The following is a 230,686-nucleotide window of genomic DNA, read 5'->3' as shown; positions in this document are numbered from 1 at the left end:
TATCAGCATAACTTTCACCATCCCAAGAAGGAGCCCCTTTCAAATTCAGAAGGCTTGCTAATGTCGGTCCGAGATCAAGGTGATAATGTAGCCCATCCTCCACTATTCCCTTCTTGCCGCCTGGCCAGCGAATAATCATCGGAATACGGCAAGTCGCCTCGTCTGCCGTGCCGTGCTCGGAGTAAATCCCTAGCTCGCCCAGGCTCTCTCCGTGATCCGCTGAGATCAAGATAGCAGTATCTTCCATCACGCCAAGTTCTCTGAGCTTAGAAAATACTTTCCCGAGATGCTCGTCCAGATACTTAACTCCAGCATCATAGTTGTCAAAGATAACTCGCAGGTCATCACGATTCTCTATCTCCTGCTGATGCCTAAAATGCTGATGATAATGCGATTTCGCGAGTGCATTCATATCTTCAATACTATGCTGTCCCTTTTTACTCCGGTGAAGCTCAAACACGTCTTCCGTGATCCAATCGGGTAAAAGCTCCTTCTCGAACGGATTACCGTAGCTCTCGGGTGTACGATAAGGCGTATGAGGATCCCAGAAATTCAGGTGCAGAAACCAATTTTCGGACTCCCCATTATCCTCAAGCCATTTAAGTGCCACAGGAAGCACCTGCTCTGCCGTCTCATGCCCCCTTCCACCAACATTGAACACTTCTTGAAAACCGGCATTAAAGGTCCAGGCCGAGTGCCGTTCGGCGAAGGTGCTAATCGACGCGGTTTTCATGGCCGCTTGCCTTAATATAGCGGGAAGACTCTCCATTCCCAGCCGGTCATTAAATTCGCGTTGCGCCCCTTCTCTACGCATATCAGCAGCGGTCCCGCCATGTCCTACAATCCCATTATGAATGCCAAATCGTCCCGACATTAAAGCAGAACGGGACGGTAGACACGGCGCATCTGAACAATAGTAGTTGGTAAAGGTGACACCTTCTTTAGCGATTGAATCGATATTCGGGGAGGTATTCCGATGATAGCCATAACATCCCAGATGGTCCGGGCGAAGCGAATCCAAATCCAAATACAAGATTCTCATGAGTTATACCCTGCCTTTCCTTTTAATCGAAATGGTTACGCATCGATTCGGGCAGTTCAGAATGATCTGCTCATGCTTATAGAGTAAATGAATATGGAAAGCTCCGCTATGGAGTAGCGATGTTTGTTTTTGTATATTCGATACTTTTTCGGTACTCTGCCGGACCCCTGCCGTATTCGCCACGAAATACCTTACTGAAATGTGAAGCATCATAATAACCACAGCTCTGGGAGATATGCTCGATGGTATAATCCGTATACTCCAACATTTGTTTAGCTTGCTGCAGCCGTAATTTTCGTAACATTTGCATAGGTGTCAATTTATATATTTTCTGAAACGCCCGGCTAAAATAAACAGGATTCATATGATATAGCTTGGAAAGCTCCTCTCTACTAATCTCCTGATCAAGTCTCTCCTCCATATATTTCAACGCCTCGTTAAAGCGGTCCGTGACATAGGGATCTCGTGATGAGCGGCGCCCGCCAAGCTTGGTGCTCTCCATAATTTCATAAAGGAGAAGAAATGCCAATGAACCGACCTGAACATTTCTGAAATCATCCTCCTCCTGCAACCACAGGCTTCGCAGCTCGTCAAACCTTCGCTCATATTCGCTTTGATCCCGAATCCGAATCACCTTGCCTAGCGGGAATAACTTGAAGAAGTCATCTCCGTCTCGCACCTTTGCGTTAATATTAAACAGATAATGTACGCCTTCCATTTTGGAGATCACATTAAAAGGCTCGTTAGGACGGTGGATCATCACGTCTCCGGCAGAAGCAACATATTCTCCCTCGGAGGATGTCGTCAATACCTCACCTTTTTGGATATAAGAGACGGTATAACAAGACTGGACGTAATCGAATAAGACCCGCTTCTGATATTGAATTTTTATGACGTCCAGCACGGTGATATCAAACTGACTATGAATGATAGAGGACAAAGAAGTTCCTCCTTCTAATGTAGTAGTCTTTATGTATTCTCAACCGGTATAATCAGCCGCACATCGAAAGCCAATATTTCCTGCAGAGCTGTCTGGTGTATTTTTGCTCCTGGCCGCCACCCGATAACGGTTACAATAAGATTTATGGCACAAATACGATCCTCCGCGCATCGACCTTGCTACACCACTTACCGGGCCTCTCGGATTCACGGATTCGGAAGATATATGATAGTCCTTAGTAAACCAATCCTCGCACCATTCCCACACGTTTCCTGACATATTATAAAGACCATAGCCGTTAGGCAGATAGGACCTTACAGGTGCGGTACCTGCAAAACCATCGCTGGCATGATTTTTATCGGGAAACTTTCCCTGCCAAATATTGCAGCGATGCTCTCCGCCTGGTTTTAATTCGTCTCCCCAAGGATACCGTTTCTGAACCAGACCTCCTCGTGCGGCATACTCCCACTCCGCTTCCGTAGGCAGACGTTTGCCGGCCCAGCTGCAATATGCATCAGCATCATGCCAAGATATGTGGATCACCGGATGATCAAGGCGTTCGTCTATTTGAGAATTCTGACCTTCCGGATGACACCAATTTGCTCCCTCTACCACCCACCACCAGGGAGTTTGAGTAGCTACTTGGGTCACCTTTTTCCCTGTCTCCATGGAAACAAAAGAATGAAACACATAAGACCAACCGAAACGCTCCGCATCTGTAACGTAGTTTGTTTCCTTGATAAAAGCAGCAAACTGCTTATTCGTAACTGCCGTTGCATCAATCAAAAAGGGAGATAAGGTAACATTCCTAGCAGGCCCTTCTCCGTCTGCGGGAAACCCTTCTTTGTCATCCGTCCCCATAAGAAAAGTGCCTCCAGGAATAAGGATCATGCCCGAGAAAACTTTATCCCCTTCTGATCTTTGGAGAGTTGTGTTCTCCTTACAAACATCGATGGAACCTTGTTTCTCGACTTGATTTCGACTAGCTGAACAGCAAGCCCGTATATTCTCTGACATGTACTTACCTCCAATCTGGGATTGTCCCGGCTCTGTCTAAAAATAGGCTACACCAAGAATGCCAGAGGCAACGATAATGGTGAGCGGATGCAGCTTATATTTTATTAAACCATAAAGTGCAGCGAATACAATGATCAATGTGCCAATGGTCTGCCAACTAATGAAAGCGTGTTCCATGCTATTTAATCCAAACCGAATCGCAGCATAGGCAATCAAGCCTGTAATCACTGGTCGCAACCCATAAAATAACGTTTTAATCCATTGACTGTCCCTCACCCGATAAAAAAAGATGGAAATAACAATGATGATAATTAATGAAGGCAGAACCATACCTAATGTCGACACAATCGCTCCTTCAATTCCAGCTACACGATATCCAATCAAGGTTGCACTGTTCGTTGCAACAGGGCCCGGTGACATCCCTGCGATGGAAACTACCTCTTGAAATTCCCTTTCAGATAACCAACCACCAGCCATAGCTTCATGCTGAATCATCGGAATGATTGCGTACCCTCCTCCAAAGGAGAGTAGTCCAATTTTTATAAAGATAAGAAATAAATTCCAAATCACATTGCTTCCCCCTAGATGTAATACTCTGGATAATTCGATTCTTCATCAGAAGCTTTCAAGGAATCCTTCTCTGTCCGAACTTGGAGCCCTAAGAGCTGTTTGATTGGCATATATACAAAACCGATAATCAATCCAACTGCGATCACGTATATGGGATTGATTCCAGAAACTAATAAAACAATCGGTATAACCAACGCCGTAACAGCCGTAGTCTTGTCAAATATAGCGTTCTTAGCCATTCGATATGCTGCTACTAGGATCAAGGCAATAACAGCACCATGAATCCCCGTCATGGCGGCAATAACTTTTGGTTGGTCGGCCAGTTGTGAGTAAACGGCGCTAAGCAAACAAACAATGATAAAGGTTGGAATCGTAATCCCAGCGATTGCAGCAATCGCACCCTTCACTCCAGCAAGACGATAACCAATGAATGCCGCCGCATTTACACCTACCCCACCTGGTGCTGCGCCAGCTAAAGATAGAATTTCATCCATCTCCTCTTCAGCCAGCCATTTCCGTTTAGTGGAAATTTCCCGTTCGATCATAGGGATCATCGCATAACCTCCCCCGAAAGTTACGGGACCGATTCGAACAAATACCCAAAACAACTGGAACAATAGACTTATCCTTAGGTCTGTATTCGTCGTCGCATTTGTTTTCATAGTTGTTCTCATGGATTCCACCCTTATATTTTCTGTAGTAATTTCATTATATCACTTTTTCCCAAAATGGAATTAAGTTTTTGAACGGTAAAATACAATCTATGGTTTATGCGTTATACTATATTAATGATAATAAATACAAACTTTATAAAAAACGATCTTTCTAGTTCATCCTATATATAGCTTGGAGGTATATCGTGGAAAAGCGCTCGACACACATTCCATCCCCAAAGAAACTCCTATACGACCGAATCGCCGAACAAGGCACAGTTTCCAAGTTAGATCTTCTACAAACATTTTCACTTACCAAAAGCACAATGACCCGAATATTAGATGAAATGACGGAAGAAAGCTTGCTGATAGAATGCGGATTCGGGGAATCAAGCGGAGGCAGAAGACCTATTTTATACCAGATCAATCCTTCCTACGGCTACATCATCGGTTTAGAGATTTCCAGGCTGTATTCTTCCCTTGGTTTATTTGATATGCAAATGAACCCAAAATCAATTGTTCACTGGCGAATGGATCAGGCATTCACACCTGAAAGATTTATGGATCACATAAGTAATCAAATACGCGCCTTCCTTAGAGACCATCAGCTGAAGGACAGTCAAATTATTGGGATAGGAATAGGAGCCGTGGGACCGCTTGACCGGGAAAATGGTTTAATCTTAAAGCCGCTACATTTCCCTGCTTCAGGCTGGAACAATCTCCCGATTTGCACTCTGGTGGAGGAACGGACAGGCTTCAAAGCTTGGTTGGACAACGGAGCAAATTCCGCACTGCTTGGGGAACGCTGGTCCATCCGTCACGCTAACATTCAACATATGCTCTATGTACATGCTGGAGCAGGGATCCGCTATGCGATGATGTCGCATGGAAGTATTGTTCATGGGACGATGGATATGGAAGATGCCATTGGTCAAATGATCATCCAGACAGATGGACCCCGATTAAATAATGATGGGAACTACGGTGCTCTGGAAGCATTCGTATCTGTGCAGGCGCTAGAACAAAGTGCACGCTCAGAGGCAAAAAATGACAACGACCTGATCCTCCAAAGATATAAAGTCTCGCCTGAGAAGCTAACTTATGATGTACTCGTGCAAGCCTTTAGAGATGGTAATCCACACGCACGTGAATTATTTACTCAAGCCGCCATTCACTTCGGGATTGGCCTCGCCAACGTTATCAACCTGTTACATCCTGAGACTATCATTTTAGGTGGTGCGCTCATCCACTCTCACGAGTTGTTCTTCCAAACGGCGGTTGAAGTGGCACAGCGTAACACTTACCGTTATCCTGAATACCAACCTCACTTCTCCCTAGGTACATTAAAAGAAGAAGCTGTGGTGACTGGTGCGGCTATTATGGTGAGAAATCAAATGGTTCTTTAACATAATAAAAAGGTTGTCCCACAGCCATTTGCATGATTGTTGGGACAGCCTTTTTTTTAATTTGAGCTATAGTGGTTGACAGCAACTCTTAAATTTTTTCCCGCTTCCGCAGAGACATGGATCATTTCTACCTGGAAGTGGTTTGGCACTTTTCCTGAACTCCAGCATCTGCTCCGATTTAAGTCGGTTTGCTAGCAGTATCATCCGTTCATAGGCATATGAGTAGAACATTTTATAACTACGGCAGAAATAATCAACCTCAGTACGATCATGAACATCAAGCCAATTCCGGTTGCGCGGGCACCCCCCATTGCAAAAGCTAAGATACTCACACTTATAGCATGATTCATTCATATTGGGTTTCATTAACAAAAAGTCATCATATATGGGGCTGGTAAGCAATGCTTCAAGGTCGGTATGGCCGATATTTCCTAACTTGTGCTCTTCATCAATAAAGAAATCACAAGGATAGGCATCCCCGTTCGTTTCAAGCACCACCATCTTCGGGCAGCATGAGTTGTGGACGCATAACTCCGCCTCATGATGCATGAATACTAGAAGCATATTCTCAAAAATACGAATGGGAAGCTCCGGATACCCCTCGTTGTACCACAGATCAAATGTACGGCATAGAAACGCTCCGTATTGTTCAGGTGTAATTCGAAAGCGGCCAGGCATATCACTCTTCTGTGAGACAAAATCCATGCAAGGGATAAACTGAATATAAGGAAATTGTTGTTCCTGGTAGAATGCCATCAATTCGTCTGGTTTCATCACATTATCTTCATGAATCACCGTCAGAATACTATAGTCCACACCCTCGTTCTGTAGATGGCGAATCCCACGCATAACTAGATCATAACTACCTTTCCCCGAACCCGTTATACGATGTGCATCATGAATGGTCTCAGGACCGTCCACACTAATCCCAACCAAAAAGTTGTACCGTTTAAAAAATTTCGCCCATTTCTCATGAATTAGCGTTCCGTTGGTCTGCAGCGCATTACTGATCATCGTATGAGGTGGAGCGTACTTAGCTTGGAGTGAAATCACGCGTTCAAAATATGGAAGTCCGGCTAATAGCGGCTCCCCTCCCTGCCAAGAGAACGTCGCTATACCAGATGATCTTTTCATGTACTGAGCGATAAACCGCTCCAGAAGATCCGTATCCATCACTCGGATCGGATGATGAGGATGTCCCCCTGCTGTGCTGTAATAGCAATAATCACAGGTTAAATTACAATCCTCTGAGACGGTTTTCCACATGACATGAAGAGTCTCAGGCCTCGAGGTCTGTATGCAAGTTGTCATACGATTCTGCCCCTCCTATATAAATACAACCTTTATGAAACCTATTTCCTATTTCTTCAATTAAATCATAGGTATGTGCATCAACGATGAGTAAAACATCATAGTTTGTCGAATATCTAGAGATAAAAAAATACACTCCCTATTGTCTTTCGAGACAATGGGGAGTGTATTTTCTTTGAAGATAAATAGAGCATTACCAGACACTGTTTCTTTAATTACGGACGTATTCCTTATTCGCTGTTTCCAACATTGATTTCCAATCCGCAAATTTAGTCTCTCTAACTACATGACGATCAAAAAGTTCATCAGGTATGTCAGCAACATCTTCTTCTGTCTTTACTTGAAAGTTTCCTTTGGTTACAAACTCATCGAAACTTTTGTAATTGGAATACTTACTCATAAACGCTTCATTAAACAATTTCTCGAAAGAGATGTGATTGGGATCTTCTTGATACGTTTTCTGTCCTTGTAACTCATTCATCAATTCTTCCATGGTCATTGGTTTTTGTCTTCTCAAATTACCACTCCTAATTTTCTGTTATAGTTGTAGAATATCATGTTAATCCATAAATCACACGAATCCTAAGCTTACCATAATTTTCGCTATTTCACCTTTCAAATTTCACTTAATATGCAAATGATCCGCCTCTATACTTAAAATACAACAAAAAACCTCCCTTATTCATAAGGAAGGCTCTTTTTATTAGGACAATTTCACCAAACTGTAGTTTTTCTTACCCTTACGGATAATGATAAACCGGCCCCCGATAGCTTCGCTAGCTGTAACATCCAGAGCTACGTCGCTAACTTTCTCACCATTCATGGAGATTGCTCCTTTGGTGATATCCTCACGTGCTTGACGCTTGGACGGCTCGATACCGAGATCAACCAACCACTCTACGATATTTTTAGATTCCAGTGTAGTTTCGTAGGTCGGCATTTCCTTGAAGCCTTGCTCGATCTCATCAGCAGTTAGGGATTTGATATCTCCACTGAACAGAGCAGCAGTAATACGTTTAGCCTGCTCCAGCAATTCTTCACCATGCACGAATCTGGTCATTTCTTCAGCAAGTGTTTTTTGTGCTTCGCGTTTATGCGGTTCAGTCTGTACTTTTTCCGCAAGTGCATCAATTTGCTCTTTAGATAGGAATGTAAAGTACTTCAAGTATTTCACAACATCACGGTCATCAGTGTTCGCCCAGAACTGGTAGAACTCAAACGCAGTCGTTTTGTTTGGATCGAGCCAGATTGCCCCTCCAGCTGATTTACCGAATTTTGTTCCATCAGCTTTCAACATAAGCGGGATCGTTAGACCGAATGCTTTTGCTTCAGGTCCTTCTTTTCTACGGATCAGATCCAGACCGCTTGTAATGTTGCCCCATTGATCGGAGCCACCAATTTGGAGCTGCACATCTTCATGCTGGTACAGATGCAGGTAATCTAGGGATTGCAGGATTTGGTAGGAGAATTCAGTAAAGGAAATTCCGCTGTCCAATCTGCTCGCTACAACATCTTTGGCAAGCATCGAATTGATGCTGAAGTTCTTACCATAGTCACGCAAAAATTCGATCACATTGATTTTATGCGTCCAATCGTAGTTATTCACCATACGAATTTGATTGTCGCCATCAGTAACGAACAGTTTTTTCATTTGTGCGGTAAGCGCATCTACGTTAGCTTGGATTTGCTCCAGCGTCTGCAATGAACGCTCGGATTGTCGTCCACTTGGATCACCTATCGTACCTGTAGCACCGCCAATTAGCATAACCGGACGATGTCCTGCAAGCTGGAATCTTTTGAGTACCATGAACGGAATCAAGTGACCAATATGCATACTGTCACCCGTCGGGTCTACACCGCAGTACACCGAAACGGATTTCTGGTTGGTCAATTCTCTAAGCCCTTCGGCATCGGTTTGTTGATTGATGGCATCGCGCCATTCTAGTTCATCGATAATATTCATTGCCTAACACCCCTTAAATTAGTAGATATCCTATAACGAATCATCAGTCCGCCAAGCGAATATAAGGATAGTTGATGAAGAGAAACTTATAAATCCTTATATTTAAAAACAAAAAAATCGTCCCCTTGTCTATTGTAGACATAGGGACGATTGAATAACCGTGTTACCACCCAGATTGCACCAATGAAACGCTAATGCTAAAACACAGCATTGATGCCACTCGTGACGAGATATCGTTCGCCATTCCGCTCGGTGTTAGCCGAGATACTCCAAAGTGTAATTCGTACTCTTAGTGTGTACCGGGTTTCATCAACCCCCGGCTTTCTGAAACAGGGACTAAGCTACTACTGGGCTTCTTCAACGTATATCGTATATAAGATTACAGCCAGTATAGTGAAATAATTCTTCAATGTCAACATCTTAAGCTGAGAATGCCGAGACACACTCCTGCTGTGACGCACTACTAGAGGGCTAAGGTATTACTTCATTTTCAACGTAGATCAGTAATACTCCTTGTTGCCCGTGTTACAATCCGCTTCGTTTCCTTGGAATCCGAAGAAATTAACCACTTCTCACTAAGCTGTTGCACCCAGTCTGGATTGCTTTTACTCGCATCGTTCAACCAATTACTTACAGAATCCTGAACGTATTTTGCCGGATCTGACTTAAGTGGTTCTAATAATGGAAGTGCTATTGCTGGGTTTTCTTTTAGCGCAGTAATATGCTTCGCCCATACCCCATGTGGCCGCGTCAATTCGATTGCATATCTCCTTATGTTCGTATCTTGATCATGAACCCAGCACTCTAAGAACTTAATGGATTCATCCAATTCTGCAATGACCGATTCCCTTAAAGCCATCCATGAAATCTCACGTACCCCAAAATGATCATCCGCTGCAAAGGGACGGATATCCATTAGCTTTTGCGATAGACTTAAAGATTGATTTAGACCGATCATATAGGCAGCCCAACAGCGGACACTATCGGAACGATGCTGTGCTAATGCTGAGAATACTCGGACTTGTTCCACATCTGATTTGCACTCCAATACCTGTTGCCACTCCCGCGCGATAGCCGGTATGAGCTTCATGATTTTCTTTTCCGATGAATCGCGAAGCCTTTGTAAAATGGGTTCGGATTCCTGTCCAAAACCTAGCTCGTCCAGTACATTTTCTATCAAGACCATATGGTCCACAGCAAGCCATTCCGTTAGATTTACAGTCTGTAATTGTCCTTTATGCAATAGTCCAACAACATCAGCAGGAATATCGCTAACTTTTCGAGCTCCCTTCCTATGCTCCATATAAATCTTCCCTTCACCTATGATTTTAAAGGCTTGGATATCCTTCTTCTTATATCTAGGATACGGGTATTTCTAACCATAAAGATGTAATCTCATTTACAGCTCATAATCTTTATAAATTTCTTTCCAAAATCTTATCATGATGGATACGTATAGTTTTGAACCCAGTCTGAAGCACCTCAGCTTTTACCAATTCTTGCAATGCCACAGTAACCGCTTCTCTGCTCGCACCAATCAAATTGGCGATTTCTTGATGTGATAGTGGAACATTGATTTTATAATAATTATCCTCACTTTTAACGCCTAGTTGATCCGATAGCTTTAAAAGAACACACAATATTTTATCATGCAGATTTCCGATGGCTAGGTTTTGAGTTAACTGACTCATACTTTTTATACGATCGCTCAATACTTGCATTAACGACATCAAAAATCTAGGTCGAGTAGCTACGAAATCTTCAAATCTTACAGGATCAATTGTACAGATATGACACTCTTCCATGGCTTCAATGTAATGATCTTTGGTTCCAAACGAAATCACGTTCATTTCACCAAAAACATTACCCTCACTCAGAATATCCGAAGTAAACTGCTTCCCATCCGCATTCAATCGGTATAAACGCACCTTTCCTTTTTTCACAAAAAATAATCCTTCAGAGAAGGTTGTCGGTGTCTGGATATATGTATTTTTCGGGACTACTGTTATTCGAGTTAACTCTTCCATTTCCATTAGATCTTCCAGCGCTAACGATTGAAGCAAATTGAATTGAGATAAATAATGAATAGTCTCCATTGCTCCTCCCTTATATAACGTTATTCGTTATTTTAGTATACCGCACAAAAAAAGCCACGTCCTAAGGACGCAGCTTATTCGTTAAAGATTACTTGCTTCCCAGCGTGCTACTTCTTCACGAACACGAGGAGCTACTTCTGTTCCCAGCAGTCTAATCGCCTTCATAACATCCTCATGAGGCATTGTACCGTGGGGCATATGTAAAAAGAATCGTGTAATTCCAACATGCTTGCGAAGATGAATGATTTTGTTCGCAACGGTTTCTGGATCACCTACGTACAGAGCGCCATCAAAGCTGCATGCTGCATCATAATCGGAACGATGGTATGGGGGTGTCCCTTTTTCCTTCGCCCGCACATTGGTCCGAGCATGCGTTGAAGGGAAAAATTTCTCCAGTGCTAACTCATTAGTCTCAGCAATAAACCCGTGTGAGTGTGAGGCAATAGGCAGGCTTGAAAGATCATATCCGGCTTCAGCCGCTGCTTTTTTGTAAAGCTGCACATGCTTCGCATAATCAAGCGGTTGAACATTTCCAATAATAGCTAATACAAAGGGTAAACCTAATGCTCCAGTGCGAATCGCAGATTCTGGACTACCTGCACTCCCAATCCAAATCGGTAACGGATCTTGAACCGGACGCGGGTAAATCCCCAGATTGTTTATGGCTGCTCGATGTTTGCCACTCCAGGTTACTTTTTCTGACTTTTGGATGGCTAATAACAATTCCAGCTTCTCATTAAAGAGTTCTTCATAATCTTTCAGATCATAGCCGAATAAAGGAAAAGACTCTGTAAACGAACCGCGGCCGATCATAATTTCTGCACGTCCATTCGAAATGCCATCTAGCGTTGCAAAATCTTGAAATACACGTACGGGATCTGCTGAAGACAGGATCATCACGGCACTGGTCAACCGAATCTTCGAAGTCAACGATGCAGCTGCCGCTAACACAACCGCAGGTGATGAAGCCGCATAATCATTACGATGATGCTCGCCCACTCCGTATACATCTAGTCCCACCTCTTCAGCAAGTACAATTTCCTCCACTACTTCACGTAGTCGTTCTGCATGACTTATTGTCTCACCCGTTTGGACATCGGGCGTTGTCTCGACAAAGGTACTTATTCCAAGTTCCACTCTCGTTTCCTCCTAAAGTTCTGCACGATGCATTATTCTCTGGATGTAAATGTTTGAATATTCATAATTACATTTAATCAAGAAACCCATTATAATTGGATTCACCGATAATTCCAACTATTTCAGATCCCCTCGATTATTGATCGGTCTGAGGAGCCCTTATTTTAATGGTTTTGGCCATTTTGTGAGATTATCGGACTCAGATGCTGCTTTTTGCCCAAACCCACTACCAAAATGTGTGTTTTTATGGAAATAAGAACTATACGGTCCGAAACTAGTGCGATGTAAGAGCCAAGACAATATTAAAAGACCACTAATCACCTGAAAAACGGAAGTTTAGTGGTCAATTTCTAGCTAGTTCATGTTCCCTATACTAGAGCTTATGGGCTTATCTAGCGGTTTCGGGGGTTTTCTCTGATTGATTCCAACCCCCACTCGACCGAACACAAAGGCTCCGCCTGGAATACGATTCGCTATGTTCATGATGATCGCCGATCCAACCACACATCCGACAAATTGGAGAAGCACACTGAATAGTCCAAGGTTTTGCAACCCGAACGAAGAAGGAAGTTTGACGAATAAAGCCAACAACAACGGGTGAAGCAAATATATGCCGAAGGAGTATCTACTGCTCCACTCCAGCACACGCGGCACTTTTTTCAATGCAGAAGCCACTGTGAAGAGTAGTAGAATCATGCTCATGGCGAAAAGTAACATATCAATTCTCTTGGAACTATGTGCCGTAATCCAGCCTTGCCCATTCACGAATAGCACAAACGCGCCTGTTACAACTGGAAGCACGTAGACAGCTAAACGGAACTGTTTTAATTTTTCCCGGAACCAAGCCTCATTTCGCCCCAAGTAATAAGCCACAGTAAAGTAGAAAATCCACCCCGGAGAGAAAACCCAATACAATTTATCCCAAATATATTGAGCAGCTACCGTATCTACGGGTTTGGTGAAATTGAAAAAACCTAAGTAAGCCACATTAATAACGAATGACGCAATCAGTATAGAGCGTGGAGTGAATTTTTTGGCATGCTTTTGAAATAAGAGGAACAAGGCATAAAACTGAAAGATAATTAGGATAAAGTAGCCATGAAAATCGCCAAGTAACCAATGACGCCAGAGAAAGTACCAAAAAGCTTGAAGAAGCGGAATCCCCTCACTGCCCGCCATATCCAATCCTTTTAACCCTGCGTACAAAGCTCCGAAAAAAAAGTAAGGAAGCAAAATATACTTGATCCGTTTCTCCCAAAATTTCGCGGGAATTCCGTCCGGGTATGCAAAAGACAATACGAATTGCGAGATAAATACGAATACCGGTGTGCCAAATGTAAGCAGTAGACCCACTGACTCTACCCAAGGCGTGTTCCCATCGTCATAGACTCGATATAAAGCATGTAACAGCGCTATACTTAAGCAGGCTATACTACGTAGAACAAACATTTCCGAATTTAATTTTCGTTCCATGGGGATGACCCCTTTCGATATTTGCGATTAATGGTCCACAGCACTGCCTACAGTCAATCGGGCTGCAATCGTCTTCTTGAGTCCCTGGTTAAGATTATGGTGAGGTGACCAGGACATCAACTCGTTTGCTTTACTATTGTTTAAATAGCTGTGAAGAATATCTCCCGGTCGAGCCTGTTCATAGGTTGTCTGGGATTCCCGACCTGTAATACAGCCTATCATCTCTACAATCGTATTAATGGAGGTCGCCACCCCGCAGCTAATATTTATGATCTGATTATCCGCATTCTCATCTGTACAAGCCGCATTTACAAACGCCTGTGCAACATCCTCAACATAGACAAAATCCCTGGTCTGTTCTCCATCCCCATAAATCACAAGCTCCTTGCCTTGCTTTATGCGATCCAGAAAAATCGAAACGACACCAGCTTCACCATGCGAGCTTTGTCGAGGTCCATATACATTCGCAAGACGAAGAATGGTGTACTTCAGCCCATGCATGCTGGCAAACATCCGAATATAAGACTCAGGAACACTTTTTGATACCCCATAACAAGATTCAGGATTTAAGGGATGTTTCTCGTCAATGCTCAAATATTCAGGATTACCGTATACAGCGGCCGATGAGGCATACACGATCTTTTCAACCTGATGGGCCTCACACATCCGCAGGACGTTAAGTGTGCCAACAATATTCACATTCGCATCAAACAATGGATTGCGCTGAGATTCTCTTACGTCAATCTGTGCAGCCAGATGAATGACCACATCCGGTTTCTCACGGATAAAGACTTCACCCAGAGTCTCGTCCCGAATGTCGTACGGATATAAAAGAGCGGAAGGATTTCTATAGAATGAGCCGGAAGCACCCGATAAATTATCTACAATTACAGTTTCGATCCCCTCTGTTATAAGCCGGTCAACAACATGTGACCCAATAAAACCAAGCCCCCCAGTTACTAATACCTTCAAATAAAAAACTCCTTTCGCCCTGTAAAGTGCTCTTTGTACCATGCATCTGTAGAAAAGTTCACATAAAATACTTAAGAAGAAACGATGTTGTCATCCTTTATGGACGACAACCGTTACTCGTAGAAATATAAGGATGATTTATAACGCGAAACTTAGCCTTATATTTCAAATCAAAAAATAAAGGAGTGAAGTATATGGCAACTGCACCTATTCCAGATAATTCTGTAACAACGTCCGTTATTGCGGACGGAGCAGTCACTTCTATTAAATTAGATCCTGAAACTAACGGTTACGTGAATGTTCGATCTTATGGAGCTACAGGGAATGGTACCAAAGATGACACCGTCGCGATTCAAAATGCAATTAATGCTGGAAATGCCAAACGCAAGGTCGTTATTTTTCCGCCTGGTGTATATAAAGTCTCTTCCGGCCACATGCGTAACCCTTCAGTCCTAGATTGGTGGTGTCTTCGTATTCCAACCGGAACTAACCTAAGCTTTGAAGCCGGCTCAAAATTGGTGCTTGCCCCTAACCCACCATCGGATACTCGAGTTCTTGTTATGTTAAATGCCGCAAACATCACGATATCCGGCAGCCTCGAAATAGACGGAAGTGCTTCGACTGTTAAAACAGCCGTCAACGATCAACTTCATGGCTTGTTCATTTCTTCTTCGCAAAATATAACGATCGAATCGGTGTACTCTCATGATTGCTATGGTGATAATATTTTCATTGGAGGGACAGAAGATATCCCATCCGTTAATGTGCATATCGGATATGCGTACTGTGAAACGGCTGGTCGAAAGAACTTTGTAGTCCATTTTGTAGACCAGCTTCATGTCAACAGAGCGGTATTAAATAACAGTCGCGGTGGTGCACCTGGGTTTAATGGCGCCAATTCACTCGATGTAGAACCCGACATCTTCAAGGGAACGCGTAGCTTTTATCAACGATTCGACTCTTTGACAACAACTGGTTTCGGCAATGATATGACAACTGGGCTTTCAGATGAGATAACGAGACTCTGGACTCTCGACATCGGTTCACTAGATATGCGTGTAAGTGGATCAGTAAGTCCAGCATTGCTGTCCTATGGATTGACGCTAAAAATCAACCATTTGTCTATTCGCTCGACGGATCATAAAGCTAATTACGGTCTACAAACGATCTATTCACAATTTATTGATATCGGAAGCGCAAAGTTCGATGGAATCGGCGGCCCCGCGATCTACGCTGCGTTTAATGCTGCTGGAGGAAAACCAAGATTGCATATCGGCTCGTTAGGGATGTACGGCTCGGGTTCCACCTTAGCAAGCGGAGTCCGAATCGACGGAGGAGATCTTTATGTGGGGACGATAGATGCACAGGACTTAACGGGCAGTACCTTACAATTATTCACAACAGAGTCTGACGCGATGGTTACTGTTGACAATATGATTGTCCGTAACAGCGGGACCAATCAAGTCGTGCTAGCGTCATCTTATGGTGCAGCTAAACCCTTCCTGCACCTGAACAATGTAGCAGTGTTTGATACCCGTTCTGTAAAGGTAAAACGCATTCTAGAATTCGAAACATTGGTTGCCATGCAGGGTACTTCTCTTGGTACCTTGTATAATCCGTATGCTTTAACTGAATGGTTCTCTACCTATGGCAACTTCAAACGGGCAGTCCGACTCGTTGGTGGAACATTACTTCCTGCAGTATTTATCGTGGAAGGATCGCCTGAGGGAACGATTACCGCTCCGATTGGCAGTCTGGCTATGCGAACAGATGGTGTAGCGAAAGCCACTTTTTATGTGAAGGAAAGCGGCACTGGTGCTAACGGATGGATTGCTAAGTAATTTTTCAGCGGTTCTGAATACAAGACTCTATCGCATCCATTACGCGTACCAGATCATCATCCGATAAAGAGCTACCAGAAGGTAGACATACACCTTTTGTGAACAATTGATCAGATACACTATGTCCCTCCATGTATGGATAATAGAAGGCGTTCTCGAACAGAGGTTGCAAATGTAGTGGTTTCCATACAGGTCTAGCTTCTATATTGTTGAATTCCAGGCACTTTAAGAGTTGATTAGCGGAGAAGCCTGCGATTTCTTCATCAATCGTTAGCGCACTTAACCAGCGTGTACTGCGACAATTTGGCGCTTCCGGCATGAAATGAAGACCCGGAATGGATCCCAATCGATCTGAGTACACTTGAGAAATATATCTACGTCGTTCGACCTTTTCCTCAAGTAGCTCCAGTTGCCCTCGTCCTATGGCTGCCAACAGGTTACTTAGCCGGTAGTTATAACCCATTTCGGAATGCTGATAGTGTGGAGCAGTGTCACGTGCTTGGGTAGACCAGAAACGGGCTTGATCTAATGCATCGGTATCATCCGATACAAGCATACCTCCACCTGAGGTTGTAATAATTTTATTCCCGTTGAAAGAATAGATTCCGAAGCGGCCCCAAGTACCACTGGCCTTTCCGTGATAAAAGGCACCGAGGGATTCCGCAGCATCTTCTATTAAAACAATACCGTAATGATTCGCGATTTCTACAATTGGCTCCATGTCTGCGCTCTGCCCGTACAAATTGACAATAACAGCTGCTTTAGGCAGTATCCCTCTATCATTCAAATCCTGGCAGGCCCGCTGAAAGGCTAGTGGACACATATTCCATGTTTCTGGTTCTGAGTCTACGAATACAGGTGTAGCCCCCAAATATAAAATAGGATTGGCACTAGCTACGAACGTAAGCGTCGAACAAATCACGTAATCTCCTTGAGAAACGCCAGCTAGACGTAGTGCAAGATGAATTGCTGCTGTTCCAGAGCTTAATGCAAGTGCACCCTTTGAACCTGTATAGTCGGCCATCTCCCGCTCGAAAGCATCGACTTGTGGTCCGATGGGAGCGATCCAGCCAGAATGAATTGCATCCTCCAAATAAGCCTGTTCACGTCCACTTACATGCGGTGGGGATAACAAGATTCGTGGTAGAATGCGTGGTTGACGAATACTCATGCCTTGCTCCTTTCTCCATTTGGATGCTTTAATCCAAATGGAATACATATCTTATTGACTTACTTCAGAGCGTGGTCCATGATATTTTGATTCAAAAGAGATGGATGCCGGTAGAGCGGAAAGTAATTCCCCGCAACTCCAGTGTCACAGAGTGCTATCATTCGTTCATACACCTCGGGGAAAAATATTCGCTTACCTAAGTAATAGTCTAGTGGTTCTAGTTGAGTAGCGAATCTTAGCTTGAACTGAAACAGCTCGTCATTCCCCTTATATCCCCCACCGAGATGGAATTTTTCATATCCATTCTCCATCCCCCATACGGCTGCTGCGTGGATGAGAAATTTGGTAGGTGACCACTGCAGATAAGCTCGGTCCCAACCGCATAAGTGATAATGCATCCATGGTCGATCAAGAAGTATAATACTTGCCCCTACACTCCTCTCCCCATCCATCGCCTCAAACAGCACTACCCGTCCGTCTGGCAAAAGGCTTGTATCTTCTATAAATTTTCGAGGGAAATAATAAAAGGGATCTGCTTGTAAATCATTTAACGTCCCGTAATATAACTCGATGAAAGGCTCGATCCGATCCTTAAGATCCGACTTTCGAATGGTGAATGGAGCTGACTTTAATTTACGGATATTTCTTTTATGATTGCTGCCATAGTTCTGAATTAGCACTGACTCTGAGCCAACTGTCAAATCCATGTAAGCTGTATTCCGATTGAGCTCCGTAGTAAGCCCTTTCTGGTATTCAGTGGCATTGCCTATAAAAGGATGGAATCTTACAAACTCGGTCATGATCTTTTTCTCTCTGCAGTAATCTGTGAACGTTTCACTGAATTTTCGGTACAACTCTGTTCGTTCCGCTCCTATTGGCACATTAGATATCGGCCCCCCGTATCCATAAGGTGTGCTGATGTCATACCATTCTCCTTCAAGTCCCAGCTGGATGACTGCTGGAAGATGGCTAATGGAGCGAAGTAAGTAAGGATAAATGATGAGCTTCTCACCCTGCTTAAAAACAAACAGTTCTGCCTGTTGATGATCATCATCCTCAAACAGCCGAAAAAAATCTGCAGAAAAATAGATATCCTTACAATCCATCTGATTCAAATAAGCATCCCATTCTTCAGAATGCGCGCTATTAAGCACAATGAAATCACTCATACGTCACCACCTAAAAGTTATGTTAACGACGCTTCCTTGAGGTACTTCGACAAAACTGACTTCGGAAGCATTCGCTGCTAATCCAATATCTTGATCATACGTATACTTTCAGTGCTTAAGCTTAGCGCTTGGTCTCTCTCTCGTAAGAATGCATCGGATGAAAGCAATAACAGCTTTCTCTCCCGGTCAAGGTCGAGTAACACATCGGTTAGTGGATACCCACCGTCCCACTCTCCACTTTGCAGTTGGATGCGAAAATACTGCTCGCCGAGCCGACCCACAACTGAAGTCTTCTGCTTCGTTCTAATCCTAAATGAAGAAAATCCGTATTTTAGATGATGTGCCTCTGCCATTGGGTAATCATCAATAATGTAATTCACTTCTTCATCATCTATATCCGCTCCAGCAGCAATAACATCTGCGCTAGCCGTTAATGAACGATCCAGATCCCTCACATACCAATAAGTACGTCCTTCTTCTACAAAGCCAAGGCGAAGGTACCAAGCATGAGCCTGTTCATTCCATGAGAACACATCCAGTACCAACTTCTTAATATCGTCCCTCTTGGCTAATTTCTCTCCATACGCCATGAGCATTCCGCCAATACCGTCCTTGCGAAACGCCGCATCCACGTTTAAATTATTCAGAACCAATATTTGTTCCATTCTTCGCCATTCTGCGAATCCAATGAGCACTTCTCCAAGATAGGCTCCAATCAACAACGTGGCCGAATGACCTCCACACTTACAAGCCGCTTGTAGATATGCTGGATAACCCGTACAAGCAAATATCGTTTGATTGTACACATGCTCCGGTAAATTGCTCTTCAAGAGCCGGCATGCATGATGTATATCGTCTTCATGCAGCGGTCTAAACTGCACACTCATGCCTGGCCCTCCTTTTTATTCAGCCTATACTCATCCAGAGGCAGGCTATGCCGACCTGGATTGGCTACAACATCATCTTGGCGAATCACCTTCAAGACGGTCTTGCATAATATCAGCGCATCAAGTCTGAAACTTAAACTCTCGACATAGGTGACATCATACGAAAGCCGGTCTTTCCACGACGAAGTATTGCGTCCTGAAACCTGTGCTAATCCCGTAATTCCTGGTCTTACTGAGAAACGCAACCTCTCCTGTTCGGAATAGTATGGGCTATAACGCATGAGTAAGGGTCTTGGACCAATCAGACTCATTTCTCCCTTCACAACATTCACCAATTGTGGTAGTTCATCCAGACTTAGCTTCCGGATGATTCCGCCAAATTTGATATATCGTCGCTCATCTGGTAACGGCTGACCCTGCGTGTCATACAGTTCAGCCATGGTCCGAAATTTGTAGATAAAGAAGGGTTTCTCTCCCCGCCCTGGTCGTTGCTGCTTGAACAAGATTGGGCTTCCAAGCTTCATTCGAATCAACAACGCCACCACAGCCATGACTGGACTAAATATACACAACATAACGATCGCTCCCACAAGATCGAAGCCTCGTTTCATATGGCGATACATGTTAGTACTCCTCCCGCCTTTCTCTTAATCCGTAAAAAGACGTTCCTTCAGTGAGTTCACCTGTTTTAAATCAGCACTCCAGTAGTACACCTTAGTTCTGACTAGCGGATCAGAACCAAAACTGTTGTTGCCTGGAATCTGCTCGTACTTAAAGTCCTCGGAAGTTATTCCCTTGAATAACCAAGCTAAGCTGAGCAAATCACTGTCACTGAAGCTTGTATCGATAATGTCTTTCTTTTCATGGAGCAATAATCCCGCCAGATCCGGAAGATGCTCAGGGCTCAACAGCTTATTGGCCACAGCTCTAACGATATTGAATTGCTCCTCTTGACGACTAAAGTCACCGTTCGGAGTAGAGTAACGCGCCCTAGCAAGGTAGAGAGCATGCACACCATCCAAATGCTGTTCGCCTTTTTTGATGGTAATCTCTGGGGTTATTATGACATCCTGATCGATTACCATGTCGATCCCACCGATTGAATCGATGAAATCACGAACTCCAGAGAAATTCGTCTTGATGTAATGATGAATGGGAATATTCATAAAGTCGCTCACCGCTTGAATGAGCGTCAACGTTCCTTGCTCATTCCCACCTTTGGACTCACCAACAATATGAGCATGATTAATTTTGGTGTATCCAACATTTTGTACATACACCCTTGTATCGCGCGGTACAGAGACGATGTTCACCTTCCGCTGTTCCGGCATTACATGCACAACCATGATCGTGTCTGCACGCGAGATTTCCCCACCCCACGTATCTGTTCCAATTAATACAACATTAAAGGATGAAGTTTTTTTATCGGTTGCTTCTGGCGATGCTGCTGGTTCAGTCGATGGTAGTACCACGCCATCCGAATTTGCTGGACTTTTCGTAGTCCCATCCGACTGCGTCTTCCCCACAGGTACTGCAGAAATTTTAGAGTTAGGTATCGTTAATGGATTAAGGGCAGCCTTTTGAAATCGCTGCTCAGCATTTAATACCCCTCTAATCCAAATGCCACCAATTACAATCACAATCAGAAAACCAATCAGGGCGAATCTTCCAATTCGCCGCATGACTATTTGCTTTCTTGTGAATTTCTTGTCACTCTTGCCACGCAAACGCAATTTCTTGTTCCATCTACTCATAAACGACTTCATCACTTAGATCCCCGCATGAACTTCGGATTTGATCCGTTCAAGCTCATGAATAGCCACCTGTGGTTCTTCCTGAAAGCCCGAATAGCTTGGAATAAGCTGCTTTAATAATTTCTTAATCTGATAACTGCTTGGCACAAATTCGTACCGTTTGCACAAATTCTCCAGCACACCAAGGACCAAATTCAATTCGGATCTGGAAACACTTTGAGGCCGACTGATCATGATGCGATAGTTATTGGTGACCATCAATCCTTCCTCTTCTGTCAGGAGTTCCTCAAATAATTTCTCTCCAGGACGAATGCCCGTGACCACGATAGGGATATCTTTATCGGGTTCTAAGCCCGACAGACGTATTAAATCTCTTGCTAGATCGTATATCCGAACCGGCTTACCCATATCAAGCACGAACACCTCGCCACCTTGTGCCAGTACGCTCGCCTGGATAACCAATTGCACTGCTTCCGGGATCGTCATGAAATACCGCACCATATCCATATGGGTAACCGTAACCGGGCCACCACTCTCGATCTGTCTTTTGAATAACGGAATAACACTCCCCCGACTACCGAGAACATTACCGAAACGGACAGCAGCAAAAACCGTCTTGCTAGATGAATTCTGATCATTAATAATCATTTCTGCCGCTCGCTTCGTAGCTCCCATGACACTTGTTGGATTAACCGCTTTGTCCGAAGAGATCAGAATGAACCGCTTAGCACCATATTTGGCACTCGCTTCCGCAACATTCCTTGTTCCGATAACGTTGTTCTTTACCGCCTCCACCGGATTCATCTCCATAAGGGGCACATGTTTATGCGCAGCGGCGTGATACACAATCGTAGGTCGGAAATTCTGAAAAACACTATCGATCCGCGACACATCCTGAATATCAGCTATGATCGGTTGAATCTTCTGATCGGGATATAATTGGCGTAGCTCTTGTTCAATCAGGTAAATGCTGTTCTCACCATGACCAAGCAGCAACATTTCCTTCGGACGATACGCAGCTAGCTGACGGCACAGTTCTGAGCCAATGGAGCCTCCTGCACCCGTGATGAGAATACACTCACTCCCTAAATTCTCACGAATCTCTTCAGTATTAATCTCAACAGGAGTTCTACCCAGCAAATCATTTACGGACACTTCACGAATTCGATTGACTGCCATTTTCCCGTCCAAAATTTCTGTCATACTAGGCATTAGCTTAATCTGTGCTTTTGTTGATTTGCAGATCTCAATAATCTCCATTAAGTCGTTATGTGGCGCTGTCGGGAGGGCAATAATAATGAACGCAATGTCCAGCTGTTTCACGGCCTCGGGAATGAAATTTCGGTTACCCACAATCGGCAGCCCCATTACTTCCAGCTTTTGTTTGGATGCATCATCATCAATGAAAGCGACCGGATGCATAAATTTGAACCTTGAATGCTTGATATCTTTCGTAACGAGGATTCCTGCTTTACCAGCCCCAACGATTAGAAGATTACCTTCGAAGGCATCCTTCACACCCGTTGTCTCAAATCCATCATTTAGAAGACGTTTAACCATTCGTAATCCAACTATGCCCAGAAACACATAACCCGCTGCAAAATAGATAGAAATCGGTAGTCGATAGGAAGGAATTACTGCATGGGTGGATAGGTTGACAGCAATCACTCCAACGAGGGTTAATACACTCACTTTTAGAAGCTGCAGTAACTCTCTCATTCCGGTGTATCGCCAGATATTGTTATACACTTTGAATCCAAATGAGAAGGCCGCATACACCGCAATGTGAATCAATATTGCCCACGGAAGCATCCACACGTACATCTCAGGGATTTGAAAATCAAACCGAAGTAAAAACACAAGCCACACTGAAGCCGCAATAATCCCTGCATCCAACATGACCAAACGGACGATCCGCATTTTCATCACTTCTTTCTCCCTAATTAACTAAAAATTCATTTACTCGCCTTTTAAGTGAGAGTGAATATTCAATCCCCCGATAGGCTGGCATGCATTTCAGACGGAACCCGCTTTCTTTCCTCCTTGTTTAGCGCTTCTATATAGATCGAGTCCATTTCACGGAGCACCGCAGGCAACCCGTAACGAATGATCCTCTCCTTGTTTGCTTCTCCCATTGCCGTAGTTAATTCTGGATCATCACGTAATTGAGTAAAAGCCTTAGCGGTAGCGGTAATATCACCAACAGGAACCAACATGCCTGTTGACTCATGTTCGATCAAATCATGAATCCCCCGAATATGCGTACCTATAACGGGTTTTCCTACTGCCATCGCCTCCATAATCGCCCGAGGTAGCCCCTCGCGATAAGACACAAGTGCAGCAACATCACATGCTCTGAGTAGATCCGGAATATCTCTACGGTACCCAAGCATATGCACCCGATCGCTGACACCCAGCCGATTAGCAAGTTCCAATAGAGTCTGCTCGAACGGTCCTGTACCCGCAAAAGCCAGATGGATGTTGCCTGCTTGAGACCCCAACTGACCCAGCGCTTCGATCAACTGCTTCTGGTTCTTGTTGGCGTTCAATTCAGCAACGCATAGGATGACGAAGGGAGGTTCATCATGCTCACGCTTCGGCAGATCAAACAGTTGGCGTCGCCTATCTGCCTTCTCCGACGCAGTTTCAGGCTGATCCTGTTCACTGCCGTAAACCTGGAGATCAAGTCCTACACCACTCACATAAGTCACCTTTTTCCGTATAGAAAATTTCTGGGCGCGTTCATAATCTTCTCTATTTATGGTGATTAGCACATCTGTCCAGCGGGCCATTAACCTCTCGAGCGGATAATATAGCATCCAGTTCAGAAAAGGAGCTCCCTTGAAAAAATGAAAACCATGCGCTGTATACAATGTGCAAGGTACACCTGCTTTATGGGCCGCAATCCGTCCGAGAATCGAAGCGACTGGCGTATGTACATGGATGAACTGGAACCCCTCCTCCTTGAAGCTTTCCGTTAATATCCCTAGCGCTGCCCAGTTCTGCATCTGTAAAGGGCTACGCTGAATGGGCACATCATGACACACGATCCCCTTCTCTTCTAACCGTAATCTCGCTTCCCCGGGCTGCGCGTAAGCATGCACTTCACAACCTTTTTGCTGCAATAACGCCATGTAAGGTAGATGAAAACTCTCAAAATGCCCAAAAATGGAGGCTACAAAAGCAACTCTTACCGGCCCACAGTCTTCAGCAGGTATGCTCCCTAACCTCTTGTTATTGCGCTTGTTGCGCTTGTTCTGTTTGTTGTCGTAGGTTACGACCCGTTGACTTTTCAGTGCCCTTGGTTCGATATCGCTTCACTCCTTTCCATCCCGTATTCGTTAATCGGATGCAAGCTGCATTCATAGCCATCATGAACCACCAATACCGCTGAAATAAGGCTTCAATACCCATCGAAAGTCCAATCATCGCTGCGTGAGACAGCAATAATGCCATAATGATCGGTCTGTTCACCCTATCTGCCGCGCGATAAGAACGTATCCCAACGATGAAGAACCAGATCATGAATCCGCCGTACACAATCAAGCCCAACAAGCCAAATTCTGTCATAAACCAGATCGGAGTATTATGGATAATAATCCGCAGTTCATAGTTATAGCTACCGAGTCCAATCCCTAATAATGGACTTTGAGCGATCCACTCCACAGCCTTCCCAATGATGTCTAGACGCGACTGAATCTGCGAGGGTCTGCTGGCCATATTCCCAAGCACATCCAGATAAGCTGTACCTTTATACAACAGCAATGCTCCAAACGCGACGCTAAACCCCATGCCGATCTTGAGAAGTCGAGAAGGATTAGTCAGCAGTAATGTAAGCAGAACAAGGAACAAACCTATCCATGACGAACGCGAAAAAGTCATTATTATGCCCCCGGCTAAGGTGATCGTCGCTAGCGTACTCACCCATCCCCTTAGCAGCTTCACCCCGTCTCCACTCGTCATGATATGAATGGCAAAAGCCGTAACTAGTAATCCGCCGTATGCATTCGGATCAATTAGCATCCCGGAGAGGCGACCGTCTTGCACCATAAACGGAACCTTCACTCCACTAAAAAAATCGAACAAAGCGACGCCATTGAAGATCAGCACACTGATCAAAAAAGCTCGTAGCATTTTATATAACCGATCCCAGCTGTCTACAGCCTGAACAAGCATGATGTAAGTCAGCAGTAGGAGTACAAACCCAAAATCTTTTTGCAATAGAGCGTATTGCGTAATGAATCCATTGCGCCATATGGATACAAATGAAGCGAGGACGAAAATAAACAACATCCCCCAATGCCATGAACTGAACTGCCTCGGGTCCAATTTGAGGTGTAAACCTGCTGCAAACAAACCAAGCATTAAGAAAAGGTCAGAGGGTGCGATTCGAAATGCGCCACCGAAATCAATTTGAGCCGGAAGGCAGATGATGTAACCCATAACCGCAAACAGAAATAAATTACGCATGGTGTAGGGTTTCCCTACAACGAGTACAGATGTCATACAAGCCCCTACTTTCCTATGAGAAATTGCCTCTATGCGGCCAATTCCCGTTGTACCTGTTTCCTTGCCTGACGGATTACCAAGAAAAGTACAATCACACTACCTATCATCTGAACGAATAAGGCCAAGCTAGCCCCCACCGCAGCACCTATCACCCCGAAAATAGGCACGAATATTAGACAAGAAAGCCCATTAGTGATCACGGAACACAGAAACAAGGGAATCTGCGCTTTGTACTTCCCGGTAGCCGTTATGGCATACCACAGGTAAGACGTTACAAATACCAATAGGGTAGAAACGAGTAACCAATGAAATAAACCTATCTCAGTAGCCACATCTGGACTGAATAGAAGAGTTAGTAGCTGATGACCAAAGATCCACCCGATCAAACAAGCGATCGCACTAATTCCTATACCCATTGCAATCATTCGACTGAGTAAAGAGATGAACTCCTTATGTCGTCCGCTAGCGTGCCAACGGGCAAGACGTGGTGTTATCGCTTCACCGAGTGCAGTCACAACAACATTGCAGGCAACGATCATGTATGAGAGCGTAGCGTATATGCCTAAGTCATGTTCTCCTTTAAAATATGAAATCGCGTATAGTGGGATATTTGTATTTAGTGACATCAACGCCAGCACCACGCCAAGGGGTGAGCTTATGAGCAGCAAGCCCCATAATCGTCTTTTGTTAAAAAGTGGCCTGAGCGACGTATGCACTCTCGCTTTGCGAGCATCATATCCAATGGTTATTGCTAACCATCCGATAATCATGACTAATAACGCTAGAATGAGACTCTGAGTAGGGATAAATACGAGGGCGAAGACAAGTATGGAGAACAATCCTTTAGCAGCTCTCGAGAAAGAGATTTGATCTAGCCTTTCCTGCTTCTGAACGATACCCAATAAAATATCGCTGACCGACTCAACAATTCTATACAATCCTATGAAAAATATGACTAAAGCTGTATTCCAATCAGCACCACTAAGGATGCAACAACCTGCTGTAACCGTGAATGCAACTGCGGTTGTCACGAGTCGAAGGCCAAAAAAATCTCCAAAAAGATATTTTCCAGATGTATCAACGATCAAGACCGAACGCAGATGCAGATGCGACAGCATGAAGATGGGAGCAGTCACCGCAAGCCCTAACGAATATTGCCCAACGATTTCGGATGAGCCAAATTTATTAAGCAAAATTACAATCACGAATTGAGCGCCTGCGTATGTGATATTTCCGAATAAATAACGAAGAGAAGCAAGTGTCATAATGCGTTAGACCAACCCTGAAGTTGAGGCCCAATCGGCAAAATCTTCACCGCGAATCTTGTAACGTTTGCTACTTTTTCGATAATTCAAAACCGCCCCCAAAATATGTGCTCCTTGCTGCTCAAGAATCTGTTTTGCAGAGTTGGTATGCTTCAAGAGCACTTTCCCGGATTTTACGACTAACAGTACCCCCTCGGTCATCTTTGCCAAGATAAGGGCATCCGAAAAAGGCATTAACACCGAAGAAGAGTCGATGACAATCGTATCAAATCTCTCACTAAGCTCTGCAAATAACCTTTTCATTCCTGTTGATCCTAGTAAGTCAGCTGGATTGGGGGAGATCGGACCCGATGTCATTACAGAAAGTCCTTCTGATCCCTCAATAGGGAAAATACAATCATCCACACGGGTTTGATCCACTAGGATACTACTTAATCCGATCCAATTGGGTAGATCAAATGCCTTATGCACCGTTGGTGTACGCAAATCCCCATCGATCAGCAGCACAGTTCTTCCCGTTTCTGCCATCGCTATGGCCAAGTTCATCGCCACTGTTGATTTACCTTCATTCGGAAGTGAGCTTGTAACTAATAAAGATCGAATTTCTCCACCAACTCGGGTATAACGAATATTAGATCGTATCGTTCGGAATTGGTCACCATTAGATGATTTCGGTTGTTCCAGGCAATACAATCTTGGCGTTTTCTTCTTCATGTCTACTGGCTCCTTCTACTGAATTGGATTTCGTCTTCTCCCGCCGTTTCCGCGGCTTCAATTTTCCCACCGTTCCCAGAAGAGGAAGCTGCAAATCCAACTGAATATTCTTGGCGCTTTTCACAGGTTTCTCCGCCAATTCCCGTAGAATGGAAAATGCGATCCCAGCAATCAATGCAAGTCCGAAAGCAACGACCATATTGAATACTGGCTTGGGTGAGATCGCCTCGAAAGGAACCTTGGCTCGGTCAAGAAGCACAACATTCTCTACCCCCATAATCGCTTGGATGTTCTCATTAAAGGCCTCACCAAAGCCATTCGCGATATTCGTTGCCCGCTGAGCATTAGAATCCGATACAATTACCGTCGTCACGAGTGACTCGCTACTTGTTCTTGTTTTCACTTTTTCTAATAGTTTTTCAGGGGTCATGTTTAATTGCAGTCTTCTAACGACCTCTTCAGCGATTCTACTGCTTCGGATAATTTCTCCGTAAGTGGTTACTAGTTTTTGCCCAGCCATAATGTCATTGATTGCTTTCTGTTGCCTATCCCCTTGAATAAGAATAGAAGCCGTCGCCTCGTATTTCGGTTTCAAGACATAGTAGCTAACGAAGCTAGCAATTCCGACCGCAACAATACATAATACAATGATGAACAGCAGCCTACGTTTCACTAGTTTCAAAATGCTGCCTAGTTCGAATTCCATCGTTCATTTCTCCTAACCGTTAATGTATTTTCCTCTTCTTCAACAAGTGTTTTATTGTATAGTTATATTCTCGTTAGCCCAATATATGTCCAAAAAAAGTTGGGAATTTATAAGCCTTCTTTTAAAAAAAACCACCCGACTCCCTATTAAATCCCAACAAAAATAGGCCGTTTACTAGTAGGATTCTACTGGTAGACAGCCTTATATATTCACTTTTTACTACAACCTAATAATACGTCGTGCTAGTTGGCGCGCTTATGTAGCATTTTTTTGATAACCTTTCTATAATCCAATTATATGGTTTATCTTCGTATTGAATCTTAATGAAATCTTAACGGATAAATGAGATTTATTATGCATTCAAATCCGCCATTGCTGGAATATGAATTTCTTTGACACAGGAAGCGCTAGAGAGGTTAACGATACATTTCACAATGGAGACAATGTCCTGAACAGGAATTCTTGTGCCGCTATATTCTGCAATCGCTTTTTCTGCGCCATCCTCATAAGGAATTTCTGCTGCCAGCTCACCCGGATTTACACAAGTTACTGCAATGCCATCCTTACGAACATGCTCACGTAATGCATGTGTAATACCACGCAGACCGAACTTGGAAGCTACAAATGATACCTGGGCGTTATTGGTATGATCCAGTCCTGCTGTGGAGCCAATTAGAATAATTTTTCCTGCTTCCGATTTACGAAGATTAGGTAATACAGCCTGTATGCAGGTAATTGTTGAAGTTATATTCACATTAATAATGTTGGCAATGTCACTCGTCTCATCCTTGTCAAAAGTATAGTGATCCTCAAAACCTTCTTTCTCCCAAATACCCACGTTATAAACTAAAACATCAATCTTCTCCGTTTGAATTCCCTTTGATAAGACTTGTGCGGCATCTGGCAGCGATAGATCTACAGCAATCCATACCCGCTGTATGCCATCATTAAGATCCAGACTGCCCGGTCTGCTTCTGGAGACAATCCACACTCGATCACCATACTCAGGTAAACCTTTCACAAATGCATCTCCCAAACCTTTACTTGCCCCCAAAATTAGATAGTTTCTCATACTGTCGCCCTTTCTATATGCATCATTCTATTTTTATATCATAGTACCATCGAAGGACATGAAGAAGTAGGGTTAAAATTCGAAGTTAGGCAATTAACTTTTGAAAAAAGCCGCTATCATGGAGTAATCCATAGATAACGGCTCTTTATTTTACATCATCGAAGCAAAATATTGACCAATTAATGTCGCGTACGGAGCATACGTCCTACAAAATAAAGCATTTGTTTACGTGTGAAAAAACGTGACAGTTGAGCTGAAATATAGTTTGTAAATCCTGGGACAGCAAATACTTTTCTAGCTTGAAGCGACCGAAGAGCGACTTGAACCACATTTTCTGGAGTATCTCGTTTCCCTACTGAAGCTTCATCGGCTCCCACAACATTAAAAAATTCTGTTTCCGTAGACCCCGGACATAACGCAAGAAATTGTACTCCCCGTTTCCGATTTTCCTCCCATAGTGCTTGTGTAAATGATAATACAAAAGCTTTTGTCGCTCCATATACAGCCATATTAGGGAGAGGTTGAAATGCTGCTGTTGATGCAACGTTTATAATCACTCCGCTTTTTCTTCTTAACATCTCTGGCAAAAATAAATGGGTCAGATCTACTACCGCCAAAACATTTAGCATCACCTCTTCATGTTGTCTTGGACCAGACAGTTGTTCAAAAAGCCCATACGTAGCAAAACCTGCATTATTAATAAGAATATCAACGTTCAGACCACGTTCCATACATTGTTGATAGAGCCTGCTAGGAGAACCTTCTTGCGATAAATCAGCAACGATAACCTCCGCTTGAATATGAAATTCTCTTTGTAATTTTTCCGCTAAAGCAATCAATTTATCTTCGGAACGGGCGACTAATATCAAATGACTTCCTTTGGCTGCAAGATCATGAGCAAACGCTTCACCTATCCCTGAAGAAGCCCCTGTAATCAACGTCCATTTATTTTGAATTGTAATCATTGCTATCATCTCTCCCTTTAATGACCATCTAGAAACAGTGTTTCAATATGAATCATTGTATCCAAGTGAGGTTGCGTTGTCAAATAAAATTCTACATTTAATTATTGGCTATTTCTCTTCTACATCAGTAAAATAAGGTTTAGAAATAACGGCTATTTGAAAAATAGCTAAAGTAAAGTTCTAAGGAAGTGAAACTACATGCAAAAATCGTCCAAAATATCTTCTATAGATGCTCAATCCGTTACAACCTACCCAAAAGCAAAACTACAGCATGCAGAAATATTAAGACTGAATATTATCGAAGCCGCTGCGGCCATTATGCATGAATCCGGACCTGAAGGTGTAACCATTCGCAAGGTTGCTGAAAAAATGGAATGTCCCACAAAAATCATTTATAACTTGTTTGGAAACAAGGAAGGTTTAGCGAAGGAGCTTTTTCTGCAAGGGTGTAAATTGTTGGCCGCTGCCTTTCAAGCGGTTCCAAAACAAGACAATCTAAATTTATATCTTCGCGATCTTGGACAAGCTTATTGGGATTTCTCACGGAATCATACCAGCTATTATATGGTTATGTTCGGAGGGGCTTTTAGCGAATTCAAACCGGAGGAGGAAAGTTTACATGCTATCTTTACGGCACTACAACAAGTGATAGCCCTTATTACAGAAGCCATCGAACAAGGGTTTATTAACGAGAAAGACCCCCTCCTTGTTGTAAACCTGGTGTGGGCGTCATTGCATGGCGTCATTCATCTGCATTTGGGGGGACATATTCAAAATGAAGAAACTGCTAAAACATTGTATGATAGATCGTTATCCAATTTAATTCATACATTCTTTAGAAGCGATAATTAAAAAAAGAGGATTTTTGCGGCTAATACAAAAAAAACGGCATTTCTGCCGTTTTTTCATTTCATATTTATGTCCGACGCATATAAGCACGTACCGTAATAGGTGCAAATATTGCGACGATGACAGCTGCTCCGATCAAAGAGATAGTGAAATCCCAACCTACGGTTCCAAAGTTAGTAAGTTGTCGTACGGCAGAAACGAGATGTGAGATTGGATTGACTTTAACAAACCATTGTAACCAGTTAGGCAGCGTATCGACAGGCACGAAGGCATTAGATAGAAACGTAAGTGGGAACAACACAATCATTGATATCCCCTGCACACTAGAAGCAGTCCGTGCAATCACACCGAAGAAAGCGAAAATCCAGCTAATCGACCAAGCACAAACAATAACAAGAAGCGCAGCGAATGCGACATGTTCCAGACCACCATCAGGACGGTAACCCATTATGTAGCCCATGGTAAATGTAAGAACAGTAGCAATCGTGTATCTAATCGTGTCCGCCAACAAAGCCCCCGCTAACGGAGCTATACGAGCAATTGGCAGGGACTTGAATCGGTCGAACACGCCTTTATCCATGTCCTCACGTAATTGGACGCCAGTAACGATGGAGGTAGTGATTACAGTCTGCACAAGAATACCGGGGATAATAACAGGCAAATAACTTACCACGTCACCAGATATAGCCCCTCCAAAGATATAGGTAAACATCAGCGTGAAAATAATTGGCTGAAGTGTAACGTCGAACAATTGCTCAGGGGTACGTCGAATTTTCAGTATCCCACGATAAGCCATCGTTAACGAGTTGCGCACAGATTGCCGAAAACTCGTATGGTTTTTCAATGGGCGGTTAACACCCGAATTTATTGTAGTGGTTCTCATACTCTTGCTGCCTCCTTAACATTTGACTCTTGGGACGCTGTTGACGTTTCATCTGTAGCACCATGACCTGTAATCGTTAGGAATACTTCATCAAGCGTCGGTTTCTGTACACTCATCTCAGCCAAGTGAATCCCTTCCTCACGAAGCGCAATAAGTAGGTCTGTAACTAAATCAGCGTCCGCCATCGGTGCCGTTATTTTCCCAGTTTCGTACGATACCACGGACTGAATTTTAAGCACATGTTCCACACGCTGACGGGCTTGTTCAATATCTTTTAGATGCTGAACCTTCAGGTGTAGCGATGTGGTACCCACAGACGCTTTCAAATCATCCGCCGTTCCCTCTGCAACGACTTGCCCACGATCGATAACTGCGATCCGATCAGCCAGTTGATCTGCTTCTTCAAGGTACTGTGTAGTCAGAAGAACTGTTGATCCCGTATTCACCAATCGACGAATGGTATCCCACATCTGTGAACGAGTGCGAGGATCAAGCCCTGTAGTGGGTTCATCCAGGAAAATTAAAGGTGGTTGTGCAATAAGGCTAGCTGCCAAATCCAGACGGCGACGCATACCGCCAGAGAAATTTCGAAGAGGCCGTTTAGCCGCCTCAGTCAGACCAAACTCTTCCAGTAATTCTGTTGCTTTTTTCCGCGACTCTGCGCGCCCAAGCCCTAATAGCCGAGAGAAGATAATAAGATTCTCTGTAGCACTTAATGACTCATCGACTGAGGCATATTGTCCTGTCACACCAATTAATTGCCTAACAATCTGCGACTCCTTCACCACATCATGCCCGAAGATTCGCCCAGTACCTGCATCGGGACGAAGTAAGGTTGCCAGCATCCGAATGACGGTAGTCTTTCCTGCCCCATTCGGACCAAGTACGCCATAGATCGTACCTGCTTTCACGTTCAAATTCACGCCATCCACCGCGCGATTGTCACCAAAGGTTTTGACCAGTCCACGCGCCTCGACGGCCCACTCATGATCGTCTGGTGAAATGATCTTGTTCTGTACATGCACCATTGTAATTCCTCCAACGTTTCAGATTATATTGTGATGATAAACGCCATTTATAAACTGAATTTAAACGAAGGTTTATACTGAGTTAAACTTATCCATTTAATTATTTTCTATGAAAACAAACAAAAAACCACGTTCAATGAACATGGCTAATCCAACTCATTATAATTGCTGACTGACTAAATAATAATACAGACCTTTTGCCTGAAAAAGTTCTTCATGGGTTCCGCTTTCCACAATTACGCCTTGATCTAGCACAATGCTACGATCCGCATGCTTAACTGTACTTAATCGATGCTCGATGATTAACGTGGTTCTATTTTTAATAATAAGATCCATATTATTCTGAATTTTCCGTTCTGACTCCGTATCTAATGCGCTCGTTGCTTCATCAAACACCAATATCGGAGGATTACCAAAGCAGCGCTCGTGCAATCGCGATTCGTTGAGCTTGCCCACCAGATAATCTAATTCCACTTTCACCGATCATCGTATCATAACGAAGTGGAAGTTCTTTAATTCGTCTAAGGTTCGTCCAAAGAATACTGACGTGCAAAAGTATAAAAATCCCCGCCTTCTTCTATACGATACATTAATTCCCGAATCGGCCCATATTCCGTCATGATAATCTGTGAAATTACGGCGGTGTCGAAGGATATTCGCTGCTCGTAGTAATACTTTTCTACTTGATCTCTGCATACGATATCCATCAGCTTGGATTCAATTAGCTTCTCACGAATGCATTCACCTAAATCATCAAGTGTCATTCGGTTGCGCTGAAGCCATTCCGTAGCTGCCGCTACATGTAAAAGACCCTGAGGTGATTGTAATCAGTGCTTAAATTCATGAGATAAAACTAACCATTAAAGATTGTTCTTCCATTTTTGATAGCACTTGGTGACGTAGTTTTCAATTGATCTCTATTCCCACCTAATCCACCAGAGACTTCCTTCATCTCTGCATCACTAAGAGGTTTGACTTCTTCCTGTAATTCTTCCAGACGCAGCTGGTTGAGTGTCTTCTTGATTAACTTTTTCTGACATTCAATCCACTCCCAATAATTACCTTTTAGGATAAAGGGAATTCAGAGGTTTAACAAGCAACTATAGTTGTGTTGCGTCATTAATACAAGTAACAGGAAGCCCACCATTCGTATGATATGTATTTTTGCACAATGCACCAAAAAAACCGAGAAGCGCGATCTCACGCCTCTCGGTTTATCATTCATTGTTATGATCTGCTTCAACATATTCTTTAAGCGCAAACAGTTTATTAGCCCAGTATTGTTCAAAAAAGGTAAGCCAATCTTGAAGCTCCAGTAGAGGCTCTGGCTGAAGCTTGTACCTAGTCTCCCGACCGACTTTCTGACTGCTAACAAGCTGTGCATCGGACAATACTTGTAAATGCTTATTAACAGCGGTTCGGCTGATCGGGTAGCAGTCCGAGATGGATGCTATGGACATTTCCTTATTAGCAAGCAGCTTTAGCAGACTGCGGCGGGTAGGATCTGCTATCGCTTGAAATACATCATGTCCAGATTCAGCGACTGGCATCTTAAGCCTCGATATAAGCAGGAAGTTTTTCTTGGACGATTTTCTCCCAGCCGCCGTTCATAAAGCCACGAACGATTGGATGCGGTTGACCAAATTCAGTTACCTTTTCAGGGTCCCATCCAGAATGAATCACGGTGAACTCCGTTTTCCCATTAATCTCTTTCAATTCAAAAGCAAGATGCCAATCCTTCCCCCAATTAAAACCGACACGATTCGGTTCATCAATCTCTGTAACTTTACATGGGGAATCCCCGAATTGTCCAGCATGTAGAATGAACTCATGACCTACCACTGGCTCGAATGTACTTGGCATCCACCAGGCAGCTATTCCTTTAGCAGTGGAAACAGCTTTCCATACTTTTTCAATTGGCGCATTGAGTGTAATTGTTTGACGAATATCTTGTAGTGGTCCTTGAGTTTGCATAAATTTCCTCCAAAATTCATTTTAATGTAACACCTTCTGGTTTCATTTTTATTATAACACCATTTGGTGTTATGTCAATTTGCAGAAACCTTAAGGGAATAGCGGAGGAAAGCCTTAACTAGATCCAAGTATCATTGGCTGCTGTTAATTCGGACTCAGTACCGCCAGTGTTTACTACGCTTCTAGGCTCCACCAACATGATATGGCATTCCTTTTCGGCGGAAGGCTTCATCTCGACTCCCTTTGGGAGAATAAACATCTCACCCTTGGAGATTTTAACCTGACCATCACGGAAATCAATGGTCATCTCCCCTTCGAGCGTGAAAAATACCTTATCGGTATCTTGATGAACATGCCATTCAAAATCCCCAGTGATCTTAATAAGTTTAAATTGATAGTCATTCATTTCACCAATGACTTTCGGAGACCAAAGGTCGTTAAATTTAGATAACTTATCGTTCAGATTAATAGCTTGATAATGGATAGTAATCACTCCTTATTTTCCTCAACTTATTAGCGCTTAAGCAAGGCTGATAATATATTTTGTAAAGCGTAATCAATAGCTAATGGTCCACCAGTAATAGCGGAATTATCCATTAAATAGACATTGTCTTTCTTTACGGCATTCATAGCATTCCACACATTACTTTGTTTTAAGTTATTCATTAATTCCTCCTTTTTTGTAATGTCACCTATAAGGAAAATATGGTCTGCTTGAACAGTTGATATTCCTTCAAACGAAGTAAATTCATTATTATTACCTGCATATGTATCATCCGGTGTAAGCCCCAGTCCCTTTTTTTTATCAAAAGCAAGTTTATAGACCGGATTCCCTTCACCTAGAACATTAAAAGTTTTTCCATCCCAAGACAATATAAGCGATACTGTCTCTCTTTCCATCGACTTTAATGTTTCACGCCCAGTTGTAATATCTTTCATCATTTTATCAATTACTTTTTCCGCTTCGTCTTCTTTGCCAATAATCATGGCTACTGTACGGAGTCCATATTGCCAATCTTCATAGATGTCCTTGTATTTTAATGTAATGACTGGTGCAATTTTATCTAGTGAATCATACACTGCTTCATGATGCTCTGTTGCTAAAATAAAATCAGAATTAATAGATAGAATTTTCTCAATGCTAGGAGACACTTTATCTCCTAGTTCTTCAGCTGAATCCAGCTTTTCTTTTAAATAAGATAAAGAAGATAGATACTCTTTTTCTGTAGATGCAACAGGTGGCTCTCCTAATGCAACTAATATTTCAGGATAAAAATACCATAACGAGGCTATTTTTTCTGGTTTTTTCTCGATAACAATTTCTTTACCTAAGGCATCCTTAAATGTTCTTGGCCAATCAGCTGCATCTACATTAACTGCTGTTGAAGATACGCCTTCTTTAGTTGATTCTTTATTTTCAGCAGGTGTTTCAGTACAACCCGCTAGTATACCTGCTAATAATAGTATTGCGACTAGCAGTCCTCTAATCTTTTTCATACGAAATTCCTCCAACATAATGGTTTCTTTGCTTAACCATTATTATAGTAGAGTACTTTTTAGATAAGAATGGATGCAGGTTGAATTCACCATGGATTATTGATGAACTTCTCTCGATATTCGGTAGGTGAAATGCCACATTGTTTTTTGAACACTCTACTAAAATAAAAGGGGTCAGCCATTCCAACGGTTTGCGCAATTTGTTGTACAGGCGCATCACTTGTAAATAGCATTTCTTGCGCTATATTTATACGATATTTTAATAAATATTCTGCTGGTCCCATACCGGCATGTGTTCTAAATACGTAAGAAAGTCGATTTCGATTAACGTTATTTTGTTCTGCAAGCGAAGCTATTGTAAAACTTTGATAATAGTTTTGATGAATATAATTAGATACCCGCTCGAATAAAGTATGTGATTCACAGCTATCTTCCCTATTAATAACGCATAATAAGGCCTCATTCAGCACTTCGCGAAACAGCATTTCAGTCTGAAACATCGAAATGCCTCCACGCTGATTATACACATGCCAAAGACGCATAATTAATTCAATAAGACGAGGAGATTGACCTGTTAATAATTCAAAATGCTGATGAGAAAAGCTTGACTCTTTTAGTTCTGAGTTACATATCCGATATTGAACAAGAATATATTCCCAATTGGTTCTACCTAACATTTTTTGATCTAGTTTCATTTTTGCACCCCCATGCACAGCTTTTCCAGGCGAAAAGATATAAGGCGTGCCATTAAATTTAAATTTAATCTTTCCTGTAAGTGGAAACACAAATCCAGGAAAAGAATCTGTATAGTCAGCGTACGGCACACCTGGATTTTCAGCATATCGATATACTCCTTCTACTTGGAAAGGAGTGTGTGCAAAATGCTCTGCTAATTGATTAACATCTATTTTCACCATGCATACCTCATTTCAATAGTAGTCTCTTCTATGGATAATCATCAACAAAACTCAATCATAGTGCACCAGCTCAGAGGCATTGGCGTCGGTAAGTTGAGCATAAGGATTCACGCCTGTTTACACATTAATAATAATGATTATCATTGTCAATCAATATTGATAATAAAAATGTCGCAACTGGTTAATGCTCAAGCCATCAGGTATCCATAAAAAAAACGCTTGGAATCCCAAGCGTGTCAGTTTGTAAGCCAATTTAAAAGTCAATCCAATGCTCTAAACCTCAAAAGGTTTGGATCGCAATTTGAATAACATACTTATCCGGATCCCCTACAGCTAAATAACTAAGCAATTCATACTCATAAGCGTTTCCGGTTATGTGTAAATCATTTTCAGCAATATAAGACTTTAGCTTCTCATAGGACGCAGGTAAGGTTTCATAAGATCCCTTGTGATTCATGATCAAATATTTACCCTTTGGCTTTATATAAAGTAATTCACCGTTATGCTTTTCATTGATTTTATTACAATAATAATCCGGGTCATAGTCGCCTTCTTCCAAACTGCTTTTACAAATAATCGAACCTATCGGAAAGTCATATTCAAGATGATGCTCATCGCAATAATCGAAGATTCGATATACTTTTCGTACATGATCCTTCTCACCCTTCTCCTTCGAGAGTCTAACCGCAATAAAATACTCTTCATCACATTCCTCGATCCAGGGTTCTCCACAATCAACGTAGAGCGCACGATTCGTATTATCTATAGCCCCTTGTAAAAGCCTCTGCATTCGCTCTAACTTTTTTTGTTCGTCAACCAACTGCAGCTGTTTTTGCTTAAGCATGGATAAAAAATGCAATGTGTTTTGATCTTGTATATATTCTTTGATCTCATTCAACGGCGTTCCTGTCCCTTTTAGTACGGCAATAATATCGAAGGTATAAAACTGCTTATAGGAATAATAACGATATCCGTTTTCCTTCACGATCTCTGGTTTTAATATACCAATGTCATCATAATGGAATAACGTATGCTTCGTTACCCCACATACCTTTGCGAACTCACTCGTCGTAAAGTATTGATCATAATCAATAGACATTCAAATCACTCCTCTTGACTATCGGGTTACCCTATACCTCAAAGTACAATAACGGAACACCATTACCTTGTCAAGGTAACGTTATTAGCTACTATCATCTTAGGAGGATTACCTATGTTTTCATCAAATCTATCTAAATTTCAACGCTGGATCGTGCTGGCGATTGTGTCCAGCGCACTCTTTATGATCGTCATCGACATGACCGTACTTTATTCGGTTCTACCACGACTTACGCATGATCTTGCTGCTTCTGCATCGGAAAAACTATGGATCGTAAATATTTATCCACTTGTAATGGCAGGATTATTACTCGGTCTTGGCACACTAGGCGATCGTCTTGGGCATAAAAAACTCTTCGTTATGGGACTTACTATCTTTGGGTTGGCTTCATTAATCGCTGCCTACGCGCCGACACCTCTCGTTCTTATTGCTGCGCGTACCCTACTAGCTATTGGTGCAGCCATGATGATGCCCGCAACACTCTCCATTATTCGAACTACCTTTTCGGATGAGCGTGAGCGTTCACTAGCCGTAGGTATTTGGGCATCTGTCTCCTCTGTAGGAGCAGGAATGGGTCCACTCGTTGGTGGTTTTTTACTGGAACATTTCTGGTGGGGATCGGTGTTCCTCATCAATATTCCTATAGTTATTCTTGCACTGATCTTGGCCATCTTACTAATCCCAAATCTTAATGGGAATAAGCACAAGAAATGGGATTTCATTGGTTCTGTTCAAATTATGATTGGTCTGGTTGCCCTTGTTTATGCAGTTAAGGAGATCAGCAGACGTGAAGGTTCAATTTCCATCGCTGTGTTATCTGCCGTGATTGGTGTCGTAGCTATGATCATATTTATGCGCCATCAACGTAAGAGCCAGAATCCATTAATAGATTTTGCACTATTTAGAGACTCCCACTTTTCTGCAGGAGTGGCTACAGCTCTATTGTCTTGTTTCGCACTTATTGGAATGGAATTGATCGTGACTCAACGGCTCCAGCTTGTTCTTGGATATACACCGTTGGAAGCAGGCTTATACGTTGTATTCACTTCGATAGCGTCCTTCATCTCAGGGATACTCATCGGACTAGTGTTGCATCGAGTGGATAAAGTAAAAGTACAGTGGGTCTGTCTGTTAGTGTCAGGTATAGGAATGGGCACCCTTCTACTCTTCCATGACGGAAATATATTGTTACAATTCGCAGCCTTAATGATTCTGGGTGCAGGTCTTGGGGGAGCCATGACTGCCGCCTCAAATTCAATCATGCTAAATGTCCCCGTCGAAAAAGCTGGCATGGCCGCATCTATAGAGGAAGTATCGTTCGAACTCGGCAGCGCCCTAAGTATTACACTTCTGGGCAGTCTTTCGTCATTCATCTATACAGCATCATTAGTTCTCCCTGATGAACTAACAGTCCCGCCGATCGTTCGCGACAGCCTTGACGAGGCTCTTCTAGCCGCAGAAAATATGCCTACTGCTGCTGGATCCGCGCTCGTTGAAGCCGCACAATCAGCTTTTGATAAGTCGTTTATGGTTGTCCTTGCCACTGCCACAATCCTTCTTTTAGCTTCTGCGTTTATTATCCGTGCTGTGTCAAAACGTAAATCCTCAATCCTAGAACACTAATATTAGAAAGGATGAAGCTACTGCTTCACCAAACAAGGGTGTCTCAACAGCTATGCGATAGCTGCTGGGACACCCTCGTTTATACCAAGCCTATATTATGTTCCTTTTCGTTTCCTTGATGAATACTTCCTCACCCACACTGCCAATTCTAACCTGTGCGTATACACAAGGATCACAAAACTTCCAAACCATACCCAAAAGATAGGAGCAGACCAATTACTAATGTACAAAAAAACGGAAAGAAGCAGCATTCCGCTAACTACTTGCACACCATCCGATACAGGTGAATTTCCTCTGCTTTTGAACCAACTGCTGAGCATTTTCAGCACTGCTAAAATGACTGCTAGCGCTAAAGAAGCTTTGAATCCTGTCAATGCACTCCATACCCCAAAGGTTACGGCAATTGCCTTCCCACCTTTTCCTTTAAGAAAGGGAGAGAAGGCATGACCCGCAATTGGAGCTAAGGCTAACGGAATAATGAAATACCCCTGACTATAATGACTTCCCATTACCCATAGAAGAGGTAGATACCCTTTTAAAAAATCCAATATAATCCCCAAGATGCCGAATTTATAGCCTGACGACTTCCATAGATTCAAAGCCCCTGGATTACCGTCGCCAATGTTTTTCAGGTTCTTTTTACGCGCTAGACCAAGCCAATAGGAAAACATAAGAGATCCCGACAAAAATAAACCCGCGACCCACAATATGATCATTAGTCCCTATGGCCTCCCACCTGGATATGCCTTCCTTTCCAGCTTACATGCCTCAGAAAAACAACCTGATAAATCGAATACAGCATGATCAAGATAAAGAAAACAGTTGCTACCACGTGAAATACAGGAATAACGATGCCAAATACACCTACATATTTTATAAAATAAAAGAGCTGGAACATATAAAGGAGATAACCGATCAATAAAGGCATAAACCATGAAGTATTCGCAAAAATAAACACGGTTTCTGAGATGATGAGTCCGATCACCCAAAGCGCGATTGGAATAATTGTTCGCGGACTTATCGTTGAAGTGCTTAAGACAGCCCCTTTACTGAACCCTTCAATTTCACTTTTGATTCCCTTCGGATACATGCGAAACGATACTAAGCCATACCCGATATAATTGGTGATCGGAACACCTGCCGCAATAAATTTTTCTCCTAAAGACAAATCATCCAGCACTTCAGATCTAATGCTTTGATGGCCATTAACTTTTTCATAATCCTGCCTTAATGCTAGAATACACGAGCCGTACAGCCCTTTTTTCGCGTTGTTCCTTTCAAAGATCGAGGTGAACGTGAAGATCCCCAGCATATTCATGATTAGGGCGAGCTTCTCAAACAGCTTTTCTGTATGATGAAAAGGAACTACCGAAATGACGCCTTTCGATAGCTCCCTTGCTTTTAATAATGAAGCCAAGGCGTTAGGCTTTAATCGGATATCCGCATCCAAAAAAGCAAAAATATCGCCCGAGGCCTGTAAATATCCATTCCATACTGCCCAGCTCTTACCCGTCCACCCCTCAGGGAGACTGCTGTTCACAATAACCTTAACCCCATAGCTTTCGGCAATTTCTTTGGTCCGATCCTCTGAGAAGTCATCCACCACAATAATTTCATAGGGTGTAAGGGTCTGAGACTGAAGTGAATCGAGCAGATAATGCAAATTATATTCTTCATTCCTTGCAGGAATGATAATGGACAATTTCTCCGGTCCTTGATTAGGCTCGTGATAAGTGCTCAAAGTATTTTTTCTGAACAAAATAAAACCGGAGAGACATCCAACGCCTATAACCATTAACAACCACATTACGGTTCCCCCCCTTCTACATCTATATATATGAGGGGTTAGTCCGTAATATATTCATTTCAAATTTAACCTACATTTACTTTAGCTGAGTATTTATTAAGCTTTTCTGTACATAAAAGCATGACGATAGCGAAAAAAACGATCATCGCAGGAAAAATACCCAACGTAAAATTCGAGGCCAGTAAACCGATAAATGGCGGTACCAGCGTGGTACCGGTATAAGCTGTTGCCATCTGAAAGCCCATAATTGACTGAGCATGCTTCTTCCCGAATCGTACAGGGGTTTCATGTAGCATACATGGGAAAATAGGGGCTAAACCCAGACCGATAATCATAAACCCTACCAGCGAAACTATCGTTGGAAGCGGTAATACTAAGAGCACTGTACCGATTAAAGCAATGAGCTGGCCATATCGTATTAGCTGTTTATTACTCATTCTAAACGTAATGAAGCCCGTCACCATTCTGCCGAAGGTAATCCCTAGATAAAATACCGATACCCATGTCGCTGCAGTGGATGCAGGGATGTCTTTGATATTTACTAGAAAGCTGCTCCCCCATAACCCCATACTCGTTTCGATGGCAGAATAAAATAAGAAGGTTAACATCGCAAGCTTAACCCCTCTTAGTTTCCAAGGTTTTGTGTTCTCAGCAGCTTGCTCTAGCTCCGGATGATTGAGCTCATGTTCGCTATCAGCGTTCAGGTTGCTATTGTTTCCAGCCACTCTATCCCATAAAGGCAGCGTAACGAAGAGAATTACAACTAAGCTCAATTGAATATAAGCAACCGTAAGATAACCTTCTCGCCAAAGACCTTCACCAGAGATAAAAGAACCCATAATAATCGGACCCAGCGTCGCGCCCACTCCCCAGAAACAATGTAACCAACTCATATGATGGGCTTTATAGTGCGTAGCAACATAACTGTTTAATCCAGCATCTACAGATCCCGCACCTAAACCGAGTGGAATCGCAGCAACAATTAGCCATACTAACGAAGGTGACCATGCAAAACCAAATAAAGCTACAGCCGTCATAATACAGCTTACAAGGGTCACTTTCCCCGTACCAAAACGTTTAAGGATTGTACCACTCATCAAACTGGAGACAATTGTGCCTACTGCAATAACCATCGAAAGGATACCAGCAGTACCTAATGAGGCATTTAGATCTAATCTCATTACCGGCCATGCGGATCCAAGCAATGAATCTGGCAGTCCTAAACTAATAAATGCTAAATAAATAATAATAAGAAAAAAAGTAGCCATCGTTATCTCCTTAAGGGTTCTAATCTATTTGTTGTGAAACTAATAAACCTAATCCAAGACTTTGTAATCCATTCAGATAATCACGCTTCAAGTCACTTACCGCTAATTCCGGAAGATGTTCCTTAGGAACGTATGTAGCAGTTCGATCGGCGATTTGATTAAGCATAGCTGGAGCTAATTCATCCTCACAAAAAATAATATAATGCGGATTCAAAATAGAGGTCATAGTAGCCACTAACCGACTAATCGCATCTACTTTATGATCCGGCTGCATGCTTGATCCACCCTGATCTCCAGTTAATGCTTCTATGAAATTTCTATTGTCATACTGGGGCATGTATTGAACTTCCCCTGAAAAAAACGTCTTTCCCCGAACAATTTCACCATTAACGGCTATCCCAGCTCCCGGTCCGTTTTTCCCTAAATACAGATACATCAGAGAAATATTCTCCTTCAAATTTCTTTGCGCCATATAACCGATTACAGCGGCATTCATATCATTTTCCACGATTGTCGGGATAGAGAGCTGATCTTCTATACATCTTTTCAAATCTAGATTCTGATATTTCGCATAACCTGGGATCAGAAAAATCTTCCCCTGTTTCACCGCGCCTGGAACACCAATCGCTACAGATTGAATCTTAGGATTAGCCTTTTTTTCACCTTCGATAAGCGAGACCAGTGTACTAACGTCTTCCTCAAGAATACTAGGTAAATTCCCTTCTTTTACAACATTTCCAATGCAATTATAGATCGTATAGTTTGTTTCATTTTTTTCCAAAAAAATAGCCATCCCTAATCGGTAATTCGGATTATAGGCGTATCTTATTGCCCTTCTTCCGCCACTAGACTCATCAAGGCCAATGATCGTTACTTCCCCAGTCTCTTCCATCTGCATTAGAAATTTACTGATCGTTGGAAAACTGTATTGTAATCTTTGACTTAACTCCGCCTTCGTAGCCCTTCCTAATTCTAATAATGCTGTTCGAATATTTCGAATAATTTCAGATTTGAGTTGCTGTGAAGGAAGTCTTTTATCACTTGCCATGGCTCTCCCACCTATAGTCATACTGACTTATTAAATGCATTTAATAAGTCAGTATGACTATAGCAGGAATACTTCTTAACGACAACATAATTTTTGGATGCGGCCCCTTCTGAAGCTCCAACATGAATAAAGGGGCATGAAGCCCCCCTAATTATCAACAAATTCAAAGCCTTTGCAGGATTCGTTCCCATCTTCCAGGATGGCTTTCATCCAAGTACACAGGCTGAAATCCTAATTTCAAATAAATGCGGATGGCGGGCAGTCTGAAATCATCAGTTTCTAAACATGCCGCCGTTCCCCCTGAATCTCTTATTTTGTGCAAGACAGCTAGACTCACAGCATAGCCGAGACCTTTACCAGAATATTCTGGAAGCACTCCAACCATGTGCAAGTACCAGTTCTTATTGTCCTCACTACCCGACTCCCAGGCCGTAGCAGTAGCTACAGGTTGATCCCCGCGGCAAATGAACAACAAGCGATCCGAATACAAGGGTACATGATCACTGATTTTATGAGCAAATTTAACTTCCCTTGTAAAAGAATGGCGTATAAGCTCTTCCCAGTTCCGTTCATCATCCGGCTCGAAATGACGAATTAGATACCCGGTAGGACAGAGAAAAACAGGCAAGTCAGACAGTATTTCTTTTTTCATCACAAGTTTGGAAAGGGCCTGATCCACCGTCAATTCCTCACTCTCGTTCTAAAATCAGGAAAGGCTATTGCTTTTCCACCATTCTCTACAGATTCCATAGACAATGTAAACACAGAGCTCCAAGTAACGGCATCATATACGTCCACCGAAGGGGTTCGATCCTCCTGAATAGCAGAAATAAATTCTTCAAGCACCATAAAATCGCCTCCGCCATGTTTCGTCCCAGCGGCATATTTTCCCCATTTCATCCATGTCGGGTGATCATAGAGTGGTTGATAACTGCTTAAAGGCTCCCACATTTCCTCTCCATCCGCTATATTTTTGGGCGAGAGATTCTTGAACCAGATCAAATCCTCTTCGTACTGATGGCGGCCCGTAATATACGCTCCCTCAGTTCCTTGCAGTAAATAATGAGTTTTATTATGCGGTCTAACGGAGGACCAGTCTACACGCAGTTCAATCAGTACACCCTTTTCCGTTTGAATGACCGCGACCGCACTATCCCCTTGCCGCCAGAATCCCTCCCGTGCTGCTGGGTGATCTTTTCCATAATGCTCTCCGAAATAATATTGTAAGGATCTAGATTTGGAAACAAAAGACGAGACGCTTTTTAATCGATCCCCCTCAGGCTTATTGAGGTTAATCCATTGCGCAACTGGACCAATAGAATGTGTCGGATAATTGATCCCGTTATACTGCTGATGTAATTGCCCCCGCCAAGTCAGAGAACCATCCGGATGATGAGTCAAATGACGCAAATCATGGATATATCCGCCTTCCAGATAAGTAATTTCACCGAACATGCCTTGATCCGCCATATGTTTAATCGTCAGATTGGAGCGCGAGAAACAGTAATTTTCAGACATCATATATTTAAGTCCAGTTTGTTCAACAGTTTCGATAAGCTCCCAAGCTTCCTCTAAAGATTGGATCGAAATCACTTCGCTTAGGACATGCTTACCCGCATTTAAAGCATCAATAGATTGTCTGGCATGCAAATGCATGGGGCTTAAAATAAACACCGCATCTATTGCCGAATCTTTTAACATTTCATGATAATCCCGATACGTTCGGATTTCCGGGAATTTCTCTTTCCATTGGTTAAGCACCCACTCATTCAAGTCACAAGTGGCGGTCAGATGTATCCGATCCGATAGAGAGTACAATGCATTCATAAAACTGGCTCCGCGATTTCCACCTACGATCGCTAATCTTACTGGCTGACGATTCATTGCTGGTCCACCTGCTTTCTATCCATTTGAAGTCGATTGATGATTAGCTCCTGATCTCTTGTCTCCCCTTCAGCCTGCGGATATTTTTCATAATCAAAAATGCTGAAGGTAAATAATGAAGACCATTTACTCAATTGCTCGCTTGCCAGATTCACCATTTCTAACCTGATTTCATCTTCAAGCACAGTAAGGATTCGAACAGCAGGAATATCCAGGATGGAGGCTGTTTGAATAAAATTCCAGTTTTCTTTTCTGACGATAGAATGCACATGATTATGCCCGTTGAAATAGAAACCCACACCTTGCCATTGCTTCAATATCGGCCAAATATCTAAGCTGGGATCCAGTGACATCATTGGCTCAGTTGATCTAGCCGTCGTATTATACAAGGGATGATGACCGAAGACGAATAAAGGCTTCTCCGATTTCCGCTTCATTTGTGCTTCGAGCCAAGTCAGCTGTTCATCATCAAGTGTTCCGCTCCAATCGTCACGATTTTCCCGTGCGGTATCCAGCAAAATAATGATTGCATTCGTCTCTTCAATTACACTGTATCGCTGCTGCCGGGTGACGGAAAGGATTTCTTCCTTAGGATAAGTGTACGTATCATGATTACCAAGAACATGTAGAAAACGTCTAGAATGCTTGCTGTCCTTAATCTTACCCATGATATAATTAAATTCGCTAAATTCTCCTGCATGCACCATATCTCCCACGGAAATATGATAATCGGCTGGGATGGACAAAAATAGATTCATAAATTGCTCGTAAAAAGCATCTCGTGCCTCTTTAATCAAAACCTTGTTGTTTAACAATTCGTCCGGGTAATGTAAGTCCCCAATAATCGCCAGCCTCATAAATGCCTCCTCCTAACCTTTAATGCCAGAGCTCATAAAACTACCTATCACTTGCCGCTGGAACAATAAAAATCCAATCATTAAAGGTGCAGACACAATCAATGTAGCCGCACAAACATCGGACCATTGTGCACCAGATTCCGTGGCTTTTGCGAACATCGCCAAGCCTACAGTTAATAAGCGATTCTCCTCCGAATTGGTTACAATAAGGGGCCACAAGAAATCATTCCAATGAAAGCTGACCGACACGATCGCAAAGGACACATAAATCGGGCGTGACAGTGGGACATAGATTCTTGAAAGAATATGCAGGCGTGATGCGCCCTCCACCCGGGCAGCTTCATCCAGCTCATAGGGTAATTGCTTGAAGGACTGCCTTAACAGAAACACTCCAAAGGAGGAGGCAAAGTAAGGTAGCATAATCCCCAGCTTGGTATCCAGCAGCCCCATTTCGTTCAACACCTGATAGTTGGAAAAGATAAGTACATCTGGCGGCACCATAATTTGCACCAAAAATAACATGAATAACAGATCTTTCAAGGCGAATCGTACTCGTGCGAACGCATAAGCAGCCATCGTCATTGTAACGAGTTGCACAGCAAGCACAACACCGCACACAAGCAATGTATTCATTAAAAATCGTCCAAAAGGCGCTCCATTCCAGACATGAATCAAATTCTCAAACGTGAAGTCCCAAGACCATCCCGCATCGATAGCGATGTCTTTGGGTAGAAAAGCCGTTCTAACCACCCATAGGAAGGGAATGATCCAGGCCGCGGCAAACGTAAATCCAACCGCATGCCACAGTATCTGCTGGATTCGGCGCTTCGTTCTTTCGGAGTTCAGTATGCGCTCCTCTTCTAAAGCTTTGCGTGTATTCTGCCTCAATACTAAGGGCAGCTTTAGTGGATTATCCTCCATGGATTCCACCTCCTATTCATAATGGATTTTCCGATCCCAGCCAAAAAACTGTAAAGAGGAAATCAGGAGCAGCAGCACGATCATGACCACCGTCATCGATGCGGCCATCCCTTGATCGTAGAAATTAAAGGTGGACTCGTAGATATAATAAAGCAGCAGATTACTTGCATTATTCGGACCGCCTTTTGTCATAATCCAGAGATGGTCTACCAGCTTAAAAGAATTGGTTATCGCCACAACAGCCACAAACAACGTAGTCGGCATCGTGAGCGGAATTGTGATTCTGCGGATGGAAGTGAATGTACCGACTCCGCTTACTGCAGCCGCTTCATATAAATCCTTGGGAATCTGCTGCATTCCTGCTAAATAAAAAATCATAAAATATCCGGCTTCTTTCCAAATCATCATGATGACTAAAGCACCCATCACCGTATCAGGTGTTCCCAGCAAATTCACAGGCTGATCCGCGATCCATGAAGCCAGTCTGGCAAAGAGCCCAAAATGAGGGGTATACAGAAACAACCAGATGTTCGCCACAGCGATCATCGGGATCATATTCGGATAGAAAAATGAAAGACGTGCCAGTCCCCGCCCTTTTATCGCCTTGTCGGCAAACAGTGCCATCAAGAAAGCCAAAGCTAATGAAGTGGGTACTGTGCCAATGGCGAACCATATATTGTTACTGAACACCTTCATAAAGACATTGTCGTGCAATAGATTAGCGTAATTGTCAAAACCGACGAACAGAGGCTCAGGAGTCGCCAAATTTTTCTCATAAAAGCTAAGCCAGAACGATTTAAACATAGGGTAATAAGTAAACAAGCAAAGAAAGAGCAGCGAAGGCAACACTAGTCCCCAGCCGAATCCGTTTCGTCTAAGCCTCTCACTCCATCCGGCATTCATTCCATTCAATCCTTCCATGATTAAGGTTTCTACGATTAATGAATAAAGTAATGACGCCAGAACAAGCTATCGAGCCGTCCTGGCGTATTCCATACCTCAAAGCTTACTTATTGAAGGGAGCAAGTGCCTGTTCTGCTTCTGCTTGAGCCTTTTTAAGTGCACCTGCTGCATCAATCTCTCCTGCCAATGCCGCTTGAATCTGGTTCGTAATTGCCGTCGATACTTTACCATGATTATGAGTGGACAATTCCCGGAACGCATATTCCAATTGATCTCTCGCTACCAATGCTTGCGGGAAATCCGCCGTATACTTCTTCATAGCATCTGTATCGTATGCAGATTTTCTTACGCCAACATAACCGGATGAGCTGCTAAAGAGGGCAGCTTGTTCTGAAGCCGTCATATATTTGGCAAATTCCCAAGCCGCAGCTTGTTTTTCAGGAGATGTGTCCTTGAAAATATACAGGTTACCTCCCCCAGTAGGTGATCCAAATTGCTTTTGTGCGGGTGGGAACGCTACTCCGAATTCGAACTTCGCGTTATTTTTTACATTGGTTAAATTGCCGCTTGTATGCATCATCATGGCTGTTTTGCCTTGAATGAAATCTGTCGGAACGGTTGCCCAATCAATAACACCTTCCGGCATCGCCTTGTATTTATGGGACAAATCTAACCAGAATTGCAATGCCTCCACATTCTCCGGCGTATCGAACATCGCTTTTTTGCCATCGGAGGACATTATGTTTTGCTTCGGATCGGAAGCATTTTGCCGTGCAAGCATTTGAAACATCCAATACGAATCATCATTGCCCGGAATTTCCAGCCCCACGTGACCGTCTTTGTTCAGCTTCTTAGCATAGGTTACAAGCTCATCCCATGTAGTGGGTGGTTTCTCTGGATCAAGTCCTGCGGCTTTGAACATTTCTTTGTTGTAGTACATAACAATCGTGCTTCGCTGAAAAGGCAGGCTGTACGTTTTACCTTCAGACTGTGTATCCTCTACAAAGGCGGGATAAAAATCAGCCATCTGTATATCCGTGTCCTTTGCAATAAAATCATCCAGCGGAATGATTGCATTCATATCGAGCATACTGTACAGCTCTGTTGACATCATGACCGCGACATCCGGTGGCTGTTTGGCCTGCACACCTGCTTGAATTTTCACGGTATTGTCACCGTAATTACCTGTGTACACGGGATTAACCTTAATTTCCGGGTGCTGCTCCATGAATGCACTAGCCATCCCATCGATTACTTTTGTAAGGGGACCACCAACATTAACCGGATAATAAAATGTAATCTCCACCGGCTTAGCGGCTGGAGTCTCTGTGGATTCCGGAGTTGCAGCGATTGCTGTGGGTTGAGCGGTATTTTCTTTGGCTTCAGCCGTACTGTTATTAGATTGTCCGCAGCCCGCTACTGCCAGCATTGAGACGGATAGCAGTGTTAGAATAGTTTTGGTTTGCTTTAGCATTTCTGTTAGCCCCTTTTTTCGCTTGGATTTGAATTAAAATGCATAATGGCGAAAGTTCACACTAATACGATTCGAGCCTACATCAAGAATATGGAGCTGTGCACCATCAGCGGTAGGCAATACAGCAATTCCTTGAGCTTCAGTACCACTAGGCAGATTGCGATCAAAGGCAACAGATACGTTTCCAGTCTCCGGATCAATCTGATAAACCGTTTGGGTTGCGTTATCCGTAGAAGCATACAGAACACCGTTATACACTTCGGCACCTTGAATTCGATCAATACTTTGGGAGAGTGGAACGGTAGTGATCACATGCATATCGTCAAGACTTAGTACATTCAAGACGCTAGCATTACTCCACTGAGCTGTGTAGACCTGACCGCGAGCAGCATCAACGGCTACCCAAGGCACACCGCCAATATGCAGATTCAACGGTAAAGCATAGGATGTACCCGTATATTTCAATGTGTTCACATCATAGAGGGCGATGTAAGGATGCTGATAGTTTTTGCCGTCTTCAATAGGAGCGTATATTTTACCGTTATAGTAGGAAATATCACCGATATGGTCTCCACCTTGGGAGGCAATCTCCAGTGGAATAGCCAATTCATTCCGTGCTTTTACGGATTTTCCATCAAGTCCAGTCCGTAAGAGCCCATACGAGGAATTAAAGATCCATGAATTCCCGTCTGTAGCCACCCCTTGTCCCCGTTCCAGGGCATCAAGTAACCAGAAGGTTTGCTTAGATACTTCATGCCAAGTTCCCGCATTTGTAGCTGAAGTTGACTCTGCACTGATTTCTACCTCGGTGTTTACTAGGTTATCCGATCCGACTGGTGTGGCAGATGCTACTAAAGATAAAGAACTGGTCGTAAGTACCCCCGCGCAAATCAGACTGAATAATCTCTTTAATCTCATGTTTTCTCTCCTCCTAATAAGGTTGTAGTTCGGCATTTGTGCGCCTTACTTCAACCTTATTATAGGAGCTGGCAACAGCTCTCTAATTGAACAAAACACTTCTTTCCTTGAACAAAACTCTCATTTGCAAGAATAAAATCAATAAATCATATGATTAGGTTTGGAGGAGCTTTGATTCGCATACAGCTTTGGGGTTAGGCCGGTTTCTCGTTTGAATAATCTAGTAAAATGACCTTGATCGGCAAAACCAACCTGAGATGCAATTTCCTTCAAACCAATTTTTCCGGAACGAATAAGAAATTTAGAACGTTCGATTCTCAGGCGAATTAAATAATTATGGGGAGTATATCCTGTCTGTTGTTTAAAAATCCGAATAAAATGCGACTGGCTCATATTAGCCATGCCAGCGAGATCAGTCAGTTGAATCTCATCTTCTAAACGCTCACGCATAAATTGAATGACCTGAAATATTTCTTGATTGGCTGGCGTTTTTCGGTTTGAATGCTGGGGAATCACTGAAGAATAGTGTTGTAACAAATGAATAATTAACATGTTGGATAAGGATTCGCTATATATTTTTCCTTTGGCACCGCCATTCTGTAATTCCTCCAGCATCCAAAGCCCTAATTGCAGCAGCTTGGAATCCTTGACATGAAATTTGCGGTCCAACTGGATATGACCTTCCTTTAGATAACCAGATTCACGAGCAATCTCTTCGAGTACCGCTGGCGTAATTTCTATTTTCAAAAAATAGAGCGAGGTTCTGCCCCAAGGGCAAAGAAGGCTCTCATTACAAGGGGTAATATGAATGGTGTGGTAGTTTTCATAGTAGGCTGTGCAGTGAATTCCTATTAAATATTTAGATTCCGAGGATGGGGTGAAAGCTTGCTGCGGACTATACCATTGCGAAACCTGAAGCTTATCCCAACCAAAAGTATCACTTGCAAGGACAGGCTGAGCAGCTGCAAAGGACGACTCTTCCATTTCTTTCATATTCATCCCCCTTTTCCCTTCAATATAGCAAGCCAGTATACGCTCCGCGTTAATGAGCTGTAAAAGCTATATTAATTTCCCCTTAGTATTCAAAAGGTTATTTACATCAGAACAGCAAAAAAGAGGGGTTACTCCCCCTCTTTAATATTTTACATATTCTATTTCTGTAACTCTAAGTCTGAACATCTATTCCAATTTAAACTGATTTACTAAAGCACGCATCTCATTTGAACCCTCTTGGAGCTTGCGAGCAGATGCGGCAATTTCCTCCATAGATGCAAGCTGCTCCAGAGTGGCAGCAGATACAGTCTGTGCAGCCGAAGCTGAGTGCAATGAAACCTGCTCGACCTCCATCACCGCAGCAGATATTTGTTCGGAGCCCGTGTACATCTGTTGTGCAGCGGTCGAGGATTGCTCCACCTGATCTACGATGGTCCGGGTGGCCTGCAAAATGCGTTCAAATGCTTTACCCGTATCATCAATCGCTTGAACCCCTGCTGCGACTTCATTTTGGCCTTTACTCATCGAATGATGGGCATGACCTATACTCGTAATAATTTCTTCAACCATGACTGAAACCCTTTCAGCGGCTTCACTTGTTTGTCCTGCCAGCTTACGGACTTCACTAGCTACCACTGCAAATCCCCTGCCTTGTTCTCCTGATCGAGCAGCTTCAATTGCCGCATTAAGCGCTAATAAATTCGTTTGCTCAGATATTCCTTTAATAGTACTGACGATGGTGCCTATTTGTTGAGACTGGTCATTTAAACTAGTAACGGTGATCCCTAAATCATCAACAGTATTACTTACTGCGTTCATTTGCTCGGAAGAGTTAATGATAAGGCTGTTTCCTTTATCAGCCTCTTCCAGTGTTTGCATCGACAGCTGATAGGCATGTGTAGAGGCTTCAGCTACTCGCTGAATCTCTTTTACCATCTCCTCCATCGATTGGGAAGTCTCCTGCGTTGAGGAAGCTTGTTTCTCACTATTGTTCGCCACTTCAGTCATTGAGGATGAAGTCTGAACAAGTGCCGCTGTGGTTTCACCTAACGTTGAAGACAACTGTTTGGAGGAAGAAGCTAATAACTCCGAGCTTATAGTTAAATTCCCAACTAATTGCCGAATATTACCCGATAATTGATTAAAGCTGATTCCGAGCTGTCCGATCTCATCCCGATTGCGCACAGTCAATGCTTTACCGCTTAGATCCCCTTGAGCGATCCGTTCAGCTTCACGGGCTATGCGTACAATCGGTCTTGAAATATGTTGTGCAAATATGTATATTACAGCGATTCCGATGACAACGCATACAATCAATGTAGTAATAATTCCCTTTAGAATGGTTTGTTGCCCGGTATTATAGTCTTGCATATAAGAGCCTGCTGCTACGACCCAGCCCCAAGAGGGCGATAGTTTAGCATAAGATATTTTCAACGCTTCTTCTCCTACAGCGTTTCCAGTACCATCCGATTTAGGTAGCGGCCATTTATAGTAAGTAGCTCCACCACCGTTCTGTGCTGCTTTAATCAAATCCTGTATGTAAAAAGTACCGTTTGAGGTTTGTTTATCCCAAATATTATCTCCCTCTAGTTTGGGATGAGCAAGCAGTTCCCCCTTGTTATCTAATATAAAGAAATAGCCGTTTGGACCCAAATCAATTGATTGATTAATAGGCCGAGTACCATCCTCATTTTTGTTTCCAAGTAGTAAGGTCCGTACTTGCTCTTGGGCTTCCACTTCAGTCAACTGTCCCGATTGAACGGAATTTTCCAAATTCTCAATTAAGGCGACAGCCAGATTTACGCTTTAACTCAGTTTACTCTCAATGAGCTGATTCGTTTCTTTGACTGAAATCTGATAAATAACTGCTCCTAATATTCCGATGGGAAGAATTAGTAGTGTGAGTGACATCACGAGCAGTTTTTTCCGAATTGTTAGTCGCAACCTTGTACGTGTAACTTTTACCATATACACCGCTCCGCATCCTATTAGAATTAATTACAAATTAATACTATAGTACTAGTTTTGGGAATATAAATCAAAAAAAGAAATTCATAATTTAACAAAAAAAAAGCAAACGCCCCCCTAATAAGAGGTCCGTTTGCCATTTATTCAATGAAACTCCAAATTCCTACTTCTCATCCAACCACAATATCGCTGTTACTCCACGAGGATAATATTTACTGCCTGTAATCTCCCCGGAAATAATTTGATCACTCCAGCTGAAGATCGATAATTCTGGATGGGTAAGCCATGCCACATGAGCGCGATCTGCTGCCGCTCCTCGTTCATCCCATTCCAGTCCCAGAATGTTGCGGGCGATGAACTGCGAGAGATAGATTTTGCTAAGCCAGCTGTTATTGCTAGTGGATGAGATTTTCCAACCGCCGTCATCAAATAAGCAAACGCCCGGCTTCAACACCGCATGAAGATGCTTGTCGAGTGCGCCGATATATGCGGCGAACCGTCCATTGCGATCAAGAGCTTCCTTACAACCCGTATAGTATGGGAATACAAGACCCTCGATAGCCGGAATGATCTTGGAGTCGTTACCTTCTCCAATCACAGCCGGGATATATCCATCTGCTGTAACGCTTGCCACCATCGTTGCGGCGCATTTCTCTGCCCCTGCCCCTGCTGTTTTGGACAGCTCCGCACGCTCATACTCTGCAAATATTTTCTCCATAGCTAAGTAAGCCGCCCAGCATTTTCCTGCCAAGTAAATATTGTTGCGAGCCTGACCTAAAGAGACATCCAGACTATCATAGGTAGTAATCTCTGCTCCACCCATCGTACGTGAACTATCTAGCGCCATAACACCGTTTCTTTGCTCAGGATCTGGATGATCCCGATTTAACATACTATCCAAGCACTTTTCCAAGATACTCAGATTACGTTCCATCCAGCTCCGATCACCTGTGTGTTCAAGATAAGTTGCCGCACTCAGCACCCAGTTTACCAATTGTTCATGTGTCATATGAGAGAAGCAACCATCAATGCCATATAACTCATAGGAGGAATAGCCCGGACGTGAAACTACGTTGGCTACACCCATATCATGTGTGAAGCTAATTCCACCTGGATACTCTGTATCATCCCCAGGGAAACGTACCGTATCTTCATAGCTGAATCTTTCTACGAACATATCCAGCTCATTGCGAACCGTCCAAGGATTCAGACGCAGCTCGTAGAATAACTGATCGACGGTCAGATCAAAGGTATTCATCATCCGGTATTCGCCTTCGTTGACGATCCAGAACGGCTTATTTTTATTATCCAGTAATTGTGTGGAACCATAATAACTACGAATCGCATGCGCTAGCATAAAGGTTTGATCTTCGGATAGGTTTGCATGATTAAACATCTCGTTACCTTTCTCCGCTGCTTGTTTAAGAACATCGAATTTAGCTAATGCATATTCGGCTACTGCCTCAACATTGTTGAAATAGCGATTATAGTAATAGGAAGCATCCATACCAGAGGTAACATAACCCGAACGGTGAAAACAAATCGCAAACCGGTACGTTTCTTTTACTCCGGCTGGAACATCCATGATTAAAGCACCCACGCGACCCAGTCCAAAGGTCCAATTTTCCTGAAGCTCTTCACTTAGAATATCCTCCATCGTGAAATGAAGTGCGGACTTTGTAGTGCCTTTCTCGGCAGCAATCGCAATAAATCTTCCTTGTCCAACGCCTGTAATTTCAGATGACACATCATCCAGTCTTCTCATTCCGCTATACACATCTGTTCCCTGAAAACCAAAGAACGCGCGACGTGAGGTAGCTGATGAGGTGTTATCCACTTCTAGCTCAACCAGTACTGCTGGCAGCAACACTTCCTTCATTTCTTCCACAGACGCAGTTTCAGGATCTGGTACTGATCGAACTGGCGAGAGAATCCGGAAGGTCAGATCCCCCGCACTCCAGCTGTCTGTAGCTACTTGAAAATCTCTAGAAATCTCACGATCTTGAAAAGGGAACAGAATATTCTCCTTGTCTGGATTGGGGTCTGGATTCTCGATGTCATAGCGTTTGCTCTCGTCATCTCCGCCAATCTCGTGAAATGGTAGTGTGTCATAACCTTTCCCATCAGTGCGTTCTAATCCTATGAATATATTCTGTCTAGGAGGTTTGGCCATCTCCAAATCGAAACCACCACTAGCTCCTTTAAATCCTAAGGTAAAACTCGCAAATGCACCGATCGGTGAATGATGAGCATTAAAAAATTTATTATGTAACATAAATAAATGCACTCCCTCCAACATGATCCCGGATACCTCCGGGCTATATATCCATGTTATCGATATTTCTGGAAGTGCAACAGGGCTAAAGCCTTCTATTATTTGGGCAAATCAAACATCGATAACAACCTATGCTATAATTAAGCCAAATTTTATTGTAAAAGAGGATTGAAATGATCTCGAATGATCCCGCCTTCCATAATTCTATTGACGGTCAGATGTCACCAGACATTCAAGCAGCCTTTCATATCTTCGCCGCACATTGGAGAAAAGTAAATTCGGATTGGCAATATCCTGTACACACTCATCCGATGTTTGAGATTAATATTGTCCTTCAAGGTGAGCAACAAATGACGGTAGGCAATAAGTCTTTTATACAGAAAAGCGGCGATATTTTATTCATTCGTCCCGGTGTTGAGCATAGTAGTATGGGTTCAAATGCTGACTGTGACATGACTTATTACTGCCTGCATTTTGATATCGATGATCTGATTTTGCGGCGTGCCTTACTTACAGCAGATGCTGTTAGTCTCAGCGGAAACACCCCCGAACTGCTGGCCATCCGTTCCGCGCTAGATGTAATCATTAACTCTTCCATCTTGTCAGAGTCTAAAGACACACATAGAAATCGCTTGATCACACTGCATGCTTCACTGCAGCTTCTGACCGCGCTCAGCGGTTGGGTGCTTTCGGAAATGCCTCTCCCATCAGATACAGAAGCTACAGAAAATACAGTTGCCCTGGCTAACGCTATTGAAGGACTATTGCAGGAATCCGTCTCCACCGCTGCCAGCACAGGCGAAAGAGGTGGCGGTATTGAGGACATTGCTGCTAAGCTCGGATATAGCACTACTCACTGTAATCGTGCTTTTCATCAAATCTATGGGATGTCACCAAGGCAATATTTATCCCGCTTAATCATTCGACACGCCAAACTGCTGCTGATGGATAATAGTCTATCTGTCGAATCGGTTGCTCAACGACTGGGGTACCGTGATGTGTCCCATTTCAGCAAACAATTCAAACGCTGGACTGGTCTGCCACCAATGGGCTACCGCCGTTTAACTGCGAATCCAAGCACACTTTAAAGATCTTTACGCCTACGAAAAAAGGGGTGTATTCCGCTGTCCACTAAGTGGTTACAGGATACATCCCTCTTATGAATTACCCCTTCGTCGCTCCCGACGCAATCCCCTTCACAAAATACTTCTGCAAAGCGATAAACACAATCAACACAGGCACCACCGACATCGCTGTTCCCGCAAAAATCATATCCCAACGTGAAGAGAATTCTCCGATGTAACGGTAAATTTCCACAACCATCGTCTTAGCCTGTCCTGAAGGTAATACCAGCATCGGCATCAGGAAATCATTCCAGATTCCAAGTCCGTTCAAGACAACCATACTTGCCGTAACAGGCCCTAATAGCGGGAAAACAATTCTCCAAAATATCCCGTACCGAGAACAGCCATCAATCTCTGCCGCTTCTTCAATTTCTCTAGGTATTCCTTTGACAAAACTGGTATACAGCAGACATCCGAAACCTACCGCACCGGCTACATAAATAAGAATGGGTCCCGCAAGACTACCGTACAATCCTAGCATTCTAAGCTCTTTGAACAAAGGAATCATATACGCCTGAAAAGGAATCATCATTCCGGCCAAAAAATATACGAACATAAATCGAGTCCATCTAGTATTTCTACGTTCAATGGCATACCCTGCCATGGGAATGATCAAGACCTGCGCGGCGATAGACACCGCTGTCAGAATCAGACTGTTCAGAATCGCTCGTGGAAACTCTGTTTCTGTTAACAGGTATTTAAAGCTGTCCAGATAAAGGGTTTTCGGAAAAGCAATGGCATCCTTCATGATCTCTGCATTACTCTTAAAGGCCGACATCAAATTAAAGAAAATAGGAAAGAAAAATAGAATAGCCACTACTAAGGTAACCATAAAAAGTGCGATTTGCCCAACTCTTCTGCGTGTCTGCATCGTCATTTTAGAGCTGCACCTCCCGCTTCTGGAGAACCTTCACTTGAAAGACTGTAATGATCAGTATGATTAAGAACAAGACCATGGCCAGCGCCGTACCAAAGCCTTGTCTTAATTCACCAAACCCAACTTTATAAATAATATAAGTTAATGTCTCCGTCTCAAAGCCCGGACCACCATCGGTCATGACAGCAATCTGATCAAAAATCTTCAAAGCGCTGATCATCGATAGTACCATACATACAGTCATTGACCCCGCAAGCAGCGGAAAGGTGATATGCCGGAATTGTTGCCAGCCCCCTGCTCCATCAATGCTTGCCGCTTCATTCAATTCCTGCGGAATACCTTGCAATCCAGCGAGATAAATGATCATATAATAACCCGCGCCTTTCCAAACGGTAGACAAAATTATTGACAGCATCGCATATTTAGGATTGCCCAACCAATCTACAATCCAGCTTCCGAGACGGGCAGACTCCAGAATCTGATTAAATACACCAAAGTTGTAATTCAGAATCATCGCCCACACAAAGCCCATTACGATCCCACTCAGCAGTGTAGGGAAATAAAACACACTTCTGAATAAATTACGGAACCAGCGTACCTTATCGACCAACATAGCCATTGCAATAGCTGCAATATTCTCTAGAACAACTAGTGAAAGGGTCATGATCATCGTATTTTTCAGCGCATTATGCACCCTTGGACTATTCCAAATTTCCACGAAGTTAGCAAAACCGATATAGCGGACGTCATCGCTGATACCATCCCATGAAGTAAAGCTTAAATAGACACTTCCTACCGTTGGGACGATAACGAACATGGTGTATAGAATAAATGAGGGTAATATGAACAGTAGAGCGTAAGACTGCCATTTCTTCTTTTTCTTTTTGAGCTTTAACGTGGCAATCAATGACTTGTCAGCATTTACTGCGGATGTAGCCATGGCTACTCTCCCTCCCTTAAGGCAGGCTTGTAAAAAAGAGAACCTCTGCAGCAGCAGAGGTTGCTCTAACAGGCGCTGCACTTACATCTGATTAGCTTTCACTTGGTTGTCATATTCTTTATCAGCATCTTGCATATATTTAGTTACGTCTCCATCTTTCACAACAAGATCCTGCAGCAGTTTGTAATACCAGTTGCGGAACTGTGGAGGAATCAAGTTATCACCCCACCAGTTGTTGATCGCTAAGGACTTCACTACATTCGTGTCAGCAATAAGATCTAAAGCCACTTGCATTTGTTCACTGGTATCATACGTTACTTTTTCTTTAGTCGAAGGAATTGCGTTTATCGTCGCTAAATAATTCGAATATTGCTCCGGGCCGAAGAAGAAGCGGATAAAATCTTTAATGGCTTCTGTCTTCTCTGCGTCCTTAGCAGCTTCTGTGGATAAGGACCAGCCTGCTGGAGACGGAAGACCAATCACATTGATATTCCCTTCACGGTCAGGAAGACCATAGAAGCCAAATTCAAAGTTCGGGTCCGCTTCTGCAATTTGTGTAAACATCCATGTACCGGAGTACAATTGCGCGGCTTTGCCTGAGACAAGAATCGAAGCGGTTTGATTGTCGCCCGTGCTGAGCCAGCCTTTATCGACATAATTCTGGAACAGCTCTTTAAAATCAGTAATGCCTTGAACAACATTAGCATCTGTGAAGCTGACAGTTTTAGCTGTACGTTTGGAGTTCCAATCTGGATCTTTCGAGTAGACATCATCGATCAGGAATTTGTTTACCCAGAAGCCCATGTGGAAAATGTCTTTTCCGCCCACTACAATCGGAGTAATGCCTGATGTTTTCAATTTTTCTTGAATAGCTATGAATTCGTCATAGGTTTTGGGAAGCTCGGTGATCCCTGCATCTGCATATGCTTTTTTGCTGTAGATAATTCCTTGAGGTGCGTTGACTTGCAGTGGTGCATTCCACACCTTGCCATCCACTTGAGGAGGGGCTTCGAACAAATCTAGTAGATCGGAAGGCAGCTCTACAATTTTACCTGCGTCGGCAAAGACTTCAGTATCACGCATTTCCACCAGGTCCGGGAATTCCCCCACTGCATCTTTTGTTTTGAGCCAGTCAAGATAGGCAGCGGATGAAGTTTCACTCAAATCTTTGATGGTGACGTTCGGATTAGCTTCTGTAAATTTTTTGACCGTATCTGCGATAGCTTTTTTGGTCGCCGGATCACCGGATGCGTAGCCTATCGTAAAGCTAACTTCTTTCTTCGTCTCTTGCGGTGCATTTGCAGGTGCTTCGGATGCTGGTGTATTGCCTGCACTATTGCCGGCACTATTATTATTGCCACCACAAGCCGTCAAAGCTGTCGTTGTGGCGAGCAACAATACGGATAATTTCATCATTGTTTTTGTGAGCATACCTTAGTAGCCTCCCCTTTTGTATTCACTGTGGAAACTGAAGCAAGATGTGCGCATCATCTCTCGAAAGCGTTTCCGTTGCTATAAGAATAGCATTCATTATTAGTTGCTTGAATGAACTTTTTTAAGCGGGATGTGTGGTGAATTTAAGATGTGTTCAAGTACGATTTCAAAAAAAGAACGAAAGACCGCAGTCTTTCGCTCATCGCCTAACCCTTGATATTCATTCTCCATCTGCGACTGTATAGGGATTCTCTACAATTGGAAACGACAAAAGAATCGATGTTCCAATATGCTCTCTACTACTTAAGGACAGCCCGTATTCTTTACCATATACTGTACGAATCCGCTCATGAACATTTTTTAAGCCGACATTTTTACTGGGCGAACTAGGCTGTTCCAAGATTTCACTCAACAGCAGTACCTTTTCTTTGCTCATTCCAATTCCATCATCATAGATTGTAGCCAGCAACTTATCCTCTTGCTTCTCGACGGTTAGCGCTACTGTACCTCTCCCTTGACCGCGTAGTCCATGCTGAATAGCATTTTCAACAATCGGCTGAAGAGACAATTTCAGAATGTACCAGTTCAAATCCACTTCCGGCGAGACATCCACGACAAGCTCAAATTTATTCTCGTACCGTACAGAAATGATATAGAAATAATCCCGCAGATGATCCAGTTCCTCTCGGATGCTTACTTTATCCTCCCCATAATCAATCACATATTTTAACTGGTTGGATAACGATAAAATCATATCTGCAACCTCATCATTATCTTTATCCACGGCATTCATTCGAATAACTTCCAGGGTATTGTATAAATAATGTGGCCGAATCTGGCTTTTTAAAGCATTTAACTCAGTTTGCTTCTGCTTGATCTGGGCAACGTAAGCTTCATCGATATAAGCCTGTAGACGCTCAACCATTCGATTAAAACCATGGCTAAGTCTACCCATTTCATCATTGCTGTTCACTACCATCTGGGTATCAAGATTACCGGATTCTACAATTGCCATTTGCTTAATTAAGTTTCGTATCGGAGCAGCTAATCTTCTAGAGAACCAGACTCCCATGAGAATCATCACAATCGCACAAATAAACATCGCTATAAACACGGTCGTACGGGCTGAAAAAAGCTGATCGAATAAATTCGCTCGATGAATTCTTGCAGTTACCTTGCCGTTAAGAAAAGGAATATCCTCACTGAGGACGATCATTTTCTCATCTTTCCGTGCATGTAGTACCTCACCGTTCTCTGCTGCGTTCTCATTTGTGAAATATATATTTCCATCGCCATCTAATAAAAACAGATCATCCTGTTCTCCGAGATTTAGCTCTCTAAAAAACTGATTGAATATGGATGCATCAACGTCCATAAATAAAGTCCCTACAACCTTTGGCTCCTTGGTAACACGCCCAGAAATATCAATCAATGTACGTCCAATTGTGAATACACTTCGCTTTGAGCCTATGAAGTATTCCTCAGAATGAGTAGGAAAAATAGCCACATGAGATGGATCCGGAGCCATTTCCGTCAACCACTCTTTATAGGGCAGCAGATCAAAGTTGATCCCCTTGTTTTCTTTTTCCTGATAATATAGCTTATCGTCTAACTCCCTATGAAAATAAACACTAGTGATATAAGAGTCGCTGTATAGAACTGTTTTTAGAAAAGATTCAATGGGAATCGTGTTGATTTGTTCTAGCTCATTTACATTATAGGTTTGATTCTGCGAATAACTCTCGATAAAGCCTTCATAACGCCCCGTGTACATCAGTTTGGAAATCTCATTGTACTGATTAAAGGCAGAATTTAAGTTATAGCTCATATATAGCACCATTTGCTGCAAGTTACTTGTTGTGTAACGCTCGACATATCCAGAGAAAGTCTGAACAGAGATATAGCTAAGCGCAAACAACGGAATCAGACCGACTAGTAAAAAAGAAGCGGAGAACTTAACAAATAGGCTTTTGGACCTTCGGCCCCAGATAAACATGAATGAAGGCATCCCCTTTGCTATCCATCTGACGATTGGCTTTTGAAAGATTGCTTATACTCTTGTGGCAGTTTGCCGTATTTCTTCTTAAACATGTCGCTAAAATGCCGAGCATTGTTGTATCCTACACTGTCAGCAATCTCATAAACCATCATATCGCTTTGCAGCAATAGGCGGAGTGCGTGATTCATTCTTACCTCTGTTACATAGTTCTTAAAGTTCTGACCGGTATGCTTTTTAAAAAAGCTGCTGAAATAATAGGAGTTCATAAACATCATCCCTGCTATAGACTCCAGCGTTATGTTTTCTGGATAATGCTCATCTATATAAGCCTTCACTTGTGACAGTAGCTTTAGCTCCTTGTTGCCCATTCGACTGCTGATTTGCTCAGACATCTTACCCAGAATCAATCGAAACTCTTCCTCAACTTCTTGAAACGTAGTAAGACTAGCCATTCGCTGAAGCATAGGACTAGTATCCTGAACGGAAGGACCTGCCTCCACACCAAATTGCATAAGCTCCTGTTCAAGTTGGAGGATCGCATTATAAACGGTAGACACCGCTTGATTTCTATTCCCATCAGCCATGATCCGAATCATCTGAAGTAATCGCGAGCTCTCATATGTTATTTGCTCTTTGTTTTGAGATTTTAAGGCGATGCTTAGGGTGGATTGTATTTCATGCAAAGGAGTTATGATTAACGATTCATTTTCGAAAGGATTCTTTCTATAAGATAAGACACGATTTAGCCCTGCGAAATATTTACAGTGTAGCGCTTTCAAAGCGTTGCAGTAAGAATTATCAGCTTCGTCCATTCCGTCTACGGTGTTGCCCACGCCAATGGATACCTTCAATTTGAGAAAATTATTAATCTTCCCATGCAGATCCTCTGCCAATCTCTCTGGTTCCTCCGCATGCTCATGTTGAAGTAGAATGCAAAAACGTTCACCTTTGCGGAACATATAACTATTCTCTCTTTGCTCTACAGTTTCCTTAATAATGTTAGAGAGCGCAAAATCAATCAGCTTACGTTCACGCTCCTCCCATCTGGATGGCTGACCTGAGGATTCATCCGTCTCCACTATACAAATACTAACGTACCGACTGAGTGCAATAATCCCCATATCTTGTAGGGTATCCGCCGTCCCCTTGTTACCGTCCGTCAGCTTATCGAGCAATTCTTCGATGGTTAATCTGTGGTTTCTCTGTTCATAATGGTTCAGCTTTTCTTTGTTGCGTTCTCCTTCAGTTTCTTGACGAATAAGCGAAACAGCTTTACTAACGACCTGCTCCAGCTGGTTCTTATTCACTGGCTTCACCAAGTAATCCAGCGCACCATATTGCAGTGCCTGACGGGCATATGTAAACTCCTGATAAGCGCTAATAAAAATAACCTTTACCGACCTGCCAGCTTCATGAATTTCGCGGATAATATCTATTCCTGTATAGCCAGGCATGCTTATATCACTAATGATCAAATCGGGATTATGTTCTTCGATCTGTTGTTTCAATTCAAGACCGTCATTGGCTTCTCCAACGATGCTGAGTCCGAGGTTTTCCCAAGAAATTAGTTTTTTTAGACCTCGCAAAATCACCGGTTCATCATCGGCGAGCAGTACCCGAATTCCCTTCATTCTACAGTCCCCCTACCTTAGAAAAATCATCTCACAGTAGCCTAATAAACTTATTCTAATGATAACAGACAAACAATCTTTGGTGCATTGTGTGGGAATGAACTTTTTTAAGGAGAAACTGCAGTTATTTAAGAATGTTTTAAAAGAAAATATTATACGGTGGAGGTCGTAACTGCAGGGAATGTTTGGACTTCCGGCCGCTGTTGTCCCCAGTAATTTAACCGTGATTACGGTTGAAATCCGGAGACAGCTTATGCTTACGATGCGAGCTTTCCTACGGAAAGCTTTCGGGCGGTCGCTATCGCTCCTACAGTTCCAAACTTCCCCTCCGTTACTGCTCACCTGTTATTCTTTTTAATGTCTGAAGTTAAAAAAGTCTTACACTGCCTCAAATATAAAACCAGCGGCAGTATTGGACTTAAAAATAAAGTCTTAGACTGCCGCCGGTTTAATGAGATATCGTTCCCCTTTAGTTTACTTGTCTTTTAAGCTTTATGTTCACCTCTAAAACAAGCAATTAATGAAACTATTAAACCTACAAATGAAACACCAAGTCCAAATGCTGTTGCTGAACCACTTGATGTTAATATAAGTGCTATTCCAAAAAGTGATATTGAAATACCTAAAAGTGATAAAAGCATAATTAATTACCCCCAAAATTTCAAATTTCCACAAGAAAACTATACCATTTTCTTTTCAACTAAACTGCCAGTTAGTTGAACAAATAAAAAACGGCTGCCGAAGCAACCGCTATTCCACTAACGTGTCCCGTTAGTTCAATGAGTTCATGGAGGAAAAGTTATTTCAGACCTTCATTTTTCGTTTCGGAACCCAGAACCTTCCCTGTCTTGTCCATATACAGTTTTGTCATCATACCGTACTTGTTCTGCCCAATTACTCCAAAAAACAAGGCTTGATGGTCTTTTATAACGTTGAAATGATATCCTTTAGCCCATCCTTCCCCTGGTTTGACATCGTTTTTAATCGCAATCTTACCTTTTTTTATGTTAATGATTAAAATTTGATTTCTTTGACCATTTCCAAAGAGCAAATTCCAAACTTCTCTTTTGCCATCAATAGCAAGAGTAGATGGTGGTGTTGAGCTTGTGTCACCAACACTCGTGATTGAGATTAGATTCGCCTGAGCATCCCATTTTCTTGATTCTGTAAGACCGATCTGGAAAGCGTCTACTAATGTGATCCCTGAACTGGTGGATGCTGTAGCTTTACTCATTACATTAATGCCGCTCAACAAGATCAAAAAAATCAAAACGCCTCTCCGTAACATTGAACAGAATCCCCCATAAATGTTTGGGTTATTTTCCGCATAAATGATTGAATTATTCTGCCCAAAGTTTAATCACTTTCCATTGTCATTTGCAGTACGTAGATACATCGCAGTAGACTCATACTGCTTACTAGCGAATTCCAAAAGAACTCGTTTTGAGGGTTCCAATATAAAAAACTAACAGTTGCCTTAAACTAAAAAATAAAGTCCTCGACTACTGTTGGTTTATTGAACTAAAGTGTCCCGTTAGTTTAACAAGAATCGTTATAAAGCGAATCTATTTTTTATGATTTCAGCAACTTCACGAGCGTTGATTTTCGTATTGTTTATTCTCAAATAGTTTTCTTTTTTAATTTCTCCCTCTAACGAGTTCAATCGATGTTGCTCCATTGTCTGTTTTAGATCCTGTTCAGAGAATGTGATATCTCTCTTTGTCGGTTTATGTTCAAGTCTATGGGGAGTCTTGTTACGCTCTATTCTCTCCTCAAGATCGGCTTCAAGCTCAACAAAATAGACATCTGCACCTTGATCCTCAAATATTTTACAAATTTTATCGACATAATCCCAATCGCTCTGCAAATCGAATCCCCATACATATGTAAATATCATTCCATACATTTTACTGACGGCGGTTGCTTCAAATATATCTTGACGGAATTTATCCGATAATCCCCACATTTCACTACTGAAGCCAAAATATGGAGCCAGCAATTCTATCGTCATATGGTTGTGGAACAATTTTAAATCAGATATCATTTCCAGTTCATGCCCCACTGTCATTTTACCAACTGCCTGAGGACCAAATATCAAAACAAATTTCATGATATCACCACTTTTCGAAGTCATTTTAATAATAGTACCACAATTGGTAAAGTTTTATTGCACTAAACTGCCCGTTAGTTGAACAGGAACGTGTATGTTTACCACACAGATAGACTTGTTCTAAAATCATTTTCGTCGGTAATATACTCAACGTTCTCATATCCTTTTCTGACTCCATTCAGATATAAATCATTAATTATTTTTTCGTCCTTACAATAAATTGTGACGTACAAGGAGTCAACCAACAACAGAACCAACTGGCACTGACTATTTAAGAATTCCTCATATGTGAGAACATCTTTAATGATTTCACCTTTTAAATATGCCTTGAAATTCGCGAAAATTATATAATAAACTCTTGATTTCAAAGTTTCACTGAGGTCTTGCCCCTTCATTCCATATATCTCTCCATGGAACATGGGTTCAATTTTACCCTCCCCAGTATCCTGATATGCTTCCTCTCCACCAATATACCAATCAAATTGACTGATATTGAAAGGTTCCAGTACCTCGCCAAGATGGCTACCCCATTCATTCGGTATCTCAAATTGGACTCCTCTGTTCATTTGCTCGCTTCCTCCCATCAATTCAAACGGGCTGCGTTCTCAGCCGTTTAAATATCGTACCCGTTAGGGTAATGAGAATCGAAATTTATTGGTATAGCATTTCCCGCCCGCAGTTGAAGCTTTAGATGGCATCACGGAAGGGGAATGGCTTTGAAGAAAGGGGAAAACCTGAGGTTTAATAAAGGGTTTCACATATTAGTCATGACTAATATGTGAAACCCTTTATGTTCAACTATCGTGTCCCGTTAGCCTAATCTGAGGGATCTGTTTTCTTTTAATAATATTGATGTTATCATCCATTTGCCATTAGAATTTAACAGCAAGTTAATATTGTTAGTTTCGTTAATTTCATTAGCTGTAATGCGCTCTTTTTCCGATACAATCTGTGAAGCTCAGTTGTTCTGCCTTACTATAGTTTTGTCACTCCGTTCGGAAGTTCGGAAGCCGGCGGCCAGACGATCGCTCCGCTGCGGTTCATGTACCCTCTGATTTCCTCGCGCGAATTCGGAACGAGCAAGCTGATCACCGCCAATTCTCCGTTAAAAGCGTCAGCCCAATAGAATTGCGACTTGATCACAAAGCGGCCGGATGTATTGATATAACCGTAACTCTGCCCCTTGCTGGCCGGAGCCAGGCCGCCCTTGAACAAGCCTCCGGCTGTAAAGCCCTGAATGACTTTGGTTCCCTTCTTGTTGATGTAGAAGCTGACTCCATTACGCTCGACAAAAGCCAGTCCTTCCGAGAACGGCTGCGCCATGCTGAACTGCGGTTTTATCAGGTAATTGCCGTTTTTGTCGATGTACCCGTATTTTCCGTTCACGTAAACTACTGCCGCCCCGTTTGAAAACGGTGTGGCGTAATCATACCGGGGCGTAACGCGGAGCTTGCCGGTGGTGTCGATATAGCCGTATTTGCCGCCGTACGCAAGCACTACGGTCGCCATACCTTCGGAGAAATCGGACGTCGAGCTATACCGGTACGGAATGACCAGCTCGCCCTTCGTGTTGATGTACCCCGATGCTTTGCCCACATTGACCCGAGCCAGACCTTCGGAGAAATTAAACGCCCGGGCGTAGATGGGCTGTATGCTCACCTTGCCATGGCTGTCTATATATCCGTACCGTGTCGCCGTAGCTCCGTCAGCGTTCTGAACCTGCGTCGTATACAGCGCACGGTCATTATAAAGAATGCCGGCATCTCTCAACTTGTATTCGAACAGCTCGCTGCCCGCCGAGCTGAAATAATATTGCTTTTTAGCCGCATAGTCCTCGACATACACCGTCCCTCCGGATACTCCTGAATACCCGTATCCGTCGTACACCGCCTCGATGACCTCCTTGCCTTTGCCGTTGATGAAACCGTATTTTCCATTAACTTCAATCGGATACAGTTGATCGCCTGTCTGCGCCTGCATAGCGGTCGCACTGGCAGCCAGCGATTGCTCCGCCACGTTTGTACTGAATACCATCGTCGTAAATATAAGGGTAAGAGCCATCTTTTTAAGCACCTGTTGTCCACGCTCCTCAGAGACTATTTTCCAATCGTTAGTATAGACGACACTTGTACCGGTCTTGTTGCGCGTGATTGGGAATAAATCACAAAAAGCCTTCGCTTAATCCCACATTTCGCCCGCCCACATACTGCCGATCAGAAAAATACTGTTTCGTTCCGAGTCTTACGGACACTGGAGCTGCTATTTGGTAAAATATGATTATTCCCTACTTATCGGCCCCAGTTCTTTTAGCAGTATTTTATGTCTTCATCGAATTGCCTATTTTTCATCGCCATAATCTATTCACCAAGCTTTCGGTGATGGTAAATCAATTAAATTTATTATAGAAAAGATTTTCGCTTAATACCCACTAACATTCTTATCAATCTTAGTTTTCTGCACTATCCTGCCCGTTAACTTAATAAAAACAAGGAACACTGCCGAGGCAAACCGTTCCTTGTTTCGTTCAACTATAGTCTCCCAATGCTTAAATATGGTGCTATCTGATGAATACGCCTTCTAAGAAACACTAACATTTCTTTTACTTAATTTCTTAAATACCGAATATTCCTTATTGGACTTAATAAAACTCAATATCTTTTCGGCACATTCTATTGGATTCATCTCTTCAGTATTTACTTCAAGGTCATATTCATCAATGCAATATACTGTGCTGAACTGTGAAGCTGCTAATCCAATTTTTCTATCTCCTCTTGCTTGCTCTCTTCTTATGAGTTCTTCTTTCGAGCATATTACACCTATAAATAACGTAGGCTGATCGAAAAATTGATCAAGAAACTCATTAAACCTCTTGTCATTGTCGATTACGGTATCTACTATTACATTAAAACCCAATTCTGATAACAATTTAATTGTCGAATGGTACACTGAGAATATGGAATCATCAAGTATTTGTGAGACAACTTGATGATCTATTTCTCTTGGAGGTTCATCTGGAAATTTATTATTAATAAAATCATTGTAATTATTAAAAAAATCATCAATTGATAAATGATAAAAAGGAATCTCTTTCTGATTTATCAGTTCAGTCGATATGGAGGTCTTTCCAGAACTTGAAGTTCCATTTAGATAAACTAATATCCCTTGTTTCAATTTAATCATCCCTTCAAAAACGTATTTTACAGATAACGTTATAATCACAAAGTTCATAAAATTATCCAACTCATAAAATATTCGAGAAACGATTGAACTATCCTGCCCGTTAGTTGAACAAAGGGCTACCTCTCGGCAGCCCTCTCATTATTGAACTATAGTTTCCCGTTAGGTTAACCGCTTTTTGCTTACTATTGGGAACAACCCTAGATTTTATTTGAACAAGATTGAGGTATCACGAGAATCAAAAAAGTACAAACGGACGTTGATGCCATAGGAATCATAAAAATAAAAAACAAATAAATTCCAGCTATCTTTTCCACTACATCACGCTCCCTCTACCATACCCCAATAATGGATTGGACAATTCTTATGGCCTCCAATAAGTAGGATTTCGTCTTATTTAAATATACCATATATTGGAACCACCCTGCCCGTTCAATGAAAAAAGCAGGATACCGTAGCTCCTGCTCATCAATGTGTATTATTGAACTATCGTGTCTCGTTAGTTGAACGAAATGCACTGTTTGGTCACTATAAAGTCAGTTATTGGAGGCATAAACATAATGAAACTCTTTGAGGTTGCCTGTTATCTTGTCGTATAGAAATATTAAGCAAAAAGAATGGCTGTCGAGCCTTTCTCGACAGCCTGACAAGGAACCAAATGCGGTTCCTTGTTTTATTTATATTCCATAACCCAGTACTTCTCTTCTCCCAGACGGCCTTCCTCATCAACCTTCTTCCATCCGTTGCGTTCATAAAAGGTCAATGCCTTATGATTTTTAGATACGCATTTTAATCGCATCGGTTTATTCATTTTAACGTCAGCTGCTTGCAGCAAACGACTGCCGACTCCTTTCCCTGAGCAATCAGGGTGAACAAAAAGATTATGAATGAAGTTATCCGGCAAATACAAGGAGGTAAAGCCCATAAGGATACCGGCCTCTTCTACTACGATGATGAATTCGTCCTCCGTATGCTTGTCGAAATCCTCCAAGGTCATTTCAATAATATTGTCCCATACGAAGGTATTGTGCCGTGATTCGAGATACAGCTTTCTTAGTTCAGGGTAATCCCCTTCATGAGCCTCTCTAATATTCAATTGCTCACTCCCTCTGCACTGAAATTTTGATGTGATGTATGCCCCTTTTTCAAATATTCACCATTAATACCCAACTATTCTGCACGTTAACTAAACAGGCTGCCGATCGTGCTGGAAGCCTAATGATGTACTATACTATCGTTCCCCGTTAGCTTAATCAAGGATATAAACATACTTGGATGAAACACTCTGTTTCATCCCTTAAATCGGGTGGGATTATAATAGTGAAATGAACATAAAGTGTGGGATTCATCTAATGATTTTACTTATAGGTGAGATCCACCGCTTGCATCGAGCAATTGACCAGTTACCCAACGGCTGTCCGACGAAGCGAGAAAGGTAACAATATCCGCTACATCCTCAGGTTCTCCCCACCTGTTGAAGGTTGAAAGACCGGCCGCATATTTTTGTCCATGGGGATCTTGCAACGTCCCGGCATTCATCTCTGTGTTAATAATGCCGGGCTGGATGGCGTTTACCGTAATATTGCGGTTACCCAGTTGTTTGGCCAGAAGATGCGTAAATGTATCGATGGCCCCTTTCGACATGCTGTAGGTGAACACACTTGGAGAGGCTACGCGCGTCACAAAGGATGAAATATTAATAATGCGCCCCCCGTCTTTTAGACGCGGTAAAGCTTGCTGGGTAACAAAAAGCGGTGCTTTTACGTTAATCTTCATCACCTCGTCAAAAGATTCTTCAGTTGTCTCTTCTAGGCTAACTATTTGACCGATTCCAGCATTGTTGACAAGAATATCGAATCCGCTACCGCCCGTACGTTTCCGAATGTCATCATCCAGTACCGAAAATAAATCATGAATGCCATCGAGAGTGCTCAGGTCAGCACCAATTGCGCACGCGTTACCTCCGCTTTGCTTGATCTGGTGAACGACTGCCTCCGCTTCATTTCGTCTTTTTCCATAGTGCACGACGACAAATGCGCCCTCTTGTGCCAGACGCAATGCGATGCTGCGGCCAATTCCTCGGCTCGCTCCAGTTATTAAAGCGATTTTACCTTCCAACTTACTCATGCTTTCATCTCCTTGTCCGAATTCAGATATAGTTATATCACAGGATAACATTTGAAATGTTGCTCTCTCATTCGGTTACAAGGGGATGTCTTTTGGTAGGTTCTCCGTGCTTATTAAACTATACTGCCCTTTAGTTGAATAGCGGCAGATTTCTAAAAGGGATCTGCCGCTATTATATGCTAAAAAAATCGTCGATACATTTCTCTCCTGCGTTCGCCACGAAGTTGTGCGTATATTTGCGTGGTTGAGGCTTTCTCATGACCCAACATACCTTGGATGAAATCCAAGGGAGCACCGTTATCAAGGAGTTGGCAAGCATAGGTATGTCGAAAGCGATGCGGATAAACATTCGTTTCAATCTCTCCTCGATCTGCAAGTCGTTTTAATGCCCACCTTATTGTAGGAATAGCCATGCGTTTAGTTGGGTTGGTATCCATTACGAATAAGGCTTTACAGGTATCTCCAAGACTGGTCAGGTACTTCCTTAACCATACTTTGCACTCTGTCGTAAAGTACACTTCTCTCTGCTTGGAGCCCTTACCGTTTGGGAGCAGCTGCCCATAGCGGTCTGCTCTATGGTTGTTTGAACTATCGAGTCTCGTTAGCGCAACGACTTACTCTGTTGAATTTCGTGTTCCTCAACATAAAGCGGCATCAGAGAAGGCGGATCGTACCTTATCGCGGCCTTTAAACGACAAAATGGTGCCGATAGCCATAGCCCCATAGCCGCAACGAAATAATGAGCCTAATCCGACAGTGCCCGCATGATGTTGGATTTCGCCTCTGCCGCAATCGCTTCATTCCCGTCATCGACCGCTTGCATTAAGATCAGTATGGGGATGTATACCGCGATCAGCCGCGCCAGCAGCTTCGTTTCCTCGTCCGCTCCTCCGTACGTTTCGAAAAACACGCCACGAGCGTAAGGTGGTAAAAAGCTATAAGCAACGCTCAAATCGCAAGCCGGATGGCCTACGCTCAGATCGCCCCAATCAATGATGCCGGAAACGATCCCGTTCTCATTCACAAGCATATTTTTGAAATGAAGATCGCCATGTAGCAGTGCATTCACCGACTCGACACGGTCCTTTTGCAGCCTGCTAATATACGCTTCGATCACACCGGACTCCTCCGGCGACAAGTGTTCAACCACCTTCGATAGAAAGCCCTCCAATTTCACTTTGCGCGATGCTATGTCCGTCAAGTTTCGATGATCTTGCTGAACTCCGCACTTCAGCGCCGCCTGCACCGGAAACTCATGCAATCTCCGCAAAAATTTCGCCAGCGTCTCTGCCGATAAAGCCCGGCGTTCTTCCGTCAAACCGATTGGGAAATCTCCTGGCACGTAGGCATAGCCAAGAAATGGTGCCGGGTATTCGTCACTTGCTTCGCCATAAAACAACGGTTTCGGATAGGGGATGGTCATATATGCCTCCAGCTTCGGCAGCAGCTTCCCTTCCATATGAATCGAGCCAACTGCAATCGTTCTTCTTGGAAACCGGAACACGTACTCGTCACCGATGAGAAAAACCGTATTGTCCCAGCCCCAGCCCAATCGCTTCACTTTCTTCGATGACAGCTGAGGGAATTGTCTGCCGATCAGCGTCCGCGCCTGCTCTTCGTTAACCTCCCACTCCGCATCCCATACATTCGTTCCTCCCATGAAATGTCTGCCTCCTCGTTCCTTACGTTATTTAGATGTTTACATTCCCTGGTAGTTACGCATAACTGCCCGTTAGTTGATTGCATATCAGTATTATTCTACATATTACCAGTCGAAATCATTATGCAAAATGTACTCTTCTGGTTCCAATTCTATTGCAAAACTTTCGCAGATTATATCTTGTTCTGCATATTCATTACCATTGTCTATACCCAAATAGATATGTAGGAGTTCTTTAGTTCTTTATGTTTTTGTGCTCGTTCGGGAACTCTTTGTAGGATACTTGAAGTTTTGATAACTGCGGAGCGGTAAAATTCACTCCATTCATCAAATTCCATCCAATATGGTAGTTTCGCATATACCACACCTGAAAATTTTAGCCTTGCTTCCCTTACTTTATAAGTAAAGCTATGCTCACTTCTGTCTACTCGCTCAATTACCTTAAGAAAGTAAAACTCAACGGTCTTGTTTTGTTGGTCAATAACGAATTTCTTTATGACTGAATCATACAGTTGTAAATCATCATTACCTTTGTAATCTTCAGTGTTCATATTTTCTCCTTATTTATCCATTTGAAGATCATGCCCTAATTTTTGGAAATCTAGTGCCACTTTTATTTACAGATTACTGCCTGTTAGTTGAACAAAGGGCTACCTCTCGGCAGCCCTCTCATATATTGAACTATAGTGTCCCGTTAGCCTAACAACCATCGATCCACATGTTCCTTTGTTATTCATTTCATTTTTCTTTTATAGTAGACTCTTGACCATAAGAAAATTGTATTACCTATCAACAAAATAGTGAATTCCCAGTCCGTTTTACCTTTAGAGAAAAAGTTGACTAATGACCAAACCAACAACGCTAAAGTAAAAAATATATAAGCATTTTTAGCTGATTTATCATTTTGAAATTGTTCCATTTCATCGGCTCTTTGCAGTTTCATTTCGAGTCCTCCTTGTAAGTAAATAACTGGTCAACTGTAATTTTAAGTTGATTAGATAATTTAAATGCCAAAGTTAATGTGGGGTCATATTTATCGTTTTCTATAGCATTAATTGTTTGTCTTGTAACTCCACATCTAATGGCAAGATCTTCTTGAGACAGCTTCATCTTTTTTCTAATATCTCTAATTTTATTTTTCAAGGTATCACCATTCCCGGGATGTAAAAAACTTTTTACATTTTCAATGTACAATACATATAATGTAATGTCAAATTGTTTTTACATTTTTAATTAGAACCTATTGCATCTAACCTGCCCGTTAGTTGAACAAAGGGCTACCTCTCGGCAGCCCTCTCATTATTGAACTATAGTTCTCCGTTAGTTTAACCAAATTTCGGATTCACCAAGTCTCTAACATCGAATGCCGAAAGAGACTTTAAACCAATTTTTTTAAGATAAGATAAACGCAGTTCTAGATCATTAATCAATTCGCAATAATTATCTAACACTTGCTTGTCGAGACAATTTCGTAATTTCTGGAGAAACAATAGTGATTCTGAAATCGGCATTCTCAACACATCTGAAAGGGAATTCCCCATAACCAAGCGTTCCTGCTCCAACAAGCATTCGGTACAATTTGGGCACTTATCATGTCTGGAGAATAATTTTATCGCCCAAAGGTTTCCTTTACTAGTTGTTCCTGCATCACGCATATATTTCAAATCGAAAACGCATCCACGATAATAGTTTCTAAGTTCCTTTTTCTTGTGAACGTATGTTACAGGTTCCTTATCATATCCATAAAGTAAAATATCAGTAAATCGCTTATCCTGCTCAGCAAGTGGCCGTTCAAAGTTAATTCCGATCATTTTAGCCAATTCTCTGATCTTTACAACAGGTCCGCAGTTAGTACCCGCCCATAAAAGCACAGCTCCTTTTTTAAGCGAGAGTTCAGTTGCGACCATACGACTTGGATCTATATCACCAATGACAGTGCCTATGCCATTACATGTAGGGCATGTTGGAGTGCTTTCTAGTAAAGACCAAGTGCCGTCTTTCTCCTTGGCCTCCCCAATATTCGCATACAATGCCGAAAGATGTTCTAACACTCCAGTAATTGTACTAACAAGGGATCCTCTTTTGGCGTTAAACTTTTTATGGGAAAGAACAAATTCCAATTAAAAAACCCCCTTTGGCTGTTTGCTCGATACCCTTTAATCATACTAATTACTTGTTTCTGTGTAAATATTTCCCTTAAAACTTTCCTACCCAATAGCTTAATGAGGCCGCCGTTCTTGCCGGCAGCCTCGTCTTATTTGCTGGCCTAAACTAACGTCTCCCGTTAGTTCTAAACGGATTGTTTGGATAGATCATGGTCTCGATATATGGTAAAAACCCGATTTACATGAAATTTGTTCTTAGTCTAATTGCTTTTAGTTTTGGAATTTCACTATTAATGAAATTTTCTAGATCTATTGATAGTTTATGAATTCCGCGAAATATGAATTTACCTTTTGATTTAGTATAATTGCAGAGAATTAATCTTGTATTAAACAACCCAGTTTTTAAGTCCATTTCATCAATTTCAATTTCTGCAATTATAAAATCATTTGATATTCTGGGTTCACCAATAATTCTCAAAATATTGCCTCCTTATTATTATTGACTTAAAAATCCGCCAAATAACTATGCTCTCCTGCCCGTTTACTTCAACGAGCAACGGCAACCGATCGTGTGGCCGGCTACCGTCATGTCTGGTGCTATCGTGTCCCGTTAGTGTAACTTCACCTAGCTGAGTTACCTTTTCGATTACGACTATCCTATGTCTTTTTGTCAACAATGACCACAATGGCTTGAAGTCAAGAGTGGGGCAACCTGTTCCGCTTCCGGCCATAAACACAAGTGTCTTTCCTCCATTCCCTTCCAAAAAAAATGCATTTCAAGGCCATTGACGTTGACAAGTTTTCCTGGCGCAGAATGTATTAATTCCTTTTTCATCCCTTATCATATTACATATTATGTATTATTTGTAATTACTTCCTTATCAAAAATATGGGAATGCTTTTTTGAAGAATGTATAAAATTATTAAACTTTTAGGAAAAAAGGTGAATAAGAATAACGCTTATTTTGTATAATTTTGATAAATAACCTGTGATGACATTGCAGTTAATTCACAGATTGTGTACCCTTTGGTGATTAAATCGTGAATTATATACATACCAATGAAATATCCGCTTAAAGGATATTCGGTAGCATCATCACCACTCCACATAAAAAACTGACTCATTTTCTCTGCGGTCAAGGGTGTCCCAAATTCGTTTACAACCGCCTTTTCTAACGAATTTTTATTATTCATGAGTTTCATTGTTTTATTTATTGGCAATCCCATTACTTCCGCCACTATCTCAATAGTTAAGTCAAAATCACAACTGCCATATTTGAAAGCGACAGGACAATAAGTGCCCAAACCTTCCGATATTACCCGTTCGGTGAAGTCAAACATATCTATGTTTTGTAAAATAGCACCGCGCACCATATGATTTAGTTCATGCGGAATTAATGACTCGACGTTTGATTCACTTATATTTCTGTCAATTCCAATGTAAGCATAGGGGTTTCCGTGATTAACCGGAAGCGCAACGCCTCCGTGCATACCTAGGTCAAGCCCAATGTATAAATCAAAATCGCCATGATAATTCAACAATTTAATGGTTTTATTCACTGTCTTGACAATCTTATCAACAATACCGTTATTTATATTTTCTTTCGCTTTCGCAAGACAAGAATTAAAGTCACACTGTTCTATCATTGATTGCAAATTGCTAATATCAGTCATATAAAAATACTTAAAAATACCGTCATATAAATCTGGATATTTTTCAGTATAACACTTATAAGCGTTAAATTTGTCCTGAATTTTTGACATGTCACACATCTCATTGTAGTTGTCAATCATTTTTATTATTCTCATCTAAACAACTCCCAAAATATAATTTTAAAATTTCCGAATAGACAGCATCGTAGTCATTTCATTCCTCCAAAGATTGGATATTTCACATTAAATATTCGTGGGAAAGTAATCCATTCCTTTTTTTGGAATTGTGATAAACTGCCCTTTAGTTGAATAGCGGCAGAATTCTAAAAGGGATCTGCCGCTATTATATGCTAAAAAAATCGTCAATACATTTCTCTTCTGCGTTCGCCACGAAGTTGTGCGTATATTTGCGTGGTTGAGGCTTTCTCATGACCCAACATACCTTGGATGAAATCCAAGGGAACACCGTTATCAAGGAGTTGGCAAGCATAGGTATGTCGAAAGCGATGCGGATAAACATTCGTTTCAATCTCTCCTCGATCTGCAAGCCGTTTTAATGCCCACCTTATTGTAGGAATAGCCATGCGTTTAGTTGGGTTGGTATCCGTTACGAATAAGGCTTTACAGGTATCTCCACGACTGGTCAGGCACTTCCTTAACCATACTTTGCACTCTGTCGTAAAGTACACTTCTCTCTGCTTGGAGCCCTTACCGTTTACGACTATAGAGCAGTTTTCCCAGTTGAGATCCTCGATGTTTATCCTCTCTACTTCCCCGACTCGACAGCCAGTACAATAGAGAAGCTCAAGCAGCGCTCTTTCTCTTAATGTTTGGCCACGAGATCTTAAGATGAATAACATCTTCCTCGACTAAAAACTTAGGAATTCGCTTGTCCAATTTGGGTTCTCTTAGTTTTAAAGAAGGATTTGAAGTCAGGTAAGTCTCTTCATACGCATAGCGAAACAGGGATCGGACGAAACGAATTCGATGCCCTAGGCTGCTTGGCTTCAAACGTTCTGCTTGTTTCGCCAAATATTGCTTCAGCATTGACAATGTAATCTCCGCTATCTCGGGATCACCTAGTTCCGTCATTAGCATTTTGTTTTGGAGGATGTAGGCGCTCAATGTTCTCGGACTATATCCTTGAATTCGTTTATCAGCCTCATATAGATGCCACAACTCACTTAACTTCATAATAAAACCTCCCCTTAGAAGCTATTACAACTAGGTTTGCTTCTAAAGGGAGGTTTTAATCTTCTAACCTGCTTGAGCTAGCGTTCCTCGTTAGCTTAACGGCATGACGCACGGGTCCGACGGACTTCGCCATTGTAGAATTGTCTGACTGATAGCTCTTCCTAGAGATGCTTCGGACAGAATCAAGGAGTGAATGCGACTCAGTATACGGTGTTACAGGATGTCAACGCCTTCTTAGAGTTACTACTATATAAATCACAATAATAAAGTATCGATAATTTGATGAAATTTCATTCTATCCTCGTCTAATTCAGATATTCCATATCCTTTCATAAATTCAACTATTTCTTCTTTCCTATCTGTATAATAAGTAAGACTTTTTACAAGATAATAAATATCATAGTATGGATCTGATATCCCTGAAGCTCCTAAATCAATAAATGCTTCAATACATCCATTATTTATCATAACGTTTCCAGAACCATAATCACCATGAGTAAAAACTAGTTCCTCTGTCGACGCTTTATTCATTTCCAAAAAATCAATTAGTTGCTCAATAGTATGGTTGGGAAATGAGTTATTAATAGCCTCTATGACTTCATGTTTTCTCTCATTAATATTGTTTTTGACCATATCAATCAGTTTTTCTGGCAAAAAATCATTGAAAAAGCAATTATCAATGGGAACATTGTGTATTGTTCTTAAACCTTCTCCTAAAATATAGCCTAGACTTTTATCTCCCTCTTCCTGCTGTTATTCTTCCGCAGTACAACCTTCTATATAGGTCATAACTAAATATTCCTCTCCATTCTCCTTCTGATAACTTATTACTTTAGGAGAAGGAATCACATCATTTACCCATTTTAGTCTTTCTGCTTCGTCCATTAAACTTCCAGAATCTTTAACGTTTTTTTCTTTCAACACATATTTTACAGAATTATCAAACTCTAAAATATGCAAAGATTGATAATGTCTTCCTTTTTCAATGATTGTAGTTTTAAGTAATTCTGACTGATTTACTAATTTACTTGGCATTGAGAATCGGTTATTCATCATTTTGTACTCCTCATTTGTGTATCTTGGCGTTATTTCCAATATCGTCTTATCACGGACTCTATAAATAATTCATATGTAGGGTATTCGCGAAACTTTTCAACTAACCTGCACGTTAGTTGAACAAAGGGCTACCTCTCGGCAGCCCTCTCATTATTGAACTATAGTTCCCCGTTAGCGTAACGTCATTTCTCCATCTACAACGGATTTTCACAACTCCACTCGCATACCAGTCTTCCGAAATTATCCAGATAATTAGCCAGATATTTTTCAAGATTTTTGATTCCTATAATATTAATTTCATGAATCGATTCGACAAGTTCGTCGTCTGTAACATCCCATTCATTTTCTAGATACGTTGTGGGTACCTCATATTTCCTTAAGTAAAACCTAGCCGATTCAGGTTCTAACTTATTTAAGTATTTCTGTTCATTAATAACCTGTACTTATACGAAAGCTCGATTCATTTCAGTGTTAGCTTCAAGTTCACAAGCAAGGCCAACCCCAGTCATTAAATTGTTAATTTGACGTGTATCGAAGACCTGCACCTTTCACTTCCTCCTTTTCCTAATTAACTCTTCAACGTGTGTCATGGGATATAATCCCAACTAATTTTAGATCATATTGGTAGTATTCTATCCGTTAACATAACAAGAAGCAGCTGGTCCTCAAGGCAGTCTACTTCTGCCTGTATTGAGCTATCGTTCTCAGTTAGATTAACTGCACCTACCGTAGCCGTCTCCATTCTTTAGGAACATTTAGCCATATGGCGGGTACAAAACATGGGCTAAACCGCTCATCTTCCTTAAACTGATTAGTGTAGACTAGAATAGATTCATTTATTGAGGTTATTTCAGTAGGTGATATATTGCCCTGTTCTAATTTTTCGTATATACCATCAGGTAAATCAGAACTTTCATAATCTACACCCATTTCACTAAACCAGCCCTCGAAATGAATGCTTTGGGGACCTCCCATTCCATGAGGACATCCATAAAGACTCCTATTCTCATCTGTACAATGGCACCACCATGTTACACCATTAATTGCTATCCCGACTTGTGTGAGTTCAAATACTAAATTTCGAATATATCTAGAGTCAGTTATTATGTCGATATAACGATGTCCGACAGGTTGTGCTTTATTTCTTTCAAGTATATCTTCAACTTGTTTCTGTTTGCCTTCTTGATTTAACCTTAAAGACCCCAGATAATTCATGTTTAGCACTTCCTGACTTATAGATTTTTATTTGTATTTATTCGATTACTCATTCAACTAGCCTGCCCGTTAGCTTAATCACTAATCTGATTCATTTACTTTAAAAGAAGTGATTCAATAAATACCTCTATGTCAAATGGTTCAGTCGTAGTTTCGTATCTACCATATATATGGCCGTTTCGATCGATTAAAAACTTTGAGAAATTCCACTTGATCCCGTCACCGGCATATATGTCCGGATACTTTTCCAGCAGAAAATCCTGCATCCATTGACCGCCTGATGTCTCAGTATCGAACCCTTGAAATGGTGCTTGCTGTGTTAAATATTGAAATAACGGATGAGCAGACGGTCCCCTAACCTCAACTTTCTCGAATAAAGGAAACTTAACTCCAAAGTTGCTCTCACAATATTCACGTACTTCCGAGTTACTCTCTGGCTCTTTCTCGTTAAATTGGTTACAAGGAAAACCTAGTATTTCAAACCCTTGCTCATGGTGTATTTCGTAAAGCCTTTGAAGATCAGGTAATTGGCGAGAATAGCTGCATCTACTAGCAGTGTTCAGAATAAGCAGAACTTTTCCACGATAAATTGACAATTCAACAGGCTCACCCTTAATTGACTTCGCTTGAAAATCATAAATAGACATCAGACCATTCCTCCGCAGTATTATTATAAATAACATAATATAGCTACAGGCTTTTATTGGTCTAATATATAAAAGAAATAATTTTTATAGAATGAACCTATAATCAAATATTACCTTAGTATATTGCCCGTTTAATTTACTAGAAAAGAGGAGCTACCATATAGGAAGCTCCTCTACTTATTTCCCCCCAACAAAATCCGTTTCTAAATTCATCATGAAAATAGTACATCCTCTCAGCTCTGGGGCTTATCCTAACTCGCTGGAGAACTTTTTTTATTACCTATAGCCAATTGAACGATAATCTGAAGCACGATGATTACAGCCAAACCATAGAATGCTTGGACGAAGCTGCCCGTTGCATCGTGGAGCCAGCCAATGGCTAGCGGCCCAAGCGCTCCGAGAATGTAGCCACCTGATTGGGTCATTGCGGACCAGCTACTGGCTTCCTGAGCATTGCTTGTTTCATCAATGGGCAACATCAGTGCAATCGGGAACAGTCCACCTGCTCCAATACCGAGTGGAATCGCCGCGAGCCAGGGGCTAACGGATATGTTCAGCATCAGGACACCCATCAACTCTAATAACGCACACCCGACAAGCCAGAATACACGTCTTTGGTAACGGTGTACAAGCATGGGAATGAACAACGTAGAGGGCAGAGATATCAATGTAAATAAGGTTTGGATGTTGCCGGCCGTCTCTTGACTATACCCCTGGCTTTGGATTGCTGGCGCAAGCCAAGCGGTCAACGAGTAGAAGATCGCTGCCATCAGCCCGAAGAATAATGTCAGCATCCAGGCACGCTTGTTGTTCACTGGAAGTGGTGCATTAAGTACACTCGAGATTTTACCGGATTGTCGATCTATGCGCGCAGACCAGGCTAATCTCAACCAGATCGGCAATGCAATGGCTGCGAGAAATGCCCATACAGCCAACGAGCCCCTCCACGAACCACCCAGCGTATGCTGAAGCGGAACCGATAATCCCACACTAATGCTGGCCCCCATCACCATCGCTGTAGAGTAGATGCCCACCATAGCTGCCACTCGGTCAGGGAAGTACTGCTTAATGAAGCTGGATAATAGCGGCCCTGCCAATGCAATTCCTACACCGGACAGAAAAGAAGTGAACATCATCAATGGAGTTGTACCAACAAACCATCGTAATCCAGTACCTAACCCAATGAGGATTAAAGCCAGAACAATTGCGCCCTCATTCCCCCACTTTCTGCTTAATCTTACGGAGAACGGAGCAAATATGCCCATGCATAATACCGGAAGTGTGGTTAACAGACTGGCGGTAATCCCGCTTATACCCAGATCATTCTGTACGGTGCTCATTAGAGGTGAAATGGATGTAATAGGTGGTCGTAAATTCAGTGAAGCCAGGATAAGCGCTAGGACGATATAAAAAAGTTTCATTATGAATCACCTCATGGTAGTAGTATCGTTACATTCACCCATCATCCTATTTTTTAACGACAGATCGTTGGGTGGTGCACGATTAAGTATAGAATCTTTAGAATGATTGAACAATACTATAGTTTCTATTAAAATGATTACTAAAACCAATGATTAGAGGTAATACATATGGAGATTCGTCAGATGGAAAACTTCATTGCTGTTTGTGAGGAGCTTCATTTTACACGAGCAGCTGAGAAGCTCGGTATATCTCAACCTACGTTGAGCCAACAAATACGCGCGCTCGAGGATGAACTCGGTGTTCCCTTATTTGACCGAGTCGGCAAAAAGATTGTGATGACCCAGGCAGGAAATCTGTTTCTGGAGCACTGTGTACAGATGATTCGGCATTTACAGAATACCCAGGATGCGTTAGCTGAACTCCGCAATGATCAACGAGGTCGCTTAGTAATTGGTGTTCTTCCTTCCGATCTGGACTATCGGCTCACTCCATTGCTCGTGAATTTTCATGCACGATTCCCCAAGGTACAACTGAAGGTTATCTCTTCGATCTATGTCTTGAATCAAGTGCTCGATAATGAAGTAGACATCGGTATCGAGATCACGTCTGCTCCTGATGATCGGCTTGTACGCATTCCTTTGTGCAGTGAAGAATATGTACTCGTCGTTTCCGAGAATCATGATTGGGCTGAACGAAGCACGATCGGAATCCAAGAACTGCGAAATATCCAAACTGTGATGTTCCCCGAAGGATTTACAGGCAGAGAACTGGTTGATGGCTATTGCCGTAAATATGGATTCAGTTTAAATACGATCATGGAGACCAGTTCGGCTACTTCCATTATTAGCTTGGTTAAAGCCAACGTCGGAGGAACATTGCTGCCTTATCGTTTGATCCAAGCGATGAATGAACCAACTCTACGCTGCATCCGAATTACAGACGATCCGCCATACCGTCACTTTGAGATCATTCATAGGTCCGACCGTTTTCTGACAAAATCGGCCAAGGCATTTATTGAGAAAACTATCGAGTATTTCAATTAAGAGTGAGTTGCGATATAGAGAAGAGAAGTTACTAAGGAAACCGCATAATGCATGACAGAAATGTCATTGCGGATTCTTTTGTAAGATTCGCTTCTGCTGCCAGAACTAGAGTATAGTAGGAGTTGTTAAAAATATATTCAGGAGGCTATAGCCATGCCACAGGAGATCTGGATTAACCTGCCGGTCAAAGATGTTGAGAGGTCAACTGCCTTTTTCAATGAGATTGGATTCCATGCAGTGAGCGTTGGTAACGAGAGAGCCAAGCTTGACATAGGCCAAACAACGATTCTGCTGTTCCCGGATGCAGCGTTTGAGAAATTCACAGGTTCTAAAACCGCAGATACTTCCCATAGCGCAGAAGTAATATTCTCCATTGGCGCTGAAAGCAGAGAAGAAGTAGATGCCTTTATTCAAAAAGTAGAGTCTGCCGGAGGAAACATCTTTGGCAAGCCGAGTGAAACTGACGGCTGGATGTACGGCGCAGGATTTGCCGACCTGGACGGTCACCGCTGGAACCTGCTGTACATGGATGAGAGCAAAATGCCTAAAAGCTAATATGAAAACGCCGGTCACCTGCTTAAGGTGACTGGCGTTTTTTTCACACCCACTATAATCTCATATCTGTAATTCAAATCACCTGGGTTAGCCTATCGTTTCTTTGACCAATAAAGAAGCATATCCTTTTTTTCTTAAATATAAAGGGGTAGCAATTGAACCAATCCCTTTTACAATTTGGTCATCAGAAAGATTTAGATCATATACGATGAGGGAGCTTAATAGTTGCTTTGTATCTGTTGCTTCAAGAACGTACCACTTTCCCTTTTTATACTTTTTGGAAGCCTGGCACATAGTTATATATGCTTCATATGGCAGATTATCTCCCCAAACATCATAGCCCATCTTATAAATTTCGATCATTTCCTCTTTTGTTGCTTCCCTAATTTTTTTCAAAGTACCTTTCCTTTTGTTTATGCGGTTATAGATTCTTTTCGACAATAAGCTTATCATGATCTCTATTCTTCTGAAGCAAAACTGCTCCCAAAATATCTGGGCTAACGTTCGCCGTTCGTTGAACAAACTACTCCCAGTAAGGAGTACCACTAAAGAGAAATTCTTCTTTATTTACATATCGCTTAAATTCCCGACTTGCTAATTTACTAATGTGACTGGGTAACCACTCATTAGATTCAGGCAGCCCAAGCCAAAAATTCATTGTTTCGAGTTGGGCTGCTACAAAGAAACCTTCCAAACGTTGAACATAGTTATGAGGCAGGTCGAATTGTTTTGCGTATGATTCTAGCAACTGGTTTCTGAATGCTGGGTGGATATAAGAAAGTGTCCAACCTAAATCGAATAAATAATATCCGAACCCACAAGCTCCAAAATCAATAGCTCTAGCTTCTTGTTCATGAAACACAAAATTACTTGGAATCAAATCTGCGTGAATTATCCCCAAATTGCCTGGTGTTCTTTCTATGTCGTTCATCATTAAAATTGCACACTCTCCGGCCAATTGCAGAATTTCCACATCATTTTTATCGAGCTCACCAGCGTTAGCAAGCTGTTTTAGCTTTTCTAATGATTGTGAAATTCTAAAATTATCAAATGACGGTCGAGTAAATGATGACGGAATTTTCCAAAAAGATGATTGTTTATGAAGCTTTCCAATCAATTCGCCTACACACTCGGCATCATTGACTGTTGGAACAAATTGTTTTTGTTCACCATCTACCCATTTTAACAATGTACAGTTTATGTCAGCTATCTTAGTAACATATTCACCAATGTTATTTTTTATAGGTGATGGCAACACCAGATTTGTATCATTTGTTAATGATTCCAGCCAAATCATTTCTGAATGGATGACTTTTTCCTCAGACCAAATACTTTCCATCGAATCATTTTTTGATAGATGTATTCGCAAACTATAACAGTTACTTTCCTTATCTGTCACTTTATAGATGGTGCTTGCATTTTGTCCAATATGAGCTATTGATTGATAAGTAATTGGATAACAAGTTAATGCTTCTATAGCAATATTCTGAGTATTTAGCACGGACGGTATCTTCTCCCCTTGAAACAACCGAATAAGGACATCGTACCATAATATTTTCCAATAGTTTGAGAGAGAACACTTATATTTATATTTTATCCATCACTTAGTTTATTAAGATAACCTGCTCATCTATATGTATTATTCAACTATCGTGTCCCGTTAGCTCAACGGAACTTCGATATTATTGTTATTATCTGATTTAGGATGAAGTCGATTTTCTATTACAAAAAAATGATTGAAAATACCTACTACTCGTACTTTATTATCTGCCTCTCCAAAAATTTTTGTTTCTGCTGTCATAAAAATAATCTGATGTGTGAGACTTGATGATTTCAAGTCATTAATAGTATGAAAGCAATTTGAGCTTTCAGAACTGTCACATTTAAGACCGTGAACCTTATGGAGGTAATTATCATAATCTTGACTACTTGGTTTTGTATAAGCCATCACAAATAATAATATGGAAACTATTAGGAAAGCATATTTCTTCTTGATAAAAGCACCTCATCTCTTATGGATAATCGTACAATATAATACCGCATTTAACTGCCTAATAGTTCAACAAGGCAACATCACGCTCTACTGCCCGTTAGTTGAACAAATAAAAAACGGCTGCCGAAGCAACCGCTATTCCACTAACGTTCCCCGTTAGTTCAATAAATCTTAACCTCAATCCACGTGGCTCAACTTACCCGTTAGTTCAATAGAATTAACAGTTTCAGTCCGATGATATCCTCTTGTCTATGATTCAAGCCACCACTTTCAATCCTATGATAAAATACTTATAAATCCCACTATAGCCAAACGGCCAAAGCGGATATAATCTTACTCTAAATTACTGGAGGTAGCGCTCCGTACTCGGCCCACTGCTCTTTTGTCGGGCCGTAAAGATCCGGCACACGAAGGCCTGCCTGACGCATCAGGACTGTCATCTGACCACGATGATGAATCTCATGCTTTACGAGAATATCCAGCATTAAGCCGTTTGGCCATTGATCACCATACATATCGCTCATGATAAGCAGATTCTCATCTTTCCAACTGGACTGTATAGCATCAAGGAGCGCTTGTGAGGTCCTCTTATAGACTGACGCGATGTCTGCTGCCGAAGCTGGCACCGGCATATCTTCGCTCGGTCCTTCGAAAGACAGTCCCGTCCGAGATGGCATTTCGTGCAACGTCTGTACAAGGTGCCATGCAACACGTCCAAGCGTTCTATGATCGCTTGTTATCTGTTGGCCAAGAGACTCGTCGGTCAGGATCTCCAGTGTCCGCATTGTTGCTTCCGTTTCATTCTGCCAAGTTGCGGCAAAATCTTTAATGTGTTTATACATATCCAACATCTCCTTTTTGTAATGGAATCAAGTTTATTATACCGAACACTAGTTCGTAAGTAAATATTTACATTTACTTAAACTACCCCCGTTAACCAAACGAAGCTGCCGAAAATCATTGCGCTAATCCCGAAATGTAATTAACTACGTATGGTTAATACTTTTGATCATTTTGTTTACGCTAGCCTGCCCGTTAGCTTAATGAAAAGAGCAGGATACCGAAGCACCTGCTCATCAATGTGTATTGTTCAATTGTCGTTTCCCGTTACATTAAAACCTAAATCGAACTGAATGCAAACATAATTTCAGATTCGCATACCAATTCATTATTTACCGTGGCGACTCCCTTTCCTTTGACGATTTGTCCCTTGATTCGAATTACATCAAATACAAGATGGAGTTGGTCTCCTGGTTTTACTTGTCGTTTGAAACGACAATTATCAATACCAGTCAGTAAGCCTATTTTATGATTGTTGCTTTCAACGTTAGACATAGCGACTCCACCGACCTGTGCCAGTGCTTCTACAATTAAGACTCCAGGCATTACGGGATAGTCAGGGAAATGACCGAGAAAATAAGGTTCATTAATGGTTACATTTTTAATCCCAACAGCTCTCTTCCCCTCATTAATCTCCAATATTCTATCGACCAAGAGAAATGGATTCCGATGAGGAATAATCTCTTTAATTCTTTCAATATCAATCATGGATTTGCCTCCCTAATCGGTTTATTACCATTTTATCGCCTTTGGGTTAAACTGGCCCGAAAAAAACTCAACATAACTCTTATTAAACTATCCTATCCGTTAGCGTAATAACTGCTCGAAATCAATAACCAAAGGGTATATACTCTCCATTGAAATGATAACGGTAGCCGTTATCTATTCGGACATATCCGAGTATACAATGATCTCTACCCCTGAATGAGACACTAGAGTAGTTTTTATTGTCTTTATTACCTTCAGCAATCAAAATTCCATTGTCTTCACAAGCTAAAACAATTCCGATATGATCGTGAGAATTATCGGAGAGAAGCTTATCGAAAATAACAATATCACCACGTGCCGGATTAAATTCTTCTTGTTTAGCGTCATAGAAAAATCTAGTTTCGGGCAGCTGAGCCCATTCCAACCACGCACCAACCCCAGCTAGACGATACATTCGGTTAGGATATCGAATTGGAAGAAGTATTCCAACCTGCATACAGCAGTAGTATACAAATGCAGCACACCAGTTACCTTCTAGTACTTTATAGATATCAGAGTCCGGCCAATACTTGCAAATTTCCCGATAACGTTCATCTTCCGGTACCCCGATTATGTTTTTCTCTGCGAGCTTTTCCGCAAAATCAGCCAGCATAAGTCGTCTGTCTTTAGTTTCTCTATTTAATGCCTCCACATCTACGTTAAATTCTGTATTTACATTTTCCTCCGGAATCCCTAATTCAATAAATACATTTTGTAGTCTATGTATATCCGTCTTAAGCAAATGATTTCCTGTATTTTGAAAGTACCTCTGCAATAAAATAGCGTCTTTAATAACTTCCTCATCTGGTCCATGAACCCGATTTCTATCTTCTTGATAAAAGATTGATCTAAGAATTACTGAGATCTCTTCGTCGGTAAAGATTTGAGTGCTACGTATTATAGGTCTTACCGCGTCTGCGCTATTGTGACCAGGAAAGGTATTTATTCCAGTTTTATAGAAATAAAAATCGTGTAGCATCCCCGCGATCGCAGCTATTTCCGAATCTTGTCCTCTTCTCATAGCGAGTATCGAAGCGAAGGTAGACACTCCTGAAAGATAAGCCCAAGCTTCCTGATTCTTGAAGCTGCTCTGCATTTCACAAACAAGGGATCGAACAATTTCAAGACGCTTAGATTTCTTCTCACATATCATAATTCATTCCCCAATCCCCGAACTAACACAAGCTTATGTCCGTAGCCTCTCTGTACTCATAAAACTAACGTTTCCCATTAGTTCAAGTAAGTTTTTTTAAAATGTTTGTATAGATCCATGTGAGTCTTGCTGTACTAGTTAATCCGTATCCGTGCAATCCAGTACAGACTTTTGACATCTATGACTCCGTTACCAACTCCTTTACTTTAGATGCAAAAGTCTCCCAGCTGTATCATATCCTACATTAAACGTCCACCCGTTAGATCTAAGCTTTTCACCTAAATAGATGTAATCGGCGCGTTGCTTATCATTTAGGTTTACATCTAAAATCTCGTCACCAACCTTGAACTCGTTCATGTAATCGTACATTTTCATAAGGATATCTTCCTTATCCTTATCTCTTTCCATTCCACTGTGTAAGATAATTGAATCGATGGCATCATCTAGTTTCTGTGTAACAAGAGTTTCATTATTCCAATTATGATCTTGTTGATACTGTATAGTTGCTTCAAGTTGAGCTAAATCTCGGTGAATGTTAGCATTCAATAATTCATATTTCAATTCTTGATTTCTGCTATCCTTTTTCTGATTCATAAAAAAGACAACATTACCGTTAGCTCAACGAGTCATTTGAGGTTATATCTCGCTAGGTGGTCTGCTCAATCGAGTGTCCGGTTTATAATATTTTGTTACCCAATGGTTTAATGACTTTGCTTTGAAACCAAGACTCTTATACAATTTTATTGCAGGATTGCCTTTCACAACCCCGAGTGTCACGTTTTTCCCACCTCTTCGCACAATTTCATTTACAAGAAATGAAATAAAAGCTCTTCCGTATCCTCGTGATTGAAGATCTAGATGAACGGACATATGACTCAGTTCAACCCCGTCAATAATTCCGACTGCTGCTATTTCACTATCAATAAGCATCACGAATCTATTGCTTCTATCTTCGGCGAATCTCATCCGCTCCGTTTCGTTAGGAGGATAATAGTAAGACGGAAGAATCCCCACGCGTTCATGCATTTCGTAAAAAGCTATTTCTCAAATGTTATGACATATTACATAATCATCATCTTCGTATTGCCTTACAGTAATATTAGTTTCAGGAAAAAGTACACCTTCACGCTCCATGATAAAGGATGAGTAACTTATGTAATACCCATGCGCATTTTGTTACTCTGTTGAAATTTTCAGTTGTTCCATCTGCATTCACCTAATACGTACTTTATAATAATCAGACCATAATTTCACAAAAATAGATTTCTCTATACTACCCGATTAGTTGAACAAATAAAACGGCTGCCGAAGCAACCGCTATTCCACTATCGTTCTCCGTTAGCTTAGTTTCTAAAATACAAATTCTGTCTCGTTGTTTTCCTTATCAAGATATATAACCCTACAGGAATCTTTCCAACTATCCCAATTTAATACGCTATCAACATCCACACGGAATAATTCATTATATGGTACATTCATAGGATTAGAAAAATCATAAAAAACAAGTTCATAGGGGCATGCCCAATAGCATCCATCAATCACTATTAGTTTTTTTTGTTGAAAATATATTATTTCCCCCCAGCAAAATCCATGCCCTTTATAAGCCTCTTCGGGAACATAATGATTGGTTTCTTTATTTGATAAATTAACAATTGAATACCCCTGATAATCTAACCCACACAACAGATATTCTGTGCCATCTACCTCCAACCAACTAAATAAGAATGGGTCATAATTTCTATATATTATGTCGATGATTTTATGCTCACTATCCATAACAATCCCTTTTGTGTAATTATGTCTGTAAAAACCTTCAACATGGTTATAGTGATGGATTTCAAGTTTGAACTTTCCTGAAGGTGAATGAATAATTTCAGTTTTCTCAGAGATGTAAAATTCATCTTGAAAATAGTACATCATCTCAGCTCTTTCACTGAGAAACTGTGAGTCCTCAACAATATTCCTCAAATTCTATCACCTCGCTTTAGTATTACAAATTGTACCATATTTTCAGACAGGCTATTACGCTATCTTGCCGTCTAGTTGAATAAAGGCGGACTTTAAGGGGGAATCTGCTTAGGATCACCAAAAATCCCCTCGACCTGAGGGGATTTTTCCTATTGCAATGCATTACGTCTCTCCTAACATTTCCTACAAACGCTAATGATAGATGAAGATGACGGAGAGAACGGCGTTTTATCCCAGTTAGCATATTGATGTTCGACGCGAAAGCCGTGACGGGTTAATAAAGATTGCAGTGTAGCCTGATCTGTAAACCGACAAGCAATTCGGGAAGTCGTTCGTTTATCCCCCCAATCACGCATCGTGACCCAATGCATGATATGTTGGCTAGCATCGTAATATTGTGTACCTGATACCTTGACGTTTTTCCCATCCTTATCAATAAATGATCCCCATTTTGTCTCCTCTTGATCGGATAAATCCGTTCCCATCGGATTACGGGTCTCGAATGCAAAGATTCCATGGGGTTGTAAATGTTTGTGAACGGTAGTAAGCAAATCGTTTTGATCTTGATCACTTAAGAATGCCTGAAATGCATTGCCAGTCAAATAGATCATCGAAAATCGCTTGTCCGATTCGAAGGTACGGGCATCGCCTTCCATAAAAGTAACAGTCAACCCTTCCGCCTTCAGCCGCGCATATGCGAGCATCGCCGAAGAGATATCTACGCCGGTCATCGTTATACCGGCTTTTGACAGTGGTATCGTTGTTAAGCCTGTACCACAAGCAAGTTCTAACACTTCGCCAGGACTCGATCTTGCAAGCTCAAGATAGAACTGATATTTGTCCATTTCACCGTCAAATTCAAGATCATAATTTAGCGGATCCAGATATTCTTCAAGATTGCTATGTTCAATCAACGCTATCCCCTCTTTCATTTCAATGTTACATTAGAGAAAAAATAATTTTCATTAGGAAAAACATGTACTTATATAGACTCAAAAAGGATAATCAAAATAAAAGCCCTCTCGATAACCCTCGTACTTAACAGTATTATTTTACTATTTATTCGATAAACCGTTTGGTAATTCATAGTTATAATCAATTTTTATCGAACCTTACATAACTACTTTTTAAGTCGATAATCACTACTTTATCCTGACCGCAATAGAATAATTAGAGGCCGACCCAACAAAATGGTCATCTTTTTTTCATATTCGGTATAGCATCTTTCTTTATTCGATACAGGTGATCGAGTAAACGATATCTCGTTCCCATCTTCAAGCCGAAACTGGTTCGCAGACACCGTGTCGGAACAATAACCGGGCCAGATGACGCAAAATTATTTCGACTGCGGTACCATTCCGTTAACCTGCTGTTAGCTTAAATGAAAAAGAAGAGCTACCCTATAGGAAGCTCCTCCACTAACGTTCTCAGTAAGCTCGATGACTTATCTAAATCGGAATAAAATTCTGCTATCGACACAAATATCAGAATAGGTGGACTCCACCTCTACCGGAAATTTTCTACACACTCATGTAGAAAGGCGTCTAGTGTGCGTGGCTCTCTGCCGAGCAAGCGCTTCACAGTGTCATTTGGACTTTCTGGCACCATCCTAGACATGGTTTGAATTTCCACAACGTGGTTCGCGAGCCAAGGAGGCAGATTCCCGTGCTCGATAAGATTACGGAGTAGTACTTGGGGTTCCAAGTTGATGTAACTTATCGGCCGATTAAGCAGGGCAGATAGTCGACTCGCGATCTGGGGATAACTGAAAATCTCCGAACCAGTAAGCGTATATATATGGCCTGATACCTTGTGGTTGGTCAGAACTTCTGCGGCAACGTCTGCAATATCGCGACAGTCTATAAAGTTACACGGTGAAACGCCCATGGAGCCGAAGAAAACATTTTGGGTTGTGATCGTTGGTGCAAAGCGCCTTAAATTTTGCATGAACGCATAGGGGCGCAATACGGTGTGGGTGAGACCCGATTCTCTCAGCGTGTTCTCAATTTCTTGATGCCAGCCCGCCACTGCCACTGGAGAGCTCTGCTCAAAGGCTGGACTGGATATTTTTACGATGTGTTTGATTCCAGATTCGGCGGCAATCTGAATGATAGAGGTTTCCAATTCGATTTGTCTTGGACTGTTGGACATGGCAAGGAAGAGCTGGCTAGCACCTGTAAACACGCGTCGCAGCGATTCAGGATCGGAAGCATCCACCCTTGCGACCTCAGTAGTCGATCGGCCTTTTTCTCCGATCTGATCACGCAACTTCTCTGGCTCTCTGCTCAGCGCCCTGACAGGTATGCCAAGATAAACCAAACGTTCCAAAAGCGCACTTCCAATCGTACCTGTTGCTCCCATAATAACTATCATTTTTATCTTCTCCTTTTAGATGAAAAATTAGTTGTGACGGCAAGTCGCCACCGCCATGTCACTATCGTGCTCGCTATGAATCCAGACAACGGGAAATCGATCCAGACACGATTTACCCAGGCCAAGTGATTACTCGGAATCATAATTTCTACTACAACAGATGTCACCCATGCAGCGTATAGTCCAAATGAGGACCCGGTCATTGCGAATACCCCTACCACAACCAAGTGAGGTGCACCGATGACCCATCGCAAATGGCCCACTCGACTGTGCAACAAAAGCCCAATCATCAAGGCCATCAAGGCCGATGCACCGCCAATTGTGGTCAATGCCGCTATTTGAAGCCCCCTATCTGCAGTAACCAATCCCCCGATACCTGCCATAATGGCAGGAGCAGCATAGGCCATTACAACTTCACGCCATAGTACAAAAGTCTTTTTCTTGGAACCAGCAGCCTTGATGCCGTAAACATCATCTGTCTGATTCGAGTATTTCATCTGGTTCATTTACTTGCTCCTTTCTTCTTTGAAGTAGTTCAATGATTGCGTTCAGCTAGATATAATTAGGTGCCTAACTATATAAGAGTAAAAATAGGCTAGCTTCACTAGCCCATTCTACTCATTACTGATATTTCCCTTTGGTTTCGAGCCTAATTCGCCCGTAAGTGCTGAGATGCCTTGTGTAACTCGACCTAGCAAGTCGAGAAATACGCTGCGTTCTTCGATGTTGAGCAAGCCCACCATTGCTTCCAGCCGAGCGAAATGCTCAGGAGCCATTTCACGGAGCTTCTTCGCTCCTTCTTCCGTTAAAACGACTGATTTCTGACGTCCATCGTCTGAGCTTGATCGCCGAGATACTAGCCCATCTCGTTCAAGAATGTCGATAAGACCAGTCACTGTAGCACGTGTAACGCCTAGATGCTCCGCCAATTGCGAAGGCAATTCTTCTCCTTCGTTATCTTCAAGATCTGCCAATAAACGATAACGCCCTGTTGATAAACCGAATCTAGAGAAATGAATCTCTGAGGCGTGTCCAAGTATGGCTCCCGCTGCCATTAGCCTAGACGCGACGAGTATAGCCTGTGCGTCTATGTCTAGGTTATAGCGATCAATCTGACGCTTGGATTGTACAAGCGAGGGAATAGCCTCAATGTCATTTATTTTTTTATTATTGTTGTTCATATATGTAGTATGGTCCCTAACTACTTTTGTGTCAACTCATTTTTATTGCACAGCTCTTTATTTCTCCCAAAGCTCGATCAGTCGACCTTCAGGATCCTCAATCCAAACAAACTTTCCAAATTCACTAATTTCTTCTTTCTTTGCAAGTGGTATACCAATATGCTCAAGATGCTTAATAGTCTCGTCTAGATTATGTACTTGGAAATTTAACATCACTTGTTGTTCTGTTGGAAAATAACTATCATCCTCGGTAAAGAAAGAAAAGATAGTCTCATTTCCTGATTGGGGCTTTATCACAGTCCCATTCCAATGATCTATTTCTATCTTCAAGGCCTCACTGTACCATTTTTTTATAACTTCAAGATTCTTAGTTCTCCAAAAGATTCCTCCGAAACCTTTGATCATCGTATTTATCTCCTGTCTGTCATCAATTTTTTAGCTATCCGTTCTCAATAGATATTCGAGATTTAAATTTAAGTTCCTTTTTCAACTATCTTGCCCATTAATTGAACAAATAAAAAACTACTGCCGTAGCAACCGCTATTCCACTATCGTGTCCCGTTAGCGCAATGAGTCTACTACATCAAGTGGATGCTGTATGGAAGATTTTAGGTAGATGTATTCATAGAATAATGGTACATTATTTTGGAATCAATAGCGCGCAAGTCAGGATATACATTTAGACTAATATTTTTATATTGGGGGATGGTACTGGCATGGACAAGAATTCTGTTTATAGAACAAATATTATAGGTGCTGGCGAGGTTGGTAGCGCTATCTCGGTCGATATGGACAAGAATGTTATTCATGAAACTAACAGCTTGTTTTGGGATACAAAAGGAAATGATATTTTAGGAGCAACCGCGCTTCCTTTATATGGAGCATTCGTCTCAGAAGAAAAATGCCAGCTTTTTGGCGATATTTCAGGAAAAAAGATGTTGGAGATAGGCTGTGGAAGCGGTCAATCCTTGCAATATCTCGGGGAACGTAAAGCATCTGAACTATGGGGTATGGATATATCAGAAAACCAAATCGAAAAAACAAGAGAATACTTATCAGATCACGGACTTTCAGCAAAATTAATCTGTTCACCCATGGAAGAAAAATGTGGACTACCTGAGGATTATTTTGACTTTGTTTATTCGATTTATGCTATAGGCTGGACAACCGATCTTGAGGGTACTTTTAGCAGGATTGCTTCTTACCTAAAAAAAGACGGCGTATTTATTTTCAGTTGGTCTCACCCTATACACAAATGTGTTGCTGCAGAAGATGATATGCTTGTTTTTAAAAAATGTTACTTCGATGAATCTTGGTATTCGGTAACTCTTGACGAAAGTACGCTAACATTAGCTGACCGTAAACTATCAACCTATGTGAATGCGCTCTCAAAAGCGGGATTTGTTATTGAAGAAATGATTGAGCAATCTGATGATGAAATTATTCAATTGCGGGACGATAACGACGATTTTGCAAAAAAAGCAAAGATGCTTCCTGTAACTTTCGTAATCAAAGCAAGAAAACTGTAATTAGTAGTTGAAGATAAATGCCCGTTAATTGAATAAAGGCAGCCGATCATGTTGACTGATTGACTGCCTTATCGTGTTTATATTGAACTATCGTCTCCTGTTAGCTTAATTATGATTCCCGAAAGTCCATACATTCATCAAGTGTACAAAAACATGGTAACCTTCCTGGCCGTCTAGCATTATCCGTCCGTAACCTTTATCTTCTTTGTACCATTTGACAACACCCCATCTTCTTTCCGCCACCTAAGCACCTCCTCTGTAACTTTATGGTACAACTCATTATGTGCTCACATCGCGTTGAATGAGTTATCTCATTTGATTTTTTTCGGAAACCCATATACAAAAAGTATCATACCGAGAAACGCAAGGATTGGCACAAAGATATTATCGAAGAAGCTTGTAATATGAATTTCAGGTAGGGCATTGAACATATTTGCTTCGTACAACGCTGCAATTTCATGGCTGCGAGCTATCAAAGAGCCTACTCGTTCGATTGCATAGATTACTCCAGCGGAAATTAGAAAGGATGCACCTAGTTTTCTGTAAAAGTCGTTGCCCATGAAATATTTGTCTCCTCCTCTATTTTTTATTGAGTACTTCTTCCATCATCCCACTTTACCACATTGTTCCAATTTTTTGAGTATCAGAATATCATTACATAACCTAATGCTAATAATGTGACGCTATAGCGCCACAAATTGTAAGTATTCTGCCGGCTAATTGAACAATAAAAAACGGCTGCCGAAGCAGCCGCTATTCTACTGTCGTTCTTCGTGAGCTTAATGATTTACTTTGCTTCGGACGAATCCTATTGCTCTTTATTGTGAACTTCATGGATTATATTTGTTATGTCGTTAATTTTGCGGGAACAATATTTTAAAATAGGGTTAGCCCAATATTCGGGTCCAGTTTCATCATCACCAATTTTCACTAAATTCAATGTATACACACCCTCTGAACGCATAGCTGGATACCATCCTAAATCCAAAATCAAACCTGTCTTTTCATTTCTTAAATAGAATATATCCTCATGTAGCTCCCATACATAAGAAAATGAGTCGTCATGAAAGTCATCGGGATTAATTTCATAAAAATGATTCCATAAGACAGTCCAATCTGACGGAATATTTAATGGCACCAATTGTAGACTCATGTTAATAACACATCCCTTAACAATCTTCATATTCAAATCTCCGTGATTGTCCAAGTTATCCTGCCCGTTACTTCAATGAAAAAAGCAGGCTACCGTAGTGCCTGCTCATTAATGTGTATTATTCAACTAAAGTTCTCCGTTAGTTCAATAGTCTTATGTTTTAATTAGAGTCGCTGCTTATAGTTGTAAGGCTGCTGAACACCTAATGCAGTGACGTCCCGACGGGCTTAGGGGGCTGGATGTGGTCACTCGCTTCTGAGAGTGACCCGGAGCGTCAATATGGTGTTAGCCGAAGGAAGTTCTGGAAGCAGCCATTGCATTTAAGGCGTTCTCAAAATAGCTATATACTTCATCTGCAATTCCCAGAAACTCTTCAACAAGTACATTACTATCCAAGTAACAAGCATACAGATAATCAACTAAAGCGGAGTCAATCTCACAATAGTTTAATATGGCATTCTTCATCTTAATAATGTCATCTTGCCATACACCTGTATCTTCTAAAACCAAAGAGTATAATGCACGAATTAATCTCTTAGAGTAACCTTTAATATATCTAGTTTTCATTGTGTTATCATTAGCATTAGAAAGTAAACTATGTATATGATCTACTTCCTCCTTGGTCTCTGTATTTAAGTCTAAAATGAACTCTGGAGAAATAATTATCGGTGGTACTTTTTCACCAACGTCATGACCATATATGCAAACACAAATTATCTTTACCCAAAAACCCCACTCATTTGGTTTACTTAATACATCGTCAATCGAGCAAATTATCGTATCAATCTTAGTTACTACTGGATATTCTTCCAAAAGCCTGTCTTTAATATTTGACAATCTTTCGTAATCAATATCTTTGGGATTTACACATACAATAGTAAAGTCTGCATCTGACTTAAAAGGTTTAGCAGTTCCTTTTGGAATCGAGCCACACATATAAATGCTATGAATCTTACCTTTAAATTCGGTAAGTATATTATCTATATACTTATCAACAAAATCCTTATATTCACTTTGTATTACAATTCTATTTATAACTTTTTCTAATATCATATAGACTCCTCCTAAACTAAGAACTTCTTTCGGCTAACGTCTTTTTTGCGAACTTCGTAAATTCGTCATGACTTAAGTTATTCGCGAAATCATTCAACTATCCTGCCCGTTAGCTCAACGGCATCCACGATTTGACGCCTACTTCAATAAAAAAGAGAACAGGGCAAGAAAGGCATCGACAAAAACCAAGCAGACACCTATTATTTTAACGTTGAACAGTGCAAGCATTGTCCGTTTGAAAGAGGGTTGTTATAAAGAAGGATCGAAGAGCAAAACCTACTCTGTAACGATTAAATCTGAAGAACATTCGGAACAGATTGCGTTCCAGGAAACAGAGTACTTTAAAGAAAAATCTAAGGAACGCTACAAAATTGAAGCGAAGAATAGCGAACTTAAACATGGGCACGGGTATGATGTAGCTACATCCTCGGGTCTGATTGGTATGGAATTACAAGGTGCGATGAAGATATTCGCCGTGAACTTAAAGTTTTTTGCAATGGTATGGAGCCGAGCTTAACCAGTTGAGAACCCTGCAGATCCCTTCGGATCGTCAGTTGATTTCTATGGTCAGGGAGCTTGTGAAATTCGCCCCCGGCTCCAGGGTGATTATTCCCTCTTTAGCTTGAAGTTCACCTTCGAAGACGTCCATATCCGCTACTCCTTGCCAAGGCTCGATGCATATGAAGGGAGCGTTCAAAGGCTGCCAGATGCCGAGGTCGGGAAAACCCTTATAGCTGACAACTACGCTTTTGGAGGAGTGCTTGCTTCTAAGCGAAATCTGCCGAGAGCTCACATTTCGGAAAATCAATGCGCCTTCGGCGAACATTTCATGGGATAAAGGCAGGATGGTCTCTTGTTTCAGAACGGGCTCCGATTTGCCGCTGATCAGCAGGCCGTCCGAATTCAAGAACAACCTTTCAAGGTTTTCCGATTCAGCGAACTCCAGATAGTAATCGTTCAGGCTACCGTTGTCATCAAGCGGACAATTGAACGCCGGGTGGGTTCCGAGCTGGAAGAAGATATCCTGTTCATCGCTATTTTCCACCCGGTAACTAAGTTCCAGTGTGCTTGCATTTAGTTTATATGTAATATATAGGTTGAATTTAAAAGGATAACTGGCCAGGGTTTTCTCATCATAAGAGAGGCGGTAAACCGCGTGGGTGTCGCTTTCTTGGACCAGCGTAAATTCGCTGCGTCTGGCGAATCCATGATTGCCGATCTTATAGGCTTTGCAGTCCACCTTAATCTCTCCATTCCGGGCCGTACCAATAATGGGAAACAGCACCGGAGAACGGCCTGTCCAATACGTGGCGTCACCGCTCCAGATGTATTCAGCTTCCGGATCCAGCTTTCTGAAGCTGATCAGTTCCGCCCCAAGGGTATTAATCTCAGCTTCCGCCGAGCTGCTGCGCAAAATTTTATTCATTGTTGTACTCCCTTTCATACTTATAGTCCAGATACACATATTATATCAAAGTTCTTGAGGGAGTTGAGAAAAAGACAGCCAATTCATCAGCTGCCGTTTCTTCGTGCTTATTGAGCTATCGTGTCCCGTTAGTTCAATGAAACTACGTGTCGTTCACGATCCTTCAACGCAAACGGTCTAGCATTGCGGGAGGGGCTTGTTCGATGGCCTCGAGGAACGCAAAATGATCAAAATCAAGGAAAACGACAGGTTGGATGAAGAACTGTTAATCCGTCTGCTTACGCAAGCATCCTCTGCTATCTAGCCTCGCAGTAGCAAAATAAGCCTATTTGCCCCCTATGGTACGGTGGCTGCAAACAGGCTTTTTGATTCCGCTTATATCATGATATGTCTTCGTTCAATGCCAGCCACTGCACCGCCGACCCGAACCTGATTGATTTCACCGCTCTCACTCAGGCGCAATCCTGCCTTGATTTCAGAAGGACAATCCATCGAATACCCTTGCCTGAACATGACATTCTCTACCTCCCGCAAAGACCGTTGGCCATGTTGGTACAAATAGCTGAGCAGGGCACCGTTGGATGTTCCTGTCGCGCTCTCCTCGGGAATATCGTACAGCGGCGCAAAATTCCGGCATTCCGCAGCAGCATCGTCTGGAGTATCCATCGTGAACAGATGATATCCAACCACACCATATTTTTCGCTGATGGCGGTTATGGCATCAAAATTTGGCTGAACCTCATTCAAGAGCTTCCTGCTGCGGATCGGGATCATAATGTCCCGCAGGCCCGTCGAAACAATCTGGATCGGCAACCCGGTTTCCAGACCCTCGGTATCCATCCCCAAAGATGGGGCGATTTCCTCACAGGATATCCTTTCAAGAAATTGAGGTAAAGCCTGTGACAAATAAACAAGACCCTCGGAGCTAATATCGACATCCAGAATCCCTGCCTTGGTTTCTATCGAATAGGAGGTCCCTTCCTTTGACAAACCCAGCGAATGCATTAGTCCAAATGCAGCAATCGTGGCGTGTCCGCACAGATCAACTTCGCTGGCGGGGGTGAAATAGCGGATTTTGTAATCCGCAAGCAGAGATTTTTCCATAAAGGCCGTCTCCGAAAGGCCCAATTCCTTCGCTATGAGCTGCATTTCGGCAGCATCCAGAGAAAGGCCATCCTCCAAGACAACGCCTGCTGGATTACCGCCACGCTCCCCTTTCGCAAACGCATTTAACGTATACACTTCCACATTCATGTTCCGCTCTTCCTCTCTTTATCTTCAAAAAACCGATGTGCGCAACCGCACGTCCCACTCGCATTCAAGATCTTCCTTTTATCAATTTATTACTAGGTAAAGACGACAGGAGCGATTGAATTGTTGCGTTAATCTGCCCGTTAGCGTAATGATGATCTGTCATCTATGGTACGGTTCTACTTAATGGCGCGGCGAATTAATTTCATAAAGCACCCTCAATGCTTATAATATTCTAGCACGTAATCTTGCTTAAGCAGAGTGTTAATGCCCACGGATGTCAAGATCACTTAATGGATAGTTACTACTGCCCCAAGTATAAACAATATAATAGTTAATTAGTTTTTCATCTGCTTTCAATGCTTTGAATTTCAAGTTACCATTAAGAAAATCAATGTTATTACTCACTTGTTTTTCAACGATGTAACTCCACTCATTCTCGCGATACTTTGAATAAAAATGATTTAATTCTTCTAAAGTTAGTTCCGATTTGATTAAAATAGCGCCAAAAAATTGCATTCCATTTCCATTCCCAATTAATTTTCCAGCTGATGATAAATCATCTATCAATTCAATTTTGTCTGGCAAAGATACTTTTACTAGATCTTTTTTATGGATTATGCAATATAACATTTTTAAAATTTCGATTTATTGGTATCTAATCCAATATCAACATTTCTGTTACTCAGCTAACCTGCCCGTTAGTTGAACAAATAAAAAAAGGCTGCCGAAGCAACCGCTATTCCACTAACGTGTCCCGCTAGGTTAAATCAAGACCCTTTAAAAGCCAATAAATCTTTTGTGTTAATATGTTTAATATCAGAAATTTGCCCACTTGTAAGCATCTCATAAAGACAGTCAGGAACAAGTTTATACTGAAGGTTTTCTTCAAAATCATCTAAGCTCTTCCAAACAGCTATAAACTTTTTGTCCCCCTCTATCCCTTCAAATTCATTCTTGTTGTAGTCATCCATTCGACTAAAGCTCGCTTCATAAATAAAATCATATTCATGTCCAATTTCTCCGTACCAAGGGAAGATGTGCTCGATAATCCCTATCAATTTTGGTTCAATAATATCAATATTAATTTCCTCTTTTACTTCGCGTATTACAGCTGATTTGCTATCTTCCCCATACTCAATCGTGCCACCAACTGGGCGAAATGTAATGATACCATCTTCTTCCGGGAAATGTTCAAGTAATATTGATTCTCTTCTTTTAATAATGCAAAGAGAACAAGCTCTATATCGCAAATTTTTCACTCCCCATAGTATTTTGTTTTTCAAATATATTCCATATAAGCATTGCGTTATCCTGCCCGTTAGTTGAGAAACAGCAGCCAATTAACTTGGCTGCCGTTTATTCACGTTTATGCTCTATTAAGTTATAAAATTCAAAATATCATCGGGTTCAACCAGTGAAATATTGTTTTCCATATTATATCGGGCACGCTTTAAGAACTCCCTAGACCAACCATCGAGTGCTTCAATATTCCCGTTTCGATAGAGAGCTGAATAAAGGATTGCTTGTCTCAAATTTATAAATAGTGGTAAGTCTCTTAACAATCTTATATCAATCGTATTTTCCTTTTCGTAACCTTCCAAGAACGAAGTTAGATACCTTTTCACAAAAGTTGGAACATCTTCATCAGGACTAGGCACTGCAATACCATAGAATAAATTAACAGAAATATCTTGCGTGAACCATCCGTATTGACATTCATCAAAGTCAAATACAGTGATGCCTCCATTTGGTTGAACTGTATAGTTACCAAAGCAAAAATCACCATGAATAAGTCCGAAATTTTCACTATCACGTGATAATTTATGGATACTCTGCATCAAGGATTCAAAATGAGCGATTACAAGGCTCTGGGAAGAAGGAATATATGTTATGAATTCTTGAAGATAACTATTTTCATGCCAGTCGTATCGTGTTATCTCGGCTGTACTAGGAACATATTTTTTAGCTAGTGCGTGCATTCTCCCTGCAATTTCTCCCAATTTATTAAACTCTTCATTTTGAGATATTTCATCACTCCATGAGGCACCAAGCCCTTTTTGGAATGCTACAACAAAAAAACCATCCATCTTTTCAATTAGCTCGCCGTTACTTGATTTCACTGGAGTGGATACTGGAACACCGTTTTTCGCAAGATATTGTATCCATTCTAATCACCATGTATAAGCTCCAGCGTCCTGTGAGATTCATGTATTATCCGAATGATGAGATTACGTGCTTTGTTTTTACTACCATAGGTAAAGTTTTGATTCTTCCCCAATAAAATTAACTCTTCAGGTATGAACCCATACCTTTTTGCTGCTTCAACTACAATCTTATCCGTAAAAAAGGCTTCAATTGTTGGATTCATATTTCACCTCATTATTTTTAATTCAAAGTGTTATCTCCATTCTAGTTCATTCTCTATTAGCACTTCTTTCCTCGAAGATTTTTCACGATAGTATTTTCCATTTTTCTACCTATTTCCATATATGCATAAAAAGAAGATAGACATTAGGTTTTATTTGTAAATAACTGCCACGTAACCTGCCGATTAGTTCAATGATTAATTACTAGTATTCAATGAGTTTCTTGTCAATTCCTGCAATTTCGCCGATCTTTCATATACCCTCCCATAGATTATTGACTTAACATCAGTAGGTACTTTCTTTCGTACTCCACTACGATTTGGAGAAAAGTAAGAATTGATTTTTTTTCCAATATAGGTTATTTTATAGAAAGCTTAGCGATAAGCAAGTTCCTGACACGAAGGGAGATGTGTTTTAATGGCAACTACTTATATGGTGGTTTGGTCTTAAAACTGAATAGTAGGCATACGCGAAAAAAGCGGGGAAACGCCCCTATTATTTGGTATGCCATCCGAAGTAACCTTTCGTGAATATTGCTGTTTGCAGGATACGATGAAGGTCGTGTCTTTTTTGCGTCTTGATGCCGCGTGACAGCAGCTTCTTTAGAGGCTGCTTGTCCGTGGCATTTTTGCGTCCAAAAACAACATTAAAGGAGCTAACAAAAAAACTATGATAAATCTGAAAACCTATGGCTATACAGAAATAGAAGCAATTCCCGACGGATTATTGCCCGGCAGGGTGACAGAGCTTCGGCGCGAGCGCTTCACGGTCATGACCGAGCGCGGCGAAGCAACGGCGGTGCTCAAAGGAGCATTCTATCACAGCGTGGAAACACGCGTAGATTTTCCATGCGTCGGAGATTTCGTCTTGCTGCAATACAACGAGAGCGGAGATTCGCTCATCGTTACGGTACTGCCCCGCCGTTCCAAGTTCTCACGCGCAGATTACTCAGGGCATGCCGTAGGCTACGCCAAAACCGTGCGGGAACAGGTCGTTGCAACCAACTTTGACTATGTGTTTATTCTTTCTTCTTTGAATTGGGATTTCAACGTTACCCGCCTCATGCGGTACCTGACACAAGTCAGACAGAGCGGAAGTCAGCCAGTCGTCATTCTGACTAAGGCTGATCTCGTTGAAGATTATAGTCTCCCGCTCGCAGAAGTTACACAAAGCATCCCTGATGTGCCAGTTCATGTGGTCTGCAGTCATACTGGCCTGGGGCTGAACGAACTCGCCCCCTACTTGATGCCTGGTAAAACAGTCGTCTTTCTTGGCATGTCCGGCGTCGGTAAATCATCTCTGCTCAATGCATTGATAGAACAGGACGTAATGAGGGTTCAGGCGATCCGAGAGGTTGATAGCCGGGGGCGGCATACGACAACGCACCGTCAGCTGTTCATGCTCCCCTCCGGTACGATGGTCATCGATACGCCGGGAATGCGTGAGCTTGGGCTTTTTGATGCCGGCGAAGGCATACGTGCAAGCTTTACCGATGTGGAGGAATGGTTCCCGCAATGCCGGTTTGCAGATTGCCGCCATCAGGGCGAGCCGGGCTGTGCCGTTCTCGCCGCGCTTGCCGACGGTTCGTTGCCGCGTGAACGGTGGGAGTATTATGTTGCCCAGCAGCATGAGCACAAGTATGTCCAGGATAAAACAAGCTACCTCATCGACAAGAGGGCTCGAAATAAAACGATAGCTATGTCAAGCAAGCAAACGAAGAAAAACGGAGGATGGAAGAAATGAATATTAAATTTGAAACGCTGATCTATGCCTTAAGCCGACAGTTCAAGAAGGATATTATCTCGGCTGACTACCAAACCATGCCGTTACAGGGCGGAACTGTGGGAAATGTGCACCTGGTAAACGGGATCGCCGAAACCGCGGATGGTGAAAAAATGCCGTACCATATCGTGCTGAAAATTCAAAAGAAATGGGAACGTTACAACGATCCGGATTCCTGGCGCCGTGAATATGATCTCTATATGTCTGACTTGGGAATGACGTTCTCGGATACCTTCCGCTGGCCAACATGTTACCATGCGGAGATGAATACCGAAGAAAATGAATTCCAGCTGTGGCTGGAATATATCGATGGCGTAACCGGTTTAGACTTAACCGGTGACATGTATGAACAGGCGGCGCTGGAGTTAGGACGCTATCAAGGCAAGCTGTATGCGGAAAAGCCCGCTGTGCTGCAGAGCCTGACAAACCTGAGTCATGCGGATCTCATGAAGAATACGTATCTGCATTACCGGTCGTGGCCAGTCGTCTACGATTATATACGCTCGGAGGACTGTGAATTCCCGCAGCACATGCGGCAAATGCTCATCGACATCGATGAGCACGCAGATGAGATACTCGCCCGCATCGAGCAATTGCCCCTAGTGCTATGCCACCGGGACTTCTGGGTGACCAATCTGATCTATGCCGACGGGAAAATCGCGCTCATCGACTGGGATACATGCGGATGGGGCTACATGGGTGAGGATCTCGCAAGCTTGATTGCGGATGAAGCGGATATCGATCACATGGTCGAATACTACCAACGATGTGTCCCTGCGTATTACAACGGTTTTTCGGAGTATGCAGATGCATCCCCTATCGCCGATAATTGCGTCTTCGAATTGATCCTTCTCATATTCGGGTACAGGCTTGTAGAGTGGTATCTCCACACAGAGGGCGATGACGAGAAAACAAAGTGTCTTCATACGCTCCAAAAAATCCATGAAATGAAAACCAGCCCTGTGCAGGGTTAACTCTAAAAAAAGAACTCCGAAACCCCTTGAATATAGGTGGGTTTTCGGAGTTTCTTTCATTACTCTCATTCGGTGAATCGACAATTGAAATAAAGTCCTAGACTGTCACTACTCCACTTAACTAACGTGTTCTGTTAGCGAAAAAGTTATTATTAACAGTCTTTTTTATAGGACAAAAAAGATTCTAGTTTAATGAATTGTTGTTTCGAGAACTCTGTCCAGATCATGTGATGCTTCAATAATGGCTGGCTCCAAATTGCTCAACCATTCGGAATACTCTAAACGTGTTACCATGGATGGATCCTTCCTTAGCTCCTTGCATCTCTTCAAATTATCTTTCCATCCGCTACTTAGATGTAAATGCCCCCAATCTGCTGCTTGGCTTTTAGACAAGATGACACCTTCCTGCCACCAAGCTATAAATTTAGAAGCTAATAGGAGCCAGTCGACGGAATGTAGACTATTTCCCTTGCCAAACTTCCGCATACACTTGGCATATTCCTTAAAAAAACTAATGAACTCTTCCTTCGAATACGATGGAATATTGTCTAGATGGGACTCACCATACAACAAGATACTCTGCTCCTTGATCGTGTGCATGGTGAACAGATCTAATTGATTTTCTGTCCAGTCGGATTCGCGCTTTGTTCCCCACCATAAGCCACTGCCCTTTTCCCCACTCAGCATATTAATCGTAAGAAAGGCACCCTCAAGCATATCGATATAGAGGTTGGGGATTTGTCTATCAACGGATCTTCTAAGAAGGGATGATCTATAATTGGATCTTTGTTTATTTAGAAATTCGATTTCATTTTGGCTTAGGTCCTCTCCAATTACGACGAGAAAATCCAAATCCCCGTATCCCGGGGATAAATCATTGTGTATGGCCGAACCGTAAAGGTAAATGCTTCGCAACTTTCTATTAAGTATGGCACGGATATCTTCCACAAATATGGACAAAGATTGCTCAAGTGTTTCGTCTTCAAATGATTGGATAAACAATTCAATCGCTCCATTTTGAATTTCTATTTTCAGTAGCGTTCCCGTAGTTATGTATCTGAGATCACTCACAATAACCCAGTAATGCTTATGGGTTGATATCCGCTAAACTTTCGCCTTCTTTAGATTTTAATAGCATGACATGAGCCTCTGCTACAGCATTACGAAACAACTTGTCTGTCAATTCGATGCGATCTACTATATCTTCTACGGTTTTTACACCATATAGCTTTTCCAAGGTTAGTACCACTTCGACAGGAAAATCCCGAGACGCATGAACCAAGAAGCTGTCAGCTTGGAATGGTGTATAGATTATCCGAAGTACATCTACAAGTGGATTCACAACATACTTATGATAGTAAATCAACGACTCTAAAAAAAGCCCACGTTTTGTATATTTGACAGCTCGGTTCCTTTGACTGTAAATACCCTGAGCACGTATCAATTGTGATTGAAGTTGTGAATGGTGAGTCGTGTGATCAACGTTTTGATACTTCACGATACCTGTCTTATCTATCAATATAACGGGTACGACAGTTTTGTCTTCGTTAATGAATAAAACAGGGACACTCTCACTTTGGATCGTCACGTCAACTAAGAGACTATCAGATGACTCCTGTAGGTGGTAAACCTTGTAGCGGTTATTTGTGGGTCGACCAGTTTCTTCATAGGCAATATCTACTTTTCCTAATCGATGCATACAGGCATCCAATCGGGTGAATGCAGCATCTATGCAGCCTTCTTTTGTATAGCACACCAAATCGATATCAGAATACTCGTCCAAAGTTTTAGTACCATCTGAACCCTCTAGCCAGATAGCTAAAATATAATTTTCAATTCCAAGGTCTGATACAATTGCGTTTTGAATGGTCTCACGGTTAATCGTCATAGCTAAACCTCCCATGTATTTTCATATAATAATAGTTTTATCACCGGTTTACTCCTGTCATTTTGGAAAGTTTTCGTTTTAAACTCTCTTTTTTAATAATTGAATCTTTTCAAATAATCACTAATTATACTCTGATCCTGATGCCACCATAACATTGGAAAATCATACTTTTTTGCAAACCCTAACTTTTTCGCTAGCTGTATTGATCGTTCATTGCCAGCGTCACAATTATAATTCGGCACTAGATTATGGTTCAGACAATGTTCGATAAATGCTACACCCGTGAGTGTTGCTAGCCCTTTATTCTGGTATTCATCCACGGTTACGATATCAATAGCTGCATACCCTCCACCCACAAAATAAGAATTGCAAACACTTGCAAAATCATCATCCATCACAAGACAGTAACCAAACCCTCGATCCGAAAAGTGTTGTGCCGAACTCCATAACGAATCATAAGAAGCGTCCATTTCATTCTTGTATTTATCGAATAGCGCTTTATCCATCCGTTTCATAACAAATTGTTCTGGCAATGCGTTAGGTTTTTTTAGATGTTGGAATTTGGATAGATCGAATGTAAAAGAAGAACGGTGCAATAATACGGTCTTTCCCGCTAAACTTTCGCTAATTTGAAACAGTAGTTCGGGTGTTGAAGCATAAAGATCGTAATATTTTGAATGATTTTGATCATTTCGCAAAAATTCAACTACATCGCTCATGAAGCACTCATTGTCGCCCCTCTTAACCAAAAAATACTGTCCATATGAATTGATAATAAGACTGCAGGTAGGATTTTCGTTGTGATCAACAAACACTTTTCCAGATTGATTTCGCTCAATTACGGAATACGCAAACACAGGTTCATATGCTAGATTTTTCAACAGTGGCAGAACGTGTGCGTAGTTTTCTTTAGATAATTCTATCATTTCATCTCTCCCTTCAAATTTCATCATTAGATAAGTTCCTTGTTAAATTAACCTGAACACAGTTGAACAAATAAAAACGGCTGCCGAAGCAACCGCTATTATACTAACCTTCCCCGTTACCGGAATGTGTCACCTCGGTCATAGTAATTTAAACTTCATCTTCAAATATACTTTTTAAAATCAAATCTGCGCATTCTTCGGAAGTGTTTAAATGTGTGTTGACTGTACAATTATACCGGATATCTTTTGCCATGATTTTGTGTTGCCAATCAGATTGGTCTTCGGTTCTATTTTCTCGTGCAATATTTCTCTGACGGCAAATGTCTAAAGGGCAAAACACTTCAACAATGTATAATGGGTAACCAGAAAATATATTGTTCACTTTTTCATAATGCGGTTTCAACTCAGGCCTTTCTACCATAATGCCATCAATAAGTACATTTTTACCATGGTCAGAAAATAATTTGGCTGTATGATACATCATGATAATTGCTTCACTTAAATACTTCCAATAATCTTCACGAAGATAACGTTCACCTATCATTTAACTGTAAAGCATCTCTGTTAATACCCCTAATTAATTCAATTAATCTCATTTTAATATTTAAACTGTAAGTCTGGAAATAAAAAACAACTATAATTGAACTATACTACCGTTAGTGAACAAATAAAAAACGGCTGCCGAAGCAACCGCTATTCCTCTATCGAGTCCCGTTAGCACAGCGAAGTGTTGTTACTGCACTAAACTGAACAATTATTAATCATTGCGAAAAAATACTAAGCACCAAATTGTCTTAAATGATGGTCTAGATGTTTATAAATCCCTTTACCCCATTGCTCAGGAGTAAACTTGCCAAAAAAAGGATGCGGATGGGATGAACATTTCTCCGGACCGTTTCTTTGGAAAGTTAAAATCTTTTGTTTCAGTTTTTCTTTTTCTGTCATAAAGTCTCTTTCATCTACAATAAGTATGGTCGGAATTGTTGACATATTGTGTGGTACCGGCTTGTCATTATAGAAAATAGAATTCACAAACCTTCCTATTAACCTTCCTAGCCAATATCTAGGGGGAAAGGAATTTCCCAATGCGATATCTTGAAATGCTGAGCAGTGAGCCAACATTTGAGCAACATTCATTGTTCCCCATTGTGGTTTTGAATTTGGACTTAAATTCTCGATACGGTTCAGTATTTCCGCTGTATGCAATTCATTATATATATTTTCCATTGGCACGCTCCATTAAATTTATCTGAGGAAGTTCATATATGGTGTAGACCGATGCGATTTCCTGCATAATCTAGAACCTTCTGGTTTGTCTATTATATTTATAATTGCTTCAGTACAATTCGACAGCACGTTGTCATTCTAATATTTACCATTTCCCATCAATCTATTCTTTGCTCACTATCCTGCCCATTAGTTGAACAAATAAAAAACAGCTGCCTAAGCAACCGCTAATCTACTAACGTTTACCTATGTCGTCCCTCATCAACCCTATTCTTCGCCACTACTCTTATATCTTCGTCATCATCGTTCAATAAAATAGTTAAAACTCGAAATGTCGCTTTTTTGTTATAGACAATTCGTTTTCTAACTGAGCTATCTAAATCTTTTGCCAGTTTCATTTGTAAACTTTCTGGTAGTCGATTTTTTGTAGCAACATTAAATCTAACCCTTTCATCTGCATCGTCAGCTAGAATTTCCATAATCTCAACAGGAATTGATTTATTATGTGCTACCCATTCACGCATTTCAGGGTACGTTTCAATTACTTGTAACCAAACCTCAAAAGGTGCTTCATCCCATGCAGCCTTCAGATATTCCTCCATGTTATCACTAAGCCTTAACCTTACAAATTCTTCAGCCGAATTAATCATCATTCAACCCCGATAAACAGATTTATTCACATTTTAACATAAAAATTTAGTTCAACTAACCTGCCGTTAGTTGAACAAATAAAAAACGGCTGCCGAAGCAACCGCTATCGGTTAACTTTCATCTTTGAAATGAAAATGTTCATGATGGATCGTATCCATTCTAACCAACTTACTACTCTTTCTATGGTAATATGCGAAGTTATTATTTCGGAAAATCAGTTGAAGCATCAGCAACGAAAATCCCCCAAACATAATCATTTGGCATATAATTCACCCGTCTCCTTTATCGCTCAATAAGACAAAGAGCAGCTGCCGCGGCGATCTGCTCCTTGTTTTAAGTAACTATCGTTCCCCGTTAGTTGAACAGACTCGAACGGCTGCTACCAGACACTGTTAAACGATTAAAAGGCCCTGATTTTCCGCTTTCGCTTTTCTTATTTATCTTCTTTTGGCATTGGCAATGGTACTTTCCAATCCAGGTCATAGCTCTTTTTTGCCAATTCTGAAGTAAGACTGAGCTTTTGAGGGAGTTCTTTCATTTCATCACTTTGCAATTTTATTCGGATATGGTTTCTGCCTTGTTCATCCTTTCCCATCATTTTAAAATCTCCACCTGTTACATTGAATATTTTGCCCTTTTCATCTTCTATAGTCCAACCAAAACGATTAATAATTTTATCTGTGTCATCATCCATTAAAATCGTATCTGCTACATTAATATATGATATATCCTTTAAATAAGCCTCTAGCAAAATAGTAGCGTGCTTCTCATTCTTTGGAGATGCTTCATTTAATGGTTCGTCAAAGGTTACGGACATGATCTCAATCGTTTTGCCATCCTCATCTACTCTTACAGGTTTTTCAGCAAGCTGTTTTGGCTCAAATGATACACCTAGCTCATACGGTTCTGTTTTTTCTAAAGAATCCAATACAAGTGTATATTGATGATCAGGAGACAGTGGAGCAAATCCATACTTCCGATTGGAATGACCGTATTCTCCCACAGCCTTGCGTGGAATATCAAGCGCCCTAGTTAAATCTTTTACTTTCTCTCCTTTTTCATTTTCAACATGAAAATTCAGTTTATAATCATCATAGCGAACATAAGGATCAACTGAATCTAGTTTTCCTTTCACTTGTTTACTTTCCTCTACTAATCTTTTCTTTGCCTCTTCCGTCCATTTCGTTTCATAATCCACACGGGCAGCAGTCGGTGAATGCATAATGCTATTTAGATTGATTTGCAGTCCCTGTGGTGTGGTATACGTCTTATCGATTGGTAGCACCTTGGATGCCTTAATTGCTTTTTCTAAATCAATAGGAATCTGTAAGGCCCAATTTCCTTTAACAGAGTCGATCTGATTCCCCTCAAACTGTAATAAAAGGTTTTGATCTTCTGTTTCCCCCGGTTTTTTTAGAGTGAGATATCCGTAATTTTCTTGGATTTCTACCATATACGTTTTAGTTTCTTTAATCACATTCCCTTTCAAATCTGTTACCTCTACGTTACTTATGTGAAGCTTATCCGGATGAATAAAGTTCTTTTGCTGATCCTTGATCGAATAAACAGCCACAATTCTCATCGGATCAGCCAATATCTCCTCTATTTCAAGAGTATAGCCCCGATCAGTAACAGAGACATTTACCTTCTGTGAAAAACCTTCCTGTGCTGCATATTGCAGTTCTTTATCAGAACCATTAAATAGCGATTTAACATAGGCCGCAAAGGTAGGACTCACCGATATCGTTAGAAGCAAAGCGCAGCTGATTAAGACAGGAAGTACCAAAGTGCCTAGTAAACGCGACCTTTTTCTTTTATAGGCTACCACTTGGTCAGGAATCACAAAACTAGGCTGATCCAATTCTCCAGCAACATTTTTTAGAGTTTGTGCAATTTGTTTGTCAAGATTAGTCATGCATGTTCACTCCCATCTCGGTAAATACCTGTGTTTCTTTGTTTACTTGTATTTTTTCAGCAATTAACTTTCTGGCCTTATGTAGCCTTGATTTTACCGTTCCCTCAAATACACCAAGGATTTTTGCAATTTCAGCTATACTAAACTCCTCATAATAGTAAAGGATAACTACTGAGCGATGTTTCAGCGTCATCATCTGAATCGCTCGCCAAATCTGTTGCTCTTTCTCCTTTTGAAGAATACTCTCCAATGGGTTTTGCCCAGGGTCAATAGAGTCCAAATATTCTTCCGTTTTTTTCTTTCTACGCACCATATTAAGTGCACGATGTGTCACAATTTTTATAAACCAAGCTCGAAACGATGTCCCTTTTCGTTCATCATATCGATAAAGTGATTGATACGCTTCCCATAGTGCTTCTTGAACGGCATCCTGAGCTAGATGATAATCATGGACGATCAAAAAAGCGACTCGAAATGCACTAGTTAAGTGAGGTTGAACAAGTGTTTCAAAATCAACTTGACCTCCTTCCTTGGGTATTGGAAAATGATGATTTTCTTTCACTTAAAAGACCTCCTCGTTTTTCCTTTCACTTCTTATTCACCAGTTCTCGTATTTTGGTTCATAAAAAGAGGAAAAAACTTTTCCCTCACTTGGGTGAACTGCTACTTGCGAGGTTATCAATAAATTCCTCCTTCTTATCGGTGGCACTCAAATATATACTGCAGCGAAAACTAAAAAGGTTGGGGAATTTAGAAAAATTTATTCAACTATCCTTCCCTTTAGCTTAATGCCGCTCCCAATCTAGTTCTAGATTAGGCTTCTCATCAAATAAAAAAAGACCGTTTCGGTCTTTTGTACAACTTCGAACACCCCAACTCATGTTACAATACAACCTGAACTCATACTTTACGAAGGCGGTTGATACTGTTGATTTACATCATCAAATTTGTATACAGCTTTGTGCTTCCTCCAGGACTTTTCATCCTACTTCTGCTCGGTCTTGTCATTTGGTTATGGAAAAAGAACCGTCGCCCTGCGATTGCCCTGCTTGGCGTTACACTGCTTATGTATTTCTCCATGACTTCCTTAGTCAGCGATGCGTTAATCGGAGGTTTAGAACGAAAATATCCTCAACCGGATACATTGCAAGGAGATGTCATCGTTGTTCTTGGTGGAGGTGCAAGCTCTGGGACACCGGATATTGATGGCGAGGGCAACTTATATGGATCAGCAGCGAATCGGCTAATTACATCTGTACGACTACATAATGCAAGTGGTTTACCCATCCTATTCTCTGGTGGACAAGTCTTCTCCGACAGCGGCAATGAAGCGGATATCGCCAAAAGACAACTCCTTGGACTCGGTGTCCCCGAAGAGGATATCCTGACCGACAATCAATCTCTTAACACGGAGCAGAATGCTGTAAACACCGCCGCAATCCTACAAGAGAAGGGACTTAAGCGTCCTGTACTAGTCACATCAGGGTTTCATATGCCCCGCTCGATGCAGCACTTCAAGAATGCAGGGCTAACAGCGCAAGCTTTTCCTACAGATTATATCGCCAGCGCTGAATTTTCGTTGCAACCCTCAAAGTTCACTCCTTCGCCAGGAGCCATGTCGACTACAGGCACAGCCTTGAAGGAGTATTTAGGTCTTCTTGTTGCTCATCTATTTAATTAGATCTGTGAATTTTGCATTTGTTACCCCTGCAAGAAGCTGCGGTGATACATCCATTTGTTGACCAATTTTCCCGGCGCTAACGGCTATCGTTTCCTGACTTTCTGCGCTGCTATCAATGAACGTCGGATATAGCTTTTTCATACCGACTGGTGAACATCCACCACGGATATAACCCGTCCACTTCTGCAAGTCCTTCACTGGCAGCATCTCAATCTTTTTCTCTCCGGCGGCCTTGGCCGCCTTTTTGAGATCCAGCTCCTCAGCAACCGGTATAACAAATACATAAAGATTTGCTCCGCTATGAGCGACCAAAGTTTTAAAAACCGTCTCTGCCGCCTTTCCAATCTTCTCCGCAACTGCCGTACCATGGATTAGTCCATCCTCGTTGTCATAAACAAACACTTCATATCCAATTTTCTTCGCATCTAGCATTCGCATCGCGTTGGTTTTGGTTACTGCCATATCTGATCTACCTCTCTTTAATCTATTCGATACTATATGGTCAAAGAGGCCCCAAAGCCAGCATGGCTCACAGGACCTCTTATTGCTGCGTTCCCATTAATCTCTGGGATAATTAACTTGCATAATATCCATAAACGGAACTTTTTCGATACCTTCGTTTTTACTGATGTGTACTTTTCCTGTCCGCGAGTCCATTTCTACAATCGTTCCGCGCACCTGTTCTTCTTTTCCCCATACGGTCAATAAAATCTCAGAACCTTCTTGCTTCGCTTCAACTAGCTGATTGCCTAGCTCCTCAAGTACAAATTCATCTCTTGTGGGCCGCTTGGCCACTTTTGCTTTTGCCACTATACTCCTCCAATAAGCGATTACAGGTATTAAGTATTTTAAAATACTAAGTATGAATGCTCTCGTTTATTATATCATGTTTCAGTTTAAGGCTCGAACCCCTTCTGGCTCAAGAAAAGCTCATCTTCATTAAAAACACTCCGGAGTCCATCGTACACCCTGCGATAAGCCGCCGGATCGTACCATTCTTCCAATTGCAGCTCTTCATATAGGGAATAAATACCTAATCTCCGTGTCCGTTTGCCCCCACTGCCATCTCCCATAAAATAATCGTCGATACAGACCCTATCCACCAAACCCCTTAGGATCTCTGGAAAAGAAGTGCTGCTTGGCAATACCGGAGCGATGGTTGCTTGAACAGGAATGCCCGCTTCACGCAGTAATTTCAGTGTCTTTAATCTTGCAGAAATGGGCGGAGCACTTGGTGTGAATTTTTTGCGAATATCTTCACGATCCGTCTCTACAGTCATACTCACGCGAACCTTGTCTTCTAAGCGTAATAATAAATCTATATCTCTGCGTACGAGCGGACTGCGCGTCTGCACGAACAGAAAATCGGGCGGGGTCTCCACCATAACCTCCAGCAAAGCCCTGGTTACCTGCTCCTTGTGCTCTATCCGTTGGTATGGATCTGTACTAGAGGACATAAAGATGGAGACCGGTCCTTTGGACTTTGCTTTCAGGAGTTCTTTGCGTAAGATAGCTGCAGCTTCTTGTTTGACATCTACCCACGTTCCCCATTCCTCTTGGCGAAACAGTGAAACAGGCATTTGACGCACATAACAATAAGAACAGCCATAAGTACAGCCGGTATATGGGTTTAAAGAATGACTATATCCGTTCAGATAACCCGTCCCTTTATTTAGTAAGGTCTTTGGGGTTTTGTACTGGATCTCAATATTCATAATTCTAGAGCACTCTTTCCACTTTCCAAATTAAGCAGCCTAGTCTTCATCTCTAATCCCCCGCGGTAGCCAGTTAATGTTCCATTCTTGCCAATGACTCGGTGGCAGGGCACCGTAATTAGTATCGGATTTGCACCTATGGCCGTCCCTACCGCGCGTACTGCAGCAGGCTTTTGAATATGTGTGGCGATGTCCGAATAAGACCACGTTTGTCCATATGGGATTTCACATAACGCTTTCCACACCGCGAGTTGAAATGGAGTCCCACGATAGTCAAAAGGAATGCTGAATGCCTGCCGTACCCCTTGCAAATATTCGATCAGTTCCTGTACAAATGGAACCATTTTCTCATCGTCCTGCACCAGTTTACTTTCAGGAAATCTACGGCTGATCCAGTCACTCATTTCTTCGAATGGCTTCTGCTGCGACCCCACATAACTTAATCCTTTCTCCGACGCTGCGATATAGAAACTCCATTCCTTATAAGCTAGCAATGTCCAGTATATGATTGCACTTGGTCTATTCTCCATTTTTCTGTACCTCCATGAATAATTCAGAATGATTCGTTGATTCTAATTTGTTAAGCTGTCGATACTTCGTTGGGGTAAGCCCCGTCTTTTTCTTAAATAAGGTAATAAAATACGACGTATTTGGCAGACCCACATGTAATCCAATATCAGCTACATCCCGATCCGTGGTAACCAAATATTCAGATGCCTGATCGATTCTCTTTTGCTGTATATAATCCGCTGGAGTGATTCCCGTTACTTTCTTGAAGGTTCGATGGAGATGATAAGGGCTTCCATGACAGACTTCTGCCAGCGTTTCAAGAGTAAGAGGTTCATGATAATGTTTGTCGATATATTCAGTCATTACAGCCACCCATTCCTTATCCGGCAGCCGCTCACCCGTCGGTTTGCATCTTTTACAGGGACGAAATCCAGATTCTAATGCTTGTTCTGCATTTTGAAAGATACGTGCATTCTCACGATTAGGTGCTTTGGACTTGCAGGAAGGTCGACAAAAGATTCCCGTAGTCTTCACAGCATAAAAGAATTTTTCGTTATAAGCTGCATCATTTTTCAAAATAGCCTGCCATTGCTCCTCAGTCATCTTTTCCACTTCTCCACTCTTATCCATACGATTCACCTCTAAACCAAGTATACCCCGCTACTGGGTCATCTGTACTCATTCTGGAATGTAAAAGCAAGATAGTGAAATCCAAGAATGGTGAGATTGCTCGTAATTACACTTTGTTTATCGAATCCGCACTTCCTTTGTCAGCCTTGCAGGGAGCAGCAATTGAACAACGAATTACTCATAACATGACTACCTGAACTGGAGGAATCAAAATGGAAATTCTGAAAACAAAGGATGCCGCAGAGCTGCTGTCAGTAAGCCAGACTACGATCAAACGTTGGGCTGCTATGTTCCCTGATTTTTTTCCAAAAGACCGGTTTGGCCACTATACATTCTCAGAGCAGCAAATCAGCTTGCTTAGTCATATTAAAGACCGCATTAATCACGGAGAACCACTAGAGAGTATTCAATTAACTGACTCGAATGAAAAGCAGATGTCTACGTCACCGCAAGATCCACTTCATCCCACAGACGCTGAGCCTATGCAAGATATATTATCCCGGATTCATTATATTGAACGTACACTCGATCAAAAAGCCGACGAAGTAGTCATGATACAGTTGCTTCAGCAGCGTGAAGAGCTTGAGGATCTGCGGATAATGATCAAACAATTAGCAGCAACCCTAGAACCCATGCAAGCTTCAAAAGGCAACGTCTTCACATCTAACGAAGCTTCTCGTCCCGTTACTACTACAAGGTTGCCCTCTCCACCAAGGAAACGTGGTCTATTACGCTCATTCTTTTTCCTGTAAGCCTGAAACGCAAAAGAACCTACTTCTAACTAGCGTTGAAGTAGGTTCTTTTTAAATGTCGTAGGACACGCATGACAAAGTCAGCGATTAACGGTTAGGTAATCCCCTATTGCTTCTGCAATAAAGCTGAGCCTGCGATTCCTGGATGCGTCATTTCGTATGGGTCCAGAATCAGATTGAGCTCTTCCTCGGATAACACATTATACTTAAGGCACAATTCACGAACAGATTCTCCTGTCAAAATCGCCTCACGAGCAATACGTGAAACCACTTCGTAGCCCAAATGTGGGTTAACCGCAGTAATGATTCCGACACTCCGCTCCACATCCCGCTCTAGCTTCTCTTTATTGGCTTCAATACCAGCCAGACAGAAATCTGTGAAGACTTGGAAGGAGTTGTTCATGATGCTGATGGACTGAATGAGATTAAACACTAGAACTGGCTCCATAACATTCAGTTCCAGTTGACCCGCTTGGGAAGCCAGACAGATTGTATGGTCATTTCCTATCACTTGAAAAGCTACCTGATTGATGACCTCTGCCATAACCGGATTAACTTTACCTGGCATAATGGAGGAACCAGGCTGGCGAGCAGGTAATGAAATTTCATTAAACCCTGTCCGCGGGCCGGAGGCCATGAGTCGAAGATCATTAGCAATCTTGGACATGTTCATCATGCAGACTTTTAGCGCAGCAGATACTTCTGTGTATGCATCTGTATTTTGCGTAGCATCCACAAGATGATCTGCAGTAACTAGCGGCAATCCACTTATTTCGGCCAAATGTTCTACAACCACTTCGATATATCGAGGGTCAGCATTTAATCCAGTTCCTACTGCCGTTGCCCCCATATTCACTTCATACAAATGATGACGTGTATGTTCAATACGTTTGATATCTCTCTCAAGTACTCTGCGATAAGCCTCGAACTCTTGGCCCAGACGAATTGGCACTGCATCTTGTAGATGCGTGCGTCCCATTTTTATAACCGGATCAAATTCCTTGGCTTTGTCTGCAAACACCTCATGCATTCTGCGCATAGTAACAAGCAGTTGTTCCAGAAGAGAAAGCGTCGCAATATGAATAGCCGTCGGGAATGCATCATTTGTAGACTGCGCCATATTCACATGAGAGTTGGGACTTAGATGACGATAGTCTCCTTTTTCATGACCAAGCAGCTCTAATGCACGGTTAGCAATGACTTCATTGGCATTCATATTTAACGAGGTACCTGCACCACCCTGTATAGGGTCTACAATAAATTGTTCGTGCCATTGACCTTCGATGATCTCATCTGCTGCTTTCACAACAACTTCTCCAAGCCCACGATAGAGCCTGCCGATTTCCATATTTGCAAGCGCAGCGGCTTTCTTTACGATCCCCATCGCTTTGATTAATTCATTGTGCACTCTATAACCCGTAATTGGAAAATTCTCTACTGCGCGTAATGTCTGAATCCCATAGTATGCGTTCTTATCTACTTGTTTGCTGCCTAGAAAATCATTTTCTACACGAAATTCAGTTCCTGTCACAGTAAATCCCTCGCATTCTTTGAGTTAGGTTTGAACGGATTTAAGAAAGCGCATTCATTCATATGTCTCACTTAGATATTAACCTTTATTGTGATAAATGTCTCTCATAAAATTAGAGATTAATGTAATTAATTTCAAATAAGATTACGAAAGCCTTGCCCTTAAAGGAAAGCTAGTTTTTATTAGGAGTAAATTTCCAATTGAAGCTATAGCATAGTATGCGCATTTATAATATAAAAAAGCCGACCTTAAGGTCGACTCCATCCAAACTTAACTCACAACTATGTTGAGTTCTTATTAAACCGTATAGTTCTCCAAAGAGATCTTCACACCATTCAGCAAAGCTCGCGGTTGCTCTGACTCGCTCTTCATACTCAAATGCAATCTATCGCCATTACTGGTCGTATAATGAGCCGCCAAGCCGCCTTCCATCTCAAATTGGGGTTCATTATGGGCCATTGCTATTACGAATGCATCCATTCCGATGATGCCACGCTCTGCAGACTCCTTAACACCGATCGCCTCAACGATCACCCCACCCGGCATCCCTTGAACGGTTACCTCAATGTATCCCGGACGTTCCTGTAGTTGGTACGATTGAGATAAATATATTGCGAAATAGACATCCCCAACCTGACCGAATAAGGCGTTCGGGTCTTGCATCCACTCCCCATGAGGAAGAACACCGATGATCGTATTCTTTTCCCCCTGAGGAATGGGAAATAAAGAAATAACTACATTTTTGTGATAGAGGACCTCCATATAACGGCTCTGATGGCGAGGATCTCCCTCATTGTAGCCTTGACCTGGATGGAAGAAAAATAGCTGGTTGGACCCTCCTTCTCCATTCACAGGCAGAGAGAAAGTCCAACGGAGCTGTTCATTATCAAATTCCTCTACTCGTTCCCACATCCCGCCTGCTGCAAAATCCTCTGTAATATAGGCATAGGAATGAAGCAACGGTTGAGCGTTCGGATTTGCCGGGACTACCTTCTGTGTAATCTTGGTGGTTTCCACTGGCGTCCGCCGATTCATTGCAGCTGTTAAAGCCTCATCTGGTGCTTTATAGAATAGGAGTCCAGCGTATTCCGTGCGTGGCATTGCCTCTGAAAGCTTGAAGTCCCCGAACTGAACATAGTCATGAAGCACATTAGCATCCCCTGGTACATCATGTGGCCAACCTCTAGAATGTGCACCCACCCAAGCTCCATGTAAATAAAACTCTGCTCTTACCTTCCAAAGATGATCAAGCATGTCTTTAAGAGTAGTTATTAAATCCGTATCTTCTGTCGGGACAAGCTCCAAAGCGCAGGTAAACGCTTGTATCCAATGCCAGAACCACGGGAGACTGCCGTATTCTGGCATACCCTTAGAGCGGATGTATGTCAATGTGTCCTTCAAGCTTTGACGACCATCCTCAACGAGCACATCATCTGCAAACATAGTGCCAAAAATCAGCTTTGCTGCTGTATATTTCGCTTCATGATGCCCAAAAGTGATTACCGGCTTACGGTAGAAATCACTCCGATAAATGTGTCCAAATGCTGTATTCAGGACAATGCGAAGTTGAGCGTTTAGTGCTCCACCATATCTTTTGCAAAAGTAGGCCATCAGACTGCCCATAATTTCTACAGGCAATTCATGCGGCGAAGCCTCACGTGGAACCGGATTCAATCCAAGCGGCCAGTGCCCATATAGCTCCGTGCCAGGTTGACGATTCTGTAGCATTAATGTCTCTAGCAGCACATCCTGTGCCTTCTGTTTCGCTTCTTCCCGGTCAAAAGGCAACGACAAAGAATCATCTACTGCAGCTGCAAAAAGATATGAGGCATAATAAAAGTTATTTCGCACATCATCGTGGAACCAGAGTCCACTCTCAAGCAGAGGCTGTCTCTGCGCTTCCAGCGCTATACTTATAATGATTTCTTGTTGACGGTCCTGATAAGTACTCTGAATACCATTCGACTCCAGCATTCAAGTTCAACCTCCCACATCTCAATTTTCAATAGTATGATAACAATCCTATAAATGAGAACTAAGCATTTTAGATCTATTGTGCACACTTTTCGTTCATTTGGCAATTATTAAAACTTATAAATAAACTAAAATGAACCAACATCTAAAAATAAACACTTGTAATATGAACGTATATGGAGTAAATTGTACCTATACGAACGAAAATATGCTTGTGAAGGAGATTGAATATTCCATGGAAAGACGTTTTGCATCCCATCCTAATGAAGTTAAGCAGTTTGACACTGAGCGCCTCCGTAAGGAATTCCACATTCCTGTCATTTTTGCACCAGATGAACTGAAACTTGTACTTACCCATGAGGATCGCATGATCGTTGGCGGTGCTAATCCTGTTAAGGAAGAAGTTGCACTTACAACTGACCTTAAAGAACTTGGGGTTACTTACTTCTTGGAACGCCGTGAGCTGGGGATCATCAATGTTGGCGGTAAAGGTTCGGTTATTGTCGATGGTACAGAATATGAAGTAGATTTCAAAGAATGTCTGTATGTCGGTCAAGGTTCTAAAGATGTTATCTTCAAAAGTGCAGACGCTTCCAAGCCCGCTAAATTCTATTTGAATTCTGCGCCTGCTCACCAGTCCTATCCAACTACCAAAACCACTCTGGCTGAATCCGAATCTGGTGCAATGGGCGGTTTGGAGAACTCCAATGAGCGTACCATTCACCGGTTCATTCATACAAATGGCGTGCAAAGTGCTCAGCTAGTTATGGGTATGACTCAACTGAAGCCAGGTAGCATGTGGAATACGATGCCAGCACATACACATCCACGCCGGATGGAAGCATATTTCTATTTCGATCTACCGGACGATTCCGTTGTGTTCCACTTGATGGGAGAGCCTAATGAAACTCGCCATATCGTAATGCAAAACGAACAAGCGGTTATTTCTCCAAGCTGGTCCATCCACAGTGGTGTTGGTACTCATAACTATACTTTTATCTGGAGTATGGCTGGCGATAATAAAAGATATGATGATATGGACCCCGTATCCATGAAAGAACTACAATAGAGATAAGCTAAAACGCCTTCGGCGTCCTTTTAAGGACGATAAGCGTTTATGCGAGAATTATAAGGAAGAGTCTAGCGTGAAACTTAAACTTTCTTATAATTTTAATCAATTACGGAAAGCTGAGGCAAGCGGATGAACCCGATACGACGACATGAGATGATTATGGAAGTTATGCTGAACCAAAAAGATGTAACGGTGAATGAACTGAGCGATAAGCTACAAGTTACGGGAAAAACAATTCGTGAGGATTTAAGCAAGCTGGAGGAGCAAGGACTGATCGTACGTGTACATGGCGGAGCTGTGCTGGCACAAAGCGACCAGTTTGGTATTTTGCCCTCTAAGGATCCATTGGATAAGTATTCCGACGAAAAAACAGAGATCGCCTTGCGCGCGCTTGCTCATATTGAACAGGACGATATTATAGCTCTTGACGGCGGGAGCACAACGCTTGAAATTGCCCGACGCCTGGACAATATGCCTCTAACGGTAGTCACCAATGATGTATACATCATCAGCGAACTGGTTCCCAAAGATCATATTCGTCTCGTCGTTCCCGGAGGTTACCGTGTCCGCAATATGTTGGCCGGCCCTGAAGCCGTCTCCTATGTGCAACAACTTAATATTCAAAAAGCATTTCTGTCCTCGACAGCTGTTCATATCGAACATGGACTTTCTATTTATACAGGAGATTTAATTGAGTTTAAGCAAGCCCTTGTGTCTACTGCCCGTAAGGTGTTCGCGGTTGTGGATCATCATAAATTCGGCCAAACTGCGCTGCGTACATTCGCTTCTCTGCAGGAAGTTGACGTTATCTTGACAGATAAAGGACTCTCTCCCGAAACAGCAGAACAGTTCCGCAGCGCAGGCATTGCCATTGAATGTGAGTAATAACGGAATCAAATCCATTTAAATCAAAGGGGCGTAATTTATAATGTCATCATCATTATTCAGCTTGGCAGGTAAAACAGCACTCGTAACCGGTGCTGCTCAAGGTCTTGGACAAGGCATTGCCCTTGCCTTCGCAGAAGCAGGTGCGGATATTGCATCCGTATCGCTTAATACAAGTCAAGAAACCGTAAACGCTGCAAAAGCTTTTGGTGTAAAAGCGGTTAGCATCGAATCTGACTTAAGTGATCATAGCAACCTGCAAAACACATTTGACCAAGCACTTGAACTGACTGGTCATGTTGACATTCTCGTGAACTGTGCAGGAATGATCCGCCGTACTCCGGCAAAAGACCATAGTGAAAAAGACTGGTTCGATGTTATTAACCTGAACTTGAACACAGTGTTCCTTCTGTCTCAGATCGCTGGCCGCCACTTCCTGGAAAGAGGATCCGGCAAAATCATTAATATCGCCTCTATGCTCTCCTATCAAGGCGGAATCAATGTCCCTGGCTACACCGCGAGTAAGCACGGGGTTGCAGGTCTTACTAAAGCTTTTGCCAATGAATGGGCAGGCTCCGGTCTGAACATCAATGCGATTGCACCAGGCTACATGGCGACTGAAAATACAGCTCCAATCCGTGCTGACCAAAGCCGCTCGGATGCTATCTTAGATCGTATTCCAGCTGCACGTTGGGGAACACCTGATGATCTTAAAGGTCCTGCTGTATTCTTAGCTTCCGCAGCATCCGACTATTTGAATGGTCATATTCTTAATGTTGACGGCGGATGGATGGCTAGATAAATAACCTGAAATATTTAACCCGCTGCCTGAAGCAGCGGGTTATTTTTACTTAAACAAGCTTGTAATGGATTCCCCATCAAATTTACTAGTAATCTTAAAATTTCCAGAGTGATACTTACTATTACTAGATCGATCGCTGAAATACAAGTAATCTGTGCCAAAGAGTGTCATTCCAAAGCGCTGATCTTTATTTACATATATTCTTATCCAATAGGTCTCCGCAGGTCGTTCTGATGCTTCACTTCTTTTTAATTTCACGTCAGAAAACTCATGTATGATCTTTTCAATTTCTTTCGGGTCATCCACTTTAATTTCTTGTTCATTAGAACTCTTAAGAACTCTAATGGAGGTGATTTGAGTAGCATCGATTCGATCCAGTACAAGATTTTGAAATGAATTATAACTGTGATATAAGGGAACTCCATAAAGAAGCAGATTTATTACTATAAGAAACAATAAAAATAATTTACTTTTTTTCATAATTATTAGCCTTCTATCTCCACAAATTCTCCCGGATGTGCCCGAATATACTCGCCAATCAACCTGTGGCTATCTTCGGCTATGTTCTTAAATCGTTCAAATAAACCACTCATCTCATTCAACAACTCAGGATCTCGATCGAGATCCGTGATGGTAGCATCAACCCACTGTATTCCAAGTCGATTGTTTCTTTCTTCGAGAAATGCCTTTGTTTCCTGAAGCAAAAGAATCATCGGATCATCGCCAAAAAATCGTATGCCTCCCATCACCCCTGTCCAATACCCCGGCAGGTCTTGCATGTAAGAAATCCAAGCATAATACTCCCCTTCGGAATTACGGCTGTGATCATGCATTACTCTGAACATACAAAGTGCTTTCTGTCCGTCTGTGAGCTTTGAGATCACTTCGGATTTGATCGATGGTGATTTTGCGCGAATCTGCTGAAAGGTAGGCTCCATACAGGCCCATCCTAATCTTTCATCACTAAAAGTGTCCAAATCCTTCTGCTTCATGGTTACTAAATTCATTTAACTCCTCCTTTGATTAACATCCAAAAATATACATTTCATTCTAGCGGTTGTCAATAAGAACCTCCCTAACATTTAGGGTAATTCGAACGTTTTTATGATAGGCTTTAGAAAGAAGAAATCATCACAAAGGAGCTTTTCTATGCATAATGAGATACTTACCATTTTTGATGAAGCAGGCAACCGAACAGGTACGGCTCCACGTGAAGAGGTACATCGGTTAGGTCATTGGCATGAGACCTTCCACTGCTGGTTCATAAGCAAAGATCAGGAAATACCCTATATCTATTTACAACTTCGGAGTAAACAGAAACAAGATTATGCTGGGCTACTGGATATCACGGCCGCCGGACATTTGCTAGCAAACGAAACTGTAGAAGATGGAACACGCGAGGTTCATGAAGAGCTGGGACTGGATTTATCCTTAAAAGACCTGATCCCGCTAGGAACAATTCCTTACAGTATGAAAAAAGAAAAACTTATCGATAATGAACGAGCGCATGTCTTTGTTTATAACAATCCCTATCGTCTAGAAGATTTCCAGCTACAAAAAGAAGAGGTCGCCGGCATTGTCAAAGCTAAGTTCTCTGATTTTCGCAGATTTTGGCAGGGAGAAATACATAGTCTACAAGTCAACGGTTTTCAAATCGATCCGCATGGACATAGAATTACTATTGAGCAGGATGTAGACAAGACCCATTTTGTACCTCATGAAGTGGGTTATTATACTCGTATTATCGAGGGTATTGAAGCAATATTTCTAAAATCACCAGTAGTAACGGAGGACAAATGATTATTAATCAACGAACATTTACCGTGAAAGACATCCATTACACCATAAGATCTGCAATCACTACGGATGCTATGGCATTATCTGAATTAAGAGTACAAATCGATGGTGAGACCGAGAATTTAGACAGAGAACCAGGGGAGGCTTTTATAGACGAAATAGGGTTTCAGCAGCTTATTCTATCTGATTCAGAGAAACTAAGAAACTTATTTCTAATCGCGGTAGTTAATAATCAAATCGTTGGGTTCTCTAGATGCGAAGGCCATTCATTAGCAAGATTCGCTCATAAAGTCGAGTTCGGAGTATGTGTGCTGCAGGATTATTGGGGTTATGGAATTGGAAGGAATCTTTTAGCAGAATCTATTGCTTGGGCCGACGCTAACGGTATCCAAAAAATCACTTTAAATGTCCTCGAAACGAACGACAAAGCTATCACCCTTTATCAGAAGCTTGGCTTTGAGATCGAGGGAATATTAAAAAATGATAAGATTCTTGCTGACGGAAAATTCTATAACACGATTATGATGGGACGATTCGCGAATTGATCCTACATGTGTAAGAAAAAAGGCAGAACCTGAATCCCTCAGGTCCTGCCTTCTTTTTATACTAACGATTTACGCTTCAACATTGCGAGATCATTCACCGCTAGATTCAATACAGCCGGAACTGCAGTACCTGAGCTCAAATCTGTATAATCCGCTCCATCTAATTTGACTGCTTGCGGACTGCCACTGTAGTTTTGCACAAAGATATAATCGCTTTCTCCATCGGTACGAAGCTGCGCTGTCACACCAGTTGGAAGCTCACTATCAAGTGCACGGGTAATTCCTGCTTTAGCAGTGATCGCGGCATACAATTCAACGTAGAAAGAAGCGTCTTTCACACGAGTAGCGAGGTGATATGCATTTCCTTCACCGAAACGATTTACCGTAAGTGCTGGACGGCCAGCATAGAAATCACTGCGATAAGTGCCTAATGCTTCCGCACCTTCCAAGTGGATCAGCTCAGCAATTTCATGCGCATCATAATCTCCACTTAGATTAAGTGCATTGCTCGCCTGCATTACAACACCATTCAAATCACGGCTATGCAGCCCTTCGGTCTCTTCTGCCCAAATGCCGAGCGTTCTACGTAGTGGTCCAGGGAATCCACCCAAATGACATAAATCCGTTTCGTTAACGACACCAGACCAATAGGTTGCCAGGAAAGTTCCGCCCTGCTCAACAAACTTCTCGATGCGCTTTCCATTCTCTTCACTGATCAGATATAACATAGGTGCGATCACCAGCTTGTAAGCGGACAGATCATCCCCCGATCCGATCATATCAACTGGAATGCCTAGCTCCCAAAGGGCACGATAATGCTGTAGTACAGTCTCCTCATAACGCAATCCGGAATTACGAATGCCTTGCGCATCCTTGATCGCCCAGCGGTTGTCCCAGTCGAAAATAATCGCTGTTTTTACTGGAGTTGATGTACCTACTACTTCTGTCATTCCCGCCAGCGTCTTTCCTACCTCTGTAACGTCTTTAAACACACGAGTCTCGGAGTGGCCGCTATGGTCAACAACTGCACCGTGGAACTTCTCACTAGAGCCCCGGCTTTTACGCCATTGGAAATATTGAACGGAATCCGAACCATGTGCTACCGCTTGAAGTGAAGACAGCTTGTGCATGCCAGGACGCTTCAGCTTACTGACCGATTGCCAGTTCGTAAGAGATGGCGTGCTTTCCATGAGCAGGAACGGTTTCTTTTTAAAAGAGCGCATTAAATCGTAGTGCATCGCCGTCCATGCTGCCAGTCTAGCATCGTCACCGTCTTCAGTATAATGCCATTCTGGATAAGCATCCCATGAGACAACATCCAGAATTTTGGCTAGTTCGCGATAATCAATGCCATCGATCATATGCATATTCGTTGTAATAGGCAGTGCAGGATTGTAAGGACGAACAACATTGATCTCATGCTGACAGAAGTCAATCGTCCGTTCACTGACAAACCGCCGCCAGTCGAGGTTCAAGCCGTGAACTTGTGTCTCTCCATGTGGAGCCGGGGATTCAATCTGTGTCCAAGAAGTGTAGGTATGACTCCAAAAAGTAGCCCACCAAGCATGATTCACCTCATCCAGACTGTTATTGTATTTGACCTTTAACCAATCTCTAAAAGCATTCTGACAAAGATCACAGTGACATTCGCCACCGAACTCATTCGAAATATGCCAACCGATAACCGCAGGATGCTGGCTATAACGTTCTGCTAGCTTCGCATTTAAAATCGCAGTCTTTTCCCGATACACAGGCGAGGTGAAACAATGATTATGACGGAAGCCATGTAAATTGTGAACACGATTACGTTCCACTCTTAGAACTTCAGGGTACTTCTCAGACATCCAAGCAGGTCGTGCTCCACTAGGAGTTGCCAGGAAAGCATAAATCCCATTCTCTGCAAAAGAATCCAAAACACTATCGAGCCAATCGAAAGTGAACACACCTTCTTCAGGCTCTAGGGATACCCAAGAAAAAATTCCGACAGACATCACATTGCAATTCGCAAGCTTCATCAGACGAATATCCTCACGCAAAATTTCTGGGTACTTCAGCCATTGCTCAGGATTATAATCGGCACCGTGCAGCATCACTGGAGCTTTGCTGCTAATCGGGGAGTGTTTTTTAGTCATAATGTAAGATCATCCTCTCAATTCTGCCCATTTCTTAAATGGGACTATTCTCTGATGAGACGCTAGATGCTTAAGCTATCAAATTCACGAATCATCATTTATACTATTTATAATATAAGAACATTCATCCCGATCAGTAGGAATATACTCTCGAAGTGATAGTACAAAATGAATATGAGGTGAATCATCCTGCTTCCTTTTTCACTGATAGAACTACCGCGCGACGCTGAGACGCTTCCCTTATATCCCTACTCTGTAGGTCGTCATATACAATTTCATCATGTTCGCCCTACAGGTTTTCCTGTTCATCAAGTTTTCCTGATTCGTACCGGAACTGGGTTGTTTCGTGATCTGGAGACCGGTACTGAAATCATACTAGAACCTGGAATGGCTTTCGCTTTCCCACCGGATCGAGGACACGAATATTACCCTACCTCACATGAACCATGGCATGTCGGTTTCATCGGAATCGAAGGGAGTCAGTCGCAAGGAATGCTGGAGGGGATTGGCCTTCTCCCTTCTCTCCCCTATCATCCTGCTCATTTTGAACAATGTTGGGAGGAAATCGGAAAGATCTGGCATACGGTGAACAATCAGACGGCTAGTCGTCAAGACGAGCAAGGGATGGAGGATCTATCTATAACCCTATATAGATTACTTCTGATGTTACGTCGTTCTGAATCCATACACTCCTCAGGCAGTCGTTTAGAACTTGAGTCTGTGCGTAATGAAGCGTTGGCTAAAGCGGTTGAACTTATTAACGAACATTATACTGAGCCACTCCTTATCTCCAATCTAGCTGCTGCTGTGGGGTATTCCGTCCAGCATTTCCAGCGTCTATTCGTACAGGAATATGCCGTAACTCCACATAAGTATCTACAGAATCTGCGACTAGAACGTGCGATACAGTTAATGACAGAGAATGCTGATATTCTCGTTCAGGATATTGCGATTCAACTGGGAATGGAGACGAATTATTTTATCCGAATCTTCCGAAATACTTATGGCTGTACACCTGGGGTGATGAAGCTTTGGCTTTTAGAGGGTGAACAAAAAAGATAACGAAATCCAAAGGGATATCGTTATCTTTTCATTTAAATATGGGATGAAGTTAATCCCGCAGCAATTCGTCCCTCACTTCGGTCAGTAAGAATCCAAGTAGGTTCCTACCTCGCCATTTTGCGGGATTCTCCGCATCCGGATTGGACTGGCTCATGCCTATTCCCCAAATGCGATCCTGTGGGCTAGCTTCGACGAGAATACGGTTTTTCGTTGACTTTAGGTATTCGCTAAGCTTCGGATTCTGCGAAAATTTGGCTATATTTCCTCTTTTGACAATGTCATAGCATTCTTTATCCCAAGTGTCATTTTCGAAGTTTCTTACTGCACGCCCGTAGGCTTTCATCTCCTTGGGATGCTTAGCTTTAAGGATCGCGTCCAACATATCGTCATCTCCAAACAGTCTTGCTTTCTCGGACATCATAAACTGCTCGACACAGGAATACTCGATCCCCTCTACCACGAAAGGACTCATCCACCATTGGCTGAAGCAGCTTTTGTCGACGCCGTCGTGCTTTGGCGGTGTATGGCCCCAGAAGAACACAAACTTGAACGTTTTGCCCGCGATATAAGCTTTTCTTAACTGCTCTATATTGTATATCATTGATATTCCTCCATATTTCTCCGATATAAGCGGGAAGGACGGTGTCCCGCATTTTCAGTATAATGATCGGTCTCCGCTACGAGATCCGCTACTTTACGCCGGAATGCGGCTTTCAGCAGCTCTTTGTCTAAGATCACCTCATAAACCTGCTGCAGATCCGTCAAAGTGAAGAGACCCGGCATCAAGTTTAGCGCAATATCGGTGTAATTCACTTTTCCCCGCAGTCTCTCAATAGCGCAAGCTATAATCTTCGCATGATCAAAAGCCAACCCGTCATTTGATACAATGGAGTATGCGGTTGACGTAGAGGCCGACTTTGATGTCATCGTCCGACCCACAACTGCCGTAAACTCTTCTTCATCGCTGCTTAGCTTGAGCTCGTATTCCTTCGTTTTCACATACCCATCCTCAATAATCTCTTTCCGCTCGCGCAGAAGCCGATAGGTTACCTTGAACCAGGCAGCATGGACAGCGTCATCTCCTGCTTTCAGCTGTACCTGATCACTGTTGATTAAGGCCATGTAGCTGCAGCTCATCACCCAGGTACGAGGGTCCCTTCCAACATCGCTGAAGGTGTACAACTGCTCCAAATAAACGTCATCCACACCGGTTTCCTCACTCAGCTCCCTCACCGCCGCCTGCTCTGTCGTCTCGTCCGGCCGGACGAAGCCGCCTGGAAGTGCCCAATTGCCCAGGAACGGGTGACCTCCCCGCTGAATGAGCAGAATTCGCAGCTCTTTTTCCGGAAGCTTGCGGTAGCTGTCCGCCTCCGTGTTCGTAACGGTGAAAATGACCATGTCCGCCGCCACCGAAGGCCGCTCGAAATCCCCGGCATGGTACTGCTCTAAAAATTGACGTTCCGTAAGTCCATCGCGATCCAACATATTCATGTATCCTTGCCTCCTTTGTTCTTTATTCTAGCCATTCAACTCTCCAAAATAGTTCCGGTAGGGCTCGAACTTTGCCAAGACCTCACTTACTTTGTGCATTCGTTCCTCTAGGTTTCCTCGCAACGTGATATAGGGAATCCGCCGCTCTTTCAAATCGGCAATGATTTGCTTATGAAAAATATGCCGCTTCTGATCCCCGCTACGGTCCCATGTATCCTCATAAGGAATATCATCGGCACACAGGAAAAACAGATCGTAGCGCTGCGCGTTTTCTAATGCGATCCGGGCTAAGCATTCAGGAGCCCGGCCGTGGTAATCCAAAGCAAACATATATGTGGTAATTGCATTGGTATCGACAAAGAGATATCGGTTAGCTTCCAGCATCGCCTGCTCCTCACGTTCGATATGGCCCAAAGCGATCTCATCGAACGCTTCTAGGCTGATTCTACGATCCACTTGATGCTCGGTCCAGTAATCACGCCCATATTCGCTCGCAAAGGTTGTGCGATACCGCTGCGCCAGCGCTTCGGTGATTGTAGATTTTCCAGTCGACATCGCTCCCACAAAAACCACTTTCGTGATTAACCCCCTATACACGACATCACTTACAAATCTGCGATATTTATAAGGGTCGGCACGTACCATCGTGGCAGAAATCGGCACCCGCTCACGGGCTTCATCCACCCGCCGGTCCGCCGCTCCTAATGCGACACTCATATGCTCACCGTAAAACTCACTAGAGTAAAAATGCGTCACTTGCTCGCCCTTCAACAGCCCTAAAATATACTGCTCCTCTCGAATCTCATGCTCCCGATCGTTCGAATACCCGTCTGGACCGTCCCAAGCTTCGATTACCCGGACCGTCGGATAGAGCTTGCGGATCCAGTTCGCCCGGATATGAAGCGGAATCGGGGTCACCGTCGTTTCGTAGATTACCACAATCAATTCGTCGACCTCTTGCAACGCCGTCTCTATCATGAATTGATGACCTTTATGCAACGGGGCAAACTTCCCCAGTGTTAATCCAAGCGTCTTCATACCGATACCTCCTTAGCCCCTTTATTCCAATTGTAATAGCCGTATGCCGCGTTAATCAGATATGCACTCCACATGACGATCATTAGCACCCCTTCGCTACTGCCTTCCAGCATCCGAATTACCCACAACAACACCGTAAATATATTCAATACAATGTAGACCAGCCATTGTTCCTTAAATCTTCTGACCATTAAAAAGGTAGCCACAATGGATAATACCGTTGTAATAGCATCTATATAAGGCGAGTTCTGCCCTGGGATGAACGATAGCCCGATTCCCAGTAACAGGCAGCCTATTATGCAGACCGCTCCAACAAGGAACAGCCACTTAAGATCCATCTGTCGCATGGATAGTTTGCCGTCTTGGCGGTTGTTTTTCCACATATAGAAGCCAATGACATTCATAGGTACAAAGAATAACAAATTCAGCATGACCTCTCCAAACAAACCGTTTATATAAGCCAAGTACGCGTAACCAACGGTATTGTACATTCCGAAAACATAACTCATCAGGTTTCCTTTCGCCGCGAGCACCACACACAGCACCCCGGTGATAAAGACCGTAAATCCGAATAAGGAATCTTTAGAAATAACCGTAAACGCAACAGCAATAGAGGTAAATAAAACTAGCCAGACGATTTCAAACAGATTCCAACCACCCCATGTTTTATTCACTTTCATCCGCTCCCTTTCATTAAATTTCCTAATCTTCACCATTCAGTTTGTTGTTAGTAACTTTTTGATAATAACAACTTGTTAATATCAAATATAGCAAAAAGGCGAGGAAGATGCAATAAAAAGGTGAGAATAATTTCCAACTTAAGTCTGGACCCAGTCCATGGTCGGTATCCTCTTCCTTAGCATAAGCCTATTTCTAGAATCAGCTAACGGTACTTATTCTTGACAATGATTTCTGGCAAGAATATACGCTGACAAAGGAAAAAACCCGCGATTTACGCGGGTTGGCATTCGAACATGTATTTGTCATCCAGCTACTTCTTCTTCTCTGCTACTACGCTCGAATTATTGCCCACGGGCGTAATTCTTATAGAAATTTGTTACAGCTTAATTAAAAGCTTTATCGGCTGTGGAGTTTGGAGAACATTCTTGCAGATTGTGTTCCCGCTGCTTATGCCGGTGATTGCCACAGTAGCGATTTTAAATACGCTACATTTTCATGCAAAAATATATCATTAACGGCATCACGTCCGGTTCGTTAAAGGGATAGGGAGTTAGCTCTAGCTCTTCTTTCTGCAATCAGTTTTTTCAATGAATAATTTATCTCTCTATATAACAGGCGCTATTTCATTTTTTCCTTCTTAGTATCCTACTCTTTTTTTTGCATGGATCGTAACGGTAATCGGCATATCGGCTTCTGCGTAAATTGATCGTAAGTACTTGGGTGGATGGGTTGCGCAAGATGAAATAACGAATAGTTTCCCCATCAGCGATTGAGTCGCCTGGAATACCTAAAATAGCGTCAACTATTATATTTGTGCTTGTCTGTTTTATAATTTTTAAACCCAACACTCTGCTAGGCAATCCCCCCGTATCTGCATCAGGAGAGTAAAGACGTCCTCGAATGTTTTTAAAACCTGCGGAGCAAATCATGCGATTTGCGTACACATTGTTCCAAAATTGGCGGTAATACCGAAAAATTTTGATTCGGGTCGAGAATCGCAAGGGAAGTCTGTAGTAATCAAAATCACCGATTCGAATCGGTGGACTGTTTAGATCATACGAAAAGACTACTTTCTCCCATGCCTTTTCCGCATTCTGAATAAATGCCATAAGTCGTTTTCTCGAAACCATGCCGTCCCCCTCCTTATCGCTCTTCCATTGCATACTATGTATGTTACCTTATGGAAGGCACGGCAAGAATGGATCCTCGTATTTCATGATTTTTCATTTCATGATGTTTGCCGGCTCATAAGTAAAAACCTTATTTTTGAGACAGCAACTTGTAGCAAGGAACGATTACTGCTCGCACTTCACGCATTACAATCTTCGTTGTCAAGGAGCAAATGAAGATGATAGCGGATATCCGAGCATTGAAAAATAAAACAGATTTCATCCTTGTATACCTACATTTCGGGAGAGAATATCGATCATTTCCATGCAAGCTGCAGCACACAAAAAAAACGCGACTAAACCGTTCCTACCGGCAGCCGCGTCATTTCTTGCTAAGTAATTTTCTTATCGTTCTAGCAGTAAATCTAAATCCCGAAAGCCTGGAGTGCTTTTTCGATGAAATGTCCAAACGTACCTTTCCGGTAAAGCATATGTTGCAGATAACTGAATTTTCAAGGAGGGAAGCATATTGAATAAGAAACGAAAACGTCAACTCCCCGTTCGCAAACAGCAAAACGAATTTATAACACCTGCAATTTTAAGACGAACGATACGAAATGTGCTGCCCTTCTATCGCGAAATCGTGCGCAATCCAGCATACTCAGCTGCATGGGTACAAGCGGTGAATACGATTGATTTTGTGCAGATGGAAAGACTGTTTCAAAAGGTAAGCCATGCCCCAATTGCAGAATTGGGATCAGGGTACAGTTTCGGCTTTCGTACACCTATGCGGGATCGACTATACGTCAACGGTTTTTTTCTTGACCCCGCTCAAAGTAAGTATAAAGTGGGAGAACATCTCGTAGTAGTACAAGCTATTCTTCCCTTATACCTCAGGTTGGCGACTGATATTCCATTTGCAACGCGTGTCACTGCCGCAATTAATTCAGGTAATACGACAAGACTGAACAATTTAATTCGTGGATTAATACGCTCCCGTTTTTTACTAACTATCAGAGCACAAGATTCAGGATTCAGAATCAGCTTTAGATTTCCGATCAGTCGCAAAATATATACTAATTACATCTTACTAGGAATGGGCTAGTTAGTTGTGAAGACTGCCGGCTTTCACTGGTGGCAGCAACTGATTGAACTACTCGCGACTAGAGTGGCAAGATTCCTAAGTACGGGAGACTAACGTTTCTACTTCGCCGCTTCCGCCAACCATGCTTGCATAACCGGTGATTCGGCCCGATTTAAACGTAGGGCAATTTCGGTATTAACCTCATCCGGCGGCATGACTTCGACAAGGACACATACTGACTCTCGCAGCTGATTCATGGCAAACATGCCTTCATCATCAAGCATTTTCATTGCCAGCTCAATGGCCTTCAGCCTCAAATCAAACTCGCGATTCCCTTCGTCATTCTCAAGATCCGCTATGAAAGGACGCTCGATGAATCGTTGTTTAACGTGATCGAAGTTCTCATCCCCGAAACAACAATAGGGTGAATCGGCATAGGACCATTTGATGAGTTCAGCAATTGTCGATCCCGGTGTTTCACTTTCGTCTCCTTGTCTGGTCGATTCCATCTCCAAAGCTTCCCACGACCAGGCGGAGATGCTAGGCGCATGTCCCTCGCCAGTAGTATATAGCGTACAGTAATAATAATGTTCGCCATTTTCAAAAAGAGCACGAAATGACTTTCTGGCAGCAGCGGCGATTTCTATCGCCAGCGTCTCTATTTCTTGCATCGGCTTCATGATAATGGCCCTCCTTTCCATTAGTCGATCAGCTCAGGTTATTTAAGAACGCTCGTCAATCAGACGTTCTAGAAATTCCGCAAACGTTGAAGCATACTTGTCGATCAAATCATTCATGAGATCATAACACATGATCGGAAATTCCCCCTGTTTATCTCTAGTAGACGTATCAAAAAAATAAAGCTCGTCGCTATCCGGCACGAACAAGTCCAGTCTGTGGGGAAACCGACCTACCCACCATTCCTCGGCTTTATTCAGTCTATGTATGTAAAGAAGGTCGCCGTCGTAATACTCTCTATGTTCCGGAGCTGCGATCGCTAGAATATTGCCGTCTCCCAACCGGGCATTACCGTAATGAACCAGCCACCAGCGATAAGATGGCGGCAGGCAGAATCCTAATTCCTCTTCAGCTTCTGCTATCCAGCTTTCTTCCGCACCATGGCCAGGAAACCATTTTAAAGCGGAGGTCGTTTTCAGTTTTTCTGCCAAACGCTCATACATAAGTTCGATCCCCTCTCCTTATACATGGGTTTATTGTAAGTTTTGGATATCTCTCCAATCTTCTACAAATGATTATGCGGCGCTTTTCCTGCTACAATGTTATCAGGATGAACGTCAGTTGGCTCATAGTCATTCATACGGAGAAGGATATACTCAATCTCTTCTAATGGCATCTGCAATTTTTGGCTGACTTCATAAAGACCCATGTCTTGCGAAAGTAGTTTCCGTGCTTGATTTAACTTTCCATTTAGCCAATTGTTTTCAAGCATCCATTTTTTCACCAGATCCAGTAGTTGATTATGAGTTTCCTTATCTGCATGCTTATTATATTTAGCGACTGACTCTGACAAATAGTTACAAAGGTGACTGCCTAATACCTCACGTTGCTCATGCTTGGACATCCGTTGGTACTGTTCATAACTTATGCTGATATCTAATTCGAGGGTATGATCCCTGCTATCAAAACGTCTGGATGTTGTTCGACCATAACTTTCAGGTAAAACACGCAATACAAAAAAGATATCATAGGGAAACTTCCATGTATTTGCTAATTCCTCTAAGGGCAGCAGCTCATCTCTCAATTGACCCACACACGTTCCATGTGTATCCAAAGTAAAAACTAGTTTCATACATACCTCCCTCTCCCATACTTAAGGAGTATCCGGATCATCTGTTATTTTCTGAGATCGCTTCGCAGCCTTTCGACAAGAGCCACTGCTCCATAACTTCAAACGCCTGCCCCGCATCCTGTTCATAGAAGACAGCCACCTCTTGCTGGTAAGCATAATTCAATCGTACATAGCCGCCCAGCTGCCGGTAGAACAGGAAACAAGCATAGGCATTCTCAATGGACAAATCCGGCGGAAATTCGTTTTGGCATAAGTCGGCCAGTTCGGGCAGCGTAAGCTGATCCTGTCCTTGTGGCAAACGCAAAAAGTGATGGCTCCGAGTGCCCGTCCACGGTTCATAGTAGATGCTCTCCCCTTGGCTGATTCCATACACCTGACGATATATTTCATCCATCACCAAGGCGTACATCCTTTCGTCTTCCTGCTCCCGTGCCTGCAGGGAAATCGCCTTTACGTGCTCCGCATGCCGAGGTAGCCAGAGCAGCCTAGCTGTCTGGGGATGTACTGCCAGAAAATCACCGTCCACCGTTGTACCTATAACGATACACTCGCCGATCTGTTGCTCACTAATGGGGCTGTTTTCGTCATGCTCCCATAATCCGTACTCGGCAAAAGGTTTAAGCACCTCCGCATCGGGAAGCTGAACATTCAACCACCCTCTGTAAGTCCCTTCACCGAATCGCCGCAAAAACCGGAGGTAGCCCTGTGGATAAACAGTAACGTCTTCCTTCGCAAGTGCTTGGTTTTGGCCGTCAGATAGCGGTTTTGGCTGAGATACGATGTACATAAATACTCCTCCTGTTAACTGAACGATCCTACCTTTTATTGAAAACCCAATTTTGCTAAAGATTGTTGTATTTCCCGGTCTGCTTTACTTTTGAAAGTTGCAAACTCCACTGAAGATAAAGAATTCGTAAGTTTCTGATGGATAAAGGAATCAAAATCGATTGCCGTCTTGAGAATACGAAGCGTGTGCAGCAAAGGTAGTTGCTCCATTCCCGTCAAACGGGTTAAGCCTTTACAATTCCTAATAGAAAGTTCCTCCAGTGCCTTCATTTCCTGGTTAAAGCTGATTTCCTTCAGTTGGATTTGATCCTCAATAACAAGTCTCTTCAGCGCTTGAAAGGCTGTAATATTGGTCAGGTCATGGAAGCCGCGGACTCTAGTAATCTCCAGGTTCTCGATTGTATTCTCTTCAATTTCATGAATGTGCTCCCGGCCTCCAAGCAAAATGCGAAGGTGCTCCAGCTTCCTCAGCCGGTTAATACAATGTAACGGCAGTTTGCTGATCGAATGCAGCGCGAGATAATTCAAGTTCTCCAGATAACCTATAGCATCAAGGTTTTTAACCTTACCCCCTACATGCAATTCCTCCAGATCAGAGAACTCTCTAAAATATTGCAGGTTGAGAGTCTTTTTATCCGAGATAATGTTTAATTTATTTAGAGAGTGCAACGTATCAATCCCCAGAATTTCCGAATTCTCCAGCTCGTATATGCCTATGCTCAAACTGCGCAGGTGATCCAGCTTCGCCAATGCTTCAGTGTTATGTGCCTGGGTGAGACTATCGAGGTGCAGCATTTTCACATGAGGAATCCGCAAGAGAGTATGACAATCAAAAGACAGCGAATAGTGGGCGTAGAAACGTACTCCGAAATCCTCATTCCAGCGCGCGCAAAGCTCATCCACTTCTTCCAATATGGAGCCATAAAAATCCGGATGAGAAAATTGAATAATCACTTGGTTACCGTCTTGCAAATCCCGCTCGATCAGATCCCGGTCCAGCAGGGCAGGATTATTGATCAGAATCCTTTTTTTCCATATTTTCCGCATTGCTGAATCCTCCTATTTGCCACCCATCACAAGTCCATATTTATTGAAAATCCACGATTTGCTCAAATCTTGAATCGCACCATGGCTTATACGCACAGAAGGCTTTTGCTCCTTCATAGCATCTGCGTCATGCGTCGAGAAGCGAAGCGGCTTTGTCATTTTATTAATAGAGTCTTTTATTTCATCGAAAAACTTATATGTTAACGGCTTATGATCCCTGATATCCTCATAGATATAATACTTCCCGTTTTCATCTTCCAAATCCATTTGAAAGCCTTTAGGAAATGAAAGCAAGATACACGGCAATTCATCCTCTGCCCATTGTCCGTAATAGGGAAAATGGACACCTTCATTTCTCGCAAAAAATCCGGAGCCTTCATTATCAGACGCAACAGAAATGGAATAAACAAAGAATGGGTGACCATCATTCCTTTTTTCCTCTGCCGTAAAATAATGATAAAATGACTGATACGCCTCATACACCTGATTCTGGTCATGCTCTGTCTGGGCATAATTGGTTAGATAAAATTGCGCTTGCTTATGTTCAAAAAGCTTCAAAACGCTTTCAAACTCTTCCGGCCTTAAGAAGAATCTAAGTTTATAAAATCCGCTGTTCTTTAATCTATCCATTTCTTTTCTCTCACCGCCATGTTCTAAAGTGTCATCTCAGATGACCTTAGCCATTTCCTCATGTATTTTCAAAATTCATATTTCGCAAATCGTTCTTTGAGAGTTTCTTCGTGCGGGATCCACTCCCAATCGCTCCATAATGACATTCTTACGAGTTCTGACAGCATATCTACGGCTTGTGCCGGACTCGTAATGCTAATGAAGTCGTCAAAATCCTCATTGCAGATATCCAACGCTTTCTGCAAATAGTCATCGTTAAGACGCTCTTCTTTAAGTTGTTCATATTCATCCCTCGTCCACTGTTCACAAAAGATTCTTTCGGCCTCAATATCTCCATTCTCGAACAACGACAACTCGAATATTTCCTCATTTATATATCCGGCGGTCATCACTGGCTCCTCGATAAGCCGAGACAGCGTTTTGCCGATCTCCTTCACCGTACCCCATACAAAATAATCATGGAGCACGCTGATCCAGTACTCGTTGCTTTTGCTTACGTACATGACAACATTGAACTTTTGAGCCTCAGTATTTGGCTTGCCTAATACTGTGGCATGCCCTTCGCTTAGCTCTCTTAATGCTTCGACAGTCTTATCAAGGTTGTTCGACTTGATATGCAAATTTGCGAATGATCTTCCCACGAGATGGCCTCCTCTAATCGCTTTCTTATTCAGACTGATTCTTATTTATATCCTATAGATTGTATCTAAGTATGTCTCTTATTTCCATTATAGTGATCATTTGTCCTGAGTCTTCCTACTTTTCACCTGAATTTTGGAAATGACCTTTACTAGGGAGAGATACTGTATTGTTGCTTCAAGCTGAGTTAGATCTCGATAACACAGTCATGACTGTGATCTTGTGTTCTTTATAAAAATCCATTTTTGCATCCCTGAGGTTGATATGCCGTTACTCTATCCTAACTTGGACATATCGTATTATGAGACTTTTCCCAAATAAAAAGCATCTAAGGGGTTGGTTAAATGAATGGTGTTTCCATTATTACCTGTACAAATCGTCAAAATTATTTAAACAACCTACTCCAAAATTACAACAGACAACGATATGCCCAAAAAGAACTCATCATTATTATCAATAACAATGCAATTCCACTATCTACTTACCAACAGTTAGCAAATAATCACAAAAACATAAAGATATTTCGTAAGCCAGAACATCAAACTCTGGGTTCATGCTTAAACTATGCCGTAACGAAATGCAAATATCATACCATCGCCAAATTCGATGACGACGATTATTATGCCCCTCATTATTTGACAGAAAGTATTCAGACATTAAATAGAACAAATGCTGATATTCTTGGAAAACGAGCTCATTATATGTATTTAAGTGGTTCAAAGACTTTAATCCTTCGTTTCGCGCATGACGAACATCGAACAGTTACCCATCTCCCAGGCGCTACACTCGTCTTCAAACGTAAAGTATTCGATCATGTGAAATTCCCTAATAAAAACGTGGGTGAAGATGATCTTTTTTGCAGCAGAAGCAGAAAGAAAGGTTATAAGGTTTATTCTGCGAGTAAGAATAACTTCGTAGCCATCCGTAGAAAAAACTCTTCAAAGCACACATGGATCATCAGTGATAGCACTTTAATAGCAAACCATAAGATCATCCGTAATATTAAAAATTACAAAGCATTTGTTGGACGCAGTCCAAAGATCAAATTATGAAACGGGCTACAGATTCCACTATATCTGCTGTATCTATTCTGACCTGTACGAAACGAGCTGACTGTATAAATACACTGTTTGATAACTATCGACGACAAAATTTTAATCTTAAAGAACTTATCGTAATCATAAATAATGATAGTTTGAAGATAGATGACTATACAGCTGCTGCAAAAAAACATAAGAATGTGTGGGTTTTTAAAGTACCGGAACATCATTCTCTCGGTTATTGTTTGAATTTTGGTGTGCAATTAGCGAATTATAGTTATATTGCAAAATTTGATGATGACGATTATTACGCTTCCAACTATTTAACTGATAGCATGCAAATACTCCATAAGACTAAAGCAGATATCGTTGGAAAACGGGCTCACTATATGTATTTGAATGATAAGAAGTTACTTTTGCTTCGTTACCTCCGAATGGAGAATAAATATGTAACCAATGTTCAAGGTGCGACCCTACTCATTAAACGCAAGGTGTTCGATCAGATTTCTTTTCCAAATCGGAACAGAGGTGAATGCGTTAAATTTTGTGCTGATTGCGCAGCTCATGGCTTTAAGATTTACGCAGGTAATAAGTATAACTTCGCTGCAATTCGTAGAAAAAACTCCAAAGATCACACTTGGATCATCAGCGACAGAAATCTTTTATTAAAAAGTGTTAAAGTTATTAAAGTAAAAAACTTCAAAAAATACGTCACTCGAAACTGAATTAATGAAATACGAAATGCAGACTTTCGCGAGATAGAGTTATTTGCTGATGTTACCGGACACTGTTCAATAACGAGGGACTACCATTTGTGTGGTAATAACCCAATAAAAAGACTGGATAGCAGCATAACCATGTTGCTATCCAGTCTTTTTATAAGGGCTTCCAATCGTGAAATACCAAGAGTTAGTTTTATAAATTTTTAATACATAGAAGTCACGCTTCACTTTACTTACCTCGCTATTTTATTTATTTATTTTTATTGCAAATGCAACTATTATGAGATAAATTAATATATATTATTTATTGCATTTACAACAAAATACGCGCTAAGGAGTTATTTATGAAGGAAATCCTACGTGAAATTGGAATGATAGCTAGGGCATTAGATTCAATAAGCAATATAGAATTTGCAGAACATGATCTTACAAAAGGGCAATATTTGTACCTTGTTCGAATATGTGAAAACCCAGGAATAATTCAAGAAAAGTTAGCTGAAATGATAAAAGTAGATCGAACAACAGCTTCACGTGCAATTAAGAAATTAGAAATCAATGGATTTATAGAAAAGAAAGAAGACAATCAAAATAAAAAAATTAAAAAACTATTTCCTACAGAGAAAGGGGTTACTTTGTACCCTTACATAAAAAGGGAAAACGATTACTCCAATAAGGTCGCATTATCTGGATTCTCTGAGAGTGAAGTAGAAACTATGTTTACCTTGCTGCAGAGAGTCAGAAAAAATGTAGAAAAAGACTGGGAGTTAGTCAAAAAAGGAAACAAAAGAGATTATTGACTTAGTAAACGGAGGACAAATAAAAATGACCATAAAAATAAAAAAGTGTACGTTTGAAGATTTAGGGTTACTCCAAGAAATCAGTGTTGAAACATTTAACGATACATTTCAGAATCAAAACTCACCTGCAATTATGAATGCTTACTTAGATCGTGCTTTTAATTTGAAACAATTAGGAAAAGAATTATTGAATAATTGTTCGGAATTCTATTTTATTTTTTTGAATAAGGAAGTTGCAGGATATTTAAAGCTAAACTTTAATGATGCCCAATCAGAAAAAATGGGTAATGATTCGCTTGAAATCGAGAGGATTTATATTAGGGGGAAATTTCATAAACGGGGACTAGGTAAATACCTGATGAATAAGGCTTTAGACATAGCAAAAGATCAGAATAAAGAGAAGATTTGGTTAGGCGTTTGGGAAAAAAATGAGAATGCAATTAAATTCTATGAAAAAATGAATTTCGTTCAAACAGGGACTCACTCTTTCTATATGGGTAATGAAGAACAAATTGATTTTATAATGACTAAAACACTCATTTAATATTCTCATATTTCGTGAACCAGAACATCATCAGAAAAAAAATCGGCACCAAGTATATAGCTATATGCTAACTAGGTGCCGGCTGATAAACGCCTATAATAGATTTAAATTAATAGCACCATGCTTACGAATGCGGACAGGATAAATCTGCTCAACACCAAATGAGTGCATATATGCTTTATAGGAATCCGTATATTCTTTTGGCAATAAAGCCATTATAACTCCGGCAAAACCGCCTCCATGTACCCTGCAGGCTCCTGCCCCCTTCTCCTTGATAAACAGCTCAGTTAATGCCAAATATAGTGTCACACCCTGTTCAGTAGGAGTAGAGTTAGAATAGCAATTTTGCAGCCATTTCCAGGATGAGTTTCCAGATTCATTTACGAGTCTTATGAAGCTGTTTGCATTATCGCCTGTCAAAGCTTCTACTTGTTGATCAACTCGAATGTTTTCCTCATAGAAATGCAGTGCTCTCAATACAGCTCTATCCCCAACACTCTCTCTAAGTTTGTCCAGGTTGTCCAATATATCTTGCTTTTCTAAATCACGAAGCACATTTTTCCCAAGTTCTCGGGCAACAGCCTTCATTTCTGTTGGAATTGAGGAGTATTCTTCACTTAAATCTGCATGGTTTGCACCTGTGGGGACAATAAATAACTCATAACCTTTGTCAATAGATGAAAAATTTAATGTAGTGATCAGTGGAGCCTCGATGTTTTTAAAATCAATCGAAATTAGTCCCCCATATCCACAAGCAATTTGGTCGAGCAAACCCGATTGTTTGTTCCACTCTGAATTCTCTGCATATTGGCCTATCTTGGCACAGGTAACGACATCCATCTCGTTATTGTTGTAGAAGAAATTAATAATAGAACATATCAACATCTCAAAAGAAGCTGATGAGCTTACACCTGCTGCACTTATAACATCACTTGTGATACAAACATCAAAACCGCCTAATTTATAACCGTACCGTTCAAAACCGTCCAAAATCCCTTTAACTAAGGTATATGTTCCTGAAAGGTTAAGGCTATTCCCACTCGAATTCAAATCAATAATGAAGTCTTCGTTATAGGTAATGCTTTTTATACGAATAATATTTTGATCATTTTTCGCAGCCGCTCCAATACAATCCATGTTTATACTGGCAGCAATTACTTTACCCAGATTATGATCTGTATGATTGCCACTAATTTCACTGCGCCCTGGTGAGCTAAAGAGAAACACTTCGCCCTCTGCAAATTTTTTTACATATTCCTGAACCAAGGTTTTATATCTTTGCTTTTGATCGTTTATGATAGATGGAACATCACCATACAGACTTTCTAGTGTTCTTTGAAATTCTTTTGATTCGATCAGTTGAATTGTTTCTGTAATTGATGGCATCCTTTGAATTCCTCCATATGTATAATTGCTCAAGAAAAATATAGCACTTATTAATTATTTCATACTAGTGAAAAATGTAACTTTTATATGGATGATTATGACTTATAATTCCTCAAATATATATATTTAGTGTATATGTTGCGTGCCAAGAGCTTTCACCGTAACGCGCGGTCGTTGCGCTGTGATAACTAAATAAAAAGACTGAATGCCATAGCAAGATAGCTATATGCATCCAGTCTTTCTTTTTAAAAGGTATAATCGTAAAATTTCTCTGCATTACTTACGCTAGACCATATATCTGCGCTTTCCCCACCTATATACCAATAAGCGATTCCGGCTAGATTGTTCTTAACGCTTAAATCGTATTTCGCTATTAAAGAACGGCCATCCTCAATCCAGATCGTGTGCTTTATGGACTGCTTCGAATAGTTGGCAACATATTGTCCTAAAGTCTCATTCCATACAGGTTTCATTCCATAGCTACTAATAATCTGATTTTGCTCCGGAAGCGAGATATACTTTGAAGATGAAACCGTACCATTCTGATTCAATGTCCAGTCCCGATTATATAAAGGCAGTGCCAATATAACCTTATGGCTGGGTACGTCCTTTAGTACAGTATCCACTGCATGTTGATCAAAAGGAATAGAAGCATTGGACCCTGGAAGCTTACTCCCGTCATAATGTTCGTCATAACCCATCATCACCATATAGTTCACTTGCTTACCTAGTGCAGCGTAGTCAAAAGCATCTGTCCAATCTGTTCCAAGATCAGGAGAGACGTCTATTGATAGCTTCGCGTTAAGAGCATGCATTTTCTCAGCTAATAATGTAATGAACGAGGTCAAATACTCACGATCGTCAGGCGCTACATTTTCAAAATCAATGTTTAGTCCATCTAATCTATATTTGCTCACTAAAGCTACTAATTGATTTACTGCAGTATTCCTTGTGGTTATACTCGACAACATTTGATGGGTCGCTTCTTGATCCGATCGATTGCCTACCATCGCCCATATTTTCTTATTATTCTTCTTTGCCCATGTGATCAGCGAAGTATCCGTTGAATCCGTTACTGCACCTGTTTTTCCTACATAATACCACCGTGGTGATAAGGTGTTAACGTTGGATTTCAGAACCGTATTCTCATATTGTGCCGTCGTCTGCCCATATTGCCAGCCTATAACGATTCGATCCTCCGGCTCATCATCGAGTTCTGCTGCCCAACTCTCATTTTGCAGCACTCGGTCAATGAGGACGGCCGTTTCCTGTCTAGTTATAGGATCAGAGGGGCGGAAATTCTTGCGATTATCCCCCTTCATTAAACCTAGATCATTTACAGTTGCAACAGCTGATCTTGCCCAGCTAGCAATTTTATTTCGATCATTGAACGAAGTTAGAGCATGAGTATGGTTTGTTTGTTTTAAAGCTTTGGCCATCCATACAGCCGCTTCCTGCCTGGTAACTGCTTTTGCTGGCGTGAAAGTAGTTGCCGATGTGCCGTTAGCCAGCTCAAGCTGAACAGCTGCCTGTATCCAGCCGTAATACCAAGCTTTTTTAGCTACATCTGTATAAGGAGATACTGGACTGACTGCCGGATCAAGCTTTAGCAGACGGTCAAGAACCGTAATGAATTCCGCTCTAGTAATCGATTTAGTAGGTGAGAAGCTTGTCGCCGTTGTGCCGGTTAATATGTTGCGGTGATACAAATCTATAATTTCATTTTTAGCATAACTAGTATCTATATCCTTAAAAGGCGCCTCATCATCAGCCGATATATGTTGAATAAATACTCCAGCTACAAGCACTACTACAAGTATCGTAATTACAAATCTACCAAATCTATTGTTCACGAGATGATCCTCCTCGGATATAATCTTCGAATTATACCAAGGATAGAAGCTATAAACACTGCTAAAATATTGGTAGAGCGCAAAAAAAATAGGGCATCCCACTAGCCGTTACGACTTTTAGGATCCCCCTATGATTTAAAGAGCCCGAAATAAAAGCTCCCCTTTGGATTGAATATATCGATACATCGCACCACAAACCACTATTATTAGTAATCCAATCCCTAACAATACGAGATTGCCATTCAGATCAGATAGCAGCAGACTCATACCAAAAGGAATCAGTAAACTTATAAACCCTATCAACATCGCCACTAAGACGGATGCGCTTTGTTTGACTACCGATACTTCATTTGTCCACTCCAGTTTAGGTAACTTCAAATTAACGAGTACACCAGTCATTGCAGTAAGACAAGCATATAAGACGGGAATAACCAATAATAGCAAACTTTCCATCCATCCGGTGTCTAGAGATATCATGAGGAGCACACTACTGACAACTACAATCGGCACGGTAATCGTAAGATTCACTGCGATTTTACTTAGCAATATCGTTATTGTCGGCACAGGTGCGCTTTTTAAAATCCAAATATTATTACCTTCGAGCGAAATAGAACTGGATGTCGTACAGCTTAAAGTTACAAAAACGGAAACAAACAGGGGAGCCAGTCGATTCAGATAATTTGAAAGCTCTGGTATCTCAACGAGTTGACCTAGTTGGTCTGCACTAACGAACAGTAAGGCGATCGCTAACACAAGTAACATTACCATGCCTATACTCGTGTTAAGTACATAGATAGAAGAACTAAAATAGCGACGCAGCTCTTTTTTATACAATGTATAAAGCGGTGAGGATACTGCAAGTGATTTCATTTGATATTTATTTTTTGAAAAAGAAGTCGTAAGACCTGTGTGGATCGCTTTATATTTGCTACCAAGCACGATGGTAAACAGCATAAAAGAAATCAGCGAAAACCCAATAAACAATACTAAGGAATCAAACTGAAACGAGCAAACCGCATTTACATACATAAGCGTCAAAGGATACAAGTTGTATATTTGATCAGCAATTTGAGCGCTCATATCCGCAAGTAATTGTGGATTGTTACCATTTATTTGACCTGAACCAACAATTATAGCAATAATTACAACAAAAGTTAGGATGAGCGTTATTATACGACTTCCTTTAAATCTTGAGGAAACCCAGCTGATCAGAGCACCTATAATCGTTGCAGCTATGATCGGCACTAATGGAATAAATAACAGTGTCATCAAAAAATACAAATAATATAGTACGCCGGGATTCACCTTTATAGCATAAACAATGCCTGCAGGTACCATCACCATCAAAGAGAAGAATAGGTTTAACACATAAAGCTGAGCCACCCGACTTGCTACAATATGACTCGTTTTGATTGGCAGCGACATTACGAGATCGTAGTCTTTGGAGCCAAATAATACACCACTAGCCTTATAGATCGTTGTAAAAAATCCGATTAAGCAAGTAACCGCCATCATTATCGCAAGGAGCAGCTCTGGCCGGCCAATCTGTTCAAGGGTCTCTGCTATCATATAGCTATAACCAAATGAAACCACAGCCATCATAACAATTCCAATTAGGATCCCGATGGTCAGCCACAGCATTTTTTGTCTTTCTTTCACATCACGTGTGTGCAAAGCTTTATTTAACCCAAAGGAAGAGATCAGCTGAATCTTCGTCAATCTCCAGATATTAATCATGCTTAATCAACTCCAAAAATACATCTTCAAGGCTGCTGTCACCCTTCACCTCTTCTGTTTTCCCATGCGTAATCAATTCTCCCGCTTTGATAATGGCAATCTTATTACAGAGCTTCTCCGCTACATCCAGTACATGCGTTGAAAAAAAGATCGCACTGCCCTGACTGCAAATCTCCGTCATGATTTTTTTAAGCGTGTGTGCCGCTTTTGGATCAAGTCCCACAAAGGGCTCATCCAGAACTAACAGCTTCGGTTTATGTATCAGTGCTGAGATGATCGCTAGCTTCTGCTTCATACCATGAGAATACGAGGAGATTAAATCCCCCAAATGAGATGTAATTTCAAATTCATCACCATATTTCTTAATCAACAACTCCCGATCTGCTTTCGATACACTAAAAAGATCACCAATAAAATTCAAGTATTGAATGCCGGTCAGATGATCGTATAGATCTGGATTATCCGGAATATACGCAGTGATCGCTTTGCAGGCTAAAGGATCTTTTTTGATGGAATGCCCACCTATTTCGATATCCCCCTCTTCAAAATCAAGAACACCTACTACTGCCCGAATCGTCGTTGTTTTCCCCGCGCCGTTATGACCGATAAAGCCATAAATATCACCTTTCTCGACCACTAAGTTCAAGTCATTCACTGCCTTTTTACCGCCCTTATAGCTCTTGGTAAAATGCTTTATTGTCAACATCTTGGCACTCCCTCTCCGTTCGTATTCGTATTAGTAACATTCATCATGCAATCAATGCCTACCGTTTCATACGATGTTAGGATAGTTTTATTATAGTACGTTTATCCTGTCCATTTAGTTCATTCCTTCATATAAATAAATTTTTCTTTATAAAAACGAAAAAAGAGAGGGGTTTTCCCCTCTCTTTTATAATCCTGTTTATACGTATTTATGGATCGTTGCGAGCAGTTGATCAGCTACATAGTCAACTCCGTAAGCAAGTTGATTGTGATCAAAGCGTATTTTCACAAAGCTCTCATCTGTATCAAGCGCATCGGCGAACAAACCAGCTAAACCACGTGCCTTGCGATCAATTTGTAGGAGCAACTCAATGCCATCCTCATTTGGAAAGAAAACGATTTCTAATTCGTCTAGTTGATTCCGGAACTGAGAGGGGGGAACGAATTCAAATTCTTGAACAAAATCTAACCCATTGATCCTGCCGTAACGCGGTGCATATTCACAAGTCACTTCACGAATAAGGAACCCGAGCTGATTCATCGCATCCAAAATAATAGCACAATATGGATGAGGGCCTACTTGAAGATAATCCTGATCCTTCGGATCAATTGCCTCTTTAATATCAAGTCCGGTTTGAATCCAAACCGGCGATCTCCCTAACGTCACTGGCGTTATCGCCGGAAGCTGGAATGAGACGGGAAATTCATAAACCTGCTCCGCCACTACTTTAAATTTACTTGCTAACAGGAATTTGGATACCGTCGCTTCCACTTCCATCTTCTTATCGTTCAGCTCTTTCAAGTAACGCGTCTTAACGAATGCGTAGACGTCATCGACCTCCTGATCCACTCGGCCACCTTGAATTCGAACGGAACCACTGATCGTATCACCTGCGTTCACGAAATCTTGATGGAGCATGAGATCTACTTTAGCCGCTCCAATTCCGGCACTCGCGAGCATTCGTTTAAACATTGACATTGTAATGAATTCCCTCCCTAATATTTGCATATTTAAGGATACGAAGGGAACCATCTGAGGTTTCATTTACGGGACAGTAAATGCCATGCTACTGACAAAAAAGAAGCATCCTCACCCAAAATAGGGTCGAATACTTCTTTATATTCACAAAGTCTATGCTGAGGCGAACTGACTGTTATATAATCTGGCGTAATATCCACCGCTGGCTAGGAGTTGATCATGCGTACCACTCTCCACAATGTCTCCATCCTTCATGAAAAGAATGAGATCCGACTCCCGAATCGTTGACAATCGGTGGGCAATCACAAAGCTGGTCCGACCAGCGATCATAGTCAGAAAAGCTTTTTGAATCCGTACCTCAGTTAATGTATCAATACTGCTTGTAGCCTCGTCTAAGATGAGCATAGGCGGATCTACAAGCATTACTCGTGCAATGGTAAGCAGCTGCTTCTGTCCTTGGGAGAGATTATCCCCTGAGCCACTGATCTTCGTATCATACCCTTCAGGCAGACGTTTAATGAAGCTATGAGCATTAGCAGCTTTAGCAGCAGCGATGACTTCCTCCTCTGTAGCCCCAGGTTTTCCGTAAGCAATATTATCTCTGATCGTGCCCCCAAAGAGCCAAGTATCCTGCAGCACCATCCCAAAATTACGTCGCAGACTGTCACGCGTAATGGTCTTAATATCCACACCATCAATCTTGATGGACCCACGGTCCACATCGTAGAAACGCATGAGCAGGTTTACCAGCGTCGTCTTCCCTGCTCCAGTCTGACCTACAATCGCAACTCGGGTACCGGGCTTCACTTCTAGACTGAAATCGTTAATCAAGGGACGTTCTGGATTATAAGCAAAGGATACTTTTTCGAAGGTAATGGTTCCTTGACTTGTACTCATGATTTTGGCGCCCTTAGAATCAGCGGGTTCTGGTGTTAGATCGAGAATGGCGAAGATCCGCTGCGCAGAGGCAGTTGCCGATTGAAGCTGTGTAATCACACCTGTTATTTCATTAAACGGCTTAGCGAACAAGTTGGAGAAGATCAAGAAACTGGACAGATCCCCTACCGTGAAATGACCCCGAATTACCATAACACTACCGATCATAGCTATAACTGAGAACGTAACGTTATTTACTAGCCGCGTTGTCGGATTGGATAAGGAGCCATAAAATTGTGACTTCACACCGGTCTGATATAATGTCTCGTTTTGTTCTTCAAACTGAGACATTGCACGTTCTTCATAATGATAAGCGGTGACTACTTTTTGCCCGCCGATCATTTCCTCCACATAGCCATTGAGACCACCTAGAATCTTCGCCTGCTCTTTAAACATCTTTTGAGAGCGCATCGTAATAAATCTGGCCACAAAAAAGGTGGCGGGTGCTGACAGAAGAACTACTAAGGTCATCAGAGGACTGATGTACAACATAAGCACAATTGCCCCAACAATGGTGATGATCCCTGTAAGCAGTGTGGAGAAACCTTGCAGCAGTCCATCAGAGACGGCATCCATATCGTTAACAAACCGGCTGATACTGTCTCCTTGCGGGTGATTGTCGTGAAATTTTAAAGGCAAAACATTTAATTTATCAAAAAGCTCCCGCCGTAAGTCATATACAGTCTGGTAGGCGATTCGATTCGTCAGATAGGTAAGGAGCCATCCGAAAAAGCTGCCGACAATATATACCGCTGCCAGAATCAAAAGCAGTCTAAGTACGGCGTGAAAATCCACCTCTCCCGGTCCGATCATAAAATCAATGGCTTTACCGATAAGTAGTGGTCCGATTAGACTGGCGATCACACTGAGTAACGCGCATATAACTGCCCCAATAGCAATTTTTCTATAATGTCCTGTATATACAATTAGTCTTTTCCAAATGTTGTTTTTGTTCATTGGCCCGACTCCTCACTCGATAGCTGGGACAAGCAGATTTCTTTGTACACTTCACAACCACGCATCAGCTCCTCATGGGTTCCGACACCGGCGATCCGCCCTTCCTCAAATACCATAATTTTATCCGCTTGCCTTACAGTGCTCACCCTCTGCGAGACAACGAGTACGGTCATTTGCTGGCTGCTCTCTTTGAGCGCTTTACGTAGAGCCGCATCAGTAGCGAAATCCAGCGCACTGGAGGAGTCATCCAGAATTAGAATCGACGGCTTACCTACCACTGCACGAGCTATGGTCAAGCGCTGCTTTTGCCCCCCGGATAAATTAAGTCCGCCACGTGATACCTGCGTATTCAATCCTTCTGGCAATTTACGAATAAACTCTTCCGCCTGAGCAACAGAGGCTGCTTGCATGATTTCTTCCTCGGTTGCGTCTTCCTTACCCCAACGAATATTCTCAGCGATTGTTCCTGTAAACAACACTGCTTTTTGCGGCACAATCCCTATTTTCTCTCGAAGCTGATGCAGCTTATAATCTCTGACATTCACTCCATCCACTTTAACTTCACCTTGCACTGCATCATAAAAACGTGGAATTAAGTTCACGAAAGTAGATTTACCAGAACCCGTACTGCCAATCAGCCCCACAGTTTCTCCGCGGTTAATAACTACCGAAATATCCTCTAATGCCAATTCTCCTGTTGTATTATAACCAAACGATACATGATCGAATGATATGGCAGGAGCGGTATGATCAGGTTCAGTCATCACAACATTCCCGTCCTCAGACACGGATGCTTTGACACTCAGCACTTCATTCACACGATTGGCAGAAGATGAGGCTTTTGTAAAAATAATGACCAAGTTGGAGACCACTATAAGTGCCAGCAAGATTTGAGTGACGTAATTGATAAAGGCAATGATCTCACCTTGAGACAATCGCCCCCCATCAATGTGAATTCCACCTACCCATAAAATAGCTATGATCGCCGCATTTACTACAAGTGTCGTCATAGGTCCAAGTAAAGCGGAAATCCGCGAGACCCGGATCGCTGTATTGGTTAAATCCTCAGATGAGGCATCAAAACGTTCTTTTTCTGTACGTCTCTTCGCAAAAGCACGAATGACTCGTATCCCCGACAAATTCTCACTAAGAACGAGCGCAAGGGCATCCAGCTTCTGCTGGTATTTTCGATACAAAGGTGCACTTCGAGTGATAATAAAATATAATATAATGCCAAAAATCGGCGTTGCCGCTATTAAAATCAGCGATAATCTAAAATCCAAAATCATGGACATTATGATAGCCCCGATGCAGATAAACGGCGCACGAATAACCAGGCGAATCAGCATAGCCACTGCAATCTGCAACTGGTTTACGTCATTGGTAATCCGGTTAATCAGCGTAGGCGTACCGAACGTATCCAGCTCAGCGTACGATAAGGATGTAATATGATTGAACATTTTATTACGAAGCGTCGTGCCGAATCCCTGAGATGCTCGTGCCGCATAGTATTGACATACCATAGAGCAACCGAAGCCAAGTAGAGACATCAGCACCATCAAGCCACCCATACGGTATACATAAGCACTGTCATGATTTCCTACCCCATTATTGATGATTAATGCGACAATGGTTGGCAGAATCAGCTCCAGAATCGCTTCCATCAGCTTAAAGATTGGACCGATGATGGCTTCTTTTTTGTACGGTTTTAAATAAACTGCAATTTTGAACAACGTCATCCACACCCAACATAAGAAGTATTTAAGCATTTGAAATATGTATAATAACAGTTATGATTATGGCATATCTACTCACATATTAATAATATTTGATTCGTATCGCTCCCATACGATAAACATATCTCAAGTTCGGAGGATTCTTTTTATGGATATTAGACAGCTTAAATATTTTATGGCTATCGCTGAGGAAGGGCAGATTACTTCTGCAGCCAGAAAGCTGCAAATGGCCCAGCCTCCGCTCAGTCAGCAGCTTAAGCTGCTTGAGGAAGAACTAGGCGTCAAGCTTGTGGATCGAGGTCCGCGCAGTGTGCAGCTTACCGAAGCAGGAGCCATTTTACGTGATCGGGCTCAACAAATTCTGGAGCTGGCTGATTCCACTGCCCGAGAGCTCAATGATTTTGTCAAAGGCTTAAAAGGAACGCTCGCCATTGGTACGGTGTCTTCCTCAGGAGCGACCCTGCTCCAAGATCGACTTTGTGAGTTCCACAAAACGTATCAAGGCGTTAAATTTGAAATACATGAAGGGAATACCTTCAGAATCATCGACCTTTTGAACAAGGGTATTGTCGAGATTGGTATTGTTCGGACACCCTTTAATGCTACAAATTTAGAATGTCTTTACACACAGGCTGAGCCTATGATTGCCGTAATGACTCCAGAGTATGACTGGAAAACAGATGAAAACTTTGTTGAGATCGGTGAGTTAAAAGATAAGCCGCTCATTATCTACCGCCGTTTTGAGCAGCTTATCCGGGAAACCTGTCTTGAGAATGGTTTTGATCCGCTAATTTTCTGTATGAATGATGATGCGCGAACAACACTGCTCTGGGCAAATGCTGGTCTCGGCATCGGAATTATCCCCAAATCCGCTTTCGAATTAACGAGTAATCGTAATTTGATCTATAAAGAAATCAGTAGTGAGTCGCTTCGCACGCGGGTCGCCGCCGTCTGGATCAAGGATAAATACTTATCATCACTAGCTTCCAAGTTTATTGAAAGCTTTAAGAATGGTTAAGAATCTTCGCTATTTATTCACTTGTTGTTGAACTAGTCTATCCTCCTCTTCTTTAATACAAGTAATATCAATTCGTTCAAACAACAATTGTAAATCAGTTACCTGTTGATAAGGGGGAACTGAGCAGGGCTTCCATTTCGGTAGTTCAAGCGATAAGAACCCCCGAATCTTCTCACAAGAAAAGGGTAGAAACGGATGCAGCAAATTCGCCAAATTAGCAATAATCTGCACACAAGTAAATATTGAATTATTACAAGCTTCCCGATCCTCTTTTACCTGAATCCAAGGCTTTTGCCGATCAAAATACTGATTTGCCTTACGTACATAAAAGAAAATATACTCGAGCGCATCCTTCAAATCTCCCGCTTCAATTAGGCGTCCTGACTCCAGATACAAGAGGTCAATGTTATCGCTCCACCCCTTATCTAACTTTCCACTTGGCACGATCCCTTCATAAAACTTATCTACAAAAGCCAATGAGCGATTCACAAAGTTACCAAATGCTCCAAGCAGCTCACCATTATGACTATAAATAAACTCTCTCCAAGAAAAATCCGTATCCCGCTTCTCAGGCCCGTTGGCAATTAAGAAATAACGAATAGAGTCAGGATGATACCGCTCTAGAATATCAGGTACCCAGACTGCCCAATTACGGCTAGTGGAGAACTTCTGCCCTTCAAGGGTTAAATATTCGCTGGATATAATCCGATCCGGTAAATGTAGTTCTCTTGCTCCTAATAAGACGGCTGGCCATATCAGGGTGTGAAAAGGAATATTATCTTTACCATGGACATAATAAGCGGTGATGTCCTCTTGTTCCTCTGACCAAAAATCCTCCCAGCTCCGCCCAGACTGTGCAGCCCACTGCTTACTGGCTGATAAATAACCACTTACCGCCTCAATCCAGACATAAATCTTCTTGTCTTCAAATCCAGCTACAGGAACATCTACGCCCCAAGATAAGTCTCTGGTTACTGCCCGATCCTGAAGCTCCTCCTTCAAATATCGTTTGGTCAGTTTTACTGCATTTTCTCTCCAGTGTACTGCTTCGTCTATATAATCCGTTAATTCAGATTGAAATTTAGATAAGCTAAGATAAAAATGTTCTGTCGGTCGTTCTGTCGGTGTATTCCCACATAATTTACAGACTCTGTCTAACAAATCGGCAGGATCTAGAATCGTAGAACAATAATCGCATTGATCTCCACGCGCCCGCTGTCCACAGACTGGACAAGTCCCTTCCACATATCTGTCTGGCAAAAATCGCTGATCCGCCTCACAGTAACATTGCGCTATGGTTTTTTTATATAAATGTCCATTCTTTAGTAACTCTATAAACAACTCCTGCACGACCTTATGATGCTGCTGTTGATCCGTTCGAGTATAAAGATCATAACTAAATCCCAGCTGTTCAAAACACTGCAGAAACTCTTCGTGGTATCGACCGGCAAAAGCTTCGGGTGTGATCCCTTCATTAGCAGCCTGAACCGCTACAGGTGTGCCATGACAATCGCTGCCTGACACATATAAAACGTTATCCCCCTTGCTGCGAAAATAGCGTGCCAGCACATCTCCAGGCAACACACTTGATAATCTTCCAAGATGTAAAGATCCATTCGCATACGGCCAAGCACCGCCTATAAACACATTACTCATTAACCTTCTCCTCCTTTTTTTAGACAACAAAAAAACTCCCATCCACAAAGGACGAGAGTTCTACTCACGTGTTACCACCTAATTTTATAAATGCCTCATGACATTTACCTCTTCAGGTACGACGTTAATAAACGTTTATACCCTAGCACTGTAACGGATGCAGGTTCCGGCGCAGCCTACAACCCAAAAGGTTTCGATGCGCAGCTCTGAGACCATATTCCCAAGGTTTTTCTTTACTCCTTTTCAGCGACCGGAGCTCTCTGTAGAAAGAATTGCCGTGGTACTCTTTCTCTTCTTTGCCTTTGAATATTCAAGTTACTGGAAATAATACTTAATTTATCGAGTAAAGTCAATACATAAGCTCAAGCACCATGAATTCGTCATAGTTTTTATAAAAAAAGACCACCCAATCGTACAATTGGATGGTCCCTGTAGTTTAAATTATTTCATGATTTTGCAAATATCATTGGTGAATTGAACAGGATCACTAACTTGCAATCCTTCGATCAGCAGAGCTTGGTTGTACAGCAGGTTCGTGTATAAACCGAGCTTCTCTTTATCGTTCTCAGCTGCCGCTTTCAAAGACTGGAAGACTTCGTGATGGATGTTGATTTCGAGTACCTTATCCGCTTGAACCTCTTGCCCATTCGGCATCGATTTCAGGATTTTTTCCATCTCGATTGTCAATTCGCCTTCAGCTGAGAGGCATACCGGATGAGTCTTTAAACGTTTGGAAGCTTTAACATTCTTCACTTTGCCGGACAAGATGTCCTTCATCGCTTCAAAAAGCTCCTTGTTTTCGTTCTCTTCCGCTTCCGTTGGCTTGTCCGCTTCGTCTGCTTCGATACCCAGATCACCACTGGATACGGATTTAAATTCTTTTTCTTTATAAGACATGATCATCTTGATCGAAAATTCATCAATATCATCAGTGAAGTAAAGAATTTCATACCCTTTATCCGATACAAGCTCGGTCTGTGGGAGCTTTTCGATTCTGTCGATCGACTCTCCGGATGCATAGTAGATATACTTCTGATCTTCTGGCATTCTTGACACATATTCGTCCAGCGTTACCAGCTTCTTCTCCTTGGAGGAGTAGAACATCAGCAAATCTTGAAGTGTATCTTTGTGCATTCCATAATCGTTGTACACACCAAACTTAAGCTGTCTGCCAAAAGCGTTATAGAACTGCTCATATTTCTCTCTTTCATCCTTCAGCAAGCTTTGCAGTTGGCTCTTCACTTTATTCTTAATGTTCTTAGCGATCAGAGTCAGCTGACGGTCATGCTGGAGCATTTCTCTGGAGATGTTTAGCGAAAGATCCTCTGAATCTACCATACCTTTTACAAAGCTAAAATAGTCAGGCAGCAGATCCGCACATTTATTCATGATCAATACACCATTGGAATAGAGCTCAAGACCTTTTTCATATTCCTTTGTGTAGTAGTCAAACGGTGTATTTTCTGGGATGAACAGGATTGCATTGTACACTACAGCACCATCGGCACTGATATGAATATGTTTAAGCGGCTTATCGAAGCCGTAACGTTTCTCTGCATAGAAGTTATCGTAATCTTCTGTAGTCAACTCGTTTTTGTTCTTCCGCCAGATTGGCACCATACTGTTCACGGTTTGTTCTTGAACAACTTCCTCGAACTCGTTCTCTGTGCCTTCTTTTGGCTTTTGCTCCTTCACGTCCATTTTAATTGGGAAACGAATGAAGTCAGAATATTTTTTAATGATGGATTTCAGGCGATACTCTTCCAAGTATTCATCGTATTGATCTTCTTCAGTATTCTCTTTAATCTTCAAAATCACTTCAGTACCTACAGAATCCTTCTCGACAGGCTCGATAGTATAGCCATCAGCGCCCTTAGACTCCCATTTAAAGGCCTCGTCGCTACCAAGCGCCTTACTGATCACAATTACGTCATCTGCTACCATAAACGCAGCATAGAAGCCAACACCGAACTGTCCGATGATATTGTGACCATCCTTGGCTTCGTTCTCTTTCTTAAATGCAAGAGATCCACTCTTCGCGATTGTTCCTAAGTTATTCTCCAGCTCTTCTTGTGTCATCCCGATACCTGTATCGGAGATCGTCAAAGTTCTGTTCGCCTTATCGGCAGTCACTTTAATATAATAATCTTCTTTATTGAAGACTAGGCTTTCATCAGCTAATGCTTTGTAATAGATCTTATCAATTGCATCACTTGCATTAGAAATCAACTCGCGCAGAAAAATTTCCCGTTGTGTATAAATGGAGTTAATCATCATTTCCAGCAATCTTTTCGATTCGGCTTTAAACTCTTTTTTGGCCATGAATAAGTAAATCTCCTTTCAAAATAACATCTTGTCCAACACTTCGTGATTAGCACTCTTATTAGATGAGTGCTAATTCTTCTTTTTATATAACATAAACTGATTTTGAATGTCAATATTTACAGCGACTTTCTTTAAAGAATGCTATCTTTTACATACAAATTTAAGATTTTATTGATCATTAATGACCCACTTGCGCGTAGGCTGATTCTATGTTTTAAATAGACTAGAGCATAAATTCCAAATAAAGGGTTATCATTATCAAACCTAGGAGGAATTCGAATGAATAATCACGCGCAGTCCATTGTAAATTCTTCAGCAACAAGTCCCATTAAGAATTTGATTGGCAGTGTATTTATCCCCGTACACGATATTGAAAAAGCCCGTAGCTGGTATTGCCAAGTCCTAGGACTCCAGGAAGCAGATCATCCGATTATGAACGGTCATTTATGCCCGTTAACTATGCAAGGAAGCACTGGGATCATTCTGGACACCATGCCCATGTGGGGAGGTTTAGAGCCTGAAGGGGCTCCTCCAATTACAACACCTGCTCTTATGCTTATAACCGATGATTTGCAAGCCTCTTTCAACTACATAAAGGAGCTCGGTGTAGAGATAGTAACCGAAATTCAAGATCAAGAATGGTTTGTGGTGAAAGACCCTGATGGGAATAAACTAATGATTTGCAAGTAACATTTGCGTTAGAAATTGCAATGGCTGAGACTTCCACTTCTTAGGATGCATCAAAAGCTGCAGATCAAAATGAATTTCTTGATGTGCGAAGGGCAGCTCAGCCAAGTTCCCCCGCTCAATTTCTTCCTCTGCAACAATTTTAGGTAATAATGCAATCCCTAACCCATTCATAACACATCGTTTGATCGCTTCTAGATTCGAAAGCTCAAAACCAATGCGGAATATAATCCCGTGCTCTTTTAACAAATTCTCGAACAGACTCCGATAAATACAGCTCTCTTCAGAAACAATTAATTCGCAGTTATTTAGATCCTGTAACGTTACTGTATCCATCTGGGCAAGGGGATGGTTAATGGGAGCTATCAACACGAGCGGTTCATCTCTAATGATCGTACGATCAAGCAAAGAATCCGTAGTGGTACGATCGAGCATCAAACCGATGTCTACTTCCCCATCTTTTATTTTGGCCAAGAGGTTAGCTTCCTGCATCGTTTGTAGATGGATATCAAGTTTCGGAAATTTCGTCCTCAACTGCTGTAAGTAGGGTGGCAAGTAGAAAGCAGCTAATGAATCAATCGTACCAATCGTTAGCGTACCTCCAATTTGCTGGGCGATGGTTTCTTTAGAACGATCATACAGATCCAAAATCTCCACGAATAGCTTCAACAACTCTTCTCCAGGCGGGGTAAGACGCAGCTGTCGACCATGCCTTTCTATCAATGGCACTCCGTATTCCTTCTCTATTTTCTGTATTTGCATCGTAACACTCGACTGCGCGTAACCCAGCTCTTCAGCAGCCCGTGTAAAGCTCTGACGCTTAGCTACCTCGCGGAATGTTCGTAAATAGGTTAAATCCATAACCTCACCCTAACATCAATATTTTTGATGATACACATCATTTATTATAGCTAACGACGATGCAACATTCCATGGTAAAGTGTATGTAGAGGAATTAAAATATTTTGGAGGCCGATAATTTATGCTTACAGAACAACAGATTTATGGAATTTATGTCCCCGTGGTCACCCCGTTCAATGCTGCTGGTGAAGTCGATCTGGATTCGTATCAGCGTTATGTAAAGAACATTATTAACAACAGCATACAAGGTCTGGTCGTTAATGGAACCACCGGTGAATCGCCAACTGTAACCGTAAATGAAATGCAGCTTCTAGTAAACACTTCTCGTGAGCTTTTACAATCTACATCTATCCCCTTAGTAGTCGGTACAGGAACCAATGACACAGCTTCTACGGTAGCACGCACAGAGATCGCAGCTAACCTTGGTGCAGATTGCGCACTAGTTGTCGTCCCTTATTATAGTCGTCCATCGCAAGAAGGCATCATTGCCCATTTCCGCAAAGCAGCAGAAGTAGGTATTCCGATCATGGCTTATGACATTCCAAGTCGTACTGGTACTGCAATGACTCTAGATACTGCACGTACAATCCTAGAAATGAATAATGTTGTCGGATTAAAAGACTGCTCAGGTAGCACCAAAATGGTTACTGAGCTAGTTCGTACAGGTAGCAAACCTGTGCTTGGCGGCGACGATTCACTCTTTTATGAAATGCTTAGCTCCGGGGCAGCTGGCGGTATGCTTGCTACTGCGAACGTTTATCCAGCAGAATGTATCCGTATATACGAAGCCTTCAAATCGGGTCAATTCGACTTGGCAAAAGAAAACTTTGAACAACTACTGCCGATCATCCGTCTCTTGTTCAAGGAATCGAACCCCGCTCCAATCAAATGGATGCTTAGCCAGAATGGCCTAATCAATTCGGATACGCTTCGCCTCCCAATGACTTCCATCAGCACAGCGCTTCAGCAAGAGCTTAGTTCTTATGTTCAGGACAATGCAATTGAAGCGACTGCATAAGAGAAAAGATAACAGCCGTTATACAGTGAGGAACTGTTTAGCGGCTATTTTTTTGTCAATTTAAATTCTCTGTAACTAATGTTCTGATATTATCTATTCTTACCCCTCTTCATCATAAGTTCACTAATACGCCCTTCAGAAACATCTCCTGCCATATTTCCAAATGCGATGGCTAGATAATCAGGATAGTTTTTCCTGCCGAACATCTCACTTAAATCTTCTTGTTCGGTGAAAATAAAGTATTAGACTGGAGTTGTTGATTTAACGGGGGTTTTGAATTGGAGATTACTCAGTTTTTAAAAAATTAGTTTTAGACTGATTCATTAAAAGAAGCAGCGGCAGAACAAGACTTGATAAATAAAGTCTTAGACTGACGCTGTTATTGAACTAACGTTCCCCGTTAGTTTAACGAAATGACAAGCGGGTCCGACGGACTTCGCCATGCAGAATTGTATGCCTGATTGCTCTTCCTAGAAATGCTTCGGACAGCATCAAGGAGTAAATGCGACTCAGCAGGAAAACGGTGTTACAGAATGTCAACACCTTCTTAGGGTTACTACTATATAAATCACAATAATAAAGTATCGATGATTTGATGAAATTTCATTCTATTCTCGTCTAATTCAGATATTCCATATCCTTTCATAAACTCATCTATTTCTTCTTTCCTATCTGTATAATAAGTAAGACTTTTTACAAGATAATAAATATCATAGTATGGATCTGATATCCCTGATCCTCCTAAATCAATAAATGCTTCAATATGTCCATTATTTATCATAACGTTTCCAGATCCATAGTCACCATGGGTAAAAACTAATTCCTCTGTCGACGCTTTATTTATCTCTAAAAAATCAATCAGTTGCTCAATAGTATGATTGGGAAATGAGTTATTAATAGCCTCTATGACTTCATGTTTTCTCTCATTAATATTTTTTTTGACCATATCAATCAGTTTTTCTGGCAAAAAATCATTGAAAAAGCAATTATCAATGGGAACATTGTGTATTGTTTTTAAACCTTTTCCTAAAATATAGCCTAGACTTTTATCTCCCTCTTCCTGCTGGTATTCTTCCGCAGTACAACCTTCTATATAGGTCATAACTAAATATTCCTTTCCATTCTCCAACTGATAACTTATTACTTTAGGAGAAGGAATCACATCATTTACCCATTTCAGCCTTTCTGCTTCGTCCATTAAACTTCCAGAATCTTTAACGTTTTTTTCTTTCAGTACATATTTTACAGAATTATAGAACTCTAAAATGTACAAAGATTGATAATGTCTTCCTTTTTCAATGATTGTAGTTTTAAGTAATTCTGACTGATTTACTAATTTACTTGGCATTGAGAATCGGTTATTCATCATTTTGTACTCCTCATTTGTGTATCTTGGCGTTATTTCCAATAACGTCTTATTCACGGACTCTATGAATAATTTCATATGTAGGGTATTCGCGAAACTTTTAAGCTAAACTGCCAGTTAGTTGAACAAAGGGCTACCTCTCGGCAGCCCTCATTATTGAACTTTAGTTCCTCGTTAGCTTAACGACACGATAACATGAAAATCCCAATATATGGTACAATGTTGTTGGAAGTTTGAAAGTCATCAATCTAGCATTAAAAGGGGGCTGCTGAGAGTTGAGTAAAGAATTCAATTCCAAAACTCTCATAAATTTTACTTGCTACATTTACAGTAAGTAACAAGCCAATAGCCAAAAAAAACAATTGATTCAAGCAATATAACAACATCTTTTTTTAAGCCTTGAATTACGTCCAATATTGCTCTTCAATCTTCAGATCCTTATGTCTCTTATCTACGTACTCATTCTCACTAATTATTTCTATTTCATTAGAATCAAAAAAACTAAGCAATCTCAATCCTTCATTTAACAATTCATCTTTATATTGTCGGGAAAACTCTGACCTTTTAACTGGGTCTGCAAGTTGATCATCGTAATCAAATACAATATATTTAAGGGCTATCATCCTAAAAAAGGAATATCCATTACAATACTCCCTGTAAATGTGTGAACAAGAACTAATGAATTCCTCCTCAATATAAACAAATCGATTTAATAGATCTCTGATCTTAAACTCTTCAACTGACCTATAATTAAGAATTTTTGTAAGTTGCCCTTCTAATTCATCCATCACATATTTAGAATTATAATTTAGATTAATCAATCTAAAATAGACATCTTTACCTAATGATTCTTCAAGTATCTCTTCTTTGTCATAAAGCCACTGTTCAAATTCCTTTGTTGAAAGTTTATTCCTCAAGACTGAGTGAAACCATTCTATAATTTCTTCATTGATCGGATCCATGATTTCAATCCTTTCCTTGCACCGCGGTTTCATATAACGCCTTATTTACGAACTTCGTGAATTTTCTTATGTATGAAGTATTCTTCGAAATGCTTACGCTCTGCTGCCCGTTAGTTGAATAAATAAAAAACGGCTGCCGAAGCGACCGCTATTCCACTAACGTACCCGTTAGTGTACTTTCATTCTATCCTAAAACAGAAATGCAAACTAGTGTTCTTGTTTCTGTGTTTATATAATCAGGGGTTTCAGACAACGTCTTATTCGCGAACTTCGTGAATAAATCCGTATGTTGAGTATTCGCGAAATTACTGAGCTATCCTGCCCGTTAGCGCAGCAAGGCTGCCAATCGTGCTGGCAGCCTTGTCATGGTTGAACTATCGTTTCCCGTTAGCATTCCTGTAGAGCGTTATCTATCGTCACTTATCAAGCTGACAAATTTCACGAATAAATGAGCCTTCGTGAGAAAACTTAATAGCTCTTTGGCAATCGGTACATATTCTTGACATTGTACATTGACAAGAATATGTACCGATAAAACAATAAAACCACGATTTACGCGGTAATTAATCGGCTTATATTCTTGTCATTCGACAGAAAAATAAGGCCACGATGTAAACCGTGACCTGCCTAAAACTAATTGGTTGTTGGTCTTGTAGATATTAGACCCACTAATATATAGGATAAAGTTTGATTTATGGTCATGCATCCGCATTGTATGAATAATGAGTAATTAAATTATTCTTTGTCAAAATAATCATCTGGCAAATTTAATTTTTTCAAACAACCTGTAAATTTTTCTCTGAAATTAATATTGCTTTTATATTCCGGCCATGCAACCTTATAATGACGCAATAACTTCTCATGAGGGATAACGCCCCAAAATAAAATAGTGTTTTTCACAACCTCCTTATCGCCACCCACTAACATCTGTTCAATGATTTCCCAACTTTCCGATTTGTCATTGCAATTGCGTGTGGCATAGATTGCGGCAGATTGAATATTCGAGTCGGTGTGGCACAAAAAGGACGCAAAGTTCTGAAGTGTAATCGCGCCGGAAGATTCCAAAACATACCCCACATGACGTAACGTTTCCGAATCGTGAACCCTGTCAAGACTTTGCAATATCACTTTTATAAATTCCGCTAAATCAAAAGATTTACCGTACCAATTCAGAATCATTAAAGCTTTTAAAAAATCTTCATTTCTTTCAGAATACAACAGCTCCAGTAGATAGACTCTTCCCGCATCAAAAGAGGTTTTGCAGATTAGCTGAATGGCTGTGGTGCGATCATTTTGTCTTTGCTCAGCAACGCTCCTTAAAAAATCAATGGTTGGCTGCGAGATTTTCTTAAACTTGAACATTCCATCAAGCGCTTTTGATTTGATTTCTTCGTTTGGGGCGTTTTGATAAACCTGTATCAACGCATTTTCATCGCCCGGCATTCTACTGCCAAACCACGCGATATCATAATCCAGAATAATTTCGTCCAGCCAGCGCTCATACCAGTCCAGAAAGTTGTCTTCATAGACAAAGAAAAAGGGATGATCAGGATAAAAAACTGCAGTGTAAATGATTTTCCCCCTGTGTTTCCCTTCAAGTACGAGATACATATCGTATTCACAGCCTTGTGTACCAATGCACAACATGCCGCCCATCACCCTATCACGGGCGGCGTCGTATTCCGGGTCGGAGATGTCTTCATCACTGATCAGTGGCTCGATCAGATGGTTCCATTTTTCTTTTGTCATTCTCGGGTGTAGAACGCATTTTGTAGTGAATGCATTTCTTTCAGTATAGGAAGTTGCTTTTTCAATCGAATAAATCCCGTAATAAGGCCCGGCACCTCCATTTCCGACTTTCGTTAAAAACTGGGCATAAGGCTCCGGAAGTGTGACTTGATTCTTTGCTTGCCAGTCCGCAAGCTCTTTTGCTGTAAGCACTTCATAAACCTTGTATTTATGTGAAGATGCTCCAAACACCAAAAAAGCCGTATCTTTGCGCATGGCCTTTTCGAGTTTGTTTTTTATTCGATCAAGTTGTGTTTCTTTCTTCCAAAACAACATATTCAATCCCCCCTGTTGATTATAGCCGGGCTTCCTTCGTTTGCTTATCCAGCAATTTCAGCAGATGCGGAAATCGGTATTCTCCGTACATACTCTGTATGTGCTCGGCAGCGACTGCTAGCTCCATGCCGACAGAGGTTATATACAAAGGCTTGGAGCTGTTGCCTCGGTAAAGCTTTTTGACAAAGGCTTCGTTGTCGTGAAAGGCATTTTTTGCAACACCGATCACTGGAATTTCCCCTGAAAAATTTGTGTAAACATAATGTCCGAGCCCGGGCTTTTTCTCATTGTTTAAGTACACATAGCCATCCACAACAATGGTATGTATTTGATTTATGTCAGTAAGTTTCAACAGTTCCTGTATGCAAGGGAGCTCTCGTTTATAGAAAAAACCCGTTTCGTATTTGTGAGGGTTTTCCGTATAAGACATGATGACTTCGAGTGGTTTAGAATCTTCCCAACATTGAAAAATAACCCCCACTGATTTCGCTTTATTTTCCTCATAATACACATCGACAGCGATGATCATTGATAGCGATTCCTTCCTTTAAGCTCATTTTAAGCTATAGATTATAGCCAATATATCACATTTTGCCGTGCAGGATGATCTATAGATTATCCCAATACCACCACTCCACCAATCTAACCTATCAAGGGGCGGGTAGTATTTATTCTGCCGCAGGCGCAGCACAGAAAAAATCTCCACCCTAAAACCCTTGACAGGCTGGATTTTTGACGTGCCATTTCGCCGCCGACAACGGGGAACAGGATTTTATCCTACCCCCTGCCTCCTCCAAAGAATAGGATAGGGTGTAAATGATTGAATCTAAATGTACAGTTTCGCTTGGATAAGATTGTACAAAACGCTTGAATAATAACAGAGAATTAAGAATCTTTGGCTCTAACTAACGCCTTCCGCTTTCGCTTCAGTTGTTGGCTATATAGAGTTGTAATGGTTTTGTTTCACAAACCATTCACTTCTATACATGTAATATTCACAGAAAACTATGTACAAGAAGCTCACTTGTACGCATATAATCCTAGAAAAGCGCTTAGCAGCTGTTTTTAAGGATTATACCAATCATTTTAGAACATTCTTACACAAGCAAATATGTACATCCTTATATCAGCATTTACAAACTATCCTCCGTTAACTTAACGAAGAAAGGAGCAGCTGCCGCGGTGGCAAACTGCTCCCAGGATCTCTGGACTAACGTGTCCCGTTAGTTCAAGAAGAATCGTAAACATTGCACTATTCCTTTACTTCGGTTAATTTCAATAAAACGCCCTTTTAACTAACCTGCCCATTAGCTTAAAGCCATTACCGCAAAGGTACCATCGACAGCAATATTACTACTCCTGTTTAATTTTTGATAATATATCATAAAAAAGACTATCGAATGGACTTGTCGATAGTCTTTTTTGGGCTATTAATTGAATGGATGCATTGTTGCAGCTATTCCTTTAGGGCATCCACATATTGCTTCGCTTCTAATAGTGACAAACCAAGCACTTCTCTCGCTTTTTTAACAGCTGCTACTTCCTTGCCGTTACGTACGAGCTGGAGAACCTCATTTTGAACAAGATGTGGGGGCAGACCTTCAGACTTGGCAATTTGGTCAACGTTTACCTGCATTGTTTTGATACGAGCTTCCATGGCACTTACTTTGTTATACACAGTTAAACATACAACTAAGGACACAAGTGATATCGTAATTGATAGGTATTCCATTTGCGACACTCCCTTCTATCTCTTCTTTTATTCTAAATGAAGATGTCTGGTTCAACAAATTTATGTCGTGTCCTATTGAACTAACCTGTCCGTTAGCTTAATAACGCAGTGTCAGTCTAATACTTTATTTGCCGAGTCTAACACTTTATTTTTCAGTCTAGAACTCTATTTTCATTTGACACTTCTCTCTCACATTTAATTTTCTCGCAGTCTTCAATAATGAACTGAATCTCTTACGCTGTAAGCTTAGCTTTTTTCGAAGAAAAATCCTTTTTTAAATTGTTGTAGACTTTCTTATTATTTTTGAGCAATTTGAACTCATATCCCATACTACTAACATAAAAATGTTTTGGCTCATGACTATCAATTCCATAACCCGAAACTTTAAGTATAGTTAGATATTCTAAAGTTTTTTTTCTATGTATGCAGCAGTGGTCCTATGATGTCCGTCAATTAATGTACTCATAAAACCTTCATAATAATATGCGAGCCAAGTCATGATCTCCCCATTTTTAATTTGCTCCCTATATCCATAACTCTTTCAATGTTTAAACAATCGATTCGTTGAGAAGGTAAAAGGAATTTGGGAACCCCCTTGCTTGAATGGTACTTGTAAAAAACATCAGCTGACGCATTATACGTTCTCCTCTTAGTAAATAAGTTCCAAAAAAACTCTCCTTCTCCGTTAGTTGGTATCATTTCTATATAAGACATCAGGTAATAACCATTTTCTAGAATACTCAGTAGAGGTTTAACCTTTTCAAATGCAGTACTAAGGTCATTCCCTACCTCTTGTGAATCTTTAACTCTATCAATCGCTCACCAGAGTTATCCACCCCAAATTTAGTTATTAACTTTCCACTCCCATTATTTACTCGAAGTAACAAAGCATCCTTGTCCCATGAGTTAAAAATACTCGGAATGATTTCTTCGCATACGATCGAATTAGGTGCCTTAAATTTCTTCTTCATAACTTCCACCCCACCCTAATATTACAAAAACCATACCATATCTTGAATTCACCTTATCATCAACTAACAAAAAAGCCATCAGATTTCTCTGATGGTTTTGAGGTCTTACTATAAAAAACGTACAGCGTTCAAAGTAACTTATCTGCTGCTCGTTTGTCTTCCTTTAGTGAACCACTCGGACTTTGGCTTTAATGGAGGGTTAGACTTAGGTTTTGCTTTGGCAGGTTTAGATGCCGCTGGTTTTACCCCCGCTGGTTTAGCTGTTGATGGTCTGGAAGTCGATGGTTTAGAAGATGCAGATCTCGAACCTGACGGTTTCGAAGATCTTTCTGTCTTCATTTGCGTTTTACGAGACATCGGATACGGATGATCCTTCACTTCTGGAATCGATTTTCCGATCAATTTCTCGATATCCTTAAGGAACGGAAGCTCTTCAGATTCGCAAAAAGATATTGCCGTTCCGCTTAACCCAGCTCTACCCGTACGACCGATCCGGTGCACATAGGTTTCTGGAATATTCGGCAAGTTGAAGTTGATTACATGTGATAACTCATCAATATCAATTCCTCGCGCGGCGATATCCGTAGCTACAAGAACGCGGGTTGCACCACTTTTAAAATTCCGCAATGCATTCTGACGATCATTCTGCGATTTATTGCCGTGAATGGCTTGTGCAGAAATGTTCACTTTCGCTAGATCGCGTGTAACACGGTCCGCACCACGTTTTGTACGAGTAAACACCAGCGCAGAAATGATTGATTTATCCTGTAACAAAAGATTCAATTGATTCTGCTTATTTCCATTCTCTAATAAATAGATCGATTGATCGATTCTATCCGCAGTAGATGACACGGGTGTGATTTCTACTTTTACTGGATTCACAAGCAAGGTTTTGATCAATTTGGAGATCTCAGTAGGCATCGTTGCCGAGAAGAACAGTGTTTGTTTCTTCGTTGGCATTTTAGCGATAATTCGTTTTACATCATGAATAAAGCCCATATCTAGCATGCGGTCAGCCTCATCCAAGACAAGAATTTGGACATACTGTAAATCCACACGTTTTTGATTGATCAGGTCGATAAGTCTTCCTGGTGTAGCAATTAAAATATCAGCACCTTGATTCAAGGCACGCTCTTGTACTTTCTGTGATACACCGCCAACAATGGCAGCAGAGCGGATATCTGTGAATTGGCTATACGCTTTTATGTTATCAGCAATTTGAATCGCTAGTTCTCTTGTCGGTGTTAAGATCAGCGAGCGAATGCGTCGTACATTGCTTGATTTGTTGGGACTTGTTTGTTCGCTTAATAATTGAATAATAGGTACAGAAAATGCAGCTGTCTTTCCTGTTCCCGTTTGAGCACATCCAAGTAAATCTCTACCTGCTAATACAGCTGGGATCGATTGCTCCTGTATAGGTGTAGGTGATGTATAGTTTTCTTTGGTTAAAGCCTTTAAAATCGCAGGCATAATATTCAGTTCGTTAAATGTCATTGGGTCTCCTTAATTTCTAATACATATATTCTTAACATTAAATCCATTTGTCACGTCATAAACAATAATCATAACACAATTAGTCACATAATAATAGATATTCTTTATCATCACACCAATTTTCATTAAAAATCCATTTCAGGATACCAGTACAATTAATAGCTAATAAGAGCTATGCAGTCCGATACCTTAGCAACACACATCAAAATACCGAAATAGCTGCTATACAGTCCGAAAAATGTTTAAGTATGCGTATCAGCCAAATAACGTTTCCCAACACACAACAAAAAAGCGAAGGATTTCTCCCCCGCTTCTTATCATTCGTATGAAGATTAGTCTACGATTTCAGCAGTGTCGCCATTGTTGGCACCAGCAGCATTAGCTTCGTCAGTATCAATATGCATATCAAGTTTGAAGCTGTCGGATACACGAGCAATTACGTTCTCCAATACGAGACCGCGGTCGCCACCGAGACGGACTTTAAGCAATTGCTTATCTGCAATGCCCCAAGCTTCAGCTTCAGAAGTGTGGAAGTGAATGTGACGAGCAGCGATGATAACGCCTTGTTCTAATTCAACTTCACCAGCAGGTCCTTTGAGCGTAATGCCAGGTGTTCCTTCAATATTTCCAGATTCGCGAACTGGAGCTTTCACGCCAAGTGCGAAGGAGTCAGTACGGGAAATTTCTAATTGGGAAGCCGGACGAGCAGGTCCCAAAATTCTTACCTTGTCAAATTTACCTTTGCTACCGATAACTGCTACTTGTTCATTTGCTGCAAATTGTCCTGGTTGGGAAAGTGGTTTGAACTCAGTTAATTGATATCCTGGGCCAAACAGAGCCTCCACGTGCTCTTGCGTAAGGTGAATATGTCTAGCCGACACACCTACGGGTACAGTCTTACTCATTGTAAAGTCACTCCTTGTATTTTCTCTAGTATCTGTATAAGCCATTAACCATTATACATCTTCTTACCCAAAAATAAAAAGGGCTGCATCATAACGAAGCCCCTTTTTTCGACAATTTATGTTTTTTGCACAAGATTGTCATGGTTTAGACACCTGAGAGGGCAAATTTACGCTTAAAAAAGAGGTCGCATTCTCATACATCCAGCCTTTCACAGTATCCTCTGGATAATAACGGAGCAGCTGCTCTATAAGATCAGGGTATTTTCCCGGATGCTCCAACTTCTCTACCCAAGTATCGATGCCGTCAAAATCCGAGCCAAACATCATATGCTTCTCACCGCCGAGACTACATACATGTTCAATGTGCTTTAACAAATCATCCATACGAGCCTTCCCATCATCACTTACAAACCAAGGATAAAAGGTCAGACCCATTCTTCCATCCATTGCAATCAAAGCTTTAATCTGTTCATCATTTAAATTTCTAACATGCCCACATATAGCCGCAGCATTCGAATGGGAAGCAATAAACGGACGATTGCTTAAATCAGCCAACTCCCAGAACCCCGCTTGTGACAAATGCGACACATCAAGCAGCATTCCACTTTCGTTGCACCATTCTATCAGCTTTCTCCCTTTTTCCGTAAATCCACCATTACGCTTCTCTAGCACACCATCTGCTGCCCAGTTCGCATAATTCCAAGTCACACCAAGAAACCGTACTCCAAGTTCGAAGCAGAGCTGAGCATAAAACAAGTTCCCTTCTAAGCCGTCTACGCCCTCCAGAGAGAGCATTGCTTGTGGAGGTGCGCCTACTAATCGATTCCCTACTTGCTCCTTCCACTGTAACCACTGAAGCCCATCTGTGTTCACTATCTTTTGCCTAAAGAGATCAATTTGCCCTAGAACATGTTCAAAGCTTGGTTTTCCTCTGTTAGTTGAAAGATATATTGCAAAACATTGCAACGCCACTCCGCCAGAAGCCAGCCGCTCTGCAGTAACATCTAATCGAGGATCATTGTCAAAATTTATATCCGGGGAGGCTTGCATTTTGCTTAGTACATCACAATGGAAATCCGCTACTTTAAACTTATCAGCCCTCATTTTACAACCCCACTTTCTCACTGTCCCAGCCGTTCATTTCATTTCCAAATGCCTATTTCAGATACTATGCAAAAAAACGCCAGACTATAAATCAAAAGCAAAAAACCTGTTTACAAAAGTAAACAGGTTCAATCATTCTATAGGTCTATTATCTGGGTTCAACAATCAGTTTAATCGCGGTTCGATCTTCCCCATCAATCACTATATCAGTGAACGCAGGAATGCAGATCAAATCTACTCCGCTTGGTGCAACAAATCCCCGGGCAATGGCAACTGCTTTGACTGCTTGATTCAGTGCTCCAGCTCCAATAGCTTGTAATTCGGCCGATCCACGTTCACGAAGAACACCCGCTAATGCGCCGGCGACGGAATTTGGATTGGATTTAGCTGATACTTTTAATACATCCATAGTAAGTACCTCCCCTGGGAAAATAATGGTGTTCTTCCACTACTTTAGATGTTATTCGCGAGAGAAGAAATAATTCCTTCTTTTTACGGACCACGTCTTCCAAAAACGGTATTAAAGATACTCTTTTATGATATAAAAAATATCACACTTTACCCTAACTCAGCGAAATTACCCGGATTAAACCATACTCTGTTCTACGTTTAGCTCATAACCCATTCATCTTCACGTAACCGTATCTTCTCCAGACGAGTCGCCGCACCAGTATTTTCATCTAATTCTGCAAATAAACCGTGAAGCTGCCACTTGCCTTCATCGACAACAAATCGTGCTGGAAGCTGAGTTGTGAACTTATAAAGTACTGCATCTCTTTCCATACCCAGAATTCCTTCGCTTGAACCAACCATTCCCGCATCGGTCAAATAAGCAGTTCCTCCTGGTAAAATCACATCATCATTTGTCTGAACATGAGTATGTGTCCCAACAACAATCGATGCGCGACCATCCATAAAATATCCCATGGCGATTTTCTCAGAGGTTACCTCTGCATGGAAATCGACTAAAATACATTTGTGATCTCTGCGAAGCTCTTCCACAATTTCTTCCCCGACACGGAAAGGACAATCGATAGCAGGTAAGAATGTCCGGCCTTGCAAATTTACTATGGCCAGTTCTTTACCGTTCCCTTTAACGACTGTATAACCTCTTCCCGGTGTTCCTGGCGGAAAATTAGCGGGACGAATAATCCGAGCCTCATCATCGATGAACTCAAAAATATCTTTGTTGTCCCATGTGTGGTTTCCCATAGTTATACCGTGAACGCCCCAGTTAAAAAACTCATTAGCGATCGCCTTGGTGATCCCTCTACCGGCAGCAGAATTTTCACCATTAACAATAATGATATGTGGCTGATATTTACTTTTTAGTGAGGGCAACATCTCACGAAGAGCCTTTCTGCCAACATTTCCAACGATATCTCCAATAAATAGTACTTTAATGATTCTCTCCTCCTAATCGTAACCGCTATATCTAATAGATAAAACCTCATATTCAAAAGAAAAAAGGCCCCGCTTAGGGGCCAATTCTCAACAAATATAAGAAAGTATAAGTTACATCTTATCCCTTAACCTTATATTCCACCTATTTAGCGTATTCAACAGCCCGTGTCTCACGAATAACGGTAACTTTGATATGTCCTGGATAATCCAGTTCACTTTCAATCATTTTCGTAATATCGCGAGCAAGACGGAATGCCTCTGCATCGTCAATCTTCTCTGGCTGTACCATCACGCGTACCTCACGGCCCGCCTGAATAGCAAATGATTTCTCAACGCCTTCGAATGACTCTGAGATTTCTTCCAGTTTTTCTAGACGTTTAATATACGTTTCCAGTGTTTCACGGCGAGCGCCAGGTCTTGCTGCTGACAATGCATCAGCTGCACCAACCAACATAGCAATAACCGAGGTAGCTTCGCAATCTCCATGATGAGACGCGATACTGTTGATAACAACCGGATGTTCCTTATATTTCTTCGCTAGTTCAACGCCGATCTCAACATGCGATCCTTCTACTTCATGATCCAGCGCTTTGCCGATATCATGGAGCAATCCTGCACGTTTTGCAAGCACGATGTCTTCCCCAAGCTCACCGGCCATCAGTCCAGTTAAATAAGCAACCTCCATGGAGTGTTTCAATACATTTTGACCATAGCTTGTACGGAATTTCAGACGACCCAGAATCTTGATCAAATCTGGATGCAATCCGTGAACACCCACTTCGAAAGTAGCTTGTTCACCATATTCGCGAATTCGTTCGTCCACTTCTTTGCGGGATTTCTCCACCATCTCTTCAATTCGAGCGGGATGGATACGTCCATCTGCCACAAGCTTCTCAAGTGCCGTACGGGCCACTTCACGGCGGATTGGATCAAATCCCGACAAAATAACTGCTTCCGGCGTATCATCAATAATGAGGTCGATACCTGTAAGAGTTTCGAGTGCACGAATATTACGGCCTTCACGACCGATAATCCGCCCTTTCATCTCTTCGTTCGGCAGGGTAACAACTGAAACTGTTGTCTCCGCTACGTGATCAGCTGCACAGCGTTGGATAGCGAGTGTGATGATTTCACGGGATTTCTTATCCGCTTCCTCTTTCGCCTGCTGTTCAATCTCTTTGATCATTTGAGCCGTTTCATGGCGAACTTCTTGCTCAACATTGCTAAGAATAATACTTCTTGCATCTTCGATGCTTAAATTGGAAATTCTCTCCAATTCAGTGACTTGGTTTTTGTAAATAACATCAATTTGCTGTTGGGTTTCATCAATTCGTTTCTCTTTGTTAGCTACTTGTTCTTCTTTTCTTTCAAGCGATTCCATTTTTTTATCCAGAGATTCTTCCTTTTGCAGCAAACGTCTCTCTTGCCGTTGGATTTCATTCCGACGTTCACGAGTTTCTTTCTCAGCTTCAGTACGGATTCTATGGACTTCGTCCTTAGCTTCCAATACTGTTTCTTTCTTCAGCGCCTCTGCGTCTTTCTTCGCGTTCTCCACGATGACTACGGCTTCTCTTTCTGCGCTTTGAATTTTAGCTTCTGCAAGGGATTTACGAATAAAATAACCGAACCCAAAGAATAATGCAGCTACAACGAGAACGATAATGACCCAGATCCATGCTTGCATCTGTTCACCTCCTCGTTGGTTCCTCTCCAAGGTATATCCCTGGGAATTGTGCAGTTGTTAAACTATCCGTTCATCACCATACAAAAAACCGGTAAATAACCGATTGCCATACTGCACATGCTGCACATGCACACTGCCCGCCTTATCCGGCGATTACATTTCATATGAGTTGTACGCGAACCGTTTTAAAAAGTCACCTTTTTGGGAAGGAAAAAGGATTCTTACTTTATGCCGATTCATGTTATATTTTATTATTTATAAAAAGACATTGTCAAGAGAGTCGATATGCGCATTAATGTCAAGAGAATCAGTGAGTCTAGTAAAATTCCTCATCTTCACCCTCATAATTGTCTTCCTCAAGTAAAGTATTGATCACTTGTCGCACCATATCACCCGAGAATCCACGCCGCATTAAGAAGGCTCCAGTCTTTCTGCGCTTATCTGTGGCTTCACCACGAATAAGATTCCATTTCTTACGACCAATCTGAAGTGCACTCTCTAGTTCTTGTTCAGGACTGACATTCTCCAGTGCTTCCGAGATCAAGGTTTTGTCGATTCCTTTCTCACGTAGCTCTTGGCGAATCCACATTTTCCCTTTTCGCTGGTTCGTAATGCGTTGCTCCGCCCATTGCTTTGCATACAAGGGGTCATCAAGCAATCTTTCCTGCTGTAGCCGTTGCACCACTTCCGCAATAATAGTCTCCCCTATTTCCTTCTGCCGTAAACGGCGAGTCATTTCCATAGCGGTACGTGGCTTCCGTTCTAGATAACGAAGTCCTTCTACATAAGCTCGTTGTCGCTCATCAGCAACAACAATTTCCTCCAAATCGGCTTTCATAAAAGAATTTCCAGTAATCATCCGATATTTAATCATGACGTCTTCGTGTACAGTCATGTTATAGGCTCCGAAATGTATGATGTAGCGGTGGTCCGACTTCTTCTGACGTTCTACCTTAGTAATTTCTAAAAGTTCTCCATCAGGAAAATCAGATAGGACCTGTACGTCCTGCTCATCCGATTCAAAATCCATATCCAGCTGTATTACCATAGTTGCTTGTCACCTCATAGCAATAAAATATCCCCACAAAGTGCGGCTTAACTTCGGTGCGTACTCAGGTACTTTGGGGGGACCCCAAATATATATGTTCTTACACTGTTAAGAAAAGACACCCTGCAACAATGAATCACAGGGCGTCCTATTCCTTAGTAAATTCTATTGTTCGATTTCGAGAAGTAGCTTTTCTTCTTCCTCTTGCTCTGCAATGATTTCCGCTTCATTTGGTGCAGCAACAATAGTGGACAGGTTACTTGCTTCACGGATCTTGTTCTCAATGATAAGTGCAATATCTTGATGTTCTTTCAAGAACTGTTTGGCATTCTCACGTCCTTGACCGAGACGCTCACCCTCATAGGAATACCATGCACCACTCTTATTCACGATGTCCATTTCAGTACCGATGTCTACAAGACTTCCTTCTCTGGAAATCCCTTCACCATACATGATATCAACATCAGCTTGTTTAAATGGAGGTGCTACCTTATTCTTCACAATCTTGATCTTGGTTCGGTTACCTACAACGTCGTTACCCATCTTAATACTTTCGACACGGCGAACATCCAACCGTACGGAAGAGTAGAATTTCAACGCCCGACCACCCGGTGTTGTCTCAGGGTTACCGAACATAACACCAATTTTCTCACGAAGCTGGTTAATAAAGATAGCAATTGTATTCGATTTACTAATGGCACCAGATAGCTTCCGAAGCGCTTGAGACATCAAACGAGCCTGTAGGCCGACGTGAGAGTCACCCATATCACCTTCGATTTCCGCTTTAGGAACCAACGCAGCTACGGAGTCAACGACAATAATGTCTACTGCACCACTACGGACAAGTGCTTCAGCAATCTCAAGTGCCTGTTCACCCGTATCTGGCTGAGATAGCAACAATTCATCAATGTTTACGCCCAAGTTACGTGCATACTTCGGATCGAGCGCATGCTCAGCATCGATAAATGCAGCTTGTCCTCCTTGTTTTTGCACTTCTGCAATAGCATGAAGAGCAACAGTCGTTTTACCGGAGGATTCAGGTCCGTATACTTCAATAATACGTCCCTTTGGAAGTCCGCCTATACCTAACGCAATATCAAGTGCCAAAGATCCGCTAGGTACAACTTCCACTTGCATATGAGTGGATTCTCCCAGTTTCATGATCGAACCTTTACCAAATTGTTTTTCTATTTGACGAAGCGCCATATCAAGCGCTGCACGACGATCTGACAATCAGACCACTTCCTTCACTGTTTATAATAATATAATAACGTGTTTTTGAGGTCTTGCCAAGCTTTTTTTCGAACATACATTCGTTTTTTTTGTCTCAAGCGTTAATTATCCCTTTTATTGTAAGCCTCCCTCCGGACATAGAAGTTAACTGATTTCTCTACTTCACCGGACATCAACGACTTATGATCAAAACCAAAACAGCGATCAAAATCTCCGCAGATATACAAAAAACCGCAGCAAAGAAATCTCAGTGCCACGGTTCTTCCGTATGTCTCAATTATAACTGGGCTAATCTCCCATTACAAGTCTGAGCCTTCAAGAGGAGTCTCCACCTTCCGTTCCTCAAGTCTGCGCCATAGACGATACAACAGAGCTTTAACAGTACGCAGTCGTATATTTTCACGTGTACCTTTAAGATTAAGCTCGTATACTTCTGTCTTACGCCCGCGTTCAGCTAAACCAATAAATACAAGTCCAACTGGCTTACGTTCAGAATAGCCTGGTCCTGCTACACCAGTTACAGATAAACCGAAATCACTATCTGCGATCATTCTCACCTGATCAGCTAACACCTCGGCAACTTCACGACTAACTGCCCCTGGAGCATCTGGCCCCTCCAAATAAGCACTTGGCACATTTAGAAGTTTTTTCTTCAGGTCGTTGGAATAACAGACGATTCCTCCCGCAAACATCGAAGCACTGCCTGGAATGTTAGTTATACTCTCCATCAGCAAGCCTCCAGTGCAACTCTCTGCCGCACTTAAAGTCAGACCTGCATCCGCCATCCAATCCACAATCAATTGCTCCAGTGGCACATCAATATTTGCATATAAATGTTCTGGCAAAATCTCTTTGATCTGTTTCTCCAGAATCTCCAGCTTCTTGTAAGCTTCATGCTCGGAAGGCGCCTTTGTCGAAATACGAACGGTTACCTCTCCCTCTTTAGCGTAAGGAGCTATGGTTGGGTCTGTCTGGCTGTGAATAAGATCAATGAGCTTATCCTCAAGCAGTGATTCTCCGATACCGGCAAATTTAAGCATTTTAGAATAAAGTGGCATTTCTGTCGTTAGAGCGTGCTGCTGAAGCCACGGTACAGCTTTATCTACGAACATCGGCTTCATCTCGCGAGGCGGACCAGGAAGCACAATATAATATTTCTTTTCATGCTCAAAAGCAATGCCAACAGCAAGACCAATCTCATTTGGCAACGGTGTAGTTCCTTCAATTATAAGTGCCTGTTTACGATTATTCTCCGTCATAACAATCTTTCGATCATCAAAGAAACGTTGTACATGATCCATTGCCAAGCGATCTATATGAAGTGTGCGACCTAAGGAAGCAGCCAGCGCGTCCTTCGTTAGATCATCTTCTGTAGGACCAATACCACCGGTAAATATGATAACATCCGCTCTGCTTTGAGCGATCTCAATGGCTTGCTGCAAGCGACTGCTGTTATCCCCAACTACGGTTTGAAAATATACATCAATCCCAATAGCAGCTAGCTCAATAGACAAAAACTGGGCATTACTATTTACGATTTGACCGAGCAAAAGCTCCGTGCCTACTGCAATAATCTCCGCTTTCATACCTGGCTTTCGCCTCCTCGTTATAATGTAGATACACTGCTTTTAGGGTTTAAAAAAGGTAATAGGTGCTTTACCTATTACCTCTCCTATATGTAGCTGCCTAAAATGCTTAAGCATTATGCAGCTGTAATAGATCCTTATTCTTCACAAAATAATCAATTCCAGAGTAAATAGTGATCAATGCTGCAGCCCATATAGCAATATCATCTACAGGAATGCTGACGAATTGAAATGGGAAATTATTTAACAACAGCAGTGAGATCGCTACAATTTGTACAACCGTCTTTATCTTACCCCATTTGCTGGCGGCAACCACTTTTCCCTCTAACAATGCTATCTGGCGAAGCCCGGTTACTGCGAACTCACGACTAATGATAACAATTGCGATCCATGAATCACATCTGCCCAATTCCACAAGTGAAATCAGAACTGCAGAAACTAACAGCTTGTCCGCTAACGGATCAAGGAGCTTACCGAGATTGGTGACCATATTATATTTCCTTGCTATGTAGCCGTCTATTCCATCTGTGCTCGCTGCAAGCAAAAAGATTACAGCTGCCACCAAATGATTAACAGATAGCTGAAAAGAGCCCCAATGTATCGGTTCTGGATAAAAACTGAAATCCACCAGTAAGAAAAACATCATAATCGGGATCAGGCAAATACGTGCTAGCGTGATGCGGTTGGGCAAATTCACTGAAGTTCCTCCCCTAAATCGTTCATACAAATTGCCTGAGTCAGGCTCATCTATTTCTACTTAAGCAAGTATATTATAGCTATAAATAGGTGTCAAAAAAAATACAAAGCACCCCGCATAATGGCGCTGATAAGCACTGCGGGGTACAAAATGCTATTTTAAGTTGTTGAACTGCAGGTCCAGCGGCAAATCAGCTTTACGCAAAATCTGGATAATTTGTTGTAAATCATCGCGACTCTTACCAGTTACGCGGATCTGATCTCCTTGAATCTGGCTCTTCACCTTCAATTTCGAATCACGAATCAGGATGTTAATTTTTTTTGCATTCTCCTGATCAATCCCTTGCTTAAGACCTAAACGCTGACGAACACTACCCAGAGAAGCAGGCTCCACTTTGCCGAAATCCAAGTTTTTCAGCGTGATACCTCTCTTCACCATCTTCGATTGTAAAATATCAATAACAGCGTTTAACTTATATTCGTCCTCAGAGGCGATAATAAGTGCGTCTTTCTCCAGCTTCAGACTACTCTTGCTGTTCTTAAAGTCAAAGCGGTTATCAATTTCTTTCTCTGTTTGGTGGATCGCATTGGTTAATTCCTGCATATCCATTTTAGATACGATATCAAATGAACTTTCTGAACTCATAACTACACGTCCTTTGTACTTTTTAGTCTGCTACTATTATAAAAGAATGATACCCTTAAGTCTAATATTGGATAATATGTACCTCACCCGACACAGAAAACAGCCCCACATAGTGGAGCTTTTCCTTCGAAATGAGTTGTGTTTCAGGTAGAAATACGTCTCCAATGGAAAATATCCTCGGAGACGCACATTCTAAATTCTCTATCTGCTTCGAAGCGGGCTTCGAAACATATCCAGAATTCCAAGCACGATATGTGCAAGACCGAACCCGAGAATTCCATAACCCCAAGCACTTGGTGTCATATAGTATCCGATAAGACTGACAACAACCCCAAGTCCAGCTACAATCCAGCTAACAATCATGAATGTACACCCCACTTTGGCTAAGAACTAGAAACAGTCTTATGTTCCCCGCAAAGCCAAAGTCTATGCATCATTTTTCTTATTGGCCTGTTTCATTAGTCTGGTCGGTAGTATCGGTGGTACCTTCATTCTGGGTCGTTTCACTTCCAGTACCGTCATCCAGATTAAGTAGCAGACGAGATGAGGTCTTTTCATCCGTAATCACTTGTCCATTGACAGTAATCTCAGTAGCTGGTGAATAACCAGATTTAATATACATTCCTTCACTTCCAAGCACAAAGCTCATACGATCTCCTGCCGCTGTGTTACCAAATGAGAGTTTTTCACCTTTAGAGTTCTCACCTTTATACACCTCAAGCCAGCTTACCCCAGTAGCAGAAATCTCAACCTTCACTTCACTTCCAGCCGGAGCTGAAACCTTGAATTTTGTTGTTTTTCCTGCTTTCCCATCCGGTGTAACTGTAATGGATTGCGGGGAAGGCGTAGGTGTTGGTAATGGCGTTGGCTCTGCAGTAGGTTCAGTTGTTGCTTCTGTTCCTGCCGAAGAAGTTGGCGCCACAACTCCACCTCCTGAAGCCGGTGGAGATGTTTTAGCAGTCGTAGGATCCTGCTGTTCATTCGTCAGATTCGTCTGATCAATCTGATCAGGATCCGGTTTGTTCAAACTAGATGCATAAATGTAAATCACAACAATAATTAATATTGGAAATGTCCACATAAGCACTGTTGGTAGCCATTTTGCATTCCGTTCGGTTTCAGGTCTACGGCTGCGTTTTTGAATCACCGTTTCCATGGCTGTGTCTTCGGGAGGGGCAGGTACATTCCCATGCTCCTCTAGCAGTTCGTCAGGACTCATCCCTACTGCCTCTGCGTACGTTTTGATAAACGCCCTAACATAAAAACTTCCTGGAAGCACCTTATAGTCTCCAGACTCGATGGCTTCCAAATACTTTTTGCGAATTTTCGTTACTTCCTGGACATCGTCAAGACTCATCCCTTTTTGCAGACGCGCCTCTTTCAATTGCCGGCCCAGTTCCGACATACCATCACCTCCTGTAAATTTCAATGAATATCATTGTTCATTCTTGTTCTATAAATCATCACTGTAGCTAGTCGTAAACGACTCGTACAATATTTCTTCATTTGGATTATTGCGAAGCTCGATAATAATATCAAAATCATCAAAGGTGTACTCAGATTCCCGCACAAAAATATCTGGATGCTCGATCACTTTCGTGCTTGGCATACTCATAACATTTTGTAATAAATTATAATGCTTCTCATTAGAGCGGATCGTACTAACAATACCATCAATTATAAATACATTATGTGGGTTCATCTCATCTTCTGCTAATTGACTTCGAACCGTCTGACGTAAAAGTGTTGAGGAGACAAATGTCCAACGCTTCATCGCGCAGACACTGCCAGCAATGATTGATTCCGTCTTTCCTACACGGGGCATACCTCGAAGTCCTATTACCTGATTTCCATCTTTTTTAAACAGTTCCCCGAGAAAATCGACCAATAGACCAAGCTCATCCCGAGTAAAACGAAACGTCTTCCGATCATCTGAATCCCGTTCAATATATCGCCCATGGCGCACAGCCAGCTTGTCTACGAGTCTTGGAGACCGCAGAGCTGAAACTGTAATATTATCAACTTTCTTGAGCATTTCGCCCATCAGCATTATTTTGTCATCGTCATTGGTCTCCAGCAACATTCCGCGAGTCTTTCCTTCAACGCCATTAATCGTCAGTATGTTGACTTCTAGCATCCCTAACATTGAAGCGATATCACCAAGCAGACCGGGTCTGTTCTTGTGAATCTTGTATTCCATATACCATTGTTTATATTCCACTTGTACACCTCATAGATTCCTTTTCCCGCACTTTGATAACATCAAAAAAATGCCGTTCAGACAAAGCGGTCTGAAACACGGGTCATGTTAATGATATATAAAATAAAAATGAAAGGCAAGGTCAGTCCTGTAATAATTGCAGAAAAGCTCCCACAAGGGGAGCTTTTCCGCAAGCTTAGGCGTGATTTTTCGCCAACTTGACCATGAGTTTAGCAATCGTCTGCTTTTCTTCATCGTTGCCGACGTCCCATAGCTCTTTGATTGCACGGTTTTGAGTGTTTGCTGGATCCACTTTTTCATCGAGGAATTCCCCAATTTCAAAAGCCAGCTTTGAGATTGTGTCTTCACTCATCCCAAGTTTCTCCGCCTGTACAACACGTTTTCCCAGAAATTTCTTCCAGGTGTCAAAATTTTTGATTACGCTATCTTCTTGTGTCATCTTAAATCCTCCTTCATGTTTACGGTCAAACACCTGCATACAGGCTGTAAGCCGCCTTACGTGAGATTTAAAAACAACACTTATAATATGTCTTAGAAGCTAAGTTATTATGCTGGAGCTTTTCTCCAACTGAAGATCAGGTAATCCATCCACCATTTGGACTAATAATCTGGCCAGTGATATACCCGGACTCAGGCAAAGCCAAAAAATAAATTAGTGAAGATATTTCATTAGGCATAGCCAAACGCCCTACTGGAATCTCATCCTCCAGCATACGGACTTCATCCTCCTGTAAATTGGACAGCATGTTCGTATTAACCGCTCCTGGAGCTACCGCGTTAACCGTTACACCAGATGGAGCCAACTCTTTAGCTAAAGCCTTTGTAAAGGCATTCACTCCACCCTTACTAGCCGAATATGCTACTTCGCAAGAAGCTCCAGTGATACCCCATACAGAAGAAACGTTGATGATACGTCCATAACGCTGAGACACCATGTACGGCATGAAAATCTGACTGCACATAAAGGTTCCCTTCAAGTTAATGGACATAATGTCATCCCATTCCTCTTCGGTCACATCAGCTAGCATTCCGTAATGCGATTTACCGGCATTATTGACGAGAATATCCGGCTGCATCCCATTACTCTCAAGCTTTTCAGCCATACGTACAATTTGACTACGATCCTTCATATCCGCGTTTACTGTCATTACCTTTGCGCCAAGGGCCATACAACGCCGAGCGACATCATTCGCAGCTTCATGTGAGTGTTTATAATGAATAACTATATTCATCCCCACAGAAGCAAATCGTTCCGCAATGGCGCCGCCGATCCCTCCGCTTCCCCCTGTAATGAGCACTGTCATTTCCCCTAGTGGTTTGCTGCTCTCTCCCAAAACGCTCACCTAAGGACTCACCACCAATGAAACGGCAAGCTGTTCCCAGTTTACATGGGCTTGCAGACGCTCATTTACTTCTGCCAGAGTGATCGATTCATACATAGGCAGAACTTCAAACAGGTCACCACCACGGAACTGGTAGCGTGTAAATTCATGTGCGATACTTTCAGGGGAGTTCAGCATGCGCAAATAACCGCCAATTTTCTTTTTCCGTGCCCGCTCGAAATCCTTCTCCGCAAAGCCAGACTTTAAGATTAGATCTATTTCTTCTTTAATTCGTTTTAAAAGCAAATCCGGATCCTTTGTATCCCCACCCATTGCAGAAAAAGCATACTGCGGAGAACTATTAAATTCATGTCCAAAGCTGTCCGAGATCAATTCCTCATCATAAAGCTTTTGATACAATGCTGTGCTACTACCTACCAACAAATCGAGCATTAGCTTCGTTATCAGGTCGCGTTTCAGAGAAGCTTCACCTGTTAGATCTTCTACTTTTTCCTTGAAACCAAACATGATTTTCGGCATCGAAACAGCAAGCTTGCTCTCTAGCCGTTTTGTAGCGACTTGTTCGGGTTCATCTTCAAAAATACGCTTGATTTCACCCTGCTTGCCGTAGGTTTTACCCTTTTGGTTAGCGCGAATCAAGGAGAATACTTTCTCCGGGTCCACGCCCCCAACCACGAACAACAACATATTGCTAGGGTGATAAAAAGCGTTATAACATGTGTACAGCGTTTCTTTCGTGATCGTACTAATCGATTCTACCGTACCTGCAATGTCAATCCGAACCGGATGCTTCGAATACATCGCTTCAATAAGGCCAAAATACACGCGCCAATCCGGATTATCAGCATACATATTGATTTCTTGGCCAATAATTCCCTTTTCCTTTTCTACATTCTCATCTGTAAAATAAGGTCGCTGAACAAAATCAACGAGCGTACTAAGATTGGTCTCTATATTTTCTGTTGCTGAGAAAAGATAAACTGTCTGATCAAAGCTTGTAAAAGCATTGGCCGAGGCTCCATTTGAAGCAAAGGTAGCAAAAATATCGCCTTCTGGCTCTTCGAACATTTTGTGCTCTAAAAAGTGAGCTATACCATCAGGAACAGTGGTCTCTTCTCCACCTGCGACATGAAAATGATTGTCAACGGAACCGTATTTAGTTGCAAATGTAGCATAGGTCTTTTTGAAGGTTGGTTTCGGCAACACATATACCTGAAGTCCGTTATCCATGACCTCATGATAAATGGTCTCTTGAAGTCTGTCGTAATGAATTTGTTCCATCGTTATTCCTCCTTTCCTGTCAAGAAATATATCGTATCCAGCTGAAAGGTTTCGGCGGCAGCTTTTACATCTTCAGCACCGATTTGTTCCACCTGCTCCAATAGCTGATCCGCTGTCCGTTCTTTTCCTGACAACTGGCGGTTGAAGTCATAAGAGATCATTTCAAAAGCAGAATCCGGAATCTCGGAAAGCTGATTGCGGATCATAGCTTTGGTCTGACTCAGTTCCAGATCACTGATATTGCCAGCTTTCATCTCTTCCAATTGTTTCGCTATAATGTCCACGGCTTTGCGGTAATTTTGCGTTTCGATGCCTGATTGAATCGTTCCAATGCCCTTGTGGCCGTCATAACGAGACGAAGCATAATAGGCAAGGCTTGCCTTCTCACGTACGTTAACGAAGAGTTTAGAGTGGGGATACCCTCCTAATATTCCGTTGTACATAAGTGCGGACGCGTAATTATCATCCTTATAAGTAATTGAGGTGCGTAGACCCAGGTTCAACTTGCCCTGACTGACATCCAGATTCTCTTCTACAGTCCTCACCTCATTAACTGATACAGGTACGAACTTAGAGCTATATAAGCCCACTTCGGACTGAACCCGGCCAAAATGACGCTGTACAAGCTTTTCTACTTCCTCAGCTGTTGTGTCACCCACTACATAGAGATCAAGGATGGCATCATCCAGCCAGGAATTATACGATTCATACAAACTTTTCGGAGTGATTTGATCCAGATCCGCTCTTTGCCCCAGAGGGTGAAGACGATATGGCTCGTTACGGCACATTTCCTGAATACAGCGCTCAGCAGCGTAACGTATCTTGTCATTTACGATGGACTCCAGCTTCTTGCGAACGGTTTCACGCTCCGTTGCAACATACGAAGGTCGGAAGCTGCCGTCTTCAACTAATGGACGAGTCAGTACTTCACCTAAGAAAGCGAAGGATTGTTCAAGTAAGCTCTCCTGGCTTTGCACAAAAGAGTCATTAATAGTATCCATGCGGAACTGAACGATTTGATAATCGCCTCTTTTATAAATATCAAACCCGAACCCAGCGCCATACAGTTCCTCCAAACGCTCGCGGAATTGCGTGGTCTCCGGATAAGTCGCGGTACCTCTGCGAAGTACGAATGGAGCTAGTGCAGTAGAGGTTACTGTATTCTCATCAAGAGGGATCCCCGCATAAAGTGAGATCGCGTAGGTCTTGAACGCCTTGGTTGGCATAACGTGAATGCGCAAGCCTCCTACGGTGCCATGCTGAAATACATTATTAGTCAAGTCCAAAACTCCTTTACGGCGTGGATAGTTGCTCTACATCATGTTTATGAATTATTAACCATTCTAAACCATTCCAAAGTAAGGAAGCAACCGGAAGCCTCTTCCCGGTTGCTCTCTGAATTCTCTATCCTTCTTTTTACATACAGAAAATATGCTGACCAATCGTCTTCACCTGAGGACGGGTCCAAATCCATTTAGAGGTCGCTGTTTTAGGATTGAAGTAATACAAACATCCACCTGAAGGGTCCCAACCATTGAGTGCTTGCTGCACTGCTTTACGTGCCTGTTCATTGGGCTCCAGATAGATCTGACCATCGGCTACAGCTGTAAATGCTCCCGGTTGAAAAATAACGCCAGACGGCGTATTCGGGAAACTAGGTGATTTCACTCGATTTAAAATGACCGCAGCAACAGCAACCTGACCTTCGAAAGGCTCACCTCTGGCTTCTCCATACACGGCATTAGCCATGATCTTGAGATCATTCTCCGATAAGCCCATCGAATTACCTGAAGACAATCCTGGCGAATTCGTTTTATTGGACGTATTTGTTTTATTACCAGTGTTATTCTGTGCTGTCTTATTTCCCGTGCCCGTAGAAGGCTCAGTAGGCTTCCAGTTCTTCGTGGCGTTATACAGCTTCAGCTTAGTTTTGGCACCCACAATGCCATCAGACTTCATTCCGAATTTCCATTGAAACCAAGTTACTGCATTCTTCGTTTTTGGCCCAAAATGACTGTCTATTTTTCCGGCATAATAACCTAAATGCTTTAATCGCCCCTGCAATTCATAGACATCCTGACCCGTGGACCCAAGTTTAATGGGTGTTGTACTGAAAGCCGGCAAGGCTTCTTCGTCAGGATTATTTAACTCGTGGACAAATGACGCAGCAGCACTTTGCTTGGTCTGAACAATGCCATTCCCCTTGAAAAACGTTCCTGCAAACGGCGCGGCAGCAAGTGCAAGAGTTAAAGCAGCAAATATCCACATCTTTTGTTTCTTCATAGGGTTCGCTCTACCTTTCTTTTGTAAGTTCTGCATGGATGGCTAAAGTTATTATGACGACTGTCAGCGCATCCTATGCATTACTAAAAAAGAAGAAATAGCTTTTCATTATAATTGAGAATAATTATCAATTATATTCGAAATAAGAAAACCATGGAGTTGATATGAATCATGAATTAAAAGGACCACATTTTACTGTGGAACCACGCATTAATTGAAATTATAGATATACGTCATACTTTTCAACATTTTAGTGATATGAATTCACAATAGTCCAAGTAACAGTTCGCACTTTTAGGGAAAAACTCCCTGAAAATAGTGGATATTCTCTGATAATGAATGGAATTAGGGAATTCCTCCCTAAAAATCAGGCCAATTCCTTTATTTCTTACCAAAATTAATAAATTATAGGGATCTTTTCCCTAATTATAAGTCTGAGAACCAATAATCTCAGAATTTCAGGGAGAAATTCCCTAATTATTTCAATGAAGCTTCACTCGGAGCCTTATTCGTAGCTTCACTAAAGCCATTATTTAAAGTGTCATTTACACTTCTTCAGCATGAGTAAGGGGCCGTCCCCAAGTAGTACAAACTACTTGGGGACGGCCCCTTTTTATTGTCTATTTAAGGTTTAAACTGACTTGTTCAGCTTAAGAACTGATCTTGTTATGCTGATACTGCTCAAGTGATACAAGCACCTCACGCGGCTTGCTGCCCTCGTAAGGCCCTATTACCCCACGAGCCTCCATAGAGTCAATCAAACGGGCTGCACGGGTGTAACCAACCCTCATCCGGCGCTGTAGTAGCGAGACTGAAGCTTGCTTCGCTTCAAGCACGATCGTTACGGCCTGCTCATATAACTCATCCTGTGGCTCCTGGTCTTCAGCGATTGTGTCATCAACCTCTGGAACAATGGACTCATCATATTCTGCTTCACCTTGACTGCTGACATATTGAACGATCGTCTCAACCTCTTGATCGCTCATAAAGGCACCCTGCACACGAATCGGTTTAGAAGCTCCCATCGGTAAGAACAGCATGTCTCCCCGACCTAACAGCTTCTCCGCACCTGGCATATCCAGAATGGTACGTGAGTCTACATTGGAAGATACGCCGAAAGCGATACGAGATGGAATATTCGCCTTAATCAAACCTGTAATGACATCCACGGAAGGACGCTGAGTGGCGATAATTAAATGTATACCAGCTGCACGCGCCATCTGTGCAAGCCGACAGATAGCATCCTCTACATCGTTAGCGGCAACCATCATCAAATCCGCAAGCTCGTCCACAATAACAACAATATACGGAAGTATAGCAGCTGGGTTCTCTGCCATCAGCTTATTATAGCCTTCCATGTTGCGTGTTCCTGATTTGGAGAAGAGTTCATACCTTTTCTCCATTTCCACAACGATCTTCTTTAAAGCTAAGCTCGCCCGCTTCGGATCAGTAACGACTGGAGCCAGAAGATGCGGAATCCCATTATAGACATTCAGCTCTACCATCTTCGGGTCCACCATCAGGAATTTGACTTCATCGGGTTTAGCTTTGTATAAAATACTCGTAATAATCCCGTTAATACAAACCGATTTACCAGATCCCGTTGCACCAGCCACCAATAAATGGGGCATCTTCGCTAAATTACCGATAATCGTCTGACCCGAAATATCACGTCCAAAAGCAATCGATAATCTAGATTCAGCTTCCTGAAAGATCTGTGTCTCCATAACTTCACGCATGGTCACAATAGACACTTCGGAATTTGGTACCTCTATCCCAATGGCTGATTTACCCGGAATTGGCGCCTCCATACGTATATCTTTGGCTGCAAGAGCAAGCGCAATGTCATCTGTCAGATTAACAATACGGCTAACTTTGACACCGATATCCGGCTGAATCTCATAGCGTGTAACCGCTGGACCTCTAACTACTTCGAGAACCTTTGCTCTTACACCGAAACTCTCTAGGGTAGCTTCTAGCTTACGGGCGGTCTGCATATAATCATTCTGATCTCCTGCTTTACCGCTGTTGTTAGGTTTGGCTAGAAGTCGGAAAGATGGCAGCTTATATGGTTTTGGTGGAGGTGGTGCCGGTGGAGCAGGAATGATCTGTCCATCAGGAGTGGCGCTTAGCAATCCATCCAAGTCTATAGTCACATTCTCATCAGGCTCATCTGAAGGCTGTTGACTAACTGGATTAGCCCCTGCAACAGGAGCTTTGACGGTAACACCTCGAGCTGCAGGAGAGAATTCACTCCATTCCTCCCGATCTTCCTCATTCAGCCCTTCTGAGCGGATATGCTCAAAGAAGTCGCGAATAATTGGAGTCACAGGTTCCATATCCATATCTGCATCATCAAAATCATGTTGGATATCCTCAAGTGGAGTCACACGACTATCTACTGAAAGCCCAGAAATGATCGGACCGTGCGAAGCACTTGTTACAATTGGACCATGATCATCATCAGAATCGGCTTCCGCCTCTGAACGGGTGGAGCCTGTGAACCAACCGGATATTTTTTTCAATAGAACAGGTTGCTTACGATTAGGTAAATATCGATCGTTTTCTTCCTCTTCGTCATCTTCGTCATAGACAGGCTGCTTCACCGGCCGAGTCTTTGCGGGTGTGGCTGCTTTGGAAGGTCTAGCCGCTACTGGGACTGCCTTCGGACGGTTTGCCGCATGGAGACGAATCCCTTCCACAAACTTAACCGTACGAACTCGCAAAAGAGTAATAATCTCTACATAGGAGAGATTTGTAATTAACATAAAGCTGATGGCAAGCATAACGATCATGAGCAGCTTAGCTCCCAGACTACCAAAGAGCCACAGCAGCGCAGCATACTCCAATCCGCCGATATATCCGCCACTTATATCCTTACCCAGCATATAGACATTACTATTGTTAACACCGGGCGAAAGAGATCCCGAAAGATCATTATGTATTTGTGTCATCACGTTGCCAGGATGGAGCAAGGACAACGGGCCGAGCTTCTGCTCCATTGCAGAAATAGTGCTCATAAGGCACATGGATAGCAGAAGCAAAAGCACGCCTGTATGTCGACTGTTCCAAGAAGAAGGCCATCTTCGATGGATCATAACCATAAGCCCATAAAAAATACCAATAAGCGGCAACACAAAATAAAATCTCCCTAATAAATAACCCGCCATACTTGAAAGTGACCGCCCTACCGCCGCTTCACCGGACAGAGCAATAACGGATATCGTTATTAGTAAAATTCCGTAAATTTCATATTTTAAAACGCTGCCGAGCAGCGCTTTTTTCTTTTTCTTTTTTCGTTTAGCCACGCCAGCCACCCCCGGAACAACATTATACCATATAATGGCGTGGCGTACCTATGTTCTCTTTTGTCAAAAAATGAATCTTTATGTTAACGTAATTATCGCTCCAGGAGAGAACGACGGATCTAAATATCGCTCCAAAGGACAATCCAGTAATCTTACTATGCGCGCGCGTCCTTCCTCCATCGGCTCAACCTGCATGAGCATCCCCTGAACACTTACTTCTCGCGTTGTGGCGTAATTATTAAATGCCCCTTCCCACACCTGTTCCATCGACATTATCGTGTATAGTGTCATTGCGTAAGCCCTCCTGAAATCGCTGCTGTAGGCGCTGCAGAGAAATCTCCACCAATCATGCGGTTAAGATGCGCTAAGGCAGCTCCGATCCCGCCCACCTCATCCATGAGACCATATTTAACGGCGTCCAACCCCCCAACGGCTGTTCCAATATCACGATTGAGCTCACCTGTCTTAAACATGAGGTCACGGAACTGTTCTTCAGAAATCCGAGAATGAGAAGTAACGAATTTTACTACACGCTCCTGCATTTTTTCCATGTATTCGAACGTCTGTGGCACTCCAATTACTAAGCCATTCATACGAATCGGATGTATCGTCATTGTTGCACTTTCCGCAATAATTGAATACGTAGAGGATACAGCGATCGGAACGCCAATACTATGGCCCCCTCCAATGACTACTGTTACCGTTGGTTTAGAGAGCGAAGAAATCATTTCGGCAATCGCTAGACCAGCTTCTACATCTCCACCAACAGTATTTAAAATAATAAGCAGACCTTTAATATTTTTATTCTGTTCAGCTGCCACCAGCTGAGGAATGATATGTTCGTATTTTGTCGTTTTGTTCTGAGGAGGCATTACAATATGGCCTTCAATCTGACCGATGATCGTTATGCAAAAGATATCCGGTTCACCGGTAGGAACCGCTGTTTGTCCAAGCTCTTTAAGTGCACCCATTGTAGTGGGCGGCATATTTTCATTTGTACTTGGATTTCCATCTTGTGGTATAACTTCCTCATTCTTTGCTCCATTTGATCCATTCATGTAGTTCATTTTCGCAGCTCTCCCTTTTCTTATGCAGCTCTGGTCTGCTATAGCCTTACTAACTTTCATTAGTATGACATTTCAGGGCCCCGCATTATGCAAACCTCTCCTCATGATGTGAATATAAACAATACAAAAACCCCTTTTCCCGTAGAAACCGTCCAATATTTCCGGGGAAAAGGGGCCAATGCCCAAGCTATATATTTATTTAAGGAGAATTCTCCTTACACTTCCATGATAATTGGCAAAATCATCGGTCTACGACGCGTTTGCTCGTATAAGAAACGACCGAGTGAATCTTTTACGCTTGTTTTAAGCGATGCCCACTCATTTACTTTCTCACTCATCAGGCGCTGCAGTGTACTGGAAACAATTCGGTTCGCTTCGTCAAGCAGTCCTTCGGACTCACGAACATAAACGAAACCACGAGAAATGATGTCAGGTCCGGAGACAATTGCACCATTCTGTTTGCTTAGTGTAACCACGACAACCAAAATACCATCTTGAGACAGCAGCTTACGGTCACGCAATACAATATTACCTACATCACCTACACCCAGACCGTCAATCAATACGTTACCAGCCGTTACTTTACCAGCTTTACGAGCGGCACCGCCTTGAATTTCCACTATTTCACCGATTTCAGTGATGAAAATGTTCTGAGACTCTACGCCAACGGATTCTGCCAAAAGCGCATGTTTGCGTTGCATACGGTATTCACCGTGAATTGGAATGAAATATTTAGGTTTCATCAGGTTGAGCATAAGTTTAAGCTCTTCCTGGCTACCGTGACCGGATACGTGAACGCCAGAATTGGAACCGCTATAAATTACGTTAGCGCCAAGACGGAACAATTCATCAATGGTACGACCTACATATTTCTCGTTACCTGGTACCGGTGTTGCTGCAATAATAACAGTATCACCTGGCAAGATATCTACTTTACGATGACTGGAACGTGCCATACGGGTCAATGCGGACATTGGCTCGCCTTGGGATCCTGTGCAAAGAACAACGACACGGTTCGCTGCCATTCTGTTCATTTCTTCAGGCTCGATCAGCATACCGTCAGGTACGTTCAGATATCCAAGCTCAGAAGCGATGGATACAACGTTTACCATACTGCGGCCAATAACTGTAATCTTACGACCTGTGGATTCTGCTGCATTAACCACTTGTTGAATGCGGTGCACATTGGAAGCAAAAGTTGCTACAACGACACGTTGTTCAGCTTTGCGGAAAATGTCTTCCAGAACGATACCGACATTTTTCTCAGATGGGGTAAAGCCTGGTTTCTCAGCATTTGTACTATCCGACAAAAGAGCAAGCACGCCCTTCTGACCAATTTCAGCCATCCGATGCAGATTTGCAAATTGACCGTTGACTGGAGTGTGGTCAAATTTGAAATCTCCCGTATGAACTACGTTACCTTCCGGTGTTTCTATGCATACACCGACGGAATCAGGAATACTGTGATTGGTTCTGAAGAAAGTAACTTTGAGCGAACTTCCCAGTTGAATTTCTGAATCTTCATTGATCAGAATTCGTTTGGTGTCACCCAGTAAGTTTGCTTCCTTCAATTTGTTTTCTACAAGGCCTAATGTAAGTCTTGTTCCGTAAACCGGAACATTCAAATTCTTCAGGACATATGGGAGACCACCGATGTGATCCTCGTGTCCGTGGGTAAGTACAATCCCTCTTACCTTGTCACGGTTCTCTGTCAAATAAGAGATATCAGGAATTACAATATCAATACCGAGCATATCTTCTTCCGGGAACTTAAGTCCCGAATCCACGACTACAATGTCAGCTCCATATTGAATGACATACATGTTTTTCCCGATTTCTCCGACTCCGCCCAATGCGAAAATCATCAATTTATCGTTGTTGTTTTTTTTGGACAAATGAATCTAACCCTCCTATGATGTTGGACGTCATACTTTTATTGGTAAATATTGAACTTCGATTATTTCAGCGGCGCTGAACACATTCTTCAAACAGCTGATAGCTTCCTTAATTAACAAGGATATTCCTGATATCTGTAAAATGCGCAATGCGAAAGCTCCCGATTCCGGGCAGTAAAGTTCATATTGAAGCGGACAAATGCCGTCAAAATTCACCGTCGCGCCCCTCGCGCGAAGACATTTCAATCATTTACACAGACTCATCTTGGGACCTATCCTGTCTCACAATGTATACCATTGACGGAAGATTACCGCATATTTAATTTTAACCGCACCCAGTCACTTAAGATCATTATACATGATTTTTTTGGCAAAAGACAAGTCACCCTATCTCGTATCCAAATTCTTTCCTTAAATGTGACCCATTATTTTAGCAAAATATAATAAATATAAAAACCGGCTCTCCACAGGAGAAGCCGGTTTAAAGACTAGAATATCATTGTTCAGCATTTAGTGAAATAGTGCCTCGATAAAGGCCGCCTCAGCTTCAGTAGGTGAAATAAGCGGCAATCTGACGCCTCCAACAGGCAGACCATTCAGACTTAAAGCATATTTGACCGCTGAAGGATTCGGTAAAGGTTGTGGACATTCGAACAACCCCTTGAAAATAGGGAACAATTGCCGATGGATCTCTCCCGCTCGCTGAACATTTCCTGAGGTGTATGCATAGATCATTTCTGACATCTGTGCACCAACCACATGACTAGCTACACTGATAATTCCGTATCCTCCTACGGCTAGACTAGCTAAGCCCGCAGAGTCATCACCAGTATATACACGGAAGTCATCGGAACACGCAGAAGCGATAAGTGTTACTTGATCGACAGATGCACATTCTTTTGTCGCAACAATATTCGATATTTCAGCAAGTCGAAGGGTTGTGTCCACGCTCATACTTACACCCGTGCGACCGGGAACATTATACAGCATGACTGGCAATGAAGTCTCCATAGCAATCGCAGAAAAATGCTGATAGAGCCCTTCCTGATTAGGTTTATTGTAATAAGGAACGACCAAAAGTACGCCATCCACACCTATTTTCTCCGCTTCTTTCGTGAGGTGAATAGAGTGCTTCGTGTTATTACTGCCTGTTCCAGCAATAATTTTACAGCGACCATTCGCCTTCTCTAATACAAAAGAAAACAGCTGCAGTTTCTCCTCATCACTTAACGTTGGGGATTCCCCAGTTGTACCACAGACAACCAATGCCTCTGATTTCTGTTCCTCAATTAAATAATCGACAAGCTGTGAAGTTACATCCCAGTTGATTTCTCCATCCCCGTCAAAGGGGGTTACCATGGCTGTTATTAATCTTCCGAAATCCACTTTGAATTCCTCCTTAGCGGTGCAATTCAAACATAGCGTGCAGCGAACGCAGGGACTGCACCATATCCTCTTTCTTCACCAGCACCCAAATCGTTGTATTCGAATCTGCGGATTGGAGAATCTGAATATTTTGTGAGCTAAGTGCCTCAACGATACGCGCCATAATACCAGGTACACCATTAATTCCGCCCCCGATAACGGAAACTTTTGCACAACCTGATAAACTCTTAGGACGCAAGCCCAATTGCTGAAGTACTGAGATCGCCTTTTCTGATTTGTCATCGAACACAGTATAAAGAGCTTCAGTAGGAGTTACATTAATAAAATCAACGCTTATTCCGTTGTCGGCCATACTTTTAAAAATTTGCAGTTGAACGCCCGTACCATTTCCATCTGGACACTCCACAGAAATCTGTGTGACGTTGCTGACATAAGCAATCCCTGTTACGAAGCGATCTACAATGCCACCAGACTGGATGTCGTTGAATCCTTCAGGATTCGTAACCAGCGTACCTTCATTCTCAGAAAATGTTGAACGAACGCGTACTGGAATTTGTGCCTGCATAGCAATCTCAACCGCACGTGGATGGATCACTTTTGCTCCTTGATGAGCCATATTACAAATTTCTGTATAACTAACATACGTTAGCGGTTTTGCATCTTCAACGATCCGCGGATCTGCTGTAAGAATCCCGTTAACATCTGTATAGATATCAACCATATCTGCATGAAGGGCAGCACCCAGTGCAGTCGCAGAGGTGTCACTTCCTCCACGGCCCAAAGTCGTCAAATCACCAGCTTCAGTCTGTCCTTGGAACCCGGTCACTATAACTACTTTATCTTCACGCAGTTCGCGAAGAATACGTTCAGGACGTACATCTAGAATTCTTGCATTGCCATAGTTGCTATCTGTCATAAAACCAGCCTGAGCTCCCGTTAGTACCGTAGAAGCAATCCCTTCATTCTCCAGCAGGCCACAAAGTGTAGTAGCAGAGATAATCTCACCACAGCACATCAAGAGATCCTTCTCACGCTCTGGGAGTGAATCTCCATTCTGAACAGCCCAATCCAGCAGAGTATCTGTTGCATAAGGTTCTCCGCGTCTGCCCATTGCCGAAACGACAATGACCAAACTATAGCCGCTAGCGAGCTCCCGTTTGACATTACGAATGACGTGCTCTCTAGCTTGTGGTGTTGAAAGTGATGTTCCTCCGAATTTTTGTACCAGAATACCCATGTATAATTCCTCCATTATTGTCAAAGCAAACACACTAATCGTTCGTAAATAGAACTCATTTCGTCTCTAATGAGAAATTCCTTTACAGTACGTAAGCTTATTTCTTAAGTAATTTTCTTTTATTTTGAAAAATGGTTGTACCGCCCTCGAAATGAGGACGGTAGCAGTAAATCTTATATTTTTTGGTGGCAATGATCTCAGCAATGGGTTTAGCAGATCTTGGCTTTGAATGTTCACGACCGTATCTATTGATTAAGAAGTAACTCCGACCAAGGCGGCATTTAACTTCTCATTGCTCATTTAGTGCATCTCCCCTTTTATTGTCCGCAACTAGCTCCACCGATTCCGCCCTATTCTAGACGGAATGAAACTTTTCAATAATCATCGGCTGTAGTTGTTTACCTTGCAAAGCGGCATAGCAAGCTTCTGGGATAAGATCCATACGCGCTACTAACGAATTAGGTTTACCCTCAGGGTTATCCTGTCCGAATGGCACAAAATAAATATGTTTAGCCACTAGAAGCTTTGCAATATTTGCGGCATTAAGACCTAAGCCATCATTGGTAGATATCGCGAGAACAAGTGGACGTCCATTGCGCATCTGCGATTTTGCAGCCATGAGCACTGGACTATCGGTCATAGCATTTGCCAATTTACTCGTTGTATTTCCAGTGCAAGGTGCTATCGTCAGCACATCCAGCAGCTTGGAAGGACCCAGCGGTTCCGCTTCAACAATTGTAGAAATGATATCATTACCTGTTATATCTTTCAACTGTTTTAGCCAATTTTGCGATGTTCCAAAGCGGGTGTCGGTGCCTAGTACGGATGCTGAAACTATGGGCACTACGTTTGCTCCTCCATCTACGAAGCGTTGAATTTGCGGCATTACCTCCGCAAATGTGCAGTGAGATCCGGTAATCGCATACCCTACTGTTTTTCCGTGCCAATCCATTTTATTCGTCCCCCTTGATTAAAGCCTCGTCCGATATCGACTGAACCAGCGCATTTGCCATAATAATCCCAGCGCTTTTAGGAGCTACAATGCCAGGGAGTCCAGGTGCCAGCATCGCTTTAATTCCTCTTTTCTCGGCATAACGAAAATCACATCCACCTGGAGCAGAAGCCAGGTCGACAATTAAGCAATGCGGTGAGATACGTGAGAGTACTTGTGCGGTGATGATCATACTTGGAATCGTATTAAATATCAGATCAACATCCGGCACATGAAGCAACAGTTCACTGGTCATAAACGGCTTCCAGCCCATTTCCTCAGCACGTGCATAATGTTCCTGTTTTCTAACACCAGCTTTGACACTAGCACCCAATCCTTGCAGGCTTCTTGCCATTGTAAAACCCGTTCTGCCCAAGCCCAGTACCATCGATTTAGAACTGTGAATGGTAAAATCCGTGTTCTGTATGGCCATAACCAGTGCCCCTTCCGCTGTTGGGATGGAGTTGTAGATGGCTACATCATCACGATTAAGCAATTCAATTAACTTTAATGAATGCTTGGCGCACATGCCGCGTAAGTAGCTTTTAGCCATACCGCTATACACCAAACAATGGGGTGGCAGTGCAGCAAAATGTTCTTCCAAGAGCATCAAGCGTTCAGAAGAAAATAAAGCACTAATATTCCCTTCATCATCACAACCAACCGTAGGCAACACTAATACATCTGCATTACTAAGCAGCTCTACCGTCATCTGTTCCAGGCTCACCCCTGGGCAAGGGGCTTCCCATTTATCGAACCCGGCAGCGCTTACCGTCGCATCCAATTCCACACATTTCCGAATCACTTCAAGCTGTCTCGCGTCCCCGCCCAGGAACACGATCCTGACGCCAGTAAGCATAGGGATGACGCTCCTTTCAACATACACTATCGACTATAGAGCATCTTATGCTGGGCATTCTTAATGGGTGAAAAGCGGAGAAGAATTAGCATGCAGGCTTAAATGTGAAACTTATAAATTGTCATATTCAAACGAAAAAAGCTCGCGAATCACGCCGATTGGGCATAATTTCGCAAGCTTTTTAATAAGTCATATTATTTGCCAGTGTGACCGAAGCCTCCGGCTCCACGTTCTGTTTCGGATAAAGCATCTACTTCAACCAAAGTGACCACTGGAACCGCTTGAAATACCATTTGGGCAATGCGCTCATTACGAGCGATAGCAAATGGCTCTTGCCCTAGATTGATCAACAACACTTTGATCTCTCCACGATAATCAGCATCAATCGTTCCAGGTGTGTTCAAACACGTAATCCCATGCTTCAAGGCTAGTCCACTTCGTGGACGAATTTGAGCTTCTAATCCGTCTGGCATAGCTAATGATATGCCTGTTGGAATTAATGCACGTTCTCCAGGTGCAAGCACGACTTCGCTACCAACTGCGGCATATAGATCATACCCGGAAGCCTGTTCTGACATTTTACAAGGAAGATTAACATCCTCGTTTCCAGCTAGTTTATTGATTTGTACGTAATAAGACAAGATCATCTCTCCTAACATTTGCAATAGCTTTATCTGTTGAACCTACCATCGCTAAAGAAAGCGGCTCAGCAAACATATTATCAAGCACACTGTTGATATTGTCCATCGTTACTAACTGAATCTTGGCGATCATATCGTCTAATGTGTTATGTTTTCCGAGCATAAGTTCATTTTTTCCAATCCGATTCATCCGGCTACTAGTGCTTTCCAGGCTAAGAATAAGGCTACCTTTAAGCTGCTCCTTGCCTTTTCTCAGTTCATCTTCACTAAGACCCTCAGTAGCAAGTTCGTACATCATTTCCTTAATTAGCTCCGTTACATCCTTAGTTTGCTTCGGTGCTGTTCCAGCATAGACCGTGAACAAACCAGAATCCGCTTGAGAACTGTGGTATGAATATACAGAATAGGCTAGGCCACGTTTTTCGCGAATCTCTTGGAACATCCGTGAGCTCATACCGCCGCCAATGGCATTATTAATAAGCACCATAGCATATTGCAATGGGTCGCCAGAGCGGACCCCTGGTAGGGAAAGACAGATATGATTCTGTTCTGTTTTTTTGCGGTGAAACAACAAGTCCCCATAATAATCCGGTGGAGTCAACGGCGCAGATGTGCCATGATTAGCAAAAGAACCAAAATGCTGCTCCAGCAGCTCAATCAATCCATCGCTGATGTTCCCAGCTACACTAATTACCGTATTCTCAATCGTATACTGCTCCTTCATGTAGGCACGAAGATCATCCGGCTTCATCTCCATCAGCCGTTCCTTTAAGCCAAGGATAGAATACGCAAGCGGATGATCCTTGTAAGCAGCAGCACACATCAAATCATGCACAAGATCGTCTGGTGTATCTTCGCACATAGAAATTTCCTCAAGAATGACGTTCTTTTCTTTCTCCAGCTCTTCAGCATCCATACGTGAACGGAAGAACATATCTGCTAATACATCTACTGCGATAGGCAGATGCTCATCCAGTACTTTTGCATAATAGCAAGTATATTCCTTAGAAGTAAACGCATTTACATTGCCGCCAATAGCATCGAACTGTTCGGCAATATCCTTAGCACTATATCGGTCCGTACCTTTAAAAAGCATATGCTCTACAAAATGGGATATCCCGTTGTTTCCAGGGTGTTCATTCCGCGAACCTGTCTTCACCCATATTCCAAATGAAACGGACCGGCCGGTCGGAATTTTTTCCATCACTACTCGTAATCCATTGGATAATACTATTTTTTCCACTTCATGTCCTCCTGGCAATAGCCATGTTCTATCTAAATTAATACACGTGCCTATAATCCTACCAGAAATAGATCACTCACTCAACATCAGAGGGGATTAGACGCTCCGCTGACAGCGTTTGGCTAACTGTTCCTAGCTGTAACCCTTTTGCCTTTATCCCGCGTATCATGGCCTTCAGCGCCTTGGAGGATGAGGCAGTAGGATGCATTAGAACAAGTGTGCCGGCTTCAGCTTTGCTTGTGATTTTGGCAACTATAGATTCAGGAGAAGGATTTCGCCAATCCACCGTATCTACAGTCCAGAGTACAGTCTTTAAGCCCAAGCTGCTAGCGATTTCTACTGTCTCTTGATCGAAATCACCAGATGGAGGTGCGAACCATTTATTAGTGACTCCAAGCGATTCCTTTAGCAGCTTTTGCGTCTTCTCAATCTCAACGGTAGCCCGCGCTCGACTTAAAGTACTCATATTGGGGTGGGTATAGGCGTGATTCTCCATCTCATGACCACGCTTTAACATTTCTGTAGCAAGCTCTGGATTCTTACTCAGCCAGCTTCCATCCAGAAAAAACGTAACTTTCACGTTCTCTTCATCCAAAATATCCAGCATTGGCACGATATACTGATTCCCCCAAGCCACATTAATCATCAGTGATACCATCGGTTTCGCCGAATTTCCTCGATATATAGGTTCTGCTCCCAGTTCATTTAACGATACTTTTGGTTCGATCTGCCGATACACTAACTTTATGGGCTCTTTTGGTGCCAAAAGAGCATTCCGATAGGTACTCTCTACATCAATCTCAAGTCCGTTATAGCCCGGAATGGCTTTCCACACCCGGTCAACCACTGCATCCACTGGAGGTGCATTTAGTTTGGCCGCGGCGGTCTCAATCCTCAGACGAAGATCGTTGTTCGCCGCCTTAGGGATATCCATCCACACCGCGAGATCATCCTGCGGCTTCAATTGCGCAAGCATGTCTTTGACTGGTCCCTGTGTGCTACCAATTCCTATCACGATTGCTACACAAGCAACCACTAATGCCACTTTTTCCGTCTTCATGACGACTTCCTCCCCGGTAGAAACGAATTTCAGGTTCGTTCCACACGATTACAAAGACACTTTGTCCCAATCTATGAGACAAGGGAGGAATTTATGTCATGAACAGATACAAGACTAATAGATAGGAATGTTTGCTACAGTTTTCCAGCTTCGTTCATATAAAAAAAGAGCCAGAACGCAAATCGCTTCTGTCTCTTTTAATAATGAAATTAGATCCCTTTAGTAAAGGTTATTACTAAGATCAATCTTACGCTTTAGCTCCAGTTTCCGAAGTCAACACTGCTTTACGAGACAGGTTAACCCGGCCTTGTGGATCGATCTCGGTAACTTTAACGGTAATGGTGTCACCAATAGCAACAACATCTTCTACCTTAGCTACACGCTCAGTAGACAATTGGGAAATGTGTACCAATCCGTCTTTGCCCGGAATAAGTTCAACAAATGCACCAAATTTCTCAATACGTCTAACTGTACCCACATAGATTTCTCCGACTTGTACTTCACGCACAAGACCTTCGATAATCGAACGAGCCTTTTGGATCATTTCTTCATCTGAAGAACCGATAAAGACACGGCCATCTTGTTCGATGTCGATTTTCACGCCGGTTTCTTCAATAATTTTATTGATAATCTTACCACCAGCACCGATAACATCACGGATTTTGTCCGGATTGATGTTGATAATAATGATTTTTGGAGCATATTTGGACAGATTAGGTCTTGGCGCAGAGATCGCTTCATTCATTTTGTCCAAGATGAACAGACGGCCTTCTTTAGCCTGCTGAAGTGCATCTTGAAGAATGTTGCGGTCGATACCGGCAATCTTAATGTCCATTTGAATAGCTGTAACACCTTCTGCTGTACCAGCTACCTTGAAGTCCATATCTCCGAGATGATCTTCCATACCTTGAATATCCGTCAGGATGGAGACATGATCTCCGTCTTTGATCAGACCCATTGCTACTCCGGCTACTGGTGCTTTGATTGGCACACCAGCGTCCATCATAGCCAGAATGCTGGCACAGATACTTGCCTGGGAGGTAGAACCGTTAGATTCAATTGCTTCTGATACTAGACGAATCGTGTACGGGAATTCAGTTTCACTAGGAATTACCTTGGATAATGCACGTTCTCCAAGTGCTCCGTGACCGATTTCACGACGTCCTGGTGCTCTAAGCGGACGAGCTTCTCCTACGCTGAACGGAGGGAAGTTGTAATGGTGCATGAAACGTTTCGTTTCAGTAGGATCGATTCCGTCGAGGATTTGTACATCACCTAGAGCTCCAAGGGTACAAACGCTAAGGATTTGTGTTTGTCCACGTGTGAACAGACCGGAACCATGTGTACGCGGTAACAGGCTTGTATCACATTCAATCGGACGGATTTCATCAAGTTTACGTCCATCTGGACGAACCTTATCATGCGTGATTAGACGTCTTACTTCATCCTTCACGATATCATGTAGGACTTCTTTAACATCTTTCAGAAGCTCCGGTGCTTCTATGTACTTCTCTACGAAATACGCAACCGCTTCATCATTAACGACATCAATCGCTTCCTGACGAGCATGTTTTTCAGCAATTTTAACGGCTTCCACCAGACGAGCTTCAGCAAATGCACGGACCTCAGTATTCACGTCAGCATTCACTGCATGCAGCTTCACAGCCATTTTTTCTTTACCAGCCACTTTGACCAGTTCTTCAATGGTTGCAACGATCTTACGGATTTCATCATGACCGAACATAATCGCTTCGAGCATCACATCTTCCGTCACTTCATTCGCTTCTGCTTCAACCATCATGATTGCTTCCTTCGTTCCAGCAACCACTACATAAATATCACTGATTGCTTGCTGAGCCATATCCGGATTGATCACAAATTCTCCATTAATCCGACCTACAGCAACTCCGCCGATGGGTCCATCAAAAGGCACATCTGAAATACTAAGTGCAGCTGAAGTACCGATCATAGCAGCAATATCTGGTGCGCAGTCCTGATCCACACTCATTACCATGTTCAATACCTGAACATCGTTACGGAAACCTTCAGGGAACAGTGGTCTGATTGGTCGGTCAGTCAAACGGCTGGACAGAATCGCTTTCTCACTCGGTCTACCTTCCCGTTTAATAAATCCTCCCGGAATTTTACCTACCGCATATAATCTTTCCTCATAGTTAACTGTAAGCGGGAAAAAATCCAGGTCCTTCGGCTCTTTCGAAGCCGTAACGGTACATAATACCGAAGTATCCCCATAACGCACCATAACGGCTGCGTTTGCTTGTTTAGCTAGTCGGCCCGTTTCCAGCACAAGGCGTCTTCCGCCTAGCTGCATTTCTACACGTTTTTCCATAAATACCTCCTTGAATAGTAGTAGACCCGCAGTCAAATATTGCAGGTTCACATATCGATCTAATGAATCGGAAAGGCTTGTCCCCAAGCTAAAAACGCCTTCGGCGTCCTTATAAGGACGGTAGCGTTTATGCGAGAATTATAAGGATAAAGTATAGCATGAAACATATACTTTCTTATAATTCAAGGTATGTAGCCTGTTCTGTATACATATAAGAAGAAACGGCTAAGTCTTACAGATGATGTAAAGTGGCCGTTTTTACGAATAATCTCATCAGTCTTGCTATAAAGTTTTCCCTAAATTTTCAAAAAGCAACCCAGCTGTCCCGCTGTCGCTCCGAGAAGGACATACGGTATACAACCAGGCTGCTTTAAGGGTTATCTTATGGAAAATTAACGACGCAATCCCAGTCTTTCGATCAGGGCGCTGTAACGTCTGATGTCTTTGTTTTTCAAATACGCCAGAAGTTTACGACGTTGTCCAACCATTTTCAACAATCCGCGACGGGAGTGATGATCTTTCTTGTGCGTACGCAAGTGGTCAGTCAAATTAACGATGTTCTCCGTTAGGATAGCAACTTGCACCTCAGGGGATCCAGTATCGGATTCGTGAGTTTTGTGCTCGTCGATCAATTGATGTTTACGTTCTTGAGTTAATGCCATCCTGTTCACCTCCTTCAATATAATCGCCATTAGCCTCGTCACCGTCGGTGAGAACGTGCAACCAAGCTAAGGTTATGGTGCTGTAAGCCAGCAACGTTTATTAGTATAGCATCTCCATTAACAAAAGTAAACGGCTTGTCCGGGATGACTATAGATTATAACCCAAAATCTTCTTCGCGGTTTCTGCATCCTCACCGATTTGAGTAATCAATGCACCAATGGATTCGAATTTTCGTTCAGGACGAATGTAAGATACTAACTCCACCTTAAGCTCTTGATCATACAAATCACCTTCGAAGTCAAACAGATGGACCTCAAAGCTTGGCGTCAATACACCCTCATGAAAGGTAGGTTTAACGCCCACATTCATGACCCCGTACAAAACTTTATCCTTATAAAAGACTCGGACCGCATATACACCTTTAGTCGGAATGACAAAATGAGCACTGAGCTTCAAATTCGCCGTTGGAAAACCAATGGTGCGACCTCTCTTCTCACCATGACCCACTTCACCACGCAGATAGTAGCAACGTCCGAACCAGGAGTTTGCCAGCTCTAAATCCCCGTTTTGGAGACTTTTACGAATGCCGGAGCTGCTGACCTTCTCACCATCTAGCAGAAAAGGGGGAGCAACCTCTACATTCATAACACCTTCACCCAGCTTGCGAAGCATTTCAACATCGCCTTCACCTTGATAACCAAAACGAAAGTCAAAGCCGACAACTGCAGTTACAATATGTAGCGGCAAAAGCATAACAGAGACAAAATTCTGTGGACTTACACGGGAAAGCTGCTCGTTAAATTCAATAACATATAAGATATCGACACCCAAACTAGCAAGAATCTCCTGCTTTTCTACGGGTGGCGTCAAATACCCTTCATAATCACCCTTACCCATAACATCTTTAGGATGTGGATGAAATGTAAGGACTGCGGCCGGCACACCTTGTTTACGGGCTAGGGCCACAGCGGATGTAATGACGCTAGCATGCCCACGATGCAATCCGTCAAACTGCCCTAGAGCAGCCACTTGAGGCTGAGCCCACTCTGCAGCAGTCTCCGGAGACATCGGATAAGTTAACGTTACGGTTCTCACGCTGTTTCTCACCTACAATTCACTTGGTAAAATTGATTTAAGCTTGTGCAAATACCTTCACTGGAGCAATTGCACCTGTATCTTCCAATTCATAAATGCCAAGAAATCCACCTTGAAGATCGTATAGCCGAAATTGACTGTTCGTCTTCACCTCTGGAGCTATAAATCGTGAGGACAAACGCTGCCCCTGCAAAGCTGCCTTCTTTTTCTCATCCATTACAGTGTGCTTTGGCATATGAGAAATGGCTTCGTCTGCAGCGATTAAATGATCTTCCAATGTTCCGGCTTCCTTGTGAGTCGCAATATCCTCTAGCGTAAGACAATGACTGGCTGAAATCCCTGCCGACATCGTTCTCTCTAGTTTCACCATCACACCCGGCAGTCCAAGTGCTCGTCCGATATCGACACAGAGCGTACGAATGTACGTCCCCTTAGAGCAAAGCACCCGGAATGTGATATCGGGATGATTGCCTTCCCAAGTCATATCCGTCATTTCAATTTCATAAATCTCTACTTCACGGCTTTTACGTTCAACGGTTTTACCTTCTCTTGCTAACTCATAAAGACGTTTGCCGTCAACTTTAACCGCAGAATACATCGGTGGAACCTGAGAAATAACCCCTTTAAATGAAGCGAGCACTGATAGAATCTCTTCTTCAGTTACATGCACCTCATCTACAGTTTCTATAATAGTCCCAGTTAAGTCCTCAGTATCACTGGACATCCCTAGTCTCAGTGTTGCCACATATTCTTTAGGCAACTCCTGAATATACTCCACGACACGAGTAGCACGGCCCAGACAAAGTGGCAGCACACCTGTTACCTGTGGATCAAGCGTTCCCGTATGTCCGATCCGTTTCATACCGAGAATACGACGCGCCTTGGCCACAACATCATGTGAAGTGAAGCCGGCCGGCTTGTAAACCGCCAGTACACCTTCTAATTCACTCATAAATGACGTCTTACCTCCTCAAGCACCTGCGATATTGCCGTTTCGAGTGTAGCTTCTATACGCGCACCTGCAGCACGGGTATGACCGCCACCTCCAAACGTTTGCGCTAGATCAGCCACGTCGACCTTACCCGCAGAACGCAAACTAACTTTAACCGCATGTTCATGAATGACTTTGAACAGAATCCCTACTTCCACACCTCGAATATTACGAGGGTAGTTCACGAGACCTTCTAAATCTTCATTAGCAGCAGCACATTCAATCATATCCTCCGGTGTAACATAGAGCCAGGCAATATCCCCTTCGGGTGATAATTGAAGAGTATTTAACGCTTTATTTAAAATTTTAATCTGCGGCAATGTCATTTCTTCAAGTAATGTCTCAGCCAGTTCAGGACCGTTAACGCCATAAGAAAGCAGTTCAGATACGGCTGCCATTACTTTTGGTGATGTGTTGGTATATCGAAATCCACCAGTATCTGTCAAAAGACCTGTGTATAAAGCTGTGGCGATATCAATGTCCCATTCAATATCGAACGTCTTCAGCAGATCGAACAAAATTTCCGCAGTCGCAGCAGCATCCGGTTTAATTAAATTCACAAGTCCATAACCGTTGTTAGTGGGATGATGGTCAATGTTCAAGATTAGAGCATCCTTCGCAAAATAGCGATGAGTCAGTCCTACTCGCTGAAAATCAGCACAATCCACACAGATCACATTGCTGTATTGACGGGGCGGCTCACTAGAGGCCATATTGATGATTTCATCCGAATGCCATAAATATTCCATCCGCTTCGGTATCGGTCCTTCATTCAGCATAGTGTATTTTTTGCCCAGACATGAGAGAAGCCAGCCCACCGCTAGGGTGGAGCTGACTGCATCTCCGTCCGGCTGAACATGCGACACTACAAGGTAATCGTCGTGTTCCAGCAGAAACTCACGGGTCTGCTGGAGACTTTGTTCATAGCTCTGCATTCGCCGTCTCCTTTATAAAGGTTGTTCAAAATAGCCTTGAGCTATTTTGAACTCCTTTTAGTACCTATTTCTAATCGTTCTTATGAAGCTCTCCAAGAAGTTTCTCAATGTGACTGCCATAAGCGACAGATTCATCGATCTTGAAGATCAGTTCCGGTGTATGCCGAAGGCGTATCGCCTTGCCAAGCTCGGAGCGAAGAAAACCATTAGCTTTCTCAATCGCTTTAAGGGAGCCTGACTTCTGCTCTTCATCCCCGAACACGCTTAGGTATACTTTCGCTTGCGACAGATCGTTAGTCACGTCTACGCCAGTTACAGTTACAAAACCGATTCGAGGATCTTTCAGTCCGCTTTGGATAAGTTGACTAAGCTCTTTCTTGATCTGCTCGCCCACTCGTCCTGCTCTAATTTTAGACATCTATATTCACCTCTTCGCTTAGCGCTCTACAGTTTCCATAAGAAACGCTTCGATAATGTCGCCCTCTTGGACGTCATTATAGCGTTCCAAAGTTATGCCGCATTCATAACCTTGCGCCACTTCTTTGGCATCATCTTTAAAGCGTTTCAAGGTATCAACTTTACCTGTAAATACAACGATTCCGCTACGGATCAAGCGCATTTCAGCATTACGGGTAATTTTACCATCAATTACCATACAACCTGCAATGGTACCCACTTTACTGATTTTGAAGACGCTACGTACTTCAGCGTGACCGATAACGTTCTCTTTATAGATAGGATCAAGCATACCCTTCATTGCACTTTCAATTTCCTCGATTACATTGTAGATGATGTTATGGAGACGAACATCTACTTTTTCTTGTTCAGCAGCTGCCTTAGTTTGAGCGTCCGGACGAACGTTAAAGCCAATAACAATAGCATTAGATGCTGCTGCAAGTGTAATATCGGATTCCGTAATGGCACCAGCACCACTGTGAATGATCTTCACGCGGACGCCTTCCACTTCGATCTTAGCCAGGGAACCTTTAAGTGCCTCGACTGAACCTTGTACGTCAGCTTTAATGATAACGTTAAGGTCTTTGATTTCGCCGTCTTTAATGTGCTGGAACAAATCATCCAATGTTACACGGGTGTTCGTATTCAGCTCAGATTGACGTTGGGATGTGGAACGTCTATCAGCAATCGCACGGGCTTTACGCTCGTCTTCGAAAGCCATAAACGGATCGCCAGCTTGTGGTACCTCAGTCAAACCAGTAATTTCTACTGGTGTGGAAGGTCCAGCTTCCTTGATCTTACGTCCTTTATCATTAACCATCGCACGTACACGACCGAAGCAGTTACCTGCTACGAAAGCATCGCCGACTTTCAATGTACCGTTCTGTACCAGAACACGTGCAACTGGTCCACGATTCTTATCAAGCTCAGCTTCTATAACCGTACCGCGTGCCCGTTTGTCAGGGTTCGCTTTGTACTCATTTACTTCAGCAACGAGCAGAATCATTTCCAGCAGTTCTTCCAAGTTAATACGTTGTTTTGCAGAAAGGTTAACGAAGATGGTATCTCCGCCCCACTCTTCAGGAACGAGTTCATAGCTTGTAAGCTCTTGCTTCACTTTGTCAGGATCTGCACCCGGCTTGTCGATTTTATTAACAGCGACAATAATCGGAAGTCCAGCAGCCTTAGCATGTGCAATAGCTTCAACGGTCTGAGGCATAACACCGTCATCAGCAGCAACTACGATAATAGTCATATCTGTTACCTGTGCACCACGAGCACGCATAGCAGTAAATGCTTCGTGACCAGGTGTATCTAGGAACGTGATTTTCTTCTGGTTGATTTCAACTTGATAAGCACCGATATGCTGTGTGATTCCGCCTGCTTCGCCTAGAGATACACTCGTCGAACGAATGGCATCCAGCAAAGTAGTTTTACCGTGGTCAACGTGACCCATGATCGTAACTACTGGAGGACGTGACTGAAGTTCTTCTTCAGCATCATTCTCTTCCACAGTTTCAAAGCTATCCTCATCAACAGGAATCTTCACTTCTACTTCTACGCCGAATTCAGCAGCGAGTAGCAGGATGGTGTCGATATCCAGCTCTTGGTTGATGGTTGCCATAACACCCATAGAGATCAGCTTCTTAATTACTTCAGAAGCGTCTTTGTGAAGCAATTTTGCTGTTTCACCAACAGTCATGCTACCACGAACGATAATCTTCTTAGGTGTGTTATCGATCTTCTCACGGTGAACCATTGGCTGATTCTTGCCGCGGCCATTCTTACCACCACGACCGCGGTAGTTACCGCCTTTGCCATCATCAAACCGTCTATTGTTCGTATTTGGTCTACCACCAGTTGTGTTCTTCTTAGGACCTCTGTCGTCACCGCGTGTGAAGCCACCGCCAGTGCCAGATTGACCTTGTGGGCGGCTGTCAGTGCGAGGTGCACTGCTTTGTCCTTGCGGACGGCTGCCAGTATTATTTCCTTGTGGACGGCTACCACCGGTATTACTACCTTGCGGACGGCTGCCACCAGTGCTGCTGCCTTGCGGACGGCTACCACCGGTACTGCTACCTTGTGGACGGCTGCCAGTATTACTTCCTTGCGGACGGCTGCCACCAGTGTTGCTACCTTGTGGACGATTGCCGCCTGTGCTACTTCCTTGCGGACGGCTTCCGCTAGTACTGTTAGTACGTGGAGCTCCGCTTTGTTGCGGACGTGCATTCTGCGTTGAACCTGTTGTTGTTCTGCGGGAATCTTGTCCGCTTTGGGGCCTTGGGGACGTCGTCGATTGGTTGTTGTTTTGGTTACTGTTCATACCTACCTGCTTTTCCTGTTGATTTTTGTTGGCATTCTGAGCACTTTGGGGTTCGGCAGTTACCGCACCGGTTGTCACCGGACGGCTGCTAGAGCTGGTATCCCGTTTGGCTGCAGCGTTCGACTTGATATCCTTGAAGAATTGCTCTACTTTGTTCACGGAACCGTTCTCCATGACACTCATATGATTATTCACAGGGACATTCAAACGCTTCAGAATTGTAATAATTTCTTTACTGCTCATGTTTAGTGACTTGGCGTATTCGTACACGCGCAATTTATCTTTGTTCTCTTCTTTAGTCAATAAATCCACCTCCGACAGTATCTCCGAGTTGCTTGGAGATCATTTCCGCGAATCCTTTATCCGTAATGGCCAGTACTACACGCTGGTCTTTACCAATACTTGCACCGAGGCTGTCTCGGTGAAATGCGATTACTAGTGGAATATCGTAGGTTCCGCATTTATCACGGAACTTTTTTTGGGTATTATCTGAAGCGTCACCTGCCAGAACGACCAGCTTCGCCTCTGAAGACCGTACAGCTTTGAGTACAGCCTCATCGCCGGTGACTATCTTGCCTGCTCTCATGGCAAGCCCTAAATAAGAAAGCGCCTTACTCATTATCCTCACTATCCTTTGCTGCTAGAAACTGCTCTTCCACGGAAGTAAACTCCCGGGCAAGCTGGTCATAGATTTCAGGACTCACTTGACATTTCAAAGCGCGGTCAAGTGCTTTATTCTTCTGTGCCAGCTTAAAGCATTCAAGCTTGCCGCATATGTAAGCACCACGGCCTGACTTCTTTCCTGTCAGATCAATCAGTACTTCACCCTCGGGCGTTCTAACCACTCGAATCAGCTCTTTTTTCGGCATCATCTCCTGGGTAGCAACGCATTTGCGCAGCGGCACCTTTCTTTGTTTCATACATACGCCTCCCGTCAAGCAGGTTAATTAATCAATGGAGACGGAATCCTGATGCATTTCATCAATAGAAGTTCTCGGTCTACCGTATTCCTGCTCCGCTTGACTTTCACTCTTGATATCAATTTTCCAGCCGGTAAGCTTAGCGGCAAGACGTGCATTTTGCCCTTTAATACCGATAGCCAGTGATAATTGATAATCAGGAACGATCACCCGTGCCATTTTCTCTGCTTCAAAGACTTGAACTTCAAGCACCTTAGAAGGGCTGAGTGCATTAGCGACATACTCCTGCACCAGATCAGAGTAACGGACGATATCGATCTTCTCGCCACGAAGCTCAGTAACGATGGTTTGAACGCGTGTTCCTCTTGGGCCTACGCAAGAACCAACTGGATCCACTTCCGGATTGCGGGAATACACAGCAATCTTCGAACGGAAGCCAGCTTCGCGAGCTACGGAACGAATTTCAACTACACCATCAAAGATTTCCGGAACTTCTAGTTCGAACAGACGCTTCAGCAATCCGGGATGACTGCGGGACAGCATAATTTGCGGTCCTTTGGTGGTGTTCTCAACTTTAGTGATATAAGCCTTGATACGCTCGCTTTGTTTAAACTTCTCACCTGGCATCAATTCGCTAAGCGGCAAGACCGCTTCAATTTTACCAAGATCAATGTAAATGTTCCGCATATCTTGACGTTGTACAAGTCCTGTTACAATATCATCTTCTTTGTCAATAAAGGCATTATAGATGAGTCCACGCTCTGCTTCGCGAATCCGTTGTGTTACAACCTGCTTTGCAGTCTGTGCAGCAATACGCCCGAAATCACGTGGTGTTACTTCAAGCTCAGCAATGTCTTCAAGCTGGAAATGCGGGTTAATTTCTCTGGCTGCCGGCAATGAGATTTCAGTCCTTGTATCCAGGACCTCTTCAACAATTAGCTTGCGGGCAAACACTTTAATGACACCTGTGTTGCGGTTCATGTCAACACGCACGTTCTGTGCTGCATTGAAATTACGTTTATAACTAGAGATCAGCGCCGCTTCGATCGCTTCGAACAGCACATCTTTACTGATGCCTCTCTCCCTTTCCAGCTCATTCATTGCTTCAATAAACTCCATACTCATGAATTTCCGGCCCCCCTTTCAAGACGTTAAAAAATAATGGCCAATCTCGCGCTTGCGACTTTGGCATACGGTACTACATGTTCTTTTTTGCCCGCGGAGATGAGCAGTTCCTCGTTCTCGAACGAGAGCAAACGACCTTCAAATTCTTTGAGTCCTTGAATCGGCTCATAAACAGTCACATACACGTCCTTACCTACCGCTTTAGCTACATCCGCAGCTTTTTTGAGAGGACGCTCTGCTCCCGGTGAGGAAACCTCAAGGAAATATGCCTCAGGGATAGGATCATTCTCATCCAACTGCTGACTGAAATATTCGCTAATGCTTCCGCAGTCATCAATATCAATGCCGCCTTCTTTATCTACGAATATACGCAGAAACCAATTGGAGCCTTCCTTCACGTATTCAACGTCCACCAGTTCGAAACCATTGTCGTCGAGATAGGGCCCGAGCATCTGCTCTACCGTTTGTTTAATTTTAGATTTGGGTGTGCTCAAAAGAAAATTACCTCCACGAACTTGTCTTTTGCTATATACCAAAGATAAAGAGTGGGTTTCCCCACTCTTTACACAACGGACTTATCTCATTATTACCAAAGAAATTATACCATAGTGAGTCTGGACTGACAAGTGCTAGCCCTTGACTCCCCCTTTGGAGCTCTCTTTTCTAGCCATGAAATAAGTGTTGTTAAAGCCTTTAAAATAGGGAAAGTTGATTGCTCTCCGGTAGGCCGCGGAAGCAGCCCATATTGGTTAGCAGCTCAATAACTGTCTTACTCGCCTTGGATTTTTGCTGGAAATCCTCAATAGAAAGGAACTCCCCGGCATCTTTCGCAGCGGCAATGTTGATAGCAGCATTCTCACCAATTCCCGCTAATGCGGAAAACGGAGGAATCAAACTCTTGTCATCAACAATAAACTTATTCGCTTCCGAACGGTAAAGATCAATGTTTTTGAATGTAAACCCACGTGCCGTCATCTCCAAAGCCATCTCAAGGACAGGCAACATAGCCTTTTCCTTTGGCAAAGCTTGAAATCCTTTTTGCTCAATTTCTACGATCTGACGGTTGATCGCTTCATATCCCTTACAGCACAATTCAATATCAAAATCTGCTGCACGTACAGAGAAATAAGTCGCATAATATTCAATAGGATGATACAGCTTGAAGTAGGCGGTACGTACTGCAGAAATTACGTATGCAGCAGCATGCGCCTTCGGGAACATGTATTGAATCTTCAGACAAGAATCAATATACCATTGTGGAACCTTGCACTTTTTCATTTCCTCGATCCATTCGTCAGATAAACCTTTACCTTTACGAACACTCTCGGTAATTTTAAAGGCCAAGCTCGCATCCATTCCCGCTTTATAAATTAAGAAGAGCATGATGTCATCCCGACAACCGATAACGGTCTTAATGTTACAAGTGTTATTCTTTATAAGCTCTTGCGCGTTACCAAGCCAAACTCCAGTACCATGAGACAAACCTGATATTTGCAGTAAGTCAGCAAAGCTGGATGGTTTCGACTCAATAAGCATTTGACGTACGAACTTAGTACCCATTTCGGGCACACCATAGGTCGCAACCGGTGATCTGATTTCGTCAGGTCTTACTCCAAGTGCATCTGTAGAGTTAAACATGCTCATTACTTTCGGATCATTCATCGGGATAGAAGTTGGATCAACACCTGTCAAATCCTGCAGCATCCGCATCATCGTCGGATCATCATGACCCAGAATATCAAGCTTCAGCAAATTCGCGTCAAAAGCGTGATAATCAAAGTGTGTGGTCTTCCATTCGGCATTGACATCATCCGCCGGGAATTGCACTGGCGTAATATCTTCTACCTCCATATAGTCTGGAACAACGACTATACCACCAGGATGCTGTCCCGTACTACGTTTAACACCTGTACAACCGGCCGCCAGACGGCCAACTTCAGCTCCACGCCAACGTTTCTGGTGAAGTTCTTCGTATTTTTTTGCAAATCCGAAAGCTGTCTTCTCAGCCACGGTACCAATCGTTCCGGCACGGAATACATTTTTCTCACCAAACATTTCTTTGGTAAAGTTATGTGCATTCGGCTGATATTCCCCTGAGAAGTTCAAGTCGATATCGGGAACTTTATCCCCTTTAAATCCAAGGAAGGTCTCGAACGGAATATCCTGGCCTTCACCTTTGAGCTTCTGACCGCAATCCGGGCAAACTTTATCTGGTAAATCGAATCCGCTCCGCACACTACCGTCCAGGAACCATTCACTATGGCGACACTCAGGGTTTAGGCAAATATAATGCGCAGGCAAAGGATTAACTTCTGAAATTCCAAGAAATGTAGCTACTACAGAAGAGCCTACAGAACCCCGCGAACCTACGAGATATCCATCTCGATTTGATTTTTTAACGAGACGTTCAGAAATCAAATAGTTGGCAGAGAACCCGAATTTAATAATCGGTGCAAGCTCTTTCTCCAAACGGGCAATAACTACTTCAGGTAGTTCTTCGCCATAAATGGATTTGGCAGTGTTATAACAGGTCTCGCGAATTTCTTCGTCCGCCCCTTCAAGAATTGGTGTAAATAGCTTATCTGGAAATAGCTCCAGCTCTTCAAAACGTTCTGCCAGCTCAACTGTATTCGTAACCACGACTTCCATCGCTTTTTCAGCACCGAGAAATTCGAATTCAGACAGCATTTCATCCGTTGTGCGGAAGTGTGCATCCGGTTTGCGTTGGTCTTTAAGCGGACTAAAGCCTGTGATCCCATTAATCGTAATATCACGATACAGCTTGTCCCGGGGTTCAAGATAATGCACATTCCCCGTTGCGATAACAGGTTTATTCAACTGTTCCCCTATTTCGCAAACCTTGCGGACTACATCGCGAAGCTCATCAGGGCCTGCTACAAAGCCCTTGTCCACCAAGTGCATGTACATGGTCAATGGCTGAATCTCCAGCACATCATAAAAATGAGCAACCTCCATGGCTTCCTCAGTCGTTTTGTTGAGTACTGCTTCAAAAAACTCTCCACGTTCACAACCGGAAATCACGAGCAGTCCATCTCTATGCTCTTCCAGCTTGGATTTCGGAATACAAGGTACACGTTTGAAATATTCCGTATGTGACATGGAAATGAGCTTATAGAGATTTTTTTTGCCTACTTGATTAAGTGCATAAATATTACAGTGGAACGGTCTTGTGTTCGAAAGATCATTACCCACATAATCGTTTAGTCGATCAAGGCGGGTCATGCCCTTCATCTTTTCAGCATCTGCGAGCAATCCCGTTAATATACCGCCGAGCGCTATGGTATCATCAATCGCACGGTGATGGCTTTCCAGAAGAACTTTATATTTATCGGCTAATGTGTTCAGCCTGTGATTCTTCATGCTTGGATATAGTAACCGAGCGAGCTCAAGCGTATCAAGAGATGGATTCGGAAGCACAGGTTCACCTATTTTACGTAACGAGGCCTGAATAAAACCCATATCAAATCTGGCGTTATGAGCAACAAGGATACTGTCACCCACAAATTCAACAAACTTACGCAGCACTGGCTCAAGATCAGGAGCATCCTTAACCATTTCATCCGTAATATTGGTCAATTGCTGAATATGATAAGGGATCTTCTCATGCGGATTAACAAAAGTAGAATAACGGTCTACTTCTTTGCCTTCGCACATTTTAATGGCCGCCAGCTCCGTAATATTATTGCGGGTAATCGATAATCCAGTGGTCTCTATATCAAACACTACATAGGTAGCTGTCTTCAAGTCCAAAGGCTGAGCATTCTCGACAATATTCACAGAGTCATTCACAACATTGGCTTCCACGCCATAAATCATTTTTATCTTATGCTTATGAGCTGCATGGTTCGCATCAGGAAAAGCCTGAACTCCGCCATGATCAGAAATAGCAATCGCAGGATGCCCCCACTGGGCAGCTGTTTTGACATAGGTAGTGATCGGAGTGACCGCATCCATCGTACTCATCGTAGTGTGAAGGTGGAATTCCACCCGTTTCTTAGGAGCCGTATCTTTACGCGCAGGCGGTGCCTTAACTTCCGTTAAATCCGAAGGGATCATCACTAGCTCAGGAATCTGCATAAAACGGTCATATTCAACTTTTCCGCGTGCTCTTACCCATTTACCGTTTGCTAGCTGACTCATAACCTTCAGATCATCTTTAGTCTTCGCGAACATCTTCATTTGTAGAGAATCCGTAAAATCGGTCAAACTGAAGGTGAACAAGGTACTACCATTGCGAAGTTCCTTACGATCCAGACCAAAAATGGTACCCTGAATTGTAATTTTCTTCTCTTCATCTTGAATTTCAAGAATCGGCACAGCCTGTTCCTTAATTTCATACCCCACTTGAAGCTTAATTACTTCATTAGGATCGCTATCATCAGCAGGAGCTTCTGATTCTACAGCAGTCATCATCTGCTCAACGATCTCGCGTTGTTCTTGCTGAAGCTTTTGTTGAAATTCTTCGTATGCTTCAACATTATTATTTTCGTTCTCTGCCATTAGCACTTTAACTTTTAAGGAGAGACCGAAATACTTATCATAAAATTTAATAATTGCCCCATCGATGCCTTTTTTACGAGCCAGCTCCATAGAAGTGGAGTCACTCATCGTCAGCATTAAAGTGTCATCTTTAAGCTCTTGGGTAGAACGTGTCAGCCAGCCATTAACCGAAGGGATCTCGCGAGTCACCCACTCCAGAAACAATCCCCAATATTCTTGGACTAGCTCTGCTCTACTAACTTTTTGATCATATACGAATAAAAAGCTTACTTTGGCTATATGCTGTAGCTTCTCGCGCATTCTGAGGCAAAATGTCCGGTATACCTGCGCTGGAACCAGACTTTCTTTCGCAATCACAATTTGCCAGTCTCGGTTACCACGGCTGATCTCTACTCGTTCTATATATCCATCTAAAAAGTAGGGATCCATAATTGCAGGTGGAATTTCACCTTGCTTCATCAAGAGCTCGAATCTTTTTCTTCTCTCCTGGTTTTGTTCCATGCTTTCCTCCCACCTTTGATAACTCCGTAAAACACAATCAATGATATTCAGTGAAAGTTATGACAAGCATAAACGCCTTCGGCGTCCTTATGAGGACGGTAAGTGTTTATGCGAGAAATAAAAGGATAATTTATTACGTAAGCCTATAAATTCTTATATTTTAAAAAGCTTCTGGATTCAAAAAGCATTGGGTTTTTTCGGCCCGCTGACTCCTCTCTCCAGAAGCTAGATTAAAATACTACAAGACTGTTGATCGGTACCAAAAGATTAATATGCCTTTGCAAAAACCACAGTATGCTCAGCTGGTTTACCACAGCAAATGCAGACTTGTTTCTTCTCCGCCGGATCGAAAGGAATGTTACGGCTACCCGCACCTGTCTCTTCCTTAACTTTGGACTCGCATTCTTCGGAACCACACCAGCCAGCTAGTGCAAAGCCGCGTTTTTCTTCCATTGAAGCTTTCATTTCTTCCAAGGAATCTACAGAATAGAAATGGTCCTCACGGAATTTCAGGGCACGTTCGAACATTTCATTATGAACCTGCTCGAGCATTGCTTGTACCTCTTCAACAAGGTTCTCCTGCTGAATTACCTTCTTCTCACCTGTGACACGGGATACGATAACGCAAACGCCATTCTCCATATCGCGTGGTCCAAGCTCCAAGCGCACAGGTATACCGCGCATTTCATATTCATTGAACTTCCAACCTGGCGTTACATCCGAACGATCATCCACACGTACACGAACACCTGCGTTCTTCAGCTCCTTGAACAGCTCGTCTGTCCGTCCAATCACGGCTTCACGAGTTTTAGGAGGTCCGATCGGAATCATAATCACTTGAGTTGGCGCTACCTTAGGTGGCAGAACAAGACCACGGTCATCGCCATGTACCATAATCAGCGAACCAATCAAGCGTGTAGTGGATCCCCATGAGGTCGTATGCACATATTCTAAATTATTGTCGCGGCTCAAATACTGGATCTCAAATGCTGTTGCAAACTTGGTACCCAAGTAATGTGAGGTAGCAGCCTGAACAGCACGTCCATCTTTCATCATCGCTTCAATAGAATACGTATCTACTGCACCAGCAAAACGCTCGGAAGGTGTCTTTTGTCCAGTGATCACCGGAATGGCAAGGAATGTCTCGGCAAAATCACGGTAGTTATCCAGCATCTTCATGGTTTCTTCACGAGCTTCGGCTTCATTCTCATGCGCAGTATGCCCTTCTTGCCAAAGAAACTCAGTAGTGCGGATAAATGGTAAAGTACGCTTCTCCCAACGAACCACGTTCGCCCATTGATTGATAAGTACAGGAAGGTCACGATAGGACTGAATCCATTTGGAATACATGTGCCCGAACATGGTCTCAGAAGTAGGACGGACAGCCAGACGTTCTTCAAGCACGTCTCCACCAGCCTCAGTTACCCATGGCAGTTCGGGATTAAAGCCTTCAATATGATCCTTTTCCTTTTGAAAGAAACTCTCTGGAATGAACACTGGAAAATAAGCATTACGATGCCCAGTTTCCTTGAGGCGACGGTTCATTTCCTCCTGAATATGCTCCCATATTTCATAGCCCTCTGGCTTAAATACGATACAGCCACGAACAGGAGAGTAGTCCATCAAGTCTCCTTTTTTTATAACATCAATATACCAGCGTGAGAAATCCTCGCTTTGCGGCGTGATTTCCGTAACGAATTGCTTATCTTTTGCCATGTAATGGAATGCCTCCCGAAGAAAATTAGCCGCTGATCAAACGTAAAATATCATTATACGTAACAGCAATCATTAATAAAAATAACAGTGCAAATCCGACAAAGTGAACCATACCTTCACGACTCGGATCTACAGGTTTACCGCGTAATGCCTCCACACCTAGGAACGCCAGACGGCTTCCATCGAGTGCCGGAATCGGTAATAGGTTGAAAATCCCCAGATACAAGCTTAGGATAGCAGCCCAATAGGTAAGATACTGAATGCCTTGTTGGGCAATTTGACCGGTTACTTCAAAGGTACGAACCGGACCTCCAATATCATCCATATTGAATTTATTGATCAATTGCTTAAAGCCCAGAAAGATAGCTTCCGTCGTATCGACCATAGCTTTACCTGAACCTGTCAACGTCTCTCCAACCCCTGCTTTGCGGGTAGGAAGCTCAGGTGTAATCCCGATTTTACCGCCTTCTTGTCCCTCCATGCTACGAGGAACGAGAGTCACATTAAGGGTCTCATCACCACGTTGCAGCATCCATTTCATTTCTTTCCCTTTGGACTCCGAGGTTAAGTCAATCATTTTTTGGTAATCGGCACCAATCTTCTCACCGTTGATGGAGACAATAATGTCACCCTTCTGCAATCCCGCCTCTTGTGCAGGCATTCCTTCAGAGACATCACCGATCTTAACATAAGTAGGATTCTCCACCGGAATTCCAACCATTTGCAAATGGATGGCAAACAGAACAAAGGCTAACAGGAAGTTCATCACAGGACCCGCAACAATAGCCAATGCACGCTGACCCACTGTTTTACTACCGAATTGGCGATCTTTAGGCGCAATTTGAGTCTGTTGCGTTCCTTTAATCATCATCGCTTGAGGATGAACGTCATAAGTAGTAACTTCGCCATCCACATCCAAGCGGATTTGCAGATCATTTTCAAGATCAGTATGCAAAGCCTCACCACGGATTACATTTTTACGTGTATCCAGTGCGTCCAGATAAATATTTTTCACTTTGTTATCCTGACCGAGTCTTACTGCAATGGTCTGTCCTGAGCCAATTTCAATAATTTCCGGATCTTCACCAGCCATCCGAGCATAACCGCCAAAAGGCAGTAAACGCAAAGTGAACTGTGTCTCATTCCGTTTATAAGAAAACAGTTTCGGACCGAAACCGATAGCAAATTCCCTCACGAGAATACCGGCGCGTTTGGCAAAATAATAGTGACCCCATTCATGTACAGTCACCAGGACAAAAAACATGAGCACCGTTAATAAAACGACTTGAACCATTTCCAAACGTATCATCCCCCTTTAGGTGTAAGACCGAAGTATGTCCTCTTAATTTATCATTATTCTCCGATCAGGCACAAGAGAATCAACTGTCCCAACCTATTTTTAGGGCAAAGTAAGTATTTCCAGCTTATCTAGAGATTTCACTACGTTCTACAGCGTTGCTGCCAGCTCACGAACACGCTTATCACAGGATTCAATTTGTTCCAAATTCGGATTGTCCTCGTTAATATGACGATGCAGCACTTCCCCGATGATCTCCTCAATGCGCAGGAATGGGATCTCATGACTCAAGAAACGAGCAACAGCAATTTCATTCGCAGCATTAAAAGCAGTAGTAGCTGTCCCTCCAGCTTTTCCACAATCCATGGCTAGCTTAAGCGCAGGGAATCGTTCATAGTCCATTTCTCGGAAAGTCAAACGTCCAACTTCAGCTAACGACAAACGCTGTGCCGGCGATTCCCAGCGTTCGGGATACGTGAGCGCATATTGAATCGGGACACGCATATCGGGATTACCAAGCTGAGCAATAATACTGCTATCGCGGAACTCCACATATGAGTGAATGATACTCTCTGGATGCAAAAGTACATTTACTTGTTCATAAGGTAGACCAAATAACCAATGCGCTTCAATCACCTCAAGCCCTTTATTCACCATTGTAGCAGAATCAATCGTGATTTTCGCGCCCATGCTCCAATTCGGATGACGAAGTGCATCTTCTACTGTTACATTCTTGAGTTGATCACGAGTGAAATCCCGGAAGGATCCACCAGAAGCCGTTAAAGTGATGCAAGCAATATCCGCGAGATTCTCACCATTTAAGCACTGAAAAATAGCAGAATGCTCGCTATCAATAGGTAACAACTTAACACCCTTACGATTAGCTAGATCAGTGACGAGGTGTCCTGCCGTTACCAAAGTCTCTTTATTAGCTAGTCCAATATGTTTGCCTGCTTCGATCGCAGCTAACGTGGATTGGAGGCCTACACTACCCATAACAGCCGTTACGACCATTTCGGCATCTCCACCAGCTGCCACCTCAACAAGACCTTCATTCCCGCTGTATAGCTGTATGCCAGAAGGCAGACTGGATCTAATCTCATCTGCCAACTCCTTTGTTGCAACAGAAACACGACGAGGATTAAACCGACGGACTTGTTCCAGCAATAACGCTGTATTCGTTCCAGCTGCCAAGCCATCTACTTGAAAAGAGTCTGGGTGCATAGCGATGACATCTAGAGTCTGAGTGCCGATCGAACCTGTGGAACCAAGAACACTTATTTTTTTCATAGTTATACCCTCTCCTTCCGTTAATAGTAAGGCATGAGCGTTAGGATATGTACGAATGGAAATACGATAATCCAGCTGTCACATCGATCAAGAATACCACCGTGACCTGGCAGAAGTGTGCCTGAATCTTTGATACCATACGCACGTTTATAGGCAGATTGCACAAGATCACCAAGCTGACCCAAGACCGCACAAGAAAGCCCTATAAGTAGCGCTCGTCCTATCGCTAGATGTTCAGGAGCAAATATTGCAAACACGATCGCGATTAGCATCGAGATCAGTACCCCACCTACTGCACCTTCCACCGTTTTGTTGGGACTGATGGCAGGCCAAAGTTTGTTCTTACCCATGCTTCTTCCAACAAAGTAAGCCCCGGCATCACTACCCCAAATGCAGAAAAGGAGTAAAAAAGTCCAGAACAAACCATGTCCGTCATCCGATGCACGAGCCATGGCCATATAAGAAAAACCCATTCCAATGTATACTATACCAGTAAACAGCAAGGCTGTTACTCGAATATCTAATTTATTTTTAGTAAAAACTGTAACTAAAAGGAACAACAGCAGCAGAATCCAAATTCCTTGTTCCCACGATAAGGGTGCAGAGATCCCAAGCAAATTCCAAGGGATCATAAAACTTAGAATGGCTGCATAACCAAGAACGGTAGAACCGGAAAGCGCAGGTATCCCTATCATTTTCACAAATTCATAAAACCCGATAAAAGCCATGGCAGTAAGTAACAACTGGTATGGCCAGTTTCCCAACACGCATAAGCCTAAAAATAGTGCTCCGGCAACAATTCCGGTAATCAATCGCTGCTTCAAAGGTTTCCATCTCCTATCAAGCTACTTCAGTCCACCATAACGGCGTGTACGGCGTTGATATTCAGCAACTGCCTGATGCAAATGCTCCTTATCAAATTCAGGCCAATACACATCAGTAAACCACAGCTCACTATAAGCAAGCTGCCATAGCATGAAATTGCTAAGTCGCATTTCTCCGCTTGTACGTATAAGCAAATCCGGATCTGGTAACCCACCAGATAACATTCGGCTATCGATTAGATCAGTCGTAATATCTTCCGGTGACAAAGCCCCTGATTGGATGTCCTTACCAATGCTGCGCATGCAGTCCTCAATTTCTTTACGTCCCCCATAATTAAGAGCAAAATTCAATATAAGTCCAGTATTGCCCTGTGTTCGGGAAACCGCTTCTTCCATAGCCTTACGTGTATATGAAGGTAATGCATCAGTATCCCCCATCATACGTACTTGGACATTCTTCTCAATCAGTTCATCAAGCTCAATGGCTAGAAACTCCACTGGCAAGCGCATCAGATAATCGACTTCTTCCTTTGGTCGTTTCCAATTTTCTGTCGAGAACGCATACATCGTCAAAAACTCAACACCCAGTTCGTCTGCAGCGATTGTAGCACGTTTAACAGCCTTCATGCCATTCTGATGACCCACAACGCGCGGCAACCCGCGACGCTTAGCCCAACGCCCATTGCCGTCCATAATAACAGCCACGTGCCGGGGAATGTTATCCGGTGAAATCTCGACTGGCTGTTGCCTGTCTTTACGGCTCAGCCACGCTTGAACCCGTTTGATCATTTCCGTTTCCTCCAAGCTCTTATCAGAAAGAGACAAACCCCACCATTAACGGAGGGGCCTTAAGTCTCTAGAATATCTTTATACTTCCATAATCTCTTTTTCTTTGGATACAAGCACTTTGTCGACCTCGGCTATGAACTTATCCGTTGTCTTTTGAATGTCTTCCTGATGGCCACGGGACTCATCTTCCGAGATACCGTTTTTCTCCATCTTCTTAATATCATCGTTAGCATCACGGCGAATGTTGCGGATCGCTACTTTCGCTTCTTCACCAAATTTCTTCGTCAATTTCACCAAATCCGTCCGACGTTCTTCAGTCAGCGGAGGGATAGAAAGACGAATGATTGTGCCGTCATTAGCAGGCGTCAAACCGATATCCGATTTCATAATCGCCCGTTCAATGTCAGACATCGATGTTTTGTCCCACGGCTGGATTAACAGTGTCCGGGAATCCGGAGTACTGATGTTCGCCAGCTGATTGATTGGAGTTGGGGAACCATAATATTCAACTTGAATGCGATCTAGCAGTGATGTTGTTGCACGTCCTGCACGCAATGTTGCCAAGTCACGTTTCAGCGATGAAATCGCTTTTTCCATACGCTCTTCGGCATTTTTTTTGACCGATTGTGGCATTAATCTACACTCCCTTTAACAATCGTCCCGATCTTCTCACCGAGAACGACACGTTTGATATTGCCTTGTTCAGTAATGGCAAATACAATGAGCGGTATATTATTATCCATGCATAGAGATGAAGCTGTGGAATCCATAACACCAAGGTTTTTGTTTAGAACATCCATGTAAGTGAGCTGTTCAAATTTCTCGGCTGTGCTGTCTTTAAACGGATCTGCTGAATATACACCATCAACTTTGTTCTTCGCCATCAGAATAACTTCTGCTTCGATTTCTGCTGCTCTAAGTGCTGCAGTAGTATCTGTAGAGAAGAAAGGGTTTCCTGTGCCTGCTGCAAAAATAACAACACGGCCCTTCTCCAAGTGGCGAATCGCACGACGACGAATGTACGGTTCAGCAATTTGCTGCATCGAGATCGAAGTCTGCACTCTTGTTGGCACATCGATTTGTTCTAATGCATCCTGCAGAGCAAGTGAATTCATTACTGTTGCCAGCATGCCCATATAATCTGCAGTAGCGCGATCTATGCCACTTGCACTACCAGCGATCCCGCGCCAAATGTTACCTCCACCACAAACAATCGCAACCTGAACGCCAAGCTCTACAACTTCCTTGATCTGTTCAGCGATGGAAATAATCATGTCGGCATCAATACCATATCCGTTTTGTCCTGCCAAAGACTCTCCACTTACCTTAAGGACTACTCTCTTAAATACCGGCTGTTCCAAATGTATACCCTCACTTTCTGCAAAAGACGGAACACTACGTGTACGTGTTCCGCTCTTCTGATGCTTGCCTTTATTCAATTCTTCACATTTATGATGAAGCTGATATTAATTATTTACTTGTGCCATAACTTCTTCAACAAAGTTATCGACTTTCTTTTCCAAACCTTCGCCTAGTTCAAAACGAGCAAAACGACGGATCGAGATGTTTTCTCCGATTGTGCTGATTTTTTCGTTCAGCAATTGGGAGATCGTTTTGTCTGGGTCTTTAACGAAGGTTTGCTCAAGCAAGCAATATTCTTCGTAATATTTACCAATACGTCCTTCAACCATTTTTTCAATGATTTTCTCAGGCTTACCTTCATTCAAAGCTTGAGCTTTCAGGATTTCTTTTTCTTTTTCTACATCTTCTTGCGGAACTTCTTCACGACGAACATAACGTGGGTTTGCTGCAGCGATTTGCATAGCGATATCGCGAGCAAAATCCTTGAAGGAATCTGTTTTACCTACAAAGTCAGTTTCGCAGTTGATTTCTACAAGTACACCAATACGGCCGCCAGCGTGGATGTAAGATTCTACAACGCCTTCAGTAGCAATACGTCCTGCTTTGTTTGCTGCTGCGGACAAACCTTTTTCACGAAGCAATTCAGCCGCTTTAGTGATATCGTTATTAGCTTCTTCAAGCGCTTTTTTACAATCAAGCATACCAGCGCCTGTTCTTTCACGAAGTTCTTTTACTGCTTTTGCATCAACTGCCATTGTTTATTCCCTCCAGGTAATTGTCGTTTTCTTACATTATTCAAGGCTTTTATCCTAAAAAAAGGGCAGTGAGAGGTTATCCACCTGCCAACCACCCTTTTCATTTAAGTTCTTGTATGTGTTAGTCGCTACTTAAGCAGTAGTTGTGTCTTCGCCTTGGTGAGCTTCAACAACAGCGTCTGCCATTTTACCAGTCAACAATTTCACGGCGCGGATAGCGTCGTCGTTACCTGGAATTACGTAGTCGATTTCGTCTGGATCACAGTTAGTATCAACAATAGCTACGATTGGAATACCCAATTTGCGAGCTTCTGCAACTGCAATACGCTCTTTACGCGGGTCAATGATGAACAACGCGCTTGGTAGACCTTTCATGTTCTTGATACCGCCCAAGAATTTCTCAAGACGATCTTTCTCTTTGCGAAGAAGGATAACTTCTTTCTTAGGTAGAACTTCGAAAGTGCCGTCCTCTTCCCAAGATTCCAATTTCTTCAAACGATCAATACGTTTTTGGATAGTTTGGAAGTTAGTAAGAGTTCCGCCCAACCAACGTTGGTTAATGAAGAACATACCGGAACGTTCTGCTTCTTCTTTTACGGAATCTTGTGCTTGTTTCTTTGTTCCTACGAACAGGATTGTGCCGTTGTCACCAGCGACGCTTTTTACAAAGTTGTAAGCTTCTTCTACCTTCTTGACTGTTTTTTGCAAGTCAATAATGTAAATTCCGTTTCTTTCAGTGAAGATATAACGATCCATCTTTGGGTTCCAACGACGAGTCTGGTGACCGAAGTGTACCCCAGCTTCTAGAAGCTGTTTCATGGAGATTACTGCCATCTTCACACACCTCCTAAGTTTGGTTTATTGTGTGTCTCCTCCGCCGTGCGTCATCTTTCAGCAAGACTTTCTTCAGAAGAAAGCACCCCTTGTCGAAATCAACCGGCGTGTGTTTTAACACCGTCAATTACTATACCATATTTTATTAGTGTATGCAACGATCATTGAAAACTTATTAATTTTTCTAGTATAGAATCTAGACTCTCGTCTTTATTAAAGGTATAAGAACCCGATTGAATCTTCGTATTGATCTGGCGTTGATTGGCCGCTTTAAGAAAACTAGCCTTGTCCTTAATGACTTCAGCCTTCTCCAAAATATCTGCTGTTTTTGTCAGTGTGCTACCTGAAGGTATACGAACAACAACCCCTGCATTCGCAGTGGCTTTAGGCTTATCAGGTGCAACAGCAGATGGTGCAGTAGTGACCTCTGGCTTCTCAATTGTGCCTTCTTTAGGCGTTGAGGGCTCTTTAGGAGGGACAACCTTATTAGGGTTATCAGATACTGTAGGAGATACTACAGGAGCGGGAGAAGCCGCTACTGTAGGCTTAGAAGGTTCCACGTTCTCCGTACTTCCCTCATTAACGCCGTCTGTCTTCCCACCTTGAACAGCGTCCTCCAAAGCAGACTCATCAGAAGGAGGTTCAGTAGATTCGTCGATAACCTTCAAGTTCAATTTCTCAGCACCTTGTATTACCTGTTCCTTGGTGAGTGGAGCCGCTCCACCGGATATCATTAACTGAAGTAATAGTGCGCCTGCAATTAGCCCTGTGCCAAGACCGAACAAAAAAGAACGGTTCTTCATCATACCGATTCCTCCTGTTTGGCGAGTTGCAGAATCAGTTGCACTTCTCCCCGCTGAAGTCCAGCCGTCTTGGCAATGGAGTCTATCGATTTCCCCTGCTCATGTAGTTCAAATAATCGTGGATATCGCAATTTAATAGAACTAATAGGTTTCGCTTTCACTTCTGATTTTATTGAACTCAGTTCAGCTCCGGCAGACGGGTCTCCGATCAACGCAACCTTAGCATACGAACCCTTCTCAACCAAAACTTCCAACTCTCTTAACCGCTTTTCTTCGTTAGTTACTCGGCCCTCTAATAATAAAGAGCTTTGCTGTAATTCTGTCAATTGATGCTGTAAATCACTAATCTGCCCTTGCATTGCTACATGATTAGTTTGTGATTGCTGTTTAATACTGCTGACCAACTGTGCTAGCTCTTCATTCTCGCGCTCTATGTCAGCCATATATAGCTCAAGCGCAGCCTCCGTTTCTTTGAGGCTTTGCTGCTCTGCTTTTCCTTCCTTCATACGTGCTGGAAGTAAAAGGGCATAAAGAATAGCGGCGACACCTACTAGCACAATATACACCCATGGTTGCAAGTGCCTTATCTCCTTTTACATATCAAATATAATTACTTATTAAAGACTCAGATCAATGCGCTGTCCTTTGTAAGGATGTTCCGCATCACGAGTGCCTGACTTCGAACGTTTCTCCGAGGAAGGATTCCCTCCGGAATGATGATTGCCTTTATCTCCGCCATCGCGTAAAGCAGATTCAGAAGATTCATCCACTTCAGCGCTTCGCATGGTCATTTCCTGACTTTGTTTCACATTTTGTCCGGCAAGTTGATGCTGATCAATAGCGGGGCGCTGCTGAGATTCATTCTGAACCTTACCCGCTTCCGTAGTCCGAGGTAGTGCAATTTGCAGTTCCACTGGTTTTAGGCTCATCATAACCCTCTTCTCATAAGAAGAAACGATGTTGTCGTCTTTTGAAGACGATAACTGTTTCTCGTAAAAATATAAGGATAATGTATAACATGAAACTTATACTTTCTTATATTTCAAGAATGGCCGGCCGCTATTGCTGCCCGCCCGATTAATTGTATGGCGTTAAGGATATATCACCTTCACTATAAACAAACACAACTCGTTCTGTGGGGTCCTTTACAAATCGTGTATATCTACCGATCATAATTTTGGATCCGCCATAGATCGTTTTGATCACTTCAACTCTAGCTCTGCCTGTATCTTCTAGCATTCTTTCAATCTCTAGTACACGTTCTTTAATTCTTTTTTCCTCACGTTGATGAGACTGTTTGGTAGCATTCAATTTAACGCGAAGTGCCACTTTATCTGCAGGGAGTTGACCATTAGTTGCCAATTGATTTAATAGATACAACGCTTTAGACGTTTTGTCCTCATTTTCAAGTAATTGACGCAGTGATTGACGCAGCTCGTTAATCTCATTTCTGAGCTCAGGTACTACTCCTACCTCAATAGAAGTCGCTGTGGACATGGTATTGCCTATGGTACGTGCTACGACTCTTTCCCCAGACTGTACAGTTCCGCCAACTATCAATCCCTTAGCCCCATTACAAAGAACGTCTCTGCCCGCGCGTATATTGGAATGCATAATGCTCTGGGATACAATGACATCTTCACCAGCTGTTACATTACCATCTTGAATGAAAGAGACCTTAACATTTTTCCCAGCAGTTACATGTCCTTTGTTATAGCCGATAATTCCACCCGTAATTTCGATCGATCCTCCAGAGATTAATTCCGCTCCTTCAACTCCACCAACCACACGAATATCACCGGCGGATTTTACAGCAAATCCTGAAAGTACGTTTCCTCGAATAACAACGGTACCTACAAAATCAATGTTCCCAGTACTGTAGTCCACATCACCATTCACTTCATACACAGGAAATACATTGATTTTACCGCTATCAGTTAAAGTAACAAGACCGTCAATTGCGGCATACATCGAGGTTCCATTGTTATCAACGAGTACGTTCTTACCCACTTTAAAATGAGCTTCCCTTCCAGCTCTGAAAGCAAGCTCATCACCAGTTACAGTCTTACCATGCTTACCAGGCTGAGCAGGGATAATTCTAGCTATCAGCTTTCCTTTGAGGACGTTACGAAGCCGAACTAAATCCTTATAATCCACCTTACCATCCGCTTTTTCAAGCGGCTTGCGATCCTCTTCCAGATCAACAGTAAGCATAATACTTCCGTCGACTCCATTTACTGCAGGTTCACCTGTAGCAATAGCGACTTTACTCCAAAAAAACTCCTCCGGATGACTACAAATACGTCCAACAATATCACGCTGGACCCCGTAGCGAATATTGTGACTGTGCAGGAAGCTTTCCAATTCTGTAGGAGTGCAGGAAAAATTCTCATCCTTTTTGGAGAACTGCAAATACGCGATCCCTTTGTCATCCGAAAAAGTAATACTTAAGTACTGATCCAAAGCATTTTGACCGATCAATTTTGCTCCCCCTTGTCACCACTAACGGTTAATCGTTCTGCATAAGTAGATCGCGATTCTTCTCAAGCGTTCCCCTCAGCCGCAAAATAGCCTTGGAATGAAGCTGCGAAATCCGTGAAGGAGATAGTGACATGACCTCTGCGATTTCGCTCAATGATAAATCTTCATAATATAAAAGGGACACAACGGTCCGTTCTTTCACCGTTAATTTCTCAATACCTTTGGTGAGGGCTTCGCGTAAGTAGAACTCATTTACCTTGCTATCCGGATTCTTAGCTTTATCGTCCACCAGTATGGACATTCGGGTCTCTGATTCCTCTTCACGAATCGGGTCTTCCAGTGAACATAGTGACATTACAGCCACATCCTGCAACATATTTTGAAATTCAGTTACACTAATATTCAGGTATAGACTCATTTCCTCATCACTAACGGATCTCAAATACTTCTGTTCCAACTGCTGATAAGCGTCCTCGATTTTTTTAGCTTTTTCTCGCACAGATCTAGGGACCCAATCACTTTGACGTAAGGAATCTAAAATCGCACCACGTACGCGCCAGGAAGCATAGGTCTGAAACTGCAATCCCCGTTTGTAGTCGAATTTTTCAATCGCATCAATTAATCCCATTACTCCATTGCTGGCTAGATCATCTTTAGATACATTTTTGGGCAATCCCACAGCCAAACGGCTGGATACATAATCAACAATATGGAGATAACTCTCTATCAGCTTCTTTTTGGCTTCAGGGTCACTGTGTTCTTTCCACTGTTCCCATAGCTCGTCAGTTTCCAATTGAGAAGCTTTACGCTCGTTCAATAGCTTTCACCCTTCCCAAAGTTTAGTCAGAGAGCTTGTCGCGGCGAAACCTGCCTAGTCACAAGCATAAACGCCTTCGGCATCCTTATGAGGACGGTAGCGTTTATGCGAGAAATATAAGGATAATGTATAAAGTGAAACTTATACTTTCTTATATTTAAGATAACCGATTCCGCCACAGCGCTCGCTTATTCTTCTTTCAGGTGACGAACGGCCTTGGCCAATTCTTCAGGATCTTTCATAGAGACTAGTTTTGGGGGTGTAAGAGGCTTGAACCCCTCACTGTTCCCACTCCCTTGTCCTGGCTTCGGTTTGAGTAGATTAATTAACTCTTCATCCTCATTAGGGGTACTGATGTCTAGCTTTGCACCAAGTTCTTCTCCCTCAACATCCTGTTCATCCGGAGGCGATGATTGATACACGATAAAACCCAATACCCATCTTAGGAGGAAAGCAAGCAGAAACCAGATGATAAATCCTAATAGGCTTCGTAATAAACTAGTACCGAGAACATTATTACTGTAGGTTACAAAAAATGTGAATACAAAACCTATCAAACCAAACAGCAAGTTTATAAAAAT

Annotated in this window: 230 protein-coding genes, 3 pseudogenes and 2 other annotated features (2 of these 235 running past the window's edge); of the genes and pseudogenes, 28 read left to right on the top strand and 205 right to left on the bottom strand. The window is 42.3% G+C overall.

Annotated features, from left to right (window positions below):
• The 5 genes from ACQKMP_RS14450 to ACQKMP_RS14430 all read right to left on the bottom strand — a co-directional run.
• On the bottom strand, positions 1-1,042 hold the 5' portion of the coding sequence (locus ACQKMP_RS14450; protein ID WP_427469609.1) for a sulfatase. It extends 356 nt beyond the left edge of the window; 1,042 of the gene's 1,398 nt are visible here — the first part of the coding sequence; it begins with the start codon at positions 1,040-1,042; its stop codon lies beyond the left edge, outside the window.
• A gap of 106 nt (positions 1,043-1,148) precedes the next feature.
• Positions 1,149-1,982 (bottom strand): helix-turn-helix domain-containing protein, encoded by an 834-nt coding sequence (locus ACQKMP_RS14445; RefSeq protein WP_379423915.1) that lies wholly within the window; start codon positions 1,980-1,982, stop codon positions 1,149-1,151.
• A gap of 39 nt (positions 1,983-2,021) precedes the next feature.
• The gene (locus ACQKMP_RS14440; protein ID WP_427469608.1) at positions 2,022-2,999 is read right to left on the bottom strand and encodes a formylglycine-generating enzyme family protein; all 978 of its coding nucleotides are present in this window, start codon (positions 2,997-2,999) and stop codon (positions 2,022-2,024) included.
• 36 nt (positions 3,000-3,035) lie between these two features.
• Entirely contained in the window at positions 3,036-3,569 is a 534-nt protein-coding gene (locus ACQKMP_RS14435) for a chromate transporter (protein WP_427469607.1), read from the bottom strand.
• Between the two features lie 11 nt (positions 3,570-3,580).
• Positions 3,581-4,243 (bottom strand): chromate transporter, encoded by a 663-nt coding sequence (locus ACQKMP_RS14430; protein ID WP_427469606.1) that lies wholly within the window; start codon positions 4,241-4,243, stop codon positions 3,581-3,583.
• A 185-nt stretch (positions 4,244-4,428) separates the two neighbouring features.
• On the opposite strand from ACQKMP_RS14430, the gene ACQKMP_RS14425 reads away from it, so the two are divergent.
• A complete protein-coding gene (locus tag ACQKMP_RS14425; RefSeq protein ID WP_427469605.1) occupies positions 4,429-5,628 on the top strand; it encodes an ROK family protein in 1,200 nt (399 codons plus the stop codon).
• 66 nt (positions 5,629-5,694) lie between these two features.
• Here ACQKMP_RS14425 and ACQKMP_RS14420 read toward each other — a convergent pair whose 3' ends face one another.
• From ACQKMP_RS14420 to ACQKMP_RS14385, 8 genes are all read right to left on the bottom strand, one after another.
• Positions 5,695-6,939 carry an anaerobic sulfatase maturase gene (locus ACQKMP_RS14420; protein ID WP_427469604.1) on the bottom strand — a complete coding sequence of 415 codons (1,245 nt, stop codon included), beginning with the start codon at positions 6,937-6,939 and terminating at the stop codon, positions 5,695-5,697.
• Between the two features lie 211 nt (positions 6,940-7,150).
• The gene (locus ACQKMP_RS14415; RefSeq protein WP_042189061.1) at positions 7,151-7,438 is read right to left on the bottom strand and encodes a hypothetical protein; all 288 of its coding nucleotides are present in this window, start codon (positions 7,436-7,438) and stop codon (positions 7,151-7,153) included.
• A gap of 204 nt (positions 7,439-7,642) precedes the next feature.
• Positions 7,643-8,902 (bottom strand): tyrosine--tRNA ligase, encoded by a 1,260-nt coding sequence (gene tyrS / locus ACQKMP_RS14410; RefSeq protein WP_042189064.1) that lies wholly within the window; start codon positions 8,900-8,902, stop codon positions 7,643-7,645.
• A 139-nt stretch (positions 8,903-9,041) separates the two neighbouring features.
• Positions 9,042-9,272 (bottom strand) — a binding site (T-box leader).
• A gap of 120 nt (positions 9,273-9,392) precedes the next feature.
• Positions 9,393-10,205 carry a DNA alkylation repair protein gene (locus ACQKMP_RS14405; protein WP_427469603.1) on the bottom strand — a complete coding sequence of 271 codons (813 nt, stop codon included), beginning with the start codon at positions 10,203-10,205 and terminating at the stop codon, positions 9,393-9,395.
• 112 nt (positions 10,206-10,317) lie between these two features.
• Positions 10,318-10,998, bottom strand: coding sequence for a Crp/Fnr family transcriptional regulator (locus tag ACQKMP_RS14400; RefSeq protein WP_339241818.1), 681 nt, complete (start codon positions 10,996-10,998; stop codon positions 10,318-10,320).
• A gap of 81 nt (positions 10,999-11,079) precedes the next feature.
• Positions 11,080-12,135: an LLM class flavin-dependent oxidoreductase gene (locus ACQKMP_RS14395; protein ID WP_427469602.1), complete on the bottom strand. Its 1,056-nt coding sequence runs from the start codon at positions 12,133-12,135 to the stop codon at positions 11,080-11,082.
• A 354-nt stretch (positions 12,136-12,489) separates the two neighbouring features.
• A complete protein-coding gene (locus ACQKMP_RS14390) occupies positions 12,490-13,608 on the bottom strand; it encodes an acyltransferase family protein (RefSeq protein ID WP_427469601.1) in 1,119 nt (372 codons plus the stop codon).
• A 27-nt stretch (positions 13,609-13,635) separates the two neighbouring features.
• Positions 13,636-14,580, bottom strand: coding sequence for an NAD-dependent epimerase/dehydratase family protein (locus tag ACQKMP_RS14385; protein WP_427469600.1), 945 nt, complete (start codon positions 14,578-14,580; stop codon positions 13,636-13,638).
• A gap of 194 nt (positions 14,581-14,774) precedes the next feature.
• On the opposite strand from ACQKMP_RS14385, the gene ACQKMP_RS14380 reads away from it, so the two are divergent.
• Complete coding sequence (locus ACQKMP_RS14380; protein ID WP_042189076.1) at positions 14,775-16,421, top strand: glycosyl hydrolase family 28-related protein; 1,647 nt, start codon at positions 14,775-14,777, stop codon at positions 16,419-16,421.
• Between the two features lie 4 nt (positions 16,422-16,425).
• Here ACQKMP_RS14380 and ACQKMP_RS14375 read toward each other — a convergent pair whose 3' ends face one another.
• The 13 genes from ACQKMP_RS14375 to ACQKMP_RS14315 form a co-directional block, all read right to left on the bottom strand.
• On the bottom strand, positions 16,426-17,592 hold the full coding sequence (locus tag ACQKMP_RS14375; RefSeq protein WP_379423908.1) for an aminotransferase class I/II-fold pyridoxal phosphate-dependent enzyme: 1,167 nt from the start codon (positions 17,590-17,592) through the stop codon (positions 16,426-16,428).
• A 59-nt stretch (positions 17,593-17,651) separates the two neighbouring features.
• Complete coding sequence (locus tag ACQKMP_RS14370) at positions 17,652-18,761, bottom strand: GNAT family N-acetyltransferase (protein ID WP_427469599.1); 1,110 nt, start codon at positions 18,759-18,761, stop codon at positions 17,652-17,654.
• A 77-nt stretch (positions 18,762-18,838) separates the two neighbouring features.
• Positions 18,839-19,648: a GNAT family N-acetyltransferase gene (locus tag ACQKMP_RS14365; RefSeq protein ID WP_042189084.1), complete on the bottom strand. Its 810-nt coding sequence runs from the start codon at positions 19,646-19,648 to the stop codon at positions 18,839-18,841.
• Positions 19,645-20,271, bottom strand: a complete 627-nt coding sequence (locus tag ACQKMP_RS14360; protein ID WP_156113132.1) for a sugar transferase — start codon at positions 20,269-20,271, stop codon at positions 19,645-19,647. Before ACQKMP_RS14360 ends, ACQKMP_RS14365 begins: the two co-directional genes overlap by 4 nt.
• A 24-nt stretch (positions 20,272-20,295) precedes the next feature.
• Positions 20,296-21,414: an LCP family protein gene (locus ACQKMP_RS14355; RefSeq protein WP_427469598.1), complete on the bottom strand. Its 1,119-nt coding sequence runs from the start codon at positions 21,412-21,414 to the stop codon at positions 20,296-20,298.
• 3 nt (positions 21,415-21,417) lie between these two features.
• Positions 21,418-23,328: a polysaccharide biosynthesis protein gene (locus tag ACQKMP_RS14350; protein WP_427469597.1), complete on the bottom strand. Its 1,911-nt coding sequence runs from the start codon at positions 23,326-23,328 to the stop codon at positions 21,418-21,420.
• A gap of 62 nt (positions 23,329-23,390) precedes the next feature.
• Positions 23,391-24,572 (bottom strand): glycosyltransferase family 4 protein, encoded by a 1,182-nt coding sequence (locus ACQKMP_RS14345; protein ID WP_427469765.1) that lies wholly within the window; start codon positions 24,570-24,572, stop codon positions 23,391-23,393.
• A 64-nt stretch (positions 24,573-24,636) separates the two neighbouring features.
• Positions 24,637-25,908, bottom strand: a complete 1,272-nt coding sequence (locus tag ACQKMP_RS14340) for an O-antigen ligase family protein (protein ID WP_427469596.1) — start codon at positions 25,906-25,908, stop codon at positions 24,637-24,639.
• Between the two features lie 32 nt (positions 25,909-25,940).
• Positions 25,941-27,176 carry an oligosaccharide flippase family protein gene (locus ACQKMP_RS14335; protein ID WP_427469595.1) on the bottom strand — a complete coding sequence of 412 codons (1,236 nt, stop codon included), beginning with the start codon at positions 27,174-27,176 and terminating at the stop codon, positions 25,941-25,943.
• A gap of 6 nt (positions 27,177-27,182) precedes the next feature.
• On the bottom strand, positions 27,183-27,890 hold the full coding sequence (locus ACQKMP_RS14330; RefSeq protein WP_042189094.1) for a CpsD/CapB family tyrosine-protein kinase: 708 nt from the start codon (positions 27,888-27,890) through the stop codon (positions 27,183-27,185).
• Complete coding sequence (locus tag ACQKMP_RS14325) at positions 27,838-28,596, bottom strand: YveK family protein (RefSeq protein ID WP_042189097.1); 759 nt, start codon at positions 28,594-28,596, stop codon at positions 27,838-27,840. The genes ACQKMP_RS14330 and ACQKMP_RS14325 overlap by 53 nt, the downstream gene beginning before the upstream one ends.
• A gap of 352 nt (positions 28,597-28,948) precedes the next feature.
• Positions 28,949-29,668: an SDR family NAD(P)-dependent oxidoreductase gene (locus tag ACQKMP_RS14320; RefSeq protein WP_427469594.1), complete on the bottom strand. Its 720-nt coding sequence runs from the start codon at positions 29,666-29,668 to the stop codon at positions 28,949-28,951.
• 179 nt (positions 29,669-29,847) lie between these two features.
• A complete protein-coding gene (locus ACQKMP_RS14315; RefSeq protein WP_379423902.1) occupies positions 29,848-30,633 on the bottom strand; it encodes an SDR family NAD(P)-dependent oxidoreductase in 786 nt (261 codons plus the stop codon).
• A gap of 198 nt (positions 30,634-30,831) precedes the next feature.
• On the opposite strand from ACQKMP_RS14315, the gene ACQKMP_RS14310 reads away from it, so the two are divergent.
• A complete protein-coding gene (locus tag ACQKMP_RS14310; RefSeq protein ID WP_427469593.1) occupies positions 30,832-31,485 on the top strand; it encodes a TetR/AcrR family transcriptional regulator in 654 nt (217 codons plus the stop codon).
• 64 nt (positions 31,486-31,549) lie between these two features.
• Here ACQKMP_RS14310 and ACQKMP_RS14305 read toward each other — a convergent pair whose 3' ends face one another.
• The 10 genes from ACQKMP_RS14305 to ACQKMP_RS14260 all read right to left on the bottom strand — a co-directional run bounded on the left by ACQKMP_RS14305 (position 31,550) and on the right by ACQKMP_RS14260 (position 38,880).
• The gene (locus ACQKMP_RS14305) at positions 31,550-32,365 is read right to left on the bottom strand and encodes an ABC transporter permease (protein ID WP_042128598.1); all 816 of its coding nucleotides are present in this window, start codon (positions 32,363-32,365) and stop codon (positions 31,550-31,552) included.
• Entirely contained in the window at positions 32,362-33,393 is a 1,032-nt protein-coding gene (locus tag ACQKMP_RS14300) for a daunorubicin resistance protein DrrA family ABC transporter ATP-binding protein (RefSeq protein ID WP_042189107.1), read from the bottom strand. The genes ACQKMP_RS14305 and ACQKMP_RS14300 overlap by 4 nt, the downstream gene beginning before the upstream one ends.
• A gap of 159 nt (positions 33,394-33,552) precedes the next feature.
• Positions 33,553-33,873 (bottom strand): hypothetical protein, encoded by a 321-nt coding sequence (locus ACQKMP_RS14295; protein ID WP_042189109.1) that lies wholly within the window; start codon positions 33,871-33,873, stop codon positions 33,553-33,555.
• Positions 33,874-33,914: 41 nt separating this feature from the next.
• Entirely contained in the window at positions 33,915-34,157 is a 243-nt protein-coding gene (locus ACQKMP_RS14290) for a hypothetical protein (protein WP_427469592.1), read from the bottom strand.
• 453 nt (positions 34,158-34,610) lie between these two features.
• Complete coding sequence (locus ACQKMP_RS14285) at positions 34,611-34,943, bottom strand: ArsR/SmtB family transcription factor (RefSeq protein ID WP_042128608.1); 333 nt, start codon at positions 34,941-34,943, stop codon at positions 34,611-34,613.
• A gap of 1 nt (position 34,944) precedes the next feature.
• The gene (locus ACQKMP_RS14280; protein ID WP_427469591.1) at positions 34,945-35,367 is read right to left on the bottom strand and encodes an SRPBCC family protein; all 423 of its coding nucleotides are present in this window, start codon (positions 35,365-35,367) and stop codon (positions 34,945-34,947) included.
• Positions 35,368-35,485: 118 nt separating this feature from the next.
• On the bottom strand, positions 35,486-35,851 hold the full coding sequence (locus tag ACQKMP_RS14275) for a cupin domain-containing protein (RefSeq protein ID WP_042194089.1): 366 nt from the start codon (positions 35,849-35,851) through the stop codon (positions 35,486-35,488).
• A gap of 29 nt (positions 35,852-35,880) precedes the next feature.
• Positions 35,881-36,864 (bottom strand): ABC transporter substrate-binding protein, encoded by a 984-nt coding sequence (locus tag ACQKMP_RS14270; protein ID WP_427469590.1) that lies wholly within the window; start codon positions 36,862-36,864, stop codon positions 35,881-35,883.
• A gap of 86 nt (positions 36,865-36,950) precedes the next feature.
• The gene (locus ACQKMP_RS14265; protein ID WP_427469763.1) at positions 36,951-37,778 is read right to left on the bottom strand and encodes a helix-turn-helix transcriptional regulator; all 828 of its coding nucleotides are present in this window, start codon (positions 37,776-37,778) and stop codon (positions 36,951-36,953) included.
• 283 nt (positions 37,779-38,061) lie between these two features.
• The gene (locus ACQKMP_RS14260) at positions 38,062-38,880 is read right to left on the bottom strand and encodes a MerR family transcriptional regulator (RefSeq protein ID WP_339241865.1); all 819 of its coding nucleotides are present in this window, start codon (positions 38,878-38,880) and stop codon (positions 38,062-38,064) included.
• Between the two features lie 114 nt (positions 38,881-38,994).
• On the opposite strand from ACQKMP_RS14260, the gene ACQKMP_RS14255 reads away from it, so the two are divergent.
• The gene (locus ACQKMP_RS14255; RefSeq protein ID WP_427469589.1) at positions 38,995-40,503 is read left to right on the top strand and encodes an MFS transporter; all 1,509 of its coding nucleotides are present in this window, start codon (positions 38,995-38,997) and stop codon (positions 40,501-40,503) included.
• A gap of 95 nt (positions 40,504-40,598) precedes the next feature.
• Here the strand turns inward: ACQKMP_RS14255 and ACQKMP_RS14250 are convergent, their stop codons facing one another.
• The 15 genes from ACQKMP_RS14250 to ACQKMP_RS14180 all read right to left on the bottom strand — a co-directional run bounded on the left by ACQKMP_RS14250 (position 40,599) and on the right by ACQKMP_RS14180 (position 56,819).
• On the bottom strand, positions 40,599-41,219 hold the full coding sequence (locus ACQKMP_RS14250) for a glycerol-3-phosphate acyltransferase (protein ID WP_427469588.1): 621 nt from the start codon (positions 41,217-41,219) through the stop codon (positions 40,599-40,601).
• Positions 41,219-42,310: a glycosyltransferase family 2 protein gene (locus tag ACQKMP_RS14245; RefSeq protein ID WP_427469587.1), complete on the bottom strand. Its 1,092-nt coding sequence runs from the start codon at positions 42,308-42,310 to the stop codon at positions 41,219-41,221. Before ACQKMP_RS14245 ends, ACQKMP_RS14250 begins: the two co-directional genes overlap by 1 nt.
• Positions 42,311-42,375: 65 nt before the next feature.
• Positions 42,376-43,578 (bottom strand): MFS transporter, encoded by a 1,203-nt coding sequence (locus tag ACQKMP_RS14240; RefSeq protein ID WP_042189135.1) that lies wholly within the window; start codon positions 43,576-43,578, stop codon positions 42,376-42,378.
• Positions 43,579-43,597: 19 nt separating this feature from the next.
• Complete coding sequence (locus tag ACQKMP_RS14235; protein WP_379423894.1) at positions 43,598-44,626, bottom strand: ROK family transcriptional regulator; 1,029 nt, start codon at positions 44,624-44,626, stop codon at positions 43,598-43,600.
• Positions 44,627-44,789: 163 nt separating this feature from the next.
• Positions 44,790-45,305, bottom strand: a complete 516-nt coding sequence (locus ACQKMP_RS14230; RefSeq protein ID WP_427469761.1) for a GNAT family N-acetyltransferase — start codon at positions 45,303-45,305, stop codon at positions 44,790-44,792.
• 2 nt (positions 45,306-45,307) lie between these two features.
• On the bottom strand, positions 45,308-46,510 hold the full coding sequence (locus ACQKMP_RS14225) for a Gfo/Idh/MocA family protein (protein ID WP_427469586.1): 1,203 nt from the start codon (positions 46,508-46,510) through the stop codon (positions 45,308-45,310).
• Positions 46,507-47,367: a metallophosphoesterase family protein gene (locus ACQKMP_RS14220; protein ID WP_427469585.1), complete on the bottom strand. Its 861-nt coding sequence runs from the start codon at positions 47,365-47,367 to the stop codon at positions 46,507-46,509. The genes ACQKMP_RS14225 and ACQKMP_RS14220 overlap by 4 nt, the downstream gene beginning before the upstream one ends.
• A gap of 12 nt (positions 47,368-47,379) precedes the next feature.
• Positions 47,380-48,288, bottom strand: a complete 909-nt coding sequence (locus ACQKMP_RS14215; RefSeq protein ID WP_427469584.1) for a carbohydrate ABC transporter permease — start codon at positions 48,286-48,288, stop codon at positions 47,380-47,382.
• Positions 48,289-48,300: 12 nt separating this feature from the next.
• The gene (locus ACQKMP_RS14210) at positions 48,301-49,191 is read right to left on the bottom strand and encodes a carbohydrate ABC transporter permease (protein ID WP_042189146.1); all 891 of its coding nucleotides are present in this window, start codon (positions 49,189-49,191) and stop codon (positions 48,301-48,303) included.
• Positions 49,192-49,294: 103 nt separating this feature from the next.
• Entirely contained in the window at positions 49,295-50,665 is a 1,371-nt protein-coding gene (locus ACQKMP_RS14205) for an ABC transporter substrate-binding protein (protein WP_427469583.1), read from the bottom strand.
• A gap of 33 nt (positions 50,666-50,698) precedes the next feature.
• Entirely contained in the window at positions 50,699-51,583 is an 885-nt protein-coding gene (locus ACQKMP_RS14200; RefSeq protein WP_427469582.1) for a DUF6923 family protein, read from the bottom strand.
• 138 nt (positions 51,584-51,721) lie between these two features.
• On the bottom strand, positions 51,722-52,576 hold the full coding sequence (locus tag ACQKMP_RS14195; protein ID WP_339241887.1) for an AraC family transcriptional regulator: 855 nt from the start codon (positions 52,574-52,576) through the stop codon (positions 51,722-51,724).
• A 186-nt stretch (positions 52,577-52,762) separates the two neighbouring features.
• A complete protein-coding gene (locus tag ACQKMP_RS14190) occupies positions 52,763-54,373 on the bottom strand; it encodes a methyl-accepting chemotaxis protein (RefSeq protein WP_427469759.1) in 1,611 nt (536 codons plus the stop codon).
• Between the two features lie 9 nt (positions 54,374-54,382).
• Positions 54,383-54,544, bottom strand: coding sequence for a hypothetical protein (locus ACQKMP_RS14185; RefSeq protein ID WP_427469581.1), 162 nt, complete (start codon positions 54,542-54,544; stop codon positions 54,383-54,385).
• Between the two features lie 163 nt (positions 54,545-54,707).
• Positions 54,708-56,819 (bottom strand): glycoside hydrolase family 52 protein, encoded by a 2,112-nt coding sequence (locus ACQKMP_RS14180; protein ID WP_339241891.1) that lies wholly within the window; start codon positions 56,817-56,819, stop codon positions 54,708-54,710.
• Between the two features lie 173 nt (positions 56,820-56,992).
• Here ACQKMP_RS14180 and ACQKMP_RS14175 point away from each other — a divergent pair, with 173 nt between their 5' ends.
• A complete protein-coding gene (locus tag ACQKMP_RS14175) occupies positions 56,993-57,907 on the top strand; it encodes an AraC family transcriptional regulator (protein ID WP_042189155.1) in 915 nt (304 codons plus the stop codon).
• A 76-nt stretch (positions 57,908-57,983) separates the two neighbouring features.
• Here ACQKMP_RS14175 and ACQKMP_RS14170 read toward each other — a convergent pair whose 3' ends face one another.
• From ACQKMP_RS14170 to ACQKMP_RS14035, 28 genes and pseudogenes are all read right to left on the bottom strand, one after another.
• Positions 57,984-58,820 carry a carbohydrate ABC transporter permease gene (locus ACQKMP_RS14170; protein ID WP_379423885.1) on the bottom strand — a complete coding sequence of 279 codons (837 nt, stop codon included), beginning with the start codon at positions 58,818-58,820 and terminating at the stop codon, positions 57,984-57,986.
• Between the two features lies 1 nt (position 58,821).
• Complete coding sequence (locus tag ACQKMP_RS14165; RefSeq protein WP_427469580.1) at positions 58,822-59,760, bottom strand: carbohydrate ABC transporter permease; 939 nt, start codon at positions 59,758-59,760, stop codon at positions 58,822-58,824.
• Positions 59,761-59,841: 81 nt separating this feature from the next.
• On the bottom strand, positions 59,842-61,191 hold the full coding sequence (locus ACQKMP_RS14160) for an ABC transporter substrate-binding protein (RefSeq protein ID WP_042189158.1): 1,350 nt from the start codon (positions 61,189-61,191) through the stop codon (positions 59,842-59,844).
• Between the two features lie 223 nt (positions 61,192-61,414).
• Positions 61,415-63,190 (bottom strand): cache domain-containing sensor histidine kinase, encoded by a 1,776-nt coding sequence (locus ACQKMP_RS14155; protein WP_427469579.1) that lies wholly within the window; start codon positions 63,188-63,190, stop codon positions 61,415-61,417.
• Positions 63,191-63,210: 20 nt separating this feature from the next.
• Positions 63,211-64,824 (bottom strand): response regulator, encoded by a 1,614-nt coding sequence (locus ACQKMP_RS14150; protein WP_042189163.1) that lies wholly within the window; start codon positions 64,822-64,824, stop codon positions 63,211-63,213.
• A 485-nt stretch (positions 64,825-65,309) separates the two neighbouring features.
• Entirely contained in the window at positions 65,310-65,465 is a 156-nt protein-coding gene (locus ACQKMP_RS14145; protein ID WP_156113135.1) for a hypothetical protein, read from the bottom strand.
• Between the two features lie 158 nt (positions 65,466-65,623).
• Positions 65,624-66,094, bottom strand: a complete 471-nt coding sequence (locus ACQKMP_RS14140; RefSeq protein ID WP_197071217.1) for a hypothetical protein — start codon at positions 66,092-66,094, stop codon at positions 65,624-65,626.
• A gap of 282 nt (positions 66,095-66,376) precedes the next feature.
• The gene (locus tag ACQKMP_RS14135) at positions 66,377-66,934 is read right to left on the bottom strand and encodes an AAA family ATPase (protein ID WP_042189168.1); all 558 of its coding nucleotides are present in this window, start codon (positions 66,932-66,934) and stop codon (positions 66,377-66,379) included.
• A 98-nt stretch (positions 66,935-67,032) separates the two neighbouring features.
• Entirely contained in the window at positions 67,033-67,500 is a 468-nt protein-coding gene (locus tag ACQKMP_RS14130; RefSeq protein ID WP_427469578.1) for a DUF2691 family protein, read from the bottom strand.
• 409 nt (positions 67,501-67,909) lie between these two features.
• Entirely contained in the window at positions 67,910-69,007 is a 1,098-nt protein-coding gene (locus ACQKMP_RS14125; RefSeq protein ID WP_042189172.1) for a WG repeat-containing protein, read from the bottom strand.
• A gap of 504 nt (positions 69,008-69,511) precedes the next feature.
• Positions 69,512-70,105, bottom strand: coding sequence for a chloramphenicol phosphotransferase CPT family protein (locus ACQKMP_RS14120; protein WP_042194099.1), 594 nt, complete (start codon positions 70,103-70,105; stop codon positions 69,512-69,514).
• A gap of 679 nt (positions 70,106-70,784) precedes the next feature.
• The gene (locus ACQKMP_RS14115) at positions 70,785-71,207 is read right to left on the bottom strand and encodes a GNAT family N-acetyltransferase (RefSeq protein WP_042189175.1); all 423 of its coding nucleotides are present in this window, start codon (positions 71,205-71,207) and stop codon (positions 70,785-70,787) included.
• 266 nt (positions 71,208-71,473) lie between these two features.
• Entirely contained in the window at positions 71,474-72,238 is a 765-nt protein-coding gene (locus ACQKMP_RS14110) for an SDR family oxidoreductase (RefSeq protein ID WP_042189178.1), read from the bottom strand.
• Between the two features lie 179 nt (positions 72,239-72,417).
• Entirely contained in the window at positions 72,418-72,756 is a 339-nt protein-coding gene (locus ACQKMP_RS14105) for a tyrosine-type recombinase/integrase (protein WP_231573289.1), read from the bottom strand.
• 227 nt (positions 72,757-72,983) lie between these two features.
• Positions 72,984-73,898 carry a phosphotransferase gene (locus ACQKMP_RS14100; RefSeq protein ID WP_427469577.1) on the bottom strand — a complete coding sequence of 305 codons (915 nt, stop codon included), beginning with the start codon at positions 73,896-73,898 and terminating at the stop codon, positions 72,984-72,986.
• 206 nt (positions 73,899-74,104) lie between these two features.
• Positions 74,105-74,449, bottom strand: coding sequence for a hypothetical protein (locus ACQKMP_RS14095; protein ID WP_339241923.1), 345 nt, complete (start codon positions 74,447-74,449; stop codon positions 74,105-74,107).
• Positions 74,450-74,631: 182 nt separating this feature from the next.
• Complete coding sequence (locus ACQKMP_RS14090; protein WP_197071218.1) at positions 74,632-74,841, bottom strand: hypothetical protein; 210 nt, start codon at positions 74,839-74,841, stop codon at positions 74,632-74,634.
• On the bottom strand, positions 74,838-75,041 hold the full coding sequence (locus tag ACQKMP_RS14085; RefSeq protein ID WP_042189185.1) for a helix-turn-helix transcriptional regulator: 204 nt from the start codon (positions 75,039-75,041) through the stop codon (positions 74,838-74,840). The genes ACQKMP_RS14090 and ACQKMP_RS14085 overlap by 4 nt, the downstream gene beginning before the upstream one ends.
• Before the next feature lie 182 nt (positions 75,042-75,223).
• Positions 75,224-76,018 (bottom strand): hypothetical protein, encoded by a 795-nt coding sequence (locus ACQKMP_RS14080; RefSeq protein ID WP_339241925.1) that lies wholly within the window; start codon positions 76,016-76,018, stop codon positions 75,224-75,226.
• A gap of 223 nt (positions 76,019-76,241) precedes the next feature.
• Entirely contained in the window at positions 76,242-76,481 is a 240-nt protein-coding gene (locus tag ACQKMP_RS14075) for a hypothetical protein (RefSeq protein WP_339241927.1), read from the bottom strand.
• A 482-nt stretch (positions 76,482-76,963) separates the two neighbouring features.
• The gene (locus ACQKMP_RS14070; RefSeq protein ID WP_042189196.1) at positions 76,964-77,812 is read right to left on the bottom strand and encodes a DUF2268 domain-containing putative Zn-dependent protease; all 849 of its coding nucleotides are present in this window, start codon (positions 77,810-77,812) and stop codon (positions 76,964-76,966) included.
• A gap of 206 nt (positions 77,813-78,018) precedes the next feature.
• The gene (locus ACQKMP_RS14065; protein ID WP_427469576.1) at positions 78,019-78,516 is read right to left on the bottom strand and encodes a tyrosine-type recombinase/integrase; all 498 of its coding nucleotides are present in this window, start codon (positions 78,514-78,516) and stop codon (positions 78,019-78,021) included.
• Positions 78,461-78,850 (bottom strand): site-specific integrase, encoded by a 390-nt coding sequence (locus ACQKMP_RS14060; RefSeq protein WP_231573291.1) that lies wholly within the window; start codon positions 78,848-78,850, stop codon positions 78,461-78,463. The genes ACQKMP_RS14065 and ACQKMP_RS14060 overlap by 56 nt, the downstream gene beginning before the upstream one ends.
• Before the next feature lie 255 nt (positions 78,851-79,105).
• Positions 79,106-79,585 (bottom strand): annotated as a pseudogene (locus ACQKMP_RS14055) (phosphotransferase); the annotation flags it as partial.
• A gap of 18 nt (positions 79,586-79,603) precedes the next feature.
• Positions 79,604-79,906, bottom strand: coding sequence for a hypothetical protein (locus ACQKMP_RS14050; protein ID WP_156113137.1), 303 nt, complete (start codon positions 79,904-79,906; stop codon positions 79,604-79,606).
• A gap of 723 nt (positions 79,907-80,629) precedes the next feature.
• Positions 80,630-81,121, bottom strand: a complete 492-nt coding sequence (locus ACQKMP_RS14045; RefSeq protein ID WP_042189202.1) for a hypothetical protein — start codon at positions 81,119-81,121, stop codon at positions 80,630-80,632.
• A gap of 95 nt (positions 81,122-81,216) precedes the next feature.
• Complete coding sequence (locus tag ACQKMP_RS14040) at positions 81,217-81,768, bottom strand: glutathione peroxidase (RefSeq protein ID WP_042189203.1); 552 nt, start codon at positions 81,766-81,768, stop codon at positions 81,217-81,219.
• 251 nt (positions 81,769-82,019) lie between these two features.
• Positions 82,020-83,189, bottom strand: coding sequence for a CynX/NimT family MFS transporter (locus ACQKMP_RS14035; protein WP_042189205.1), 1,170 nt, complete (start codon positions 83,187-83,189; stop codon positions 82,020-82,022).
• 183 nt (positions 83,190-83,372) lie between these two features.
• On the opposite strand from ACQKMP_RS14035, the gene ACQKMP_RS14030 reads away from it, so the two are divergent.
• Both ACQKMP_RS14030 and ACQKMP_RS14025 read left to right on the top strand, forming a co-directional pair.
• A complete protein-coding gene (locus ACQKMP_RS14030) occupies positions 83,373-84,233 on the top strand; it encodes a LysR family transcriptional regulator (protein ID WP_231573292.1) in 861 nt (286 codons plus the stop codon).
• A 153-nt stretch (positions 84,234-84,386) separates the two neighbouring features.
• On the top strand, positions 84,387-84,788 hold the full coding sequence (locus ACQKMP_RS14025; RefSeq protein WP_042189208.1) for a VOC family protein: 402 nt from the start codon (positions 84,387-84,389) through the stop codon (positions 84,786-84,788).
• An 87-nt stretch (positions 84,789-84,875) separates the two neighbouring features.
• Here the strand turns inward: ACQKMP_RS14025 and ACQKMP_RS14020 are convergent, their stop codons facing one another.
• The 13 genes from ACQKMP_RS14020 to ACQKMP_RS13960 form a co-directional block, all read right to left on the bottom strand.
• A complete protein-coding gene (locus tag ACQKMP_RS14020) occupies positions 84,876-85,184 on the bottom strand; it encodes a hypothetical protein (RefSeq protein ID WP_156113138.1) in 309 nt (102 codons plus the stop codon).
• A gap of 127 nt (positions 85,185-85,311) precedes the next feature.
• On the bottom strand, positions 85,312-86,289 hold the full coding sequence (locus ACQKMP_RS14015) for a phosphotransferase enzyme family protein (protein WP_427469575.1): 978 nt from the start codon (positions 86,287-86,289) through the stop codon (positions 85,312-85,314).
• 830 nt (positions 86,290-87,119) lie between these two features.
• Positions 87,120-87,623, bottom strand: coding sequence for a DinB family protein (locus ACQKMP_RS14010; protein ID WP_379423862.1), 504 nt, complete (start codon positions 87,621-87,623; stop codon positions 87,120-87,122).
• A gap of 277 nt (positions 87,624-87,900) precedes the next feature.
• Positions 87,901-88,329 (bottom strand): 3-hydroxyacyl-ACP dehydratase FabZ, encoded by a 429-nt coding sequence (gene fabZ / locus ACQKMP_RS14005; protein ID WP_042189219.1) that lies wholly within the window; start codon positions 88,327-88,329, stop codon positions 87,901-87,903.
• A 121-nt stretch (positions 88,330-88,450) separates the two neighbouring features.
• On the bottom strand, positions 88,451-89,521 hold the full coding sequence (locus tag ACQKMP_RS14000; protein WP_339241953.1) for a CHAP domain-containing protein: 1,071 nt from the start codon (positions 89,519-89,521) through the stop codon (positions 88,451-88,453).
• 201 nt (positions 89,522-89,722) lie between these two features.
• Entirely contained in the window at positions 89,723-90,115 is a 393-nt protein-coding gene (locus ACQKMP_RS13995) for a hypothetical protein (protein WP_042189224.1), read from the bottom strand.
• Between the two features lie 42 nt (positions 90,116-90,157).
• Positions 90,158-90,487 carry a GNAT family N-acetyltransferase gene (locus ACQKMP_RS13990; protein WP_042189227.1) on the bottom strand — a complete coding sequence of 110 codons (330 nt, stop codon included), beginning with the start codon at positions 90,485-90,487 and terminating at the stop codon, positions 90,158-90,160.
• 384 nt (positions 90,488-90,871) lie between these two features.
• Positions 90,872-91,489: a hypothetical protein gene (locus tag ACQKMP_RS13985; RefSeq protein ID WP_052404334.1), complete on the bottom strand. Its 618-nt coding sequence runs from the start codon at positions 91,487-91,489 to the stop codon at positions 90,872-90,874.
• Between the two features lie 173 nt (positions 91,490-91,662).
• A complete protein-coding gene (locus tag ACQKMP_RS13980; protein WP_197071219.1) occupies positions 91,663-92,403 on the bottom strand; it encodes a class I SAM-dependent DNA methyltransferase in 741 nt (246 codons plus the stop codon).
• 592 nt (positions 92,404-92,995) lie between these two features.
• Entirely contained in the window at positions 92,996-93,862 is an 867-nt protein-coding gene (locus ACQKMP_RS13975) for an SDR family oxidoreductase (protein ID WP_042189230.1), read from the bottom strand.
• Positions 93,863-93,864: 2 nt separating this feature from the next.
• A complete protein-coding gene (locus ACQKMP_RS13970; RefSeq protein ID WP_156113141.1) occupies positions 93,865-94,368 on the bottom strand; it encodes a hypothetical protein in 504 nt (167 codons plus the stop codon).
• Positions 94,369-94,476: 108 nt separating this feature from the next.
• Positions 94,477-95,043: a MarR family winged helix-turn-helix transcriptional regulator gene (locus ACQKMP_RS13965; protein WP_427469574.1), complete on the bottom strand. Its 567-nt coding sequence runs from the start codon at positions 95,041-95,043 to the stop codon at positions 94,477-94,479.
• A 57-nt stretch (positions 95,044-95,100) separates the two neighbouring features.
• Positions 95,101-95,448, bottom strand: a complete 348-nt coding sequence (locus ACQKMP_RS13960; protein WP_042189236.1) for a VOC family protein — start codon at positions 95,446-95,448, stop codon at positions 95,101-95,103.
• 311 nt (positions 95,449-95,759) lie between these two features.
• On the opposite strand from ACQKMP_RS13960, the gene ACQKMP_RS13955 reads away from it, so the two are divergent.
• Positions 95,760-96,572: a class I SAM-dependent methyltransferase gene (locus ACQKMP_RS13955; RefSeq protein ID WP_042189238.1), complete on the top strand. Its 813-nt coding sequence runs from the start codon at positions 95,760-95,762 to the stop codon at positions 96,570-96,572.
• 105 nt (positions 96,573-96,677) lie between these two features.
• Here ACQKMP_RS13955 and ACQKMP_RS13950 read toward each other — a convergent pair whose 3' ends face one another.
• The 4 genes from ACQKMP_RS13950 to ACQKMP_RS13935 form a co-directional block, all read right to left on the bottom strand.
• Positions 96,678-96,815 (bottom strand): cold-shock protein, encoded by a 138-nt coding sequence (locus tag ACQKMP_RS13950; RefSeq protein ID WP_427469573.1) that lies wholly within the window; start codon positions 96,813-96,815, stop codon positions 96,678-96,680.
• A 68-nt stretch (positions 96,816-96,883) separates the two neighbouring features.
• Complete coding sequence (locus tag ACQKMP_RS13945; RefSeq protein WP_042189240.1) at positions 96,884-97,132, bottom strand: hypothetical protein; 249 nt, start codon at positions 97,130-97,132, stop codon at positions 96,884-96,886.
• A gap of 248 nt (positions 97,133-97,380) precedes the next feature.
• A complete protein-coding gene (locus ACQKMP_RS13940) occupies positions 97,381-97,755 on the bottom strand; it encodes a hypothetical protein (protein ID WP_042189242.1) in 375 nt (124 codons plus the stop codon).
• A gap of 255 nt (positions 97,756-98,010) precedes the next feature.
• The gene (locus tag ACQKMP_RS13935) at positions 98,011-98,778 is read right to left on the bottom strand and encodes a nucleotidyltransferase domain-containing protein (RefSeq protein WP_042189244.1); all 768 of its coding nucleotides are present in this window, start codon (positions 98,776-98,778) and stop codon (positions 98,011-98,013) included.
• Between the two features lie 153 nt (positions 98,779-98,931).
• On the opposite strand from ACQKMP_RS13935, the pseudogene ACQKMP_RS13930 reads away from it, so the two are divergent.
• Positions 98,932-99,295 (top strand): annotated as a pseudogene (locus ACQKMP_RS13930) (transposase); the annotation flags it as partial.
• Positions 99,296-99,328: 33 nt separating this feature from the next.
• On the opposite strand, the gene ACQKMP_RS13925 reads toward ACQKMP_RS13930, so the two are convergent.
• The 6 genes from ACQKMP_RS13925 to ACQKMP_RS13900 all read right to left on the bottom strand — a co-directional run bounded on the left by ACQKMP_RS13925 (position 99,329) and on the right by ACQKMP_RS13900 (position 103,826).
• Positions 99,329-100,204, bottom strand: coding sequence for an aldose 1-epimerase family protein (locus tag ACQKMP_RS13925; protein WP_042189247.1), 876 nt, complete (start codon positions 100,202-100,204; stop codon positions 99,329-99,331).
• 375 nt (positions 100,205-100,579) lie between these two features.
• Entirely contained in the window at positions 100,580-101,458 is an 879-nt protein-coding gene (locus ACQKMP_RS13920) for a PhzF family phenazine biosynthesis protein (RefSeq protein WP_427469572.1), read from the bottom strand.
• Between the two features lie 261 nt (positions 101,459-101,719).
• Entirely contained in the window at positions 101,720-102,043 is a 324-nt protein-coding gene (locus tag ACQKMP_RS13915; protein WP_197071220.1) for a hypothetical protein, read from the bottom strand.
• 182 nt (positions 102,044-102,225) lie between these two features.
• Complete coding sequence (locus ACQKMP_RS13910) at positions 102,226-102,798, bottom strand: NUDIX hydrolase (RefSeq protein ID WP_427469571.1); 573 nt, start codon at positions 102,796-102,798, stop codon at positions 102,226-102,228.
• A gap of 36 nt (positions 102,799-102,834) precedes the next feature.
• Positions 102,835-103,620 (bottom strand): phosphotransferase enzyme family protein, encoded by a 786-nt coding sequence (locus ACQKMP_RS13905; RefSeq protein ID WP_427469757.1) that lies wholly within the window; start codon positions 103,618-103,620, stop codon positions 102,835-102,837.
• 5 nt (positions 103,621-103,625) lie between these two features.
• Positions 103,626-103,826, bottom strand: coding sequence for a hypothetical protein (locus tag ACQKMP_RS13900; protein ID WP_427469570.1), 201 nt, complete (start codon positions 103,824-103,826; stop codon positions 103,626-103,628).
• Between the two features lie 667 nt (positions 103,827-104,493).
• On the opposite strand from ACQKMP_RS13900, the gene rsgA reads away from it, so the two are divergent.
• Together rsgA and ACQKMP_RS13890 are read left to right on the top strand one after the other, a co-directional pair.
• On the top strand, positions 104,494-105,567 hold the full coding sequence (gene rsgA, locus ACQKMP_RS13895; protein ID WP_339796543.1) for a ribosome small subunit-dependent GTPase A: 1,074 nt from the start codon (positions 104,494-104,496) through the stop codon (positions 105,565-105,567).
• Entirely contained in the window at positions 105,564-106,580 is a 1,017-nt protein-coding gene (locus ACQKMP_RS13890) for an aminoglycoside phosphotransferase family protein (RefSeq protein WP_341124835.1), read from the top strand. The genes rsgA and ACQKMP_RS13890 overlap by 4 nt, the downstream gene beginning before the upstream one ends.
• A gap of 189 nt (positions 106,581-106,769) precedes the next feature.
• On the opposite strand, the gene ACQKMP_RS13885 is transcribed toward ACQKMP_RS13890, so the two are convergent.
• The 8 genes from ACQKMP_RS13885 to ACQKMP_RS13850 form a co-directional block, all read right to left on the bottom strand.
• Positions 106,770-107,582: a hypothetical protein gene (locus ACQKMP_RS13885; RefSeq protein ID WP_427469569.1), complete on the bottom strand. Its 813-nt coding sequence runs from the start codon at positions 107,580-107,582 to the stop codon at positions 106,770-106,772.
• Between the two features lie 85 nt (positions 107,583-107,667).
• On the bottom strand, positions 107,668-108,468 hold the full coding sequence (locus ACQKMP_RS13880) for an aminoglycoside 6-adenylyltransferase (protein WP_427469568.1): 801 nt from the start codon (positions 108,466-108,468) through the stop codon (positions 107,668-107,670).
• Between the two features lie 92 nt (positions 108,469-108,560).
• Positions 108,561-109,421: a GNAT family N-acetyltransferase gene (locus tag ACQKMP_RS13875; protein WP_379423847.1), complete on the bottom strand. Its 861-nt coding sequence runs from the start codon at positions 109,419-109,421 to the stop codon at positions 108,561-108,563.
• Between the two features lie 121 nt (positions 109,422-109,542).
• Entirely contained in the window at positions 109,543-109,938 is a 396-nt protein-coding gene (locus ACQKMP_RS13870) for a phosphotransferase-like protein (protein ID WP_081951157.1), read from the bottom strand.
• Between the two features lie 233 nt (positions 109,939-110,171).
• Entirely contained in the window at positions 110,172-110,621 is a 450-nt protein-coding gene (locus ACQKMP_RS13865) for a DUF1569 domain-containing protein (RefSeq protein WP_042189271.1), read from the bottom strand.
• A gap of 242 nt (positions 110,622-110,863) precedes the next feature.
• Entirely contained in the window at positions 110,864-111,274 is a 411-nt protein-coding gene (locus ACQKMP_RS13860; protein WP_197071221.1) for a hypothetical protein, read from the bottom strand.
• Positions 111,275-111,705: 431 nt separating this feature from the next.
• On the bottom strand, positions 111,706-113,187 hold the full coding sequence (locus ACQKMP_RS13855; protein WP_427469567.1) for a DUF4179 domain-containing protein: 1,482 nt from the start codon (positions 113,185-113,187) through the stop codon (positions 111,706-111,708).
• The gene (locus ACQKMP_RS13850; protein ID WP_042189278.1) at positions 113,180-113,749 is read right to left on the bottom strand and encodes an RNA polymerase sigma factor; all 570 of its coding nucleotides are present in this window, start codon (positions 113,747-113,749) and stop codon (positions 113,180-113,182) included. The genes ACQKMP_RS13855 and ACQKMP_RS13850 overlap by 8 nt, the downstream gene beginning before the upstream one ends.
• A gap of 366 nt (positions 113,750-114,115) precedes the next feature.
• Here ACQKMP_RS13850 and ACQKMP_RS13845 point away from each other — a divergent pair, with 366 nt between their 5' ends.
• Positions 114,116-114,868 (top strand): YdcF family protein, encoded by a 753-nt coding sequence (locus ACQKMP_RS13845; RefSeq protein WP_042189281.1) that lies wholly within the window; start codon positions 114,116-114,118, stop codon positions 114,866-114,868.
• Here ACQKMP_RS13845 and ybaK read toward each other — a convergent pair.
• From ybaK to ACQKMP_RS13820, 5 genes are all read right to left on the bottom strand, one after another.
• Positions 114,857-115,330, bottom strand: a complete 474-nt coding sequence (gene ybaK / locus ACQKMP_RS13840) for a Cys-tRNA(Pro) deacylase (RefSeq protein ID WP_042189283.1) — start codon at positions 115,328-115,330, stop codon at positions 114,857-114,859. The two genes, ACQKMP_RS13845 and ybaK, sit on opposite strands and share 12 nt — an antisense overlap.
• Before the next feature lie 96 nt (positions 115,331-115,426).
• Positions 115,427-115,678 (bottom strand): YolD-like family protein, encoded by a 252-nt coding sequence (locus ACQKMP_RS13835; protein ID WP_042189285.1) that lies wholly within the window; start codon positions 115,676-115,678, stop codon positions 115,427-115,429.
• 86 nt (positions 115,679-115,764) lie between these two features.
• Positions 115,765-116,583, bottom strand: coding sequence for a radical SAM protein (locus tag ACQKMP_RS13830; protein WP_427469566.1), 819 nt, complete (start codon positions 116,581-116,583; stop codon positions 115,765-115,767).
• Positions 116,580-117,113, bottom strand: a complete 534-nt coding sequence (locus ACQKMP_RS13825) for a methylated-DNA--[protein]-cysteine S-methyltransferase (RefSeq protein WP_379423842.1) — start codon at positions 117,111-117,113, stop codon at positions 116,580-116,582. Before ACQKMP_RS13825 ends, ACQKMP_RS13830 begins: the two co-directional genes overlap by 4 nt.
• A complete protein-coding gene (locus ACQKMP_RS13820; protein ID WP_427469565.1) occupies positions 117,103-117,723 on the bottom strand; it encodes a bifunctional transcriptional activator/DNA repair enzyme AdaA in 621 nt (206 codons plus the stop codon). The genes ACQKMP_RS13825 and ACQKMP_RS13820 overlap by 11 nt, the downstream gene beginning before the upstream one ends.
• Before the next feature lie 74 nt (positions 117,724-117,797).
• Between ACQKMP_RS13820 and ACQKMP_RS13815 the strand changes: the two genes are divergently transcribed.
• Together ACQKMP_RS13815 and ACQKMP_RS13810 are read left to right on the top strand one after the other, a co-directional pair.
• The gene (locus ACQKMP_RS13815; RefSeq protein ID WP_339241999.1) at positions 117,798-117,920 is read left to right on the top strand and encodes a hypothetical protein; all 123 of its coding nucleotides are present in this window, start codon (positions 117,798-117,800) and stop codon (positions 117,918-117,920) included.
• A 15-nt stretch (positions 117,921-117,935) separates the two neighbouring features.
• Complete coding sequence (locus ACQKMP_RS13810; RefSeq protein ID WP_042189294.1) at positions 117,936-118,475, top strand: MerR family transcriptional regulator; 540 nt, start codon at positions 117,936-117,938, stop codon at positions 118,473-118,475.
• A 106-nt stretch (positions 118,476-118,581) separates the two neighbouring features.
• On the opposite strand, the gene aspA is transcribed toward ACQKMP_RS13810, so the two are convergent.
• Positions 118,582-120,006: an aspartate ammonia-lyase gene (gene aspA, locus ACQKMP_RS13805; protein WP_042128747.1), complete on the bottom strand. Its 1,425-nt coding sequence runs from the start codon at positions 120,004-120,006 to the stop codon at positions 118,582-118,584.
• Positions 120,007-120,303: 297 nt separating this feature from the next.
• Entirely contained in the window at positions 120,304-121,980 is a 1,677-nt protein-coding gene (locus ACQKMP_RS13800; RefSeq protein ID WP_427469564.1) for a hypothetical protein, read from the bottom strand.
• Positions 121,981-122,215: 235 nt separating this feature from the next.
• On the opposite strand from ACQKMP_RS13800, the gene kduI reads away from it, so the two are divergent.
• From kduI to kduD, 3 genes are all read left to right on the top strand, one after another.
• Positions 122,216-123,049: a 5-dehydro-4-deoxy-D-glucuronate isomerase gene (kduI, locus tag ACQKMP_RS13795; protein ID WP_076286208.1), complete on the top strand. Its 834-nt coding sequence runs from the start codon at positions 122,216-122,218 to the stop codon at positions 123,047-123,049.
• Positions 123,050-123,181: 132 nt separating this feature from the next.
• A complete protein-coding gene (locus tag ACQKMP_RS13790) occupies positions 123,182-123,937 on the top strand; it encodes a DeoR/GlpR family DNA-binding transcription regulator (protein ID WP_076286209.1) in 756 nt (251 codons plus the stop codon).
• 43 nt (positions 123,938-123,980) lie between these two features.
• Positions 123,981-124,739 carry a 2-dehydro-3-deoxy-D-gluconate 5-dehydrogenase KduD gene (gene kduD / locus ACQKMP_RS13785; RefSeq protein WP_042189303.1) on the top strand — a complete coding sequence of 253 codons (759 nt, stop codon included), beginning with the start codon at positions 123,981-123,983 and terminating at the stop codon, positions 124,737-124,739.
• 45 nt (positions 124,740-124,784) lie between these two features.
• Here the strand turns inward: kduD and ACQKMP_RS13780 are convergent, their stop codons facing one another.
• Both ACQKMP_RS13780 and ACQKMP_RS13775 read right to left on the bottom strand, forming a co-directional pair.
• Entirely contained in the window at positions 124,785-125,219 is a 435-nt protein-coding gene (locus tag ACQKMP_RS13780; RefSeq protein WP_427469563.1) for a DUF5301 domain-containing protein, read from the bottom strand.
• A 5-nt stretch (positions 125,220-125,224) separates the two neighbouring features.
• Positions 125,225-125,746, bottom strand: a complete 522-nt coding sequence (locus tag ACQKMP_RS13775) for a hypothetical protein (RefSeq protein ID WP_042189307.1) — start codon at positions 125,744-125,746, stop codon at positions 125,225-125,227.
• 142 nt (positions 125,747-125,888) lie between these two features.
• Here ACQKMP_RS13775 and ACQKMP_RS13770 point away from each other — a divergent pair, with 142 nt between their 5' ends.
• Together ACQKMP_RS13770 and ACQKMP_RS13765 are read left to right on the top strand one after the other, a co-directional pair.
• Positions 125,889-126,539: an NUDIX hydrolase gene (locus ACQKMP_RS13770; protein ID WP_339242007.1), complete on the top strand. Its 651-nt coding sequence runs from the start codon at positions 125,889-125,891 to the stop codon at positions 126,537-126,539.
• Positions 126,536-127,081, top strand: a complete 546-nt coding sequence (locus ACQKMP_RS13765) for a GNAT family N-acetyltransferase (RefSeq protein ID WP_339242009.1) — start codon at positions 126,536-126,538, stop codon at positions 127,079-127,081. The genes ACQKMP_RS13770 and ACQKMP_RS13765 overlap by 4 nt, the downstream gene beginning before the upstream one ends.
• A gap of 56 nt (positions 127,082-127,137) precedes the next feature.
• Here the strand turns inward: ACQKMP_RS13765 and ACQKMP_RS13760 are convergent, their stop codons facing one another.
• Positions 127,138-129,213 carry a beta-galactosidase gene (locus ACQKMP_RS13760; RefSeq protein ID WP_427469562.1) on the bottom strand — a complete coding sequence of 692 codons (2,076 nt, stop codon included), beginning with the start codon at positions 129,211-129,213 and terminating at the stop codon, positions 127,138-127,140.
• A gap of 183 nt (positions 129,214-129,396) precedes the next feature.
• On the opposite strand from ACQKMP_RS13760, the gene ACQKMP_RS13755 reads away from it, so the two are divergent.
• Positions 129,397-130,275 (top strand): helix-turn-helix domain-containing protein, encoded by an 879-nt coding sequence (locus ACQKMP_RS13755; RefSeq protein ID WP_427469755.1) that lies wholly within the window; start codon positions 129,397-129,399, stop codon positions 130,273-130,275.
• A gap of 49 nt (positions 130,276-130,324) precedes the next feature.
• On the opposite strand, the gene ACQKMP_RS13750 is transcribed toward ACQKMP_RS13755, so the two are convergent.
• The 5 genes from ACQKMP_RS13750 to ACQKMP_RS13730 all read right to left on the bottom strand — a co-directional run bounded on the left by ACQKMP_RS13750 (position 130,325) and on the right by ACQKMP_RS13730 (position 134,615).
• Complete coding sequence (locus ACQKMP_RS13750) at positions 130,325-130,876, bottom strand: NADAR family protein (protein ID WP_427469561.1); 552 nt, start codon at positions 130,874-130,876, stop codon at positions 130,325-130,327.
• Positions 130,873-131,766: an NUDIX hydrolase gene (locus ACQKMP_RS13745; protein ID WP_339242015.1), complete on the bottom strand. Its 894-nt coding sequence runs from the start codon at positions 131,764-131,766 to the stop codon at positions 130,873-130,875. The genes ACQKMP_RS13750 and ACQKMP_RS13745 overlap by 4 nt, the downstream gene beginning before the upstream one ends.
• 27 nt (positions 131,767-131,793) lie before the next feature.
• Complete coding sequence (locus ACQKMP_RS13740; protein ID WP_339242017.1) at positions 131,794-132,804, bottom strand: AAA family ATPase; 1,011 nt, start codon at positions 132,802-132,804, stop codon at positions 131,794-131,796.
• Positions 132,801-133,478: a nicotinamide riboside transporter PnuC gene (gene pnuC, locus ACQKMP_RS13735; RefSeq protein ID WP_339242019.1), complete on the bottom strand. Its 678-nt coding sequence runs from the start codon at positions 133,476-133,478 to the stop codon at positions 132,801-132,803. The genes ACQKMP_RS13740 and pnuC overlap by 4 nt, the downstream gene beginning before the upstream one ends.
• Positions 133,479-134,108: 630 nt before the next feature.
• Positions 134,109-134,615, bottom strand: a complete 507-nt coding sequence (locus ACQKMP_RS13730; RefSeq protein ID WP_042189324.1) for a DL-endopeptidase inhibitor IseA family protein — start codon at positions 134,613-134,615, stop codon at positions 134,109-134,111.
• A 508-nt stretch (positions 134,616-135,123) separates the two neighbouring features.
• On the opposite strand from ACQKMP_RS13730, the gene ACQKMP_RS13725 reads away from it, so the two are divergent.
• Positions 135,124-135,699, top strand: coding sequence for a hypothetical protein (locus tag ACQKMP_RS13725; protein ID WP_379423831.1), 576 nt, complete (start codon positions 135,124-135,126; stop codon positions 135,697-135,699).
• A 98-nt stretch (positions 135,700-135,797) separates the two neighbouring features.
• Here the strand turns inward: ACQKMP_RS13725 and ACQKMP_RS13720 are convergent, their stop codons facing one another.
• The 7 genes from ACQKMP_RS13720 to ACQKMP_RS13690 all read right to left on the bottom strand — a co-directional run bounded on the left by ACQKMP_RS13720 (position 135,798) and on the right by ACQKMP_RS13690 (position 140,592).
• Positions 135,798-136,358: a DUF4303 domain-containing protein gene (locus tag ACQKMP_RS13720; RefSeq protein ID WP_427469560.1), complete on the bottom strand. Its 561-nt coding sequence runs from the start codon at positions 136,356-136,358 to the stop codon at positions 135,798-135,800.
• Positions 136,359-136,400: 42 nt separating this feature from the next.
• Positions 136,401-136,859 carry an SMI1/KNR4 family protein gene (locus ACQKMP_RS13715; RefSeq protein ID WP_042189330.1) on the bottom strand — a complete coding sequence of 153 codons (459 nt, stop codon included), beginning with the start codon at positions 136,857-136,859 and terminating at the stop codon, positions 136,401-136,403.
• A gap of 62 nt (positions 136,860-136,921) precedes the next feature.
• Positions 136,922-137,488 carry a hypothetical protein gene (locus tag ACQKMP_RS13710; protein ID WP_339242028.1) on the bottom strand — a complete coding sequence of 189 codons (567 nt, stop codon included), beginning with the start codon at positions 137,486-137,488 and terminating at the stop codon, positions 136,922-136,924.
• Between the two features lie 37 nt (positions 137,489-137,525).
• Entirely contained in the window at positions 137,526-138,275 is a 750-nt protein-coding gene (locus ACQKMP_RS13705; RefSeq protein ID WP_427469559.1) for a hypothetical protein, read from the bottom strand.
• A gap of 35 nt (positions 138,276-138,310) precedes the next feature.
• The gene (locus ACQKMP_RS13700; RefSeq protein ID WP_427469558.1) at positions 138,311-139,321 is read right to left on the bottom strand and encodes a hypothetical protein; all 1,011 of its coding nucleotides are present in this window, start codon (positions 139,319-139,321) and stop codon (positions 138,311-138,313) included.
• A 12-nt stretch (positions 139,322-139,333) separates the two neighbouring features.
• A complete protein-coding gene (locus ACQKMP_RS13695) occupies positions 139,334-139,951 on the bottom strand; it encodes a hypothetical protein (RefSeq protein ID WP_427469557.1) in 618 nt (205 codons plus the stop codon).
• Between the two features lie 68 nt (positions 139,952-140,019).
• Entirely contained in the window at positions 140,020-140,592 is a 573-nt protein-coding gene (locus tag ACQKMP_RS13690; RefSeq protein ID WP_427469556.1) for a hypothetical protein, read from the bottom strand.
• 342 nt (positions 140,593-140,934) lie between these two features.
• Between ACQKMP_RS13690 and ACQKMP_RS13685 the strand changes: the two genes are divergently transcribed.
• The 4 genes from ACQKMP_RS13685 to ACQKMP_RS13670 all read left to right on the top strand — a co-directional run bounded on the left by ACQKMP_RS13685 (position 140,935) and on the right by ACQKMP_RS13670 (position 143,693).
• Positions 140,935-141,642, top strand: a complete 708-nt coding sequence (locus ACQKMP_RS13685) for a glycosyltransferase (protein WP_427469555.1) — start codon at positions 140,935-140,937, stop codon at positions 141,640-141,642.
• The gene (locus ACQKMP_RS13680) at positions 141,639-142,355 is read left to right on the top strand and encodes a glycosyltransferase (RefSeq protein ID WP_427469554.1); all 717 of its coding nucleotides are present in this window, start codon (positions 141,639-141,641) and stop codon (positions 142,353-142,355) included. Before ACQKMP_RS13685 ends, ACQKMP_RS13680 begins: the two co-directional genes overlap by 4 nt.
• A 341-nt stretch (positions 142,356-142,696) precedes the next feature.
• Positions 142,697-143,149, top strand: a complete 453-nt coding sequence (locus ACQKMP_RS13675) for a MarR family transcriptional regulator (protein WP_339242038.1) — start codon at positions 142,697-142,699, stop codon at positions 143,147-143,149.
• A 25-nt stretch (positions 143,150-143,174) separates the two neighbouring features.
• A complete protein-coding gene (locus tag ACQKMP_RS13670; protein WP_339796631.1) occupies positions 143,175-143,693 on the top strand; it encodes a GNAT family N-acetyltransferase in 519 nt (172 codons plus the stop codon).
• A gap of 93 nt (positions 143,694-143,786) precedes the next feature.
• Here ACQKMP_RS13670 and ACQKMP_RS13665 read toward each other — a convergent pair whose 3' ends face one another.
• The 7 genes from ACQKMP_RS13665 to ACQKMP_RS13635 form a co-directional block, all read right to left on the bottom strand.
• Complete coding sequence (locus ACQKMP_RS13665; RefSeq protein ID WP_427469553.1) at positions 143,787-145,079, bottom strand: galactokinase; 1,293 nt, start codon at positions 145,077-145,079, stop codon at positions 143,787-143,789.
• Positions 145,080-145,324: 245 nt separating this feature from the next.
• Positions 145,325-146,932 carry an S-layer homology domain-containing protein gene (locus tag ACQKMP_RS13660; protein WP_339265509.1) on the bottom strand — a complete coding sequence of 536 codons (1,608 nt, stop codon included), beginning with the start codon at positions 146,930-146,932 and terminating at the stop codon, positions 145,325-145,327.
• 135 nt (positions 146,933-147,067) lie between these two features.
• Positions 147,068-148,669 carry a hypothetical protein gene (locus ACQKMP_RS13655; RefSeq protein WP_427469552.1) on the bottom strand — a complete coding sequence of 534 codons (1,602 nt, stop codon included), beginning with the start codon at positions 148,667-148,669 and terminating at the stop codon, positions 147,068-147,070.
• Positions 148,662-149,375, bottom strand: a complete 714-nt coding sequence (locus tag ACQKMP_RS13650; RefSeq protein ID WP_042189353.1) for an ABC transporter ATP-binding protein — start codon at positions 149,373-149,375, stop codon at positions 148,662-148,664. Before ACQKMP_RS13650 ends, ACQKMP_RS13655 begins: the two co-directional genes overlap by 8 nt.
• Before the next feature lie 198 nt (positions 149,376-149,573).
• The gene (locus ACQKMP_RS13645; RefSeq protein ID WP_339265515.1) at positions 149,574-150,353 is read right to left on the bottom strand and encodes a sporulation protein; all 780 of its coding nucleotides are present in this window, start codon (positions 150,351-150,353) and stop codon (positions 149,574-149,576) included.
• A gap of 153 nt (positions 150,354-150,506) precedes the next feature.
• The gene (locus ACQKMP_RS13640; RefSeq protein ID WP_427469551.1) at positions 150,507-152,246 is read right to left on the bottom strand and encodes an ABC transporter ATP-binding protein; all 1,740 of its coding nucleotides are present in this window, start codon (positions 152,244-152,246) and stop codon (positions 150,507-150,509) included.
• Positions 152,243-153,979, bottom strand: coding sequence for an ABC transporter ATP-binding protein (locus ACQKMP_RS13635; protein WP_427469550.1), 1,737 nt, complete (start codon positions 153,977-153,979; stop codon positions 152,243-152,245). Before ACQKMP_RS13635 ends, ACQKMP_RS13640 begins: the two co-directional genes overlap by 4 nt.
• Before the next feature lie 151 nt (positions 153,980-154,130).
• On the opposite strand from ACQKMP_RS13635, the gene ACQKMP_RS13630 reads away from it, so the two are divergent.
• Positions 154,131-155,000: a LysR family transcriptional regulator gene (locus tag ACQKMP_RS13630; RefSeq protein WP_076286242.1), complete on the top strand. Its 870-nt coding sequence runs from the start codon at positions 154,131-154,133 to the stop codon at positions 154,998-155,000.
• Between the two features lie 9 nt (positions 155,001-155,009).
• Here ACQKMP_RS13630 and metG read toward each other — a convergent pair whose 3' ends face one another.
• Both metG and htpG read right to left on the bottom strand, forming a co-directional pair.
• Complete coding sequence (gene metG / locus ACQKMP_RS13625; RefSeq protein WP_427469549.1) at positions 155,010-156,656, bottom strand: methionine--tRNA ligase; 1,647 nt, start codon at positions 156,654-156,656, stop codon at positions 155,010-155,012.
• 44 nt (positions 156,657-156,700) lie between these two features.
• Positions 156,701-156,962: a binding site (T-box leader), on the bottom strand.
• Positions 156,963-157,097: 135 nt separating this feature from the next.
• Positions 157,098-158,978 carry a molecular chaperone HtpG gene (htpG, locus tag ACQKMP_RS13620; RefSeq protein WP_427469548.1) on the bottom strand — a complete coding sequence of 627 codons (1,881 nt, stop codon included), beginning with the start codon at positions 158,976-158,978 and terminating at the stop codon, positions 157,098-157,100.
• A 282-nt stretch (positions 158,979-159,260) separates the two neighbouring features.
• Here htpG and ACQKMP_RS13615 point away from each other — a divergent pair, with 282 nt between their 5' ends.
• Positions 159,261-159,671 carry a VOC family protein gene (locus tag ACQKMP_RS13615; protein WP_427469547.1) on the top strand — a complete coding sequence of 137 codons (411 nt, stop codon included), beginning with the start codon at positions 159,261-159,263 and terminating at the stop codon, positions 159,669-159,671.
• On the opposite strand, the gene ACQKMP_RS13610 is transcribed toward ACQKMP_RS13615, so the two are convergent.
• Positions 159,654-160,529 (bottom strand): LysR family transcriptional regulator, encoded by an 876-nt coding sequence (locus tag ACQKMP_RS13610; protein WP_042189369.1) that lies wholly within the window; start codon positions 160,527-160,529, stop codon positions 159,654-159,656. The genes ACQKMP_RS13615 and ACQKMP_RS13610 overlap by 18 nt on opposite strands.
• 121 nt (positions 160,530-160,650) lie before the next feature.
• Here ACQKMP_RS13610 and dapA (ACQKMP_RS13605) point away from each other — a divergent pair, with 121 nt between their 5' ends.
• Positions 160,651-161,547: a 4-hydroxy-tetrahydrodipicolinate synthase gene (gene dapA / locus ACQKMP_RS13605; protein ID WP_076286276.1), complete on the top strand. Its 897-nt coding sequence runs from the start codon at positions 160,651-160,653 to the stop codon at positions 161,545-161,547.
• A gap of 568 nt (positions 161,548-162,115) precedes the next feature.
• Here the strand turns inward: dapA (ACQKMP_RS13605) and ACQKMP_RS13600 are convergent.
• The 63 genes and pseudogenes from ACQKMP_RS13600 to ACQKMP_RS13290 form a co-directional block, all read right to left on the bottom strand.
• A complete protein-coding gene (locus ACQKMP_RS13600; RefSeq protein ID WP_339242062.1) occupies positions 162,116-162,916 on the bottom strand; it encodes a phosphotransferase in 801 nt (266 codons plus the stop codon).
• A 401-nt stretch (positions 162,917-163,317) separates the two neighbouring features.
• Positions 163,318-163,875, bottom strand: coding sequence for a hypothetical protein (locus ACQKMP_RS13595; RefSeq protein ID WP_339242064.1), 558 nt, complete (start codon positions 163,873-163,875; stop codon positions 163,318-163,320).
• Positions 163,876-164,610: 735 nt separating this feature from the next.
• Positions 164,611-165,939: an SMI1/KNR4 family protein gene (locus tag ACQKMP_RS13590; protein WP_427469546.1), complete on the bottom strand. Its 1,329-nt coding sequence runs from the start codon at positions 165,937-165,939 to the stop codon at positions 164,611-164,613.
• Positions 165,940-165,958: 19 nt separating this feature from the next.
• Entirely contained in the window at positions 165,959-166,468 is a 510-nt protein-coding gene (locus tag ACQKMP_RS13585) for an endonuclease V (RefSeq protein ID WP_042189378.1), read from the bottom strand.
• A 927-nt stretch (positions 166,469-167,395) separates the two neighbouring features.
• Positions 167,396-167,671 carry a hypothetical protein gene (locus ACQKMP_RS13580; protein WP_042189381.1) on the bottom strand — a complete coding sequence of 92 codons (276 nt, stop codon included), beginning with the start codon at positions 167,669-167,671 and terminating at the stop codon, positions 167,396-167,398.
• 785 nt (positions 167,672-168,456) lie between these two features.
• Positions 168,457-168,642, bottom strand: coding sequence for a hypothetical protein (locus tag ACQKMP_RS13575; RefSeq protein WP_427469545.1), 186 nt, complete (start codon positions 168,640-168,642; stop codon positions 168,457-168,459).
• Positions 168,643-168,780: 138 nt separating this feature from the next.
• A complete protein-coding gene (locus ACQKMP_RS13570) occupies positions 168,781-170,136 on the bottom strand; it encodes a DEAD/DEAH box helicase (RefSeq protein WP_427469544.1) in 1,356 nt (451 codons plus the stop codon).
• Between the two features lie 332 nt (positions 170,137-170,468).
• Positions 170,469-171,041 carry a phosphate propanoyltransferase gene (gene pduL, locus ACQKMP_RS13565; protein ID WP_042128797.1) on the bottom strand — a complete coding sequence of 191 codons (573 nt, stop codon included), beginning with the start codon at positions 171,039-171,041 and terminating at the stop codon, positions 170,469-170,471.
• 138 nt (positions 171,042-171,179) lie between these two features.
• The gene (locus tag ACQKMP_RS13560; RefSeq protein WP_042189387.1) at positions 171,180-172,145 is read right to left on the bottom strand and encodes a dipeptidase; all 966 of its coding nucleotides are present in this window, start codon (positions 172,143-172,145) and stop codon (positions 171,180-171,182) included.
• 148 nt (positions 172,146-172,293) lie between these two features.
• A complete protein-coding gene (locus ACQKMP_RS13555; RefSeq protein WP_019910496.1) occupies positions 172,294-172,554 on the bottom strand; it encodes a stage V sporulation protein S in 261 nt (86 codons plus the stop codon).
• A 200-nt stretch (positions 172,555-172,754) separates the two neighbouring features.
• The gene (locus ACQKMP_RS13550; RefSeq protein ID WP_042189389.1) at positions 172,755-173,549 is read right to left on the bottom strand and encodes a TIGR00282 family metallophosphoesterase; all 795 of its coding nucleotides are present in this window, start codon (positions 173,547-173,549) and stop codon (positions 172,755-172,757) included.
• 142 nt (positions 173,550-173,691) lie between these two features.
• Positions 173,692-175,233 (bottom strand): ribonuclease Y, encoded by a 1,542-nt coding sequence (gene rny, locus ACQKMP_RS13545; protein WP_042128807.1) that lies wholly within the window; start codon positions 175,231-175,233, stop codon positions 173,692-173,694.
• 316 nt (positions 175,234-175,549) lie between these two features.
• Positions 175,550-176,281: a regulatory protein RecX gene (locus tag ACQKMP_RS13540; protein ID WP_427469543.1), complete on the bottom strand. Its 732-nt coding sequence runs from the start codon at positions 176,279-176,281 to the stop codon at positions 175,550-175,552.
• Positions 176,282-176,446: 165 nt separating this feature from the next.
• The gene (gene recA, locus ACQKMP_RS13535; protein WP_042128809.1) at positions 176,447-177,514 is read right to left on the bottom strand and encodes a recombinase RecA; all 1,068 of its coding nucleotides are present in this window, start codon (positions 177,512-177,514) and stop codon (positions 176,447-176,449) included.
• A gap of 299 nt (positions 177,515-177,813) precedes the next feature.
• Positions 177,814-179,100 carry a competence/damage-inducible protein A gene (locus ACQKMP_RS13530; protein WP_042189391.1) on the bottom strand — a complete coding sequence of 429 codons (1,287 nt, stop codon included), beginning with the start codon at positions 179,098-179,100 and terminating at the stop codon, positions 177,814-177,816.
• A 109-nt stretch (positions 179,101-179,209) separates the two neighbouring features.
• Positions 179,210-179,797, bottom strand: a complete 588-nt coding sequence (pgsA, locus tag ACQKMP_RS13525) for a CDP-diacylglycerol--glycerol-3-phosphate 3-phosphatidyltransferase (protein ID WP_036688397.1) — start codon at positions 179,795-179,797, stop codon at positions 179,210-179,212.
• 153 nt (positions 179,798-179,950) lie between these two features.
• On the bottom strand, positions 179,951-180,442 hold the full coding sequence (locus ACQKMP_RS13520) for a YajQ family cyclic di-GMP-binding protein (RefSeq protein WP_042128814.1): 492 nt from the start codon (positions 180,440-180,442) through the stop codon (positions 179,951-179,953).
• Positions 180,443-180,643: 201 nt separating this feature from the next.
• Positions 180,644-180,805 (bottom strand): hypothetical protein, encoded by a 162-nt coding sequence (locus ACQKMP_RS13515; RefSeq protein WP_179086684.1) that lies wholly within the window; start codon positions 180,803-180,805, stop codon positions 180,644-180,646.
• 79 nt (positions 180,806-180,884) lie between these two features.
• Positions 180,885-181,847, bottom strand: coding sequence for a helix-turn-helix domain-containing protein (locus ACQKMP_RS13510; RefSeq protein WP_340970866.1), 963 nt, complete (start codon positions 181,845-181,847; stop codon positions 180,885-180,887).
• 48 nt (positions 181,848-181,895) lie between these two features.
• Complete coding sequence (locus ACQKMP_RS13505; protein ID WP_042128818.1) at positions 181,896-182,663, bottom strand: DUF3388 domain-containing protein; 768 nt, start codon at positions 182,661-182,663, stop codon at positions 181,896-181,898.
• Between the two features lie 175 nt (positions 182,664-182,838).
• Positions 182,839-183,102, bottom strand: a complete 264-nt coding sequence (locus ACQKMP_RS13500) for a DUF3243 domain-containing protein (RefSeq protein ID WP_042189396.1) — start codon at positions 183,100-183,102, stop codon at positions 182,839-182,841.
• A 136-nt stretch (positions 183,103-183,238) separates the two neighbouring features.
• Positions 183,239-183,967 carry an elongation factor P 5-aminopentanone reductase gene (gene ymfI, locus ACQKMP_RS13495; protein ID WP_427469753.1) on the bottom strand — a complete coding sequence of 243 codons (729 nt, stop codon included), beginning with the start codon at positions 183,965-183,967 and terminating at the stop codon, positions 183,239-183,241.
• A 39-nt stretch (positions 183,968-184,006) separates the two neighbouring features.
• On the bottom strand, positions 184,007-185,287 hold the full coding sequence (gene yfmH, locus ACQKMP_RS13490; RefSeq protein WP_427469542.1) for an EF-P 5-aminopentanol modification-associated protein YfmH: 1,281 nt from the start codon (positions 185,285-185,287) through the stop codon (positions 184,007-184,009).
• 2 nt (positions 185,288-185,289) lie between these two features.
• The gene (gene yfmF / locus ACQKMP_RS13485) at positions 185,290-186,567 is read right to left on the bottom strand and encodes an EF-P 5-aminopentanol modification-associated protein YfmF (protein WP_427469541.1); all 1,278 of its coding nucleotides are present in this window, start codon (positions 186,565-186,567) and stop codon (positions 185,290-185,292) included.
• Between the two features lie 136 nt (positions 186,568-186,703).
• Positions 186,704-187,570 carry a spore cortex-lytic enzyme gene (sleB, locus tag ACQKMP_RS13480; RefSeq protein WP_427469540.1) on the bottom strand — a complete coding sequence of 289 codons (867 nt, stop codon included), beginning with the start codon at positions 187,568-187,570 and terminating at the stop codon, positions 186,704-186,706.
• A gap of 650 nt (positions 187,571-188,220) precedes the next feature.
• Complete coding sequence (locus tag ACQKMP_RS13475) at positions 188,221-190,878, bottom strand: DNA translocase FtsK 4TM domain-containing protein (RefSeq protein WP_427469539.1); 2,658 nt, start codon at positions 190,876-190,878, stop codon at positions 188,221-188,223.
• A gap of 78 nt (positions 190,879-190,956) precedes the next feature.
• A complete protein-coding gene (locus tag ACQKMP_RS13470) occupies positions 190,957-191,169 on the bottom strand; it encodes a YlzJ-like family protein (protein ID WP_042128829.1) in 213 nt (70 codons plus the stop codon).
• Entirely contained in the window at positions 191,166-191,945 is a 780-nt protein-coding gene (locus tag ACQKMP_RS13465; RefSeq protein ID WP_427469538.1) for a ClpP family protease, read from the bottom strand. The genes ACQKMP_RS13470 and ACQKMP_RS13465 overlap by 4 nt, the downstream gene beginning before the upstream one ends.
• A 215-nt stretch (positions 191,946-192,160) precedes the next feature.
• Positions 192,161-193,840, bottom strand: a complete 1,680-nt coding sequence (locus ACQKMP_RS13460) for a ribonuclease J (protein WP_042189403.1) — start codon at positions 193,838-193,840, stop codon at positions 192,161-192,163.
• A 510-nt stretch (positions 193,841-194,350) separates the two neighbouring features.
• The gene (gene dapA, locus ACQKMP_RS13455) at positions 194,351-195,226 is read right to left on the bottom strand and encodes a 4-hydroxy-tetrahydrodipicolinate synthase (protein ID WP_042189404.1); all 876 of its coding nucleotides are present in this window, start codon (positions 195,224-195,226) and stop codon (positions 194,351-194,353) included.
• A gap of 13 nt (positions 195,227-195,239) precedes the next feature.
• Complete coding sequence (gene dapG / locus ACQKMP_RS13450) at positions 195,240-196,463, bottom strand: aspartate kinase (protein WP_042189405.1); 1,224 nt, start codon at positions 196,461-196,463, stop codon at positions 195,240-195,242.
• Positions 196,464-196,818: 355 nt separating this feature from the next.
• Positions 196,819-197,415 carry a dipicolinate synthase subunit B gene (locus ACQKMP_RS13445; RefSeq protein ID WP_042189406.1) on the bottom strand — a complete coding sequence of 199 codons (597 nt, stop codon included), beginning with the start codon at positions 197,413-197,415 and terminating at the stop codon, positions 196,819-196,821.
• A gap of 1 nt (position 197,416) precedes the next feature.
• Positions 197,417-198,313 (bottom strand): dipicolinate synthase subunit DpsA, encoded by an 897-nt coding sequence (gene dpsA / locus ACQKMP_RS13440; RefSeq protein WP_042189407.1) that lies wholly within the window; start codon positions 198,311-198,313, stop codon positions 197,417-197,419.
• 194 nt (positions 198,314-198,507) lie between these two features.
• Positions 198,508-198,954 (bottom strand): dUTP diphosphatase, encoded by a 447-nt coding sequence (dut, locus tag ACQKMP_RS13435; RefSeq protein WP_197071224.1) that lies wholly within the window; start codon positions 198,952-198,954, stop codon positions 198,508-198,510.
• Positions 198,929-200,197 carry a M16 family metallopeptidase gene (locus tag ACQKMP_RS13430; RefSeq protein ID WP_042189409.1) on the bottom strand — a complete coding sequence of 423 codons (1,269 nt, stop codon included), beginning with the start codon at positions 200,195-200,197 and terminating at the stop codon, positions 198,929-198,931. Before ACQKMP_RS13430 ends, dut begins: the two co-directional genes overlap by 26 nt.
• A gap of 76 nt (positions 200,198-200,273) precedes the next feature.
• Positions 200,274-201,257, bottom strand: coding sequence for a polysaccharide deacetylase family protein (locus ACQKMP_RS13425; protein WP_042189410.1), 984 nt, complete (start codon positions 201,255-201,257; stop codon positions 200,274-200,276).
• 247 nt (positions 201,258-201,504) lie between these two features.
• Entirely contained in the window at positions 201,505-203,607 is a 2,103-nt protein-coding gene (gene pnp, locus ACQKMP_RS13420; protein WP_042189411.1) for a polyribonucleotide nucleotidyltransferase, read from the bottom strand.
• A 392-nt stretch (positions 203,608-203,999) separates the two neighbouring features.
• Complete coding sequence (gene rpsO / locus ACQKMP_RS13415) at positions 204,000-204,269, bottom strand: 30S ribosomal protein S15 (RefSeq protein ID WP_036656390.1); 270 nt, start codon at positions 204,267-204,269, stop codon at positions 204,000-204,002.
• Positions 204,270-204,417: 148 nt separating this feature from the next.
• The gene (locus ACQKMP_RS13410) at positions 204,418-205,365 is read right to left on the bottom strand and encodes a bifunctional riboflavin kinase/FAD synthetase (RefSeq protein ID WP_042189412.1); all 948 of its coding nucleotides are present in this window, start codon (positions 205,363-205,365) and stop codon (positions 204,418-204,420) included.
• A 37-nt stretch (positions 205,366-205,402) separates the two neighbouring features.
• On the bottom strand, positions 205,403-206,317 hold the full coding sequence (gene truB / locus ACQKMP_RS13405) for a tRNA pseudouridine(55) synthase TruB (RefSeq protein ID WP_042189413.1): 915 nt from the start codon (positions 206,315-206,317) through the stop codon (positions 205,403-205,405).
• Positions 206,314-207,291 carry a DHH family phosphoesterase gene (locus tag ACQKMP_RS13400; RefSeq protein WP_042189414.1) on the bottom strand — a complete coding sequence of 326 codons (978 nt, stop codon included), beginning with the start codon at positions 207,289-207,291 and terminating at the stop codon, positions 206,314-206,316. The genes truB and ACQKMP_RS13400 overlap by 4 nt, the downstream gene beginning before the upstream one ends.
• A gap of 70 nt (positions 207,292-207,361) precedes the next feature.
• Positions 207,362-207,709: a 30S ribosome-binding factor RbfA gene (gene rbfA / locus ACQKMP_RS13395; RefSeq protein ID WP_042128856.1), complete on the bottom strand. Its 348-nt coding sequence runs from the start codon at positions 207,707-207,709 to the stop codon at positions 207,362-207,364.
• 18 nt (positions 207,710-207,727) lie between these two features.
• On the bottom strand, positions 207,728-210,373 hold the full coding sequence (gene infB, locus ACQKMP_RS13390) for a translation initiation factor IF-2 (protein WP_076299231.1): 2,646 nt from the start codon (positions 210,371-210,373) through the stop codon (positions 207,728-207,730).
• Positions 210,368-210,689 (bottom strand): annotated as a pseudogene (locus ACQKMP_RS13385) (YlxQ family RNA-binding protein); the annotation flags it as partial. The pseudogene ACQKMP_RS13385 and the gene infB, both read right to left, overlap by 6 nt.
• On the bottom strand, positions 210,682-210,990 hold the full coding sequence (gene rnpM, locus ACQKMP_RS13380; protein WP_042189416.1) for an RNase P modulator RnpM: 309 nt from the start codon (positions 210,988-210,990) through the stop codon (positions 210,682-210,684). The gene rnpM and the pseudogene ACQKMP_RS13385, both read right to left, overlap by 8 nt.
• 27 nt (positions 210,991-211,017) lie before the next feature.
• Complete coding sequence (gene nusA, locus ACQKMP_RS13375; RefSeq protein WP_042189417.1) at positions 211,018-212,115, bottom strand: transcription termination factor NusA; 1,098 nt, start codon at positions 212,113-212,115, stop codon at positions 211,018-211,020.
• A gap of 26 nt (positions 212,116-212,141) precedes the next feature.
• Positions 212,142-212,609, bottom strand: a complete 468-nt coding sequence (gene rimP / locus ACQKMP_RS13370; RefSeq protein WP_042128863.1) for a ribosome maturation factor RimP — start codon at positions 212,607-212,609, stop codon at positions 212,142-212,144.
• A gap of 199 nt (positions 212,610-212,808) precedes the next feature.
• Positions 212,809-217,137, bottom strand: a complete 4,329-nt coding sequence (locus ACQKMP_RS13365; RefSeq protein ID WP_042189418.1) for a PolC-type DNA polymerase III — start codon at positions 217,135-217,137, stop codon at positions 212,809-212,811.
• A gap of 267 nt (positions 217,138-217,404) precedes the next feature.
• A complete protein-coding gene (gene proS, locus ACQKMP_RS13360) occupies positions 217,405-218,853 on the bottom strand; it encodes a proline--tRNA ligase (protein ID WP_042189419.1) in 1,449 nt (482 codons plus the stop codon).
• A gap of 25 nt (positions 218,854-218,878) precedes the next feature.
• A complete protein-coding gene (gene rseP / locus ACQKMP_RS13355) occupies positions 218,879-220,153 on the bottom strand; it encodes an RIP metalloprotease RseP (RefSeq protein WP_042189420.1) in 1,275 nt (424 codons plus the stop codon).
• A gap of 147 nt (positions 220,154-220,300) precedes the next feature.
• The gene (locus ACQKMP_RS13350) at positions 220,301-221,440 is read right to left on the bottom strand and encodes a 1-deoxy-D-xylulose-5-phosphate reductoisomerase (RefSeq protein WP_042189421.1); all 1,140 of its coding nucleotides are present in this window, start codon (positions 221,438-221,440) and stop codon (positions 220,301-220,303) included.
• 20 nt (positions 221,441-221,460) lie between these two features.
• Positions 221,461-222,264, bottom strand: coding sequence for a phosphatidate cytidylyltransferase (locus ACQKMP_RS13345; RefSeq protein WP_042189422.1), 804 nt, complete (start codon positions 222,262-222,264; stop codon positions 221,461-221,463).
• 21 nt (positions 222,265-222,285) lie between these two features.
• Entirely contained in the window at positions 222,286-223,053 is a 768-nt protein-coding gene (locus ACQKMP_RS13340; protein WP_042189423.1) for an isoprenyl transferase, read from the bottom strand.
• Positions 223,054-223,131: 78 nt separating this feature from the next.
• Positions 223,132-223,686 carry a ribosome recycling factor gene (gene frr, locus ACQKMP_RS13335; RefSeq protein ID WP_042189424.1) on the bottom strand — a complete coding sequence of 185 codons (555 nt, stop codon included), beginning with the start codon at positions 223,684-223,686 and terminating at the stop codon, positions 223,132-223,134.
• Positions 223,686-224,414 (bottom strand): UMP kinase, encoded by a 729-nt coding sequence (pyrH, locus tag ACQKMP_RS13330; RefSeq protein ID WP_036688491.1) that lies wholly within the window; start codon positions 224,412-224,414, stop codon positions 223,686-223,688. Before pyrH ends, frr begins: the two co-directional genes overlap by 1 nt.
• Before the next feature lie 105 nt (positions 224,415-224,519).
• The gene (gene tsf / locus ACQKMP_RS13325; protein ID WP_042189425.1) at positions 224,520-225,170 is read right to left on the bottom strand and encodes a translation elongation factor Ts; all 651 of its coding nucleotides are present in this window, start codon (positions 225,168-225,170) and stop codon (positions 224,520-224,522) included.
• A gap of 132 nt (positions 225,171-225,302) precedes the next feature.
• Positions 225,303-226,004 carry a 30S ribosomal protein S2 gene (rpsB, locus tag ACQKMP_RS13320; RefSeq protein WP_036688493.1) on the bottom strand — a complete coding sequence of 234 codons (702 nt, stop codon included), beginning with the start codon at positions 226,002-226,004 and terminating at the stop codon, positions 225,303-225,305.
• A gap of 161 nt (positions 226,005-226,165) precedes the next feature.
• The gene (locus ACQKMP_RS13315) at positions 226,166-226,810 is read right to left on the bottom strand and encodes an endolytic transglycosylase MltG (protein ID WP_042189426.1); all 645 of its coding nucleotides are present in this window, start codon (positions 226,808-226,810) and stop codon (positions 226,166-226,168) included.
• Positions 226,807-227,385 carry a hypothetical protein gene (locus ACQKMP_RS13310; protein ID WP_042189427.1) on the bottom strand — a complete coding sequence of 193 codons (579 nt, stop codon included), beginning with the start codon at positions 227,383-227,385 and terminating at the stop codon, positions 226,807-226,809. The genes ACQKMP_RS13315 and ACQKMP_RS13310 overlap by 4 nt, the downstream gene beginning before the upstream one ends.
• Before the next feature lie 39 nt (positions 227,386-227,424).
• Positions 227,425-227,736 (bottom strand): hypothetical protein, encoded by a 312-nt coding sequence (locus tag ACQKMP_RS13305; RefSeq protein WP_042189428.1) that lies wholly within the window; start codon positions 227,734-227,736, stop codon positions 227,425-227,427.
• A 148-nt stretch (positions 227,737-227,884) separates the two neighbouring features.
• On the bottom strand, positions 227,885-229,288 hold the full coding sequence (locus ACQKMP_RS13300) for a DUF342 domain-containing protein (protein WP_427469537.1): 1,404 nt from the start codon (positions 229,286-229,288) through the stop codon (positions 227,885-227,887).
• A 28-nt stretch (positions 229,289-229,316) separates the two neighbouring features.
• On the bottom strand, positions 229,317-230,105 hold the full coding sequence (locus ACQKMP_RS13295; RefSeq protein ID WP_042189430.1) for a FliA/WhiG family RNA polymerase sigma factor: 789 nt from the start codon (positions 230,103-230,105) through the stop codon (positions 229,317-229,319).
• A 188-nt stretch (positions 230,106-230,293) separates the two neighbouring features.
• A protein-coding gene (locus ACQKMP_RS13290) for a hypothetical protein (protein ID WP_052404338.1) crosses the window boundary here: on the bottom strand, positions 230,294-230,686 show its 3' portion. Its footprint extends 18 nt past the window's final position; the window shows 393 of its 411 coding nt (coding positions 19-411); its start codon lies beyond the right edge, outside the window — the gene reads right to left on this strand; the stop codon is at positions 230,294-230,296.

Origin of the sequence: Paenibacillus sp. NPDC101420, assembly GCF_050277435.1 — a bacterium.
Lineage (GTDB): Bacteria > Bacillota > Bacilli > Paenibacillales > Paenibacillaceae > Paenibacillus_AQ.
This window is presented reverse-complemented; position numbering and strand designations above follow the sequence as displayed.

Coding starts and splice junctions, on each gene's coding strand:
- dapG (WP_042189405.1), bottom strand. CDS start 196,463: ATGGGTATTCTGGTACAAAAATTCGGAGGAACATCACTTTCAACACCA.
- ACQKMP_RS13875 (WP_379423847.1), bottom strand. CDS start 109,421: ATGATGAAATTTGAAGGGAGAGATGAAATGATAGAATTATCTAAAGAA.
- ACQKMP_RS14035 (WP_042189205.1), bottom strand. CDS start 83,189: ATGAAACTTTTTTATATCGTCCTAGCGCTTATCCTGGCTTCACTGAAT.
- ACQKMP_RS13560 (WP_042189387.1), bottom strand. CDS start 172,145: ATGAGGGCTGATAAGTTTAAAGTAGCGGATTTCCATTGTGATGTACTA.
- ACQKMP_RS13800 (WP_427469564.1), bottom strand. CDS start 121,980: ATGCTGGAGTCGAATGGTATTCAGAGTACTTATCAGGACCGTCAACAA.
- rpsB (WP_036688493.1), bottom strand. CDS start 226,004: ATGGCAGTAATCTCCATGAAACAGCTTCTAGAAGCTGGGGTACACTTC.
- ACQKMP_RS13830 (WP_427469566.1), bottom strand. CDS start 116,583: ATGAATATTGAGATCCAGTACAAAACCCCAAAGACCTTACTAAATAAA.
- ACQKMP_RS13860 (WP_197071221.1), bottom strand. CDS start 111,274: ATGATGATTAATTCGGCTGAAGAATTTGTAAGGTTAAGGCTTAGTGAT.
- ACQKMP_RS13790 (WP_076286209.1), top strand. CDS start 123,182: ATGAACCCGATACGACGACATGAGATGATTATGGAAGTTATGCTGAAC.
- ACQKMP_RS13730 (WP_042189324.1), bottom strand. CDS start 134,615: ATGGTTTCGAGAAAACGACTTATGGCATTTATTCAGAATGCGGAAAAG.
- ACQKMP_RS13700 (WP_427469558.1), bottom strand. CDS start 139,321: ATGCGGAAAATATGGAAAAAAAGGATTCTGATCAATAATCCTGCCCTG.
- ACQKMP_RS13530 (WP_042189391.1), bottom strand. CDS start 179,100: ATGAAAGCGGAGATTATTGCAGTAGGCACGGAGCTTTTGCTCGGTCAA.
- ACQKMP_RS14025 (WP_042189208.1), top strand. CDS start 84,387: ATGCCACAGGAGATCTGGATTAACCTGCCGGTCAAAGATGTTGAGAGG.
- rny (WP_042128807.1), bottom strand. CDS start 175,233: ATGCAAGCATGGATCTGGGTCATTATCGTTCTCGTTGTAGCTGCATTA.
- ACQKMP_RS14315 (WP_379423902.1), bottom strand. CDS start 30,633: ATGATTACAATTCAAAATAAATGGACGTTGATTACAGGGGCTTCTTCA.
- ACQKMP_RS13750 (WP_427469561.1), bottom strand. CDS start 130,876: ATGATATACAATATAGAGCAGTTAAGAAAAGCTTATATCGCGGGCAAA.
- ACQKMP_RS13365 (WP_042189418.1), bottom strand. CDS start 217,137: ATGGAACAAAACCAGGAGAGAAGAAAAAGATTCGAGCTCTTGATGAAG.
- ACQKMP_RS14430 (WP_427469606.1), bottom strand. CDS start 4,243: ATGAGAACAACTATGAAAACAAATGCGACGACGAATACAGACCTAAGG.
- ACQKMP_RS13920 (WP_427469572.1), bottom strand. CDS start 101,458: ATGAATGTGGAAGTGTATACGTTAAATGCGTTTGCGAAAGGGGAGCGT.
- ACQKMP_RS13870 (WP_081951157.1), bottom strand. CDS start 109,938: ATGATAGGTGAACGTTATCTTCGTGAAGATTATTGGAAGTATTTAAGT.
- ACQKMP_RS14355 (WP_427469598.1), bottom strand. CDS start 21,414: ATGAAGTCGTTTATGAGTAGATGGAACAAGAAATTGCGTTTGCGTGGC.
- ACQKMP_RS13970 (WP_156113141.1), bottom strand. CDS start 94,368: ATGAACCAGATGAAATACTCGAATCAGACAGATGATGTTTACGGCATC.
- fabZ (WP_042189219.1), bottom strand. CDS start 88,329: ATGATTGATATTGAAAGAATTAAAGAGATTATTCCTCATCGGAATCCA.
- ACQKMP_RS13975 (WP_042189230.1), bottom strand. CDS start 93,862: ATGATAGTTATTATGGGAGCAACAGGTACGATTGGAAGTGCGCTTTTG.
- ACQKMP_RS13685 (WP_427469555.1), top strand. CDS start 140,935: ATGAATGGTGTTTCCATTATTACCTGTACAAATCGTCAAAATTATTTA.
- ACQKMP_RS14380 (WP_042189076.1), top strand. CDS start 14,775: ATGGCAACTGCACCTATTCCAGATAATTCTGTAACAACGTCCGTTATT.
- ACQKMP_RS14250 (WP_427469588.1), bottom strand. CDS start 41,219: ATGATCATATTGTGGGTCGCGGGTTTATTTTTGTCGGGATCTCTTATG.
- ACQKMP_RS14360 (WP_156113132.1), bottom strand. CDS start 20,271: ATGTATCGCCATATGAAACGAGGCTTCGATCTTGTGGGAGCGATCGTT.
- ACQKMP_RS14215 (WP_427469584.1), bottom strand. CDS start 48,288: ATGGAGGATAATCCACTAAAGCTGCCCTTAGTATTGAGGCAGAATACA.
- ACQKMP_RS14155 (WP_427469579.1), bottom strand. CDS start 63,190: ATGTTTATCTGGGGCCGAAGGTCCAAAAGCCTATTTGTTAAGTTCTCC.
- ACQKMP_RS14350 (WP_427469597.1), bottom strand. CDS start 23,328: ATGAAAATGCGGATCGTCCGTTTGGTCATGTTGGATGCAGGGATTATT.
- ACQKMP_RS13890 (WP_341124835.1), top strand. CDS start 105,564: ATGAATATTAAATTTGAAACGCTGATCTATGCCTTAAGCCGACAGTTC.
- ACQKMP_RS14440 (WP_427469608.1), bottom strand. CDS start 2,999: ATGTCAGAGAATATACGGGCTTGCTGTTCAGCTAGTCGAAATCAAGTC.
- ACQKMP_RS13965 (WP_427469574.1), bottom strand. CDS start 95,043: ATGAACAACAATAATAAAAAAATAAATGACATTGAGGCTATTCCCTCG.
- rsgA (WP_339796543.1), top strand. CDS start 104,494: ATGATAAATCTGAAAACCTATGGCTATACAGAAATAGAAGCAATTCCC.
- ACQKMP_RS14235 (WP_379423894.1), bottom strand. CDS start 44,626: ATGGCAAGTGATAAAAGACTTCCTTCACAGCAACTCAAATCTGAAATT.
- ACQKMP_RS14370 (WP_427469599.1), bottom strand. CDS start 18,761: ATGAGTGATTTCATTGTGCTTAATAGCGCGCATTCTGAAGAATGGGAT.
- ACQKMP_RS14070 (WP_042189196.1), bottom strand. CDS start 77,812: ATGAGAATAATAAAAATGATTGACAACTACAATGAGATGTGTGACATG.
- ACQKMP_RS14030 (WP_231573292.1), top strand. CDS start 83,373: ATGGAAAACTTCATTGCTGTTTGTGAGGAGCTTCATTTTACACGAGCA.
- ACQKMP_RS13640 (WP_427469551.1), bottom strand. CDS start 152,246: ATGAACAAAAACAACATTTGGAAAAGACTAATTGTATATACAGGACAT.
- metG (WP_427469549.1), bottom strand. CDS start 156,656: ATGAGTAATGTGTTTATAGGCGGTGCTTGGCCGTATGCGAATGGATCT.
- ACQKMP_RS13500 (WP_042189396.1), bottom strand. CDS start 183,102: ATGACACAAGAAGATAGCGTAATCAAAAATTTTGACACCTGGAAGAAA.
- ACQKMP_RS14170 (WP_379423885.1), bottom strand. CDS start 58,820: ATGACGATGCAGACACGCAGAAGAGTTGGGCAAATCGCACTTTTTATG.
- ACQKMP_RS13650 (WP_042189353.1), bottom strand. CDS start 149,375: ATGTTGACAATAAAGCATTTTACCAAGAGCTATAAGGGCGGTAAAAAG.
- ACQKMP_RS14060 (WP_231573291.1), bottom strand. CDS start 78,850: ATGAAGTTAAGTGAGTTGTGGCATCTATATGAGGCTGATAAACGAATT.
- ACQKMP_RS13990 (WP_042189227.1), bottom strand. CDS start 90,487: ATGAGATTCGCCGAAGATAGAAGCAATAGATTCGTGATGCTTATTGAT.
- ACQKMP_RS13710 (WP_339242028.1), bottom strand. CDS start 137,488: ATGAAACTAGTTTTTACTTTGGATACACATGGAACGTGTGTGGGTCAA.
- ACQKMP_RS13820 (WP_427469565.1), bottom strand. CDS start 117,723: ATGGATAAGAGTGGAGAAGTGGAAAAGATGACTGAGGAGCAATGGCAG.
- ACQKMP_RS14010 (WP_379423862.1), bottom strand. CDS start 87,623: ATGTATAAACACATTAAAGATTTTGCCGCAACTTGGCAGAATGAAACG.
- ACQKMP_RS14180 (WP_339241891.1), bottom strand. CDS start 56,819: ATGTTACATAATAAATTTTTTAATGCTCATCATTCACCGATCGGTGCA.
- dapA (WP_076286276.1), top strand. CDS start 160,651: ATGCTTACAGAACAACAGATTTATGGAATTTATGTCCCCGTGGTCACC.
- ACQKMP_RS14255 (WP_427469589.1), top strand. CDS start 38,995: ATGTTTTCATCAAATCTATCTAAATTTCAACGCTGGATCGTGCTGGCG.
- ACQKMP_RS14245 (WP_427469587.1), bottom strand. CDS start 42,310: ATGTGGTTGTTAATGGTTATAGGCGTTGGATGTCTCTCCGGTTTTATT.
- ACQKMP_RS13745 (WP_339242015.1), bottom strand. CDS start 131,766: ATGAATATGTTGGATCGCGATGGACTTACGGAACGTCAATTTTTAGAG.
- ACQKMP_RS13540 (WP_427469543.1), bottom strand. CDS start 176,281: ATGGTAATACAGCTGGATATGGATTTTGAATCGGATGAGCAGGACGTA.
- ACQKMP_RS14420 (WP_427469604.1), bottom strand. CDS start 6,939: ATGACAACTTGCATACAGACCTCGAGGCCTGAGACTCTTCATGTCATG.
- ACQKMP_RS13555 (WP_019910496.1), bottom strand. CDS start 172,554: ATGGATGTATTAAAAGTATCAGCTAAATCCAATCCAAATTCCGTCGCC.
- ACQKMP_RS13995 (WP_042189224.1), bottom strand. CDS start 90,115: ATGAATCAGAAAAAGGATAGCAGAAATCAAGAATTGAAATATGAATTA.
- ACQKMP_RS14415 (WP_042189061.1), bottom strand. CDS start 7,438: ATGACCATGGAAGAATTGATGAATGAGTTACAAGGACAGAAAACGTAT.
- ACQKMP_RS13780 (WP_427469563.1), bottom strand. CDS start 125,219: ATGAAAAAAAGTAAATTATTTTTATTGTTTCTTATAGTAATAAATCTG.
- ACQKMP_RS14135 (WP_042189168.1), bottom strand. CDS start 66,934: ATGAAATTTGTTTTGATATTTGGTCCTCAGGCAGTTGGTAAAATGACA.
- ACQKMP_RS14160 (WP_042189158.1), bottom strand. CDS start 61,191: ATGCTCACAAAAACAATGATGAAATTATCCGTATTGTTGCTCGCCACA.
- rnpM (WP_042189416.1), bottom strand. CDS start 210,990: ATGAAACAAAGAAAGGTGCCGCTGCGCAAATGCGTTGCTACCCAGGAG.
- ACQKMP_RS13810 (WP_042189294.1), top strand. CDS start 117,936: ATGGAAATTCTGAAAACAAAGGATGCCGCAGAGCTGCTGTCAGTAAGC.
- ACQKMP_RS14195 (WP_339241887.1), bottom strand. CDS start 52,576: ATGAAAGAAATGGAAGAGTCGTCCTTTGCAGCTGCTCAGCCTGTCCTT.
- ACQKMP_RS13585 (WP_042189378.1), bottom strand. CDS start 166,468: ATGATCATCGCTGTCGATGTGTATTATGAGGAAAATAAAGCGAAATCA.
- ACQKMP_RS13680 (WP_427469554.1), top strand. CDS start 141,639: ATGAAACGGGCTACAGATTCCACTATATCTGCTGTATCTATTCTGACC.
- ACQKMP_RS13865 (WP_042189271.1), bottom strand. CDS start 110,621: ATGGAAAATATATATAATGAATTGCATACAGCGGAAATACTGAACCGT.
- ACQKMP_RS13925 (WP_042189247.1), bottom strand. CDS start 100,204: ATGAATAAAATTTTGCGCAGCAGCTCGGCGGAAGCTGAGATTAATACC.
- ACQKMP_RS13900 (WP_427469570.1), bottom strand. CDS start 103,826: ATGAATCCAACAATTGAAGCCTTTTTTACGGATAAGATTGTAGTTGAA.
- ACQKMP_RS13595 (WP_339242064.1), bottom strand. CDS start 163,875: ATGGATCCGATCAATGAAGAAATTATAGAATGGTTTCACTCAGTCTTG.
- ACQKMP_RS14390 (WP_427469601.1), bottom strand. CDS start 13,608: ATGGAACGAAAATTAAATTCGGAAATGTTTGTTCTACGTAGTATAGCC.
- ACQKMP_RS14340 (WP_427469596.1), bottom strand. CDS start 25,908: ATGACATCTGTACTCGTTGTAGGGAAACCCTACACCATGCGTAATTTA.
- htpG (WP_427469548.1), bottom strand. CDS start 158,978: ATGGCCAAAAAAGAGTTTAAAGCCGAATCGAAAAGATTGCTGGAAATG.
- kduI (WP_076286208.1), top strand. CDS start 122,216: ATGGAAAGACGTTTTGCATCCCATCCTAATGAAGTTAAGCAGTTTGAC.
- ACQKMP_RS14095 (WP_339241923.1), bottom strand. CDS start 74,449: ATGAACACTGAAGATTACAAAGGTAATGATGATTTACAACTGTATGAT.
- proS (WP_042189419.1), bottom strand. CDS start 218,853: ATGGCAAAAGATAAGCAATTCGTTACGGAAATCACGCCGCAAAGCGAG.
- ACQKMP_RS13520 (WP_042128814.1), bottom strand. CDS start 180,442: ATGAGTTCAGAAAGTTCATTTGATATCGTATCTAAAATGGATATGCAG.
- ACQKMP_RS14285 (WP_042128608.1), bottom strand. CDS start 34,943: ATGCCAGTCGCTGAATCTGGACATGATGTATTTCAAGCGATAGCAGAT.
- frr (WP_042189424.1), bottom strand. CDS start 223,686: ATGCCACAATCGGTCAAAAAAAATGCCGAAGAGCGTATGGAAAAAGCG.
- ACQKMP_RS14175 (WP_042189155.1), top strand. CDS start 56,993: ATGATCTCGAATGATCCCGCCTTCCATAATTCTATTGACGGTCAGATG.
- sleB (WP_427469540.1), bottom strand. CDS start 187,570: ATGAAGAAACAAAAGATGTGGATATTTGCTGCTTTAACTCTTGCACTT.
- ACQKMP_RS13675 (WP_339242038.1), top strand. CDS start 142,697: ATGAAGGAAATCCTACGTGAAATTGGAATGATAGCTAGGGCATTAGAT.
- ACQKMP_RS14290 (WP_427469592.1), bottom strand. CDS start 34,157: ATGACACTTGATGATTTAGGTGAATGCATTCGTGAGAAGCTAATTGAA.
- ACQKMP_RS14100 (WP_427469577.1), bottom strand. CDS start 73,898: ATGGGAGGAACGAATGTATGGGATGCGGAGTGGGAGGTTAACGAAGAG.
- ACQKMP_RS13305 (WP_042189428.1), bottom strand. CDS start 227,736: ATGAGCCTAAAACCAGTGGAACTGCAAATTGCACTACCTCGGACTACG.
- ACQKMP_RS13615 (WP_427469547.1), top strand. CDS start 159,261: ATGAATAATCACGCGCAGTCCATTGTAAATTCTTCAGCAACAAGTCCC.
- ACQKMP_RS13760 (WP_427469562.1), bottom strand. CDS start 129,213: ATGACTAAAAAACACTCCCCGATTAGCAGCAAAGCTCCAGTGATGCTG.
- yfmH (WP_427469542.1), bottom strand. CDS start 185,287: ATGGAACAAATTCATTACGACAGACTTCAAGAGACCATTTATCATGAG.
- ACQKMP_RS14045 (WP_042189202.1), bottom strand. CDS start 81,121: ATGAATTATCTGGGGTCTTTAAGGTTAAATCAAGAAGGCAAACAGAAA.
- ACQKMP_RS13655 (WP_427469552.1), bottom strand. CDS start 148,669: ATGATTAATATCTGGAGATTGACGAAGATTCAGCTGATCTCTTCCTTT.
- ACQKMP_RS14050 (WP_156113137.1), bottom strand. CDS start 79,906: ATGATGAATAACCGATTCTCAATGCCAAGTAAATTAGTAAATCAGTCA.
- ACQKMP_RS14320 (WP_427469594.1), bottom strand. CDS start 29,668: ATGAGAAACTATCTAATTTTGGGGGCAAGTAAAGGTTTGGGAGATGCA.
- ACQKMP_RS14200 (WP_427469582.1), bottom strand. CDS start 51,583: ATGAGATTAAAGAGATTATTCAGTCTGATTTGCGCGGGGGTACTTACG.
- ACQKMP_RS13315 (WP_042189426.1), bottom strand. CDS start 226,810: ATGATGAAGAACCGTTCTTTTTTGTTCGGTCTTGGCACAGGGCTAATT.
- ACQKMP_RS14165 (WP_427469580.1), bottom strand. CDS start 59,760: ATGGCTACATCCGCAGTAAATGCTGACAAGTCATTGATTGCCACGTTA.
- ACQKMP_RS13340 (WP_042189423.1), bottom strand. CDS start 223,053: ATGATCAAACGGGTTCAAGCGTGGCTGAGCCGTAAAGACAGGCAACAG.
- ACQKMP_RS14280 (WP_427469591.1), bottom strand. CDS start 35,367: ATGCAAACTCAAGGACCACTACAAGATATTCGTCAAACAATTACACTC.
- ACQKMP_RS13880 (WP_427469568.1), bottom strand. CDS start 108,468: ATGACGATTAACCGTGAGACCATTCAAAACGCAATTGTATCAGACCTT.
- pduL (WP_042128797.1), bottom strand. CDS start 171,041: ATGAGTAAGACTGTACCCGTAGGTGTGTCGGCTAGACATATTCACCTT.
- ACQKMP_RS14185 (WP_427469581.1), bottom strand. CDS start 54,544: ATGGTAAAAGTTACACGTACAAGGTTGCGACTAACAATTCGGAAAAAA.
- rbfA (WP_042128856.1), bottom strand. CDS start 207,709: ATGTCTAAAATTAGAGCAGGACGAGTGGGCGAGCAGATCAAGAAAGAG.
- ACQKMP_RS14400 (WP_339241818.1), bottom strand. CDS start 10,998: ATGGAGACTATTCATTATTTATCTCAATTCAATTTGCTTCAATCGTTA.
- ACQKMP_RS14225 (WP_427469586.1), bottom strand. CDS start 46,510: ATGAATCGTCAGCCAGTAAGATTAGCGATCGTAGGTGGAAATCGCGGA.
- ACQKMP_RS13400 (WP_042189414.1), bottom strand. CDS start 207,291: ATGCAGAGCTATGAACAAAGTCTCCAGCAGACCCGTGAGTTTCTGCTG.
- ybaK (WP_042189283.1), bottom strand. CDS start 115,330: ATGGCAGTAACCAAAACCAACGCGATGCGAATGCTAGATGCGAAGAAA.
- ACQKMP_RS13740 (WP_339242017.1), bottom strand. CDS start 132,804: ATGAAGACGCTTGGATTAACACTGGGGAAGTTTGCCCCGTTGCATAAA.
- tyrS (WP_042189064.1), bottom strand. CDS start 8,902: ATGAATATTATCGATGAACTAGAATGGCGCGATGCCATCAATCAACAA.
- ACQKMP_RS13350 (WP_042189421.1), bottom strand. CDS start 221,440: ATGAAAAAAATAAGTGTTCTTGGTTCCACAGGTTCGATCGGCACTCAG.
- ACQKMP_RS14270 (WP_427469590.1), bottom strand. CDS start 36,864: ATGAAAAAGATTAGAGGACTGCTAGTCGCAATACTATTATTAGCAGGT.
- ACQKMP_RS13715 (WP_042189330.1), bottom strand. CDS start 136,859: ATGTATGAGCGTTTGGCAGAAAAACTGAAAACGACCTCCGCTTTAAAA.
- ACQKMP_RS13570 (WP_427469544.1), bottom strand. CDS start 170,136: ATGACATTTAACGAACTGAATATTATGCCTGCGATTTTAAAGGCTTTA.
- ymfI (WP_427469753.1), bottom strand. CDS start 183,967: ATGACAGTGCTCATTACAGGGGGAAGCGGAGGGATCGGCGGCGCCATT.
- ACQKMP_RS13600 (WP_339242062.1), bottom strand. CDS start 162,916: ATGATGAATAACCGATTCTCAATGCCAAGTAAATTAGTAAATCAGTCA.
- ACQKMP_RS13945 (WP_042189240.1), bottom strand. CDS start 97,132: ATGGGCAACGACTTTTACAGAAAACTAGGTGCATCCTTTCTAATTTCC.
- ACQKMP_RS14110 (WP_042189178.1), bottom strand. CDS start 72,238: ATGAGTAAGTTGGAAGGTAAAATCGCTTTAATAACTGGAGCGAGCCGA.
- ACQKMP_RS13695 (WP_427469557.1), bottom strand. CDS start 139,951: ATGGATAGATTAAAGAACAGCGGATTTTATAAACTTAGATTCTTCTTA.
- ACQKMP_RS13940 (WP_042189242.1), bottom strand. CDS start 97,755: ATGAAGATTGTTAAGGGATGTGTTATTAACATGAGTCTACAATTGGTG.
- ACQKMP_RS13630 (WP_076286242.1), top strand. CDS start 154,131: ATGGATATTAGACAGCTTAAATATTTTATGGCTATCGCTGAGGAAGGG.
- ACQKMP_RS13515 (WP_179086684.1), bottom strand. CDS start 180,805: ATGATTGTTAGCTGGATTGTAGCTGGACTTGGGGTTGTTGTCAGTCTT.
- ACQKMP_RS13465 (WP_427469538.1), bottom strand. CDS start 191,945: ATGAACTACATGAATGGATCAAATGGAGCAAAGAATGAGGAAGTTATA.
- ACQKMP_RS13670 (WP_339796631.1), top strand. CDS start 143,175: ATGACCATAAAAATAAAAAAGTGTACGTTTGAAGATTTAGGGTTACTC.
- ACQKMP_RS14405 (WP_427469603.1), bottom strand. CDS start 10,205: ATGGAGCATAGGAAGGGAGCTCGAAAAGTTAGCGATATTCCTGCTGAT.
- ACQKMP_RS14325 (WP_042189097.1), bottom strand. CDS start 28,596: ATGGAATTCGAACTAGGCAGCATTTTGAAACTAGTGAAACGTAGGCTG.
- pnp (WP_042189411.1), bottom strand. CDS start 203,607: ATGGAAAAACGTGTAGAAATGCAGCTAGGCGGAAGACGCCTTGTGCTG.
- ACQKMP_RS14330 (WP_042189094.1), bottom strand. CDS start 27,890: ATGAAGAAGAAAACGCCAAGATTGTATTGCCTGGAACAACCGAAATCA.
- truB (WP_042189413.1), bottom strand. CDS start 206,317: ATGAGTGAATTAGAAGGTGTACTGGCGGTTTACAAGCCGGCCGGCTTC.
- ACQKMP_RS13705 (WP_427469559.1), bottom strand. CDS start 138,275: ATGTACATCGTATCTCAGCCAAAACCGCTATCTGACGGCCAAAACCAA.
- ACQKMP_RS14000 (WP_339241953.1), bottom strand. CDS start 89,521: ATGATATGTGAGAAGAAATCTAAGCGTCTTGAAATTGTTCGATCCCTT.
- ACQKMP_RS14205 (WP_427469583.1), bottom strand. CDS start 50,665: ATGCTAAAGCAAACCAAAACTATTCTAACACTGCTATCCGTCTCAATG.
- ACQKMP_RS13575 (WP_427469545.1), bottom strand. CDS start 168,642: ATGAAGAAGAAATTTAAGGCACCTAATTCGATCGTATGCGAAGAAATC.
- rpsO (WP_036656390.1), bottom strand. CDS start 204,269: ATGGCATTAACTCAAGAACGTAAACATCAATTGATCGACGAGCACAAA.
- ACQKMP_RS13825 (WP_379423842.1), bottom strand. CDS start 117,113: ATGGAGAATAGACCAAGTGCAATCATATACTGGACATTGCTAGCTTAT.
- ACQKMP_RS14260 (WP_339241865.1), bottom strand. CDS start 38,880: ATGTCTATTGATTATGATCAATACTTTACGACGAGTGAGTTCGCAAAG.
- ACQKMP_RS14065 (WP_427469576.1), bottom strand. CDS start 78,516: ATGTTATTCATCTTAAGATCTCGTGGCCAAACATTAAGAGAAAGAGCG.
- ACQKMP_RS13590 (WP_427469546.1), bottom strand. CDS start 165,939: ATGTTGTTTTGGAAGAAAGAAACACAACTTGATCGAATAAAAAACAAA.
- ACQKMP_RS13855 (WP_427469567.1), bottom strand. CDS start 113,187: ATGACTAATCTTGACAAACAAATTGCACAAACTCTAAAAAATGTTGCT.
- ACQKMP_RS14130 (WP_427469578.1), bottom strand. CDS start 67,500: ATGAACAGAGGAGTCCAATTTGAGATACCGAATGAATGGGGTAGCCAT.
- nusA (WP_042189417.1), bottom strand. CDS start 212,115: ATGAGTATGGAGTTTATTGAAGCAATGAATGAGCTGGAAAGGGAGAGA.
- kduD (WP_042189303.1), top strand. CDS start 123,981: ATGTCATCATCATTATTCAGCTTGGCAGGTAAAACAGCACTCGTAACC.
- ACQKMP_RS14240 (WP_042189135.1), bottom strand. CDS start 43,578: ATGGCTACTTTTTTTCTTATTATTATTTATTTAGCATTTATTAGTTTA.
- ACQKMP_RS14300 (WP_042189107.1), bottom strand. CDS start 33,393: ATGGTGCATGTACAGAACAAGATCATTTCACCAGACGATCATGAGTGG.
- tsf (WP_042189425.1), bottom strand. CDS start 225,170: ATGGCAGTTGATGCAAAAGCAGTAAAAGAACTTCGTGAAAGAACAGGC.
- ACQKMP_RS14335 (WP_427469595.1), bottom strand. CDS start 27,176: ATGACACTTGCTTCTCTTCGTTATTTATTCGGAAATATCACATACGCA.
- ACQKMP_RS13955 (WP_042189238.1), top strand. CDS start 95,760: ATGGACAAGAATTCTGTTTATAGAACAAATATTATAGGTGCTGGCGAG.
- ACQKMP_RS13720 (WP_427469560.1), bottom strand. CDS start 136,358: ATGAAGCCGATGCAAGAAATAGAGACGCTGGCGATAGAAATCGCCGCT.
- ACQKMP_RS14305 (WP_042128598.1), bottom strand. CDS start 32,365: ATGAGAACCACTACAATAAATTCGGGTGTTAACCGCCCATTGAAAAAC.
- dpsA (WP_042189407.1), bottom strand. CDS start 198,313: ATGCTTACTGGCGTCAGGATCGTGTTCCTGGGCGGGGACGCGAGACAG.
- ACQKMP_RS13610 (WP_042189369.1), bottom strand. CDS start 160,529: ATGGATTTAACCTATTTACGAACATTCCGCGAGGTAGCTAAGCGTCAG.
- ACQKMP_RS14090 (WP_197071218.1), bottom strand. CDS start 74,841: ATGAAACTGCAAAGAGCCGATGAAATGGAACAATTTCAAAATGATAAA.
- ACQKMP_RS13935 (WP_042189244.1), bottom strand. CDS start 98,778: ATGATATTAGAAAAAGTTATAAATAGAATTGTAATACAAAGTGAATAT.
- ACQKMP_RS13665 (WP_427469553.1), bottom strand. CDS start 145,079: ATGCCATCAATTACAGAAACAATTCAACTGATCGAATCAAAAGAATTT.
- ACQKMP_RS14375 (WP_379423908.1), bottom strand. CDS start 17,592: ATGAGTATTCGTCAACCACGCATTCTACCACGAATCTTGTTATCCCCA.
- ACQKMP_RS13425 (WP_042189410.1), bottom strand. CDS start 201,257: ATGAAGACGGAAAAAGTGGCATTAGTGGTTGCTTGTGTAGCAATCGTG.
- ACQKMP_RS13580 (WP_042189381.1), bottom strand. CDS start 167,671: ATGGAATACCTATCAATTACGATATCACTTGTGTCCTTAGTTGTATGT.
- ACQKMP_RS14040 (WP_042189203.1), bottom strand. CDS start 81,768: ATGTCTATTTATGATTTTCAAGCGAAGTCAATTAAGGGTGAGCCTGTT.
- ACQKMP_RS13765 (WP_339242009.1), top strand. CDS start 126,536: ATGATTATTAATCAACGAACATTTACCGTGAAAGACATCCATTACACC.
- ACQKMP_RS13775 (WP_042189307.1), bottom strand. CDS start 125,746: ATGAATTTAGTAACCATGAAGCAGAAGGATTTGGACACTTTTAGTGAT.
- ACQKMP_RS13645 (WP_339265515.1), bottom strand. CDS start 150,353: ATGTCAATGTTTAAACGAATGCTCGCGAGTGCCGGAATTGGAGCGGCT.
- ACQKMP_RS14365 (WP_042189084.1), bottom strand. CDS start 19,648: ATGAGTGTGCAGTTTAGACCGCTGCATGAAGACGATATACATCATGCA.
- ACQKMP_RS14220 (WP_427469585.1), bottom strand. CDS start 47,367: ATGAGGCTGGCGATTATTGGGGACTTACATTACCCGGACGAATTGTTA.
- ACQKMP_RS13510 (WP_340970866.1), bottom strand. CDS start 181,847: ATGTCGGAACTGGGCCGGCAATTGAAAGAGGCGCGTCTGCAAAAAGGG.
- ACQKMP_RS13470 (WP_042128829.1), bottom strand. CDS start 191,169: ATGACACTATACACGATAATGTCGATGGAACAGGTGTGGGAAGGGGCA.
- ACQKMP_RS14145 (WP_156113135.1), bottom strand. CDS start 65,465: ATGCTTTTATCACTTTTAGGTATTTCAATATCACTTTTTGGAATAGCA.
- ACQKMP_RS13770 (WP_339242007.1), top strand. CDS start 125,889: ATGCATAATGAGATACTTACCATTTTTGATGAAGCAGGCAACCGAACA.
- ACQKMP_RS13960 (WP_042189236.1), bottom strand. CDS start 95,448: ATGATCAAAGGTTTCGGAGGAATCTTTTGGAGAACTAAGAATCTTGAA.
- ACQKMP_RS14150 (WP_042189163.1), bottom strand. CDS start 64,824: ATGAAGGGAATTCGGGTACTGCTCGCCGATGATGAACCGGTGATTTTG.
- ACQKMP_RS14310 (WP_427469593.1), top strand. CDS start 30,832: ATGCAAAAATCGTCCAAAATATCTTCTATAGATGCTCAATCCGTTACA.
- ACQKMP_RS13445 (WP_042189406.1), bottom strand. CDS start 197,415: ATGGATTGGCACGGAAAAACAGTAGGGTATGCGATTACCGGATCTCAC.
- ACQKMP_RS14210 (WP_042189146.1), bottom strand. CDS start 49,191: ATGAATGCCGGATGGAGTGAGAGGCTTAGACGAAACGGATTCGGCTGG.